The sequence below is a fragment of the Microbulbifer maximicatervae (SeqCode) genome (assembly GCF_056231245.1).
Genome location: NZ_CP174334.1, coordinates 2209983 through 2440668, shown reverse-complemented (window position 1 = coordinate 2440668; position 230686 = coordinate 2209983). Strand labels below are relative to the sequence as shown.

Genomic DNA, 230686 nt, shown 5'->3' with positions numbered 1-230686 from the left:
CTTGCTCAGGCATATATCTTGCGTAAAGCCTAACGTGCCCTGTCACAACAGGGACAGTGGTACTAATGGTTAGGATGTTACACCCCGTCGGCTAAATCATCATGGAGAGATAACAATAATGAAGTCACTGTTGAAAAAATCCACTCTAGCAGGTGTGTTTTCACTTCTATGTACAGGCTCCTTCGCCACCCAAATGGATAACCTAAGTAGCTCCCCAACAACTGACCGGATCATTGTGAAATACAAGCAGGATTCCACGATCGGACGGTCAGCGAGCATGACTCAGGAAACTGTGGAGAAAGCCTCTCGCCGTGCGGGCCACAACTTGCGCCACTTGCGGCGCATGGCGACGGGTGCACAAGTCATGCACCTGGGGAGCCGAAAAAGCCAAGCCGAGATCAACCTGATAATCAACCGCCTAAAACAAGACCCCAATATTGAGTACGCTGAGCCCGACTTGATGATGCACCCTATGGCGGTCCCTAATGACCCCAGCTATTACGACCAGTGGCACTACTTTGAAGCTGATGGTGGACTGAATTTGCCCGCAGCCTGGGATATAACTCAGGGGGAGGGCGTGGTAGTAGCAGTTATTGATACCGGTTATCTCGCTCACACAGACCTCATGGACAACTTGCTGCCTGGTTACGACATGATTTCGGATTCCGATATCGCTGTAGATGGGGATGGCCGTGATAGTGATGCCAGTGATCCCGGGGATTGGTATACCGATAGTTACTGCGGAAACCCACTGTATCCTGAATTTGATAGCAGCTGGCATGGCACTCATGTGGCCGGCACCATTGCTGCCGTCACCAACAACAATATGGGTATCGCTGGGATAGCCCATAAAGCAAAAGTGCTCCCCGTTCGAGTACTCGGCCGCTGCGGCGGTTACACATCTGATATTGCTGATGGCATTGTCTGGAGCGCTGGCGGCTCGGTTAGTGGTGCACCAGCCAATGAAACTCCGGCTCAAGTGTTGAACTTGAGCCTGGGGGGCTTTGGCCTCTGTGGAAGCACAACTCAAAGTGCCATCAATACAGCCCGTAGCCTGGGCGCCACAGTTGTTGTTGCCGCAGGTAACTCTGGGCGGAATGCCTTCTGGTTTTCTCCGGCTAACTGTTCAGGAGTCATTACAGTATCCGCGACCAACCGCTCCGGAGGACTTGCTTACTACTCCAACTACGGCAATGTGGTCGATGTCGCTGCCCCCGGAGGTGAAACTAACTCGGTGGAATCCGATGGCGTTCTCTCTACATTAAACAGCGGCGCGCGAACTCCCGGTAGTGATAGCTTCGCTTACTACGCCGGCACCAGCATGGCCGCTCCACATGTTGCCGGTACAGCCGCACTTATATATTCAGTCAAGCCCGATGTTACACCAGATGAGGTTGAATCCATTCTCACCAGTACAGCCCGAAGTTTTACAGGCTCATGTCGGCGCTGTGGGTCAGGCATTGTTGATGCGGCGGCAGCCGTTGAGGCCGCTATAGAGAATTGAACTGTCGAAAGGCGCTAGCTTAATAAAAGACCGACATTTCGTCGGTCTTTTACACTTTCCCACTAAAGGATCTAGCCAAGTACAGGGGTGAGGTTAATATTCATCCTTGTTCCCATGCGGGAAATGGATCATTCAATGTCGCCCAGTATTCTTTGCCTCGTAGCACTTCGTCCTCGCTTAGCAGGCAGTCATCAAGCGCTTTTGTCATGCTGGTTTGATTCAAACTCTGGCCAATAAATACTAGTTCTTGCCGCATATCACCAAAGGGTTCTACCCATTGTTTTTCAATGGAGCTGCGATAATTTTCGTCTGTGGGCCAGTTTTCTTTGGGTATAGCTTTCCAGAACATCCCAGCGAAACCATAGTGGGCAATGCCTCCCGCTTGACTCCATTCGCCTGCAAACTCAGGGCGGGACGCCAGCCAAAAATACCCTTTGGAACGAATTAACTTGCCGTGCCTCTCAGTATTGTGCAGAAATTGATGAAATTTTTCTGGATGGAAGGGTCTACGTGCTTCGTAGCTAAAACTGCTAATGCCATACTCTTCCGTTTCAGGAATATGTTCACCTCGCATCTCTTTAAGCCAACCAGGTGCTTGCTGCGCGCGCTCGAAGTTAAATAAGCCGGTACTTAGAACCTCGTCAATATCGACTTGCCCTTGAGAGACCGGAACTATTTTTGCCTGCGTATTTAGAGTTCGCAGAATGGCCTCTAGGCGCTCAACATCAGAAGGGCCAGCTAAATCTGTTTTACTGATCAGAATGACATCTGCGAACTCGACCTGGTCGATCAGCAAATCAGTTACACTGCGTTCGTCGTCTTCACCTAATGATTCACCAGCATCCTGTAAAAATACGGCCTCGTCATAGTCCTTTAAAAAATTGACTGCATCGACCACCGTCACCATTGTGTCCAAACTGGCAACATCAGAGAGAGAAACACCATTTTCGTCGGCAAAAGTGAAGGTTTCTGCAACGGGTAAGGGTTCAGAAATCCCTGTTGATTCAATAACGAGATAATCAAACCGTCCTTCCTGCGCAAGCTTAGTGACTTCCTCCAGAAGGTCTTCCCGCAGAGTGCAGCAAATACAGCCATTACTCATTTCAACAAGCTTCTCCTCACTACGGTTAAGAGAAACTTCGCTCTGTACTTTCGTCGAATCAATATTGATTTCACTCATGTCATTGACGATTACAGCAACTTTTTTGCCTTCGCGATTGTTCAGTATGTGGCTAAGTACGGTAGTTTTACCGGCACCTAGAAAACCTGAAAGGACGGTGACTGGGAGTTTGTTTGTATGTGCCATTAGCCTCTCCGCACTCTGAGTATTCATCCATGTGTACTAGGTTAATCAGATGGTGTGCAATGATATATCGTATCTATTGCGGGTCAAGCTATTTCATTTATATGAGGGTAGGGGTAGGGCGGTAGTATTACCGCTCTTCCTTTACCCGCTTACTCCGCCCGCTCTCATGTCGCTCTCGCATATCGGAATCAATGTAGCGATCGGTCGTAGCCATACTTGCATGGCCCGCATCATCACGGACATGCTCGCGGGGGCGGTACTTCACATCTTCAGAAATACCCGTATGGCGGAGCCAGTGCACAGTGGCAGCCTTAAGATCTTCAGCATCTTCCCCTAAGCCTTCTTCAACCATCCGTTGGTGGGCAGCATCAAAGCAGTTTTGAACAATCAGGCGAACCTGTCGGGTACTGGTAACTGGTCCCTTGCCACGGGACTTGTGCACCAGAGGTGTCTGCTCGTTAATGCTGGGCAGAGCAGGGAGCTGCAAATAATTTCTGTAGCGCTTCAAGGCCTTCAACATTTGGTCGCAAACAGTGATCGCCCGGCCTTTGTTACCTTTGCCCGTAACGTGAAACCACCAGTTTCCGTCGCGATCTTTCTTGAAATCACCCATAACTGGTGCCGATCTTTCATCCGCAACCAACTCAGAGATTCGCAAATACATAGCGAATAGGGCGTTCATAATGAATAAAGTTCGCTCGTGATCAGTTGGTGATGTCTCGGCCATGATCTCAGCAGTCTCCAGGACATAATCCCACTGCAAGTTGCTGATTCGACGTACAACCTGGCTTTGTTGCTCACGTCGAACAAACTTACTTTTCTGGCGAATCAGTGCCACAGGATTGGCTGGAACCAGGCCTTCTTGATAGAGAAAATCGAAGAAAGACGACAATGCAGTAAAGATGCATTTGATCGCTGCCTGGGATGGCCGGAACTCCTTGGGGGAAGCCGTCTTGCCAGCACGAAACTCAACTTTGGACACACTGACTACGAATGGCCGCCAATCGGCATTCACAACGCGCTCGCCATTTTGTGTTTTGAATCTGGCAACATTCTTAGTTCCGATCCAGGCAATTGGCGGCTCAATGCAAAACTGCACAAACTCCTCAATGTGTTCGCGCTTCAGAGTCATTATTGAGACTTCTTCAATGCGCCACGCCCATTGCAGCAAACGCTCAAGTTCACGGCGGTAGCTGTTAAACGTTGCCTGGCTACCGTTGTAGCTGTAAAGAAACTTAAGCGTGAACTCCAGATCGGTATCAGCACCAGGAATCTGCTTGCTGAGATAACGGCTAGCTGAAAAGCTGGTGCAGCGGAATGGATTCTCAAGATTGTTCAGGTTGTCGATGATTGGTGCTGGTGGCCGGTTGGAAGCAGACATAGAAATATGGAGTTGTTGTTGGAATGCGGCAAATTATACGGAAAAACGGGCATTTATAAAATATCCGATATTCACAAATATCGGAAATAGCGGGAGCCCTGGTGGGGCCTAGGTTTGAACTTTTTTCTTGGCGGTTTTTTCCGATATCCATGTCTCCCCTTGGCCTGAGTATGAACGGTTTTTGTGTTCAGGTCGAATCTGGATGCAATCCAGCTCCCCGATAATCCCCTGTAGTACTCCCATAACCCTCTCCGTTTGTTTTGGTCCTGGTTAACCAGGTCGGTGTTTATGCTCGCGAGAAGCTGCCGGAGCGGCTGACTTTCGTTAGCGATGGACGTCAAACGGAGCCGGGTTATCTAGCAAGATTCCAGCTCCATTGCCTGAGTCATAAGAAAGCCTTATGAACGCGTTCAGCTAGTTCACAGTTAACTCTTCAGTAACCTCGTCAACCCATGCCTGAAACTGCTGTAGCGTCTTAGAGTGTCGGCGTTTCAATCGGAATTCATTGCATATGTATTCGACTGGATTCTCGGGCGATTTTTCAATGGCCAATCGAGCAAGTCCCAAGGCTTCAGGATGAGGTATTTCTGCCCAGTCCCTCTCCTCTTCCCAAGGTGCGAGCCCTCGCCATGGGATTTCATCGACGATGTCATTCGGGGATAGCCAAACTACAGGCTTATGAATGTTATCTCTTTTAATTCCTGCCCAGGGGGTGAGCAATTCAAATATGTGCTTGAGCTGTTTTTTACTTGTCCTTGATAGGCCATGCAGGTTGGCAATATCAAGTGCCAATTCATGAAGTGTAATACCATTTTTCTGGGATAGAATTGATTTTGCTATACCCACAAGTGTTTCCTTGTGGTCATCGTCGAAGTAGCGCAAATGGCTATATTCGTCGGATGATATCGTCTCTTCTACACGCTCAGCCTCTTCTGTCAAAATATCATCCACAGGTTCATTGTTAGCTGGGCTAATCTGCTCGTCGCCTGGGGCTGACCTTCTGTCCTCTTCTAGTATTTCATTTAACCTGCGATCAATTTTATCGATCGCCTCTTCTGGATCTTGAAAATAGTCTGTAGACCACAGTCTTACTAATCGCCACCCAAGGTTTTCGAGAATAGCGTGACGCACTCGATCACGATCTCTTGCTGAAGGAGATCCGTGATACGTTGCTCCATCACACTCAACGCCTGCCAAATAAACACCTGGATGGTCTGGATGTATTATTCCTAAATCAATTCTGAACTTACTAACTCCAATCTGAGTTTGAACCCTCCACCCCTTATCTCGTAGTGCCCAGGCTACAGATTGCTCAAAATCGCTATCGAATTGGTCTACCCCATAATCTGCGGTCGCTTGCTCTGCTAGAGCAATAGGCCCCTTCTCAGCAAATTCTAAATAGTGTTTTAGATGTTCAACTGCCAATGCCGACGTACGGCTAAGATCAATCATTGAAGAGTCAAAACTCGAGAATATCAGTACTTCACTGGTAGCCCTTGTGATCGCTACATTTAAACGGCGTTCGCCACCGGACTTATTCAATGGCCCAAAGTTCATACTCATCGTTCGGCCATGTGCTTCGGTAGGTCCGTAGCCCAGGCTGAGGATAATAATGTCACGTTCATCACCCTGCACAGACTCCAGGTTCTTAACAAAAACTCCATCATAAGTATCAGTAGACTGAAAATATGGTTCTATGTGGGGATGTTTTCTACGGGCATCATCCAGTAAATCTTCTACTGTTCGCTGTTGCTCGGTATTCAGAGTTACGACGCCGATAGTCTGGGAAGTGTTTGCAGGATTGGTCAAACATCGAACAATTTCATCAACGACTGCTGCCGCTTCAATAGGATTGTTCCTTCCTTTACCTTTTGAATAAACGCCATTTACACGATGTAGTGTAACTGCAGACTGCTTGGTGTCGGACGATGGATATGTAACGAGCGAGTTCTCGTAATACTTACTGTTGGAGAAGGCAATAAGTGTTTCGTGCCGGCTTCTATAGTGTCCCTTCAGTCTCAAATGAGGCAGTCGTGCGGCTAGAGCCTGATCCAGAATAGATTCAAGGTCTTCTTCATCTGGATCATCTACATTCACTGCCCCACTAAAGAAGCTGGTCGGCGGCATCTGTTTAGGGTCACCGACCACAATCACATTTTTCCCTCGGGCAATTGCCCCTACTGAATCCCACGTAGTCATCTGCGATGCTTCATCAAAAACGACCAAATCAAAACCGTTAAAATCTGAGGGTAAAAATTGGGCAACTGACAATGGTGACATCATCATACAGGGGCATAGGTCCAGTAATCGCCCGCCCATTTCATTGAATAATGAGCGTACTGGCTTATGGCGTGTTTTTTTCTGCAGCTCCCTGGCCAATAGCCCAAATTCTTTAGGGCTACTTTTGGCGAATGGATCCGGAATCGCCTTTGCTGCGATCGCTGCCACATAGTCACTGGTTGTGATGGAAACTTCTTCGTCAAGCTTTCGGAAGTCATCAATCAATTGCTCATGTGTAGAGGCCTTAAACTGCCGCAACTCTTCACTCTGATCGATCAGCTGTGGCGCCAACCAGCGACAGAATGCCGTGAGAGCTTGATCTTCAGCATCGTCCGACAGAATAGTTCTGGCTTCTAGATCTTTGGTGAGATTATCGAGCTTGTAACGTGACAGTTCTTCTTTCGCAGAAAGCCATTCACTCCACGCCTTGAATTTGACTGCTCCAGTGAGCAGCTGCTCAATAGCTGGTGTTACCTCTTCTAACGTGGCGTTTTCATCAAACGAAAGCTCTAGTTTTTCAGCTTCTTCAGCTATTGCCTTGTAGGTTGACCAGTACTGTTTAAACTCATGTTTCTGTTTTAAAATTTTAGAGCTTTCGAGAAAATCACGTCCATCAACTAGCCTTGACTTAATCGCAGTAAGCAAGACGGCAGGATCGTCGGTTAGCGCTACTGCGTCGACCAGAGCGTGATACGCTGATTTTCCTATTGATGCTGACTGTTGAAGACTTTCAGAGCTGGTCTCCCAGCCATGCCAGATGTTGTCAGATTCGAACTGGCCTTTAAGGGAGTTTATGTCCTCTTGAAGTGCAGCAGCTTTTCCCAGATCAGGAAGGACGTCAAGGTCGCTGAATTTCGAGTATCCGAGCTTTTTCACTGCCCCGTTTATCTTGAATTTGACCAAGACCCGCTTAAACCAACTCTCTTTGGCTTCCTCGTACATTTCCACCCATTCGGATACAGGGCTTTTAGCTAGCATTTCTGCTGTAACCTTATACTCTATAGTATCGAGGGCTTTATCAAATGAGGCTTTAGCTCTGCTTAATTCTTCTAGATCGTCTAACGATTCTTTCACGCCTCGTTTAACGATATAGCCGAGGGAGTTTGATTCGGCTAGCTCAACGAGGTTTGCTAGCTGATTGGTACGAACAAGATTGTGCGGTGTGTTTTCCGGCAGTTTAAGGTTGAAGCTGGATACAAGAGTCGCTGCAGAACGGTAGACTTCGTTGAGCGACGTTTGATATCGGTTTAAACAGTCCAAAACCTGGTTTTGCCACGCGTTAGACCAGCTTTTTGCGCGGATTATACGAAACGGTGTAGGATCCAAGCGGGATATATCGTTATACGCCAATGCAGACTCTTTAACTGCAGCCAGCATATCATCTAGCTTTTCTTGGCTGTTAACTGGTGCGCTGTCGAATCCAAGGGGCCAATTAATACTTAGTGAATGTTTGTCTTTGTAACGCACATCTCTAGCAATCGCATCACGAGCGGAGATGCCATATATCGATTTTTTGTGAAGTACCTTTACAAAACCATTGAGTTTATCTCGTTTCTCTTTGAGTGCTCGAACGGAATCAACCCATCCGGCGCTCTGCGACTCGTCGCGTTTATCGGTAGCCATCCTCAGCTGTTCCAACACGGCTTTTTTATTGGCTTTATTACTGTGTAGCTCGAGGCACAAATGGTCGAGTCCAACCTTTTCCATGCGCCGATAAACAACGTTTAGGGCCGCCATTTTCTCAGCGACAAATAGTACCTTTCTACCGAGTGCAAGATTGTGGCAAATGATATTTGCAATGGTTTCCGATTTGCCTGTGCCAGGAGGGCCTTCAAGCACGAAATCTTGGGGTCTACCAGAGGCCTCTACCGCAACTAATTGGGAGCTGTCGCAGTTGAGGGGTGTGAATACCTTTTCGGGATCGACCTTCTCATCAACTTCATCCCTTAGAACGAAGCTGGCGTCCTGAACATATGCATCCTGGGGATGGTCAACGAGGTGTTTAACAAAAGGGTTATCTTTCAAGTCGTCGAGGCGATCTTTCAGATCCATCCACATTAGATATTTCGCAAAGGAAAACGACGCTAGCACCAACTCTTCGACAACTTCAAACCCAGGTTGTTCAGCAATCGCTGCACGTACTGTGTTCCAGACAAGAGCCACATCTACACCGGACTCATCTTCAGGCATAGATTCTCTGAACTGATTCAGGTCTATATTGTGCTCAGTGTTCAGAAACTCAATGAGCGTCATATTAAAGATCGGGCTTTCATCAGGTAACTGACGAACTTTGACGGGTGCTCTCGCACTGCTACGTGTAAGTTCTGCCGGGATCAGGATTAAGGGGGCTCGGTATGAACGATCATCCTCCGGATTCTCCTTCCAGCGCAGCATGCCCAAAGCCAGATATAGCGTGTTAGACCCGCCCTCCTCTAGATCATTCTTAGCCTTCCGAAGAAGATTGACTGCATTTTGCTCGAGTTTCTTCCTGGACATGTTGGCAAGGAGAACATGCTTGTTGAGCTGCTCTAAAGCGTATTCCCGATGAATATCGGACCCAGCCTGTAGACGAAAGGTCTCTCCACTGCGTTCCCTGTCATTGAGAGGACTTTCTTCTGAAGATAGGAATTTGAACGACGCGCCGTCAGCGAGACTATCCTCCATTGCACCGATATCAGGACAGTAGAGCTTTATTGCCACAGCGCGGTCTTTTAATGACAACAATGAATTGCGTTTTGTTAGATCAAGCAGCTTCCTTTGCCAAGTATCAATACGTGTATCTGGTGTTTCATCGATAACTTGTTCATCCGCTCTGACCGGAGGAAGCGGCGGAATAATCGGTAAGCTTAGCGCTGTATCTGAGTCGGAAGGCTTTTCCTCCAGCTGTTCTTCAATGGTGGAAATTGGCTTAATCTTTCTCGCACGGGCCTGTTTGATATCAATCAAATAGACGAAGTCGACCTCTTTGTCCTCGCTAACTAGGTTCCGTGCGTGCTCCTTAGACTGCTCAAAGGTCACAGGCGAATCATTAGTGACAAGCGTGCTTTCAAAAAGTACTAAATCGCGTGCATCAATACGTTTACGTAGATCCATGGGATCATCATTGGTTAAAACAGGAAAATGCTCATCGATCAGCCAGACACCAACGAATGCGTGATTTTTCGTTATCGCTACTACCGGATTTAGGCCCATCGCTTCTAGGCAGCTGGCAAAAAGCAGCGATGTGTCAAGGCAGGCCGCAATTTTAGAGGCGCTGATGTCAGCGGCTAGCCGTATACGTTGTCCGTGCCTGGCAAAACCCTGCGGTGGTGTAACGTAGGCAATTCGTTGAGCGAATATAACGTTCCATAATGCGGCGGCCATCATGTAGGGCTTTTCACGAGTATTAGATTGGTAGCCATCGATGCTTCTTCCGTGGCCACCGTTTTCCAGCATTTCCGCCACTTGCCGTAATAAAGATTCAACATACAGCCCGTTGGGTTTCACGAAGGCAGCCAACAGGTCTGGCTGTCTACTCTCCCCGCCCCAAAAGTTAGCGGGAAGGACCTCAATGATAAATCTAGAAGTCGTTAAGGCCTCATCAGTGTTGTCTCGTAAATTGACTGAAAGTGAAACGGAAACCTTCATTTCTTCTGTTAAATTAAACAACAAGTCATGCGGCACGTTGAGCGGGCGTTTTTGAAGCGAGATCGCTTGTCCTGGACGAATTTCATCGATAGACCATTCTTCTGGAGCGAAGATTTCGGGATCCGAACGTAGCGTGACAACCAAGTTCTTTAATAGTGCGACTGGTGCATTGTCCACTGGCTCTTCGGGCGCGGTTGGCGCGTACAAGCTAATTGACCTGAATATTGGATACGCATTTTGTTGTGCGGCCAATGAGAAGGTGGATAATTGATCTATCTTTAACTGAACGGCGGGCTCAGATGCCATTGGTTCATCCGTATTCGTAGAATTCATGTCAGAACTTTTCTTTCAGAATATTTTGCTAATAACTTATTGTTATACCGCAACCGCGGTTCGATCAAATACTGCCGCAGTGGCAGTTCATTTAATGAGCCATATCAATGCAAGCCGCATGGAGGTCGCTACTACCAGGGCTTTTCGGTCCTACTACCTGATTGACCGCTGTGTAATCCCATTCAATGAGTACGAACTGAATCGGAAAGGCTAACACTGGCGCTTCCGCGGGGTGAAAGAGTTGGTTGGATTGAGGGGTTGAAAAACCGCTTTTGCTGTGCCGTTTGTGTATCATTTCGCCTTGGTCCGTGGTGGAGTCCAAGCGACATTATGCGCCTCTAGTTTGCCTGACACAATTGATGGAGATCAGAAAATAGCCGTTAAAAAACGGTCAGCAATCGGGGCATCTCCAAGTTGTTAGAGATGATTAGCCTCTATATTTAATCGTATTTGGGAGTCAACACAGTTAAAAAAATTCTCCTAAATGTTTCAACTATACATATTTAGTCTTGATTTGAATCATTTCGATATTGCTAACTTTAGAGAGAACTTCATTGGAGAGGGTCAAAATATATTAATAGAGTATATTTGGCGTGTGAGGCTCACAAGGAAATGTCAAATTAAAGGGGCCATTCCTTCAGTATATCACTGGTAATATACTGGCCAGGCTCATACTTACTTAGAAATCTTTTGAAATCCATCCCAAGCTTTCCCGGCGAGGATTTGGACATCGAATCTAAGTCTTTCAGTACAAAGCCTACCTTCACAGCCCCTTCGATATTAGCTTGGTACTTAGTCAGCACGGCATTCCAGAGGAAGGAAATAGGACGAGCCCATTCTCGCAAATTGCCGCTATAAGATAAAGGTACAAACTTCCCGCTAGAGTCAAGTATCCAACCATCTTTTGCTTTTGATCGCCGATTCTCCAGAGTGACAAATGTCTGCTCGTCCAAAAAACGAGCCCCTAATGCTTTGAAGCTACTCTTTGTGTGCACTGTAATTTTTCCATTTAAAAAGCACACCACAGGAAATCTAATAACAGGACCCATTTATTATCCTCAATTAATTGCCCTTTCCAATGCACGCTTAAATTCGAATGAGCCACTTTGCCGTTGAGTCTCATGCGTTTGGGTGAGTCGTGCCATCCCTATTTCGTTATGAGCTATTTGACACTGTGTCACAGTCGATTGTCCTCTAGGTACTTTAGCGCAACACTTAATGCTTCATCAGGCTTTGTATTGATATCTGGCTGGATTTTATATACTAGCTCGTCACGTATCTAGGTTGACAACCCTATTGGCGGCGCAATAATTCCCATTCCTCAGAAATTTGTAAGGTTTCCAAGTTTGATACAGGTGCTGAATCTAATCATTGCAGGAGGAAAAGCTCAGGATTTCATTGCATTAGCAAATAAAGTTTTATTAACTGTAAAGGGTTCATTTGTACTAATTTATTGCGGTATATGTTGATAAAATATTAATCGGCACCGGGATTAAATTCTCATTTGATGTATCAGGGTGGATTTTAAATATTACTTCGACGCCACATGATAAAGGTCTTATGACATGGAATATCATCATATTAAATACGAGCAAATTGGCCCTGTAGCCATCGTTACTTTTAACCGTCCAGAGGTTAAGAACTGTATTGGTACTCGCGCTCACCGTGAGCTGGTGGATGCATTCGATCGCTTTCGTACCGATGACGGAGCTAAAGTTGCGGTAATCACCGGTGCTGGCGATTCTGCATTTTGTGCAGGGGGTGATTTGAAAAGCAATCTTGCTGCAACCGAACCCACTAATCACCCCGATCCTGACGTGGCTGTTTTATGTCCTGTAGAGCCCGCTGATATTGCCCGGCATAACCGAGGAGAAGCTCCAGGCATTATAGGCCCATCCCGCTGGACCGATATTTATAAGCCTATCATTGCGGCTGTGAACGGAATTGCTTATGCGGGTGGCTTTGAGTGGGCATGTTTTGCCGATATGCGGATTGTAGAAGAACACGCATCCTTTGGAATGACTTGTCGTCGTTGGAATATCGGCTTAGCCGATGGTGGTACTCAGCGTTTGCCGCGTATTGTTGGTATGGGACGAGCGCTGGAGTTAATCATCACGGGAAAAGTTATTAATGCTGAAGAAGCTTATCGCATTGGGTTGGCCAACGAAGTGGTGCCAAAGGGAGCCGCATTAGGTCGTGCCGTTGAGTTAGCACAGTATATCTCTACCCTTCCCCAGCCAGCGATTCACTCTGATAAAGAAGCCGCCATTCGTGGTTATGGAAAGGATCTTGATGAAGGCCTACGAATTGAGGCTGAGTGCTTTAACCGATTATTCAGCGACTCTGAATCCAGAGCAGAGCTATCCGAAGGCTTGAGACGCTTTAACGAGCGCGATCATCCTGACCGAGTACGGGGACAAGCCAAAACACCCGGCATTGTTCGTAGCGAAATGGAGTAATTGCGACAAGCCAAAAGAAGGCTGTATTTAAGAGAATATATTGTTTAGGGGCTTAGATACCACGAATATATCTCGGACAATGTAGTAGAGGCCCATAGTGGCTATATGGGCCTAGCTATTTTGGTGAATCAGTGGGGTTCTTATCGTCACTTTTATGATCTGGACAGCCGCCCTCTTCCCAAGGCCCAGTTTTTATTAGACGCATGAATCGGATACATGTTGTTTATTTGCTGTTACGCTCAACCATTCGAATCCATATTCTTACTCCAAGCCATTGGCAAAAACGCATCATCGAGACTGACATTCAGATTGTGGGTAGAGTAATTCGAGAGTACTTTTAGGCTAGTTCCAACTATCACCTCTAGAACCGTCTCTTTCGTATAACCTGCTGCAAGAAACGCCTCAACTTCCTCTTCTGTAGCCCATCCACGTTTCTCATTGATAATGACACTGAATGCTCGGAGTGCTTCGAGTTTAGGGTCATCGAGTGTTTTACCGCTACGCAGAGCCTTGATTACATTTTCATCTACACCGGCCATTTTGCAAACGGCGGTATGCGCAGCCATGCAGTAGGTGCAACCGTTTAGACGGCTGTTTGTCATCAGGATTATCTCTCGCTCCGTTTCGCTCAAGCGAGATTTATCGAATAATCCCATAAGTGTTAGGTAGCTCTCTACCATTACAGGTGATTCGGCCATGGTTGCCATTAGATTGGGTACAAATCCCATTTTCTTTTTAGCGGCTTCTAGAGTTTGCTTAGAGGCTTCTGGAGCTGTTTCAATTGTGTAACGTGTAAAATTGACCATGAGTCTTACCATATAAGTTGGGTTTTACGGTGCTCGATATCGATTTACATTGAGTGCTTGCATCTCTTTGGCGCTAGTCAGCGCAAAAGAGGTGGAGGTGTTTACATACTATGCAGTTGTAAACTGACTCAGCTTTTCAAGTACGGGAAATAAGTCACTGGGTTCTGGGCGACGCGTATAGTCAGGATTCACCTCCGCATATGCGATTGTTCCATCGGTATCTATGACATATCTTGCTGGCATAGGTAAGTTCCACGCGCCGTCACGATGGATGGTCGGGAGTTCGACTTTGAACACCTTGTGGAACTCAATTACATAAGGTTGTAATGTCCAGCGGATACCAAGCTTTTCAGCAAGCTTTCCGCTTTGGTCAGTCAGAATTGGGAAGCTTAGCTTGTTATCTCTCTGAGATTTACGGCTTTCAGCGGGCCCTTGCATGGAAATAGCAACCAGGGTTGCGCCACGCGCTTTGATCTCTGCAGCAACTTCTTCTAACGCTTGCAGCTCAATATTGCAGTACGGGCACCACACGCCTCGATAGAACGTTAGAATAACGGGCCCTTTGGCAAGGAGTTCTTCCAGGACAAGGTCGTTACCGTCTGAATCTGGCAATGTAAAGTATGGGACTTTCTCCCCTACTTTAATCGAACGTTCAACTTGGCCACTAGCAGCCAATTCCTTGGATGATCTGGCAAAGGCTTCAAATGCTCCTTCCGGGGCCTGTTGCTTAAATACTTCTTTGAAAGCATCTAGTTTGTCTTGAAGAGACATAACCTATTCCTCTAATGGTTTAAAGTTTGGAAGCGCGAGCTTTGGGTAAGCCTTCGATGGACCAAGAGGCGATGTACTTAACTCTCCAATTGGCCTCTATGCAGGTACTTACGCCAAACCACTATTGGGAAGGTTAGTTACTTTGATTTGTGCTATAAACATGCTATTTTGAAACTCATTGTATCCATTAGGGACACAATCTGTGTTTCAACAAGCCCATTTGAACGAAATAGTCGTATTTATTGCCGTAGCCGAACACGGAAGCTTTACAAAGGCGGCGGCATCATTGAACTCAACCAAATCAGGCGCTGGTAAGGCAGTTAAGAAGCTTGAGGAGGAATTGGGTCTTAAGCTATTCAACAGAACCACACGAAGTATCAGGCTGACAGAAGAAGGCAAAATATTTCTAGATGCCGCAAAACATGCGTTAGAAACAATCAATGAGGCCAGGCTTTTGCTGCATGCCAGGAAGGATGAGCCTGCCGGACGATTGCGTATCAATTTGCCAATAGGCATAGGCCGAAATATTGTCAGTGCTTTAAAGGGGTTTACGCAGTTGCATCCCAAGGTTACGGTTGAGGTTTCTCTTTCAGATAGCCTGGAGGACGCTATTAAAGGTGAATGGGATGTCGTTGTTAGAATTGGCGAACTAGAAGATAGTTCTTTTATCGCAAAAACATTATGTGGATCTAGACGTATCTTGTGCGCTTCGCCTGAATATCTTTCGCAGAAAGGTAAACCTAAGAATTTGGAGGAGTTAAGAGAGCATGATGCTCTTGTTTTCAGAGCGCCTACAGGAAAAGTAAGAGCCTGGTCATTTCGAGAAAATGATGACTCAATTACTGAATTCTCCCCTTCCCCGCTGGCAATTTTTAGAGATGGGCGAACACTGATAGATGCAGTAGTCGCTGGTATGGGTATTGCTCAGGTATATGATACTGCTCTCGGTTCTTCTATTCAGACTGGCGAAGTTATTGAGTTGTTTCCTGAGAAAGTAGTACCCGGTCCACCGGTTAGTGCACTGATTCCCAGTGGTAGAGCGATGCCTGCGAAAACGAGAGTTTTTATCGATTTTCTACAAAGCGTGCTGGATTAGGAGTTAGGGTGTCAGGTGAAATCGCAGAATAATTTCATCAAGAGAACCCCCCTCTCTAGTTCTAGAAAGGGGGAGATTGGTTGACGAAAACCTACTGGTTGTTAAGTTTGGGCCTTTCGCTAAGCAATGCTTTTAAAGGTTGGTTTGTCCTTTTCTAGCTGTGGTGCTGAGTCAGCAAAAACATGCAGGAAAGTCGTAGGATTTGGGCGTCTGCGATAATTATCGGTCTCATCTCCGAATAGAACCTTGCCACCTTCGTCCAGTGCTATCACCGTAGCCATAACAGTATCCTTAGGGTACCCAGGCATTCCTGCAGGAGAACCGCCAATATCTTCAATGCCTAAGGCTTTAGCACCCATTAGGTTGTCATCTTGAAGAATTTCAAAATGACCAGGCAGGTCAAGCTTGTCGGCTAACTTCCTTGAGTTGTCGTAGCCTTGGTTAGAGATAAACTTTACCTTCACATCATATTGCTTAAGTGTCTCAGCATACTTCTTCACTTCTTTTAACTGGTTCATACAAAATGGGCACCAGTTGGCTCTAAAGAACACTAATAGTGTTTTAGATTCGTCAAAAGAGGTGGAAGACACACTTGTTTTATCTAATCGATTAAAGTTCATTTCAGGCAGTTTTTGGCCTTTTGATATAGCTTTACTCTTTTTACGGTTGTAGACGGAGAATGACCAGATATACCAGTGAAGGGATACGAAGCCCAGGGCAGCAGCTGCAATAGGAATGTACTGAGGCAAGGACATTGGAGCCTGGTTCGAATAAGTTGAATAAGCAACCAGTGCAACTCCTAAAAAGTTAACGGCTTGAATAACTGGCAGCCTTTCTGATGTTCTTGAAATGCTGAACACATTTGTCAGAATCATCAAGAAAAATGGTAAAGGCAAGGTCGCTAAAAGTGCGCCGACCCAAACCGGATCGCCGCCAGACATATAGATCATGATGCCGGACCCTACTCCGCCAAGCATGTTTAATAGAATCATTGGTAAAATAAGTTTTGCTTTCATTTCAGGCTCCTGAAGCGTTGAGTTAATGTCCAAAACTTGCGATCTATCCTAGTACATCACATTGACTCAATAATTAGTTCAAATAGAGAAACAATGTTGCGAAAACGGATACAATTGGATTTATTTTATCGATCTATTTGTCGTGGCTGGCATGAGTAACTTACACTCAGTTCTAGCAGGAATTTAGTATTTCTTAACAAATAAGGGAACTAGTAAGCTGGAGGAAGGTGTAAAAAAGTAGACAAGATCAGATCACATCTGACAGATCGTCTTGATTAAGAAGGGTTTACCGGTTTTGATGAAAGTGCCTAAACCTAAAAGCAAAACCAAGGATAAACCCCATGATCCATACTAATGATCGCATCATCAAACATTAACTGCTAGGTGATTTCGATTGCAATACCACTCCAAACGTAACTATGCCTTCCAGCGTTTTGATGACGCAACGTTCGCCATCCAATATCAGACCTCCAAACTGGTTGAGCTTCATTCGGGTTATAATATTTGACTGTGGACCCATCCTTGGCTACCAGGATATTATGGAAACCCATTTCATGAGCAGACCCAGGGGAAGGGCCTCGAAACATCATAAAAGCGCAATTGTAATAGGTGTCGGTAAGCAAGTTCCTCGGCATTCCCCCATTACTAGCTGGCTGTATGAGATTTGTAAACAACGAATTATAATCAACTCTATTGGCCGGCTGCGCGAATTGAAGGCACATGTCTTTCTGGGTCGCGTCATATAAAATCCGACTGGTACGCCCAGGGCACTGGGTATTCACATAGTTTCGCACACGCATCGGCGAACTATTGTTGGCCGCCACTAAGGGATGGTCGGCACCGTTTGGCATCGGAGGTAGGTCCCCATTCTGCCATTTGATAGCGCGCCACAGAGTGTCTTCCACAAAACTCTGTGGCCTTGGCGCACGGAGATCAAATCCTGACACTGCGATCTCGGTGCAGTGAGCGGCGCAAGAATTACCGTTCTGACTCGGTAAAGTTTTAAGATTCAACATCAAAATTTCCTTTTTCGTTGTGCTTGACAGTGAGAGTAGTGAGTCCAATGTACCAATTTGATAGGCAGTAATATATAAAATGGAGTGAAAAATAATATTACGAGTTATTACGTAACCAGCAGTAAAACCGCGTACTTCCCTTTCCTGATTTAAGGGCCATTTTTTCAATGCCACTTTCAAAGGACTTCGAGACTGAAGCAGCTCTGTCTGAGTAACAACACAGAGATATAAATTCTTAAATCAATCGCTATAGCAGTTCTACGGTCGTTAGTAACCATAGAGGTTTTATTAATAAAAAAGGGTAATGTTTTAGTCAGTGTTTTAACCTCTGCGACCTTGGCATAATCGTATAAATTTAATAATGCCGTTAGGAAGGGCTATAGATGTTTGATGTGACCCCATACACTCCAAACTATTTTTTTATTTATAGATAACGCAGAAGACGGGCCCTTAACTATTCGGGCCATCCTAATCTTCCATCTATGACAGTTGCCAGCTGGAGAATAGCATCATAAGGACGAGGTTTTCAGGAGTGTAAACTCGCTTTCCGTCAGTGCCTTCACACTACCAATAACCTAATATTTTCTATCAAACTCATTTCAGAATTTTTATAAACGTGCTTTACTAGTGTAAAAAGCTCGGTTATCCCCTGAGCCTCTTTATTCAGCATCACAGGTTATTGGCAGTAGTTCTTTTTGAGGATCTAACTGTTCTAACTTTACTGGTTGCTCCACCAGCTCCATAGTTCTGCTTATCCTCCATTAGGCTCCGTTTGCCCAAAATGCGTTTATCTCTGTTAGTGATCAGCGTATCTATCACAAGAACTTTTATGCCTTTCTGATAGTCAAAGTTTACCAACTAAATTCTGGAAAGTTTTTGAATAGGTGTTGACTGCCATGGAACGACGTGATTTCGCAAAATTAATTCTTGGGGCTACCTCTGTATTTGCTGTCCCTCGACCACTCATCGCTTTAGATGCTTTATCAAGTCATCCAGTGAATGATGATGACGAGTTTCAACGTCTCATTCGGCATCGTATTCTTAAGCAACACGCGGCACATGCAGCAGTTGCAGGTACCCTAAATTTTTCTGATCGTCGAATTTTTACTGTCCGAGTGCCTGAAGCCAAGGATACTTATCAACTAGGGGACGATACGATTTTTGAAATTGCGTCGTTAACTAAGATATTTACGGCCTTGCTATTGGCTGTTGAAGTTGTACATAAGAGAGTGAAACTCGATGATCCTCTCCAGGATTACGTACCAGCCAGTGTAAAAGCTCCAACTTTTGAAGGGCAACAAATCACTCTCGCCGACCTGGCTACCCATGCTGCTTCTCTTCCTCTAAGACCAAATAATCTTGCTGCATCGGCGCCCGATGCGCCCAATAAGTACGCTGGTTACTCCTTTGAGCAGCTCTATGGTGGCTTGCCAAGCTATCATCTGAAAGCTAGCCCGGGTACTCAATTCAGCTATTCAAACCTGGCTTTTGGGCTCTTAGGTCAAGGACTTGCTTTGAAGGAAGGCCGCTCTTTTGCAACGATACTGCGAGAGCGTGTGACGGGACCTTTAGGGCTAAGTGATACCACTATAGAGGATGATCCCAAGAAGTCTACTCGGCGAGCTCAAGGCCATGACTTCTATCTCAGCCCGATCGGCCCAACAAGCGATGGGGTGCTCTCGCCGGCTGGCGGTTTACGATCTACAGCCAGAGATCTCCTCACACTTCTAGACTTGTTTATCAACGGTCGAGGCCCTAAGGATTTGATTGCAGCATCGCGGCTAATGCTGTCAATTGATAGGCCGGGAGGCAGTGATATCACTCGTATGGCCCTGGGTTGGCGCAGGACAACCACTAATGGAGAGACTTACTATTGGTCCAATGGTAGCAGTGATGGATCGCGTACATTTATGGGTTTTAACCCAGCGCGGAGAGCGGGTGTTGTTGCCTTGGCAGATACTGCCAGCGGCGAAGGTCTGGATGATATTGGCCATCACTTCTTGAACCCCGAGCAGACGGTATCTACTAAGGTTGTCCCTGTCCCAGATTTCATCACTTTACCAGAGGAGGTGCTTTTGAGAGGTGTCGGGCGCTATGGGCACGGAACAGATGATATTGTCGAAATCAGCCGCGGCTATACAGGTCTTATAGTTTCAGCGGAATATGGAGAATTCGTAATTCGACCGCAATCGTCCACAATCTATGCATCGAAGATGGTTCCAGGGTTGACTATAGAGTTTGAGGAGAGCGATACGAGCCCTGCCCGCTCGTTTACTCTTCGTCAAGGTGGAAAAGCTTATTCCTATAAACGACTGCCCTAGTTTGAATAGTCGGTTAATTACTACTGGGGTTGAAGAAAATAATACACCGCACTCGAGACACGCTGTTAATACATCCTTGTAAGCTCCTAATCGGCACCCATGCTTCATAGGGTCCGAAGCGCGGTGTATTTTTCCTTCTCCCATTTTAGTAATTACAACCTAGGGGAATATTGGGCGAAACAGTTTTAACTTATTGATAAATTGAGATTTTTTATATCAGTCATGTCACTGCTGCAAATTGATTCATCAATACCACATCTTAATTGTGGCTGGATTAGGCAGGGTTTGGTAGTGGCAGGCGCTCAGTAATTACTAGCCCAGTCCAAAATCAGCAAAAATCAGTTAAAGTGACTCGAAATACTGCGAACTGCCTCAATCCCTCCGCAATATTAATCTATGAGTAATTTCCAGAAGAATTATTGCAAAACACATTAGGGAATTTTAATCCGAGGTGGATTGTTAAGAAGTGCTATTCCTGAATGATTTTAAGAATATTAATGTACAGTCGTGCTAAGTAATATTATATATTCTATTTTGCTCTGGTTTGGCATCAGAGCAAAAACAGTGGATTCCATCGCTGAAAGTAGCAGGAAAAGGCAGGAGAATAATTATGACAAAAATAGTGAGCCGCAGTATCAACCGGGAAGTGAGTTTTACCGTGTTGGTAGAGGATAATTCGCCGATACTTTTTCAAACGAAGGTCAAAAAATCACTCGAAAACTGGCTGGATGAAGCACAGACTATCTTAAAACGAGCGATAGATATGTGCACTGTAGCGATTACATACCCTGATAAGGTTCCTGATAAATTTAAAAATTTAGTCTCCTACTACTTCGGCCTTCCTATGGATTGCCCGCCACAAAGATATTCAAATTGTGTAAATGCGATACTTCAAAAACTCAGTAAAACCCAGATAGGCTTGAGTAATGATGTGGAGTGTGCGGATGTAAAAATGATGCCCACCTTGTGTAAGGTTCAATGCTCTACCATATCGACGATAGGATATCCATTTGGTATTGAGGACCCTTCGAAAAATGCGGCCGGGTTTGTGTTTGTGCCCCTTACGGAAAGTTGGGGCAGATCAATTTCAAACTTCTGTAAGTTGTCATGGGCTGGTGGAGGGCAACTTAAGGGGGGGAGCTTTATGAAGCCCAATCAAAACCCTATCTGCTTGAGTTTTAGTAAAATTTGGGAGAAAGGTGAGGTATTCTGCATTGTTACTCTGATCCATGAAGGAACACATAAATATGCGCAAACCGTGGATCATAAATATTTCAATGATGAAGGCATCGCGGATAAATTGGATAAAGCTATTAGTGAAGGTGGCGCTATATGGATGAAGTTCCATCAGGACAATGGTAAAACCCATGAACAAGCATTCAAGCTTGTTGTACAGCAGGCATTCAATCAGTTACGCGGACAAGATGCAGCGGCAACTCTTATGGCAGAGCTCACTGAGGTGAAAGCGGTGGAAAATGCGGACTCAGTGGCATGGTTTGCGTATGACGTAGCACAATTACCCTCTGAGCAGGAAGTTGGGAGAGTTATAACAGGAATGGTAGGTAAACGAAAAGTACACCCAAGCCTACTTAATCATTAAAGGAAAACCCAGGGGGCAGTCGAATTAATAGAGACGATTACGTTTCATGCAATTTGGGGTCCTATCCCGAAATCAGAGAACTGTCCCCAGGGCCCAAGGATTTCTATATTTGGGGTGTAGATGCTCGGGCCAATGCGTGAGTGGTGAAGGATTGGTTGATACTGGTCACCACTTCCCGTACGCCGAGTACACGGTAACAATTTACACTGTTACTACCTAGGATTTTATCGCTGGAATTGGAGAGGTACTTTAGGGAGTTGGCTAACGCGTGCGATGCAGTTGTTACCATCAAAATCAGTTGTGACCATGCCAACCCTATTGTTTCAACGGGATCTGGAAAGTTCGTAATTCGGCGGCAATCGTCCACAATTTATGCATCGAAGGTCGTATCAGCGCTAACTATTGAGTCCAAGTGAGGGGACATGAAGGCTCGCTGTTCGCTTACTCTTATAAGTGTGTATCTCTATTTGGATAAATGCGGCCCGCTAATCGCTAATACCTTGAAAGGAAAGATCAATGCCCTATCCAGAAGTTACGATGTCTAGTAACACAATCCACAACCCGAAAGAACCCCGACACCTTATGCGCGCCAAGATTGTGCCTAGGACAGTGCGTGTGCGTCGTGGTGGCAAGGTGATTGCCGAGAGTAGTAATGCTTTGAGAGTTACAGAACTCGCAAAAGATATGCTCGACCCCGTATTCTATTTCCCAAAAGAAGATGTTCTCGCTCCCCTCTCCCTTATAGAGGGAAAGACAAGCTATTGCCCACTGAAAGGAGATGCCAGCTACTTCTCAATCGATGATAGCGGAGAAGCTATTGCATGGGCCTATGAAGCTGCTTTTGACTTTGCCGGGGTGATCAACGGGCGTATTGCCTTCTATCCAGATCAAGTGGCAATCGAAGAAGTTGGAACTTCATCATGACCCTCTTCCTATAGACTCTTTTAGGTTAATGATACAAACCATGCCTAGAACCTGGTTGCACTAACACTCCGCCCTTTTATAGGCACTTGTAGCGAAGGACTAGTCCGCCCGTTTCAAGGGTATCTGCCCGCATCAGCTCAAAATTTTTCTGGATACCGTCAGGTTTGAAGAGAGGTGAGCCAGCTCCTAGTACGATAGGTGCTAGGCATATCCGGTACTCGTCTACTAGACCTTCTCTGAGCAGAGTAGCTACAAGATTCGAACTACCAAATACGAAGATATCCCTCTTCCCGGTCTCTTTTTTCAGCGCGCGAACATGTTCGGCCGCCTCGCCTTTCAGTAGACGAGTATTTGACCAATTGGCGTTTTCTAGCGTGCGAGAGATGACGGCTTTTTCAAGCGAGTTCATCATGTCCGCAATCGCCCCAGTTTCGTTTTGCCAATAATCGGCCATCCCTTTATAGGTGCGACATCCGAATAGCAAGGTGCCGATTTCATCACCCTGTCGAAGAGAGAAGGCTTCTAATTCGTCGCCCCACACTGTTGCGTGATGGTCCAATGACCATGGGGCGGTGCCTTCAAAGCAGCCGTCCAACGACATCACATTCCAAACCACTAACCGTCTCACAATCTGATCCTCATATATTTGTCTCTTGCATTGTCTGTTGGGACTGAGCTTGACGAGGGCAGTGTCACTTAGCTTGTTGAGGTGTTGTGCCAGTAGCTCAGGGTTGACGAGGGGATTTGCTCATGCCCGGTATAAATACTCTTTCGCGATATCTCTCTGTTACTTCAAACCGAATTTGTAGCAGCTTGAATTGTCGCAATATCGATCTTTCTCATGGTCATCATCGCGGTGAAGGCGCGCTTTGCCTTGTTACGGTCGGGATTCGTTGTAAGATCGAGTAGCAGTTTTGGCGTAATTTGCCACGAGTGACCCCAGCGATCCTTACACCAACCGCAGGCGCTCTCTTGCCCACCGTTATCCACAATCGCATTCCAGTAACGGTCAGTTTCCTCCTGGTTTTCGGTGATAACCATGAAACTAACCGATTCATTCGGAGTTAGATTTGGACCGCCATTCAGACCTATAAACTTGCGCCCAAGGACAGTCAATTCAACGGTTAGCTCACTGCCCTCATGGCCACCGGGGTAGTCGATGGCGGCCGCATTAATGCGGTCGACATGGCTGTTAGGAAAAGTTGCTGCATAGAATTCCGCCGCTTTCTTTGCTTCGCCGTAGTCGAACCAAAGACAGGTAACGAGTTCTGTCATTTTGATATCTCCTCGGGATTTAAACGGGTCGAATACTTACTCTGCTGAAAGGCTCTGGCATTGATAGTTATGTCGGGACATCTGGTGGGCGTTCCAGATCTGATCTTACTGCCGAGCGTATCGGCACAATGTGCGCAGCTTCCCTTGAATACCAAGTCAGTGATGGGCTCCATAACTTTCGAGTTCCTATCTCTGCTTATCTATCCCAAATTGCGCTTATACTGCCGGCCCTACTCTCGTTGCAGGGAGAAATTTCCAGTCGTGATACTTCCGCCTCGAACATAGGTCACACAAATTACACCGCTATCTGTCGTCATGGCTTGCTGTACATGGAACGCTGTAGGGATCACACCTGAACCGAAAAGGCGTTTTCCGTTACCCAGGACCAAAGGAAAAATCAGTAATTTGAACTGATCAATTAGGTCCGCTTTGAGTAGAGTTTGAATAAAGTCAGCACTGCCTGGAACCAACAAATCAGGGCCATTGCTAGCCTTGATTGCACGAAGCCTTGAGATTGGGTCATCCCCCAGCCACTCGCTGCCTTCCCAGGTAAACTCAGGTCTCGTGCGAGAAGCCACGTATCGTGTTGTACCGTCGATTTTTTGATCAGCTGGATTTCACTTTCATCAACACCCTCAGGCGGAGGGTCAGCAGCAACTTTTGGCCAATGTGCAGCGAAAATATTGTGAGTCCGATGGCCAAGTAGTAACTCAAATGGCGCTGCGAACACATTGCCCATGAATTCACCAACACCTTCATCAAAATAGGAAGCTACCCATCCACCAAGCTCAAAGCCCCCTGAAGAGTCCTCTTCCGGGCCGCCAGGGGCCTGCATCACACCATCCAGGCTAATAAATGTGTTTACAATTATTTTTCGCACAAGTTCTTCCCTGTTGGTTCTATTGGCCCAAATGATGCTGCGGGTTGTACTTGGACTGTTACTCAATGGCTATTGAAGCCCGAAGAGAAGCAATATTGCCCTTTTCTATTCGGCTTCTACTTTTCTTGCTTCCATGTATGCAGTCAGATTAGAAAGAGCGCGCTGCCACCCATTGCTAGTTCCCTCGATTATTCCCGAGCCGACCAGGGAGGCGATTTGTATCGTTACCTTGAGTTCTGTCACGCTTTCACTATTGCCGATCTCCACGCTAATCAAAGAGATACTCAGTGGAGAGCCATCCGTAGTTACACGTTCGGTGAACAGAAGCCGATGTGGCCTTCTGATTTCGTAATAGTGTGTTTCAACCCTGAATCGCAGATCGTTACTTTGACCGCATCGATGTATGTCAATGCCTCCTTCGCGAAAGTCATTTTCGAGAAATTCAATTGTTTCATCTTCAGAAGGAGGCCCCCATATCGAGCGGGCTTGCGGGTCTTCCCATGCGGAAAATACCCGCTCTCTCGGTGCTTTGATCGTTCTACTGATCGATATGGTGTCGTGGGATAAATCTTGGCTCATGCGAATCCCTCTGCGATGTTTGCAAAGCGTGAACAGCCGAGTGCAAAAAATAACGATAGTTAGCTTTTTGGGTAACTATAGTTAACAGTAATTGTTAGGTCAATGGATAACCCGCGAAAGGCTCCGCGCGGTTAAAGCTTCAGTGCTAGGTGGGGTGGAGGGAGAGAAATTGGTTTACGCCTGGGGGATCCGTACTGTTCGGGCATTTACCCCTTTTGTACTAAGTCATCCTGCTCTTCTGCATCAAGCGTTTCGACATAGCTCGCCATCCGAGCCATCCGGCCTTCCCATATAGCCGTTTGTGTATTGATCCATTTTTGTGCGGCAGTCAGTTGCTTGGGTTTTATCTCACAGGTTCGCACGCGACCGGTTTTCTTGGAGCGAATCAAGCCCGCATCCTCCAGCACACCAATATGCTTCATGAACGAAGGGAGTGCCATCTCAAATGGTTCTGCGAGCTCGGTGACCGACGCTGGTCCGCTTATCAAATGCTGAATGACAGCGCGTCGTGTTGGATCAGCCAGAGCTTGGAAAACAGTATTCAGGTTGTCGTGATTTTCTTCCATCTGAATAAGTATATCGGTGAAAAATTGTTAGGCAATGGCTACTGGGTGTAGCTGCGTATTAAAAGCAGCTTAAGGTTACTTGGAAACTGCTTATTCAGTCATTCGATTAGCCTCGCCACCTCAACGATAATGGATATGCTATAGAGCGTCTGCAAGCGCTGGTTTGGCTCCCTACTATGATCATAGAATCAGGTGGAGTCGATTAAATGGTGTTATAGGACAAAGATAAAATGTTTCAGTGTTAACAGGCTGCTGGAACCCCCCTACTTAAAAGAATAAGGTGCAACAGTGATCGATTTTACATATCAAAAGGATGTTCGAACCGAACTGATCTCTTATACAGTCCGGGCAGTGCCAGAGAAGGTCTTTGATGCCTGGATCATACCCAACATGGTTGAAAAATGGTGGGGGCCTGACGATTTCACGACACGTGTACTCAACCTCACCGCCAAGGTTGGTGGGTGCTTTGCTTTTGAGATGACTGCTCCAAACGGCAGTTCCTGCATTATGTCTGGTGTGTATCGCAGCGTTGACAGGCCAAAGCGATTGGTTTTTGAAGTCCACGAGCATTGCAATCTTAATCTGCCAAACAGCACCGAGCCGCAAGAGAATGCATCTTTGGTCGAAGTTGTTTTCAGGGGCAGTGAGCTTGGTACCATCGTTACTCTGACACATACGCTTCTCAACACTGACTATGCAAAACTGGCAAAAGTCAGTTGGACTCAATCAATTCGTCAAATGGAAGCTGTACTTACCGAATCTTTCACGAGTTAGTGTTTTCTCTAATGGACTGGATTAATGAGTTAATGTAAGTTTTCTTTGGATCAACAATATAATCCAGCTAGCGATAACAAATGGCGCGGTTAATACAATAATATCAGCGCTCATAAAAGCCATTGCGATTGGAACGGTTAATATGCTCCCTGCAATTGGGGCTAGCCATCGCTTACGACCATTTGATAATGCAATAGCGCTCAAAGATGCATTGTAACCGAAGAGCCCGGCAAGAATTAATGTGGGTGATAAGGCCAGGAACATGGCCAGTGATGTGGCCAGCATTCCACCAATAATACTCCAACACGCATGAGATTTATTCGAGATAAAAATCCCAATTAAAAAACAAATACCTGTAATGGCATTGTTCTGAAAGATAATTTGACCAATACCTTCGAATATCCCCCAGGTTGAGGTGTTTTCGTTAACAAATACTGTAGTTGGCGCTAGATCTAGTGCTGGAGCCAATATCCATATAGCCCATATCACCAGAATGTAGGGTGCAGTATAAGGCGGAAGGACAAAATGAAGCAGCATAAAGCGCATAATTAAGACTGCTAAAGCACTTCCACCGACAATCAATAAAAAAGTCATTAGGGATGGAGCATATAATAAGAATATGACTACACCGATCAAAGCTCCATTGTACCCAAATAGTCCATCCTCAATTTGTTTTACGGGATAATTAAGGATATTTGCACAGGCAGTTGAGGTGATAACCCCAATTGCGACCCCTATAGCCATGGCAATAGAGTTAACTGTTACTCCGAGTATGAATAGAAAGCCACTCAAGGCGTTTCTTTGCAGGATGACCTGGCTAATTCCTCTGAAGAGACTGACAAGACAATTTCTGAGTTTTGTAGTTATTGGCTTTGTCATAGTATCTCTATTACAGCCTTAATTCGAATTAGTTAGTGTGGCTGCCAGATTTTGAGCCAAGTGAAATTAGATTATATTGTGTATGAAATTAGCAAAGGGGTTATCCATTATCTTTCTTAACCTGAATAAGTTGTAATTGACCCTACCCGCTCATTTGTTCACGGTCATAAATATACTATTAACTTTAGGGACCCTCTGATCAACGAAGCATTTTTCCAGAATTAAGCTGAGCTGCTTGAAAATTCACTTTATTACGCACAAATGTGTAATTTTCGCGTAATAGTCCCCTAATTTTCATCTGAAACCCTCAATAGGCGGGTTTCAGGCGAACCACCCCTAGGCAGCCAAGTATTTTCTCCCTATTAATAAGTTGGTAAAGCCTGCCAGTAAGCACAGCCTCTCAGTATTCTTTAGCAGTCCCCGATAGCGGACCTTGTCATAGCCAAATATCCGTTTGATGTAGCGGAAGGGGTGCTCGACCTTCGCTCTTATCTGCGCCTTGATCTTTTCCGCTTTACGAAGTGCATCACGCCCTGGAAGAGTTTTTAGCTTGCTCGGCTTCATTGCTATATACCAATCCGCCTCCCGCTCTTTCAACTCTTCACGTTTCTCCGCACCAATGTACCCAGAGTCTCCCCAGATTCTTTTCTCCTCCCCGTGGAGAACTCGCTCTGTAGTTGTGACATCATGCGAATTCGCTGCTGTTGTATCTATGCTATGTATTACTCCGAGCACATCATCAACCCCGATATGCATTTTCATCCCAAAATGCCACTGATTGCCTTTCTTTGTTTGATGCATTTCCGGATCACGTTCTTTCTTTTCATTCTTAGTTGAAGTTGGCGCAGAGATAATAGTGGCATCTACAATCGTGCCTTCACGCAGTACCATGCCATTCTCAGCAAGATGTTTGTTGATTTCATCAAAAAGAGCTGCACCTAGCTGATTGAGCTCCAGTAAGTGGCGAAAGTTAAGAATCGTTGTTTCATCGGGAATTGGGTTACTCAAAGTCAATCCAGCAAAACTACGCATGGATTCAATTTCATACAGTGCATCTTCCATAGCGGGATCACTGAGATTGTAAAATAGTTGCATGCAATGAATACGAAGCATGACACTCAATGGATATGGCTGTCGGCCAAGTTTGCCTTGTGGGTAACAAGGAGTGATCTGAGCCTCTAGTCGCTGCCATGGGATGAGGGTTTCCATTTGAGAAAGAAACTTCTCTCGGCGAGTTATACGGCGCTTTAGCTTATATTCTGCTTCGGCAAAGGTGACTTGGTGCATGATTCATCGTAGTCTTGATGGGTAGGTGAATATTACCAAATTGACTCAGAATTATTCAGAGGTTCCTTAGGTTATCCAGAATAAGCCATGGGCAATACACATTTACCAGGTAAGCTCGATATATTGTAGTGCTACTTAGTTGACTGTCACGTTCTGATCAGAAGCCTGTAGTCTGCTTTAACTTATTAAATTTTCTTCATACCTGTGATTAAATGTGCTTCCCCAAAAACCATCTACAATTCAACACACCACTTAAGCGCCGTGGGTAGTACTTTAAGCTATTCCGGTGTATATGGTTAAACGATACTTTCGGTAGTGAGGTAGCAAGCATGTTTAACAACGTAGGTTGGATTATCGAGGGAAAGATAAGAAAGGGACATGAAGCGGAGTTCAAAGCTGTTGTGAATGAGATGGTCGCAGCAACTAAGAAAGAAGGTGGAACCCTGAACTACCAGTATTACGTAACCGATGATGGAAACGTGCTTATCTATGAGCATTTCAAGGATTCCAAATCCGCTCATAAGCATATTGACTCGTGGGACAACTTTGCCGATCGTTGGATAGCGGCTGCTGAACCGACTCGCTTAGTCCACCTGGGAGATATGCCACAAGATCTTCGGGAGCGTCACTCAGGCCTGCAATCAACTCTATACCACCCTTACGCTGGATTTGAACGTTCAGGCGGTAAGGCTCACTAACCGTTTAGGGAAGAAAGTAAAGGTGTAAGACTTTCACCAGTTGAGTTGATAACTACATGTTTCAAGACAACTGGTGAAGGTTGGGTACCCTTTCATTTATAAAAAGTTACTCCAGCAGCTTCATGGAATCCCATATTTCTCAGCCAATCGATCGATTTCTGCTTGTGATCTGGAATTATCTGGACACTTCGCACCAAACCATGGGTTTAGATCACTGTCTGTATTTGTAGCAGGTAGCTCTTTAACATCAAAACAGCGGTCTCCAACTTGAACAAAGGTTCCTGTCGAGGTCTGGTATCTGTTTTCTGTAGGCTGATATCGACGGACTTTGTTGCGTTCCCTGGCTATTTTTCTCTCAAGAGCGGGATTGAATACAGACGGTTGTCGCCCTGACCTTGGCGCAGTTGGGAGATCCTCGGAATGGGGCCTTGCCTCTAATGCTCCTTCCAATTTGGGTGGTGGCTCTTCTATTTTGGCTGGCTTCACCTTATTCAAACTATCAGATATTGGTGGGCTAGTAACGGTTACTGCATCTGTCGGAGCGGTATCCTGCTCTGATACTACGCTCGGTTCTTCAGCAGTTGGCGGAGACGTAGAAGGCAGAGAAGTAAATGGGGCCAGTAAATTGACTTCTAGCGACGTGTTGGTTCTAGGAGTTGGACTTGGAGCTATTGATACTGGAACAACTATCAGTGCTATATGGGTTCCAATAGCAATAAGTACTGAGACTGCAAAGCGCCAATTTTTGGTGGTTTTGATGTTGGAGAGTGCAGGTGTCGTCGTATTAAAATCCATCTACTTCGTAGACCATATCTCAATAGACCTGGCCAAAATCCTTTTCCGAAAAACTCTGTGATTAGTGCGATAACAGGTAGGACTCCCACAGACCTTATAAGTTCTTTGGAGGCTCCAACTTCACCTGGTTGTTACTTTTTGACAATGAGGCCATCACCCTCCTCCAGTTAGCCTTCTTCGTTCCTGAATACACAGAGAATCGCCCCAGGGTTCCTAGTCAAACAAATCCTCTTAGCCTTACTGTAAGAAATTGCACTCCAATACGACCAAGATGGGTATCTAAACAGACTGTCTTCAAATTGGGGCTTATACCCTGCCACTAAGGATATGGATTGTATGAAATTTATCCGCTTAGCTCTTCGCACCTTGATCGCCGCTACATTAGTTTTTTCTATGCCATTCGCTCTAGCATCAGAGCCATTTTCCGAAGAACGATTCAAGGAGTTACAAGCCGCCAAACGACCCATTTTGATCGATGTGAGAGCAGATTGGTGCCCAACCTGTAAAAAGCAGGGCGAGATTCTGACGCAGTTTCAGAGGGACAATGCCCAATGTGGCCTTACGATCCTGAATGTGGATTTCGACTCCCAGAAAAAGTGGGTTAAGCACTTCCGCGCTCCTCGGCAATCAACGCTACTACTGTTTAATGGGGAGCAACAAGTGTGGTTCAGTGTTGCCGAAACTCGTGCCGATGTAATTCAGCAGAATATCTTCGATTCAGTTAAGGCTTGCACTGACAATGCTTGAGCTTAGCGCCATCCCCCTGGCTTTGATCGCGGGTACTCTCAGTATTCTCTCTCCCTGTGTTTGGCCATTGGTGCCAATGGTTGTCGGGGCTTCTAGTAGTGCCGGGCGCTGGGGGCCGTACGCGTTGGCGATTGGGCTGAGCTTGTCATTTGCATTGGCAGGTACGGTGCTGAGCTTTCTATTGGTCTCCTTAGGATTAGACCCAGAACTCTTCCGCTATATTGCCGCGATAATGTTAGTGGCGGTTGCATTAGTCTTGTTGATCAAACCACTTTCCGATTGGCTGACCTTGCGTTTATCAAAAATCACCGCAGGGGCGAGCATTACCGGTGATGGAGCTTGGGCTGGGCAGTTTGGTATTGGCTTCCTTACCGGAATCATCTGGCTGCCATGTGTTGGCCCTACCCTGGGTGCCGCTATAGCACTGGCTTCCATGGGCCAACAATTGGGGCAGTCATTTATGGTGATGTTTGCTTTCGGACTAGGTACCGGTACAGCGCTTTTAGTGGCTGGGGGGCTATCGAGGCAGATTTATACTCGACTGTCACCATCAGTTGGGGCTTTCGCGATTGGAGGCAAAACAGTACTAGGTCTTATACTATTACTACTCGGGATACTGGTCTTGAGTGGGCTTGATAAAGTAATGGAAGCCTGGGCTTTGAATTGGATTCCTGGGTGGACTTTCAGTTTTTGATGGTCTTTTAGTGGTAAGCCAAGCCATATTGGCTTTTACGGGCCGGGTATTCTTATTCGGCCTTCTTAACTTGGAATCACAAAATTAGCCTTACGACTCATTAGGTACTCGCTCCCTTCATCGGTGTGAATGCGCACTTTTCATATTGGAGGATTTACGGTGGTAGAAATCGAGTGTCTATGGGAGTGCAATGATGGATTGGGCGAGACACCGATTTGGTCAGCGGAAGACAAGTCTATCTATTGGGCTGATCACGTTAACCCCGAATCTGACCCCACTGACGCCCGGCCTCCATCCATAAGAAGTTTCAATATCGAAACAGGCGAACGCAAGACCTGGGAGATGCCTGAACAAATAGGCTCCTTTGGCTTCCGCCGTGGAGGCGGAATGATCGGAGGTGGATGCTCCGGTTTCTTTGCGATCGACTTGGAAAACAGGCGTGTCGATACAATCGTTAATCCTGAACCCGGTAGGCCCCACAGTCGTTTGAATGATGGCAAAGTGGACCGCTATGGACGTTTCTGGTGCGGTAGTATGGATGTGCGTTTTAAAGACAAATCTTCCTATCTCTATTGTTTGGAGCCCGATTTAACTTACCGAAAGGCCGATAAGGATTTTCGCTTTGTTGTAGCCAACGGCATTGCTTTTGACCCTGAAGATACGCGAATGTATTTCGGGGATACCTTTGGACATATGGTTTACGTATTCGATCTGGATATCAGTGACGGCCGGATTAGTAACCGGCGCCCTTTCTTCTCCATTGAAGACCGACAACCAGGAATTGTCGACGGTGCAACGGTAGATACGGAGGGGTTTTACTGGTTTGCGTTGAATCTTGGGAGCAAAATATTGCGAGTGGATCCCAAAGGAAGGCTTGATAGAGAGATCGACCTGCCGATTCGCAGCCCTACCTGTATCGCTTTTGGCGGTAATAATTATGAGACACTGTTTGTCACATCTCAGCAGTCATTCCTCACTAAAGGGGAACTGGCTCGACATCCTCAACCGGGCTGTATCTTAGCCGTTCACGGGCTTGGAGTTCAGGGGCTTCCTGAGCCAAAGTTCGGCAGTTAACTAGCTCTTAATTGCAACTCTTCAAATAGGCATCCCTATTCTTGCGTTCTGTCGGGCTAGAATCTTTGTGTGTGATAAATCTGAATCGCCAATTGGACAAGAGAGGTGTCAGTTGCGTATCCCTGCCATCCCACCAGAAGAGCTCAGCGAAGAACAGAAACCTCTTTACGAAGATATGAGTAATGAGATGAAGGGGTATTTCACAGGTTTCATCAAGAAGCGCAAGGATGGCGCTTTACTGGGGCCCTGGGCACCAGCACTGCAATATCCCAGGTTTGGAAAGCCCTGGTGGGACAATATCAAGGCTATTGCGGACAAACCCACGCTTCCTAAGGCTGCTCGGGAGGTTGCGATTCTAATCACCGCAGCTCATTTTAAAGCGGGTTATGAGTTGTACTCCCATACGGTTATTGGTGAGAAAAGTGAGTTGGCAAGGAGCAAAATTGCCACTATCGCAGCGGGCCAGCGTCCGATAGACCTAACTTTTGAGGAAGCCGCTGCTTATGATGTCGCCGCATCACTTGCAGCTGGAGGCCGCCTGCCAAAGGCTACTTGGGAGATGGCCGTGAGTGCTTTCGGTAACGAGGGCGCCGCCGAACTGGTCTTTCTCGTGGCTGGCTATCATCAGGTCTCTGCCATTTTAAATGGTTTTGATATTTCCATACCTGGTGACGGGAGTTAGGGAAAATCTCGGTTCGGGAGGGGGCAAGAATGTTCTGGGTTTATCCATCCCAACGACACACTCATCCCATATGTAAGTTGTGAAAAAAGTAGCGTCCTCTGAATGCTTGAAAGCAAATACCACTCTCTTCGAGAGTAATTGAGTGGAAGGTAAAGTGTGTAGTTGGGATAGGTTGCAGCGCCCTATTCCAGTGCTGTACAGATTCTATTGAGGTTACGAGATGGCATTCGCCATCTCGCAGGAAATAGCCCGTTATTGGGCGGCAACAGCTTGGGGTATATCTGCAGACTGCTTTGACTGGGATACCTGCCTATAGATATATCTGCTCGAATAGAGGCAAATGACACCCATTACCAGGGCGCCCAGGTCAGTGAAGACTACTGGCAAAGTGATGGACTTCCAGGGGACCAGCAGACCATTCCCAGTTACCAGCGCATTCAGCAGCGGGATGCCGCACAGTAGCAAGCCTGCACAAAGTGAGAGATCTGCTAATGCAGGTTTTATCTGGCGGCGCAACATCGCCCAGGCTATGGCCACTCCCCATACAGAGAGATACACCATTTCAATCCAGTGAAAGCGCTGATCGCCACCACCACCGGGAGGTAACAGCTTATTGGCATAGAAAGTAGCCGCGGTGGCGACAACCAAACCGGCACAAACCCCTACCGTGAGCAAACTGAGGAACCAGCCGGAACCTCGGGTATTAATATCACCAGAGGGAAGCTTCTGTCTCTGTGCCTTGCGAACCTGCCAGATAACGGTGCCCGTTACCATCATCAAACACAATGCCAATCCCAACACAAAGTACAGGGCTTTTATCAGGAAGCCACCGTAGAGTGCGTAGTGAAGTGGAGTCAGTGAAAAATACGCCCGCATAAACGGACCTGAGTCCTGCACTGGGTTATTGATGTTAACTACTTCGCCATCTTCACTGCGGTATTTGACATCAACAAAGCGCACCAGCGCCTCGTTTGTTTGGCCCGAGACTTGGACAACCTGATTGCGATCCCCGTAGGCCTCCACATAAATGGCTTTGGGTTTCGCATTAGGCACTTGGTCCTGGTAGCGCAGCAGTATTTGGTTATAGCTACTGGATTCCAAAGGCTCGCCAGTTATCTCAGGATGTTCCCCCACTACCGAGGCGACTGCTGCTTCCACATTACCTTCAAAAGCAGAAAATGCAGCAACCTGAATCATAATGCCATTCAGGCCAAGTATTGCGCCGGTAAAAGCAATCACTATATGGAACGGTAGCGGCCAGACCCCTAATACTTTGTGCAGGTCTGTCCATTTGAGCCGCCTGCTGCGATCCACACGGAATTTAAACATCTCTTTAAAAATTTTCTTGTGAATGATGATGCCACTTAATATGGAGAGCAGCATCACCAAGCCCATCAGTCCAACCAGGTAGCGTCCGAAAGGCCTGGGAAACAGTAGGTCAGTGTGCATATACGTCAATAGCTCAGCGAAATCAGAGCCGCTGGGCGGCAGCACTTCACCGGTATTGGGGTTTATATGGCGTACCTCGGTTTCCTCACTTTCAGCATCAGTCCAGAGCACTTCCAGCATAGGATGGTAGTAGTCTGGCATTGAGATCATAAAAAAGCTGTCCTCACCGATATTTGCCTCGGCGAGCACCGGAGCGACCAGTCGATCTACATCCACAGGCGCTTCAGCATCGAAGGCAATACGATGCTCGGGTCGTTCCCATTGGGTCAGCTCGTGGCCAAATAGTGCGACCACGCCGGAAAAGGAAATTACGAATAGCAGAATAGAAAATAACACCCCAATCCAGGAGTGAATTTCGTAAAAAAGGATATTGCTACGCTGTTGCATTTAAATTGGCTAGACCGAAAATTATAAAAAAGAAAGAGCGCTTAGTCCGAGCACGACCAGCAACAGGGACAGTAGGTATGCCGCTGCGCGCCAAGTGGAGGCGGCGAGTAACCCCATACTCATATACCCGACCCATAAAAGAGTCGATAACATAGATCCCGCTGCCATCCGTTCTGTTGGCTCGGCGGACGGCCAGTAAATCGATAGCATCACCGTGCTGGAAAACATCAAGATAATGCTCAGCACAATGGTCAGGGCGACCTGTTGCCAACTGATTTTTATTGAAGCAGCCATAGAGTTATCCGATAGTCAGAAGAGCCTGCTCTAATACCAACAAGCCCACTACTGACAGCGGAAAATGGCGAAGCAGCCAATTAGGTTTGATTGGGGCGAGCAGTGCTTGTAATAAAGCGCAGAACATCGCGACACAAAGCCAGATGGGTATCCCTACCTCCCAACCATATAGGAATCCATAAGGAATTGAACTCACCGGAAGCACCCACCAGGCAATTCTTTGTAAGCGCTTAATACTACTGAGCTGTAGATCTTTATGTCTGGTTACAAAAATAAGTAGTACAGCCAAATAAGTAAGTAGGAAAGCCACCAGGTTAGACATTGAAGTTTTCCAGCCTTCTTTGCTTAGAGGTCGCGGATTTTTTGAACATTGCGCTTATTCTTTACAGAAATGGAGTTTCGTAGTTGCAAATATTGCCTTCAATACTGGGAAGCTTTGTATTTAGCGATCTACTGGGTTTAAATTTAAGTCACAAATAATAATCATTATCAGTTGTAGTCTATCTTAAGATACATGTTTGTTCAATTGGCTTGAAAATGCAGGCAGACTGGAAGGTAGCAAGGAAGAGGTCTAAGTTCTTTTACCTTTCTTCCATATCTTATCGTTCTTATCATGTGGATTATTGACTTCGAAGCCAGTGGCTTATCCAAGCAGAGCTACCCTATAGAAGTTGTCCTCTGCTCTGAAACAGTGGAATACCAGGCGCTAATAAAACCAGTGCCACACTGGTCTTATTGGTCCGATGATGCTGAATCGATACATAACATTTCCCGATCAAAGCTAGAATCCGAGGGTATAGATTCAACTACAGTGGCTTATAGCCCAAACAGGATTCTTTCAGGTCAAATTGTCTATTGTGATGCCCTGCTCTGGGATAGTTTTTGGTGCAATGCCCTTTTTTCTGATACTGGCATTCATCAGGAGTTTGAACTCAGGGATATTCAGGAGCTAATAGGTGGCTCTGAAAATCACTTAAGAGCATTCATTAATGAGCGCGAAAAGCTGGAGGACTCTGACAAATTCACAGTTCATCGAGCACTGGATGATGCAAAAATAATCAGGAAGGCACTAAAAGTAGCATTAGCAGGCTGATATGAGTGAGTAGCTTTGGAGTTAAGTAAAACGGTCGTCCTCCTTTGACTAACTAACAGAGAGCAGTAATTAGGGAGCCTCTGAGTAACTCCGTGATACCTCTGGCATGCAGAGCGGTTCACAATCAAGGCGCGGCTTCGCAGGAATGTCTAGACCTTTCAAGAAGTCGCAACGCGGAGTGTGAATCGCTCTGCAAGCCCCGAAGGGCGGGCCTTGAAGGCCACAGCTGCTGCGTTGCAGCTCTTGCAAAGGGCTACGGCCATTCGCGGCGAGCTGCGCCTAACATCTGCAGCCTTCAAGACCCGCAGAGGCATTACGGAGTTACTCAGAGGCTCCTTAGGTCTATTACTTCTGCATCTAGTGGAGGCACTAACTCTTTGCCGCAATAAAAACACCACTTCCTATAAGTAAAGCCCCAGAGCCGTATTTTAGAGCCGGGGTCTTTCCTGATTGACTGATTGTTGACCGTGCCTTGCAGGCAAGGTACGCATAACCGGCCATCACACTGCCTACGGCTAGCGTTGCAATTGCAAATATAATTGCAATGTCCAAAGAAGCAACACGAGTTAGATCGAGGAATGCTGGAAAGAAGCTTACGTAGAAAAGAATAGCTTTCGGGTTACCCAGCGTGGTGACTAAGCCCAGTAGAAAACTTGAAAAGCTGCTATGGGAGTGGCTTGTTGCTATTTGGTTTTGGTCGACTTGTCTTTTCTTTGCTGAGAGAAAGATATTCATTCCCAGCCAGATAAGATAGGCTGCTCCAGCATATTTAATAACGATGAATAAGCTCCCCAAGGTTTCGGCTAGCGTTGCTAGGCCAAGCAGAGCTAACAAAATAAAGAAATAATCACCTACAACAATTCCCACTACTGTAATTAATCCCTGGCGCAAGCCGAGTGTCACTGACCGGGAAACAACAGCTAATACTCCCGGCCCAGGTATCAGTGCTAGAACTAGCATTGAAATGAACAGAGCTAAGGATGTGGAGATTGTCATGAGGTACTCAGTGATTTTTAACTATTTTGAGTATTGATTCTATATGTTCAAATATTGAACGCAACCTAATTGGGTCTGCTCCCCAAAATGGGGAGCAGACCCAGCTAGTCAGATAGATATGGCGATGAATTAATCCTGTTGCATACCATTAACCCATTTCGGTTTCTTGGGGGCGATAGGAGCGAATCGATATAGCTCCCAACCGCCATCGGGGTTGAGATTAAAGGGGTTCGCTGTTCCAAGCCACATGAAGGTTGGGTGATTAATCATCGTTCTAAAACCGAAGTTAGCTGAATTGCCCACACCATTTATAGTTGCAGGAATAGCGCGCTGATTTGGCGAGAGGAATCGATAGAGCTTTGCGCCAGATGTTACCGGGTTGGATAGTGCGTTTTCCAGTAGCATAAGTAGTTCTGCTGGAAGTTCACCTGCGGGGTCAGTTCCACTCTCTATTAGAGCTGCAAATTGCTTACTGACATCTAGGGTACCCAGGTACATATTGTCTCCAGTTACTCCCAGGCGCCAAGTGTATACATTAAATGGCCAACCCAATCCGGCTCTGCCTAGCTTCGGGGCTCCAGCCAGTGTCTGAGTATCCACAAACTCATTACTATCTGGGTCCCAAACCTGGACACTTTGATACCCATATAGGACATTAACCCTCGGTTTCTTCTTCCCTTTATCTCTCTTACTTTTTCTGGTGAATCGGTCACCACTGAACACAGTGGTTGCACGATGAGTTGCGATTATGGTTCCCAATTCACCAATAGGCGTATCCCAGGTTTCGCCATAGGCTTGAACATGGCTTCTGAAACCACCTAATGGAAAGTTAATCGTGCCCCAGTAGAGCTTTCCTTGCCATGATGTAATGTCTCCGCCCGCATAGGCCCGAGCACTGATGAGGTCTGGTTCGTACTCAGTGATGTTCCAGACCTCTTCCCACTCTTCAACATCACTGGGCTTAAAGCCTCCGGGAGGTATCCTGGGGCTCATTACAATTCCCGAATAGGCCAGAACTTCTCCAGTTTGAGTATTAACATTGGGCCAGGTGGAGGAAAATATACGCCCTCTATGTACAGTCAGGTTTGCAGGGGTGCTTTCCATGGTTCCCACTGCTTCAAACTTGAATGGATCATGCAGATCGCCCATCCAGCGAAGGACTTGGCCTGATCCACCCAGGTCTTCTTGTAATCGAACGCCTGTGTACAACACACCTTTGTAATTTAAAAACTTACGGATGTTTGAATACTCAGGGAATCTTTTCGATCCCAAGTACTGCCCGGTACTTGCCTGCCAAGCCATCATAATGATGCTGTTACCGCCGCCCTCGCCGGCTATACCTTCTTGGACACCGCCGGGTCCCGCAAGAAAAATAACATCGTCAGCATAGCCACCCGAGCGGAACCCCAATGTGTCTTGAAGAAGTGGGTCATAAGTGGGGGTTATTTCTGTTACTTCCAGGGTACAAGTGTCCATGCGGTAAGCTGTCGGTGCCCGCCAATCGCCAAGGTTTTTAAGGTTGGGGTTTTCCTGGGCCAGTATCCCTTGATTGAATTCGCATACCCATCCCTGGTTTGGCGCAAATATTGGAGTCAAAACTGCATCCGGGGCCGCTTGTGCGGTACAAGGAACGTTGGCACCTGTTCCCCAATACAAAAACTTGGGAGATTCAGCCATTCCCCAGATCTGTGCACTATTGCGTTTAGGCTCCCCCGCAGAACATACCCCATCGACCAATTCCGGGTAGGGTTGGCCAATACCGTTAAAGCACTCGTCGATCGGTGCTTTAAATAGTTTGTCAAAACGCGGCTTAACCCGTTTGCACCTTTTGTCTGGATGACCTTGAGGCCCAACTTCTGGTATTGCCCATTGAGCGTTAGCGAAAATTGGGATTGTGGAGGTTAAAAGTAACGAAATTGCAAAATATGCGGTGGCTCTCATGTATATTCCCTGCCCTACTACTTACCGCTACAGCGGAAAAATCAACGGTTAAAAGGCTTGTGGGTCTTATTAATCGCAGGCCAAATGGGTCAGCAATATCCAAGACTAAATAAAGGTTAGGATCTTGAAGGTGAGAGGAACTGATTAATTCTATGAATATTCTGCCAATAAAATCCTTAGCAAATTCTCGGTAGTTGTTCCCCTGGTAACCGTTGTAATAACCGATCGCATCCCAAGCTGTTCTTCAGAATGACTTGGGCGCAATTTCTTTGTTCAATTGTACCGATAAAACCACAGGCGCTTTCCGCTGCTGCTTCTTGAAGGATGGAAATTGCCTGCTTGGAGGCGCCTTCAGGGACAATAGCGACAAAACGTCCCTCGTTTGCGACATATAGTGGGTCGAGGCCCAAAATTTCACAAGCGCCCTGTACGGCATCGGATACTTGAATTTTGCTTTCTTCCAAAATGAAGGTTTTTCCGCAGCTCTCTGCTAGCTCCACCAGTGCAGTGGCAAGCCCACCACGTGTGAGATCTCGCAGACAATGAACTTCAATTCCGGCATTGATCATTTGTGCAACTACACCATTCAGTGGTGCACAGTCGCTGAGGAGATCACTTTCAAACTCGAGTCCTTCGCGGCAGGCAATTACCGCCATTCCGTGGCGGCCAATATCGCCGGATAGAATAATAGAATCACCCTGGCAAATGCGGTTGGGATCAATGGGTTGTTCTCTTATCAGGGTACCGATGCCACTGGTATTGATATAGAGCCCATCCCCCTTCCCTTTCTCTACCACTTTGGTATCGCCGGTGACTAAGGTAATTCCTGAGTTCCGGGCAGCCTCAGCCATCGAGATCAGAACCCGTTGGAGAGTTTTCAGGGGTAACCCCTCTTCGAGAATCAAGCCGCAGCTTAGAAACTTGGGTTCCGCGCCTGCCATGGCCAAATCGTTGACGGTGCCATAAACGGCGAGCTCACCGATGTTTCCTCCGGGAAAGAAAAGCGGTGAGATTACAAAGGAGTCGGTGGTAAATACGAGCTGATCCGGTTTCCATGGAAGTGTTGCACTGTCATGGGCCTGGGATAGCCAGGGATTAGAGAAGACAGGTTGAATATATTGATCGATCAAGCGTTGGGTCATCTCCCCACCGCTGCCATGGCCAAGGCGTACGACCTCGTCAGCGGTTGGTGGAATTGGACACTGCAGATTCATTCGATTCCACCTGGTTCTGGTAGCGATAGTAGGCCGCGCAAGCGCCTTCAGTGGAAACCATTGGCGCCCCCAGCGGTTGCTGGGGTTGGCAGGTCTTAGCGAAGTGAGGGCAGTCCCCGGGCTTCTTTAGCCCCAGCATAATATCCCCACTGATACAGCCCCTGTTCTCAGAAATGCTCAATGCTGGCAGATTGAATGTTTGTTCTGCATTGAATCCTGAGTAATCATCGCTCAATACCAGACCGCTAGCAGGAATCTCACCTATGCCGCGCCACTGTTGTGTTGCTACTTTAAAAACCTGTTTAATCAAGTCTTGGGCAACGGTATTACCTGTTTTAGTAACCGCGCGCTGATATTGGTTTTCTACTTCACTGCGACCACTCTCTAATTGACGGACACACCGGAGTACGCCTTCAAGAATATCCAGGGGTTCAAAGCCTGTGATCACTATTGGAATCTGGTGCTTTTTCACCAAGCTGCGGTATTGCCGATATCCGGTTATTGCACAAACGTGGCCGGCAGCTAGGAAACCTTGAATCCGGCAGTCTTCACGGGTGCATATCGATTGAATCGCCGGTGTAACCAAAAACTGGGATATCAATGCGTAAAAGTTGTCGATTTGCTTTTGCTTGGCGAGGGACAGCGCCAGGGCATTGGCGGTAGCAGTCGTTTCAAAACCCACCGCAAAGAATACGACCTGCTTGGTGGGGTTCTGCTCTGCCACATTGAGCGCTTGCAGCGGCGAGTAGACAATACGGACATCGCCTCCGGCAGCTTTGACCTCTAGTAAATCTCGATCTGAACCGGGGACTCGCAACATATCGCCAAAGGAGCAGAAGATAACATTGGGCATTGCAGCAATCGCAATAGCTCTATCGATGATTTCCTGAGGTGTGACACAAACCGGGCAACCGGGTCCGTGTACTAATTGAATCTCCTCGGGCAGTAATTGCTGCAAGTTGTATTTTGCGATGGCATGGGTTTGCCCTCCACAGATCTCCATTAGAGTCCATGGGCGAGTAGTGACTTTCTGAATCTCTGCCGCAATTAGCTTGATGTTCTCGCCGTTGCGGTATTCCTTGAGGTATTTCATTACAGGCTGACTCAACCCAATGTTTTGAGGTACTCGAAAACCTTATTTGCTTCTTTTGCTCTCAACTTGCTGATCGCGACTCCAGCATGAACGATCACGTAGTCTCCTACTTCAGCCTCAGGTACCAATGATAAATTTACAGCTTTACTGATACCGCCGAAGGAAACTTTTCCAGTGCGCTCCATGGCTGATTCTTGCTCTATTAATTCGATTCTTCCGGGAATTCCCAGGCACACTAGGAACTCTCCTCTCCCAATGATTGCCCAGCAGCATCCATACACTGTGCGTAGTGGATTTGGCCCAGCGATATTCCGCCATCATTTGGGGGGACCTCACTGTGGCTGTGAACTGAAAAGCCCTGGCTTTCCAGGAGCGCAGTGACGGTTTCGGTAAGCCGCTTATTCTGGAAAACACCGCCGGACAGAAAGATATTCTTTTCACCTTGTTGCGTTGCTACTGCCAGCGCCATCTGCGCGAGGGTGTTGTGAAATGCAGCGGCCCTTTGTGGCAGTGATCGGTTTTCATCGTAGATCAAAGCACTAATACAGGGTGTCCAATCCAGCTCAAGCAGGTCCCCTTTTTGAATAAAGCTAAAGGGGTAGCTGTCTTTAGAGCTGACGCCACGGGCGCACTGTTCAAGAGCCATGGCTGCCTGCCCTTCAAAACTGGTATGCGTGGTCAGTCCGAGGAGTGCGGATACCGCATCGAATAGGCGGCCGACAGAGCTACACGGTGGACTGTTAATCTCACCTTTTAGCATGGTGACCAGGTTTTGACGCTCACCAAGGGTGAAGCAGCGCTTTAACTGTCGATTCTCCAGGGCGACAAACCCGGAGATTTCATACAAAAGTCCAGCCGCAGAGCGTCTGGGCTCCCGTACGGCCTTTTCACCGCCTGGCAACGGGAATGTGCGAAAGCTGGCGATGTGTTTGACTGGAGACTGTCCATTCCAGTGAAAGAATTCCCCACCGCGAACAATGCCACTGCGGTCGTAACCAGTTCCATCCCAGCAGATTCCCAGTGCAGGTCCCGAGTGAGCGTGTTCTGCCATGCAGGAGAATAGATGGGCAATATGGTGCTGAACGCCAATACGCACAGCTCTTTGCTTCATGGCCCAGCGGTGAGAGGTATAGCCTGGATGGAGGTCGTGGATTAATTTTTTCGGGCGGCACTGCTGTAGTTTCGTGAGATCGCCAATAGTTTGGTTAAAGTGCTTCAGGGTATTGGCACTACCTAAGTCGCCAATATGTTGGCTCGGATAAGCCCACCCGGCGTGAGACAGTGCAACTGTGTTTTTCAGGTCCGCGCCCAGGGCCAGGAAGCTCTCGCGTTCACCTTCGCCCTTTGTGCCTGGAACAGGCAAGGTGATGGGAAGTGGCGCGTAGCCCCGGGCTCGACGCAACATCAGCGGACGGTTATTGACCACCCTGAGTACAGAGTCATCCAGCGGGCGCAAAATTCGGCGATTGTGTATCAGAAAGTAGTCAGCGATTTTACCCAGGCGCTCGAACGCCTCATCATTTTCTGTACAGATAGGCTCTTCCGCAAGGTTGCCACTAGTAGCGACAAGGGGGGCTCGATACTTACGCGCAAGCAAGTAATGCAAGGGTGATGCAGGCAACATCACCCCCAAGTCGGCAAGATTTGGAGCGACCAACGGATGTATCCTGGAGTGATTGTCATCCTTTGCTTCCAATAGAACAATCGGTCTTTCTCGGGTTGATAGTAGCTGTGCCTCTTGCTCCGAGACGCAGCAATCCTGGCAGACACTTTTCAGCTCGTCATATAGAAGCGCGAACGGCTTATGCGGACGTTGTTTGCGTTGGCGCAAGTTGGCGAGCGCCTTACCATTGGAGGCGTCGGCTAACAGTTGAAAGCCGCCTACCCCTTTAAGGGCAATAATTTTCCCCTGGGCAAGGGCATCAAGGGCTTTGGATAGTGCCCGACTCATCTTCGCAATTGTAACGCCGGCAGTATTACAGAAAAGTAACTGAGGGCCGCACTGGGGGCAGGCATTGGGCTCCGCATGAAAGCGCCGATTGAGGGGGTCCCGGTACTCCCCAGAGCACTTTCCGCACAGGGGGAAGTGGTGCATGGAGGTGTTGACACGATCGTAGGGCAGTTTGTAAATGATGCTGTAGCGGGGGCCACAAAGAGTGCAGCTAATAAACGGATAGTCGTAGCGGCGATTATTGGGGTCTGACAATTCCTTGAGGCAATCATCACAGGGAGCCAGGTCTGGTAAGACGATGGTTGAGCTGCTGGCATCACGGACACTGGGTAAGATTCGAAAACCGTATTCTGCTTGAAGAGCCACCGGATAGGATTCAATGTGAGTGATGCGACTGTAGGGAGGCTTCTCTGAAGATAACTTATCGATAAACTTCTCGATTTCCCGGCTTTTGCCTTGGACTTCAATTCTCAAGCCGCCGCTATAGTTGGCCACCCAACCTTTTAATTGAAAGCTATCGGCCAAGCGATAGACAAAGGGCCGGAATCCTACTCCCTGCACCAATCCGGCGATTTCAATCCGGCGGCGTTCAGTGGCCATCGGTCTCCTCAAACTTTAAGCTCTCCAGGATTACATCCTGGGCTTCCTTGTGATTAATATCCTTAAGCTCATCAATTTCCAGCTTAATCCCCTCGAGAGAAGTCCCGAGTATCTCCCTGTCAAAATGCTCCCTCAGATGCGCTGCAGACATATGCGCCAGGGCACCTAAGCGCAAGCGAACGCCGATCGGCCTGCCAGGTTCATCTGAGGCCAGTTCTTGGATTTTATCGATCAGGTTTTTGATGAGATTCTGTTCGTGCATAGTGGTCTCCGCTGTATAGCGTTAGGTGCGCGATAATCATTTGCTCTGCTCGATGGGCTGCACTGGCCACTTTGGGCGATAACCCCTGTCCTTTTGCCAGACTTTCTGAGTTGATCGCAAAAACATCCAGATGTGCCGGCAGCGAATCAATATGTTTTCCCATGATCAGCGCTTCGGTCAGTCCAAATCCATGGCTTGATGTATTGCACATCGATGGAGCAAATGCGTTGCCTAGACCATCAATGGCGACGACTTCCCCAATAGGGTGCTGATCGCTTACCATGGCGTCTACAAGGCAAACCCATCGACCTTTCCATTGCGAGAGCAAATGTAAAATATCGCCACCGCTTTCGAGGAATTCCACCGCCCCTCCAAGTTTTTGGCGAAGTCGAGCGATGATATGTGGCCCTACTCCATCATCACCGCGCAGGGGGTTGCCCAGGCTTACCAGTAACCATGGATTGCTTACTTTGCGCTTGCCCATAATTCAAATGTAGCTGTAGGAAGTGAGTGGAGCAGGAAATGCAGGGGTCGTAATTCCTTATCGCCCGTTCACATAGCCCCTGTAATTTATCCTCAGGAAAGTGCATAAAGCTCGGCAACATCAAGCGGAGGTCATCTTCGATGGTCTTCTGGTTTTGTGAGGTGGGAGCGACAATTTTTGCCGTCGTAATCTTGCCTTTCTCATCAATATCGTAGCGATGATACAGAAGCCCACGGGGTGCTTCGGTGGCTGCACAGCCGCTTGCGGTTCTCGGCTCTGTCTTTAAGTGAGGCTCGGCTGGGGGTTGGTATCTATCAATAATATGCAGAGCTTCCTCAAAGGCATGTAGTACCTCCAGGCTCCTAACGAGGATGCTTTGGAAGGGATTTAAACAGGGGGCGGTAAAGTTGATCTCCTCAGCCAATTGCAATGCTCGAGGCGACAGCTTGTCGCGATTAAGGTTGTATCGTGCGATGGGGCCCACCAGATAGGCACCCCGCTCCCGTAAAGTACAGTGCAGCGCGGTGCTGTGAGCGACGTGCTCTTCTGCAAAGTGGTTCTCATAGTCTTGGGCGCTAATATTGAGTCCCGCACTGGAGGTGATTCTGCCCTCGTTCATTGGGTATTCTGACGGGTGCGTTAGAGCGACAAATTCGTAGTGATTATCCCTTCGCCATTCGTAGCTGGGGAAAGGCAAAGCTGCGGACCAGCGCACCAGTTGCTCGGTGAGACCCCGGGCCATTTCCAGCTGCGCTACCAAGGCTGTGAGTTCTCGGGCTTCCGGAACCTTGTAGAAACCCCCTACCCTCACATTAATCGGGTGTACTTCCCTCCCACCAATAAGGCGAACCAGGGCATTGCCCGCCTTTTTAATCTCCAGCGCGTTCTTAACAATCTCTGGATGATCCTTAGCCATTGCGACTGCATTGGGGTAGCCGAGGAAATCCGGCGCATGGAGCATGCTGATATGCAGCATATGGCTCTCGATCCATTCACCGCAGTAAAGCAATCGACGAAGCATACGCAAAACGCCGCCGGGCTTTAGGTTCAGGGCATTCTCCATGGCATGCACAGCACTCATCTGGTAGGCCACCGGGCAGATCCCACATATGCGTGCGGTGATATCTGGGGCTTCCAAGTAATCGCGCCCTCTGAGAAGGGCTTCGAAGAACCTTGGGGGCTCAAAAATCTTGAGCTGTACATTTTGTACGCCGCTATCGTCGTAGTCGATATGGAGGGCTCCCTCCCCTTCGACCCGAGCGAGATAATCTACCTTAATCGTTTTGCTGCGATCCGCCATAAAGCTCACCTGGGGGCAGATTTATCACCAATGTTTGGGGGGGATTAACGCTCCCCATCTTCTTGCCTATCCTCACTTTGTACTTTAAAAGAAGGTGCTAGTGGATTGAAATTCCTAAGGTTTTCAACAATTAAAGTATTTTCCACATTTAGTTTTTCATCCCACCAATGGCAAAGTGATTCGGTGTTGGGATTTTCCTTGGGACCGTAGCAAGCGTAGCAACCGCGGTTGTAACTGGGGCAAATAGCGCCACATCCCGCGTGTGTAACAGGCCCCATACAGGGGGTGCCGTGGGCAACCCAGATGCAAACATTGCCGCGCAATTTACAGTCAATACACACCGAGTGATTGGCAACCTGGGGGGCTCGCCGGTGCAGGAATGCACTGATTACTTCAAGCAATTGATGCTTGTTGATAGGACACCCCTGCAACTCAAAGTCCACTGCTACCCTCCCTGATATTGGTGTGGATTCCTTGAGAGTGGCGATATATTCCGGGTGGGCATAGACCACATCGGTGAACTCCTGCACATCGGCAAAGTTTCGAAGTGCCTGAATCCCTCCAGCTGTTGCACAGGCGCCAATACTGATTAGAAAGCGGGACTGACGTCTGACCTCTAGGATTCTCTCTTCATCTGATGGCGTGGTAATGGAGCCTTCGACGAGAGAGATATCAAAAGGACCCTCTTTCACCTCACTGGAGGCCTCCAGAAAATAGGCGATATCTACCTGGGCTGCCAAAGAGAGAAGCTCATCCTCGCAATCCAATAGGCTCAATTGGCAACCATCACAGGAGGTGAACTTCCAGATGGCAAGCTTGGGGGTAGGATTACTACTCGCTATAGGCTGTTGATTTGAAACCATGAGCGAATATCCCGGTAGCAAAAGACAGGGCCATCTTTACAAACAAAGTTAGGTCCCCACTGGCAGTGACCGCAGATTCCAATGGCACACTTCATGTTGCGCTCCATGGATAGATAGATATTGGATTCAGTCACACCTTTATGGAGAAGAACCTGTATGCAAAAGCGCATCATGATCTCGGGTCCACACACAAACACTAAAGCATCATTGCACTCTAAATGAGTGACACGCAGAGGGTCGGTAATCACACCAATATGCCCGTTCCAGTCTGTGCTGGCGTGGTCCACAGATGTCACCAGTTCAAATGAGCTGCGCCAGTGACCAAGCTCTGGCTGGTAGAGCATTTCTTCGGGGCGACGAGCCCCATAGAAAACTTGTAGTCTCCTGGCCGGCAAGTGCCCCTTAAGAAAGCTGTAGATTAGGGGTCGTAAAGGCGCTAGCCCGAGTCCGCCGGCGATAATCACTAAGGGACGATTTGCCGCCAGGTGAGTTGGCCACCCCTGCCCGAATGGTCCCCGGATGCCCAGTTGCGTTCCAACTTCCAATTTGCAAAGCGCTTGGGTAGCAAGCCCCTGGCCTTTAATCGTATGGGTAAGTGGCTCAGCGGGTGATGCACTGGAACCACTCAAGGAGATAGCAGCTTCCCCGGCACCAAAGGCGTAAAGCATATTGAATTGCCCGGGCTGAATGGGTGATGGGCCCCCAGCCTCTCGTGTCAGGGATAGAGTGATAGTGCCAGGAAACTCTTCACGCCGATGGGTAACACGCCATAATTCAGGGATCACAGCGAGGAATTCCCTGTGAAGGATGTGGCCCGTAAAGGTCCAACAACTGTATTCGTGCTGCCTGCAGTCGTTCTGTAGCAACTTTGGTAAACCGTTTCATCAGCTCGAAACCGAGTCTCGGTTCTTTTTCACACTTATCTCGGAGGCACTGCCCGCCAAGTTTAAGGCTGCGAACTGAGGTCAGGGCCCGGGCATCGAAAGCACTCAAGTAGGGAGGATACAGCCAGGACCAGCCGAATATATCTCCACCATGCAGTGTCATAAGGCAAAGGGGTCCATAGTTGGGGACAAAGGTTTCTACGGCGACACGTCCAGATCGAATTAAGAAGAAATGGTTAGCTGGAGTGTTTTCCCTGGCAAGGTATTCTCCTTCTTTATAGTGACTATTGCTTGTACATCCGGAGAGGAATGCCAGGTCCTTGTCTGCCAACCCGGTAAAGAAAGGGTGCTCCTTGAGTAAGGTGGTGACAACTTTCATTTTTGTTCCTGGGCGCGAATATTCTGTATCTCTTCCGTGATATCGATGCCTACTGGACACCAGGTAATACAACGTCCACAGCCGACACAGCCAGAGCTGTCAAATTGGTCATACCAAGTGGCCAGTTTGTGAGTCATCCACTGCCGATAGCGGCTGCGGGTATCCGCCCTAACTGGGCCGCCAGACAAATAGCTCAACTCAGCCGTAAAGCAGGAATCCCAACGCTCCCAGCGCTGCGCTTCATTTCCTGTTAAATCTGTTGTGTCCTCAACGGTTGAGCAGAAGCACGTGGGGCAAGCCATAGTGCAATTGGCGCAGGAGAGGCAGCGTTCCGCGACTTTATCCCAGTTGGGGTTGTCATAATTGCGATAAAGCAGCGTCTTTAGGTCAGAGCTGTCGAAGCTGCGGCGACCGTTACTCACTTGATTTTCGGCTTGCTGAACGGCAGCTTGCCCCTCTTGTTTCTCCGCTTCTGAGGCGCCAACAGTGGGTAGTTGCTTTAATACACTGTTGCCTTGAGGGCTGCCGCTGCGTATGAGGAAGAAGTGGGCATCGGAGGTCAGAACTTCGGTGATTACCAGATCACTGGGCAGTCGCACCTGCGGGCCTGTGTTCATTGCGGTACAGAAACAGGTATTTGCTGCTGTTGTGCACTCCACAGCAATAGTGAACAGCTGCGCTCGACGTGCCTTATAGCTGCTGTTGGCATAGTCCCCCTGGGCGAGGACACGGTCCTGGATAGCAATGGCGTGTAGCTCGCAACTGCGAACGCCGAGAAACGCTAACTTGACCGGAGGCTCTTCAATTTCCAGAATCTGAACATCCTCTCCAGAGCGGCTAGCGCTCCAGAGCTGGCGTTGGGGCAGCTGAAGAAACTGCTTCCAGGAGTGGGGTCCAACGGCGTAGCCAAAATAAGCGTTGTCATTGCGGCGCTCTACCCGGTATTGCCCCGCCTCTTGCTGATCCGTCCATCCTTGGGGCAGATCTGTGGAAGTTTCAATCTCACCATAGGTAATAGCCCCGTTATGTAGTATCGGGCCAAAGAGCTGGTAACCTTCCCTGCGAATTGCCTGAATCAAACAATCCAGGTCATTCGCTGCCAGTTTAAGTATTTCCACGAATAGCCGAGAGCCGGCTCCGAAAGAGCAGTAGTTGGTGACCTACTGATTTTTAGGTCTGTACTGGCTAATTGCACTAAGACAAAAGTGCCAAAATGCTAAGAATAAAGTTTAGAGAAAAGCTATAGCTCTGAATCCTTATTGAGGTGGGGTGCATCCTTTAGGCAAAGTATTTCATAACCTTCTGATACTTATATACGACATACCATCTAAGCAAGATGATTGGCGCAGTGCTTGCCATCACAAGGGCTACACCTGCCCCGAGCTTGTTTAAGTTGATGGCGAGTAAAGAAAATTCAAAAATATCGATAAGCACTATAACTGGAATAAAAAAGATCCAAAGTTGTTCGAATCCTATTCTCTTGGCAAACGCTAATCCAAACAGTACGACGTAGAAAAGGGAGGAAACAACCAAGCTGATTACCAACCACCAAAAGGGGATGCCTGTGGAGCCATCGGTCAAGACCGTATATTGGGAATACAGCTCCAGTGGTAGAAGGATAAAAAAGACAATTTTCCAGCCTACACTAGGGCTATAGACGGCGGGGCGATTATCGAGTTCGCTCTCAGGTGCTTGATAAGGATTTTGCACGCTCTGCCCTTTTATTGGCCTTTGAAATTAAAAACTGTCGGCGACTTCAATCCTATGGGTAAGTGCATTTATAAGCAATTTTTGCCGGCTATTAATTACTGCAGACCAAATGTAGAAGTAGTTTGCCGATTATCGTTTAGTCTTTTGCATTCAGAGCTTAAAGATTGACATCATGGCTTTACCTTGCTAACACTACGAAAAAGCAGGCTATGTTGTCACATTTATGCGATGAGCTGCCTCACACTATCGATAAACTATATGTACCAACTATTGACTTTGAAACTGCAGACAATATCCTCGCTGTTCAAATTTTGATAGTCAAAGAGCCTAACTGGTAAGTAATGATCACCTCTATTTAGCTCAGGGAATGGCGAGAAGTAACTTTCGGATTGGTAATTGGTGCCTATCTGGAATAGTGGTAAATAATAAGGACGTTTCGAGATGCAGGATATGTATCAGACACCAGATAACCCTCTTACAGACTCTATTCCACACTACAAACCCAGTGTAGGTTGGAAAGTACTCCTTTTTATTCTCGCTCCGCTGGAAGTCTACTCCCAATATCTTGGCTTCACCGCCGATGAGTGGGACCTCCCTATCTGGTGGATGATTTTTAGTCTGCTAGTTTATATTGCATTTTTTGTTGCTTTGTTTGGATTGGCCTTCTCGAAAAGGATTGCCTTCTCAAATGCTTGGCGTATCTATTTGCCTATTTTAATCTGCACTGACGTATTTGAATTTTTCTCCGTCATCCATGAGTTCAATATGTCGGTACTGGAAATCCAAATCATTACTATGATTTGGATTTCAGTGATATTTTTTACTTGGTACGTTGTATACCGATATCAAAAGGTGATGAGATATTTTAAATAATATCTACGCTAGCCTTAACCTCTTTCAGTTAGTGTTTTATTGGAAGGTATTGCCTACATTGCCTGTGCCAGTTTGCGTGGTTAATGCGATTTCACCACTGCCAACCTGAGAGATTGTTTGAGTATTGGAAGTACCGTTTTGTGTCGCAAGAATGCTGCTGCTAATACCGCTATGTTGATTAATCTGGGAAGAATTAGAATCGCCAAACTGATTTAGTATCAATGAACTGGTGAGCAAAGACCCGTCCTGCCCCTGATCTATTTGTGCTGTATTGTTTGAACCATCCTGGATTACTAGAGTGGTGCAGGAAATAAGTTCAATAGCGGCAATATTTTCGTTCCCTTGATCAAGATTTACCGTATTAGAAGAGCCGGTTTGCATTACCTCACCGCTGCTTGAGGTAATATTCTCCTGATCCACATTTGCAATATTATTGTCACCAATCTGGGTGACTATCCCAGTAGCAGCTGAAACATCAGTTTCTTGTTCTATTCTTCCAGTATTCGAATCACCTATCTGCGTTATTATTGCAGTGCTCGTCGTCGTGACTTCATCCTGCTCGATATCTAAAAAGTTGGAAGAGCCAGTCTGACTGGCCATAGCAAAGGTAAAGGTTACATCTCTATCCTGATCTATATTGGCGAAGTTGGAGTCACCAACTTGGGTGAACATGGCGCTAGTACTATCCACCCTTATACGCTGATCTAAAACCAATGTGTTAGACATTCCTTGTTGAGATGCAACAAGTGTGGTGGAAGTAACATCTTCCTGTTGCCGGACTTGGATGTCGTTTAAGTCTCCAGCCTGAGTGCCCGTGAAGGCGCTGAATTGAGCATCGTCCTGCAGTAAGGTCGCTGTATTATCACTGCCATTCTGGGACAGGGAGGACGTAGTAAGCTGCGTTGCATTCTGTTGCACTGCTGAGGCCTGATTCAAATTTCCCGTCTGCACCAGTTCAATAGTGCTTTCAGAAGTGCCCGTAGTTTGGGTTGCATCCGAGTCATTGAAATCGCCGATTTGGGTCTGAACAATCAAGTTGTTATGCACAGTACCATCGGACTGATCAGAAGTTGCACTATTGCCAGTACCTTCCTGGAATACCAGGGTGACATTATTATCAGCTAGAGCAGATATGCTGGCGGCAAATAGCGCGACTGCAGTCACAGAACTTGTCACTTTCATAGAGGTAATCCCTTATTGGTTAAATTTTATGGGGCGACTGCTTATAAGCCTCGACTGCAAGCCTGGATGAGCATCAAGGGAACTGCCATAGGAAAAAATGGCTGAATAACTAAGAAGAAAGCTTGGGATTGTTGTTTGTTCACCGGGCCAACTTGCTGTATAACCATACAGCTCAAGAGTAACCTCTGCCTCATTGTTTGCATATCACGTCATAAGGATTTGGTGTGCGGTATCAACGATAGATAGATCGAAAAACTAGCGCTTGTGCCATGACCCAACCGATAGAATTGCCAACTGGCTACTACCTGGACAACTTTAAAGCGTTGATTGAATTTGTTAGCCAACATTATTCCTGGCTTATCACCACATCTGAGCAAAAATTTTTTAAAACCTTCCAAGAGTTGGATATTTATAGCCAGCGGCTCTATGTGCGTTTGCTGTCCCGTAAAGGAGTGCCTTCCTCTAGAGGATCGCTTTTCCGCCTGGAGAAGCTTAACTACGGTGAGATAGAGTGCATTGAAAGTGCTGCAGCTGTTTTGGATCGTGCTGGACTACTTTGTTTTAATCCGGTGTTAACGGCACAAGAATATCTACCATTATTTACCAAAGCTGAATTGCTTGCGGCAGGACACTTGGGTATACACAAGTCTCTCAGCCGGCCTTCCCTCGAGCAACTATTGCTTGAAGACTCCAGTTCGAGTGACTGGTTTGTGAAGTTGCTTTCTCAGCACAGGGTACTAGCCGTCCAGGGTGCTGAGCATTTCCAGACTTTTAAACTGTGTTACTTTGGCAACTTGAACCAGGACCTTACTGATTATGTATTACGGGATCTTGGGCTTTATCGCTATGAATCCTATCCACTGGATAAGAAAAATCTCCCCTTTCAAAGTCGGGCACAAATTGATCAGTATCTGCTTTACTACCAATGCCTGGAGCTGTTAGAAGAGCCATTACTGGAAGATGCAGAAGCCATAATAGCCTTATCTGCTCAACTGCCAGAAGGTATTGATGGTGACTCAACCCTGGCTCGTCGGCTGGACAGAATACGTCTTAAGTTGGCACGGCAGCTTGAGCGGCTCAATGCTCTTGAGCAGGCAGATGCACTATATCAACTTTGTAAAACCCCTCCCGCCCGTGAGCGCCGCGCACGCATTGCCGTAAAGCAAGGGTACGACACTCTGGCATTGGAAATATGCGAGGAAATAATAGCTTCCCCTATGGACCAGGCAGAAAGAGAGTTTGCTCTTGTCTTTGGTTACCGCACAGCCAAACGAAGTGGAGGCCTCAACAATTGGCAGGCACCTCATAAAATCCAAGCCCCCACTGAAGTGATAAGTTTGGCGCAGGGGGAAATCTGTGTTGAGCTGCTGGTGGCAGAGCACCTTGAAGGTTCTAGCGGTGGTGAGTGCTTTTATGTAGAGAACACCCTATTCACCGGTGTGTTGGGCCTCTATATTTGGGGCATACTATTTGCACCTGTGCCTGGTGCTTTTTTCAATCCCTTCCAGGTAGCCCCAGCTGATTTTCGCACCGCGGATTTTTACTATTCCCGTCAAGCGCTATTCACCCAGCGATTGGCCGAAATAGAGCATGAGTCCTTGAAGTCCCGCGTCCTCGCTACCTTTGCAGAGAAACAAGGTATGGCCAACCCTTTAGTTGCTTGGGAGGCTTTGTCTACAGAACTACTTGAGAAGGCGCTGGATAGAATCCCCCCAAGTCATTGGCGTTCAATTTTTACTCGCATGCTCAGTGATATCACACAGAATAGAAATGGGCTGCCAGACCTTATTTGCTTTACTCCCTCCGGTCACTATGAACTCGTGGAGGTTAAAGGTCCTGGGGATCGCTTACAAAAAAACCAAGAACGCTGGCTGGCGTTTTTTGCTGAAGAGGCGATCCCTCATCGCGTAATTCATGTGGAATGGCACTAGCTTTGGATAGCTTAGAGTCGGCTGAGACTTTGAATCTTTCTGTGGGAGAGCTAGTCGCTTTTTCCTGCCGCAGCGGAGATTTGATTCGGGAGCCAACTTCAGGGCCCTCTGCCCAGGAAGGGATTCGGGCTCATCAGAAGCTACAAAATCAGCGGCCCAAAGGCGCTGAGGCAGAATACAAGCTCAAGACCCAAATAGACTGGATGGAACAACAGGTTACTTTGAGCGGCCGGGTTGACATTTTTCATCCGAAAAGTGATTTGCATAAACCGGCTCAGCTGGATGAAATTAAGACCACTTATTTACCCCCATCGAAGTTGCCCGAAGCCACTAAGGAATTGCATTGGGCCCAGCTAAAAATTTACGGCTATTGCCACTTGGTAAATGAAGGTGCTACAGATGGTACAGATACAGTTGCCCTGAAAGTTGTCTGGTATAACCTCAAGGAGCGCAAGGCCTATCCAGAATGCATAGAGTACCGCTTTAGTGAGCTTAAGGCCTTTACTCTTGAGGCTCTCACAAAATATTTGTGTTGGCGCAGGGCTTGGCAGGAACATCGGCAACGGCTTATTGATACGGCGAAACAGCTCGCTTTCCCTTTCCCGCAATACCGCCCCGGCCAGCGCCAACTGGCAGTGGAAGCCTACCGGTGCTTCCGGGACGGTGGTGAGCTGGTGGCTGAAGCACCCACGGGAACCGGCAAGACAATCAGTACCCTCTTCCCAGCCATAAAGGCAATTGGCGAGGAAAAGCTGGATCAGCTGGTTTACCTGACAGCAAAGAATTCCGGTCGGCAAATGGTGCGGGAAACCATTGAGGCACTTCAGGCGAGTGGTTTGCAGTTATCTTTACTTGAAATTCAAGCAAGGGAAAAAGCCTGTGCCTGTAACCTGGGGCTTTGTACCCGTGATGATGACGGCATCTGTCCGAGAACAAAAGGATTTTATGATCGACTTCCAGTTGCAATGGATGCCCTGCTCGGCCGGCCCCAGTTAACTCCCAAAGAGATTGCTGACGTGGCGGATCAGCAGCAAATCTGTCCCTTTGAACTCTCCCTTCAAATATTGCCTTGGGTAGACTTGGTGGTATGTGATTTCAATTATGTATTTGACCCTTTGGTACGCCTGACCAGTTTTCAGGACCAGCGCAATCGCCGCGCACTGTTAATCGATGAAGCTCACAATTTAATCGACCGCGCCCAGGAAATGTACAGTGCAAAGTTGTCCCGCCGTGATAGTCGACGTGCAGCTAATGCTTGCAAAGGGCACTCTCCGACATTGCAGAGAAGTATCCAGTCTCTGGTTCGGGCAATTGATAATTGGATCAAGCGATTGCGAGAAGTTGGTGTAGCTCAAAGCCACAGTGCTTTTGAAGGGGGTGAAGTTTGGGTCACTGCAGCAACAGGTGAAGAAGAGCATCCAGAATCGGTTTCCCGAGCGGTGCAAAAAGTGCTCTCCACGGTCAGCCAACTTATAGAAAGCTCTCAGTCGCCCCCGGAAGAAACAGCAGAGTGGTTAAGGTCTGTCTATCGTTACGCCGTTATTGAGCAGGAGCTTTCCGATCAGCATAAAGTCGTCACTCGGGTGATTGACCGGGATGCTCCCTGGCAGGAGCAGGAAATTAAGCTACTTTGTTTAAATGCTGCACAGTTTTTACAGCGATCCTATCAGCAAAACCAAGCCGCTTTACTCTTCTCTGCGACTTTGCGCCCAGCCAGCTATATATTTAGTCAACTGGGTGTAGAGCATGAGTCGCCCTACTTAAGACTGCCCTCGCCTTTTCAGCCGCAGCAACAGGGTGTCTTCCTGTGTCCATATATAGATACGCGCTACCAAGCCCGCGACCGCTCAATAGAGAACCTCGTCGACATTATTTCCCGTACCTTTTACAGCCGCGCAGGAAATTACCTGGTATTTTTTCCCTCTTATCGTTACCTGGAGCAAGTTGCTGAGAGTTTTAAGGCGAGATTCCCGGAAGTGTTCTTGTTACAACAGCTGCCGGGACAGGGAGAGACAGAGCGCGCTGAGTTTTTGTCTGGATTCAACGAAGGTAACAAGAGCCTTGGGTTTGCCATTATGGGGGGCATCTTTGGTGAAGGCATTGACTATGTTGGGGAGAAGCTGGTTGGCACTATTATCGTCGGTACTGGGCTCCCGCAAGTTAATGTTGAGCGGGAGCTACAGCGCGATGCTGCGGAAACCACTGGCATCCATGGATTTGACATCGCCTACCGCTATCCAGGGATGACTCGCGTACTGCAAACTGCCGGTCGGGTTATACGTTCCGAATCTGATAAAGGTGTGATCATTCTGGCAGATAGCCGCTTTTCAGAACCTTTTTATTGGCAGCTTTTCCCCGAGCACTGGCAACCGGCGGTTTGTCGTAACACTGATCAATTAACGGGCAACTTGGAGAAGTTCTGGAGCTTGAGCTAACCCAGGTTTTTAGGATTTGTACTCCCTCAGCCCAAATTTTCCCAGCATCCAAGCGATAAGCGCTCCGCTCAATATCCCCGCCGTATTGGCCACGAAATCTAACCACTCACCCGTTCGATTCACATAAGGTTGAAGTAACTCGATGCCACCGCTCCACAGTACAAAAAATAGTCCTATTAGCCACCAGTAACTAGGCCTGCGCAGGGCGACGGGGAACATCAGTGCACTATAGGCAATTAAGTGATTGGTTTTGTCGGTGCCGGGTATATTGGGTACTTCGGGAAGCGGAAACAGGGATAGGCTTGTAATAGTGCACAAAAATACCACTGTTAGCAGAATCCAATAGTTGTAGACGAGCCTTAAGGGAAGTTGAATTATCATTTAAACCACGCAAGAATACGTCAAAAGGCCTGTAAACTTCTTTTAATATTACTACGAGCTTGAGCATCAAAGTGACTGTGAAAGTAATCGGTGTGATAAAGCCTTTTCTGAGACAAAAATTCCCTTAATATTTCCCTGCGTTTCTTTTTGTAAATCATAATCGGTACCAGCCGATACTCTTTACGGACTTGTTTTTCATAAGCTTCGAAAACGCTTGTGCTGGCACCCAGGATCGTTAGGTCAATGTCGATAATTAGCTTTTCATCAATACTAACTGGCGTGTAATTGTGGCAGGTTGCCATAATCAATTGGTACACCCTATCCGCCCCTGTGGGACAATACCCGGAATCGATCAGGAACTTTTTTGCCCATAGAGCACTGTTTTCTTCATTCTTAGAGGAAAAAGGCTTGTAAATCGCATCGTGAAACCAGATAGCCAGCTCGACCTCATGGGGGTGCTCGGCAAGCTCTGCAACTTTATCAAAGTGCTTCAGCATCGCATCAATGTGATGCCCTGTATGATAATGCCTATGATTCTCTGCATACGAAGAAACTAACTTTTCGAAGCACTGAAGGGATTCAGGAAGATTGAGTGCCCCCATTAGGTTGAGCCATCTATTTTGGTTCATTGGCTAATCCTCGGAGCGTCATCTTTCCGAAAACCCGTAGCTTGTAAAGTGTTTTTCCCTGCCAATACCAAATAAAGCCATGCCTTTCTCCATCGATTCCCCAATAATACGATATGAATATGCCAGCCTTTTTCCCGTCGAGCACTATAACCACTGTAAAGGAGAGTATAGGCTTCTGGGTCACCGACTATTGATTCGGCAATGCTTCTTGCATGCTCAATGCCAAGTGAAACCATCTCACTAACCTCCTCCTTACTTGGTTCTCCCTGGGATTTTGGAAAAACCAAGAGGTGGTAATTCGGTATTAAGTCTCTGCGAACCCTGATCAACCGGCAATTGTTCCCAGAGGCTAAAGTAATATTCCCGTTGTTGTCCGATGAATTGCCAAATACCCGCTGCTTCATAAATCCTCAGATACTTATTTACTTTTTTGTACCCGAGTACAAATTGAGAGCTGGCAAAGACGCTATTTGCGCCTATTCCCCATAGTAAGTATCGGGAGGCCACTCTGACAAGCCGCTGGCCACTTTATTGGGGAGACAAGCTGGCTTTGGCAGGCAAACTTTAAAGGCAGTTAGCCAACGTTGCGGTTAACTCCTGAGTTTTGAGGAAAGCTCGTTTAATCGAATCCCGGTGCCTTTTATCAGCAAATTCCTGGTACTCTGCATTGATTTCATGGAACTCCTCAACCCCCAAATAGCGGCTTAAGGTTCGGATATGTGGCCCCAGGTGATTCATTTGCTCACGGATTCCTCCTTGTCCAAAGCCAAACTCCCCGGCAGAGGTGATTAGCACCAGCTTTTTGCCAGACATAATAGGCTCTAAGGGGAAGTCACCACGGTCTAAATCAAAGGTGAACGTCTTGTTGATACGAACAACTTGATCGAACCAGGCCTTAAGTGCGGCAGGCATGCCGTAGTTATACATCGAAGTTGACATAACAATGATATCCGCCTGGGATAGCTCATCAATCAAGATGTCAGAAAGCGCTACCAGGGACTGCTGCTCTTCTGTGCGATCCGCCTCAGGCGTAAAAACCGAGGCAATCCAATCTTGATTGATAAAGCCTGGCGGGTTTAAACCGACATCTCTATGGATAACTTTATCTTGGGGTCTCTTTTCTAGCCAACCGCTTACAAAACTTGCGGCAACTGCTTTGGAGATTGAGGTATGCCTGGGGATATTCGCACTGTCTTGTGGTGCTGCTAAGCCGCTCCACTTCTGGGCACTAGCGTCAATATGTAATAGTGTTTTCATAGTCTGGAACCTTTACTAAACCGCCTGAAGGTTCATCTATGGTGATGCTGGGGAGTACCCTTGACAAACGAGTTATTTCTTCCTATAGATGAGGAAAACTCATCTATAAGAGATTCTGATCGGTGTACCCAAACCTGCCCTCACTCAACGCCCTCAAAGTATTCGATGCCGCCGCCAGACTGGGCAGTTTCAAGAGAGCTGCGGAAGAACTCTTTATAACGCCGACAGCCGTATCACATCAGATAAAGGGTTTGGAGGAGTCCCTGGGTACAACATTATTCGAGCGCAAAACCCGTGCCGTGCAGTTGACCAGTGAAGGGCGGATGCTCGCTCAAACAACGTCTCAAATTTTTCAGCAGCTCACTGAAACGGTGAGTGAAATAACGTGTTCAAAGAAAACACTGACCGTTAGTACGACTTCAAGCTTTGCTGCTATGTGGCTTGTGCCCCATCTGGAGAATTTTTATCAGAAATTTCCAGATATCATTGTTTCAGTAGTGACCGGGGAAGAAGTGAGTGATATCGAGCGAGATAGACGTATCGACATCGCTATTCGGTACGGGAAATATGATGAAAGTACAAAAAATGCTCTCCACTTGGCCACCGAAACAATCGGTGTCTACGCTGCACCAAGCTACCTGACTCAGATTAGGGATATTTCTGAAGCTCAACTTCTGGAAACAAAATGGGTCAACTCATCACTTCCACCGCTGAACTGGCAAACTCTCCTCAAAAGAAAACTTGATGGCATTCGCGTGCGGCAGTTTGACCAGGAGCATCATGTAATCCAGGCCGCCTTGGCTGGCCAGGGTATTGCGCTAGTAAGTTCGCTTCTTGTTCAAAATCCTTTGCGCAATCAATGGCTGGTTCCTTTTAGAGGAGGCTCCAAGCTTTCAGGGATTGAGGGACTTACCTATTCCGCATTAATACCTAGCCGCCATTCAAGAAATGGAAATGTGTTGGCTTTCGTAACCTGGCTGAAGGAAGCACTACGCGATTCTCCCTATAGTTAGGTACATCCGACTGGCACTGAACTCGCCTTCGGACTTGCCGAGAGTAGGTATGTATCTAATCTAAGTCCACACCAAGAGCACAACATATTGTGCTCATCTATTAATCAATGCGCCATATATAGTGATCTGGATCAATTGGCGTTCCTGTCTCTTCGATATGCTCTCCCCACAAATTGTGAGGAAGTCCGATGACCAGTACCGCTATACCCGACAGCGAAGCCGCACCAGCTTCAGAACAGATTTCGCAGGTAAGTTCAGATCAACTGTTGGTGCGTAAGCGAGATGGCAGGACACTGGCTTTTGATGCTCGCAGAATCACTTTGGCTCTTCTCAGTGCTGGCCAGGCAACGGAATCTTTTGATCAACAGGAAGCGGAACAACTTACCGAATCTGTCCTTAAAGTGATCAAGCACCGCTTTGATAGTGGTGAGCCCATTGATATTGAAGAGATTCAGAATATTGCTGAACAGGTATTGATCAATAACGATTACATTGATACTGCCCGCGCCTATATCGCTTATCGGGGGCGGCATGCGCAAATGCGCACTGATCGGCAAACACTGGTGGATGTCGGTGCTTCTATTGAAGAGTATTTAGAGCAAGCGGATTGGCGAGTTGCAGCCAATGCGAACCAGGGATATTCCCTAGGGGGGTTGATCCTGAACAGTGCAGGTAAAATGATTGCCAACTATTGGTTAAATCATGTTTATTCCCCTGAGATCGGCGCAGCACATCGGGATGGGGATTTACACATCCACGACCTGGATATGTTGGCTGGATATTGTGCAGGTTGGTCACTGCGCACCCTATTACATGAAGGGCTGAATGGTGTTCCGGGAAAAGTCGAATCGGCACCGCCGGCCCACTTGACCAGCGCGGTCGGACAGATTGTTAACTTTCTTGGAACACTTCAAAACGAGTGGGCGGGCGCGCAAGCATTTAGCTCTTTCGATACCTATCTTGCACCTTTTGTGCGCAAGGACCAGCTGGACTACGCGACCGTACGCCAGTGCATTCAGGAGCTGATCTTTAACCTGAATGTGCCATCCCGCTGGGGTACCCAGACCCCCTTTACTAATCTCACTTTCGATTGGGTTTGCCCCCAGGATTTGCGCGAGCAGGTGCCTGTGATTGCCGGTCAGGAAATGCCTTTCACCTATGGCGACCTGCAAGAAGAAATGGATCTAATCAACCGCGCCTATATCGAAGTCATGAGCGAGGGGGATGCACGCGGTAGGGTATTCACCTTCCCTATTCCCACATACAACATCAGTGAGGATTTCCCTTGGGAGAGCGAAAATGCTGAGCGGCTGTTTGCCATGACCGCTCGCTACGGTCTGCCCTATTTCCAAAACTTTATAAATTCAGACCTGAGCCCAAACATGGTTCGCTCCATGTGCTGCCGCTTACAGCTTGATCTACGCGAATTGTTAAAGCGTGGTAACGGCATCTTTGGCTCCGCCGAACAGACAGGTTCACTCGGCGTAGTAACTATCAACTGTGCCCGCCTTGGATATCTCTACAAAGGAAACTGGCAGCTTCTGCTCTCCCAACTGGACAAACTGCTGATACTTGCCCGCGATTCCCTTGAAGTGAAACGGAAAGTCATCCAGCGGCATATGGATGCAGGTCTGTTTCCCTACACTCGCCGCTACCTGGGGACTCTGCGCAACCACTTCTCCACGATCGGGGTGAACGGCATCAATGAGATGCTGAGAAACTTTAGTGGGGATAACGAAAGTGTGGTTACGGAAGATGGGAAAGAACTGGCCGAGCAATTACTCGATCATATCCGTATGCGCATGACTGAATTCCAGGAACAAACCGGGCATCTCTACAACCTGGAGGCAACTCCGGCAGAGGGCACTACTTATCGGTTTGCCCGCGAAGATCGCAAACGTTACCCGGATATTATCCAGGCAGGTAGTAGTGAAGCGCCCTACTACACCAATTCATCCCAACTGCCGGTGGGCTTTACCGATGATCCCTTTGAGGCCCTGGCCCGGCAGGAATCCCTCCAATCCCGTTACACCGGTGGCACTGTACTTCATCTTTATTTGGGCGAGCAGTTGCCTGATGCCGATAGTTGCCGCCGCTTATTGCGGCGCGCTCTGGAAAACTACCGCCTGCCCTATATCACCGTGACGCCGAGCTTTTCAATTTGCCCGGTCCATGGATATCTTAGCGGCGAACACGAATTCTGCCCTCGCTGCGACGAAGCTCTCCTGGCCCGAGAGCAATCCTGTTGTAGCGACTAAACCATACTTTCAAGGAGAAAGACCATGAGCCAACAAGATACTTTATTGAGAGAAGAAGATCGCACCCGCTGCGAGGTATGGAGCCGGGTAATGGGGTACCACCGCCCAGTTTCATTTTGGAATCCGGGAAAACAATCCGAGCACCGGGAGCGCCAATTCTTTGTGGCGGACAACAGCAGGAATGCACTAAAAACTTATGAGTAATAAGTTACGTGCCGGTGGATTCACGTCGTTTACGGCAATCGACTTCCCCGGCGAGTTGGCAGCGGTGGTTTTTTGCCAGGGATGCCCCTGGCGCTGCCGCTACTGCCATAACGGCGATCTACTGCCTGCGCGAGCACCCAGTGCCTATGACTGGGATCAAATCCTCACATTTTTAGACAGTCGCCGGGGCTTGCTGGATGCCGTTGTGTTTTCCGGTGGCGAGCCCACCGCCCAGAGTGCCCTGGAACCGGCGATTGCCCAAGTCAGGGATCTGGGATTCAAGGTCGGGCTTCATACTGCGGGAATCTACCCCCGCAGGCTGGAACGCCTGATTCAGAGTCTTGATTGGGTGGGGTTGGATATTAAAGCAATGCCGGAAAACTACCCTTCCATTACGGGTGTCGATGGCAGTGGCGTGGCCCCCTGGCAGTGTGCGGAGCTTCTCGCTCAATCCAGTGTACCTTTGCAAGTGCGCCTTACCAGGCATCCGAGTCTTACAACTGATGCTGAACTGAACCAAATACGGGAGAAACTTAGCGGTATTGGTATTGAAAAGTTGGAGGTCCAGCGCTGCAATAGTGAGCAAGCTATAGATCAGACGTTGAGGTTCTTAACTTGTAAGTCCCACCCTACTCGCTAAGGAAATTTCGCCATTCACGGACTAAGTAAGGCCAGCCATCAATTAACGCCTTAGGGAAGATAGCTTTTACACTTTGTGTCAGCCCAGGTTAGCAGGCCTTAGGGTAGGCTTTTAAGGCCAAGACCCTATTTGTATATAAGGTACCATTCAGCCATTCAGCCATTCAGCCATTCAGCCAAATAACTAGCAGAAATATTTTTTTAAAATTGAATTAATATCACATTAAAGACTATTGTAATAATGGCAATCGGTACAAAGGGACACTACTTTCCTAAAAAGCAGAAATATCACTTGCAAAGTATAGTTGCCCCCCCATTTGGATAGGAAGAGAAATAATCCAAATTACGGAAAAATAACTTTTGGTGTAAGAGTCGATGAATTAATCATAGAGAGTTCCGGCTTAAGCAAAAAAGATTTTAGCTTAGAACGCCATACATAATTCAAACGTATGATGGAAAACTGGTTTTACAGTAAGCACATAGTAAAAAGGCACTCCGAGAATACTCATGGAGTGCCGATTCCGTGTTGATGTAAATTAAATAACTATGGCTTTCAGCTTAGCCCGTTCAATCTTATCTCTGCAGCTTTCTCGATTAACATAACAATCGATAGTAATTCCTTCCGTAGAAAACTCGTATCGAATTCCATTTGTGGCTTCGAGTGAAAAAAAACCTCCTTCTTCACCACTAAAAAATAATTTTGAATTCGGTATAAGCTTTTGTATTTCTTCAAAAGGTTTTCCAATACAAATACCGTTAACACAAAAATCAACATCAATTATTGATATTTTGCTGATGGAATGGCTATTTATTTCGATCTCTGCTAGTACAGAGTTGTCACATATTTTACCCCGAAACTTATAGCTTTCCCCCTCTTCTGTATAGACGGGAATCTTATCATATGAGCCTTGGAGTAATTTTTCGCTTCCGCCTAAAGAAAGCTCACAGACTCTTTTTCCGCTAACTGAAAACTCTTTAGTCAACCCTTGAGTTGCCCAAGAACATGAGCCAGCGGCTAAAACTAGAAGTGTTGCTGTAATTAAATTAATGAGTTTCATCATGGATTGGGCTTCCGCTTCCATTGTCTATAATATTGTGTCCCCGGACCAACATTCTTTTGATCAACGTGAACTGATCCTGAGTTATACAAGTTTACACGCTCAAAGTCTCCTGAATCTACAGCAGCTTTCGATAGATCCGCACCTGACATTCCTGTTACTGTAATATCAGCGGCATCACCTACCGTGTGCTGAGAAGTAGAAGCTACTGTATTCGATGTTTTTCCCTTTAGGGAGTTTTGTTGAGCTTGTGTTCTAACCCCGCTATGGACATTAATCGTCTTATTGACGTCTTCACTTAAATCTAAAAGTTTATTTTCCATAGTAGATGTAACTGTCGCAGGGGCGTTATTGGCAGAAGCTTGTGGTTTCAGCTTTAACGAACCAGAAGGGGTAGTTGTAGACGTATTGCCATTAGTTCTAGTATCAGTTCTAGAAACTGTTATTGAGTTATCTGAATTTGTAGTTCTAGATATAGTTTCAACGCAATGCTTTTCACCGACTGAGCACATACCCGTAGGGTCGGTATATTTATACGGATTGTTGTTTGCATACATATATCTGTTAAATCCATGAATACCGTTTTCCGTACTTAGGTGCGTAACTGTGCCCATCGGATCATTCGAGTAAAACCTACCTAGATTGGGGTCATAATATCGAGCTTGCATATAAGACAAATCAAGATCGGCATCAAATTTGTGAGCTGTGTAGCCGACATCATCCACTTCACCTTCAATACTTTTTCCATAAGGCCGGTAATGTTGTTTACCAGAATTATCGGCAATAACACCATCTTTTGCGACGAGTCTGTCTCCAAGATAAATGTAATTGATACCACCTGCAGGCGTGTATCGGTGAAGTAGTACACCATTCCTATTGTAAATACTATAACCTGTGCCTTCACTATCTACCGTTCTAACACGCCGATTGTAAGCGTCATAAAGATAGCTATTAGAATCGGAAGTGGTCATTTGACCGGCTAAATTATAGGTGAATTTCCGATGGCTATTATTGACGATATTGCCGCGTGAATCATATTGAAAATTACTGTAACTCTTAGAAGCTGATCCGCTGCCAGTGACTGAACTCAGTCGGTTCAGACTAGTATCATAATTATAATCCAGAGTACTGTCTTTGCTTTGATAATAGGTGATATTTCCTAGGCCATCATAGCGTATAGTACTGTTGCCAATGCCACTATTCCCATAAGTCCTTGTCAGTCGGTCAAGCCCGTCATAGCTTAAATCGGTAAGGCTATAATCAGTGTCAATATTATCTAATATACGAGTAACATTGAGGTTGTTGTCATAGAGGTAACTATAATCCAGCGCTTTAACATTGCCACTAGAGTCTTCAATATTGCTTGGAGTCTGAGCGCTATTAAGCATGGTTTTATGGCTAAGGCCATTGCCAAAATCAAAACCATTGATCAACCCATTCGCGTAATACACTGCATCGTCTACATAGGTAAATGCACTATAGCCATTTGCTGCTTCTCGAACTGCCTGAGTTGCTTGCCCAAAGCCATTGGGAGCGAAACTCACTTGACTGGCATCAGGATAGATTATTGACGAAAGGTGTGCTAAGGAATCATAGGTGTAATCAAGAGAAAAATTTATACTTCCTTCTATATCTATAACTTCATCTTCAGGCAAGTTGAGGTTATTGTAACTGTAAATATGGCCTACTGTTCCAGCAGCAATTAATGTTACATTCCCATTATTGTCGCGTTGATAAAGCATATCTGGTGAACTATCAGAGAAATCAACTGAATGGAGTCTACCTAAATTATCATATCCATACAGAGTTGCATCACTAGGTTGGCTACTTAAACAGTTACTGTAGTTTGAGCTAATATTCTGAGCCGTCCAGAGATTCTCGCCAAGTGCATTTTTACTATATGCTGTACTTCCGATATCTTTTCTAGTAACCAGGCACAGTTGTTTATATGTGTCATAATAATGATTCTCGGTCTGGCTTATGGTAGTGCTTGAGGTTTTACCCGGCCCAGACTGAGTAATAGATTTCACTAAATCAAAGATATCAATATTGATATCAGTTACGACACTTTCCGGAGATTCAATTTTTATTGCTTTTTCATAGGACGGTTCCCCATAAGCAGAGTAAGTAGTCGTCGTGATATTTTTTTCCGCATCTGTTTCTTCGACTATGTTTCCTGATCGATAATCATATGTAACAGTTCCTAAACCTGTTTTAGATATGGATTTGATACGCCCTAAAGCATCATAAGTATTTGTTGTGCCGCCAGTTTCGACACTATAATAGCTGTTAAAGGAGGAAAATAATATTTGATTATTAAAGTTGTAGGTAAAATTTCTATAAATAGTATTTTCACTGGGCTTAGTCTGACGTCGATTCTCCGCTTCTGTACTTGCCAGCCGCATTAAGCCATCATAATCTTCTTGTGTTTTTAATGCGGTGGTTCCATTAATACATGCGTTCTGCGAAGCATTCAATTTACAGCGTGTTAGAGTTCTTGTGTTGGTGTCATCATCCCACTGATACAGTGTATCTGCCCAACTGTAATTGTAATCGGTATCATCTTCTAAATCCTTGGCTATAAGGCGCCCTATTTCGTCGTATTTATATTGTGTGGTAACGCCATTAAAATCTGTAATGCTGGTAAATAAACCATTATCGTCAACTGTTCTCGATAGTATCATTTCACCTGTCGTTTCTCGACGAGGTACGGTAATTGTTTGTGGAATGCCACGTTTATAATTACTATATTCTATAAACCGATTGCCAGTGCCAAATGCTAGCGGCGCATTAAATTCAACTCGGCTTGGATTTCCCTGGGCATCGTAAGATTTATAGGTTTTGACGAGTTGTCCAAATTTGTACTGCTTGCTTGGTAGTTTTTGGCTGGTATAGCGGTTGGTATAACTAAAGGTGCTGTAGTTTAGCTTATCTGTCTCGGTGTAAGAATTTGAATTTCCATTACTACTTACAGAGCTGCTTACGAATTGATCCAGTACCCAGTTGCTATAGTCATTTAAATAGCTATATTTAGTATATTTTTCTCGAACGGTCGAGCCTGATTGATTTTTATGTTGCTCATGGCGAATTAGTGGTGTGCCAAAAAAGCTAAAGTCTTCAAACTCTGTTAAATACTCATCATTTTCGATAGTTCTTCTGGATTTTAAGCGGTATCCGTTTTCATCGGGACTTTGCCGCAACCACCACTTAGAACCAACAGCTGGGATTAACTGATAGTCAAGCTGCACCTCCCGAAGCAATTTTGATGAGCCGTTATTTGGCGCAGAATAATTTTGAAGAGCAATAACTGAGCCAAAATTGTTAGACAATCTATCGCGGTTGGTATAATAGCTAACATAGCTAAGATCAGGCATTGTTACCGTTGTGCGACCACTGAGATATCGATCAACACTCTCCGGGACATCACCCTGTAATTTTTCCGCCTCGGTTATCGTTGGTACATAATTAAACATCTCCTGGAACTCACCTTTATGGTTTGAGTACTGATAGGACCATGTGTAGCTCTTATTTGCATCGTAATCAATTCTTTTCTTATCTAGTGCCATCGACATATGGCATCGGTCAAGCTCTTCGTCAATAAATGGACGTCGTTTATAGTTCGCCAATGATATAATCGTTGGTTTAAAGTAAAAAACTCCACTCAAGTTCCCTGGGGCTTCAATCTCTACGTTAATATATTTACCTTCAGTTCTTGCACTACAGCCTCTATACCGCCCAGTCATACCTGTTTCCCAAAAATATCGGTAGGGATCTTCAGGGCCTGCTGTACGATAAGTCCACTCCTGGCCATTCGGCATAACTACTTTAAATGTCGAATTTGAGATTGAACTATTGCTAGAGTAATAATATTGCCACTGCCTGTTGTTAGCAGAAACAGTCTTTCGTCCATTTACAAGATTGACGTCAATTTTCTGACCATCGTTCTGGGTGATACTACTTAATTGATTGATCAAAAAGTAATTTTGATCTATATCAAAATCTTTGCGGTAGCGGATGTCATAACCGTATATTGCGCTATTACCAAACCGATCTTCTATTTTGCTGATATAGAGCATATGGTATGTCTTTCTAGCATAAACCTCTAGAAAGTCAGGATGCTGAAGATATGGCCTAAGCTCATCGTTCATTTTGATCAAGGCCGGCCTTTGGCTATAAACATCGAAATAGTATTTTGTGCCTTTAGGGGAAGTTGCTAAAAAACCATTGATATTAGAGTTGGGGGAATCATAGCACTCTACACGCCAGCCACTATTAGTGATAAAAGGAGAGTCAGTAGGACTCTTGGGGTTGTCATTAATTAATAGGCGCTCTCGCAGTAAGCCTGGAATATGTAAGGTAGGGGGCGTGGCAAACGGGAGGTTACTATCTTCATTAAGATCGTACGCTAATTCATCGGGATTACGATAGCTTGTTGAGCAAAAGTTTCCATCAGTCAAAGCATCGGGCTCAATATTTTCTGCTGGACCAGTTGCCCGCTTTGCATAACTGGACTCTATTCTAGGTATATCTTCGACCCAGCCGTACGCGGCTCCATAGCTAACACCAAAGGAGATATTGTAAGCGACTGATAAATCTCCTAAAGGCTGGAGTTTTACATCACTTCTTCTAAAAGTGACAGCTCCCGATTGTAAATCTAGTTGTTCGTTAAAAACCTCAGAAGTCAAGGGCTCAACTTTATCACCCACAGGGAAAAGCACTGTCGCCAGCTCATCTTCGGTCATGGCGTAAGTATTTAGGCTAAAAATAACCCCTGACAAAAACAAAGAACAGTAAATATATAGTGTCAGTGGTACAGTATTACTGATCAGTTTTCCAGATTTCTTCATTCAAAGTATTCCCGATAAATTCATAATGTTCTCGATAGTAACCCCTGTCACTGTGAGGTCATCTGTAAAACATTAGGCTCAAATAAAAGTTATTCTATAGAGTATTTAACGACTCAAAACCTGACCATTAACATCAGTTTCTGCTGCGGGCGAGCCCAATAAGTCGGTATGAATAAATATTACGCGTCGTTCAGGTTTAGAGGCAGTGAAAACCGATGATGTACCGTCATTAAGCAGAATGACTGTTCCATCCGCCCCACCCAAGGAGACCTGTATATCTAAATGACCATCAGTGTTTGTATCAACATATTGAATTCGATTCCCGCTCAATAGCGATGGGGCGACGGCATTAAAGATAGAAATTGAAATAGACTCGACGACCCAGTTTCCATTCACTTTTTCTAGTTTAAGTACCTGCCCATCCTTATAGGCAGGTATAATCACCATAATCTCCACCCCAATTGGCACCCATATGGAGTTTGTTTTCAAATAATATGTGCTACCGTCCGCGTATAGCTGATAGGATTGATCGAGGCTGTAAGAAAAGCTAGGTGCTGCATGGAGTAAAAAAACTAAGTTTATAAGGCTGAAATACTTCAACCTTAAAAATGAGCCAAAAACTTTATTCTTAAAAATAGTTAACATACAGAGTCATTCCTTTAAATGATACAAAAAACGCGCAATTAGAACACACTCCAAAGATGTACAACAACCAAAACATTTGGATTAGGAATAGGAGTACCTGTCAAACCTGTCCCGCCCCCTTAGTTAAGAGTTATATTTGTAGCCTTTCATTAGGTTCGGACAATAATAAGGACACGAAAATTAAAGACGAAGAGACCTATTCCACTTTTGGTATCCATTTAGTTATACGCACTGATAAGAAAATTATGGAAGATCTGGTTAGCTTGCTGCTGTGAAGTTTTCAGTGTGGCCGCTGACTCAAAAGTAGGCCCAATCCGCTAGCTACCGATTCTAGATACCCAATATCTGGCCCATGTAGACCTCGGCCTGATCCATGCGAATATCGCGAAGATGCTTCAAGAGTCTGATTACACTTCAATTCAACAGCGTATTCTTGTGGCAGCCTAAGTTGAGCAACCCAAAAATCTACTTCCATTTGTCGGCGCTGAGCGTTTGAATATACTGAGAGGGCTACCCTTTCTGCTAGGTCAGTATTTGGCGCTAGTAGATTGGGCTAGCCGACATTTAGCCCCCAAAAAGCGCGGTGCCACTTCTCAAAACACGCTCCCTGTCCTTGAACGGCTGGGCACCTCAACCAAACATGGGCTCTATTAAAATTGGAACTTTGAAAGCCGCTTTAAAAGCCTGATGGGATCAGCAGGGGCTGTGCGACAGGCATGTATTCAGTTCAATAAACGCTGGGTACATGGCATAGGTAATTGCCAAGGTTTCCATTTGGCAACACCCTACTAATTCCCTCCCAACCTTCGATGCTATTCCTTCCGATTTAGCTAAAGTTACGCAATTAAACCTAAAGCTTAATTTTCAGCATTTCACATCGTCCGAATTAGACCAGGAGAAATGGCCTTTAAAGTGAAAGGCCTGTACTATTTCTGACGTCATCTTTTAATCTGTAGGTATCCTAGTTTTGCTTCATCGAGGCTCACAATGCTGAAGCTGTAAAACCATTTAAATGGACAAAGCCCTCCGGTCAAACCATCGCTTTTGTAGAGCGTGCAAAACAATCGCTATAGAATTAACCGGATGGACCACTAGAAACTACCAGCTTCTCGAATTCGTATATTCTACTTTAAATATACACCAATTATTTTCCCAAAATCTCCATCATTAACACAACCATCAAATCGAATCATAACTTCTTTTTCAGCCATTTGAGCCGAAAGTAACATAGAAAAAACGGCATCATATTTTTCATGGCTTGTATACAAGACAAATCTATCTGTATTACAGTAGCCCGACTGGTGATCCACGTAGGCATGACCGCTTTCACTAAAAATATGAAGAAATGATGGGACTGCATCACCTGTGTAAGCTGGTTCCGCTGCTGCTGAGACTGCCAAAAAACAGGAAAAAATTATTGATATTGCATATTTCATTATTACTTCTCCAAATACTATTTAGATTGCTGGGGTGGTAGAAAAACTCGCTCACCTTTTCACATTATAATCTTACATTAAAACAGCACATATTAAGTAGTGAAAACTAACTTAGGTTCACGCAGGATACTCATTTGTGCCTAATATTTAACCAGTCATCTGGGGGGGGGGAGGCTGAACTTCAACTTTCTACAGCTAGAAGACCCGCTAAGCTGTCCGCAATTTGTGCAAAATGGGAGCATTGCAGCAGCACCCCTTTTTTTAAGTAGACGCCATCTTAAATTCATCTTATGTGGTCATTCCTTCATATTCGTCTGGACTTTTTTTAATCTAAGGATTCTCTGAATAACTCCGTAATACCTCTGCTGGTCTTGAAGGCTGCAAATGTTAAACGGAGCTCGCAGCAAATGGCCTTAGTCCTTTGCAAGAGCTGCAACTCAGCAGTTGTGGCCTTCAAGACCCGCCCTTCGGGGCTTGCAGAGCGATCTACACTCCGACTTCTTGAAAGGTCTAGATTCCTGCGAAGCCGCGCCTTAAGTAAGCAAAAGCCATAGAAATGATCAGAACAGCTCATGTAATGCTTTCACTATGAATGCACTGAAAAATATTGTTAATTCATCTATGCGGGACAAAAAAGTGGCTCTTAATGAGTATTGTGCGCTAATGATTGAGGCACACCATATTTATAAAACTATTGGCCTTAAAATCCATTCAATATCAATGATTCTGACTTCACATGAGTTTAGAATTTGAAACATCGATTGCGATTAAAGACCTCATAACCCCTAACTAGAGTATCTTAAACTTTACTCGAAGGGCGTGAGACACGGAGCGTTGGCGGGGTCGGTAGCGAAGAGAATACTGGTGACTTACTCAAGTGAGCACCTGAACATATATAAAGTCACTCTTTCCGATTTACTCAACTGCAATCTGTTTGGCTTTAAGGTAGAGTTGAAGTTCTTTAGGCCCTTGCTCCTTTCGCCCGGCAAAAATGGAACTCAATAGAATAAAGCGCGATATACCCGCGCTTTTCGTTGCATCACAAAGGTGGATAGCACCATCCCGATCCACAGACTCCAATGCTTTACCCTTGGAGCCCGCAACAAAAATGACTGCATCTTGCCCCTTTACCGCATTGTTCAGGGACTCCTTCTTTGTCAGGTCTCCAAGAATGGGGCGCGCATCTGTACTACGCAAATTATCTTGTTGGGATTCCTTGCGGACCATAGCGGTTACCTCGTGCCCTTTGTCGACAAGTTTACCCACAAGGATTTCACCGATTGCACCGTTAGCACCCGCCACAAGTACTTTCATTGCTCTGCCCATGTCTATATTGCGCTACTTAGAAGTACCGTATCAGCTTTTGATTGACAAACTCTTTAATACCTAGTTCTCCCAGCTCCCGGCCATAGCCGGATTTCTTCACTCCTCCCATAGGCATACTGGCGTAGCTTGAAGCGGCATGGTTCACGAAGGCAGTACCACATTCCAACTGTTCCGCGACACGGCGCCCCCTTTCATGGTCCTGGGTATAGACAGAACCACCCAGACCAAAGGGGCTATCATTGGCCATCTTAACCGCTGCCTCCTCATCGGGAACCACCCAAACACAAGCGATGGGGCCGAACAACTCCTCTACTGCTGCCGGGGAACCAGCGGGTATTTCAGTTAATATACCTGGCTCGATAAATGCGCCATTACGCTTACCCCCCACTAGCAGTTGGGCGCCTGCCTTAACGGACTTGCTGACTTGATCCTCAAGTTGCTCAGCAGCCTTTTCGGTACATAACGGACCGTAATCTGTGCTTTCTACAAGAGGGTCACCGGATTTCAGCGCTTGGAACAGCTTGGTAGCTCGGTCTAGGAATTCTTCAGCAATGGGCTCCGTTAGAATGATTCTCTTCGCAGCCAAACATATCTGCCCGCAATTGCCCAGCTTTCCCTCCGCAAATCGCTGTATCGTTAAATCCATATCCGCATCTTCGAGCACGATAAATGGATCAACACCACCCAGCTCCATAACAGTTTTCTTTACATTGCGGCCAGCTTGCTCTGCAACCATTGCACCGGCGGCATTGCTGCCAGTAAAGGAGATTCCTTTGACCCTATCGTCATCAATAATGGAGGCAGCCCCACCGGATGTGATCGGTAGATTGGTATAGACTCCTTCCGGTACCCCTGCATCAAACAACAGCTGTGCGAAGGCTTCGGCACACTGGGGAACATTAGAGGCATGTTTAGTAAGTACAACATTGCCGGCGATCAAGTTGGCGGCGGTAAAGCGAGCCGGTTGGTAGAAGGGAAAGTTCCATGGTTGGATGCCGTAGACCACTCCTAAGGGCTGGAAGACTAAAGTGCCCTCCCCTTCGCGGGTGGAAAGCTGCTGTGGAGCTAGGATTTTTTCGCCCTCTTCGGCGTAGTAGTCAAAAATTTCAGCACAAAGTGCCAATTCACCTTGACCATCACTGAGCTTCTTACCCATTTCTAACGCCATCAGGCGGGCAAGTTCTTCGGATCGCTCCTCAAATAGGTTGCTTGCACGCTTTAGTATCACTGCTCGATCACTAAAACTTCGGTTTCTCCAGCTTACAAAGGCTTTGTCTGCGCGACCGATCGCCTTGTCGAGATCCTCTTGTGACATTTCGTGATAAGTCTTCAGAGTTTTACCGTTTAAGGGGTTGACGGAAATCAGTGGACGTTTTGACTTTGTCATGAATAGACTTCCAACGGTTGCTTTAGGAACCGCTAAAGAACTATTTGGAATAGTACCAGTGCGGCATCTACGAGTGTTTGCAAAAGTGTAGTTGCTGAGGTTTGGCATACCATTGCTTGATGGATCAGCTAAAGTCACATCATTCTTTCTTATAGACAACTGATAGGCAGTAATCTTTGGTGAATAGCACTTAAAGCTAATGGAACACCATTAAGAGATTTAGGTACTTTACGAATACCACCGTGGCATAAAGATCAACTGCGGAGCTTTTAGAACATACCGACTGCATAGAATCGAATCTGCTCAAACAAGCTGCATGATATTCATCGTTAAGTCACTAGCCCTTCTGAAACAAGCTTTAATTCACAAACTATAATCGCAGGGCTTAGTAGCTCTTACTTCCTTATCAGTGCTTGATAGCAAGTCTATGAACGTTTTCTGCTTATTAACGCCTTTGTAACAGGACCGTAAGAGCGACAGCAGCCGCTTCAAGGATCACAGTGTGGCCAAATAATCGGTTAATCTGCTATGGATAACAACGCCCTGTATAAAAAGAAACAGCTAACACCGGAAGAAGCAGTTAATTTAATCCCAGACGATAGCGTTATTTCTATCGGCATGCGCACCGCTAGCCCACCAGCCCTACTTTCAGCACTTGAGAAGCATATTCGAAATGGATTTATCACACATTTAAAAGTCTATTATATGCGCTGTGGGAAGGTTGCGACGGAAACAATTTTTCAAGAAGATCTAATGGACCGGGTTAGGCCTTACTCTTCAATGCTAACTAAAGACGAAGTTAAATTAGCAAATGCTGGATTTTCAAAAGGGGAAAAATATATTAACTATGTCCCTATATCTTTTAGTCGATATCCTCAAATAATCAGAGAGCAAGTTAAAATAGATGCTTTTCTGGTAACTGTTGCGCCGATGGATAAGCATGGTTATTTCAACTTTGGCACTAATGGTGATTATGCTATTGAGTTGTCGCGCCACGCAAATCGATTAATTGTGGAAGTGAATGAAAATATGCCACGTACAGCGGGGGCCACCTTGTTGCACATTAGTGAAGTGGATGCCATTGTTGAAAATAATATGGAATTAGCGGAGGAATCTCCAAAAGAGATTACCGATTTAGATAGAAAAATTGGTGACTACATTGTTCCGTTAATACCTGATGGCGCAACTATCCAAATGGGTATTGGCGCTATTCCGAATGCAGTGTGTGAACAACTAACTAAAAAGAAAGATTTGGGCATTCATACCGAGGTAATAACACCGGGTATGATTAAGCTTATTAAGTCTGGAGCAGTAACTAATGCCCGAAAGACAATTAACCCTCATGTGAGCGTATTCACTTTTGCAGCTGGAGACAAAGAACTATTTGACTTTATAGATGGCAATCCATCTATGTTCTGTCTGCCCGTGTCATATGTGAATGAACCCCAAATAATAGCCCAGATCGATAATATGATCTCAGTCAACTCATTTATTGAGATTGATTTCAGTGGACAGGTCAATGCGGAATTCATTGGACATCAATTCTCCGGTGTTGGTGGGCAACTGGATTTCGTGAGGGGAGTTTACTACTCAAAAAATGGGAAGACTATTCTGGCCAGTAGCTCAACGGCACAGCGTGGTAATACCTCCAGGATAGTTCCACGTTTGAATTCTATAACCACAGACTCTCGGTTAGATATCGATTACGTGGTAACCGAGTACGGAGCTTGCAGACTTATGGGAAAATCAACCACAGAGCGGACCCTCGCCTTGATTGAAATCGCACACCCTAAATTCCGTAAGAGCTTATTGGAGCAGGCCAAAGAGCAGAACTTTATTTGAGCGATAAAATGAACAACTTAAAGCTTTTCCCCGCATTGTTATTCACCCCTGGAAACCAACCGGAACGATTTGCTAAGGCGTCTGAAGTTGGGGCGAATGGAATAATCATTGATCTCGAAGATAGCGTACCAGTGGAGGACAAAGATAGTGCCAGGGATATCGCGATCGATTTTTATTCAAGGCCAAGCTCGAATGGTGTTATAAGTGCAATTCGGATAAATAGTTTGTCAACGATCAATGGAATAAAAGATATGGCTGAAATTATTGATAAAAAGCCATTTATAGATGTGGTGCTTTATCCGAAAACAGAATCTCAACATGATATCAACCTTATCAGTGAGCTCTTGAGCGAAGCCTATAAGGATATTTCGATTATAGCCTTAATTGAAACCGCTCAGGGAGCATCCAATTTATATGATATCGTTAACTGTAGCTCTGAAAAGTTGCAAGGTTTGATGTTTGGGGCCGCTGATTATGCAGCCGATCTGAATTGTGAATGCACCCCACAAGCACTCATATGGGCGCGCATGAAATTGGTCGAAGCTGCCGCACTCAAACAGATAGCTTGCTATGACTCCCCTTGTTTTAACTTTAAGGATGAAGGTGGACTAATTAATGAACTCAATGAGGCTCAATCGCTTGGCTTTAGTGGCAAGGCAGCTATTCACCCTAAACAAGTAAAAACTATCAAGATATCTTTTAGACCCACACTAGACCAGTATAAGGAAGCAAAGGAAATCGTTCGTATCTACAATGAATCCTCAGGTAAAGCCTGCCAATATGAAGGCCGAATGATAGATATCCCGATCTACTCTAAGGCCCAGCAAATAATCTCAAACTTTAATAATCTTAGCTAAAGGCTACTCCAGCAAAAATCTACAAGTGCTGTGGGCATAACCAAGCGAACTTAGAGCCACTCAACCAAGGAGGCAATATTGATGGGATTTAACCCCTATAAAGAGATTGACAACAATCGATATCGCGAAGATTTTGGCTTCTACTTCGAGGACTTTGTAGAAGGTATCATTATCGAGCACCGCCCAGGTAGGACGCTGACGCGAACAGACAATACCTGGATGACCCTGTTAACTATGAATACGGCGCAACTCCATTTTGATGCCCATTACGCAGAGAGCACTGAATGGAACCTTCCATTAGTAGATAGTACTCTGACATTGGCTATTGTCACGGGTATGACTGTAAATACTATTAGCAAGAAAGTTGTTGCCAATCTTGAGTGGGACAAAGTTAAACTGCTCAAACCTGTTTTTGAAGGTGACACGGTTTATGCAGAAAGTGAAGTCATTTCTAAACGTGAATCCAAGTCTAGACCAACACAGGGTATTGTTAATGTAGAAACCCGTGGTATTAATCAGCGAGGAGATACTTTTATGAGCTTTCAGCGAACAGTTCTGGTTTATAAGAAAGGCCATGCCCCTAATTATGAGATCAAAAAAATAACCTAACAGAAAGACTATCTCATTGGTATAGATGTACTTCTTTAAGCCGATGTCCGATTTGACTCACCTCAATGAAAATGAAGGTATTGATGTTATAAAAGTGAGAATACAAAAAGTTGCAATATAAAATAACGGTTGTGCTAGATAGTTTTTACCTCCGTATATTTTTCGATTCTTGCCTCCGCAGCAAGAAGTGGATTCAACTTTGCAATGATGGTTTTTAAGTGGTCTGTATTCCAATGCTGCATTTCAGCTTCAGAAGACTCCCAAACTTCTAGCGTAGTGAAAACATTGCCTTCATCCTGTGAGGGTAAAATTTTATAGGATAAACAGCCAGACTCTTGTTCTGACTTACATGCCAGCTCGATTAACAACGCTGATGCCTGAGAAGTATATTGTGGGCGGATTGTGACTTTTGCCATAACGATTAAATTAGCCATATGCTCTCTATACATAACCATTTTTTCTGAAATTAAGAAGTGCGTTTCACTACCAACAGTACGCCGACAACCATCATGGCGAGACCAATAAGGCGCTTGGTATCCAAGCTGGTTTGCTGCGCACCTAGTAGCCCAAAATGGTCGATAACGCTGATGGCGAGCAGTTGCCCTAGAAGAACGAAAGATACCGCATTACCCACACCATACCTTGGCGACACCCAAGTCACACTCAATATATAGAAAGCCACCAGAATCCCACCCAAGTAAAAGTACCAGGCAATATCTTTGCTAAAAACAGCACTGGGTAACCCCTCCGTTTTCAAGAGATAGGCTGCGGAGATTACAAGTCCAACGAGAAATAGCAGTGTAGTTGCCAGGGCTGAACTACCAAGCTTGATACCCAGTCCGCTATTTAGTGTTGCCATTACCGGTATGCCGATGCCTGCAATAAGCATTAGAGATGGGTAGATAATCGCATTTTGCACTTGGGATACCTCTACTCAGAATCGCAGCCGACCCAGGAGGGTCGGCTGCGAAGGTCACTTAGTTAGCCAGTTGCTTGACAATGGCAACGCCAACACCGTGGGCACTCGCTGGGTTCTGGCCACTAATCACCCGCCCATCTTCAATAACAAATTCCTGCCATGGCTGTACTTTGCTATAACGTGCAGCTCCCCTTGCCAGAGATTCTTCCAGCAAAAACGGAATATCATTAATAGTGCCGAAGTCGATCTCCTCCTCACGGGTGAAACCAGTTACGGATTTGCTGGCCAGAAGCTTCTCACCATTACTGAGAGTGATAGGCAGGAAACCGGCAGGGCCATGGCATACTGCTGCTAAGATACCGCCCTCTTCGTAGTGCTTGGCACTCAACTTTGCGAAATCTTCATTAGTTACCAAGTCAGAAAGCAGACCAAATCCGCCCGGATAAAAGACCGCATCATAGTCAGAAATATTCAATTGACTCACAGGAATGGTGTTATTGATACGATTTTGGAATTCAGAATCATTTAGTACTTTTTGATTGACATCGTCACCCTCGATATCGGTGCCATAGATTGGTGCTTTACCCCCTTCAATGGAGGCGATGTCATAGTCGACTCCACTCTCCATAAATACGTGAATCGCGTGAGTCAACTCAGGTGAGTAGGTGCCATTTGCCTGGTCAGTTTCACCAAGGGTGGCGTGGTTGGTCACTGGAATTAGTATTTTCTTCATGTTTCTTTCCTCTGTTGGTCAGTATTCAGTGGGGAGGGATTGTAGATTGTCCCTCTCGTGCTGATAATGCGTAAAACCTGTTAAATACCTTTGCAGAATGGCAACAATCGAGATTGAGAAACATGGAAAATTTTGACGGTATAGTCGAGTTTGTAGCGGTGGCAGAGAGCCAAGGTTTCTCAGCGGCTGCCAAGCAACTTGGCTGCAGTACTAGCCATGTGAGTAGGCAGGTCTCCCGTCTGGAGGAGCGCTTGGGCTCATCCCTTTTGGCCCGCTCAACACGTCAGGTAAGTCTGACCCAGGCCGGGACTGCCTATTACCAGCGGTGTAAAGAGTTAGTGATTGGCCTGCAACAGGCGAATGAGCAGGTTAGCCAGCAACAGTTTCAGCTCAATGGAACACTAAGAGTTAGCGGTGCTGGTATCTTTGCTGAGCAATATGTTGCCCCTGCCCTGATGGAGTTTGGCTTGAAACACCCGGGGTTGAAAATCGACATGGACTTCAATAGCAGGATGGTCAATTTCGTCGAGGATGGGATTGATTTTGCCATACGCTATGGTCGCCTTGAGGATTCCGGCTTAGTTGCTCGTAAACTGGCCGACCGCCAAATGATGGCTGTCGCAAGCCCGAGTTACCTGAAAGAAAATGGTATACCCAATCACCCCGATCAACTAAAAACGCAGAGTTGCTTGGTGGCTAACAATGACGAATGGGTTTTTGACCTGAATGGAGAGCCTGTAAGCGTAAAGGTTAGTGGGCGCTGGAGAACAAATAATGCCCATGCGATCGTGAAAGCTTGCGAGCAAGGCTTGGGTATAGCTTATATGCCCAAAAGCAGTTTCAGTGGTTCAATTCAACAGGGCTTACTGGAGCCTATCTTGGAATCTTTTTGTGGGCGCGGAGCCAGTAGCTGGATCGTGTATCAGAATCGTCGCTTTTTACCCATGCGAGCGCGAATGGCGATTGACTACTTGGTTGATTACTTTTCTGACTGGGTGGAATAGAAAGCGATTGGATTCGTTGAAAGGGATAGAAGCACTTCCGATTTCTTGCAAGCCTTCAATCCAGAGGATTAATATCCCCCCTCCTCCAATCGACTGGCATTGATTATGGTCCTGACCAGGGCATTTTATCGCAGTGGTCACACTGCAACCCAGCAACGACAACCCGTTTCGTTTGTGGATGTCAGGAAGCGATTCGGCTTTCGCTCAATTGCTGTTGGCCGATGGGTCACTCGCGAGGAGCGAGATCGGGCCGCTGGGCTTTTTTATGATGCACTTGTTGATCTAATGGCCATTCTTCAAGGACCGGAAGCATTGATATCCCTCCGAGGTACATTGTCTTTTCAATATGGAATCGGCGGGCGCCCAGGGATGGCTGCCTTTTATGACCCTACTGCCCGGAGCTTTTCTCTTGCCAAGAACGCGGGGCCTGGCTCTATTGCCCATGAATGGTTTCATGCATTTGATCATTACTTAGCCCAAAAAGCGTTCAGTGATACGTCCAGTACCATGTATGCCTCAGAGGCCTGGTTACGGAATGCAACTCCAGTGCCCCACCCGCTCAATGACTTACTTTTTACGTGCTTTAAAACTGTGATGCTGGATGAGAGTGGTAATAACCTCAGTGACTTGGTGACTGCTTCCATCAGAGCCGATAAAGCAAATGGTTCTGTCTACTTCAGTGAGCCTGTAGAGCTGAGTGCTCGGGCTTTCGAAGCATTTATTCAGGATGCCAGTATCAACAATAATTTTTTGGTTGCTGGCTCAAAGGCTAGTCAAGAGGCAAAGTTGGGACTGTATCCACAGGGGCAGCAACGCAAAAGAATTAACCAGGCTTTCACAGCCTATTTTTCCTATTTAGGACGAAGCCTTAGGGCTTCCACAGGTGGAGACAATGACGTCAACTCTTAGAAATACCTTTCTTCTGGGCACGGGCCTTCTCGCTAGTGTAGTCGCTTGGGGATGGGCTGAACTTTCAAAAAGCTATGAATTGATTGCAATAGCCAGCGATCCCGTGCTGTCAGCGGAGCGTGGATTCATTGATGCGAAAGATGATTTCATTCATAGACGGGCTAAGTTCGTGGATGTTTATTCTCCAGGTGTTGGCCATGTAACGCCCGGGATACTATAAGAGGACTTGAAAGGTAAGTATGCTGAGTTCAGACCTCAGGAAATATTTTTGCTATGTGGAACCGGCTTTCATATTGAAGATTACGCTCTGGATAGCGAGCAGCACGAACACAATAAATTTTATGCTCAAGCATACAATGCTAAGTTATTGGAACTCATCAGCAGTTCAGCCCAGCGCTATGATTGAACAAATATTCATCTCTTCAACTAACTATATTTAGGCTTTGCTCATTGTGGTAATTTGCTCCACAACCAGTTTGCATACAGCCAATGTCTTCATGAGCCAAAAACCTTCCACACAATCCAACATCCTTATCGTTGAAGACGATCGCGGTCTCAACGACCAACTTTGCGAAATGATCCAAAGCGCAGGATACCAGGTCAACGCTTGCTTTGATGGCAATACCGCATTGCTGGAAGCTGCCAGGCAACAACCTCAATTAATTTTGCTCGATTTGATGCTGCCGGAAATGGACGGTATTTCTCTACTCAAAATTTTACGCAAAACCAGTCAGGTTCCGGTCATCATCCTAACTGCCAAGGGCGCTGAAGAGGAGAGGATCGCGGGCTTTCGCCATGGAGCAGATGATTATGTGGCCAAACCATTTAACAAGACCGAACTGCTACTAAGAATTGAGGCACTATTGCGCCGCAGTCAACCAGTGATGCTGGAGGCTGTCCACCATACAGAAATCGATAACCTGCAACTCGATTTAAATGCTCAGCAAGCATTCACCGGCGGTCTGGCAATTGATTTTACCGCTACCCAGTTTAAATTGTTGTGGGAGTTAGCGGTTCACCGGGGAGAGGTATTGAGCAAAGCCTATCTCTCACAGCAAGTTCTCAACCGTACTCTGGGTGCCTATGACCGCAGTTTGGACATGCACTTGAGTCGAATCAGGCGCAAGTTGACTGGAGCAGGATGGCGTGGAGACCGGCTACAAACAGTACATGGCAGAGGGTACTGTTTGAAATGAACCGCAAACTTTTTTGGAAACTATGCCTTCTGATTACTGCGGGCATTGTCTCTCTCTTTTACCTGATCAACTCCCTGACTATTCGCACCGAGGAGCAGATGAGTATGCTGGAGGCATCTCATCGAGAGGAATTGAAAGAGTGGGGAAAGGAGGCGGAAGCGCGGTTTCTCTCCGGCAACGAGGGGGAATTGGAACAGTGGTTAAAAGAATTACAGGAGAAGGAAAACACCTGGGCCACAGTTACCCAATATGAGTTAATCCATGTAGCAGGTGAGACGGGTAATGAACATCGTTACATCGGCTATAACCTCGGCCGGGATGTGGATTGGAAGGTCCACCTGTATTTTGAAGAAAACCCGGTGATGGAAATTCCTTTTGCAACCGAGCAAACCAGTCTCTTGGTACTTCTTCCCGATAGGATGCGTCCCGGCAGCTACTGGAAAACAACACGACTCCTGCTGCAAATACTCCTGCCAATGGGAATCCTGGCTTTAGTTTCCGTGATGCTCTATCGCCATATTATGCACCCGCTGCGCAAACTTGAGCAGGCAACACGGGAGTTTAGTCGGGGAAACTTTGATGTTCGAGTACACCGCCAATTAGGTAACCGCGACGATGAGATTTCTGAATTAGCCAAAACTTTTGATCAAATGGCGACGCGGATAGGAGAGCAGATCGTCAACCAGCGCCAGCTAATCGCGGATCTATCTCACGAACTGAGAACTCCACTCACCCGACTGGATATTGCCATAGAGGGAGCTGGCGCAAGTCACGCTGATGATAAAAATATCCAGAGGATTCAGCGGGAGTCTGTTCATATCAGGCGTTTGGTAGACGATACACTCACCCTAGCCTGGCTGGATAACGAACAGCCTTCTATAGGTATCGAAGACTTGGACCTGGTTGACCTTATCGATGTGATTGTCGAGGATGCTCGTTTCGAATTTCCCGATCGCACTATCTGCACTCATTTGCCAGACTCGGCTGAAATAAGACAGTCTAATCACAAGGCGGTAGGACAAGCCTTGGAAAATATCTTGCGTAACGCCATGCGCTATACCCCGAAGGGACAAGCCGTTCATGTCCTTCTGGAGGGAAATACGAAAAACAGATTTGTTATTGATATTGAAGACTCTGGCCCCGGAGTTCCCGAAGCACTACTGGACAGTATCTTTAAGCCTTTCTTCCGAGCAGATCAGTCTCGCACATCAAAATCGAAAAATTTTGGGTTGGGCTTGGCGTTGGCGCGACGCCAGCTACATAGCGTGGGCGGAACCTTAGAGGCCTCCAACCGCTCTGTAGGAGGATTGTGTATGAGAGTAACTCTCCCCATTCAATCTTTGAAGCCTGCATAATGTATCTCTCCAACACACTGATGCAACTAAATGTAACAAATGCAACACTGCTGTACTTCACAACTGCCAATAGGAATAATTCGCATTAGCAAATAGGTAACTCTGTGAAGGACAGCCAATGGCCCGCAATATTTCCCACAATAAATACGTGTTACTCCCCTTGATGGTATCCAGTGCCCTGGCCTCTGGCATCAGCCAGGCACAGGAAGTACAAAAGCAAGAGGATAACGCTGAAGCCGCGATGGAAACTGTAGTAGTTGTCGGCGTGGCGACTGATACTGAGATTACCCCTGACGAACTCGATAAGCAGCAGGCAAATGATCTTAGTGATGTCTTCCGCCAGATTCCGTCCGTATCTGTTGGTGGATCGGTGGGTATTGCGCAGAAAGTCTATATCCGTGGCATGGAAGACACCCTTCTCAACGTTACCGTTGATGGTGCTCCTCAAACCAGTACCCTCTTCCACCATATTGGCCGGGTATCCATAGAGCCGGAGTTGCTGCAGAAAGTTGAAGTGCAAGCTGGCGCAGGCGAAGCTACCAGCGGTGCTGGCGCTATTGGCGGTGCTATCCGCTTTGAGACCAAAGATGCGGACGACCTACTCGATGAAGGCGAGCAGTTTGGCGCAATAGTGAAAGGCTCGTTCTTTAGCAATGATGGCGAAAAAGCCAGTGCTTCAGTTTATGGAAAAATCACTGACAACTGGGGACTGCTCGGATCATTTGTGACCGTTGATCGCGATGAGATGGAGGATGGCGACGGTGACACTATCTATGGTACTGCTGCCGAGCAGGATTTCGCCTTTATAAAATTAAGTGGCGATTTATCTGAAAATCAAAAGTTGAGCCTCAGCTTCGAACAACGGGATGAATCTGGAGAGTACGGCCAACGCCCCAACTGGCCTGCCCTTGAGGGAGATACTCTCTACCCAATGGATGCTGACCGCCAGACTTTTGTCGTGAATCACCAATTTGCTCCCAGCGCGTTGATCAATCTTGAGACTACCGTATATCACACAAAGTCAGAAGTGGAGCAGAATGTATTCGATAGATGGGGTAAGTACGGTGCCTCAGTAGAAACCCTTGGCTTTGATTTGCGTAATACCAGCAATATCGGCCAGCACACCCTCACCTACGGCATCGAAGCCCGTGAGGATGAAGTGGAAAGCCGCTACCTCTCGGAGCCTTATACCGGTATCTCTTTCCGCGAAGAAGGCCAGGTTCGCAGTGCCTACATTCAGGACCATTGGCAGGCAACAGACGAACTATTACTGAGTTTTGGTCTCCGCTACGACGAATACGAGCTGGAGCAAGTAACCCATGGCGATGAGACTGATAGCCAAGGTTTCAGCCCCAATATCGGTATGAGTTACTCTTTGACCGATGCGATCACCCTCACCCTGGGCCACGCAACAGCGATGCGCGGCAAGGAAGTTGGAGATGGGTTTACGCTGGAATCGGCAGAACTTGCACCTGACCTAGATGCAGAAACCGTCGACAATACTGAGCTGGGGTTGGAATACAGCCAGGATGGACTTGAGTTAAAAGCCGCTGTCTACCGCAGTACGATCGATGACGTTATTCTCGATCAGCTCGGAGGTGGTACATACTACGAAAATGTTGGTGAGCTAGAAACCGACGGCTTTGAACTTAGTGCTTCTTACGCATGGGATAATTTAACGCTGAGCGCGGCTTTCAGTCACAATGATTCAGAGCTTAATGGGAATACCGTAGAAGCCTATGAACACAATGGCTTGGCGAATGCCCGTGGCGACACCTATAACCTGAACGCTAACTATGCAATTACACCTAAGTTAGAACTGGGCTGGAACTACACTCGTGTTGATGAGCTGAGTAATATTGAGGTTTTACACCGTGCAGTAGAACTTGGTTGGATCGATAGCACCCAAACCGTAGATAAGTCTGGTTACGATGTGCACGATCTATACTTGCACTGGGAGCCTTTGGCAGATGATCGCCTGAATGTGAATTTAGCCGTTCAAAACCTGTTTAATGAGCAGTACCGGGATCACTCCAGCGTGGCCGATTATACCAATATTCCTGGCTGGGATATTGTATCTGGAGTTTATGAGGCGGGCCGAGACGTTCGACTGTCAGTAGACTACCGCTTCTAATCTCCTTTATTTGTTTATTTACTATCAGGGCGCAATGCACTTGCATTGCGCCCTTTGTTGCCTATGAAATCCAGATACCGTTTACTGTGGATCAAGCTCCACACCTATTTTTCCTGCTTTTTTCTACCCATTGCCATTTTGTATATCGCCACGGGCGTGCTCTACCTATTTGATATAGAGGGGGGCGTCGACGAACAATTTGAGTACACAGTTTCTCTACCCAAGGGCTTACCCAGCAATGAGCAAGAGACCCTAGATACTATATCTCCGTTTGTTCAGCCCACAGAAGTATCATTGCCGGCAGATTTCTATTTGGAGGATGAGTGGATTGGCTGGTATGGCTACAAACGCCAAGTCTATTTGGAGCCTAGCCAGGATAAGCAATCAGCGATACTTCATGTAAAAGAACATGATCTATGGCATCAATTTCTGCTGATTCATAAAGGTCATGCTGGCCCCCTCTTCTGGTTCTCATCCATTATGCTTGGTGCGAGCCTGCTATTTAGCTTGATTAGTGGATTAGTGGTTGCTTTTGCGGTGCCAAAATTCAGGAAGACTTCTATACAATTTACTTCTCTCGGGCTTATTGCACTGGTAATTGCCTTTTTTATTGGGGGCTGAAGTTTCACCATTTGAGGGAGTTCTAGCTAGGGAGCCTCTGAGCAGCTATATGCATCTCTATAGCTCTTCAAGGTACACATTATGCGACTTTAAGAGCGGGTTCACGAAATTACCCAGAGCCCCTAGCTCCAGCTTAAAACTTTAAGCCAGTTGACAAATCTTATCCTCCAACTGCTGTTTAAATTGATAAAGATGGATGCCATCCAGAAAGCAGTGATTAACTTCAATATACATCGAAGTGACAAGGCGGCCCTCCTGGCGATGGTATTTACCCCAGAAAATAAAAGGTATTCCTGGATCACAACCTTCTTTCTGTACAGGCTTTACCTGTAGACCAGAGAAGTCGCCCCAGGGGTAGCAGCTGATATTCAAGATATCATGGCGGCTGATGAAATTTTCTACGGGGAGGTACTCAGATTGTGCCTGTGAAAGTTCCCTTGCCTTGTGGACGAACTCTGTCAGATTCGTTTCCATTCTTGCCATAACGAGTTTGAATAACTCATTATCCCCTAAATCAGAAAATAACGGGTGCAGCATGTCATGCTCAATGGGCTGGCCATTGACGATACGATGCCTGAAACCCGCTATTTCATTTCCCACCTGCGTGACAAGAAAAATAAGGCTGTAATAAAAAGGGAGTGTATTCTTTTTACAGAAAGATACCAGATTTGTCACATCGACCGGCTGGGTTAAGCCTATCCGAGTTGACCCTGCACTGCTCATAAAAAATTCAAAGTGGGCCTTTCTATTCCAGCGTTCGATATCAATAGGAGTCATGGACATATGAATATCGAGCCTTCAATGGATATTCATAGTTTAGGGTAGATTATAAGCAGCATCGGTGTTGCTAGTAGCTTTTATCTAGTTAGGACACCTGGAATATATTTAGAGGCATTAGCTACCATGTTGTAATCGCCATATCAAAACGCTCTTCCCTTCAGGCTAATACCATTTTAGCAACGCTACCATATACCTCTTTCGCCCCTGCTAGGGCACTAAAATAGGTCCCAACAACAGACTGTGCCACCCCATAAACAGCGATCAACTGTGCATAATTTGCAAAAGTGATGTTCCTGCTTATAAGTTTTAAGAAGGATACGACTCTCTATAATAACTTCCAGTTTCTACAGCGAAATATCATCTAGATAACCAGGACTATTAACTATGACTACCAAATACGAAAATGCCGTTTTGGATGATCAAGCATTGATCGAGGGACTTAAGGAACCTCTGAATAATTCTGAGTCAATTTGGTAATATTCACCTACCCATCAAGACTACGATGAATCATGCACCAAGTCACCTTTGCCGAAGCAGAATATAAGCTAAAGCGTCGTATAACTCGCCGAGAGAAGTTTCTTTCTCAAATGGAAACCCTCGTCCCATGGCAGCGACTAGAAGCTCAGATCACTCCTTGTTACCCACAAGGTAAACGTGGCCGACAGCCATATCCATTGAGTGTCATGCTTCGTATTCAATGCATGCAGCTATTTTACAATCTCAGTGATCCCGCTATGGAAGATGCACTGTATGAAATTAAATCCATGCGTAGTTTTGCTGGATTGACTTTGAGTAGCCCAATTCCCGATGAAACAACGATTCTTAACTTTCGCCACTTACTGGAGCTCAATCAGCTAGGTGCAGCTCTTTTTGATGAAATCAACAAACACCTTGCTGAGAATGGGATGGTACTGCGTGAAGGCACGATTGTAGATGCCACTATTATCTCTGCGCCAACTTCAACTAAGAATGAAAAGAAAGAACGTGACCCGGAAATGCATCAAACAAAGAAAGGCAATCAGTGGCATTTTGGGATGAAAATGCATATCGGGGTTGATGATGTGCTCGGAGTAATACATAGCATAGATACAACAGCAGCGAATTCGCATGATGTCACAACCACAGAGCGAGTTCTCCACGGGGAGGAGAAAAGAATCTGGGGAGACTCTGGGTACATTGGTGCGGAGAAACGTGAAGAGTTGAAAGAGCGGGAGGCGGATTGGTATATAGCAATGAAGCCGAGCAAGCTAAAAACTCTTCCAGGGCGTGATGCACTCCGTAAAGCGGAAAAGATCAAGGCGCAGATAAGAGCGAAGGTCGAGCACCCCTTCCGCTACATCAAACGGGTATTTGGTTATGACAAGGTCCGCTATCGGGGACTGGTAAAAAATACTGAGAGGCTGTGCTTACTGGCAGGCTTTACCAACTTATTAATAGGGAGAAAATACTTGGCTGCCTAGGGGTGGTTCGCCTGAAACCCACCTATTGAGGGTTTCAGATGAAAAATTAGGGGACTATTACGCGAAAATTACGCGTTTGTGCGTAATAAAGTGAATTTTTCAAGCAGCTCAGCTTAATTCTGGAAAAATGCTTCGTTGATCAGAGGATCCTTAAGTCTATCAACCCGGTATGGGGAGATCTAGCTGTACGAGTCGCGGGTGAAGTATGGGGAAAGCCACTTCTAGATCAAAAAACCAAAGCACTAATCACTATCGCTATTGACCAAATGGCGCTCAAACAAGGGGCAACGTATGAAGAGATTGAGGAATTGATTGTTTTTGCCTCAATGTATACGGGCTTCAATAAAGGGGCTACCACCATGGGCGGACTGAATAAGCTTCGCCATGATCGAGGAGATATCTAATGGGGATCCCCGGACTTAAAAAAGTAGATCATATAGGATTAACCGTCCCCGATGTTGAATTGGCCGTTGAGCTCTTTAGTACACACTTTGGCTTTGAGTTGGCTTATACGTTTGGGCCATTTGCCTCAGGCGATACCTGGATGACGGATCACCTTAATGTAAATCCTCGTGTAGAGATCAAGCAAATTGCTGTTATGAATGCTAACAGCATCAATCTAGAAATATTCGAGTATGCCGACAACATAGATCGAAATAAGGGGGCATCATTTAGCATTCTATGTTGAAGATATTGATGCTGCGGTTGAATACCTCAAGAAACAGAATATAGAGGTACTCGGTGCTCCTACAGTGATGACTGAAGGGCCAACTGAAGGAGAGACCTGGGTATATTTCGTGGCCCTTGGGGCAAGCTAGTTCCTATTTTGACTGACTACCGCGCATCTTCATCGGCAGAAAACCAGACTATCAATGCACTCTACTTACCTACGGATAACCTGGCTCCCAAAGTACGTGTTGTTATTGATTTCCTTAAGGAGAAATACGGTAGTCCCTGCTATTGGGATGCTAAATAGAGAGGCCTTCTTGCTATGACTCGGTGGGTATCGTGTACATTGTACTGCAAACAGGTTTTGGTTACAGGCAGGGGCTCTTGCCTCGGCCTGTAACTTCTACTTGGTATTGATAAGCCGGCTAGTCTAAATAATCTACACTCATCAAATATCGTAAGAAGAGTTAAAATTTATAACTCACCATTAATGACGTACGTCTTGAGCTATCAGTGTCCACGATTGGGCTATTACTAATCTCATCGCCATACCAGGTTTGATATACGCCCCCCATAAGAATAAGGTTTGGGCTAATGTTGTATCCCACTTGTATACCTAACCGGGTAATGATATCTGCATTTGCTTCATACGCTGCCCTATCTTGAGTTACTTCATTTAGGTCCACGCCATAGTAGTAATCCAACGCACTATCACTTTGCCAGCTAATAGTGAAGTCGGGTTTGATGATCCACTTTTGGTGCTTGTAAGGCAGACTATATCCAGCCGATAGACTGTATCCGTCGTGGGTATCACTGATATCTTGTGAGATGCCAACCTTCCAAAGGCCTACAGGGCTTTTATAGTTCATTGATAAGTTGGCAAGAATCGCCAGGTCAAGCTCTTCCATATCGCTGAGCTTTTCACTGTCCCCTCTGTCTCTATCACCAGCGAAGTCGCCGCCAATACCAAGCTTCACTCGAAGTTTATCGTCGTGGTACAGATCAGCACCCAACTCAAAACCCTGAAAGTAAAAACGCTTGTAGCGGGCTGAGATCAGTGGAAATATGTTATTTTGGTCCTCTCCATCAACGTAGATTGACTCAACGCTAAAGGTCCCAATACCTACAGAAAGTGCCGTCTCATCCTGCCTTGGCGGCTTCTGGGTAACTTCATCTGCAAAAGCTAGGCTGGATAATGCCGAACCCACCAGCGCGGTGCACATACTCAAAGTTAATGGCAGAGAACTCTTATGGTTTTGATCTCGCAAACTAGACATATTGAATCCCAATTTGAACTGGTTGAAGTTCCGTTATTTCTGGAGTGGATTCTATGCCGGTAAAGGTAAACGCCAGGTAAATAAACTCATGCCCAGGCCAGGTTAACGGTTAAGTATTGTTCATTTTTCTTGTAAGAAAAGATCCATTGCTGCTGATCGGCCACTTGCTTCAGAATATGAAGACCTAAACCAAAACCCTGCCCTTCCCCCCTGTCAAAATGCACCTGCTGCTCCGGCAGTATGGGGTTCTGAACCCGGATTCCATTTGCATCAAAATCAATATCGATACTTCCCTCAAGGGTATGCTCAAAGGCATTTCTGAGCAGATTGGTTATAGCGATATCCAATAGCACTTGTACTTGCTTCAAGTTGACCGAACTATCCGAATTGAGATGAACTTGTACATCTCGCTGACCCAAGAGGTATTTGAGCTGCTCAACTCGAGTTTGAATCATATTACTGAAATCAAATTCTGTTGATTCCAGATTTACCTTGCTTTGAGATAGCAGTAGAAGTGCTTGTGTTAGCTGGGTCATCTGCTCATAGGAGCGCTCAATCTGCTCCAGTTGAGTATCGATTGGCTTGCCTTTTTTTTGCCTTACCTTCACCACGTGCAAGGCACTGCCAATGGTTGCCAAGGGGGTTCTCAATTCATGGCTCGCATTCTGTAGAAATTGCCTTTCCTGCTCTTGATGATTCCATACCTGCTGTAGCGACTCTTGCAGTACTCGTCCTACACGACCAAATTCATCCTTCCTTTGCTTTAAAGATTCCGGGATCGGAGTCAGCTTATGCCGGCTCTTTTGCGCAAATTTCTCCAGGTCTTTTAATGGCGATATCACTTGTCTTGCAAGAATAAGAGGCACACTTAATGCTAAAGTAAGGGCTAGTAAGATACCGATAAGAACTTCAATTTCTACCTTTTTGTACTTGCTGGGTATTGCAGCTTCTTCTATTTCTAGCACGTAGTAAGTTGTCTTAAGTGCGCTTTCAGCATAAGGCATAATTGCTAAATAGTAGCGATCATCAATTAAGTCTTTGCTAAAGTGCACCCTTTTTTCTTCGCCATCAGCTTCCTCTAACACGCGCTTTGCCGTATTTGGCAGTGAACTGTACTCATCATATGTTTGTAACTGGGCAAAAAAAGGGTCATCAATAACCCCTCCGGCCTCAATGATACGTTTTTCAGCTACAGATATCAGTGTCGCACCTAAAGCGTGCTTAACCATTTTCACTTTGGATCTCTCGACGACAACTGCACTGCACGCCACAATTGCGGCAAGAATCCAAATATAGTGAAAGAAAAATTTTCTGCGAATGGAGCGATCAAAGGCTTTCATCACGCTTCCCCAGGATAACGCCCTTCCCTCTGATCGTGTGCAGTAGTGGAAAACTGAACCCCTTATCAATTCCCTGCCGCAACCGATACAGATGTACTTTGATTACGTCGGATTCGGGGGAAAGAAACTGCCATAAATGCTGTTCAATTTTTTCTTTAGTAACCAGCTTTGGACTCTGTTGCATCAAAAACACGAGCAATTCCCAACAGATTGGGGGCAGATTTATAGATTTCCCCTGCCTGGTGACTTCATGGGTCTCTAAATTAACTTCCAGGTCCTCAACTTTATACCGGGTTTGGGTAACGCGTCGTTTTATTGATAGAGACCGAATCCGTGCGACCAGCTCAAGCATTTCGAAGGGTTTAACCAGGTAGTCATCCCCTCCAGATTGGAAACCGGCGAGTTTATCGTCCAATTGGTCCAGCGCGGTCAGCATCAATATTGGTGTCGAGCTTCCTGCATTGCGCAACTTAGAGCTCACTTCGAAACCACTTCTACCCGGCATCATGACATCAAGTACGATCACATCGAAGTCATGCTTTAAGGCCAGCTCAGTGGCCATTATCCCATTATCGGCGTAGTCACATCGAATATTGTACTCTTCGAGGCTCTCGATAATATTGGCCGCCAGTGCGTGATTGTCTTCAGCTAAGAGTACCAATAATGGCGTTTTGCAGTCAGGCCCCATTGATCTAGTCACTCAAAAGTTCTTGATAGACCTGGAATAATAAAAGCCACTGGGTAAACGGAAAGTAAATAAGTGTAAGATTGCCCACTTACTGATCACCTATGGGAAGCTTGCCTGTGACAGCTACTGCCATATCTAAAAATGTCGGGGCCATCGCGCTTGACAAGAAATGACCCTATCAAATCTTCAGAGGCTCTTGCAAAAAGTTGCCCTCTGGCGACCCTTATTGGTACTACACCCTTCATTTGGATTGAGTTGATCCAGGTAGATCTGTCGTCGAGTTAAGAAAGCTGGGAGGGATTCGAAAATGCGTGATAGACCTAAAAAGCTCGGCTGTCACTACAAAGAAAGAGAGGTTGTACCAAGGGGGATACCTCCCCAGCACTTGCCTGGCTGGGGAAGTGGACGGTCTCGCCCCTTATTGGGGGCGAAGCCTAAAGTTTACAGGCAGACAATGTTTTCTGCTTGTGGGCCTTTAGCGCCCTGAGTCACGGTAAACTCTACCTTCTGGCCTTCGGCCAAGGTTTTAAAACCGCCACCGGAAATTGCGCTGAAGTGAGCAAAAACGTCGGGACCGGATTCCTGGGCGATGAAGCCAAAACCTTTCCCTTCGTCAAACCACTTAACGGTACCAGTAACTGTATTAGACATAATAGATATCCTTGATTGAACAATTGCGCTCCAATTGAATGGAGTTGTGCGGGCAAAAAGTATTATTTTAAACGAGACCGAACGAAGGATTATGACTAAAACTACGAGGTAAACTGCAATAAAAAATGGCTTTTAAACCGGCGGACGAATAGTAGCACTAGCCTGTCACCTATGTCCACTTTTACCTAAATCTACCCCCGACATTGGCACTCAGACCGCCGTCCACTGCCGCATAAAGGCGCGATGAATCGGAGGCACTGAGGCGATGCAATGTGCAGATAGCCACAATGCCGATTTTGCCAAAGGATTACTCGAGGAGATCAGTTTTCTCGCCAGCTCTGTTTTCTTAACCACGGACTCCCCTGCCTCATGCCGGGAGGTAGAGTAGCTATCGACCGCACCGTTAGCGATAGCAGATGCTGCAGCTATGGCGTCGGCCATACCCAGATTCATCCCCTTCCCTCCCACTGGAGAGTGGCAATGGGCTGCGTCTCCAGCCAATAACACCCGGTGCTTTCGGTAAGTTTCTGCCTGTCGGATGGAGATTTTAAAGGCCGCTGTCCTTCGGATGTTGGCGATTTCTATCGGTAGCCTGAGGGTTGCCAGGGCATCTTCGGTTGATGATGCGATGCGAGCGCGGCGCCGTTCGATAGGGAGTACCAAGGTGAACTCACCTTCCCCGCCGTACAGGTCCAGGGCAATCTCTTCCGGATCGAAGTTTCCCCTCAAATCCACATCCGCAATTGACCACTTATTGGGCAAATCAATACCAGGGTACTGTATTTTCAGCTGTTGTCGCACAGCGGACTGTATACCGTCTGCGGCAATCACCCAGTCAAAAGAGGCGCTGGTATTGTCTGAGAAATTAACGGCCGCCTTGTCTGGGGTGGTTGTGATGTTAGTGACTGAGACCCCGTACTCAACTTCGACGCCCCTCTCGGCAAGAGTGTCCCGGAGGATTCCCTCGGTCCGGTTTTGCGGCAACCCCAGAGGCACCCTATCGCGAAACTCATTCCCGCTGTTGTCGATATAAACCAGGGTTCTCTCATCGCGCAATATGTGCATTTTTCTCAGGGGCATTGCCTCTGCAAGAAAGGGGGCTGCGGCGCCCAGCTCCCGAAGAGCATCAATGGTGGCCGGCATAATGCCGACAGCGCGGGAGAGTTCAGAGGGGCTGTTTTTGCGCTCAACAATACGGCACTTCAGCCCCAAGGAAGTGAGGGTGACCGCAGCAGTCAATCCGGTCGGACCGGCACCGATTACGAGGATGTCCATCGAAACAACTTGTAGCCTGAAAGCTCTACCGGTCGACACAGAATGCCTCGATCGCTACAGGGAGCTTGTGCTGCAAGCTTAGACAAATTCCCACTGCTGTAGAGGGGCCTAATACTCCCCAAAAGGGCGCACGACCACTCTTCTGGAATATCGCTAGCTAATTGCTTTTATCTCCGTCGGAGGAATCGGAAGTGTCACTGTAGCCCAGTGCCGTTGCGGGCTTATCCATTGAGGCACCCTGGCGATCCAGAACACCGATATCCAGTACTGGGGAGGCATCGATATGTTGAGCATCCATCATTTGGGCAACGCGCTGTAGTGAAGCAATAATCATGCTTTGCTCCCAGTCTTTTAGATCGCCAAACTGACGAGCAAACTGGTCCTGAAGCGGGATGGGGGCGTCGCGCAGCGTTTCAGTGGCCTCCTCTGTGAGGTAGGCGTGTACCTTGCGTTTATCGGTTTGGGAGCGCTGGCGATAGACAAACCCTCTCTTCTCCAGGCGATCCAAGATGTTGGTTACTGTTGCCTGGCTCAGGCTAACCTCATTTGCAAGTTCGCCAATAGTCACTTCACCCTTATTGCGAATAGCCTGTAGCAACAACACCTGCGGGGCGGTTAAGCCGGTGGTTTTAGCCAGGTGCTTGGAGTGCAGGTCCGTGGCTCTTATTACCCGCCGCAGGGCCACTAGCACTTGTTCGATACTGTTCAAAGTTACCTCTCAATCATGGAGTCAGGGTGATTGCCGGAATTATATCGCCCTGCCCCTCAATCACTAAGCGCTTATAACCCGACTGCGAAACATCACCCCCACAAGAGCTCCAGACTTCACCACAAAACTGTCTGTTTTATGCCCAGTCGATCGCTCAGCCGATATGCCAAAAGAAAAATTTATAGACCTCAAAATATTATTTTTACCTGCCTATAGGCTGTATATCCCACATATCCAGGCATTTCTAGGTCAAATATTGTGACTTGATTCGCCTCAAGCATTCTGGACTTTGAATTTAATTTGTGTACGATGTTTAGCGTTCAAAGCATTTTTACTAGTAATCCGGCACAAAAATGCCTCTAAGAAGCTATATTTACGCCATTTGCTCAACACTTGTGCAGGTAAATATTTAGAGGTGAAAAAATATTTAGTCGGTTGGGAAGGTTTTTTGTCTAGCTCAGAAAATATTTTGTTGCGCAGCCCATTGATTGAAGATGGGATGGCCACTTACCGATTGATCAAGCGTTGCCCTCCCCTGGATACAAACTCCAGCTACTGCAACCTCCTCCACTGCAGCCATTTCGCCAACACCTCAGTCGCCGCAGAGGTTGATGGAGAGCTGCTGGGCTTTATTTCCGGGTATATCATCCCCGACCGTACAGACACCCTCTTTGTCTGGCAGGTGGCCGTCGACGAGAAAGCCCGGGGGCTTGGACTGGCCTCCCGGATGATAAGTCACATCCTTGAGCGCCCTCACTGTGGTTCGGTCAGATTTATCGAGACCACCATTACAGAACACAACCTGCCCTCTTGGGCGCTCTTCCACAGTGTCGCCGATAAATTATCGGTCGATCTTCACTCCTCACCCTGGATGGACTCTCAAGCCCACTTTGATGGGCTGCACGACTCCGAAACCCTTGTCCGCATCGGGCCTTTCGCCCTCGAAGAAACACCATAAAAGAGAAAATCATGAAGATCTTTGATGAGATTGAATCAGAAGTGCAAAGCTATGCCCGCTCCTTTCCGCGAGTCTTCAATCGCGCAAAAGGCGAGCTGATGTGGGATGAGGAGGGAAATCAGTATCTGGATTTCCTGGCGGGTGCCGGCACGCTCAACTACGGGCACAACAACCCTCTGTTCAAGCAGGCACTGCAAGATTACATTGAGGCCGATGGAATTACTCACGGCCTCGATATGCACACCAGGGCCAAGGGTGAATTCCTACAGGCACTGAATGAGAAAATTCTCAAACCACGGAATATGGAGTACGTGGTGCAGTTTACCGGTCCGACAGGGACGAATGCGGTAGAGGCTGCGATGAAAATTGCCCGCAATGTAACCGGGCAGCAGAACATCGTCACCTTTACCAACGGTTTCCATGGCGTAAGCCTTGGCTCGCTGGCTGCCACCGGCAACTCGCATCACAGGGATGCTGCCGGTGTCAGCCTCAATGGTACACACCGCATGCCCTTTGACGACTACCTGGGCAAAAATATCGATACCACCGAATACCTCGATAAAGTGCTCTCAGATTCCAGCAGCGGCATTAACTCCCCCGCAGCAGTGATTGTTGAGACAGTTCAAGGGGAAGGCGGTATCAATGCGGCCAGTATCGAGTGGCTAAGAAACCTTCAGTCCGTCTGTAAAAAACACGGCTTACTTTTTATTGTCGATGATATCCAGGCTGGCTGCGGCCGCACGGGCAACTTTTTCAGCTTTGAAGAGGCCGGTATCGAACCCGATATCATTACGCTATCCAAATCCCTCAGCGGCTATGGGCTGCCATTTGCGCTGGTGCTAATGAAACCAGAACTGGACCAGTGGAAGCCCGGTGAGCACAACGGCACTTTCCGTGGCAACAATCTGGCTTTTGTAACTGCGAAAGCCGCTATCGATCATTACTGGTCTGACGAAAACTTCTCACGGGAGATTAAACGCAAGGGCAAATACATTTCCGAGCGTTTGAATGAAATTGTCAGCCGATATGGTGAGGGTAACTTCACCACCAAAGGCCGGGGGATGTTTCAGGGTATCGACTGCATCAGCGGCGAACTTGCAGGAAAGATCACTAAACTGGCATTCAAGCAGGGGCTGATTATTGAAACCAGCGGAGCCGATGACCAGATCGTTAAGCTCCTTTGCCCACTGATTATCACTGATCAAAACCTTAAAAAAGGGATCGACATTATTGAATCCGCTATCCGGGAAGTCTGTGCCGGAGAGCGGGATATGCCTGAGGAAAGAGTCTTTTTTGAAGCCTGCTAGACTTTAAGGGCCTCTGAAAAGGTTCACGTAAAAGACCCAACTGTGCAGGCTGCAAACTAAGAATATTGCTGACCAGCCAGACTCGAACACACACGAAACAGCGAAATACCAATGATTGTCAGAAGTTTACAGGAAGCTAAAAAATCCGGCCGCCGGGTTGTTTCACCGGATGGCAACTGGGAGAGCACCCGACTCCTGCTTAAAGATGATGAAATGGGCTTTTCTTTCCATATCACCACTATTTATGCAGATGCTGATTTCCAAATGCACTATCAAAACCATTTGGAAGCGGTTTACTGCATTTCCGGCAGAGGTGAGGTAGAAACTCTTGAGGATGGCAAGAAGCACCCTATCGAACCTGGAACTATCTATATTCTCGATAAGCATGACCGGCACATTTTAAGAGCCTTTGAAGAAATGACTATGGCCTGTGTATTTAACCCCCCTTTGAATGGCAAGGAAGTACACAATGCTGAGGGAGCCTACGAACTTGAGGCTGACAAGATTGATGAATAATTAGTCAGTCATAGGGCAGTATCCATGAAGTACCTTCCAGATAGCTCAAGTGTTACCAGGGAAGATTGCTACCCCTCCCGAAAACCGGGCCTTCTGGGTGGTACCAGGGTGCGCAAAGATCCAATTGTGTATGGGGACTGCCAGTCCCTCTCCCCACTGGCACCATCGCAACTCAAGCGCTATGCAGAACAGGGCTTTGTTGTACTGGAGAATATGTTTTCCCAGGCGGAGATTAACCTTTTTACGCAAGAGCTGGCGGAGATTAAACAGCGCAGACACACTGACAAGTCGGAAGAAATTATCACCGAGCCTGAAAGTAACGAAGTGCGCTCAGTCTTTCGTATCCACAAAAGCAGCCAAATTTTTAACCGGCTTTCCAGGGATCAACGGCTATCAAGTATTGCGAAATGTATTTTGGGTGATGAGGTTTATATCCATCAGTCTCGCGCGAACTACAAACCTGGTTTTCGCGGGAAAGATTTTTATTGGCACTCCGATTTTGAAACCTGGCATGTCGAGGACGGCATGCCCCGTATGCGGGCACTCAGCATCTCCATTACCTTAACAGAGAATCATCATTTTAATGGCCCATTGATGCTGATTCCCAAGTCCCACCACCATTACATTGCTTGCGATGGGGAAACACCAAAACGGAACTACCTCAGCTCACTGAAAAAGCAGGAGCTTGGTATTCCCTCAGATAGCCATTTGAGGTCCCTGGTATCCAATGGCGGAATATCAGCTGTTACAGGCAAGCCCGGCAGTATTGTTGTGTTTGACTGTAACTTAATGCATGGCTCCAGCAGCAATATCAGCCCCGACCCGAGGTCTAATTTGTTTTTTGTTTTTAATGCCCTGAGCAACAAGGTGGAGGCTCCGTTTTGCGGCTTGCCTCCCAGGCCGGAATACATCTGTGCGAGGAAATCAATTTCTACTATCTGAAGCAAATCTCAATTCAAAGCACTCACCCAGTTTTTAAGAGAAAGAAGGACCAGTAAGAGACGATGCATACGATAGAAAAGATTGGCGGCACCTCTATGACGGACTACGAAGCGGTCCGGGATAATATTATCAAAGGTGACTCCAAGGGGATCTACAATCGTGTTTTTGTAGTCTCTGCCTACGGCGGTATTACTGACCTGCTTCTAGAACACAAGAAAAGTGGTCAACCAGGGATCTATGCCCTCTTCTCCAGCAGTATTGAGGACGATAGCTGGCTGGTTAAGTTTGACGAACTTCGAGCAGCACTGCGGCAAATCAACGAGCGCCTTTTTGGGCATGGCGATCTTCTCGCGGAAGCGAACCTGTTTTTGGATGAAAGGTTAGAGAGCGCTAAAAAATGCCTGAGAGACCTGCAAAGCCTCTGCCAGCACGGCCACTTCTCCCTCGACGCCCACTTGGGCACGGTAAGGGAGATGTTAGCCAGCCTCGGTGAGGCCCACAGCGCATGGAACACTTCGAAACTGTTGCAGCGGGATGGTGTAAATGCCTGCTTTGTCGACCTGACTGGCTGGCGCACCAACAAGCACATTCCCCTGGATGAGCGTATCCGGGATGCCTTTGCCACTATCGACTTAAGCAGACAGTTGCCTATTGTTACTGGCTATGCCCATAGCGATAAGGGCCTGCTGATCTCGTTTGATCGAGGCTATAGCGAGATGACTTTCAGTCGTCTCGCCGTACTCACCGGGGCAAAGGAGGCGGTGATTCACAAAGAGTTCCACCTGAGCAGTGCAGACCCTCGCCTGGTGGGAGAAGGAAATGCAGTACCCATTGGCCGCACCAACTACGATGTGGCCGACCAGTTGGCCAACCTGGGCATGGAAGCGATTCACCCCAAAGCCGCCAAGGGGCTGCGCCAACAAAATATCCCTCTCAGGGTGAAAAACACCTTCGAGCCCGAGCACGCCGGCACCCTGATTACTGGTGACTACATCAGCGACTCTCCACGAGTGGAAATTATTGCCGGCTGTAAAGGGGTTTACGCCCTGGAGTTGTTTGACCAGGATATGGCGGGCAGCATCCACGATTATGATCGCGAAGTGCTACTGGTGATCAAGCGCTTCAAAGCCCACATTATTTCCAAAGACACTAATGCCAATACCCTTACCCATTTCCTCTCCACCAATCTGAAAACAATTAAGCGGATTCAGGCTGCATTGGAAGAGCATTTTCCCGAAGCCGAACTGAACCAGCGCAAAGTCGCCATAGTTTCAGCCATCGGTAGCGATATGCAAATCCCCGGCGTGCTGGCCAAAGCGGTGCAGTCGATGTCCAAAAGCAATATCCGCGTGCTCGCCATGCACCAGTCCCTGCGTCATGTAGATATGCAGTTCATCGTTAGCGAGCCAGACTATGATGCAGCCGTTCGGACTCTACACGAGGCACTGGTAGAGATTTACAATCACGGGACGGCGATATGCCTCGCATCCTGAGCCTTTGTGCCCTGCTCTTTTTATTAACTTCCGCCACCTCTATTTCCCAGGAAGCGGAAGAAAAGAAAAAAGACAGTGCGCAAAGCGAAGTCGACACCCTTGAGAAGCCCTTGTACACACCCTTCGTCGAGCGCTATATGCTCGACGAAATTAAGCAGCTGCGAATCGATCAGGCTAATGCCAAGCAGGAATTGATTCAGCAAATTGTCGATCGTGAACACAACTCTGTCGATCGAGCCGTAGCCTACGCAACCGATACGGTTACCTACTTTTTCTACTTGATAGCCGCCGCCACTTCAATTTTGGTTTTAGTTGGTTGGCGGTCATTCCAGGATATTAAAGAGCGGGTGCACTCCCTGGCCGATGAGGAAATCTCAAAGCTGGTCCAGGAATACGAAAAGCGCTTGGAAGTTATAGAGAAGCAGCTTCAACAGAAAACACAGCATATTGAAGAAAACCGCGAGGAAATCGAGCTAACCCAGGAAGTACAGTCCCTGTGGCTGCGCGCCCAACAAGAATCCTCAGTGGCCAATAAAATTGCCATTTACGATGAGATTCTGCGCCTCCGCCACGAGGATGTAGAAGCCCTTACCTATAAAGCTGATGCGGTGCTGGAGCTTAACGAGCCCCAGTGGGCCGCCAATCTTTGCCACCAGGCCCTGGGAATTGACCCGGATAACAGCCATGCCTTCTACCAACTAGCATGCGCCCATACTGCCATGGGCCAATTTGATGAAGCGCTACGTTATCTGGCTGAAGCCATCAAAAGGCGGGAAAGCTACCGCGATGAGATCCTGGTTGATAGCGCCTTACAGCCTTTAGCGGAAAGTGAAGTTTTTGAGGAACTCGACCAGGTTATTGCCAATACTCCCTCGCCGCAAAGTGGTGGCAAGGGAAGCTAGAAATATTCGGATAACCTCTGAAGACCAACCGATAAAATAATGCGGGATAAAAATAATAGGATTGCCGATGATCTATTCATTTCTTGGTTTTTTACTTTTGTTCACTCTGGTCGGCCTCTCTTCTGCGATGTTCAGCCGTCAAACCAAAGCCGACTACTACCTTGCCAGCAGTGGTGTCTCTCCCTGGCTGGTGGGGTTGTCTGCCGTGGCAACGAACAATAGCGGCTATATGTTTATCGGGGTTATCGGCTATACCTACACCACTGGGTTGGCCTCCATCTGGTTGATGGTGGGGTGGATTGCCGGTGATTTTCTGGCTTCCCTCTATGTACACAAGCGATTAAGGACCGCTACCAGTTCAAGTGGTGAAGTCAGCTACGCAGGTGTTCTCAGTAACTGGTACGGACAGAAGTACTCAGCCCTGCAGCGCCTGATCGGCATCATTTCCCTGCTGTTTTTACTAACTTATGCCTCTGCCCAAATGGTTGCCGGCAGCAAAGCCCTGCACGTACTGCTGGATTGGCCTCTCTGGTCCGGTGCTGTAGTTGGAGCTGTGCTTGTATGCCTCTACTGTTTAGCTGGCGGCATCCGCGCGTCCATTTGGACTGATGCGGCCCAATCCATCGTTATGATGGGGGCTATGGCAGCACTTCTAGCCGTCGCCCTTGCCAACTTGGGTGGCATCACCAGTGCGGCGATACAAATGCAGGCTATTGAAGGTTTTACCCATTGGTTTCCCGAGGGGCTCGCCTTTGCGGGCTGGGGCGGGGTGATACTCTTTGTGATCAGTTGGGGGTTTGCTGGATTGTCTGTGATTGGACAACCCCACGTTATGGTTCGATTTATGACCCTGAAGGATTCCAGCAAGATGAACCGGGCAAGGGCCTGGTACTATCTGTGGTTTATCCTTTTCTATTGTATGGCCACCGGGGTCGGCCTGCTCTCCAGAGTGTTTATTGCTGACACAGGGAGCTTTGATGCGGAGCTTGCTCTTCCCACCATGGCTATGGATTTGTTGCCCCCTGTTTTTGTTGGGCTGATCCTGGCTGGTATCTTTGCCGCAACCATGTCCACCGCAGACTCCCTGCTTCTCAGCTGCTCCGCAGCCATTACCCACGATATTCTTCCGCACAAGATTGAAAAAACCTGGTTTCTCAAGCTTGTCACAGTTGCGATAACCGGCGGCGCATTGCTGCTGGCGCTCGCCAACAGCCAAAGTGTGTTCAGCCTGGTTATTTTCGCTTGGTCCGGACTTGCCAGCGCATTTGGTCCCCTACTCCTGGTATTGTGTTTTGGGGGTAAGCCATCCCAGGCAACCGCTATCGCAGCAGTGATTATCGGCTTTACAGCAGCGATTACCTGGCGGCTCCTGGGGTATCACGGCGTGATCTATGAGGGATTGCCGGGTATTGCAGCTGGGTTAGCAGTGCTATATCTGGCCAGCCTGAACCGCCAAACCTCCACTTTACGCGAAGCAAACAGTTAAATTCACTCAAAGTAATTCTGGGGAGGTAGAGCCTCCCCACCTGCCAGACCTTCACCAGCTAAAGCCTCCTCCCCCAAAAGCGACAAACTCTATCTCCTGCCGGCCGAAGCCCCCGCCCTTCGGGCACCTGACTTGACCCCGAGACAGCCAGGTTGAGCAAAATTTATACAGTGCTTTTTATAGAGTTCAAATGAGATTTTTGGCCCAACCCAGCCCACTTTTAACCCTTGAAAATACGGATTAACTCTGTAGTCGCTGAAAAATAAATCCTCCTACGAATCCGCCAGCTTTGTTGCATTGAGTGCTAACAATTAGAGTTCAAATTAAAAATATGTTACATTTTGTGTCATATCGCTCGATCAACGACTATCGAGCCCGGGCTGGAATCTGACGATTAGGGACAAATGTCTTCGTCAGACCGGCCCTTTTTTATGATGACTGGACCTTCACGATCGGCCCATTGCGCCCTTCAAGTCCATCGCCAACGAACAACCGACTGACCCTCTGTTAAAGCAGTATGGAGAGACAGATGTCACTGGACAAACAACGGAATTTTGTAGACGGCCGCTACCTGTCGAATGAGAGCGGCGAGTGCTTTGATGTATATAACCCGGCGACCAACGAGGTCAGCTATCAGGTTGAGGTTGCCGACGAGAAGGTACTCACAGAAACCATCGAGAGCGCTAAGCGCGGTTTTGCCCAGTGGTCAGCGATGATGCCGGTCGAACGCAGCCGCATCCTGCTGAAAGCAGTAGCACTGTTGCGCGAGCGCAACGACGAACTGGCAGCTATCGAAGTGGCTGATACCGGCAAGCCCTGGCAGGAAGCCAGTGTTGTCGACGTGGTGACTGGGGCTGACTCTATCGAATTCTTTGCCGGCCTGGCTGCAGGCATTGAAGGCAATCAGCAGCAAGTTGGTGAGGACTTCTACTACACCCGCCGCGAGCCCCTGGGCATCTGCGCCGGAATCGGTGCCTGGAACTACCCCTTACAAATCGCTTGCTGGAAAGCCGCCCCGGCCCTGGCCTGCGGTAACGCCATGATTTTCAAGCCTTCCGAAGAGACCCCCAAAGGTGCTTTAAAGTTGGCTGAAATCTTTATTGAAGCGGGCATGCCCCCGGGTGTTTTCAACGTAATCCAGGGCGATGGCGCCGTGGGTGCCTGGCTGACTAACCACCCGGATATCGCCAAGGTTTCCTTTACCGGCGAAGTGGGTACCGGCAAGAAAGTGATGGCCGCAGCGGCTTCCAATCTGAAAGAAGTCACCATGGAGCTGGGAGGCAAGTCCCCGCTGGTGATCTTTGATGATGCCGACCTGGAGCAAGCCGTTTCTGCTGCCATGCTGGGCAACTTCTACACCCAGGGCGAAATCTGCACCAACGGTACCCGGGTATTTGTACACCGTAGCATCCACGATCAGTTCCTCGCTCGCCTTAAAGAGCGTGTTGAGCAAAATATTATTGCCGGTGATCCGATGAATCCAGACACCAACTTCGGCGCCCTGATTTCTGCCAAGCACCAGCAACTGGTAATGGACTACATCAGCAAGGGTAAAGAGGAAGGCGCGACCCTGTTCTGCGGCGGTCACACCCTTTCACCAGAAAATTCACCTAACGGTTACTTCGTTGCTCCCACCGTATTCACCGACTGTCATGACGATATGACCATCTGCCGCGAAGAGATCTTCGGCCCGGTAATGTCGGTACTGGTTTTTGATGACGAAGACGAAGTGATCCGCCGCGCTAACGATACCCGTTTGGGCCTTGCCGCCGGCGTATTTACCCGTGATATCACCCGCGCCCACCGTGTGATCCACCAGATGCAAGCGGGCATCTGCTGGATTAATGCCTACGGCGCCTCCCCGGCGGAAATGCCGGTGGGCGGATACAAGTTATCCGGAATCGGACGCGAAAATGGACTTGCGACCCTGAACCACTACACCCAGCTAAAAGCGGTATATGTGGGCCTGGCACCACTGGAAAGTCCATTTTAAGCGGTACCCTGTATGAGTGAGTTTGACTACATCATTGTCGGCGCCGGCTCTGCCGGTTGCGTTCTGGCCAACCGCCTGTCTGCCCAGGAAGATAAAAAAGTCCTCCTGGTAGAGACCGGTGGCAGCGATCGCAGCATCTTTATCCAGATGCCCACCGCGCTGTCCATCCCCATGAATACTGAGAAGTACGCCTGGCAGTTTACGACTGAACCGGAGCCCCACTTGGATAACCGCAGTATGCACTGCCCCAGGGGCAAGGTACTCGGTGGTTCCTCCTCGATTAACGGGATGGTTTACGTGCGCGGGCACGCTAAAGACTTTGATGAGTGGGCACAGCACGGCGCCGAAGGCTGGGATTACGCCCACTGCCTGCCCTACTTTAAACGCTCTGAGACCTGGGCTTTCGGCGGTGACGATTATCGTGGTGACGAAGGCCCACTGGGGGTCAATAACGGCAATGAAATGGCCAACCCCCTTTATGGAGCCTTTATCGAAGCTGGCAAAGAAGCTGGCTACGACTACACCGCAGATTACAATGGTGAGCAGCAAGAGGGCTTTGGCCCCATGCATATGACGGTAAAAGATGGTAAGCGTTGGTCTACCGCCAACGCTTACCTAAAACCGGCAATGCAGCGCCCCAATTTGACGGTATTGACCCACGCCACTGTGCATAAGGTGATTCTGGAAGGTAAACGGGCAGTCGGAATTAAACTTGAACGCAAGGGAAAGATCCTGGAATTCAAGGCGCAGCAGGAAGTCATCCTCAGCGCAGGTCCCATCGGCTCCCCTCACCTTCTTCAGCTCTCTGGAATCGGAGATCCCGACACACTGGCAGAAGCCGGTATCGAACTCCAACACGAACTCCCCGGCGTCGGCCAAAACTTGCAGGACCACCTGGAATTCTATTTCCAGTTCCGCTGCAACCAACCGATTTCCCTGAATGGCAAGCTCGATCCGTGGAATAAATTCCTGATCGGCGCTCGTTGGATACTGAAGAAGGATGGTCTCGGAGCCACCAACCATTTCGAGTCCTGCGGTTTTATTCGCTCCAAAGAAAATGTGGAGTGGCCGGACCTGCAATATCACTTCCTGCCAGCAGCCATGCGCTATGACGGCCGCGAAGCTTTCGATGGCCACGGCTTCCAGGTGCATATCGGGCACAACAAGCCCAAGAGTCGCGGCAGGGTCAAAGTGGTGAGCAGTGATCCCAAGCAATCCCCTTCCATCCTGTTCAACTATTTACAGGAGAAAGAGGATATTGAGGGTTTCCGCGCTTGTGTGCGGCTGACTCGCGAGATTATCAATCAGCCGGCTTTCGACGAGTACCGGGGCGATGAAATCCAGCCTGGCACCGATATCCAGACTGATGAACAAATTGACGCTTTCGTACGGGAATCCGTCGAGAGTGCTTACCACCCGTCCTGCTCCTGCAAGATGGGCACTGATGCAATGGCAGTGGTAGACCCGGAAACCCGTGTACACGGTTTGCAGGGCTTGAGAGTTGTAGATTCCTCCATCTTTCCGACCATTCCCAACGGCAACCTGAATGCGCCCACCATTATGGTGGCGGAGCGGGCTGCTGACCTGATTTTAGGGCGCCCTGTATTGGCGCCCTCCGAGGCACCGGTAGCGACCAAAGCTACCAGCACTCAGCGACCTGGCCGCCCTGCGCGCTCAGTGAGCTGAATTTACGTCGGCGCTCTGGCAGAGATTTGACTGCCCCCTTCAAATGCGACGGGGATACTCAAATCTCGCACAGCAACGCCCTTGAGGGGCGCCGGCATACCAATAACTAGCTGGAGACTCAGCATGACAGCTTGGCTTTCTGCGGGATTATTATTTACCTTCACGGCAATAATTTTCTCGCTGATTAAATGGGGAAATGTGAAGATGGTCGGGGTGACCCCGGTTAAAACCTTCACTTTTATAGCGATCCTTTTCACCTCCGGCCTCGATGTAGGCCTTATCATGTTCCCCCTCACCGAGTTCGGTGGCTACGCAGACCTAACCGCAAACCCAGAATACGGCTTCACCAACGCACTCGCGATTGAGTTTGGTTTTTGGGCCTTCCTGATCTGGGGTTTCTACTTCCTCACCTGTTTTTACTTCTGCATTATCGAGCCCAAAGTTAAATTCTTTGAGATCGGCCTGGTAAAGCTGATCAACAACGTGGTGATTATCGGTACCTGCGCGTTTACCGCCTACCTGCTGCTTAGCAACCTGCCCTGGTATCTGCCACAGGTTGGCGATGGTGAAACCATTGTTGGCACCTTCTACCTGATCGTCTTTGCCGTGATCGCCGCTGCGGTCTACTCATCCACCAGCCTGCGCTATGTGCGCTTCCTCAGCTTGGCGACTACCTGGATGTTTATTGGCCTGATCGCGGTAATGTGGGTAGGCGCCTTTACCGGTGAGAACGGTAGCGTTGGCGACTTCGCTTCCACCTTTGCGCTGCTCGGCGGTTACTTCGGTAATATCCACCAGTTCGTGCTGCCGCTGAATGACTACCACGAGTTCTACCTGTTCTGGTGGTTTGCCTGGAGCATTATGATTGGCCAGTTTACCTCCCGCTTTGTGGGCGGCCTGCGCACTTACCAAGTGCTGGCGGCGATGCTGATCTTCCCATCCATCCCCATCGCGCTCTGGTTCACCGTGCTCTACTACTACTCCAGCCAAGGCTTAGATACCAGCGGCTTCTACAACCTGGCCATGGTCATTGTGGGCATTACCTTCGTGATCAACTCGCTGGACTCCCTGATTCGCCTGTACACCGACAACCTGGGTATGACTGTTGCGCGTCTGGGCAAGTGGAAATACTTCGTCCTGAACCTGGTTGCGATGAGCCTGCTCACCCTGTTGTTCAAGCTCAACTTCCTGCAAATCCAGTGGATCGGCGCCCTGGTAATTGGCATTTTCTTCTGCTGCCTGGGTTACATCCTGGTGAAACGCTTCAGGGCGGTAGCAGCTATCGACTCCTCGCCTAAAGAAAACAAGATCGACTTTAGCAAGATCGAACTGGCGAGCTAACTGTTGAAATCCCCCGCCTGGTTTGGCGGGGGCTACAAAATATAAATAAGTGGTAATTGAACAATGAAATCAACTTTGAAACTTTCTGCACTGACCTGTGCTTCCCTGCTGGTGCTTGCCCAACAATCCCAGGCAGAGCTGTCCTCTACTGTTAACCTGACTACTGACTACACCTTTAATGGTGTCAGTCAGACTCAAAACGACCCAGCACTGCAAGCCAGTCTGGACTACGGGTTCGATAACGGCTGGTATATCGGCACCTGGGCTTCCAACGTAGACTTCGGTGAAGATGACGATACCAACCTGGAGTGGGATTTCTATGCAGGTAAGTTCATGCAGCTTACCGATAAAGTAAGCCTGGACACTGGACTCGCTTATTACACCTATCATGGTGATAGTGACCTTTCTGAAGAGTACGCTTACCCGGAAGCTTATGCCAAGCTTGGCTACAGCTCTGCTCTAGGCGAATCAGAAGTCAATGGCTGGTACAGCTGGGATTACTTTGGCCAGGGTGGCGGCCACTACATTATGATGCTGGCCCATACCTTTGAGTTTGCAGAAGGACACAACGTTCGCTTCAGTGCTGACCGCTCTACCAGCGTCAATAAAGACAAATGGACCTGGGATGGTAAAAAATCTTACAACCACTACCGAGTGGAGTATATGACTTCCCTGGAAGGTTTTGATTTCAATATTGCCGCCGAGAATACCAATCTCGACGTGGGCACTGCTGACGAGCGAATTGTCTTCTCTGTTGCCCGTACTTTTAGTCTTTAAACTATAAGTGCAGCCGGGGCCTAAAATAGCCCCGGCATATCTTACTATCCTGCTCTCAGGGTGTTTCTTCTTTGCCTTCCGGGCTAATCTTCTTTGCAGATTTCATCACAACTTGCCCTGATTCAGCATTTCCACTCCAGGCACCTTCCTCAGCTACCCCTTCCAAAACAATTTCCTTTTCAAGGATAACTGGGTGCAAATTCAAGTCATGCCGTGCAATTTTAACCATTGAGATACACAACAAGAGAGCAATTAGCAGCAAAGGGACACTAGCGATAATGCTTGCCGCCTGCAACGCTTCCAATCCGCCAATAAGCAACAAAGCAATTGGCATTACTGCCAGCGCGAAGGCCCAGAAAATTCGATTCCACCGAAGCGGCTCGCCATGAACCTCTTTCTGCACAACTGCGGCAAGAATATGAGATATGGAGTCAAAAGTAATGACCGTGAAAACCAGTGCGATCAACGTATACAGCAGCACAACTAACTGGCTTGCCGGCAACTTATCTAAAATGGCAAAGATCACGGTATTGGCTCCCTGCTGATTCAGTATTTGCACCAAGTCCAGCTCGCCCGAAAAATGCAAGTAAACGCCGTAGTTGCCTAGCACCATAAAAAACAAGAAGCAGCCAAAAGTTCCAAAAAATAGTGCCCCAAGAATCATCGCCTTGATAGTCCGCCCTCCGGAGATACGCGCAATAAATAAGCCAATACTCGGAGCAAAAACCAACCACCAAGCCCAATAGAAGACGGTCCAGTCCTGGGGGAAGCGAGTATTGGGGAACTGTTTAAAATGAGAGAAGGACTCAGTCCAAGTGGCCATTTGCAAGAAGTTATGCAGCGCTCTACCCAGTGAATCCAACCCACTATTGAGCATAAATAGTGTTGGTCCCGCGATAAACACGAAGAGCAGCAAGACGAGTGAGAGAAAAATTGTAAAGTTTGATAGGACACTAAGGCCGCGCTTTACGCCGACAAGAGCACAGTAACCAAATAATAGCGCACAAAATATCAGTGCCCCAACCTGAAATCCCACCCCAGTAGGAACCCCAAATAGCTTATGCAATCCCAAAGTAATCAGCGGCGCCGCAATACCAAGCCGTGTAGCCGCGCCCCCTAACATGCCAAATACCAGGGAGGTATCGATAAGCTTACCAATGGGCCCGCCCACGCTACGATCACCCAATACTGGCGCGAGCGCTTGGCTTAACTTTAGAACCTTGCGTTTACGCACATAGTAGTAATAGGCAATTGGCAGTGCGGGGATCAGATAGATAGACCAAGCCAGCGGCCCCCAGTGAAAGATACCGTAGGAAACTGCCCAGCGCGCAGCTTCAGCTGAGCTTGCTTGAACCTGGAATGGTGGCTGTTGGTAGTAGTAGATCCATTCAACCATCGACCAATATAAAATAGAGGCGCCAATACCGGAAGAAAACAACATGGCAGCCCAGGATAGAGTTGAGAATTCGGGGCCCTCTTTCCCTCCTCCCAACTTTATCCTGCCAATATCACTAAAGGCGATATACAGCACAAATAACATCGCACCTAGGCCTAGCAGGAGATAAAAGACCCCCAACTTCTCTGTCACCAGATCTTTAGCTGCCAATAACCATAAAGAACCCGCCTCGGGAAAGAGGATTAAGGGCACTGTCGCCACTAGAAGCAATGCAAAAGAGCCCCAAAAGGTGGGCTTGTCTATGAGGTCCTTTGTTCCCTTATTCAACAAGGGTTCCTTCTGAAAAGATGTTCCTACAAAACGGGAAGGAGTTGGGAGCTAAATCAATTACAGTCTGGCTATTTTTTGACCAGCCGGAACAAAGTTGCTGAAACTAAAGACGCCAATCTTTAAGGCGAGCACTGCACTGCCATTTACCAACCGCTGGCATGACGTGATTAGCATCCTTTTGAGTGCTGATTCCTCAGGCCAAATGCAATTCAAATGTGAACAGGATGTGCATACTCAAATACTATTTGAAGCGGGGCTTTCCCAAAGGAATACCGAGAAGCGATATGTATAAGAAGGCTATCGCCGCCATTGCGGGCCTGGCGTTATTTGCATGCACCAAGGACCAGGATAGGAATATCAATGTTAATGATTTTGAACCTGAACCAAAGATAGGGATTTACGACATTTCCCAAGAAGACTGTGAGCTGATGAAGCTCCGGCAGGTTCTTCGGAACAACTCCCCTATTGGCTGTGAAAGGCTGAAAAAAGTCGTCTTCAACTATACGCCTCTCTTAGATCCCCCTGCTCAGGATAATATTGGCATCGAAGCTGATCTATACCGCAGAGGCGCTGTTGTTGTACTTGATATCGTTGCCGAGAACGTCCTGTCTCTATTTGGCGAGGTCTACCGATCTCGCTTTCCAATACAGTCAGCCATTCCTGTCGAATATTTTACTCTGCAAGAGCGAATGGCAGATGATCGAAACAACACGCTGGCTTTTGATTCCCGGCCTATTACTGGCGGAAGCAGATGGTCTGAGCACGCTTATGGTGTTGCTATTGATATTAACCCCCTACAAAATCCCTACCTGTATATTGATAAACACACCCGAGCCAAAGTAATCCCTAAGGATGCAACAGAAGGATATTTAAACCGGGCAAAGTTTCGCCCGGGAAAGCCAACCCGTATGGGGATGTCTGAAGATGTAACCACAATCTTTGCCAGGCATGGCTTCGCTGTCTGGGGTGGAGACTGGAATGTCCCGATTGATTATATGCACTTCCAGGTTGGTTCCCGTCAATTCATTAACCGCCTTGTAACTTTGCCAAAGGAAAGAGCAAAACAACTATTTGACCGATATACCGAGCAATTGAATCGCTGTTTTGAGGAGAGCAACTCGATAAAAAACGCTACTCACCTCAGAAAACATTGTGTCGATAAAGTGGTGTCAGAATTTGATGGAGAGCAGGAATGAAAACGGCCTCCTCCTGCTGCCCAACTGTTAAAGTCGAGATGGATGGCTTCCCGGATCGCCCTCTATATGGGGCTTGTCATCGTGGGAGACACCGTGTTCCGATTGGGTTGGAACGTCCCAGTTGCCCTCTTCCGTCCACGGATCATCCTCTGGGAACTCTTCAATATAGATTTCCTTCTCTTCGTAGCTCGGCTGGTAGCGCAAGTCATAGTGAGCGGCTTTCACAATCGATATGCACAGCAGTAAAGCAACAATTAAAAGCGGCACCCCACCGATCACGCTGGCAGTTTGCAGCGTATCCAGGCCACCCAAAAACAGCAGCGTTATCGGCATCAGTGAAAGCGCAAATGCCCAGAACAGGCGGTTCCATCTAGCCGGCTCTTCATCGACCTCTTTCTGCACAACAGCAGCAAGAATGTATGAGATGGAATCGAATGTAGTTGCAGTAAAGATGAGGGCGAGCACCGTATATACCAGAATCACCAGTTTACTGCCGGGAAGTGTCTTGAGTGTGGCAAAAATTGCGGCAGTTGCGCCCTGCTCATTTAGCATCCCCACCACATCAAGCTCACCGGAAAACTGTAAGTAGACGCCGTAATTCCCCAGCACCATAAAGAACAGGAAACAGCCTAAGGTGCCATAAAAAATGGAGCCAACCACCATGGTCTTAATGGTTCTCCCCCGCGAGATACGCGCAATAAACAAGCCGACACTGGGAGCGAAAACCAACCACCACGCCCAATAGAAGATGGTCCAGTCTTGGGGGAAATGGGTGTCCGGGAACTGTTCAAACTCTGCAAATGGCTCAGTCCAGGCGGCCATATGGAAGATGTTATCCAAGACACGACCCAGGGCATCCAAGCCAGTGTTCAACATAAATAAGGTGGGGCCAACCAGGAAAACAAACAGAAGCAGCACAATAGACAACCACATATTCAGGTTGGAAAGTGCGCGGATACCCTTCTTAAGCCCAACAAAAGCGCTATAGCCGAAGATTGCCGTACATATCATCAGCACTACAACCTGGGTTCCCAGCCCGGTGGGCACGCCCAAGAGTTCATGAGCCCCCTGAGTGATCAGCGGCGCGGCTATCCCCAGGGTCGTAGCGCCACCGCCCAACATGCCAAAGATAAACAGCACGTCGATTAACTTACCAATTCCACCTTGGGCGCGCTGCTCCCCCAAAACGGGCATCAGCGCCTCACTAATTTTCAGCACGCTATGGTTTCGAACGTAGTAGAAGTAAGCGATCGGCAAAGCGGGAATCAGGTAGATCGACCATGCCAGCGGACCCCAGTGGAAAATACCGTAGGCAACAGCCCAGCGTGCAGCTTCGGGAGTGCCTCCTTCAACCTGGAACGGCGGAGTCTGGTAGTAGTAGATCCACTCGACCATAGACCAGTAGAGAATCGAAGCACCGATACCCGCACAAAAAAGCATTGAAGCCCAGGATATCGTGGAGAACTCTGGGTCCTCTTCAGGCGTCCCCAGCTTGATCTGGCCGATATCGCTAAACACGATATAGACCATAAAGAGGATTGCCCCGACACCCAGTGCCAGATAGAAAACCCCCAGCTTGTCAGTAACAAAACCTTTAGCGGCTAAAACCCAGGCGGCACCCACTTCCGGGAACAGTACCAAAGGGATTGTCACTGCCAGAAGCAGCGCCAATGAACCAAAAAAAGTGGGTTTATCGATGATCTCTCTAAAATGACTGGACAACACTTGCCTCCCAAATGCCTTGCAAACCGCGGCAAATAAAAGCAAGGGGGACTTTATATAAGGAACTTTATTATGCGGTGTTAGTGAATAGAGCTTATATAAGGATAGGTAGGTCAACTACAGCTAAATTTGCTTTTACTTATCTCCAATAGTACCAGCTAGTCAACGTATTTCAATTTTACTGCTGTCACATCTGTTTAGGTGCGACAACCAATTGAACTGGGGCTATCAACTGACGACCGCCCCAGCCTGCCGGGTTCTGAACTACTGCTTACCCAAAGATTTTTCCAGTTGAGCAAACTGTCCTTGCAGCATTGCCTTCTCCTGTAGAAGGATACGATTCTCGTCTGACAAGACCTCTATCCGGTCTTTTGTAGCGCCCAGTTCCGCATCCAGTCTTTCCAAAGATACTTGCTGAAGCTGAATCTCTTTAGCTTGTCCTACACCGCTGCTCTGGAGGCGGGTAACCTCATCCTGTAATCGTGTAATTTCAGAAGATTGGGATTCAGCGCTTGCTGCCTGCTCTTCAGCCTGCCGCTTATAGTTTGCTGCTTCGGCTTGAGCGGCGCCTATATTTTCACGCAACTCCTGCTTTTCCCGATTGAGTTCAGTAATTAATGCCTGCCCCTGCTTATACAGAAGGCCCTGCTCAGAAAGCTTCTGTTCCGCCAGCCCGAGCTGCTCCGCCAGTGAAGCCACCTGCCCCTTAAGCTGCTCACTGGAAGATCGAAACTGATCTCGCTCGTGCTGCCGGTCTGTAGCTGTTCGTTGCTGGAAGTGCTCAAAGTGCTCGCGCACATCGCGATTCTCCTGCTTCATCTCTTCAATTGAGGCCTTCTGCTCCTCAACTCGAACCGAGGCCTGCTCCAATTGAAACTCACTTTTTTCCAGTTCTGACTGAGCTTCACCCAGGGTAACTTTGAGGCGGCGCTTCTCACTTTCAGAAGCTGAAAGCTTCTGCTCCAACTCGCGAATCAAAGCGGTTTGTTTGCTACTGGCCTCTTGAGCTTCGTTTAGTCTCTCTGTTATCTCCAGCTCTTTCGCTTCAAATTCCTGCTGAACCTGCTCCACTCTCTGGTCCGCATCCCCCTGGATACGCTGATGAAGCCCTTTCAGCGCCTCCACCAAATCTTTGGGTAGGCCGCTGATATCAGTGCTACTGGAACTCTCACTTTTCCACCGCTTTAGAAGCGGCGCAATTGTACTTTTACTCCCAGTCCCCAGATGAGCGCGCACTCTATCAACTGTCGGCTCCTCGCCCCGGGCCTTAATCGCCTTTGCTGCTTCAAAAATGTCCAGATAGGTGACCCCTGTGCGCGCCATTAACCTTCCCTCAGATTATTTTGTACCAAATTACGTATTACGTAATAATACATAACATATAAAAATAAACCAATTCTTGAATTAACCTAACTAACCTTCGATAATGATTCTTATCGAAGGTTATAAGAGTAAGGAAGCCCCCATCTAACGTACCCTCAGTACAAATAGTGGTTTTCGGGTGACACAGAATTCATGAGAAAACAGCCCCTGGCCTCAACCAAAATCCAACCTCAGTCCCAGCTCAGCAGTACATCTACCGGAGCTGGAGCACTTCTGACTGAGGATGACATTCAGAAGTACCTGAGAGCAGCGACTTCAGACAGCACTCGCAAAGCCTATCGGTCTGCCATTCGCCAGTTCGAGAAATGGGGAGGTCGGCTCCCCACCGATAGCCATTCACTGGTTAGCTATCTATTGAGCCGGGCCGAACAATTGAACCCGCGCACCCTGGATTTGCACCTAACGGCCATAGGCCAGTGGCACCTTTATCAAGGCATTGCCAACCCAGTCGCTGAGCCGCTGGTGCAGAAAACCATGCGCGGTATTCGCCGCACCCACGGAAAGCCCAAGCAAAAAGCCAAGGCGCTGAGCCTCGAACACATTGCCACCCTCACCCGACAGTTACGCTCTCAGCCTGATTCCAAGAAGAAGGCCCGTGACTTGGCATTGGTGCTGGTAGGTTTCTTCGGTGCCTTCCGGCGCAGTGAGTTGGTGGCGATCCAGGTAGAAGACCTGATATGGGAGGAGGAAGGATTGATCATTCGCCTACCCAAATCAAAGACGGATCAAAGTGGTCAAGGAATGATGCGTGCCCTTCCCTACGGCACCCCTGAAATCTGCCCCGCACGAGCACTTAAGTCCTGGCTAGACGTTAGTGGCATTAGAACTGGACCAGTATTTCGATCGGTCAATCGCTGGGACACAGTGCAAAGTCGACAGCTAAACCCCACAGCTATCAACGATCTACTGAAAAATCTCGGGGAAGCCTGCGGTTTTGACTTTGTTGCCGAACTCAGCAGCCACAGCTTTCGCCGAGGCCTGTCTACTTCCGCTGCGCGAGAAAAAGTTGGCTTTGAGCTGATCAAGAAGCAAGGTGGGTGGAAGAGTGATGCCACTGTCTGGGAGTATATTGAGGAGGGGCAACAGTTTACCGACAACGCCTCAGCTATCTTGATGAAGAAGATGTCGGAACTGATCGATTAGTAATGACTTATGCACTATTAGCAATAGGTTGATCCTACCCATCAACGATGGACACTCTCTTAAGCGATAAACTACGCAGCAGAGGTGCTCTATGACAAGATCAAATAAACCAACCAAAACCACTCGTAAACAATACTCAGAGGAGTATAGGAAGGATGCCCTAGCACTGGCGCTCAAGGTCGGGGTAAGCGTTGCCGCTAAACAGCTTGGATTGCATCCTTCCCAGATTTACGGATGGCGAAGTAAGTCTAAGTTACATCAGAGCCGAGGGGATGCGGAGAGAGAGCTGGCCACAGAAAATGCTCGACTTAAGCGGCAGCTGGCTGAGCAGGCAGAGGAGCTGGCGATCTTAAAAAAGGCCGCAGCGTACTTTGCAAAGAGCCTGAAATGAGGTACGCCTTCATGCAAAAGCACAGGCATGAATTCAGCATCAAAGCGATGGCCAAGGTATTGGGCGTATCTCGCAGTGGCTTTTATAACTGGGTTTCAAGATCGGCTGACCAATCCAAGCACCAGCAGTACCGAATGCAGCTCGATAGCTTGGTACAGCAGCGCTTTATAGCCAGCAAAGAACGTAGCGGCGCCCCTCGTCTGACGAAGGAGTTGGCCAGTGAGGGGAGTAAATATAATCAGAAAACAATTGCTGCCAGCATGCGTCGACAGGGCCTACGGGCTAAAGCAGGCAGGAGGTATAAAGCCACAACCTACTCAAAACATGGTCTGCCAGTAGCTCCAAATTTGCTTGAGCAGAACTTTAATGCTGAAGCGCCGAATCAGAAATGGGCTGGGGATATTACCTACCTACGAACGGAAGAAGGTTGGTTATATCTGGCTGTAGTGATAGACCTATATAGTCGGCTGATTATTGGTTGGGCGATGTCAGAAACGATGACGGCTACATTGGTCTGTGACGCCCTTCAAATGGCTTTATGGCGACGTAAGAAACCTACGAATGTTATCGTGCATACTGACAGGGGAAGCCAGTATTGTTCTAAAGATTATCAATCTTTAATTACAGCGTATGATCTGCGGTGCAGCATGAGCGCCAAAGGTAATTGCTATGATAATGCTTGTGCAGAAACGTTCTTCCACTCACTTAAGGTAGAAGCAATCCATGGTAACCGCTTTCCTACAAGGTGCCTCATGCGAGAAACCGTATTTGAGTATATAGAGATAGACTACAATCGAAATCGCTTACACAGCGCCAATGGCTATCTCAGCCCTGAGGCGTTTGAGGAACAACTAGTCGCTTAGTGGTGTGTTCGTTGTTGATGGGTAGGATCAGGTCTTTACCCTAAAATGTAGTAGTTCAGACTTGATCTGACAGTTACCGGTTTTTCAGGAGGTGCTCTGTCAGGTCAAATTCAGCTTACGAGCTTTTCCTTCCAAATACTTTTTCCATCTTCAAGAGTTGCCATCGGAGTTCGACCGCAACACTTCTTACCCTGGTGGGTTCTCTCATTATTGTAATATGTGAGCCATTCGTCTAGATCCTTTTGCAAGTCCTCTATTGATCCATAGATCTTGCGGCGTAATGAAGGTTGATAGAACTCTTGTAAAATAGTTTTATGAAAGCGCTCACAGATCCCATTTGTTTGCGGATGCCTGGCTTTTGTCTTCGTGTGTTCTATTTCGTTCACACTCAGATATAGCTGGTAGTCGTGCTGCTCCAACTTGCCACAATATTCAGTACCACGATCAGTTAGGATACGCAGCACTGGCAGATCATGCATGGCATAAAATGGCAGTACACGATCATTCAGAAGGTCTGCCGCAGTGATTGGCGTTTTGGTGGTATACAGCTTGCAATGAGCCACCTTTGCATAGGTATCGACATAGGTTTGTTGGTAAACACGTCCGACGCCCTTAAAGGTTCCTACATAGAAGGTATCCTGCGAGCCCAGATAACCTGGGTGTTGAGTATCAATTTCACCACAGGCTTCATCATCATGACGTTTTCTCTCTAAAGCTTGAACCTGTGACTCTGTAAGGATCAGTCCCTCCTCAGCCACCTTGGCCTCAAGTGCCTTTAATCGCAATTTGAAGTTAGCAAGGTCGTGCCGTAACCAGATACTCCGAACACCACTAGGGGACACAAATACACCGCGTTTGCGCAGCTCATTGGAAACTCGAACCTGCCCGTGGGCAGGCTCTTGGACGGCATAAGTTAACACTGCCTCTTCAATGGCTGTGTCAACACGGTTCTTGTGGTTGGGCACGCGCCGGTTCTTCTCAAGAAGGGCGTCCACGCCGCCACTTGAAACGGCTTCCTTATAGCGATAGAAAGTGTCTCTCGACACACCCAGCATCTTGCAAGCTTTGGAGATATTGCCGAGTTCTTCTGCCAGATTTAGCAATCCGGTCTTGTGTTTGATGATGCGATCATTAGTATGGATCATGGGGTTTATCCTTGGTTTTGCTTTTAGGTTTAGGCACCTTCATCAAAACCGGTAAACCCCTCTTTTTCAAGGGAATGTGTCAGATTTGGTCTGAACTAATACACCTAAAATAAATGCAATAGTTAAAGCACTTGAAGGTTACAAATACTCAAACCTCTACTTCTTGGCATGAATATTACATCGCCACCTAGACTGGATTCAAATTCCATTGGCGGCTCTTATATCTCGCTAAGGCGGTGCCAAGAGGCTTGAAAAGCGAGCAAATTAAAAGATACGGGGCCCTATGCATGGTTAATTGATTCAACTGGGCAAGCGAAAAGTCAAGCTCAAGCATTATCCAACACTTAATTAATACTTATTTACAATTATATACATATCAAGCGTTGTCTAAGCTAGTAAGGATTGATATTAATCGATCTATCAGTTGTCTGATTATGGAATAAAAATAGATGAAGCTAAAAAAACTAAGGTTCAACAGTAATGACTTAGCGAAAGTTTCAGGCTATCTATTTTTTATTCAGTTCATATTGTTTGTTGGGTTCATTATTTTACTACCAAACAATATACAGTTCTTTAAGCCCAGCTCTACAATTCAAATGGGCGATTTTTTGATCGCGCTTGGCCAAACCCCAAATGAATTTATTATCCTGAAATTGATTTTACTCGCATTAAGGACCTGTTATGCCCTTTCGTTTGTATTTATTGCAGTCCTATTTTGGGAGAATAGTAAAGTTGCTTCAGCGGCATTGATTTCATTCACCCTGGTCTCCGTAGCTATTATCAATATTGCCCAGCTCTTGGGATTAGCACTTATACCAATAGCTAATGATTATACAAGCTCCTTGGCACTAGGCGATAATATCAGGACGATCTCATTAGAAACGTCAGCTTTCGGAATTTATGTAGCTCAAGAATTATTGGATACGTTCGTAAATACGGTGACTTTTAACGGTATATTTGTATGTCTATTCGCAATCTCCTGTTACAAAGTAGAGTTAAAATATACCAAATGGCTTATCCCTATTATGATGATCCTCCCATATAACAGGTTCTTTGATTTACCTGCTGTATTGAGCTTAGTCTCAGGGTTGCTCAATGTCATTGTTACAGCAATTTACTTTCTATTGATGGGGTTTTTCTTATTAAAAATGAGCTCACCAGAAACCTCCAAATCAACTGTTTAAGTAAAATAGAGTTTAATCTGCTCAGATTGTTTGAATTGCGAGTAGCCAAAAGTACATTTTCTGTCAGTTTAGCCTGAATAGAGCACATGATACTGCCCCTCTACCTGTGCAATGGTCAAATTGAGTGCCGTACAATCATTGTTGCCAGGTTGTTAGGCAGAGTCGAACTCACAAAAACTTGAGCCTCAAGCAGTACATGAGAGATCTATCACGATGGATGATCTAATGCCTGTATCCCTACTGCTTGGTATGGGTTTCATTGAAAATTGATTCCCAATCCTGATCAAAGGTCTCGGGTATCGATGAGGATGACCTCCGAAAGAACAGAACCCCAACGTGAGCTTCATGACCCTGCCCGGCAGAATGATCAGCTGTAACCTCTTCAATAAAGCCGCGCATGGTGCCACTGCCATCTAAGGTCAAATTTGTAACGCTCTCATCGGAAACATCAACAGCTACCAACTGGATTCTATTGCCACTCTTTATGTAGGCAAAGATACCGATATCCTTGGCAATAGTGGCCTCATTCACCGTCTCTTCAACCGCAGTCAGCTGGTGTTTAACATTCGGTTTCTTCGTTACCTCAAGATAACGGCCGCCACCGCCTACACCTGTTTGCTTGAGAACCTTAAAGGTCCGGCAAATTTGCCCCTTCTCCAAAGTAAAGGCGTCCGGGCTGTGCTCATAGAAAATAAACGACTCTCCTTCAACCGCACACCACACCCCCTCCAGGGAATCTTTGGCTTCCGGCTGAGCATTGGCATGCATGTTCACAAGAGTCATAAGTCCTGATACGAGCAAAAGTAATAGGTGATTTTTTATTTTCATGGAGACTTCCAAGGTGGTTATCAGTCAAATATAGGTGCAGCTTTATGGTTAGTTAATCTCTGAGCAAGCTGATTCACGCCAAAAGTAACGAGCTCTATGGATCTATAGTCCTCAAGTTGACCTCGGGCGAATAAGTCAAAACGATCCTCTTTGAAATCACGGGATTAGAACTCGGGCTATTATCTAAATTGTGGCAAGGAGGCCTTAAATGACGAAGCTAAATCAGAAGCAAATTGAAGACTGCAAGTCTAGCAAGTCGGACTTCTCCGACCTCAAGGCGCTATTCCTCAACTGCACTCTAAAGCCTACGCCTGAACTCTCCCATACAGACGGTCTAATTCGCATATCCAGGGAAATCATGGAGCGCAACAAAGTCTCAGTTGAGGTTTTACGCCCTGTTGATCACGACATCGCTTTTGGTGTTTACCCGGATATGACGGAGCATGGCTGGGACACTGATGAGTGGCCACTGCTCTATCGCCGGGTTGAAGACGCAGATATCCTGGTTATTACCACGCCGATCTGGTTGGGAGAGAAATCCTCTGTCTGCACCCAAACTATAGAAAGGCTCTATGCGAACTCAGCTGACCTGAACTCTAAAGGCCAGTACGCATACTACGGCCGGGTGGGCGGCTGCCTTATCACCGGCAATGAAGATGGCGCAAAGCACTGCGCCATGAATATTCTCTACTCTCTACAACACCTTGGCTATGTTATCCCTCCCCAGGCAGATGCGGCATGGGTGGGAGAAGCTGGCCCTGGCCCCTCGTATCTTGATCCCGGTTCCGGTGGTCCGCAAAACGACTTTACCAATCGCAACACCACCTTTATGACCTGGAACCTGATGCATATGGCGCGAATGATAAAAGATGCTGGGGGCATTCCCGCCCACGGCAATCAGCGCTCTGCCTGGGATGCCGGCTGTAAGCCCGACTTTCCTAACCCTGATTATCGATAGAAACATCCTGCATTTTTACATTTATAGAGCTAAGCAGCCTAAAGTTGTTGCTGCTTGGCCAAGTCTATCCGTATTTACAAAATCCTATTTACAAGATGTAGTACCAGGGATAAATTCCCGCCTTCTTTGCTCCCATTAACACCCACCTGCCCGGCATAGCACTCCTTTCTCCATAAAGGGATGCTAGGCGTTGCCATATGAATTGGTGGTCCAGTAATTTCTGTGAGGTCCCTTTCCCGAATGAAACCAGAGTTCTTAGCGCATATCCTGGATAGCAAATTATTTATCACCATATGCCTGATCTCAGTAGTGATGTTATTACGTGGCCTGCTCACGCTAGTAATAGCACGAAGTAGTTGGCAAAAAGCGGATAAGCGCCGCCGTATCAATACCGTACATAACCTTGGCAACTTGTTATTGGTAGTTGGCCTGATAGCAATTTGGGTAAGCGAACTCCGGGACTTTGCCCTATCCATTGCCGCTTTCTCTGTGGCAATTGTATTGGCACTGAGAGAGGGTGTGCAGTGCCTCGTTGGAGGCTTGTATCAGGCAAACATGCGCTCGTTTACTGTGGGAGACTGGATTAAAGTCGGCAATCAATTTGGTGAAGTCACCGATAGTGACTGGCTAAGTACCACCCTTTTGGAGATCGATCCGCACGGTTTGGGCAATGGCTATACAGGAACAACTCTGTACATCCCAAACAATGCCTTTTTTACCCAACCGGTAAAGAACCTGAACTTTATGCGCCGGTATATTGAGCATACCTTTTCGATTACCCGTGAAAGCAAAGGAATGAATCCATTTGAAGCCAAGAAGTTTATCGCTGAGCGACTTAAAGAACACTGCGAGTCCTTCCGTGAAGTTGCCGAACGCTACTGCAACCTGATCGAGAATCGCATGGGCGTTGAGCTATCAGGACCTGATGCCAAAGTCTGCATTACGACTAATGAACTCGGCCACGATGTAACCACGGTAACCGTTTTTTGCCCCAGAGAGGAAGCCACCAATATCGAACAGCTGGTGACTGAAGACTTCTATAACTTTTGGTTCGAGAAGACCAAGGACGTGGAGTCTAAAGCTTAACGCAGTCGTATTAAAGGGTATCCGCGATTGAAGCCGCTAGCAGTTCTGCATTGCTAGCGGCTATTGTATGAATTTGCCGCTAACTTTCCCCATCGACCCGGAAGTTGGTAACCTCCCAGGCGCGCTCACGGATAACCCGCGCATTATCCTCTAGGTTGGAGGTGCCTGTAGGGTCTCCATCTATTGTGATATCCGGGTTGGACCACTGCTGAATTCTGGGGCCACCTCGATCCGACGGGCAATTGTAGGCCATCACACTCCTCCAAGTTGAAGGGGTGGAATTGCAGTAGCCGTGGCCATATTCAAACGGCTCCATATTCGAATCACTGTAGATAATATGTCGGGCTCCCAGCAGGTGGCCAATTTCATGGGCAAAGCTGAAGTACCCCGTTGCACACCCTTCCCTTGCGAAAGCAAAGGCTGTTGATTCCGATGCGTAGATCGTCTTAGCCAGTCCACATGATCCGCTGTACAAATCATTGCCGGTTAAAACAATCATTACATCTGCACTATACAAGTCTCTAAGTTCGTATAGTTCTTTAGTTTCTGGATATGCGTCATTCGAAAAGTACTCGCGGTCCACATAGAAGCTACCGCTTTCTGCATAGCTGGTTCTATAAGCGTGAACAATTTCTACCGAGGTATTGACTTCACTATTGGCAAATGAAACATTGGTTTCCTCTTCCAATAAATCCATGTAGGCGGGTACATCACCGGCGTCTGCCTCAAAGGCATCGGTATAAGCAACTATAACGGTTATTTTTCCACCAGAGTCAGTAGTCGCAATTCCTGAGGTTGTGTTTAGCGCGCCAACCTTGGAAGTAAAATCCATCTCTTCGAAGTAGTTACTATCATGGTCGACAAGTGAATTGTCTGGAACCTCAGCGATTGTAACCGCACCTTTTCCGGCAGGTCTCACTTTGTAGAGCCTACCTTCAGATTGTATTGAGCCAACAATTCTACCTTGTTCTCTGCTAAGGTGATAAACCCTTTTCCATCCTCAGAAAATGCAGATAGTGAAGCCCTATTTTTTGTTGAGCGAATATTTTGCAAGGTAAACCGTTGCTTGCCGAGCTCACTGGGAACCTCAAGGGTACTACCGGGCTTCAAGCTAAAAATCTTATTATTTAAACTTTTTTTAGTTTTATGTGAGATTAGATTTGATCTACTTTCACTCATGGAAGACTCAAAAACAACATGCACATTTTCTTCTGAATGAGCGCCAAATATAGAAAATAGCAACACGAAAGGCGCAAGAATTTTAAAGCTTTTCACAGACATACTCCCTGTATCTGCTTCTCGGAAAATCAATTTAGAAAGATTCGCACTAAAGATAAAAATAAATCTGTTAATGCAGTCTTTAAAAGACTGAATAGAAATATTTATTGAAATCCACAGTGCGCGGCTACTCTATATGATTTTTAACTAAAAGAATATTCTTACGCCTACCATTAATTTAGCTTCGCAAATTTTTGACAAGTTACTATCTGAAGAGCAGATAACTTTTTGGAAAATTAAATTCAAATGAAAGCTAAATCACAATCCTTTAAATGGAAACTGAAAATATTTCACTTAACCACTCAATAAATGCTCTAACCCTGGGAGATAAAAAGCGATTCTGGGTGAACACAACCGATACCGGCTCGCTGGGCGGGCGAAAATTGGGCAATATTTCAACTAAATTTCCAGCATCCAACTCTTTTTCTACATGAAACTTTGGAAACTGAGCTAATCCGAGCCCCCGCTTAACGCCATCCAAGTAACTCTCTGTCCCAGTTACCGTCAATTGCGCCGGAACTTGCAACGTCTCTATCCTATCGCCAAGACAAAAAGAGAGCGGAGTAGACTTGCCAGTCGTTATAGAGCGAAGCGCTACAACACGGTGACCATTCAGTTGTTCCAAAGAGCTTGGGTGGCCGTAGTGTTCCAGGTATTGCGGCGATGCGCATGTAAGCCGTTCCAGCATGGTTAAACGCCTGGCAATCAGCTCACTATCTGCCAAGTGTCCATAGCGAATAGCACAGTCGACCCCTTCTTGGACTAAGTCCACCCATCGATCCCCCTCACTCATTACCAAAGAAATGTCAGGATACTGGGCAAGAAATTGGGGGAGTTGCGGCATAACAAAATGACGGGCAATAGTCCCTTGTACATCTACCCTCACCTCACCGCCTGGCAATAAACCTGTAAATGCCCCTTCTGCTTCCTCTACGTCCGCAAGTATTGAAATACAGCGCTGATAATACAGTTCCCCATCCAGTGTTGCCCTGACCTTGCGAGTCGATCGCTGCAACAACCTGACTCCCAGCCGTTTCTCTAGCCGGTTGATGACCTGAGTCGATGTCGACCTCGGAACCCCAAGGTCGGTAGAAGCGGCTGTAAAACTGCCCCGCTCCACAATCCGCACGTACAAGCGCATCGCATCCAGCTTATCCATATCGCCCTATTGTTTGGTTATTTGGAACAATAGGTTCTATTTTAGCCGGATTATCTACATGAATAACACGAATAGTATGGAAATACAGCCAAATCAGGGAGCTGCAAGGGCGGCTCCAGTAATCACTACGGAGATCATTATGGAGAAAGTGGCACTGGTAACAGGAGCTTCCCGTGGCATAGGCGCGGCGATCGCCTCTCGCCTGGCAAAGGATGGCTTTACCATTCTGGTGAACTTTGAAAGTAATATTTCAGCTGCCGAAAAGTTGGTAAACCGCATTGAAACCGAGGGTGGCAAGGCGGTTACTGCCCAAGCCGATATCAGTGATCAACAGGCGGTTTCACGCCTATTCAACTCGGCAGAAGTCACCTTTGGCGGAATCAATACTGTCATCAATAATGCGGGCATTATGAAACTAGCCCCTCTGGCAGAATGTGAAGAAGATGATTTCGATCGTCAGGTAGCTGTAAATCTTAAGGGCACCTTCAATGTCATGCGTGAAGCCACCGCAAGGCTTCAAGAAGGTGGCCGGATTGTCAACTTATCCTCGAGTGTCGTCGATTTGTGTATGCCGAATTACAGCGTATATGCGGCGACCAAGGCAGCTGTTGAAGCTCTGACCCAGGTAGTCGCCAAGGAAATGCGGGGGAGAGATATCACTGTGAATGCCGTCGCCCCAGGACCTACGGCTACCGAGCTCTTCCTATCCGGAAAGACTGATGAAATGGTGGGAACTCTTGCCAAAATGTCGCCACTTGAGCGATTGGGAAGGCCTGAAGATATTGCGAATACCGTTGCCTTTTTAGTCAGTGAGCAAGGTGGCTGGATCAACGGCCAAGTTATACGAGCCAACGGTGGAATTATCTAGCTTCACAGCCAATGCCCGCTTCAACTTAACAATCTCCAACTGATCGTTATACCAGCTGGAAAGAGGACTAAAAACCAATGGTCGATCAAGCCCAAGTACCGTGGGCTAAATACATCAGGGACACCCTTATCGCTGCAACTATTGCCGGTGCAGCAGCATTCACTTGCTCTATGTTAGAACTACCACCCTGGGCTATGTTTGTTGGCTGGGTTGCTTTCTTTTCGCAGCCAGGCACTGCCTTCAGCGCAATCTCCAGTGGGATTTGTGTTGCTCTGGGAATATTGATGGGGATGACAGCAGCTATAATTAATGCCCTATTGCTACCAATAATGGGCAATATTGCCTTCGCAGTTATAGTGTTTTCCGTTGCATTTGTGGTGGTATCACTAAGAGGACTGCCACTTGTAGGTAATATCATTGCCTGGTTTTTAGGGTTAATCACTTTCTTTGCAGCCCATCCAGCCAACGTTCTATCTGGAGTGATTGGGCTGACAATAGTGACCGCTCTAGGCATCCTCGCTGGCTATTGCTGCTCCTACCTACAATCTCTTACTGGAGAAAGTAAAGCTAATTGATAGTCAGGGAGTCTCGGCATAATTCAGTAATATCCTACAGGACTTAAGAGGCTCCCTGATTTTAAGCTGGTAATCCCAACTTATGTTCAAAACCATATAAATTGATCGCTAAATCGCATCCCCCCTCTCTCAATTCACACCGCAAATATCTAGTATCCTATTCATTAGATCATTATTTCTACTACTTAACATACGCGACACGGTATAGTGGTTTTTATTTTTCAAAAGTATATATTCGCACGGGCTTTTCGTTTGCTGTAGCTTCCCACAGTATCTTTTTGACTGATCAATAAATTCCGCAGTCTCATCATCACCTACTGCAACAATCGCTTTGGTGAAACATCTAATATCGCCAAAAATGGGGCTCAAATTAGTAACGTCATCTTCTGATAAACGCAGAGATTCATTGAGATAAGATTGCCTCATCTTTGTTAAGTCATAGAGCCCGCTTAACATAATAGCGCCGCTAATTGAGCTACGGACTTCAGGTGTCCACTCAAATTCTAAAATTTTAGCAACAAGAAAGGCCCCAACAGAGTGACCACAGACCACTATATTACTGGGGTTGCCATTCCAGCGATCAATATTCTTATATATCCATAAGAATGCCTTTATATTTTGCTCAATAATTTCTTTAACACTGACGGCGGGCGCCAAATCATAGTTGACCAAAGCAACTGTACACCCGGCCTCTACAAAGGGCTTGGCAATGTACCGGTATTGCTTTTTATCTAGCGCCCGGAAATACCCGCCGTGGATGAACACAAAAACCGGTGCATTAGGAGATTTAGCAGGGAATATATCAACCTTTTCACCGGGGCTATCTCCGTAGCTGATATCCAGTGAGTTTCTCAGGGTTTGCGTGGCCAAATAGCTTTGTAGCTCATTGATTAGCAGATGGACTCTACCAAATGGGTGCCGCTTACGTAGATTAAACTGATCGTCATACCCACTCATTCTATGTTTCGACTCCGCAAGTGCTGGCATAAACTGCCTATTTTACACTAAAGGTTATTTCTAGAGTCTAAGGAGCCTCCAAACAACTCCGTAACTCCCCTGGCTTGTGTGGCGGGCCTATTTAGCACAGAAAGCATCCTACAAATGAAGAGACCCTATAATAATAAACACCTGTAGAGGCCTAAATATGTGTCAACTATTTCAACAACTCAGATATCGCGGATAAATGGTCGAAAGCCATCTCACTTTTGCTAGCCCAGATAGAGAAATACAATTTCTTCCAAACATTTGATCTATATATAACGCCTATAGTTAAATTTTTAGCTTTATCCTACAAATTTTGAACTACAGATCCGCAGAGGACCAAAAGAATGTTAAAGCGTTTAACCGTGTCTATTCTAAGCTTCGTAATACTGTGCGGCGCGCCCTTCGTATCATCTCAAGAAAACCCAAAACCTTTTGTTTTCACTGCCATTCCAGACCAGGACCCGGAGCGCTTACAAAAACGCTTTGGCAAAGTTGCAAAGTATTTGTCCGACGCGCTAGGGGTTGAAGTTAAATACTTACCAGTCAAATCCTATAGCGATACGGTTGAAGCCTTTAAAAATAACAAAGTTCAATTGGCCTGGTTTGGCGGATTTACTGGAGTACAGGCCCGTGTTGCGGAGCCTGGCGCAAAGGCCATTGCCCAGGGAGAAGGAGATCAAAATTTCACCTCCTATTTTATTGCGAATAAAAGTACAGAACTCACTCCCTCAAAAGACTTCCCCCGTGGTATTGAAGGTATGACATTTACTTTTGGCTCAGAGCACTCCACTTCTGGACGTCTAATGCCGGAATACTTTATTCGAAAAGCGTTTGGTAAGCCCCCTGCCGAGGTGTTCAGCCGTGTGGGCTTTGGAGGTGACCACTCCAATACCCTGGATCTTGTGCAATCTGGGAAGTATCAGGTTGGCGCCCTAAATCACAAGGTGTGGGAAAATGAAAAGAAAGCCGGCAAAGTGGATGAAAGCAAAGTGCAAGTGATCTGGAAAACCCCAGGATATCCAGATTACAACTGGACAATTCGTGGGGATGTCGATGAAACCTGGGGCAACGGCTTCTTAGACAAATTCCAGCAGGCGATTTTGAATATGCGGGACCCTAAACTACTTGCCGCATTTCCCCGCAAAGGGTTTATCAAAGCCGACAACTCAATGTACCAGCCAATCGTCGAGACCGCTCACGAAATTGGCTTGTTGAATAATGAGTAAGCGAGCTGTTGGCCCTGCCGACCGACCTGGTTCTTACTTAAGAACTCTCCGGGGAAGATAGATCCTGCAAACGCTCCCTGATAATAGTTGCCAATCTCAGTGCTCCGGGGCCGATATCATCCCGGTTAGGAAAGATCAGATACATAGGGACCTCTCTTTTACCTCCTCCTTCAAGGGGCAGCGGTTTTAGACTTCCCTCAATAAGCTCATTAAGAATTTTATCTTCCGGTAACCAAGAAAAACCGTACCCCTGACAGGCGGCTCTGATCAAAGAAGACATGCTGCTTAGCGTCCATCGCTTAGCGACGTCAACCGTAAGTGTTTTACTTCCACGCTGGGGGTTAGTATCCCGAACCACCAAATGCCGGTGATTACGGAGATCTTTCATTGTCAACGGGCGATCCAACTTATGTAGGGGGTGGCTGGGGTGCGCCACGGGAACAAGTCGGGCAGGAGCCGGCAGTAACTCACCGTTGTAGCCCTGGGGGATTCTAGGACTGATCGCAAAATCGACCCGCCCTTCATTTAAAGCCTCCAAAGCACCACTAATCACCATCTCATGCACTTCAATACGAGTTTGAGGGCTCTCTTCGCCAAAAAGCGCTAGGCAGTCCAACAACAACCAAATTGGGAATAGCACCTCCACGGAAATCGCAATCTGGGACTCCCATCCAGCCGAGGCCCGGCTGGCGGCCTGCTCCAATGCAGAAGCATCCTCCAGTAATTGCTTTGCGTGACGGTAGAGCATCTCACCTGCGGGAGTCAGAATCGCCTTGCGTCCACTAATGGTGAAAACCGCTACAGCCAGTAGTGATTCCAACTTCTGCACCGAATAGCTTACCGACGACTGACTCTTGTGCAGTAGCTCGGCGGCCTTTGCATACCCTCCCCCTTCAACTACCGCTATCAAGCAACGCCACTGCTCAAGAGTGATCTTTGGGTTTGATAATTGTGTCAATTGTTGGCTCATAATCGAATTTTTAGATAGGAATAAGCAAATAATTCTAATTTTTAATCAACTTAATGAATGTTTCAATAGCTCATACAAAGTTAGTTACGAGGAAGCAGTCATGGCAAAGGTACTCAACATCAAGTCCAGCCTCTTTCAAGAGAACGGCCAGTCATCTCAACTTACGGACAATTTCATAGCGAGCTGGAAGACTCAGAACCCGCAAGATGAAATCATCCATCGTGACTTGGTATCCGAGCCTGTACCTCATCTGAGCCTGGAGCACTTTCAAGCCCACAATACGCCAGCTGATAGCCGTTCAAACAAGCAAAGTGAAATTGCAGAACTTTCGGACAAGCTGATAGAGGAGATATCATCGGCAGATCTGCTGGTGCTAGGTATCCCGATGTATAACTTCAACGTCCCGTCTAATTTACACACCTACTTCGACTTTATTGCACGTGCCGGGATAACGTTCCGATATACCGAAAACGGCCCTGAGGGCTTATTAAGGAACAAAAAGGCCATCATCTTCATTTCACGGGGTGGTGTTTATGGTGACGATCATCCCCAAAGTAATTACCTTCGACAGTTCTTGGGGTTTATTGGTATTACTGATGTGGAGTTTGTCTATGCTGAAGGCTTGGCAATGGGAAATGAAGCAAAAGAGAAGGCGTTAGCAGCTGCGAAGAAGCGTATTGCTGAAATTGTGTGAAATAATGGATTTACGAAACATTTAATACGTGGCTTTTGGGGGGAGTATCCGCTCCTCCTGCCACAATCAGGCCAAATAGGCAGTCAGTTAAAATATACATTGCCCGACTAGCAAAACTAGAGATCTTAATAAAAATCTCGGCAAGTGTATTTATTTATAGATAGCTACACCCTGATAGCAATGCGATCACTCATAACATATGAAGCGATAAGCAAACATATTCAACCTACCCCAGCACTAGCTTCATATGAATCTGTCAACGGTACTATTAGAAACAGTGAACATTTAATGAACAAGTGGAAAGCAACTATCTCGAAACGCCCCAAAGCGTCAATCTCCCTCGGTTCTGAATGGGGACTCTAAGTCTGAGACGGTTAACATGAAAAGAATGTTTGTCATTGATATGTAGTAAAAAGACTATTGCTTAGCTGTTCACCGCATCATCCATATACTTCACTGACTCACCAATAGAAATAGTGAATACGCCGGCATTGCCATTAGTATATTCACGTTTCCATGAATTATAGCCTTCCTCATAATCAGGTATCTCACACTCCCCCATTAGTTCAGATATGCTTGCCCCTAGCGCCTCAATTGAAAATGGCATATGAGTAATTTCCTCAATAACCTCTCCACTATTAGGGTTATTAATTTTTATACTTGAAATCTGAACATGCACTACCATTGAGTCGTCTTTAGACTCTTCAATTTTTAATATGATAGCCCGGGAATTCTCCTCGCCTTCTCGATTATCATACTTCCACACTTGGCCTTCTTTAACTTTTAAATCCATCCTGACTCCTCTCTTTAAATTAGCTATTAATAACTTTTATGTAATGTCGATGCTTCCTCGCATACCCCATAGAAGTAATAATCTATGAACGTCCATATCAGGCTTCTATACTGCACTCTATCTAGCTTGGAAGTGAGGCTCAATCATGTATGGATAGCTACTCACCTTGCCTGGGATTAGCATTTTGACTCCAAACACTATTCGGCTTCTTGATTTAAATCATTGCTAATGCTTCATTACTTCAGCGAATAATTTAAAACGATCACATGTTGGCGGAGCTGGAACTAAAGAGGTTCACTTTGTATCTTGAGACTCGCAGTAGCACCCTATTCAGGGATCTTGTGACTTATGGGGGGGCAGAAAGTAAAAAGCCAGGCCCATTAACCTGGCCTGGCTTTATTTACTTTATAGTTAAAGCTCTGTTAAAGCGCTTCGGCCGCTTCTGCTCTCTCATTTTTTTCTGACGAAATGTCTTGTTTAGCCAGCTCCACTTCCTGCTTATGCACTCTCTTGCCAAACAACCGCTGCACCACAACAAAGAACAGTGGGATAAAGAAGATTCCCAGTAGAGTTCCAACAATCATGCCGCCGAACACACCGGTACCGATTGCCCTTTGGGCACCTGAGCCAGCTCCGGTTGCTATGGCTAAGGGCAACACCCCCAAACCAAAAGCGAGAGATGTCATTAAGATCGGGCGTAACCTGTCCCGTACAGCTCGCATCGTGGCATCTACCAACTCCATACCGTCTTCCAGGTTCTGTTTGGCAAACTCCACAATCAGGATGGCATTTTTACTGGTTAGCCCCACTGTAGTCAGCATCGCGACTTGGAAGTAAATGTCGCGCTCCATGCCCCTTAGGCTATTGGCCAGTACTGCACCCAGGATTCCCAAAGGAGCCATCAATAGTACTGCTGTCGGTACGGTCCAGCTTTCATAGAGAGCAGCCAAACACAAGAACACGATCAAAAGGGACAAGGTATACAGCAATGGAGTTTGTGCTCCAGCAGAGCGCTCTTGATATGAGAGACCACTCCACTCCATACCAATACCTGCGGGTAGTTGCGCCACTAGGCGCTCAACCTCTTCCATTGTCTCACCAGAGCTGACTCCGGGTGCAGCCTGCCCATTAACCTGCATTGAGGGAACGCCGTTATAGCGCTCCAAGCGGGGGGAACCGTACTCCCAGCCAAAACTGGCAAAGGATGATAGCGGTACCATATCGCCCTTATCGTTGCGCACTGACCACAACTGGAAGTCTTCCGGGACCATCCTAAAGGGAGCATCAGCCTGCATATACACGCGTTTTACCCGCCCGCGATCGATAAAGTCATCAATATATGAACCGCCCCATGCTGTACTCAAAGCGCTGTTAATATCGTCGATAGACAAGCCAAGCGCAGCTGCTTTTGCATTATCAATTTTTACACGGAATTGCGGGGTATCTTCTTGGCCATTGGGGCGAACATTAGCCAAAAGTTCACTCTGCCCGGCCATTCCCAGAAACTGGTTCCTGGCTGCAGTTAAAGCCTCATGACCCAAACTGCCATTATCCTGAAGATAAAAGTTGAAACCACCAGAAGAACCCAACTCGGGGAGCGGCGGAGGTGCGAAAGCGAAAGCCATCGCATCTTTAATTTGCATCAAGGCACCCATCGCGCGCATAGCGACAGACCCAGCGCTCTGTGACTCTTCTTCGCGCTGGGACCAATCCTCCAAATTTACAAAAGCAATACCGGTATTTTGCCCACTGCCGGCAAAGCTGAACCCCTGTACCGAGAATACTGATTTCACGATACCCTGCTCATTGTTCAGGAACTGGTCCTCTACTTTTCGGATAGAGTTCATAGTGCGCTCCTGGGTTGCCCCCACCGGCGCCTGCACCATGGAGAACAGCACACCCTGATCCTCATCCGGCAGGAATGAACTGGGCAATTGCAGGAATAGGAAGGCCATGACTGCGGAAAGCGCAACAAACAACAGCATAAAGCGACCGCTGCGCTTCAAAATACCTTGCACTCCACCTTGATAGCGCTGGCTACCTCGATCAAAGTTGCGATTGAACCAACCAAAAAAGCCTTTCTCCCCATGCCCCTCCCCTTTGGATAGGGGTTTCAGCAAGGTCGCACAAAGCGCCGGTGTCAGGATAATCGCCACCAACACTGACAACGCCATAGCTGCAACAATCGTGGCGGAGAACTGACGGTAGATCACGCCGGTGGCGCCATCCATAAATGCCATAGGTACAAACACTGCCGACAAAACTACGCCAATGCCAATCAGTGCCGCAGTAATCTGGTGCATCGACTTCTTCGTGGCTTCTTTAGGGGAGAGCCCTTCCTCCCGCATAACCCGCTCGACATTCTCCACCACCACAATGGCGTCATCCACAAGCAGGCCAATTGCAAGCACCATGGCAAACATCGTGAGCATATTGACTGAGAATCCCAGCGAAGCGAGTACGGCAAAAGTACCCATTAGCACCACTGGTACCGCAATCGTCGGAATCAACGTGGCACGGAAGTTCTGAAGAAACAGATACATCACCAGAAATACCAGGACGATCGCTTCAATCAAGGTAGAGATAACACCCTTAATAGATGCCTCAACAAACGGTGTCGTATCAAATGGTACTACCGAAGTCAGGCCACGGGGAAAGTAAGCCTCCAGCTCCTTCAACTTGGCTTTCACCCCATCAGCAGTTTCCAGGGCATTGGCCCCAGTCGCCAAGTTAATTGCGATGCCGGTTGCGGGCTGGCGATTGTAACGGGAAATAAACTCGTAATTCTCCGCACCTAGCTCGACTCGAGCAATATCTCCCAGGCGCAAGAGCGAGCCGTCGTCATTGGCTCTGACGATAATATCCCGGAACTCCTCAGGGGTTTGCAAACGTTCCTGGGAAGTAATTGCCGCATTTAGCTGTTGCCCTGGAATAGAGGGAGCAGCACCGAGGCTTCCGACCGTAACTTGTGCATTTTGGGCCCGCACTGCGTCGGTAACATCACCAGGGGTAAGTTCATAGGTGGTGAGCTTATTGGGATCGAGCCAAATCCGCATCGCGTACTTGGAACCAAATACCTGCACATTGCCCACGCCTGGCACCCGGCTGATCGGGTCAACAATGGCCGAATTGATATAGTCAGCAATATCATTGCGGTTCATACTGCCGTCTTCAGACACAAAGCCGGCAACCATTAGGAAGCCACCGCGAGACTTACTAACATTTACTCCTTGTACCTGTACCTCCTGTGGCAGCAGCGGCATCGCCAGTTGCACTTTGTTTTGCACCTGGACCTGGGCTGTATCCGGGTCAGTTCCATTCTCGAAAGTTAAAGAGATTGAAACACCACCGTTGGATTGACTGGTGGCGGACATATAAAGGAGACCATCGAGGCCCTTCATGTTGCGTTCGAGGATTTGAGTAACCGAATCCTCAACCACCTTGGCGGAAGCGCCCGGATAATTTGCCTCAATATTGATCGACGGTGGCGCGATATTCGGATAGCGCTCAACTGCCAGCTCGCTGATAGACAACACACCTGCCAGTATCGTGATAATTGCCAGCACCCAGGCAAAGATGGGCCGATTGATAAAAAAACTTGCCATAACCCCTATCCTTAAGACCCCTATCCTTAAGACCCCTGCTGTGCAGGCGCTTCGCCAGCCTGTTGATCGCCTTCAGCCGTCGGCAGCTGCTCATTTTCGCGCTCGCTGGCCTGTACCGGGGCTCCCGGGCGAATTTTCTGCAGCCCGGCAACTACGACCCGGTCCCCGGCCTCGAGCCCATCTTCCACTAGCCAGCGATTGCCAATCGTACGACTAACCCGCACAGATCGCTGTGCAACCACATTTTCCTCATTAACAACCATGGCTGAGGTGTTGCCCTTTGGGTCCCGCGCGATTCCCTGTTGAGGTACCAGAATTGCGTCTTCACGGACACCACTACCGACAATTGCGCGCACATACATACCCGGCAACAGCATGGTATCCGGGTTTGGAACAACTACTCGCAACAACACACTGCCCGTTGAAGGGTCGACACTGGCTTCGGCAAACTCCAGCTTGCCCTGGTGTTCAAATTTGCTGCCATCTTCTAATAGGATTGTCACAGGTAGATGAGTGGCGTCGGCCAATGTGCCCGCTTGAAGCGCTCGGCGGAGGCTAACAAGTTCAGCTGCCGACTGGGTAACCTCAACATAGATCGGATCTAGTTGCTGCACAGTAGCCAAAGTTCCGGCCTGATTGGCCGTTACCAGAGCGCCTTGAGTAACTGTAGATTTGCCAATTCGGCCTGTAATCGGAGAGGTGACCCGCGCATATTCCAACTGGATTTCCGCCCTGTGCAGCTCCGCCTGAGCTGCGGCTACATCGGCTCGAGCCTCCTGAAGATCGGCTTCCGCAGCATCATTTTCCTGCGTGCTAACAGCACCATTCCCTACCAGGTTCGCAGTACGCTCGGCTTTGAGGCGAGCAATGTTCATAGCCGCCTTTGCGCCTTGCAAACTTGCTCTGGCACTATCGACGTCAGCACGATAAAGAGCGTCATCTAGCTGGTAAAGCGGCTGATTTGCACTAACTTGGCCTCCTTCACGGAACAATTGGCGTTTTATGATGCCATTAACCTGCGGGCGAACCTCGGCCACTTTAAAGGGTGAAGTCCTTCCCGGCAGCTCCCTGGTAAGAGTGACGGATTCCGGCTGAAGTGTGACTACAGTCACTTGGGGGGCCATTCCCGGTGGAGCCGAAGCTTCCTCGTTACATCCCGCCAACAATGCGGAAGCGACCAAAAGGCTGGTGAGAGCTCGGGCTTTTAACATGGTTACCTCGAAAAGTGACTGCGCGGACAAAATATTGGCAGTTAGCGGAATTTTTAAGTGACAAGGAAATCTGAGTAAAGTAGCGTGGCATTTTATGAGTACGTAGGAAACAGGATCAACTGTTCATAATCGTGCAATTTTCATCTAACATGCACTTTCACCCAGTATATTCAAGGGTTTACGCATAGAACCCCTTTGCACACTTGCGGTTAAACGCTGCAAAAATGAGTCAGAGTGAAACTAATAATTGATTAAAGAAGCCGCTGTTCCCTATGACCAAACGCAGAAATGAGCAAATTTTAACCACCCGTGAGCGTATATTAAACGCCGCGCTCAATGTGTTTCATGAATATGGAGTGTTTCGCCCTTCCCTTTCCGAGGTTGCAAAGCTGGCTGGAGTTAGTTGCGGTGCTGTTACCGACCACTTTCACAGCAAAACCGGTTTGCTTCTCGCTCTGACAGAACGCATGGTACTACCCGGCGAACAACTTTGTCATAACGCCGGCGAGCAACTCAACGCCAATCCCCTCGGTACACTGCGAACCCGCTGGGTGTGGCTGTTTCAGGAAATTGCTTGTAACCCAGAGTGGCAGCAGGTACTTGAGATTATCTTCCATCCCTGTGAAGAAAAGGTTACCGAGAACAATGAAGCCCACTTGCGTATGAAGCAAGGGCGCACCCGCGGGCTTGAGCGAATGGCACAACTTATTGCCCTCGCAGTATCCGAACGCCAACTGCCCGAAGATCTTGATACAGACCTCGCGATGCAGATGTTACACGGTGGCCTGTTCGGTGTGATTGAAACTTGGCTCTTATCCTCAAGAATTGAAGATATCGGCGAACTCGGTGAACGCTATATCGACTCTCTGATCGATATGATCCGCTTCTCCCCCACCATGCGCTTAAGTTCACGACTGGTCCACACCCTGCACTAACGCACCTTATCCTTATCTATTTCGGTGGGGCATACTGCTTTGCAGTTTTCGCCTCACCATAAATACCTTTTCTCTTTCACGCTCATTGGAAATCCCAAACTGGTTATTTTGGCCCTGAAATCATTGATTACCGCAAAGTCAAAGTTCTTTTTTCAGACAAAACAATTAACTTTTACTCATTAAGCCAATTTTGTTGAGTCAGAAGGCAAGTACTCTACCGGGAAACAGGCATGCTCTCCTTCCCCAATAGCCATAAAAAAAACCATGGCGCTGTCCTTATCCAGCTTCAATAGGTTCTCAAACTCTTCATCATAAAAAGCACCGGCTATAAACACGTCTTGTTCTAGGGAGTGTGCGTAGAGAAATATATTCTCAGATAAATGACCCGCTTCAAGGTAAGCCATCCGATAGATACGGGAATGACGATACTTGGACCAGAACCGATTAAATTTGCAGACAAAGCAAATATTAACTGCGGCACCCTCGGCATAGGGCTGACCGACAAGCAACCGGCGGATCTTATCATGGCTAACAGCATCGCCGACTTTGGTTAATCCATGATCAATCGGATTATAGAGGTAAATACCGGGATCAATCCCCTGTACCGAGTGCACTATCAGGTATATATCTGTAGCTTGTAAGGCGCCGCCAGCAGGGCTGCTGCGAAAATATCCAAAATAATTTATTTTGTCTGAGTGGGCCTTATAAAACTTTTCAACAAACGGAGAAGTACGAAATTTTACACAATGAAAAAGTATTTTTTCCAAAAGCTCACGTTTTAAAGTGGTACCCGGTACAAATTTTCGTGAAGAAAACCGGGTCCCAAACACAGACTCCAACTGATTGGTGGTAGGAAAGCTATTCAGTGGAATATCCACTTCTGGATAATTGTACTTGCCTTTAGCCTTTTCCGGCACCTGTTTACAGTAGTCAACATACTGTCCTACCCAAGATACCCTGGGATCTTCACTAGCCCCCTCTTTGCCCTCAGTCGAGGGCGGTAACGAAAGCTTGGTGCCATAATGGTAAAACCAGGATAGTACATCCCAACCCCATTGTTTCCGAGCTAAATCACCACTGATGAAGGCTCCATTACTTTGAAGGAAATCTGCTGCCTTAGTTTCTCCTGTCTGCACATCGGAATAAAATTTATCCAGAATATTTATGAGGGTTTCTTTATCCAAAGCCCACTGATCGTGATGAACAACATCCCACAAGATGACTTCATTTTCACTGAAATAGAGAAAGAAATTATCTAATAAAGCAGCGCCTTTCATCATCGCTTAACCATCATATTTACTAGAACTGGTAAAAAAACTAGAAAGGCAGAATCGATAAATTCTTGATTTGTCTGTATTAGCCCTGAGCGAGACGTCCCTCATTTTCAAGGGCCATCTCACTTTTTGTGAAAAACTACCTTCTATTAACAGGTAGTGTAGACTGTGACACAAACTCCCAGAGCATAGGGTGTTGCGTCTTCTATATATACCCTTTTCATGATAAATCCCTCCATTCAAACTACTTTAAATTACTCCTTCAACTGAGTACTAGTATAAAATGCACACATTTCCTAGATCGAATTGATATATGAGAGCTAATAAAATACTCAATTGCGCCTAAACTGAGTACGCTGATATGAAATTAAAAATTTACAGAAAGGTGCGGACACGTCCCTGTGTCCGCGTGACTGGGTAGCAATGAGGTTAGAAACTATATGTCAGCCCCATATAAGCTCGTCGGCCTGAATATGAGGAGCCCCAGACCCTGTTTTCCTCACCCCAATATCTATCCACCTTCTCTTCGGTAAGGTTGATTATTGAGGCGGTCAACGTCAGGTTATCCATCAAGCGATAAGATGCATTAACATCCAACTGATCGTATTCATCAGTGAAAGTGTTCATGCCATTGTGGAATCCGTCTGCATAGTCACTGCGATAATTGTAAGAAGCGCGAATGCTAAAGTCGATATTTTCATAGTAAAGGGATAGGTTGTACTGGTCCTTTGAAGTGCCGGCAATTTCTGTTTTGGTTTTGATACCTTCAGAGTCAATCTCAGCTAGCTCCGTATCTGTGAAGGTATAGTTTGCATAGACTCCAAAGCCATTATCAAAGGCATACTGAACAAACAGTTCTACACCTTGTGCGGTAGCATCAGTGCCATTGACCGGCATAGACATAGACACTGCCCGGGTAACACCATCGATATCCCTTGTCACCATAGAACTGCCGTTGATTACAAACGAAGCAATATCTTTTCTGAACAAGGTCAGTCCTGCAGCAGAGGCATCATCGAAATACCACTCCAGCCCCAAATCAAACTGATCAGCTTTATAAGGCTCCAATTCAGAGTTGCCCGCATACCCTTGACTGACTGTTGAGCCGGGCAAAGGAGCGTGGATCACTTCAGAACCACCTAGGTTATCGTATTCCACTCTCGCTACGACTCTAGCGAGAGCTGCGCGCACAACCAGTTCATCGGAGATATCCCAAGCGATATTAGCACTAGGTAAAATATCAGTATTGCTGCTGTCACGAATATTGGGTTCGTCCTGTAACACCCCATCAATATTGTCGTAGGTGCTCGCATACTGCTTGGTCTGGACTGCTCGAATACCAAAGTTTCCGCGCAGGACTGCCGAGGCAAAATTCTGCTGTACATAAGCAGCCGTAATTTCCTCACCAACCCGGTAAACCTGATTTTTCTCGACGATTACCGTAGGGTCACCATAGGTTGCGTATAGAAACTCTTTTAACTTATCAAACTCCAGATAAGCGAAATTTGGCACATTCACACCGCCGATAATATTATCGAGAGGGCCGTTTGAAAGGATATCGATTGTGTCGGGCACACCATCGGGGTCAGTGTGGAATGAATCACTTGGCCACCAGGGGTAACAAGCTCCATCAACATCACCCCAGTTAATCGTTGGACAGGGAGGATTATCATCATCCCAGGATTGTTTGGTGATGCGGCGGTTTATCTCATGGTCCCGGTACTTAACCCCAACATCCAGGGAGGTAAGCCAGGCATAATCCATATCGATGGAAACGTCCAGCTGGTAGTAACTCTCCTCGTCCTCGCTGCTGGTCCAATGGGATGAGAACCAGTCATATAAAGGATAAGTGTTGGGATCTCCCAGATCTGCACTGGTATCAATTTCAGCAGTACCACTGCTGAGATCCCAGCTCCAATCGGTTGCAGTGCCATAACGGGAATTGACTGATGCAAACAATTTCTCAGAGGGGCCGCCCTCTGCACTGGTATTACCGACTACCAACCGAGCACTATATCCATCTCCCTCGTAACTGATATTGAAATCCAGCGTATCCGAAATATATTCCGCTCGAGTGTAGTCACCAGCTACCTGTGGAGACTGTAACTCTGCCTGGCCCCGATCGAGCATACCAATGCCAAGAAGAGTATCACCATCTTCATCAAACTTGAGACTGCCCGGCGCTATTGCATCCCCGTAGTTCCACTCAGGAAATACGATACGATAATTCTCTGAGTTGCCGCCCAGCTCAAAGCGGAAATAATTTACACCAAATTCCAGCTGTTCTACCGGACGCCATTGGGCACTTAGCTGCATGCCATCCCGGGTCCGTTCCTCTTCCAATACACTACCGACAACGGCTCGCGGCGCATAGAAATCCCGGTATTCATTACCGTCGATATCCACCATCGGCCCCCTGGCCTCTACGCCAGTCTGGGGGGACTCATCTCCCTGCCAACCCCAGTTTTCTACCGAGGTGCTAATTACCCGGTTCTGACGATCCTGCTTTGAGTATCCAAACAATACGCCAAAGGTTTCCTGATCATTTTTCCATGAGTAAAAACCGGTGTACTGAGGTTCGTACTCCCCAGTAACATCAGCATAAGTACTCTCAATGGATAACATGCCCTCCCCGGAATCCAGGTCCAGTGGCTTGCGGGTGTGTAAAATTACAGTACCACCTATCCCGCCTTCATCCAGTTTTGCTTCTGGACTTTTATACACATCCGCTCGGGAGATCATCGCTGAAGGTAGCAATGCGTAGGAAAATGATCGGGATGGATCATCGCCGGGAGTGGCTATATAGTTTCCGTTTAGCTGGGTAAAAGTGAGCTCAGGTGCAGTTCCTCGGATACTTACCTCGGCACCCTCGCCGCCGCTTCGAACGATGGATACTCCCGGAACCCTCTGCAAAGAGTCTGCAACATTCTTATCGGGGAATTTACCCATATTTTCAGCGGTGATTGAGTCTACCACCGCATTGGAAAAACGCTTTACATCGAGATTTTTCTCCATGCTCCGGCGAATACCCAATACCTCTACCTCCTCCAGCACCAGACTCTCTGTATCAGATTCACTGGTGCTCTGGGCATTTGCCATACCGACAACACTGCACAACACTAGAACACTTACGGACGTCCGCAATAGATCTAGCTGGCGATTTGTATTTAAGGGTATTTCTCTCATTGCTCAAATTTCTCTTTTATTATTTTTTTCTAGCTTTCCGTTCACCCTAAAAGCCCGGCATATCATTTGCCGGGCCACCGGAATATGCCCTACTCTTATCGATCCAGTTCTGTCTCGATATTTTTATATGTGCGTATAGCGCTAAAGCAAAAAGCGTTTTTAGCTATCCAAGCCAAGTCGCTTGAGAACTTCAGGGGGTGCTCCAGGGAAACTCGCCATTGGTCGGTTACCCACATAACCAATATCCGCCATACCTTCCTCGGTGGTATAGAAAGCGGTGGACACGAGAACTCGAACTTTGGCAAAGAAACGAGCACCAGCCTGGAACTCAGGCTTCGCCGTGCGAGTCCACTTGATATCCTCACAGATGGCTACTTTTTGAGGTTCATTCAGATCGACAAAGGAACCTCCAAATCTGCGCTTGGACTCACCCTCCAGCCAAACAACCCCTCCCCGAATCGTGACAAGATCTGCTTTATTATTGGAATATGGGGCGCTGACATATTCGTTGATGTAGTGATGGGCCCCTACTGAAGAGGCACTCGGAGAAGTTTCATCTGCGGGAATAATGACGTCGCAAAGTGCTGCCAATACCGCTAACTCACCCATTTCAAGCTGCATCTCCCAAGGCACAACGGGATTAAGGAGATCCGGATCTGTCGGCGTGCCCCTGGCAAGAGTCTGCTTCGGGGCGTCCAGGTTCTTTACTACCGGTTCAGCCGCTGGCACCTCCTCTTTCACTACAACTTTTTGCGCTACTTTCTCAGAACAGCCAATGACTGGAACTGCAGCAGCGGTGGTAGCAATCAAACGCAGGGCGTTGCGCCGACCCAGATTGGTTTTTTCCTCGCTCATATCAGATATTCCTCTTCTTGAACTGGTCCACGATGTAGTCGCAGGTGCGCCAGGCCAGCGCCATAATGGTCAGGGTTGGATTCTTATCAGCATTGGAGACAAAGGGTGCGCCGTCAGTAAGGAAGAGATTCGGTACTTCCCAGGACTGGCAGTAAGGATTGAGCACGGAATCATTCGGATTTGAGCCCATGCGCGCGGTGCCGACTTCGTGAATAATCGCACCGCCGTTGATAATTGCCTTGGCACCGTCGGTTTGCACGGTAGAGGTGACCTTACCGCCCATGCCTTCAATGATTTCAGCAAAGGTTTTGTGCATGTGAGCGGCCTGGTTCAATTCCTGGTCACTCCATTTCCAATGGAACTTCAACACCGGGATGCCCCATTGGTCTACCTGGTCCTTATCAATTTCACAGTAGCTGTCCTCATTGGGAATCATTTCCCCGCGACCGTCAAACCACACAAAGGAGCCGTAGTAACGCCGGCAGGCTTCTTTCAAGTCTTTGCCATAAGCGCCACTGGTAAAATCACCCATACCGCCGAAAGCACCTGCGCCCGGCATACTGCGACCACCGCCGAATTCAATATGGTAACCACGGGCAAAATCCAAGTCACCACGTAATTGTTCCTTGTACAACCACCAGGGCATATACATGTGCATCGCCGATGCGCCGTCCTCGTTGTGGGCAGGCATACTTTCCAAAGCGGGAATCTGCCCGCCGATACCAGCTCCCACTGTATCCATCAGGTATTTCCCTACGGCACCGCTGCCATTGGCGATACCATCGGGGAATAAAGTGCTTTTGGAATTAAGGAGAATGCGCGAAGTTTCAGCTGCACTGGCTGCAACAACCACAGCGCGGGCACTGGCAAATCTTTCCTGACGGGTATCTTTATCAATATAAATAACCCCGTTTGCCTTACCTTTTTTATCAATGGTAACTTCACGCACCATGGCATCAGTAATGATATCCAGGTTGCCCGTCGCTAATGCCGGTGGCAGTAGTACAGTCGTGGACTGGAAATTCGCCTTAATTGAGCAACCGCGCCCACAGGGCGTGGCCCAAAAACAGGCTGCGCGAGATTTCATTGATTCCCGGGTGACGTCCTGAGCCAATTTATTGTTTGGGAATAATTTCTGCGGAATATTTTCGTGATCCAGACGCTCACTGAGAATAGCCAGGTGAGAGGGAATTACAGGGATCCCCAGCCTATCGCACGCTTTTTTGGCCAGAAGTTCATAGGCACGGGGCTTCGGGGGTGGCAGCAGCACTCCTTCGGAGGAGTCAGGAGTGTTTTCTAACCCCTCGTTAGTGCCATAAACACCAATGAGCATCTCGGTTTTATCGTAGTAGGGAGCGAGATCGTTGTAACTGATCGGCCAATCAAAACCGAGCCCATCCCTTGAGTAGGGTTTAAAATCATACTCACCCATTCGCAGGGAAATCCGTCCCCAATGGTTCGTACGGCCACCCAGCATACGAGCACGCCACCAGTCAAAACGGCGGCCTCTTTCTCTGGAGCCCTGAGTGTAGGGTTCGCCGGGTACCTGCCAACCTCCGTCAACCGTTGCATCATAGAAACCGAACGGCTTTTCCGGTGTGCTCCCCCCACGCAAAGGCGCATCTTTTGGGAGGTTAAACATTGGGGTTTCCTTAACCGGGTCATAGGATCTCCCCGCCTCCAGCAGTAGAACCTTTAGCCCTGCAGTGGCTAGTACATAGGCAGCCATACCGCCGCCAGCACCAGACCCAACAATCAGTGCGTCATACTCTTTCTTCTCGAAGTCATCATTCGGCATCGCCTCTCTCCTACTTCATCAATTATTTTTGTTTTACTCGTTTAATTTTAAATAATGTATAAGATAAATCTGTAACCGGTTACATTTTTTGCCAAAAATTTTTACTTATCCGTTACATCTAATGTCTAACTTATGTTTTTTTAACCAAAAAGATTAATTTTTATAAACATTTTTAACGAACCTAGAAACCCCTAAATACTTTGATCAAAAAATGAGAGTAACCGGTTACATTTTTAACCAAATAATTATTATTTACTCGCCATATAGCTCACCCTGTCGCGACAAGCGCAGCAAAAGCTCTTTCGTTGCTTTGATCCCCCAGTCTTCATCGCCGGCGCCTTCATACTCAATCCCAATATGCCCCTTGTAACCCGCCTTTTGAATTATCCGCAGCATCCGGGCAAAATCCGTATTGGTCTCATTTCCCTGCTTATCAAATGAAAAGCTCTTTGCACTGATTCCGCAGGCAAAGGGCATCAACTGCTCTACTCCCAAGTAGCGGTCGTAGTCACCAAAGTTTCCAAAGTCTGGCAAGCTTCCACAGTTCGGCATATCCACTGACTGTAATAACTGGGATAACCAAAGTCCGCTTGAGGAATAGCCACCGTGGTTCTCCACCACAATATTGATGTCGAAATCCAAGGCAAACTCTGAGAGAGCTCGCAGCCCATCTCTACAAGCAGAGCTGACCTCCCTGCTACTGCCCTGTCCGCCAGCATTTACCCTGATAGAGTGGCAACCCAAATATTTAGCCGCTTCAACCCACTGGAAATGATTTTCTACCGCTTGTTGTCTTTCGCTAGCATTTGGGTTGCCAAGATCACCTTCTGCATCAACCATAATCAAAAGGCTTTTAACCCCGTGATCTATTGCACGCGATTTCAACGCTGAAAGAAAATTCTGATCCCTGGCCTTATCGGCAAAAAACTGATTGACATACTCTACCGCGTCAATTGCAAATGCCTTTCTTGCCTTAATAGGGAAATCCAATACCTTGAGAGCGCCACTTCGCAATTGCCGATGCAGGGACCATTGGGCCAGGGAAATTTTCACAGGGCCACCCGGGGTATTGGTAATGATTCGCCCACTATTGCCAAACAAGGGGGCGGTAAAAGCAGCTGCAGCCAAGCCGGCACCAACCTGTAGCAAAGCTCTACGCTTCATTCCCGCTCCCCAGCTTGGAGTAGATTGCCAGACAAGTTACCTGGGGAATCTTCTCTAGTGCCATCCTTATCGCTTTGATGCAATGAGCGGCGGAAACCACTAATCGCTCCTCCAAGGTCTTCTCCCAGACGGCGGATCTTGCCACTACCAAATAGTAGAACCGCTAACACAAGAACAATAAGTACCTGCCAAATACCCACGCCTGAAATACCCATGATTTACAGCTCCCGAATTCTGATATTGCGGTACCACACTTTGTCGCCGTGGTCTTGTAAAGCAATAAAGCCACTCTCACTACGGGCAAAATCGGGGTAAGAGGAAAACTTACTGTTGGCAAGACGTGTATCCCAATCTTCAGACCAAAGTTCATAACTGACAATCATGCTTCCATTCAGCCAATGTTCAACCCGGCCATTCTCCACTCGAATACGCGTTTTATTGAATTCTCCCGCCGGCTTTACCTCATCTTCGCTGGGTGCATACAAGTCGAAGACTGATCCCGCGCTGTGGCTCAGTTTTTCCAGTTCGGGAAAAGCACTGTTATCAAGTACTTGGTATTCCATACCTGACATCCAGACTGGTGCATTGCCACCAGCTACCCGATAAATAATGCCGCTGTTGCCGCCTTCAGATATCTTCCATTCCAGTTCCAGCTCAAAATCAGAAAACTTCTCTGCAGTGACGATATCCCCCGCTCCACCAGCAGTGAGCACCAGGTTGCCATCAACGACCTGCCAAGCCTCTCCTACATGAGAGCCATTGGCACCGGTCCAACCCTGCAACGTTTTACCGTCGAATAAATGCCTCCAGTCCTTATCCGCTTGTATACCGGACTTTTCCGGCATCCTTTCACAACCCCCTAGTGTGACTAGTAGTGCTGCAGAGGCCAGTAAAGACGTGCAAAATTTTGTCTCAGTGAATTTTTTCATCGTTGTTATCTCCACATGAATTGGTGTTTATCTAATCAGTTCGCCGAGATGGTTTTACATCCGTACTTTATTAATCCTGATAGCGGGCAGTACTTCCCCTTGCCACTAAATCAAAGGGCAAAATAGTTCGACTCGCTTTTAACGGTTTTCCGTCAATAATGCGGCGCAAGGTTTCCATCGCATATCTGCCCAGCTTCTCTGCGGGCTGGTCAATTGTTGTCAGGGGCGGGTCCGTAAATTGCGAAAACTCAATATTATCGAAGCCCGCCACCGACACATCCGCAGGCACCTGCAAACCCATTTCCTTCGCTTGATGAACAGCGCCAATAGCCATTTCATCATTCATACAAAAAATGGCGGTAGGCGCAGAGGCTAAAGAGAGCAGTTTTTTTGCACCCTCCGCACCAGACGGCATAGTGAATTCTCCGTTTACAACCAGGTCAGAATTCAACTCGAGACCGTGCCGTTGCATCTCCTCCTCAAAACCGGCCAGGCGATCACGCACAATCGGACTATTAAGCGGGCCTGTCACTATGCCGATCCGGCGGTGACCCAGCTCTATCAAATGGCGAGCCATGGCTTGCGCCGCGCCGGAATTATCCAGTTCAACAACCGGATAGCGGTCGTCTTCAGCAATGCGCTCACACGCATTTACCATTGGAATCGACGCTGCTAAAGCTGCATCTTTCTCTGCAAATGGATAGCGGCTATCCAGTTGAATAAGCCCATCTGCCTGATTCGTCAGCGCCATTCCCGCATAGAACTGCTCATGAGCTGGTTCTCCCTTGGTATCTCCCAGCAATACGGAGTAACCCTGGTCTTGAGCTGCCTTTTCTATCCCTCGGATAACTTTGGAAAAAAATGGATTGGCGATATTTGGGACCAGAACCATCACCGCAAATGACTTACCGGAACTAAAGTTTCTCGCCAACATGTTGGGCCGATAGCCGGCCTCTTCCACCGCTTTCAGCACCCGCTCCCTGGTCCGCGGAGAAACCATTTGCGGGTCTTTCAGGGCTCTGGACACGGTCGCGACGGAAACACCGGAGCGACGTGCAACTTCGCGAATGTTTGACATACTTTTCCGTTACTTTGTTGTTAGTAGTCGACTATTTTCGCACAAATGGAAAACGCCTACTGGTTGCCTACTACAGTGACACCTTGCACTTTGCTCGCTGCCTGCCTGCGATCCCAAAACCAGATAAACGCAAAAATCGGCAGCAAGATAAGGGGAACCACGGCCAATGACTGGAATGATTCGATAGAGGCAGCTGCCAACACAGCATCCAGTTCATCGCCCGTTAACTTTTCAAAGGCTTCCAAACCACCGGCAGCCTCAATCTTGGCGTTGTCGAAAATTTCTCCAAGTCTCGGCAGTACGAACTGAATAGACATTCCCCCAGCAAACCCCAGCAGCCCCAAAAACAGTGCGCCACCGCGCACAAAACGCTCGGATACCGTAGCGAGCATGGTAGGCCACATATAGCAGACGCCGATGCCCCAAACTGTTGCCGCTAAGAATGCAGTTACCGGGGTTCTCGCCATTCCTAAGCAATAGAGGCCAACAGCTGCAAGTAAACTACTGAGCCACAAGAGTCCAATGGGAGAGAGTTTTTTGGCCAGCCGTCCGGCAAAGTGGCGCATTACAAACATCAACATGCTGACATAAACCAGAATGAGAATGCCCTTCATACCGACTACTCGAGAGAGCGTCAGGTCAACCCACTGCCCTGGAGCCAGCTCTGTTGCAGCGGTTAGCCACATACAGATCCATAGCACGATAAACATCGGCTGCCTGAAAACTTCTTTAAACATCTCGCCATAACTGATGCCAGAGGAAACCCGTTCAGTTACCGGGAATTCCGTTCTGGACACAAGCCACGCCATGACCACAGCCGGTAGGGCCAAAACAATCAGGTTCAACTGCCAGGGAAGTTCAAACGCAGAAATGGCTAACCCTAGTAATCCGCCCACCACAATCCCGGCAGGCCACCAGGCATGTAGTACATTTAGCCGCTGAGTTTTATTTTCAGGGTCAACCGCTGCAACCATTGGGTTACTGGCAGCCTCCACGGCCCCCCAGCCCAAACCGGTAAGTAACAGCCCCGCAAGAACCAAGTTCTCAACGCCCTCCCCGGGGGTTACTAAGGATGCTGCAATAATAAGCAGACTGCCCAACACGTAGCCTATTGATGAGAGCATTAACATCCGTTTGATACCGACCAAGTCTACCAATGCGCTGCCAAATAGCAGGGTTAGGGCAAACCCTGTAAAGGTAAATCCAAGCGCTTCTCCAACCATTGCGGTGGAGTTGGCAAGATCAATATGATCATAAATGTCCGACTGTAAGTTGCCGGCGATCGAAGCCCTCACAGCAAACCCAAGACCAATCATAAAGATTGACAGATTTCCTACCAGGAAGACGTTCCTGTGCAAAGCCTTTGTCTGTGTACTCATCTATCCAGTCTCCGCATGATTTATTGTTATTCGTTGTTCACTGGGATTGGCAAAAATTAGTCCAGCCCTAAAATCCTACGATTGCGAGCGCGATCTGTTTCAGCACCGGCAAAATCATCAAAAGCTTTGTCAGCCACGGTTATCAGGTGCTCTCGAATAAATGGTGCACCCTCGCTGGCCCCCTGCTGTTGATCCTTAATGCAACACTCCCATTCCAATACCGCCCAGCGATCGTAACCGTACTGGGTCAGTCGGCTAAAAATCCCACGAAAATCTACCTGACCATCCCCCAGGGAGCGAAAGCGACCGGGGCGGTCAATCCAGGGGGCGTAACCGCCGTATACTCCAGCCCTTCCACTCGGGTGAAACTCCGCATCTTTCACATGGAAAGCCTTGATTCGCTCGTGATAGATATCGATAAAGGCCAGGTAATCCATTTGCTGCAAAAGCAAATGGCTTGGGTCATACAAGATGTTGGCTCTAGGGTGATCTTCCACCTCGTAAAGAAACCGCTCGAAGGTCAAGCCATCATGCAGGTCTTCACCGGGGTGCAGCTCATAGCAGACATCGACCCCCGCGCTGTCAAACGCATCCAATATCGGACGCCACAAACGGGCCAGTTCGCGAAAACCTTCTTCAACCAACATCGCTGGGCGCTGGGGCCATGGATAAAAAGTGTGCCAGAGTAAAGCGCCGGAGAAAGTTGCATGAGATTTGAGCTTCAGGTTGGCACTGGCCCGAGCTGCAAGAACTAACTGATTGCTCGCCCACTCTGCACGGGCTTGCAAGTTTCCGCGTACTGCCTCTGGAGAAAAAATATCCAGCATTTCCTTATAGGCTGGGTGAGCTGCGACCAACTGCCCCTGCAAATGCGTAGACAATTCAGAAATCTGTACCCCAACCTCCTCACAGATTCCCAGTACATCATCACAGTAAGCTTGGCTTTTACTGGCCAGCTCAAGGTCGAAAATCCGCTTGTCCCAAGTGGGAACCTGGATGGCTTTGTACCCCAGGTCTGATGCCCAACGAGCCATAGATTCAAGCGAAGCTGGCTGTTCGCTCGATGGGAGAAACTGGGCGAGAAAAATTCCGGGCCCCTGAATTCTGGGTGCCTTCATTTATTGTTATCCTTTTTACTGCTGTACTTATTAATTCTGTAACCAACCCTTTCCAAGCGATTGGTTTGCACCTTTTGAGAAAACTCTTCAAAAGGTAACTGGCCGCAGGCCGACACCGGCACCTCCCTGTGCCGTACTAGCTGCCGGACGCCCACCCTGCCAGAGATACCTAAATTCTGTGAGGTTAGACCTAGCCACTCACTTCCAATAAGGCGCCAGGGAAACCCATGAGGATTTTGCGCGACTGCTCTCCAGCACACCGCGCACAAATGCCATTGCGCGAACACCTGCATCAATGTTGCCAACGGCAGGACTGTTCTTTGAAACTACCCCCTCGCGGCGGCCTCGGACTTGACCAGCAAAATCGCGATAGATATTGGCGAAGGCCTCTATATAGCCCTCCGGGTGCCCTTGAGGTGTCCGGCAGAAAGACCTGACGCCTCCATCCAGATACTCACAATCCGCACCGGCTTTCCAAATCGCCACAGGCTGCCCCCTGCGCTTTACTTGCAATTGGTTTGGGGCTTCCTGCTCCCAAAACAGCGAACCGTCTTCACAGTAAACGCCGATATTCAGGTTGTTCCCCTCTCCTCCACAGACTTGACTGGCTGTAAGTGTTCCTCGAGCGCCCTGATCTAATTTAAATAGCGCTGCACCGTCATCATCCAATGCTCTTTCATCAACTACCGCCTGCACGTCTGCGCAGACTTCAGAGATATGCTGGCCAGTAAAAAACTCCACCAGATGATGAGCATGGGTGCCTATATCCGCAAAGCAGCCACTTTCTCCCGAACGTGCAGGATCTGTTCGCCAACTCGCCTGCTTACTTCCCGTGGAATCACCGGCTAGTGCCAGCCACCCCTGCGGATAGGCAACGGTAACTCGCCGAATAGACCCCAACTCTCTCCTGCCCAGGATTGCTCTCGCTTGCATAACCAGAGGGTAAGCAGCATAAGTGTGGGTCAAACCATAAAGATGCCCGCTTTGCTCCACTTCCTTTTTAAGCTCAAGTGTTTCTTCCAAAGTGGAGGCGGCTGGCTTGTCGGAGAGGACATGGAATCCCGCCCGCAACGCAGCAATAGAAACGGGTAAATGGAGATGGTTGGGAGTTACTACAGATACAAATTCAACTCGATCATCAGCGCTGCGACGGGATTCCTCTTGGAACATCTGTTGATAGCTTTGGTAAATCCGGTCCGGGTGTAGCCCCAGCTTTTCACCAGTTTTACGACTGCGTTCGGAATCGCCACTAAAGCAGCCGGCGACTAGCTCTATCTCACCGTCGAGAGCTGCTGCCATCCGATGGATTGCACCAATAAAAGCACCCTCTCCACCACCAACCATGCCCATTCTTATTTTTTTAACCAAACCCCATCCCCTCGGGCCACTCAAAGAACCAGCTGAATAAACAGCCTATTTATTTTTATTTCCGTGTTTTGTAAGCGGACACGCTGTTTCCAGATCTCGGTTTTCGTAGCACTCCACCGTTTGAAACAGAATGTAACCGGTTACATTTCAATTTAAGATACAGAAAAAAAATGTCTTTGCAAGCGAAATACGTTGTTAATATCGCCTTATTGGACTCATAGACTGATGGCTCGACGCTGAAATACTAAGCAAATCACCTGATTGGCAGGCCCATTTTCTGGACAAACTCAGCCCAAGAGTGCCACTCCAATTCATCGCTTTGCCATTTATTACAAATAGTTTGATGACCAACTGACTGCGACAGCAAGCTACCTATCGCTTCAGATTGAGGATGCCGAGGCTTAGCTTTTGAGCGAACCCATTTCCCGGCCTCCTTTGCAGCTTCCACGGCGAGACCCCAGTGATTCGGCCAAACCGCCAAGAAATTGGCTATATCAAAGCTGTGGATATGGTATGGACGCGGATAGTTTAACTGCACAAGAGCATCCCCATCCGGCCCTGGAGCGTCAGTTTTCCAACCTGCGTAAACACCCCAATGACAGCCGGCTGCCCAATCCTCAAACCCGGTCATACAATTTGCCAATCTATCCAGGGTATCCCGGATTAACGCCCTCTCTATGGGCGGGGCCACCCTCATGTCAACCACACCAGAGCGAAACCTGGGGTGCTCTGGATTGAGGGTGAGTATCCAAAGTCCCTCTCCACTTTCCAGCGGGTGATATGCCACTACCATGTCCATCAGGAAGGCTGAGATTGGAGGGGTATTAGCACCCTTAGCCAGCAACATATGTAGGGGCTGAACAACTTGGCTATCCCGCACTCCTTGAGCTGGCACTCCAAGACTTTCGAGTATTGCTGCATTGCCCGCCCCACATGCTGAGAGAACCAACTGGGGTTTTATTTGGTGGGAACTACCACCGATATCGGCAGAGACCTCAGTCACGCCACCACTATCTTTGTCGAATTTTCGGATACTCCCTTTCACCAACTTCTCGCTAACAGGAGCACTAAAACGACGATAGGCTTCAGCGCCGTCAAACATAAGGTCATCAGCAAATCGAAAGCACTGATGCGATGGCAAGCTAGTTGTTACCAGTGGAGCTGGTATCGGCACCTCTTCCACTGGAATACCCGCCGCAATCCAGTTGGGCTCGACAATATCTAAAAATTCTCGGGGAAGCGCGGCATAGAAATCTGTTATGTGGCTATCAACACCATCGCTCTCCAGTTGTGTGCGCCAAAACTGTGCGGCCTTTAAGTAAGCCTTTGCCGCACTTGGGTGTGCCGCATTCCAGCCTGAGGAGAAATAGCCATGAAAGTGTAACGACTCGGCATCGTCTAACCCCTGGTCTATTGCCAGCACAGAAAAATCTGTTGATAGCTCTCGCAACAATGAAATCGCTTGAATTCCGCCCCCTAATACCAGGACGTCTACATCTACCGTTTTAGCCATGGTCAGCCTCAAACAAACCCTATCTATCACCACTTAGCAAAGGCTGGCCTTCTGTCAACTTCTAGGACCTCAGCTCATTCACCTAGGTGACACTTTTTTGAAATTCAGATTAAACACAGAACTTGGTTAATCCGTTCCAGTTATATCCCCGTAAAGAGATTGTCGCTTAGCTATGAAGCTGGCGGCCTAAAAAACTGCGAACACAAGGAGCAAGGAAATGAAGAGCTTATTGAGAGGTATAGGAATTGTACTGTTTGCACTCAGTACCCAGGCCGTTCTGGCAGATGATGAACTGGAAACGGTTCCCTATGTCGATGTGAATCAGTATCTCGGCAAGTGGTATGAGATTGCCCGGCTACCGCAAATTTTCCAGCCGGCTTGTACTGCAGTAACAGCGGACTACGGCCTCAATGATGATGGATCTATCAGCGTTTTCAATTTTTGTCGAATCTTACACCCAAAATATGGGTTCCCGATCAGTGTTCAGGGCACTGGAGTCCCCATTGATGAGACCAACAGTAAACTCGCTATCACCTTCTTTGAGGGTAAAGCTGCCGGCGACTACTGGATACTAGAGCTAGATCCTGGCTATCAGTGGTCACTCGTTGGTGATCCAGACCGCTCCAGCCTCTACCTGTTAAGCCGCACTCCCCAGCTGGATGAAGCTATTACAGACTATCTACTAGACCTGGCAGTTACGAAGCATGGTTACAACATTGACCACATCATCATGACCCGCCAGCTTACTGAGTAAATAAGAAAGCGGGTGTCACACTTCTGGCACCCGCCACTTAACAAACTACATTAATTCTTCATTAATTCTTTATAATCAATAGGTTAACTCATTATATTAATGTATCTTCTTATATCTTTGTGTGCTTTATGTTCGCCAGAGCATTCCCGTCAGCTAGCAACCCATATCAGTTATAGTTACCACTCCATTTAATAGAGCACCCCATACTTGGCAGCTGCTTTTCCGGCCCTGCCTCAGTCTCTGCGATCAACTTCATTGCATTGACAAGCTCCCTGGTTCGGCCTGCCGGGATTCCCATTCCCGCATCATCGATTCGGCCTCGATATTGGAGCTCTCCATCCTTATTCAGCCCGAAGAAGTCTGGTGTACATACCGCCTGGTAAGCTCTCCCTACGGACTGATCTTCATCAACCAAATAGGGGAAAGTAAACCCATGGTCTCGGGCAAACTTCGCCATATAAGGAGGACTGTCAATCTGGTAATCGCGATAATCGTTTGACATAACGGCCAGAACATTAATTCCCAGCCCTTGTAGTTCTCGCACATCCTCAGCTAAACGATTTGCAATCGCCTGAACATAGGGGCAGTGATTGCAGATAAATGCAATCAACAGCCCCTTGCTTCCCAGATGGTCCGACATTCGAAAGCTCTTGCCGTCAGGGTCTTTCAAGGTAAAGTCTGGGGCTTTCCATCCGAAATCACATACTGGTGTATCTAGTAACATTGCCCGATCCTCTCTTGGGTTCTAAGTTAGCTTTCGATCTCAAGTACGCTCTTGGCAAAGGGAGTGTAAATTTTTGCGACCTCTTGAGCCATCTCATCTGGATAAACAAAAAATTCACCCGTTGTTAGTGCCTTCATAATGCCATCGAACACGATGCTCGCTGGAGGGGCGCCCTCTCCCATGCCTGCGGAGTCGGCCATATCCGTCTTGATTGGACCAGCAATAACACTGATAACTTGAGTCCCCTGCTCCGCCCAGACTTCCCTCAAACCCTGAGTTACTGCAAAGGCAGCCGCCTTTGAGCCGGAGTAACCGGTAAATGGGAGAAAATTTTTGATGGATGCCAGTGAGTTCATTTGGACAAAGACACCCCCACCATTAGATTTCAAAACAGGGCCAAACGCTTTGGCCAGGTTTATTAGTGGGTAAACATTGCCCTCCATTTGATACTTGAAGCTTTCCACAGCATCATCGTCCAAGGGGGTCGATAGCTTCACTACGCCCGCATTTGAGACAACCAAATTAACATCACCGGCAACCTTTACAGCGCTTTGAATGGTTTCTTCACGTGAAAGATCAAATTCAATGGGGACGACCCTTTCGCCATATTTTTGGACGAGCTGCCGTACCGAGGCTAGATCGCGAACAGCGGTATACACTTTGACCGCGCCCGCATCCAACAGTCCCTCTGTAATGGCCTTGCCGATCCCCGATTTGCCCCTGTGATTAATGCAGTGATATTGCTAGCTTGAAGAGTCATTTCGTATACCTCAGTTACTTAAGTCGAATAAATTCAAATTTCAATTCGCAACACAGTTGCGGGCTCCGCTACGAATTGTTGATGGCCACCCCAAGTCTCCTCAGTGAGGGCTGGATGGCCAATCAAGCCCAGGGCAGAAATCAGGCCACTGCCTCTCCTTCGGGAGTCCACTCATTAACTGCAAAGGCACTATCCAGGACGGTCTCGGCAATGTGATTTGTATAATTCGACATGACTTTTAAAGCGGTACCTAGAACCACTTCCAGTACGCTCTGCTGCGTGTAGCCAGCAGCAAGGAAAGCGCTAACTTGTTCCTCCGTCGGCCAGCCACGGCTTTCATTCACTACCGCAGAAAATGTACGTAATGCCTCAAGCTTTTCATCTGCAATCGGTGTGTTACTACGCAATGCTTCAATAATTTCCGTTTCAACACCGGCCATTTGGGAAATGGATGTGTGAGCAGCCATACAGTAACGGCACCCGTTCAGGCGGTTGTTTGTCATTAAGATGATTTGGCGCTCTGTCTCGGAAAGATTGGTTTTATCGAAAATTCCCGCCAAGGTCGTATAACCCTCAAGTAATGCGGGGGCCTCTGACATAGTTGCGAATAGATTGGGCACAAAGCCCATCGATTTCTTCGCGCCTGCAAGAAGAGGCTGAGCAGCAACAGGAGCGGATTCAATCGTGTGAGTCTTGAAAGTAGCCATCATATTTCCTAACTAGATAGTTTCACTTGTTTGTAGCGATCGGTCCAAACCTGGTTAAAAAATAAGGGGAGACACCCCTGTAAACTGTATGTACCGATTGCTACAAACAATGCTAATGAGTTTGTACCGATCGGTAAATATGATTTATATAACTATTTGCTATGCATTAATGCCTACTGAGAATGAACAGAAAAAATATGAAGCCCTATCCAATGCAAAATTGACAGGAAGGATCAATGGAGGTCAGGAGAGGGAAATCACAGTGCAGCCCAGGCAACCGAGAGGACGGCGCCAAGGCCCTACGAAGAGCTTTCAACGCCAGAAGAAAGAACAAGTCAACGCAGCAAGTCTAATGCCTGTACCTTAATTCTGGAGAGGCTTTCCTTATTAAAAACTCCACGTGCCAACACTCGCAAGCCGACTAAAAGAGTCAGTAAACTATTGGCGCAGACTTCCGGGTCTACTCGATCAGATATCACACCTTTCTCTATCCCCAGGCGAACCTGCCTTGCAAAAAATGACTCAGTATCCCGCAAGCCCTTTTTTACAGAATCCCCAATATCGCTATCCAGGTTAGGCATATCGAGTGCGGTATTAACCAAAAAGCAGCCCTTCTTTTCCGGATCTGCAAGGCTTTGTTCAATTAGGGAGTCGAAAAGCTGACTGATAGCGCCGATAGGATCTTCCAACGACTCAAGCCGGGCCATTACGTCGCGCCGCTGCTCTCTCTCATACTTGAGTAAACTCAGGGTAAAAAGCTGCTTCTTACTGCCAAAGGCATTATAAAAGCTCCCTTTAGTCAGCCCAGTAGCTTTGAGCAGGTCGGCCAGAGAAGTCGCTTCAAAGCCTTTCTTCCAAAAAGCTTCCGTCGCTTTATCGACTGCGCTATCGACATCGAAACTTTTCTCCCACGGCATAAGCACCTCACCTCAAACAAATCTACTGGCCATGTTACCACTGTTTGGACCAAGTGGTAAAAACACGATTCGCAGATACTGGCACTCGCCCGATATTCGCCTATTGCTCCGAAATCAAAACACCATTTTTGCGGTCACATTGATTATTGGAGCAACACTTCCAGCCGAGGAGCGCTCACTCGAATTAATAAAGTGGTAACTGGTGCAACTTCATGACCCTAAAAGCCTTCAAAGTCATCAAAGTGGTGCTGACCTATTAGTCAAAGTTCTTGTTTTTAACGCTTTTTTACAGTTGCAGTTACACAATAGTTATGATGACCATACATACTCAAGCCTTCAAAACGAGAAAAAATGCCTCAATTTCACACTCAATAGGAAAGCTATTTTGCTAAATACAGTGTTAAAGAAAAAGATCCATCTCTGATTAGAGGTATTTCATGCCCTTTGGAGCTTTCAGCCTTTATACTTGTCCTAAGCTATAGGTCGCCGAGCCATAAGGGCCGGACGCCTATGAAGTAGGACGTATAAAGAGACTCCCTATGCTTACCAATCGGATCGCCGCTTACTTTTCCGGCTTCTTGGTCATTGGCCTTCTTTCCACAAGCGTTCTGGCAGAGCCAGAGCGAATAGCCCCCGAAGAGGGGCAAGGTGGTACTGCACAAGAGATAGTCAGCAAGCTTGAAATGCTGCACTACAACAAAATCAAAATCGGCGACGAAATGTCCGAGAACTTGTGGAACGAGTATATCGATGCACTCGACCCCACTAAAAGTTACTTCCTCGCCTCTGATATCGACGAATTCCGCGCGTGGGAAGCAGAGATGGATGACCAGCTTCGCGCTGGTGATGTCACCGCTGGGTTCAGTATCTATAACCGTTTCCGCCTGCGTATGGGCGACCGGCTAGATAACATCCTGTCCCAACTAGAGAAAGGCCTGCCCGCCTATGACTTTTCTCGGGAAGAGACCCTTGAGCTGGATCGGGAGGAAAGCCAGTGGCCCAACTCGATCAGCGCTGCAGATGAGCTTTGGCGTAAGCGCTTAAAGAGCAGCATCCTGAATCTTCGCCTTACCGGTAAGACCGATGAGGAAATCCAGGACCTTCTTGTGCGCCGTTACAAAGGCCAAAAGAAGCGCCTCGAGCAGCAGAAGAGCGACGACGTTTTTGAACTCTATATGAATTCGTTGACTCGTCTCTACGATCCGCACAGCAATTACCTGTCACCGCGCTCATTGGAAAACTTCAATATGAGCATGTCCCTCTCCTTGGAGGGTATCGGTGCTGTGCTGCAGGCAGACGAGGAGTACACCAAAGTTGCTCGCCTGGTACACGGTGGTCCAGCCGACCGCACCGGCAAGATCAAGCCCAACGATAAAATCGTGGGTGTTGGCCAGGATAAAGAAGGCGAAATGGTCGATGTAGTGGGCTGGCGCCTGGATGATGTTGTCGACTTGATTCGCGGCAAGGCCGGTACCTATGTTCGCCTGGAGACCATCCCCACTGGTGGCGACGGTACTCACAAGACTATCTTGATCAAGCGCAGCAAAGTTAAGCTTGAAGATCAGGCGGCCAAGAAGGCAGTGTTTGAATTCTCTGACGGCAGTAAGAGTTACAAGATCGGAGTGATTAACCTGCCGACCTTCTATATCGACTTCGATGCCTATCGCCGCCGCGACCCCAACTATAAGAGCACCACGCGAGACGTTGCCCGTCTGCTGAGTGAGCTTAAAGAGGAAAAGGTTGACGGTATTATTCTGGATCTTCGCAACAATGGCGGTGGTTCACTGCAAGAAGCCACCATGCTCACAGACCTGTTTATTGATCAGGGCCCTGTTGTGCAGATCCGCCACGCCAATGAGCAGATTTCCCGCCATAACCGCTCGCGCTCCCGAGCCATGTACCGCGGGCCGCTGATGGTATTGATTAATCGCTTGTCGGCCTCTGCATCCGAGATTTTTGCCGGTGCAATCCAGGATTACAACCGCGGCCTGGTAGTAGGCAACCAATCATTTGGTAAGGGTACTGTGCAAACTATGGCTCCCCTGAAGGAAGGCCAGTTGAAAATTACCCAGTCCAAGTTCTACCGGGTTTCCGGAGACAGCACACAGCATGCGGGTGTGAAGCCGGACATCGATATGCCACAGTTGATTGATGCCGAAAATGTGGGTGAGAGTGCGTACGATACTGCCCTGCCCTGGGACCGTATCCACGCTGTGCCTCATGCGAAGTATTTCAACTTGAAGATGCTGATCCCGAACTTGATTACCAAGCACAACAAGCGCACGGAAACAGATCCAGATTTTGTTTTCCTGCGCGATCAGTTCAAGTTCGACGCCGAGCGGGCTGACAAGAAGTATGTCTCTCTCAACGAATCAACTAGAGAGAATGAGCGCAAGTCCGTTAATCAGCGATTGCTGGATATGGAAAACCGTCGCCGCAAAGCTAAAGGCCTTGAACCCTACGAGAACTTTGAGGCATACGAAGAAAGCGAATCTGAAGAGGTGGCTAACATTGGTGGTCCTGTAGAGATCAAGTTGGAAAAAGATCCAATTTTGAATGAAGCGGGCTATATAATGGCGGACTTTATCGGCCTGGCCGATAAGGCCAGCAAGGCGCCGCCCCAAGTTGCCAACTTCTAAATACTGATAGGCACTGGGCGCGGCGTGCGCCCGGTCCGCGAACTAACTCTTAGGTCGGGCTAGCCCGACCTTTTTTATTTTGGGGGAAGAGATGAAGGTTGTTTCCTTTAACGTCAATAGTATTCGCACTCGCCTGCACCAGATGCAGGCCCTGGTAGACAACCATCAGCCCGATATCATCGGCCTACAGGAAACCAAAGTCACCGACGAAGATTTTCCAGTAGATGCGATAAAAGACCTGGGCTATGAGCTGATTTATTTTGGCCAAAAAACACACTACGGCGTTGCCCTGCTCTCACGCCTGCCCTTTATTGATCGCGAATACGGTTTCCCAACCGATGCCAGCGACGCCCAGCGCCGTATGGTTGCCGGCAAGTTTGATATCGGTGGTCCTGAGCCCCTCACCGTTATCAATGGCTATTTCCCGCAAGGTGAAAATCGCGAGCACCCGGTTAAATTCCCAGCAAAGCAAAAGTACTACGCCGACCTGGACACCTACCTGCAAACCACGTGTAAGCCCGAAGCGCCTGTATTGGTTATCGGCGATATGAATATTTCACCCAGCGACCAGGATATTGGTATTGGTGAACCCAATCGCAAGCGCTGGCTGCGCGATGGAAAATGCAGCTTCCTTCCAGAAGAGCGCGAGTGGCTTCAAAAAATTGAAGGCTGGGGGCTCACCGACACTTTCCGCGCACAAAACCCAGAAACAGACGATATATTCAGCTGGTTCGACTACCGCAGCCGTGGGTTCGATCGCGAGCCCAGACGCGGCCTGCGTATCGACTTGATCCTCGCCACCAACCCTCTTCTGGAAAAATGTGTCGGAACTGGCGTGGACTACGATATTCGGGCTATGGAACGCCCATCAGACCACGCGCCTGTATGGGCCGAGTTTAAGCTCTAAGCACAGGTTATAGCCCGCTGGTTCAGTGGGCTATTTTTAAGGCTATGAATATATGGTTTTCCATATATAATTGTTGAAAAGCCAAATGGAGCCCTCCAATGAAAAGGCGTGTTCTGTTTGTTTGCGCCGGGGACTCTGCCCGCTCACTGATGGCTGAGGCACTGTTGCGGCATTTTGGAGGCAATTCATACGAAGCCGTTGGCGCCGGAACCAATGTCCATACAGTGGACCCACGCGCTCTGCAAGCGCTGGAGCGACTGGGGGTTTCAACAGAGGGACTCATTCCCAAAGTTGTAGAAGATGTAGCTAACCAACCTTTTGACCTGGTCATCACACTTTGCGACAAAAGCCGGGAAGAATACGTACCCTCCCCAAAAGTTGACAAGATGATTGCCTGGAATTTTAAGGAACCGACAAAGCGACACTGCTTCTGCCCTTTTTACACCACAGCACGTGAATTGAGCACTCGCATCAAACTACTGGTCTTGGCCCAAGCCGAGGCGGATTTACGAAAAAGAGCGGCATGAACCCAGTACAGTTTTACAAATGCCTGGCCGATGATACGCGGCTACGCACATTGCTCCTTATTGCTCACGAGGAAGAGCTTTGCGTATGCGAGCTAACGGCAGCCCTCGAGTTGAGCCAGCCGAAAATTTCCCGGCACCTCGCCTTGCTGAGAAGTTCAGACCTGCTCCAAGACCGCCGCCAGGGGCAGTGGGTGTTTTACCGAATCAACCCGGACTTAAATGCCTGGGCAAAGTCTGTACTGTTCGACACCTTACAGGCGAACCAGTACTTTATTACCGAAGACCTCAACAACCTGATTCAAATGGGAGACCGGCCAGAGCGCACAAGTCTGTGCTGCTGATAACGCCTGCCGACCTAAGATTTAAACTATCCAGATATATATGATTTTTCATATGTGCCTGGCAGAAACGGAGCAAAATTAACAATGACCATCAAAATTGGGATCAATGGATTTGGCCGAATTGGCCGGCTGGTACTGCGCGCCGCCTGGGATTGGCCTGAAGTTGAGTTTGTCCAGATTAACGATCCTGCCGGTGATGCAACCACACTCGCCCACCTGCTCAACTTTGACTCTGTACACGGACGCTGGCACAGAGAGGCGAAAGCCGTTGATGACACAATTCAGGTTGATGGCAAAACAATAACCTGTAGCCGCAATACCTCTATTGCAGATACCAATTGGAAAAACTGTGACCTGGTGGTAGAGGCCTCCGGTAAAATGAAAACTGCCGAACTTCTTCAACCCTACCTGGATCAAGGGGTAAAGAAGGTGTTGGTCTCTGCACCAGTTAAAGAGGCTGGAGTTCCGAACATTGTCCTTGGAGTGAATCAACATATTTACCAGCCGGACAAACACCAGATTATTACCGCCGCTTCCTGTACGACTAACTGCCTTGCTCCAGTAGTAAAAGTTATTCACGAAAACCTGGGTATTCGTCACGGTTCAATCACCACTATTCACGATATCACCAATACCCAGACTATCCTCGACGCACCCCATGGAGATCTGCGCAGAGCCCGCGCATGTGGTGCCAGCCTGATTCCCACAACAACAGGTTCAGCTACAGCTATTGCCACCATCTTTCCAGAGTTGTCCGGCCGCCTAAACGGCCACGCAGTTCGTGTTCCCCTCGCCAACGCATCCATTACCGATTGTGTTTTCGAAGTGGAAACCCCCACTACCCCAGAGGCAGTAAACCAGTTATTTAAGGACGCTGCAGAGGGTGAACTAAAAGATATCCTCGGCTATGAGGAAAGGCCCCTCGTCTCCGTGGATTACAAAACCGACCCCAGATCGAGCATTATCGATGCTCTATCGACCATGGTCGTTAACGGCACCCAGGTAAAAGTTTACGCTTGGTATGACAATGAATGGGGTTACGCCAACCGCACGGCGGAATTGGCTCGAATGATTGGCACCACGGGCTAAGCAGCCAAAGTACAACGGGGCCGGAAGGAAAGAACACACTGCACCTGAGGGGTACTCCTCTCCATGAGCTCGTATTTTTTCCTCCCGCTTTTAGTAAGTAGCAGTACACAGAACAAGATCATGCAGTTTCTTCTCAATTTATCGTCGCCAGTGCGCCAATACTTGCTGGTTACAGGCAATTACTGGGCGTTTACTTTGACTGACGGCGCTCTGCGCATGCTGGTGCTGCTGCACTTTCACGAGCTCGGCTACAGCCCTTTGCAAATAGCCTTGCTTTTCCTTTTCTACGAATTCTTTGGCGTAGTCACTAATCTTGTCGGCGGCTGGCTCGGTGCCCGGATTGGACTCAACCGGACCATGAATTTGGGGCTGGCCTTACAGATTGTTGCTCTTTCCATGCTGCTGGTACCCAGTCAGTATCTCTCGGTCCCCTTGGTTATGGCCGCCCAAGCCCTTTCCGGTATCGCCAAAGACCTGAATAAAATGAGTGCGAAGAGCTCAATCAAGTTACTGGTGCCCGATCAGGCCAGTGGCACCTTGTATCGATGGATCGCCCTCTTAACCGGCTCGAAAAACGCGCTAAAAGGCTTGGGCTTCTTTCTCGGCGGTGCCCTACTCGCCGCACTTGGCTTTCAGGGCGCGATTGCATCGATGGCCCTAGCTCTTGGAATAGTTTGGATATTGAGTCTCAAATTTCTTAAGCGGGACTTAGGGAAAGCCAAAGCAAAAAGCCGATTCAGAGATATCTTTTCCAAGAGTCCCGCAGTCAATATATTGTCAGCCGCGCGCTTACTCTTGTTTGCTTCCCGGGATGTTTGGTTTGTTATTGCCCTACCGATTTTCCTGGCCAGCCAGTTCGGTTGGAGCCACTGGCAGGTAGGTGCCTTCCTGGCATCCTGGGTGATCGGTTACGGCATAGTGCAAACCCAGGCCCCAAAGGTCACGACGGCACGTTCAGCCCAGGCTCCGGATGGGCGAACCGCGCTCTTCTGGGCAATAGCGCTCACTGCAGTGCCCGCATTAATCGCAATCGCATTACACAAAGGGGTGGATCCACAGCCCGCCGTAATGGGTGGACTTTTGATGTTTGCTGTACTCTTCGCCGTAAATTCATCTTTACACAGCTACTTGATAGTTGCTTATGCTCGGGAAGATGGCGTCTCTATGGATGTAGGCTTCTACTATATGGCAAATGCAGCTGGGCGATTGCTAGGGACACTGCTCTCAGGGTGGGTATTCCAAACTCAGGGGTTGGTGGCTTGCCTACTTATTTCCAGCGCTTTTCTTCTGCTAACCGCACTGGTTTCACTGGGTTTGCCCAGACACAAAACCGGGACTCAGGAGGTTGGCAGCTTAAGTAGGAGCTGATCCGATAGCAGCATGAGTGCTACTTGCCAGCGAAGGCTGGCAAGTAGGCTGAGGGACCATTTCGAATTGCGCGATTCGATATAGTTTGGACTCAGGTATGCACCCCATTTGAAATAGAATCAAAGCAAGGACCAAATACCTCATATAACACCCACCTCAAGTCCAAGTGCACAGCTCCACAGGAGCTGCAAAAACTCGAGATTAAAATGTCTGGATTTGGCACTCAATGCCTATTTGCCACTACTTTCTGCCAAAACCATCGCAAGAACTATGACTTCTTAGTCGCGGTCATTCTTAGCAAAGTCCGATCCTTTTTGATGTAGTGGTGATATAGAGCGGCCATTACATGCCCCAAGATTAAGATCCAGACCACCCACTCTCCCAGGATCTCTTTATGGATAAAATCGACTGGCTTCTCAAACTGTTCGAATGTCATCCCCATCCGATCCTGAACTATCGCCACAAAGGCTTGGGTGCTCTCAAACTTAGGAATTTCAAACAGGAAAAAGTAATCCGTATCCACGCCTGTTCCGATATACCCTGTTAGCGGAGCGACGATCATAATCAAGTAGAGAAGAACATGACCGGTATGAGCGGCAAAATGTTCCAGGGAGCTACCTGGTTCTAATGGCGGTGGCGGATTAGTGAGACGCCATACGATTCTTAGGATGACGATCACACCAATGGTGACACCAATAGATAGATGTAACTGCAAGGCAGTCCAATTTTCCGGTGTTTCCTCTTGAGTAAACCACTGGCGGTAGTAGACTGAAATATAGGCCCCCAAAAACAATATGGCCGTTAACCAATGTAGCCACTTGGCTATTGCGCCGTAACCATCAGGTTGATTTCTCAAGCTCATCTTTTTCTCTTTCCCACGTCCAAAAGCTATATTCTGCCTGCAATTCGCCAACTACCTCGCTGAGTAAAATCTGTGTAAACCCAGAATAAAGAGCACAACACCAAACGCCTGAACAAAATGGTAGATAATATTGTGATTAAGTTCCCAAATAATACTAATTGATAAACTTCCATCTAACTGGATAGCCATTGCAACAATACTAACTATCGAGCCCAGTGCCATAAACCAACTACCACGCAGTGAATTCTGTCCCCTTAAGGCTAATATAGAATACCCTATAAAAGCTACTGCACTGATTAAAAACTGATAAACAGCAAAGGCAAAAATTTTATCTTTAAGTGAAAACGAGAAAACAAAAACTATCAGAAAAATAAACAATACTGGCAAAACAGCCCGTTTGGAAAAACTTTCATTCACCAAATCTGCACTAACCGCAAGAACAAAAGAAGAAATCAGCAAGCCAAGTAAAACAAGTACTACATACCATAAACAAACGCGAAAATATGGTGGAATTTCAAACCCGTGATAGACAGCTGCCACTAATGAGGCGATAAACATAACAGTAAAAAAGAAAAGCCAAATATTTCTTTTCCACTGCTTCCTCCTTACAAACACTGACAAATAAAGGGCGCCAATAAATGCGACTAGAGCCAGCCCGACATTAGTAATTGCAGTTAGTAGGTCTATTTCGCCATGTACTAGATTCATTCTATTTCGTATATCATCAACACACTATCATATATATTCTCTATCTAAGTCAAATCGTAATTCTTTAGAGCAATATATCAATCCTTCTGAAAGTCAACTGAACTTATGTGTGTCATCTCCACGAGCTTAGTCATGCCAATTTCTCAAGTGCAACCTCAAAGATGAGGCAGACGCAAAGTGTAAAACAACAGCCAGCACGCCACTATATTTCAAGGCAACACTGGCACTATTGATCGTTTCAACTCTTAATTAACTGGCTCTAACAGATATAATCACTTTGCCTTTTGCGCGTCCCAAAGCGAGATATGAGAAAGCTTCTTTGCCTTGCTCTAAAGAATAGATCTTGTCTATCACCGGGGATAGTATCTTCTGTTGGTACAAATTTCCTAGCTCACTCAGATGCTCTCCATTAGCTTCCATAATAACCATTCTATAGAGCGCGGATTTTTCCTTCGCGGCCTTCATCAGCTTTCGCGACTTAAGCGCCAATAGCTTGCGGAGCAACCAACCTAGCCCAAGCTCTTCAGCTGTCTGCGGATCTAAAGCCCCTTTAACTGAGACAACACGCCCACCGATTTTCAGGACCTGAAATGCATCCAAAGCATACTGACCACCCAAAGTATCGAATACGACATCCATATCAGATAGTAATTGCCGGTAGTCATCTTTTTTATAATCAATAACAAGGTCGGCACCGAGTGCTTTCACCCACTCCACATTCGCGCTACTTGTTGTAGTCACCACATAGGCGCCTACAGACTTCGCCAATTGGATCGCCATAGAGCCAACACCACCTGAGCCTGCATGTATCAGCACTTTCTCTCCGGACTTCAAACCCGCAACTTTGATCAAAGACTGATAGGAGGTCAGCCCAACAAGCGGAATACCCGCCGCTTCACTGTGTGACAAGTTTTCGGGCTTTGCAGCCAGGTGGGAAACACTAACGGTGAGATATTCTGCAATAGTGCCCACATGATCCTCCCCCACCCTGGAAAACACCAGGTCCCCTACACTGTATCCAGCAACATTATCCCCCACTGCTACAACTTCACCACTGACATCCCGGCCAATACCAACCGGAAATACTTCCTTTCGTACCGATTTAAGCTCCCCCCGCAACATCATGTTATCAACTGGATTTACGCTAGCCGCATGCACCCGAAGCAAAACTTCACCAGCCTTGGGGGTGGGAACCTCAGCTGACTGAAACTCCAGGCTGCTATCAATATCCCCATAGCGAGTCATTTTCAAAGCTTTCATTGGTCATCCTAACAATCGGTTCAACACAAACATTGAAAGCGATAGTGCCCATACTGCCACCATAAAAACAGGTGGTAATAAGTATAAGTCTTTTGTCATTTTGGCAATAATGGGAAATATTTTGAGACGATGACAGACAGTTAGAAGTTGATTATGGACAAAATCAGAGCATTGCGTTACTTCAAGCGGGTGGTAGAACTGAATAGCTTTACTGCAGTTGCTGAAGAATTTGAGGTTCCCGCCTCATCAATCTCCCGCCGCGTAAAAGATCTGGAGCAGTCCTTAGGAGTGGAGTTACTGCAACGCAGTACCCGCCAAGTCAAGGTTACTGAGCTCGGCAAGCTCTACTATTCGATGATAAGTAAAGCAATTCGCCAGCTTGAACAGGCTGATGAACTGGTTAGCCATACATTTGAAGCGCCCAAAGGTCTGATACGTATCAGCTGTCTTCCAACTTATGGAGAGCAGCATTTAACCCCCCTTCTTGAGAAGTTTGCCCAACGTTACCCCAACATCGTATTCGACTTAACCTATAACGATGACTTGTCCCAGTTAGGAAAAGATCCCATTGATATTGCGATTCGCGGAGGGTTTGCCCCGAATGAGCATGTTATTGCCAAACGCCTATCGGATAATGAGTTCACCCTTATAGCTACACCGCAGTTTATCGACAAGTTGGAGCATAGCCTCCCCTTAAACAAGTCGGCGATTGAGTCAATTGCTACCTTGCAATACCGGGGGCCACGTGGCGTCATTGAGTGGTACATACTCAATGACGAGCACTGGGAGCCCCTGAAGTTGACCCCAAAAGTTATCAGCAATAACGGTAAAGCATTAACAGCAGCCGCCCTCAATCACCGCGGTATGTTCTGCGTACCTTCCTGGAGTATTTGTAACTATCTAGATACAGGGGAGCTTGTACAGGTACCTTGCGAGGGTAAAGTCTCAGTCAGCCCCGGTGGCGATCTGGGAGTATTTCTTCTTTATGAGCGCACTAAATACCAAACCCCCAAAATAAAGCTTTGCGTAGATTTTATCTATGAAAATTTGAATGGGCGATAGAAGAAAGCTAAAACCCCTTGCTTTACTATTTAAATCATATCGATCACTGATACTGATTTGATCAAGATCGCCATTAGAGAATCACTTTTCTCTCGTTACTATTCGAAAAGATTTATATTCGATTACAAACTTATATCCCGAGTCACCAACACACTGGACATATAACAACCTCACAGAAAAATAAAAATTGATCTATTTCAAGCGACCCGTAGATTTTCTTGGAAGCATAATGGGGGATATGCTAGGTTGAAAGATAGAAATTATGCCAAAAGTATATTTATCTATGAGTAACTAAAAGGGAGAGCTAGTACCAATAAACCAAGGCAAACCATTTATATCAAAACAGCCGGCGACATAAGGATTGAGCCATGCCAAGTTATGATGACTTTATCAGCTTATTAGAAAAAGATGTTGAATTAGCCTTTAAAACCTATGAGCTCGACTTTAATACAGAGGCCTTCGACAGTAAATCAGGAGCCTACGAAATTGAGTTTGATTTTGAGTTTGTAAAACCCAACAAAATCATGATGGTAAAAAGCGGAAATTCTGGCAAGAAAGCAACATATCTCACCTGGGCTCGACAAAAAGCTGTGCCTGTAACTCTGAATAGTAAAAGTCCCCCTTACTTCTTTACCTCTCACCTCAGTAATTGTCGAATGACCTTCAAGTTCCATGACGACCAGAGTAAAAGTGTAACGGTTATCCATGTTGCAGGTGATGTTTCCCAGGGGGGGACTATCAAGGGGAGCAAGCAAAGAGATGAGCTGGAGATGATGGTAAAAACTCCCGATGTAACCGGGGAGAGGCGACTTTCAATAGGTGGCCCCAAAGGAGGTAGAAAAGGAGCAAACTTCAAGAAAAAGCAAGCAAAACTTGGTACCGCATACTACGATACCTGTGCACGGGTATTCGGGGTTCGAGATGATAGTGGTCAGTGGACCTTTTATACACAAAATATTGGTCGAAAGGACGAGCTTTTAGGTTTTTTTGAAGTTCAGCAATTTAATTAATAATTTCGCCTACCCGAAAAATACTACTGGAAGGTAGGCGCCCTCCAATCTCTAACCTTCATTATCTTCACTAACCCTTATAAAGCCGAAGACCAACAGAGCGGGAAGCCCGTTTTTACCTCGGGTGTCTACTTAGCAATAACATCTAAAGCCGTTATCCGTGAATCCGGGTACTCCTAGCCATCTATATCACTTGAAAGACAGCAGATAACCGTAAAAATAATGCTTAGCATCCACTCTCGCATACCTACAGGCCCAGACATGAAAAAATGGCGGCAGATATCCAAAGCAGCAAATCAGGTATTTCAACGTCATGATGATGGTCAACCCAAAAAGGCTACCTTGAAGCCTGTATGCGACTAGAAACCCTTCTACCCCAGTGGTTCAACGCCGAAGAAGCTGTAGTTGCCTTGGCTATTAACTATCTATATACGATATATCCAACTACTCCAACGGAAGTACTACATTAACCAAGTTGCCAATCCTGCCTTCAAAGCTAAGAACATACTTGTATGCAGCTATATCTCAGCTATTAATAAAAGTGCATTCAGAAGCTGGTGGAGATGTAACTTTCACTACACCAAGCCACACTCGTGGGTGCTGTTGAAACAACAACACCGCCCTACTCCCCCAGTATAAGACTTGGTAATACTATCCAATCACGCGCTTTAAATAGCTTGATTTGAAAGAGGTATACAAATCCATGTGGTGGGTATTACCAGCCATCGTCAACTACAAATAAAGGACGCTTGATAGCTGGCATATATTGGATTTACTCAAAGTTATGGTTCAAAGCATCCTCAAATGATACAGACTTAATCACGCTTCTAGCCGTAAAACGATTCATCCTTGCGGTATACGTTGACTTACATCTCTGTGAAGTCCCCAGGTCCCTAGCCTTAATCTCATTGGCTATAGCCCAGTGCCATTGAGAATGATATTTAAAAGTTTTATCGGCCAGCTTTGTGCAAAGCTCCCAATCACCAAATCGCTTAACTCTAGTGTCCGGCTCCCCAAGAAAAACTGTACAACCAGTGGACAGAATCGAGCCCGATATGACCAAAACCTTTAGAATTCTCATACTCAACAAACCCAAATGATACTTCAAGGATGAGCTTTTCGATATCCTGAACCAGATCACAGGATCGTACTACATCGCCAGCCCTTATCCATCTCAATTACTACCAGATGCTCGTAGCTACCTATAAGCATTCTAGGAATTCATGAAAATATTAACATATTGTTGATATTTGGTCATTTTATTATGCCTAATATGCCTGAGGTATTTACATGCCCAATTTAAGTGTTACTTGGGTGGTTAATTTTAGATACCTACTGAGTCTAGTAAGCGGCCCTTATTAGCTATCCTATCACACCACTGAGTCGCATGTTGTTCAACACTTAATTCAAAGAAGGTGATTCTAAGTGTGACCATTAAAATATCGGCATTTAGCTCGCTATTTATCGGTTACTTGGATAAGCGCAGTGAAGCAATATATAAACCCCCTTTATACTAATTTATTAATCTAGTTAATCTCTTGAGAATCGGGCCACCTTAATTCGCCAAGTTACCATAATTAGTCACAAACTATATAGTCAGCTTATTTTTTCCAACATAATTATCAGCAAGAAGTCAAAGGTCTATCAGATTCCAGCGAGAATTATTTTGGCAATCTATAATCTGTTGATCAATGGCGGCTATTCGACCCCTAATACGCTCCCAATTACTTTTCTTCATTTTTAGCTCACCAGTAATACTTGCACTGTAATCAATAGATTGTTTATCAGCTAAACTTGCCGTCCGAGAGTCATGGTGTTCTTGTCGTATGCTAATCCAAATATTAGGGTCCAGTTCCGATGTATATGTGATGGCCTGACGGAGTTTCGTGGGTACAGACTCTACTCTGACGTTTCCATTTCGATCCGTAAAGTTAAGTACTTTTTGTTTGTCCACATTGACAATATAGAAAAATTTACGATTTTGATTTAAGACCCAGTTCGCAATACCTTCAAAGGGGATCATCGCAGTATTGAGACCATGACTGCCAATGATCGTATTGTAATTAGAGTATCGGCGTTCATGTAAAATACCCGCGCTTACTCCAATTAGGTGAAGCCTCTCCCAACTGCGCCCCAGCCCAGAATCTCGATCCCCAATTATTGCTCCCAAATCACCGCTAATTAGCCCCATTGCGGAGCGAGCCATATCTCCTGGCAATGGACCTATAACTCCTGCTTGGTTATGTAGTGATCTATGCACAATCCCTTGTGGAGGATTGAAAGGCTTAGAGCTCGCAAACCATTCAATATCACCTGAAATATCATACCCCGCAGAACTAACTCTAAAGTACATTATGTCGCCCCTATAATTGAGGAAATTCCGTTAACAACTAGCTGTCAACTTATAAACTTGGAAAGCGAGGGAAATTATCTGCCTGAAATCAGACAAGCAAATAGTTAAATTAGGGGGGGGGGAACTAACAATCCCTCCCATGCCCTGAATATAATATCAGCAATCCTGAGCACACAATCACCTGTGTACTGCGCCGTAAGAAATGACTTAAATTTTGTCCGGCGAAAACCAATATAAGCAACGGCAACACATCATTGGGTACCTATTTAGTTTGACCCAATAACTGCCATAGAGACATTATACGCCGACATTTTCTGTAGAAATTAAAGTTCGCCCATCGACTTTAACAATGACATCCTCACAACTGATCTGGCATGCTGATCATTATCGGCCACAACAAGCATCGTGACCGAATTTCATAGGGTTTAAATTTAGAGGAGTATCCAAAGTGCGGCTATTAGATTCAGTGACATCATTATAAAGTCAGTGATAAAAATAAAACGCATCACCCCTTTAACTTGCCACGGCCCTTCACCTTTTCGGTTTTGTAGGGCTACCGGGACATTGTAAATAAACTGTGTTCCGTGAGTGACAGCAAACACCAGCAGCAACGTAGCGCGTTGTACCTCCGTAGCAAATACTGAGGGGCTGATTAGCAGTAGGATATTGAGTAGCGCCAACGACAGGTTAAAACCACCTAGAAATTTTCCCGATTCTGCCAAGATATTAAATACGGGGGTATCCCTTTGTTCCCTGGGTACCAGTAACTTCGCAAATATATGGTTTCTCAAAGAGAAAACGTTAAATCCCATCAGAAACCAAATCGTGTTTAACACCAAAACAACTTCATAGATCATCAATATCTCCAAGACTTGTTGTTTGCCCGCCACTAAGGTCAGTACATCTATTAAACAAATTTGTACTTACCCCGTAGCAGGGGTTGAATCCTCAGGAATTACTCATTACCGGCCAGAGATCCACTATCTCGCCTTTGCTATAGACCGCAATATCACCAAACTGCAGGAACACGGACTCACTCTGTGTGGGCCGGAGAAAGACCCAGTCGTCTTCATTCAGCAGTACCTTTTTTGAGCCATTCAGCATTTCTTGGTTGCTGGAGCGGCCATAGATGGGGTTGATCGATAGACCTTTTGGTGATTCTGGCTCCGCCTTCCAATAGCCGCCAGATATAAAGAAGCTTTGCTCCCGATTTGGGTTCAACCAACTAAAGGGTCCGGTGAGCCCTTCTATGCCGGGTATCTGTGTCTGTGACAATTTCTTCAATACCGGACTTGCGATATACGCCGCTGGTAAATGATCAGACAGAGTGGGAATATCAAAGCCCACCGGTTTAACCAGGCACGAGCCAGCGGCAATCTCGTTACAGGGAGCCCGGTCTGCTCGGGATTTGTACAGTTGGTAGGTTGGGCTACCGGCAGCGTTCAAAGTGGCCACCTTCGGGAATGCACTTCCCAGCTGGATCTTAGCTTGCTCCACCCTGCTTTGGTAAATATCCAACCCCCGAGTGATTGCCTTTTCAGGTCCACCGAGAATACCTGGCATTTTTGCGGCGTGGGCGTCGTAACCCATAAAACCGGAAAATTCCAAATAGGGTTCCCGCTGAATGATACCGAGCATCGCGGAGAGATCTTCCGCACTGGCAATGCCACCCCGGTGTAGGCCTACATCAATCTCGATATTAATTCGCAAGGATTGTTTGAGCGATCGCGCCAGATCGGCGTATTGATTAAGTCTGCGGGGGCTGTCAACCAGCCACTGTAACTGCCGCGTAGGATCAAAATGATCCGCCCTAGTGCTAAAATAAAAGGCCTTTGCCGCAGTAATCGGGAGAGGTTTACCCAGTAAAATATCACTCGCTGGATAAGATTTAACCAGTTGCTGTAAAAATGGCAGCTGGAATACCATGATGCGATTGGTATTTGTTCGCTGAGTAATAGCGTCCAGCAGGTTTAGCGAGGGCAAAGATTTAGCCACTACCCGGTAGTCATAGTAACCCCTGAGGTGGCCGGCTAATATATCGGCGTTCTTTTGCAGATTCTCCAGGTCTACGACTAAGGTGGGACCAGAAAAACCGGCATTATCCAGAGCTTTAGAAACACTGGAGAAGTATTCGCTGTGCCCTCCCTGCCCTTGCGCTTTAGGGCGAAGAACGGCGACACCTGCCACCGCTCCTAACGCGACCCCACCTAGTATTAGCTTTCGTCGCTTGATATCCATTGTGCTTTCCTCTTTGAGGGTTCACTGCTGAGCAGCGTTGCTCAGGTAAAAAGCGTTTTCAGATAGGGGTTTAAGAACTTACCACTGGGGTCTAGCTCTCGGCGAACCTCAAGAAAATCCTGCCACTGAGGGTAGAGCTCGGCAAAGTCCGAGCCTTGTAGCTTGTTTAACTTGCCCCAGTGCGGGCGGCCCCCATATTTGCGCATAATGGGCTCAATGGCCTGGAACAGCGGTAGGTGGTCCTCTTCAAAGTAGCGGTGTATGGCGATGGATACGGAATCTTGCTTATAAAACGGGCTCAGCCAGATATCGTCAGCTTTAACGAAACGCACCTCGATAGGGAAGAAAACATCCAGGTTATTTTCCTCAATCGTTCGACGTATTTCCGCGAAGGCTTTCAAACCGTCCTCGCGGGGCAAGTGATACTCCATTTCATTGAAACGTACGTTTCGCTCACTGGCGTAATTCCGCCAGGAGGACTCGACAACAACTTCCCTCTCGATATCTTCCATCGCATTTTGCAACGCAAACTGACGCAACTTCGGTGACCAACCCAGCCAGTCCCGCACAGATTTCAGGGTCATTACTGCTTCATTAGTATCTTCCCGCTCCGTAGAGAAGATTTCCTCTGTGGTCGGCTGGTGGGAATCAGCCATGCACATCCCAGAAAACGGGATATAGTAAAATTCAAAGTTCCGATTGGCTTCTGCCAGTGCTGGAGCCTGATCCAACACCTCTTCCAGGGGCGCTACCCAAGATTCACGACGCAAACGGTAGCTGGGCTGGTTCTGCATACGCACCTTGGTCACCATACCCAGGCTGCCAAGAGATACTTGCGCTGCCGCGAACACCTCGGGGTTTTGCTCACCATCACACCAGAGCGTATCCCCTCCTGCGGTCACCAGTTCCATACCCGTTGCATAGCTGGACATACAACCCAAGCCTGCACCGGTTCCATGGGTCGCGGTTGCCAGGCAACCACCTAAAGTCTGCTCATCGATATCTGGTTGGTTAATCAGCGCTTGACCGATGTCCTCTAAGGGTTGGCCAATGTCTGCTACACGGGTGCCAGCATAGATTGTCGCCTGGACCTTGTCGGAATCGTGATCGGCGACGCCGGTAATACGGCCCAATGAAATAATTGTATCGTCAGTGGGTACCAGTGCAGTGAAGGAGTGGCCCGCACCTACCGCCCTGACCGTACCTTGCGCTTCCGCAATTATCGTTTGCAGTGCGGGAATATCTTTGGGAGCCAGACGATGGGCCGGCAGACACTCTTGTGAACCAGACCAATTCCGCCACCGAACACCCGCTTTTTTTGTCGGTGGAGCTGCAGCTTGCAATAAGGTACGTGCAACTGATGAGATGGGCGCGGCCGCTAATGATGCGGAGCCGATCGCAATAGAATTAATAAACTGGCGACGATTGAACCCCATATCCTTTACTCCGCTGTAGCCATAAAGACAATCAACTGTTCAAACTGCTCGGGGGAGCACTCAAAACAAAGGCCTAGTGGCGGCATACCCTGGAACCCATTGATCGCATTTTCCACCAACACATCCATCCCCTTCTCCATACGGGGCTTCCAGTTGGCCAAATCTCCGGTAAGGGGTGCGGCGCTGGCGCCAGTGCTGTGACAGCTGCGGCAAGTGCGAGTATATATTTCAGCGATTTCCGGATCAGCGGGCGCAAGAGACAGCGCTCTTTGGGTCAAAATAGCCCGGCTTTTTTCACTATCCTGTGGAGGCTCAGAACATCCTTGAATGACATTTAGTACCAAAAAAATAGACAAGAGCTTAAAGCTCCGGCGCAAGACTTCCAGTTCCATATGCGTACACCTACTACATTATTGTTGTTTATTTCTTTTTGGCTATTGCCAAAGCTATCGTGTACATATCGCTGGCACTATTGTTAATCATGATGACTGCTAAAACAACTACTTGAGTTGCCTGTTCTCAATTATTTCTATCGTAATTTATTTGCGTACCACTTAGAGAACTAAAGCCTATGTACATCTCGAAGTTAAAATCAGCATTTATTACAGAGATAAAATGACTCTTGTTAACAGTAGACAGGCTTTGCAAACATCAAAAGGAGCTATTTATATTTACGAATATATAGCCATAAATAGAAACTGCCGACCAAAGTGCCCAGCGGAACATTTAGTACACTCACTGTTGACAATATTAAAGCTAATTCTTGGGCATACCTTTTATCCAAAAGGACAGCAATGCCAGCAAAGACCCCCAAAATATTCAAAGACACAAACAGTATTATCATCAACCCCATAAGACTGAATATATTGAATGGCATACTCAAAATTGAATTCCCAAAAACTGCGTATAGGAATAACAATATTGCGCTGGATATCAATAACATCAAAATTGAGTAAGTAATTATCAACCAGCCGGAAACTTTTTCCTCGGTACTAACCATGCGGTGCTCCTGTGAAGGTAAAAGCCCAAGCCTCTTTAGTGATCCTCAAAACATCAGGGCATTGAGAAATGACTCTAAAGTTGCTCCGGTTTCAGTTGTCAGCTAGCTCAACGATCAACATGACTCAATGACATTTATGACACCGATGGCGACTTTGGGCTGCCTACCCTTCTACTTTAGGCGTTGAGTATCAACAGGAACAGGAATACCCTAATGCTTTTCGATCAGGTAGGTATTCAGTGGTTAATAGAGTGCTAGCTTCTCCAAAAGGACCAGAACTGTCAGAGTTGGTCCAAGGCTACTGGCGTGTGAGTGATTGGAATTTAAGCCCTCAGGAGCGCCTGACATTCCTAAAGCAACATATAGATAAAGGGGTTACCACCGTAGATCATGCTGATATTTACGGAGATTACTCCTGCGAACAGTTATTCGGCGAGGCCCTTAAGCTGGATAGATCTGTTCGCAATCACATCGAGATTGTCACCAAATGCAATATCAAATTGCTTTCTGAAAAATATCCAAACAGGAAAGTTAAGTACTATGACTCCAGCGCTGAACATATTCAGCACTCGGTTAATAACTCCTTAGCCCATCTCGGTGTAGAGCACATCGACATCCTGCTTCTTCATCGACCTGATGTTTTGATGGATGCAGATGAAATTGCCAGCACATTCGCCGCACTGCAGAAGTCCGGTAAGGTATTACATTTCGGCGTTTCCAACTTTACCTCCCAGCAATTTGATTTGTTGCAGTCCCGCCTGAGTTCACTACTGGTGACAAATCAGGTCGAGATTAATCCTATCAATTTTAGCGCTGCGGAGGATGGAACTCTGGATCAACTGCAGCAATATAGAATTCATCCTATGGCTTGGTCCTGCTTAGCTGGAGGGGAAATTTTTAGTGGATCAAGCACCCAAGCAACACGGTTACGAATCACCCTGGAAGATATCAAGGAGGAAATCGGGGCGACCAGTATTGACCAGGTAATCTATGCGTGGGTACGACGCTTTCCCTCCAAGCCCCTAGCAATTATGGGGTCGGGAAAAATTGAGCGCGTTCAGTCGGCGATAGAAAGCCTGAAACTCAATTTGAGTAGAGAACAGTGGTATAGAATATGGACCGCCTCTAAGGGGATTGAAGTTCCCTAGATCCAGCTTTCAGCCTAACAAATTATTGATTACTTGACTTACGCAAAAAATAATTTATTAAGACTAATCTCTTGCTTAACAATTGGGTGGTGTAACTTTAATTCGGTTACACCACCCATCAACCAGACAAGTATATTTGTTCTACGGCCCCATCTGGCTTGACCACTGCATCAAGCGCCCCTGGGACATATTTTTATTTTTCTCATCCCCATTATTCATAAAAGATGCCAGTTCGGTTACCAGATTTGCCTTTCGCCACTCATAAAGAAAGCTTGCAAGCACATGGAAGGCAGCATCTGAACAGTTGGAAATGACTTGCAGCTGACCATTATTATTCCCTTCCAGGGAACTTAAACGCTCCATCCACTTTCCTGGGGCAAATGCATAATGGTATGAGACTCCGATATTATTGAGGTGGGGCCCGAAACCCTGGGTACCCAAAAGATCTTGCTGCAAAAAATCTCTGAAATTATCATGCTGTGTCTGGCTAACTTGCAGGCCATAATACTGAGCTGTTGGGTCTGCATTCATCCCTGTGTCATCACGCCAACGACCAGCAATAGGCCTCATACTATTGTGACGCCCGCCCACTGAGCCTTTAAATGCATCCCAAGAACTGTTGGGGTCCCAACCTACGATAGTATCGATAACACCATTGTGACCTGATATTAATGCCGTGTGACCATTCCATGTTCTACCCAGAGAACTTTCCACCCCACCATTATTCCACCACTGCGCGTAAAACCTGGAAAAAAGAGAACCGTATGACCTCAAACTGGATACAAAACAAATACCTGCAAAGTATCCTCCACACGCCCTAGGATTAAAACCTCTTCCGCTCATCGCCCACATCCTCCATAACGACTATGAAATTTTTTGCCAAAATTGTTATTTAATATTTTGACAATTCAAGAACTCTTTCAATTCATCGCTAAAGCCACTGAATTATTATTTTTATTACTCAGGACCTAATGAAAATTGACAGACTTTCTATATAACTCGAGATTATTTGATACCAAATCTGGTACTACCGTGTCAACACGGGAAATATTTCAAGCTGAAGAGAAGGGGTAACTGAGAGGCAAAGTAAAATAGGAGTCATGTATCCTCTAAAATTTATCAGAGAATCGCAAACAACCCAATGGGTCCACAATAAAACTCAAGATATGAAAGGATATAAAGCAGTTATTAGATATTATTTGCTTATTACCAAGTATAGTTGAATCATGAAAATTATTAGGAAATTACAAAACAACGACCATAAGAGAACTCACATACTAAAAACTCCCGCATAAAGGATTCCTTTTATAGGCATACCTGTACAAGGAAGACTCAAAAGGCTGAGGGGAAGCTACTCTAAAGATCCTTTCTCTCATCCACAATCGCCTTTAACTTTCCCTCTCCAGCCTGCTCAATCGCATTACTCACGAGCTACTTGAGCTAAAGATTTCTCCCCCCCTACTAACTTGAGCAAACATTTAAATGGGGATAATGATTGCAAATTTTAGCCATCTTTCGAAATAGATAACTTTACATATCTACAGTTCTAGGCAATTACCGACTGCTTATCGGACAAATTGATGACATTCCAATTAATTAACCAATAGACATCGAGAGAACAAAGATCAAAGAGGATAATTCGACTGATTTTGAAACTTCAATTTTGGCTCACCACATCAATGGCGTAGAGTGAGGCGAGCCCCAAGAAAGAATTTACTTATTAGCCACATCGATCGCAGGGTTACCAAGTGCACTGTTTAGAACAGAGGCCAGGCGAACTCCCCCCTGCTGCAAACGCTTTTCAAGGGAGTCCTGACAGCGCAGAAAGTACTTTTCCCCAAGTTGTGTTTCGCTGGTATAGGCGAGACCATGGGCTAAGTGATGAGACTCCCGGGCCCAAACTTCGGCCGAGGTAGACTGCCAGATCTGCCTCTCAGCCGCACTAATTTTATCCATTTGCTCCTGAGCATAATCTTGCCAGTCTAAAAACAAACGGGCGACCATATGGATGTCCCAGAGCGCGTGTAAATTCGTTTCGACCCCATAGAATTGGACTTCCACATCATTACCCCCTTTATCTGAAAATAATCCGGTATGTAATGGCTGATGAAGGTCGCCAACAAAGTGGGCAATAAACATCAGTGCTTCTGCACGCTCCGTCTTGGTGCGCGAGCGATCGGCCAATACTTCCTGATATCTTTGAATCGCCTTCAATATACAACCCGCAGGTGGGCAGTCCCTCGCCTCATCATAAGTACTCCAGTCTCGAGACAAGTTTATATAGTGAAGCGGCGCAGCCCAGTTATAAGTCTCATCAGACCTAATTCGATCAGCCCAAGTTGTGGATTCAGCTAGGTGCGGCTCACCGACTTCATCAAGGAGCAACTCTATTTCGGCGGCTACCTCCGGGTCCAGGTAATGCCATGCAATTTCTCCAACGACCCTGTGACCATCATCTCCCCAAGCGTGTGCTTGTGTCATAGCTGTGAGTCCGAATAGTGCAACCGCTATACGGGAAATTATCAATCGTATGCTCATTGGGCATGTCCGCCAGAGTGAATTTGCTGCGTACTTTAACGCCAGTATGTGACAAGTTCACGGCTGTAATAATTTATTTATATGTGCACTACATAATCGCTTCAGCTCTTAGACAGTACCCAATAAAAATCACATAACAGTCTCCACTGGAACTTGGAACCTAAGTTGCAAGAGCAAAACTCGATAATTACTTGGGCCACTTGAGTTGGCAATTCTTTAGACCAGGAAAACGCTATGAAACCTTCTCTGTTCCCGCGCGTATTGTTATCCGCGGCGATTATCTCTGCAGCTAGTATGGCGCAGGTATCTTATGCACAAGAAACCGCAGCGGGTATCCGCGGATCTATTACCGGTAGCAATGGGCAAACAATTAGCGATGCCAAGGTAACGGTAGTTCACACCCCCTCTAACAGTCGTCGGGTTGTAGAGGTGAGCGATTCCGGCCAGTTCAACCTAAGTGGCTTACGTGTAGGTGGACCTTACACTGTAACTATAGAGTCAGGCGAAGGTAATCGGGTATTAGAAAATATCTACCTGTCTGTAGGCGATACCCTGCCGCTAACCTTAACTTTAGACAACTCCAACCTGGAAGAAGTGAGCGTAATTGGCCAAGCCATAACCAATTCTCGCTTGGCTGTCGGCCCCTCTTCTCACTTTAATAGTGATGATCTGGCGAGCGCGCCTTCTGTAAACCGCGATATTAAAGACCTTGTTCGACTAGACCCACGCGTCTATATCGATGAAGCCAGTGACGACTCCATTAAATGCACTGGTGCAAACTCACGCTTCAACAGCCTGACTGTTGATGGCGTTCGCATGAATGATAACTTCGGCCTGAACGGATGGGGCTACCCGACAGAGCGTATGCCTTTCTCATACGACGCCATTGACCAGGTTGCCGTAGAACTTGCACCTTTTGATGTTCAGTATGGTGGGTTTAGCGCATGTAATATCAATGCTGTTACCAAGTCCGGCACCAACGAATGGCACGGCTCTTTCTTCTATGATTATACTGATGACGGATTCCGCGGTGACTCCTTAGAAGGAGAAGACATCGACACAGGCAGTTTTGATGAGAAGCGTTACAATGCTGCGCTGGGCGGTGCCATTATTGAAGACAAGCTGTTTTTCTTTGCTGCCTACGAAAAACTGGAAGGTGTAGCCAACTTCTACCGCGGCCCTGCTGGCAGCGGCGCAGCCACCGAAGTCCAGGGTGTTTCTCAGGAGCAGGTGAATGAAATTACTCGTATCGCCAATGAAGTTTACGACTACAATCCCGGCAGCCTTCCGTCCGGTATCCCAGAGGAAGACGAAAAACTGTTAGTCAAACTTGACTGGAATATAAATGATAATCACCGCGCCTCTCTTACTTACAACTACAATGATGGTTTCTCTATCGCAGAATCTGACGGCGATCCCGACGAACTGGAATTGTCCAACCACTATTACGAGCGCGGTGCTGAGCTGAACTCCTACGTCGTGCAAATGTTCTCTGACTGGAGTGACATCTTCTCGACTGAAATGAAGCTCGGTTATTCTGAATTAGATAATCGTCAACTTTCTCTCGGCGGCACTGACTTCGGTGAAGTTCAGATTACCACTTACAATGACCACGATAATAATGGTAGCGATTCACGTGCCACTGTTTACCTCGGTGCAGATGACTCTCGACATGCGAACAAGCTGAGCTACGATAACCTGACCTTCAAGCTAGCGGGCAAGCTCCTTCTGGGGGAGCACAACCTGACTGCCGGCTACGAGCATGAAAACTTCGATGTATACAACCTGTTTATTCAGGAAGCTGCCGGTGAGTATCGCTTCAGTAGTGTAGAAGACTTTGAAGCCGGCACCCCAAGCCGTATCACCTACGAAAATGCGACCGGTACCAATAATATTCTGGATGCTGCTGCAGAGTTCGCCTACGACATTGATACTTTATATGTTCAAGACGAATACACTTTTGCAGACGTGGACCTTACCGTTGTAGCTGGCTTGCGCTATGACCGCTATAGCAGTGATGATAAGCCTGTGGAAAACTCTGATATCACCGCTGCCTACGGCTTCTCTAACCAGCACACCATGGATGGTCTGGACCTGTTGCAACCGCGCTTGGGTCTAAGCTGGAACGTCGATGACAACCTAGAGGTTCACGGTGGTGTCGGCCTCTACTCTGGCGGCAACCCCAACGTTTGGATCTCCAACAATTATTCCAATAACGGTGTAATACAGATCGAAGCTCAGGATAGATCTGGCACCTCCCTGTTTGGTATGGATTGGACTGGCAATGGTAATCCTATCTACGATATCCCCCAGTCCCTCTATGATCAGGTTGCCAGCGGTGATGGTTACCTGGGCGGCGTAAACCTGATGGATCCGGATTTCGAAGTCCCATCTGTCTGGAAGTATGCAATTGGTGCTAGCTACGAATTCGAGTCTGGCTACTTGCTGTCTGCAGATTACCTGTACACTGACTACCAGGATGCTGCAATCATTCAAGATATCTCGCTTGAGCAAGTTGGCACTACCTTGGATGGCCGCGCCATCTATGATAGCTCCAATGACCGTAGCGGAGACTTTATGCTTACCAACGTGGACGGGGACTCTGGTTTCTCCAGCGTGTTCTCCCTTGGACTGAGCAAGTCTTTCGACTTTGGACTGAATGTAGCAGTTGGTTACGCTTTCACTGAAGCTGAAGACGTCAACCCGATGACCAGCTCTGTGGCCTACTCCAACTACACCACTATCGCGACTACCGACGCGCAAGATCCAGGTACAGCCACTTCCAACTATGTAGTACCTCACCGCTTTACTCTCAAGCTTGATTACGCCCAAGAGTTTTTTGCCGGTTACGAAACGCGCTTCACCCTGTTCGGTAGCGCCAACGAAGGCTTACCCTATAACTATACATTTGCCGGTAGTAACTTAACTGGTGTTGCGGGTTATGATAACGCGCTGCTCTACGTCCCAACCGGAATAGATGATCCCAATGTAGTGTTCGGGGATGACTTTGATACTGATGCATTTTTTGCATGGGTTGAATCAGAAGATCTGGACAGCGGCACCATGGAGCGCAACTCTCTGAATAGCGACTGGTGGACCAAGTTCGACCTGCGTATCGATCAGGAGCTGCCAGGTTGGCGTGCTGAAGATCGCGTAAATGCATACTTTGTTATCGAGAACCTGGGCAACCTGCTAAATGATGAGTGGGGCGTAATGTATCAAACCGACTTCCCACGCCATCAGCCTGCAGTTGCAGCCAGTGTTGATGATCAGGGCCGTTACGTATTTGGAGAATTTGTGGAACCCTCCGGCCAAACTCGCGTTGCTGATGCTTCTCTCTGGAGTGCCCGTATGGGTATTCGTTACGAGTTCTAATCCCACCTTTCCCCGTAAGGCCGCATTGTTTACTGCGGCCTTTTTTGTTTCGCCTTTCCAGAAACCGGTTCTCTCTTCAATAGCTGCCGAGATAATTACTTTTCTGGAGCTAAACTTCTTCACCTCAAAAGCAGTAAGGCGTAAAGGTTGAGCGATTGGAAATAAAAAAGCCGCATTTACTTACAGCTTTTTACTCAGCATTAAGGCAAGCTCTGTAAGCTAAGCACTACCCAGCCAACGCGCCAAGGTTTCCCGAAGAAGATCCTTGCTCAGAGGCTTAGTCAGAAAATCATCCATACCTGCTGCCAGGCAACGGCCCTCAAATTGCTCTTCAGTAGTACTGGTTACAGCAACAATAGGCAGGCGATCATCCGGGCGGTGCTCGGACTCCCAGCGACGCAGTATCTCGATAATCTGCGCACTGTGATCTGTATTTTGCTGGCAATCCACTAACACCAAATCATAATGGCCTTCAGACAAGCGAACTAATGCATCATCCGCATCTACTGCTATATCTACCTGGTAACCCAGGGCCTGAAGCATCTCCTCAGTCACCCACTGATGAGGCCTGGACTCCTCAACCAAGAGCAATGAGTAGTGGCGCGGCTGATCCGCCCCACCGGTAACCACTCTTCGACAGCTTCTTTTCGCACCGCCAAACAGTAATCCCACTAACGCATCGTGCAGTTCTTTACGGGTCACCGGTCGACTCAGATACTGTGCCGATGGTAAGAGTTGCTGCAAATGAGTGAACTCACTTTTCTGGCCAAAGCCGCCCAGGCATACCAGGCGACTCTCTTTATTCTTTGCCCCTTGGGACTCTTCAAAGAAAGGCGTAATGGAGTCGAAAAGAGTCGAATCCCCCATTGCCGGTACCATCATTACCAATTGGTTGCGCTCTACCGCTTGGCGCAGCAACTGCTGGACTTCGCACTCGCAACCTTCGCACCAGCGGATGGACTTTACATCCATCCCAAAAGAACGCAGCACCTGCACCAGACCTGAAATAAACAGGCCTTTCTGATGAATTAACAAGACTTCAATATCCTGTAACTTTCTGTCCGGTGTGAGGTAGGTTCGCTGGTTTGGCTCGGTGGAATACTTGATCACCACCTGATAGCGGTTGCCGTCTGGGGTTGAATGCAGTTGAAGGTAACCGCCCATTGCTTCGGCTAGGCCTTTAGCAATCGAGAGTCCGAGACCTGTAGTTACCTGGGTGGTATCCATACGGGAGAAGGCACCGAAAAGTTCGCTCTCGTCCGGCAATATCTCACCGCGCCCATCATCCATCAAAGTGATCGAGAGCTGCCCCTCTACCGTGGTGATCGGGTTATAAGATACCTCACCCCACAGCTCGCCTCTTTGGGCAATGCCAGTAGCGGAGTCCACCAGATTGCGAATCAGCTGGGCCGTTTTGCGATTATCCCCTGTCACCATCACCGGGAGATTGTCATCAATCTGGAAGTTAAATTCTAACTCCTGGCTGTGGGCCGCCCTCGCTGCAAACTTGAATGATTTTTCTACAGTCTTGACCAGGTTAAAGGGGCCCTGACGCAACCGAATATCTTTGCGAGCCACCCGGGTAAACAAGCCCACATTATCAACCAGTTTGAGTTGCTGGCTACTGGCAACCTTGGCCAGCTCTACCCATTCGCGCTGACGGTCACTCAATGGCTCAGCTTCCAGCAGCGCTAAGGCACCAAGGGAGTCAGACAGCTGACTGCGGAATTCCTGTCCGATATTAACTATGAACTCATTGGTCAGTTCAACAGCAGCTTCGGAATGCTTGCGTGCTGCTGCTAGACTGCTTGCTCTCTGTTGCAGCTCCTGCATCGCAGACAGACGCTCCCAATAGTTCTCCGATTCGCGACGGCCCTGGTGGGCAGTCAGCCAAATAAAAGCGAGGGTGAGAGTTCCGTAGATGGTCCCCAGGATCATGCCTGAGAACAGTGCCATTAGCGCTGCTGGCAGTAGCGAGGTTGCGGTGAACCAAGTCAGAAAACGATGGTAGGGAGAAAATACGGTGGTGACACTGGAGCAAAAGATTACCGAATAGATCCACAGGAAGTGGGTCTCAGGCGCAAACCCCATTAAATAGACAAAGTAAAATAAGGTAATGCCCCACCAGGCTGAGCCGATAATCGAGAACAGAAAGTAACGATTGCGCCAACGATTTGGTCCCGAGCCATACAGGTGGTCGAAGCGAAAAACGTAGTAGCCCCTAATCAGGGTTAGTACTACCAGGCCGATTCCCATTGTTAATAACAGGCGCGGAGCTTCTAGGCGCATGTCGCCAATAGAGGCTGCGATTAGAAATGCAAAAAGGGAGAGCACCATGCCGCGCCGGGTATATTTGGCTATACGCATATCAGTTGCGCGGCAAATACGTCTGTCTTTTTGAACCTTGAGTTCAGGGCGATCAAATATAGACATTGCGACCTTCCCTGAGAGACTGGGTATCCGGTGCCATTGAAGCTCCCTAGCCTATCCCGAGTACTTCAACCAAAACGGTCTTTATTAGAAATCCCAGCAATCCAAGCCCCAGAGCGAGGAACAGAATAAATGTCCCAAATCTACCAGCCTTGGAGTCTTTTGCCAGGTTCCAAACAATAAACACCATAAATAGAATTAGTGCACCGATTCCCAACCACAGGGAATACTCTTCAAACTGCTCAAATGTCATGCGTGCATTCGCTTAAAAAATTGGCGCGCATTGTACAGTGCTTAAGGGCAACTGGTAAGTCATTGGCAAAATCTAGTCGACCACCGTACCATTTGGTAAAACTATAAATTCAAGCACCCTGATAGTAGTCACCATCCTCTGAAGCGTGAGTGCCGCAACGAAGCCTGCGAACCTCTTTATCCCGGTAGCGGCTGTCATGCCAGCATCTAGGAAGTGGCTCACCAGAGAGGAAGCATAAGTCAGTTTTATCGAAGACTTCTGGGTCCTGAATCTCTTCACCCCACAAATAACGGCCTACCACAGTCAGCTCGTAGGGATTCGAAAGTGTGACGATATCAGCCACTTCTACCAAATGCTTGGTGGATATGTCTTTAAAAAGCATAGTGGCACCTTTTTCCTCGTTACTAATCCAGTATAGGGCTAAAGATGACATTTCCGCCTAAAACCACCCTACTTCTGTGGGAGGCTGCACGAATGGGGGCGTCGATATTCGAGTGTACTTAAGAGGTGGTTACTGAGGAGAAGCAGGCCCGAGTTCTATATTCGAGCCTGTCAGTAGGGAGGTTACTAGCCTTCGATCGTCAATCGAGCAGAGACCATACCTTCATCCGCAAGGGCATCTAGATTAATCGTGCGAACAGCCATTTTCTCCTGCATCAGGCGATTCAACCAGGGTTGCAAATCCTGATAACGGACTTCTTCAATCCACAATCGGATGCGGTTTTCACCCTCAGGCTCAAAGCGCTTAATCACAATCTGGTTTTGTTTGGCCGCACCAGTAACGCGCTGCAAAAGAGTACCTGAAGCACCGCCAGCACCACCACCTGCGGGCTTTATTCGCTCCAGCGTCGGGCGCTGGCCCTCCATCCAGTTAACCAGCTCACGATTTTCTTCCGCTCGCAAGCGGGACTCATCAAAGAAGCCCTTTGCCGGGGAGTACAGGCCATAAACAATAAAAATTACGGCTCCGAATATACTCAACAAACCCAAGGCTCTCTGGTCATTGGGCGGAAGTGCCTGCCATTTTTGGCGCCACTGTTCGATCTGTTCTTTCATTATATTGCTACCACCAATCTCTTCTTACGCTTGGCTGCTTTATATAAACCGCTGGCTCTAACGTAAGCGAATACGGCCTGAAACGCCTTTTTTCAACTCGTTCGCACCTAACAGGTCCGCCTTGATCCCGCCGCCAGATAGCTTGCTGACAAATGCATCGAGATCAGACAGGTTTTCTGCCTGAAGCTGCAACACCATTTCTCCACGCTGGCCATCAAAACGAAGGGACTGTAATTTTAATGCGCCCCCTTTGTGAGCAATCCAGACTTTGCTCAACTGCTGCATCTGGGTAGAGAAAGCACCACCCTGATTACCCGCGCCTTTCAGGAAACCTTCAAGCTGTCGGCGCATCTGGGCAGACGGTCGAGTATTCGGGAACAATTCCGTAAACATCGCCCGGGCCTGCTCTTCAGACTGGCTGCCCTTCCACTGATAAAAAGCACCGGCACCAACGAAAAACAGTAGCTGGATAACAAAACAAGCGGCAGCAACTTTAGCCGGGCGTATCCACCAAGCCGCAGCGCTCTTATTACTCGATAACTGATAATCTCCAGTTAGCAAGTTTGTTAGCAGCCCCAGCTTGAACCGTTCAATAAAGACTTCTTCCGCTGAGCGCTGGTTCAGCTGTAAGCCATCGCCAAACTGGGATTCCAACTCAGCAATCAGCAACCCATCCTGCTCGCCAGCCCCCAGCAGTACTACCTGTTTGTTATCGATCGGCTTACCGCTTTCAGAATCATCTTCGCCTTCGGATTCATCACCTTCATCAACTAATAGCGAACCGAGAAGAGGTTGTAAAAAATCGCGATTAACAGTTAGACCCTGCCCGGCACCTTTCCAGATATGCGCTTGGCCGCCATCCAGCCACAGGCGAATGTCACCTTCGATCAAGCTAAGTAATTCATACTCCGGCACTACAGCAGCCAGCGGCCACTGGAGCCGCTCCAACTGGGAGTGAAGCGCTTCTATTTTTTCAACATCAATGGCGTATACGCTGCAGAGATCACCGGTGCGGGGTCTGCAGGCAAAGTGTAAGTCCTCGACATCCTGGGCTAAGTGCTCCTCAACCATATAGCCAATAGCACTAGCCTGGCGACGAGCTGCCTTAGGTATAGTTTCGAGACCGCTCCATACCCAGTTACCAGGCACCATCAGTAGCGCTTTGGCGTCATCAGGAAGGTTGAGCTGAGGGAATTCTGGCTGCTCTTCGACAGTTTCAAATTCGGGATTAAATGCCAGAGAAAATTCTGAGTCCAAGGCTACTTGTTGCCAATTACCCTCTTGCCACTGATGCAGGCGCAGAGTCAGGTCAGCAGTTTCGCTCAACCGCAGCAGAACCAGAGACGTCTGAGGAGGCGCTGTAGGGGCTTCAATCTCGTTAATGCTTTTCTTTTTAAACATACAATTTCTAACTATTCGCTCTCTTCAGTGCTTTCGTACTCGAGCAACTCCTGCATCATTTGACCAGAAAAGGCCCGGCGCTGGCGCTGGCGCACCCGAACCTTGCCATCTGTACTATTCCGAACCAGGGCGGACTCCCAATACTGCCTGTATTCGCCATCGCTTCCGAGTTGGACAGCAATTCGCGCCAGAAAGTGCTGGCTTTGAAAAGTAAAAGGCCCCGAGTTAGCGATTTCATAATCTGCATATTCACTCGAGTCACTGATATAACCGCCCGACTCGCGAAGTTGCACCAACTTGGAAACACTTGCGGAAGGCTCAATCGCCTCGATTAACTCCTCAGAAGCCGTGTTGATATTCACCAGGGTTCCTGTCTCCGGGAGGGCACAAAGGAAAGGCACAAGTTTCTCCCAGTCCTCTAATTCCATATCTACTACCGATGACAACTCAGTAATATCAGTGATCATCATGTCCGGTGTTCTGTGGGCAAGTTCCCTTCCCAGGTAGCCGTCATCCTCTGTCCCCGAGGTTCGCGGGGTATCGCCATCGTCCACCCAATCTGCAATTGACTTGGCCAGGTCAGACTTGCCGGTAACATTATTCACCAGGCGCTGGAAGATCTCGAATTGATCACTATCGCTGCTATCAGACAAATTATTCACGTTAAAACATGAATGTAAGTCTTTGATATTCATGCGAATTTTGCCATTATCAGGATTGAACTGCAGAACTGGGAATGCCCAGGCCTCCAAGGCATGGTCTGCGGTTTCCTCCTCTTCCTGGTCTTCCTCGAAATCCTCCAACAGCGCTACCCGTGTCCAGGCCTCAGCCGCTTCAACAAACTCTGCCAACTGTGTGTTGGCCAACAGTGCACCGCTGCGGGAAATCGCAATCTGATCGCGCAAGATAGCGTGGGATACCGCCGCGATGGCAATCACCATCACCAGCAGTACAACAATCAGAGCCACCCCTTTTTGACGAGCCAGCGACCTCGGCATTTTTCTACCTTTCATCGCCTAACGCCCGTCATCATCATCGTCGTCAGCAGAGGAACTGTCTTCCGCTGCCAGTATCTGGAAGACACGACGGACCTCCCCGTACTGCCGGGTGACAATAACAAATTCAATAGCTTGCGGAAGCCGTATATCCGCTTCTGTTTGGGAACCGTCCGAGCTGATCGGTGGCCACTGGGCAACCCAGGCATCAGTGTCTGGGTCCAGGTATTGAAGACTTAAACTTTCGACTCCCATTAGCAGAGGCTCGGCGATGGGCGCAGAATCGGGAGACCGATCCAAGACCTGCCAGCGACTGCGCAGTAATAACCCACCTATATCGTCCTCGCCCCCCCGGCCAGTGCCGGTGGTCAGGGAGTCGATCTCAAGATCCTCGGCGTATCCGATGCTATAACTCAAACGCAATAGCTCGCCCCGAGGTTCCCCGGTGAGATTTGCCGCACCAAGGCGCGTAAATTCCAACTCATCTTCATCACCACGTAACGCATGCTCATAACCGCTGTAGGCATTCTTAACAGCGCGGGCAGTTACCTGGCGAAAATCATTGTCTATACGGTACATCGCCATAGAAAAGCGACGTAGCTGCTCGGCCCTCTGGTCCACCATCTCTTCCGTGTCAAAAAAGAGTCCCAACAGCGAAAAGGAACCGACACTGATAATGGCGACAAGAACTAAAACTATGAGGACTTCAATGAGGGTAAAGCCCGACTGGCTGGAAAGGCGCAAAGACATATCAGTTACTCCTCAGCAGCCCAAGCATCCAGGGTCAGAGTTGGGTACTCAGCATCCAGGTGGCCTACTTCAATAATGATATGGCGCAAGCGCTCATTACTGGTGGCCTCCACTCGGGCACTAACCTCCCACTCCCTTTGCCCCAAGACCACCTGATCTGTTTGTTCCCCTAAAGGAGGCCAAGGAGTTTGCACGCGGACTTGGGAGAGCACTTGTTGGGCAACCCAGTTTGCCGAGAGACGATCCTCCATCACCCGCTGCTGGCCAACACTGCGCTGCATTGCCTTCAGAACACTGGCGGCAATAACCCCAAAAATAACCAGGGCTATCAAGACTTCTACCAATGTAAAACCGCGCTGGGCTCTCTTAAAATTCATCGGCCTGCCACTCTAGCTGCAATCCGTTCAGGCTGGTGTAAGAAATAGTCGCACCTCGAACGTCGTCGCCATTCTCAACAAGGTACATGGCAACTTCTACGGGAAGTACCTCTCCACTGGAGAGAGCAACAAATTGCGGAACGACTCGATCTTCATTGGTCTCTTCTGCAAATTCCGTGGATTCTGTCGACGGCAGCTCCGCCTCAGTTATCACTTCAAGGCGAACGATTTCCGGCAATTCATGGGTGGCAAAACGCGCAGCACGCCTCCCCGACGCAACCGAATCTATCGGCAACCAGGTCATTGTTTCTTGCTCAAAATGCACCACGCTATAAGTGCCCTGTTCAAAAACAACGCCGTAATGCATTTTGTCAATCAGGGCTCGATCCGCAACCAACTGCAAAAGGGCCGACAAGCGCTGGGCTTCTTTTTGCCACACGCGCCCGCCGGAATTCCCCATCGATAGAGTCGCCATGCCAGCCAGAGAGGCGATGATGACAATCACTACCAACAGTTCGATCAGCGTAAAGCCACGGCTTCGACCAATGCTATACATCAAGTGCAAATTTCAGGTGTTACAGGTCAGTAACGTAGATATCAGCAGCTTCGCCCTCACCGCCCGCTTTGCCATCGGCACCGAGGGTGAATAGGTCGTAGGCACCGGCACTGCCTGGGCTGATGTACTGATATTCATAGCCCCAGGGATCTTTTGGCGCTTTCTTCAGGTAGGGCTCAGTCCAGTTCTTCGCTTCGGGGAAGCCGGATGGGCGGGATACCAGTGCCATCAGGCCCTGATCAGAGCTGGGGTAGACAAAGTTATCCATGCGATAAAGGTCTAATGCAGTCTCGATAGCTTTAAGGTCAACCCTGGCCGCTTTCATTCGAGCTTCGCCGGTCTTGCCAAGAACATTAGGTACAACTAGTGCACCAAGCACCCCGAGAATTACGATCACCACCATAATTTCAATCAGGGTAAAGCCACCACTTTTACGTAGGGTTTTCATTTTTCTCTCCTAGTTCACTCTAACTCTGGGAACCCCAAGGGTCACGATACCCTTCGTGACCCCAATTATTTAAAAGTCACCAAATCAGTAAATTACACGATTCCCCAGACTAAAGCAGCAACATGCCCAGCAAAACTGCCGCTCCCAGCCCAACAAGAATCTTCGACGCCTCTAGCAGTGTAAAGCCGGCGCTGTTGCGCAAGGATTTCATACCAACCTCCTAAAGCAGCTACGCAATTTCTCTTTGACCTACACCTAATTTGAGCATTAAACGACCAATTCGTTCATGCTCAGAATTGGCATCATAATAGCCATAACGATGAACAACACGATGGCAGCCATTATCAGCAGCATCAGAGGTTCAAAGATACTTACAAAGGCAGTTACCGCACCCTGCAAATCCTGTTCTTGCGAATCCGCCGCACGCTGAAGCATTTCATCGAGAGTGCCCGAAGATTCACCACTTGCGATCATATAGATCATCATCGGTGGGAAATAGCCTACATCTTCCAGGGCTTTACGAAGGCTCCCGCCCTCGCGCACGCTCTTTTGAGCCGCATCGAGTCGGTCTTTAAGGAAGGTATTGGTCATTACTCCACCGGCGATACCCATGGCTTGAACCAGCGGCACACTGCTGCCCGTAAGAATCGCCAGGGTCCCTACATAGCGAGCACTCTGTGTCCCTCGCATCATCCAGCCAATAATTGGCAGCTCCAGCAAACGGTGGTGGAAACGATACCGAATTGCCGGGCGCCGCAGCATCATCACAGCGCCAAAAATGAGCGCCCCAAGTGCCGGCGGCACCAGCCAGCCCCAGGCAGAAATAAAATCGCTCATGGAGACCAGGATGCGGGTAGCCAGCGGCAAAACCTGCCCGGTGCCGGTAAATACCTCGATAACATCAGGTACCACGTACACCATCAAACCGGTTACAACCAATACACAGATAAATACCAAAACAACTGGGTAGATCAGAGCCAGCTGCACCTTCTGCCGAAATTGCTGCTGCCCTTCCGTATAGTCACCAAGGCGATCCAGCACCGCATCCAAATGACCAGAGTGCTCCCCTGCTTCAACCGTAGCGCGATAGAGTTTGGGGAATGCCCGTGGAAAACTGCTCAGGGCCAAGGCGAAACTGTGCCCTTCAAGGATTTTGCCCCGAACAGCCAATACCACGCGTTTGATTTTTTGGTTACGAGTCTGATTGGCAATGGCTCCAAGGGTTTCTTCCAGGGGAATACCCGCTCGAAGCAAAGTGGACATCTGCCGAGTTAGCAGGGCCAGGTTTTTAACACTCAGCCCAGGGCTACCAGATAGAAAGCTGGCACCGCCCTTCTCTTCTTTCTCGGTGGCTGCACTGACTTCCAGAGGCACCATACCTTTGGCGCGCAGCTGCTGCCGCGCAGCGCGCGCGCTATCCGCCTCGAGCGTACCGCGGCTCTTGCGGCCGGATGCTGCCAGCGCTGTATACTCAAAAGCTGCCACAATCAGGACTCCTGCGTAACTCGTAGTACTTCCTCAAGGGAGGTCCTACCCGCCAGTACTTTCTCTACGCCATCGTCACGGATGCTGGGGCCAAGCTTGCGGGCTTCAGCAACCAACTTGCTCTCTGAAGCGCGATCGTGGATCAATTGGCGCATCACTTCGTTGAGCGGTACCAATTCATAGATACCGATACGACCGACATAGCCACTGTGATTACACTCTTCACAGCCATTAGGCCGATAGATGATGGCTTCCTCATCGGGCCCGACGCCCAAAACCTCCCGCTCGCTGCTGTCAGCCACATGAGGTTGCTTGCATTCAGGACACAGAACTCGCACCAGACGCTGGGCAAGAACACCAATCACGCTTGACGACAGCAGGAAGGGCTCAATTCCCATATCCACCAGACGGGTTACCGAACCCAAAGCTGTGTTGGTGTGCAGGGTTGAGAGCACCAAGTGTCCGGTCAAACTCGCCTGGATTGCAATCTGCATAGTCTCCAGGTCTCGAATCTCACCGACCATCACTACATCCGGGTCCTGACGCAGGATCGCGCGAAGCCCCCGGGCAAAAGTCATATCAGCTTTGGTATTTACCTGAGTCTGCCCAACCCCTTCCAGGTTGTATTCCACCGGGTCCTCGACCGTCAGAATGTTCTTCTCACGGTTATTGATACTACCGAGGCCAGCATACAAGGTGGTGGTTTTACCGGAGCCCGTTGGTCCGGTCACCAGGATAATGCCGTGGGGATGTCCCAACAGGTCTGTCATCACGCGCAAGTCGCGATCTGCCATCCCCAGCTTACTCAGGTCCATTTTGCCCGCTTGCTTATCCAGCAAACGCATTACCACCCGCTCACCCGCCGATGACGGCATGGTGGAGACACGTACATCTACCTCTCGGCCAGCCATCAAAAGGGAGATCCGGCCATCTTGGGGCACACGTTTCTCGGCGATATCCAGCTTTGCCATTACCTTAATACGGGATACCAGCAATGGGGCCAGAGCTCGCCGGGGTTGCAGTACTTCACGAAGTACACCATCGACCCGGAAGCGCACGACGAGGCGCTTCTCAAAGGTTTCAATATGAATATCCGAGGCGCCCTGCTTGAGCGACTCGGCAAAAATTGCGTTGATCAATTTGACGATAGGTGCATCGTCTTCCTGTTCCAACAAGTCCTCAGTCTCAGGCAGCGAATCGGCGACCGCTGCAAGATCCAGGTCTTCACCCAGGCCCTCGACTTCGGAGAGGTTGCCACCCTCCCTGTTTTCATACAGACGCTGCAAAGCACCCTGGAAAACATCTTCCTCTACAGCCTCCAAAGATACAGCCGCACCACTGATGCGCTGTACTTCGGCAACCGCTGATGGACTCAGCGGCGCCACATATTGGCAGAGGGGTTTGCCTTCCTGCTCGGTTAACAGAACCTTGTGACGCTTTGCGAAAGCGTAAGGAAGGCGGCGAATTGTTGGAGTCCCTGTTCCTGTTTCAGCCGTCATTTAGCTTCTTCTACCTCCAACACCTCAACCTCAACATCCACGTCTTCTTCGACTGATTCAATGGCAGCACCATCTATAGAACCATCTACTGGCGCAGGGCTCTCGTTGTAGGTGCCTGTTGGCGGCATCAGGTCAGGTAGTACATCACCGCGGTGCCAATCCCAGATCAGGCTGGTGCGGTCTTTCAGGAATATTTGCTTCTGCTGCATATCCATGTAGCGCTTGCGCGTCTCCTCATAGCCAGCAACTTGACTACTGAGGATTCTGGGACGCAAGAACACCATCAGATTAGTTTTGCTAACACTCTTCTCAGTGTTTCTGAACAAGCGACCAATGCCGGGAATATCACCGAGGAGAGGCACTTTGGACACGGTTTCATTAACCTGATCTTCCATCAAACCACCCAGTACCAGGATCGCGCCATCATCGATCAATACTTTTGTGCGGATCTCACGCTTGCTGGTAACGATGTCGGATGCACCTTCCGCTGCAGCCGTAGCAGAAGACAAAACGTTTTCAACCTTTTGCTCGATCTCGAGAGTTACCGAGTTGTTGTTATTCACACGGGGAATCACTTTAAGAGTGGTACCCACATCTTCACGCTGAATAGTGGTAAACGGATCATCGTTACTACCAGACAGCAACTGTTCACCGGTAATAAAAGGTACGTTCTGGCCCACCAAAATCTCAGCTTCTTCATTATCCAAAGCCATAATTGTTGGTGTAGAAAGGATATTGGTATTGCTCTCTGACGCTACGGCATTAATCGCAGCACGGATATCACCGCCACTGAGGTAGCCCAGGTGCAATGCGCCAGCTCCCACCAAATCAGTCACAGGAAGTGAAAATGGGTTGGGTTCCCCATCGGAATCCGTGCCTAACTGGTTATTCCAGCCGGCAACAGCATTACTGCCGGAACCAGCAATCCAACTAATACCCAGTTCGCTACCTGTACCTTCAACTACCTCTACAATAATTGCCTCAATCAAAACCTGCGCTCTGCGCACGTCCAACCTGGCAATAACACCTTTCATGGTTTCAAGGAGAGCGGGAGGAGCAGTTAACACCAGTGCGTTGAGCGACTCGTTAACTTGAATGCTGACTTCAATATTCGCCGCTTGCTGGTCTTTCTCTGTGTTCTGGATGCTACCGCTCATACCCTCGAGGATAGGCTTCAGATCTGCTGCATTGGCATACTGGATATAAACAACTGCGGTGTTGCCTTCGCCATCCAGCGGTGCATCGAGACGGCCTATTACCGTCTTAATCTGCTGGCGGGTAACGGGATCTCCGGTCAGGAGAATACTATTGGAGCGTTCATCAACAGAAATTCGCAGCGGTTGCACTTCCTTACCCGCTTTGCCTCCACTCGATTGAAGTAGATCGGTAAGAACTTGCTTTACTTCCTTCGCAGAAGCAAACATCAACGGCACCACTTCAATATCAATAGCGCCGGCGCGGTCAAGTTGCTTCACCAGGCGAATAATCTGGTCAATATTCGCAGCGCGGTCAGCAATTATCAGAGTGTTGGTATCAGCATAGGCAGCCAAGTGCCCAGTTTGCGGAATCAGCGGGCGCAACATAGCAATCAGCTGTGAAGCGGAAATATTCTCAACCCTTATAGTGCGAACAACCAGGGATTCCGCAGGAGCTCGAGTGGCCTCATCTGCGACAGGTATCGCCTGCTGCTTGGCCAGCGCATCGGGAACTACTTTCCAGGTTCCGCCCTGTTCCACCAAACTAAAGCCATTGACTTGAAGCACCGACATAAATACATCAAAGGCTTCATTGTGTGTCATTGGGTCACCGGCAACTACGGTGACCTTACCCTTAACATTCGGGTGGACAATAATATTTTTGCCAGTGAAATCAGCAGCCCAATTGATCAGATCACGAATGTCTGCATTGTCGAGAGAAAGGGTAACCCGCTCCGGGCCCTGAGCCAGCGTTGCAGTACAAACAAAAAAACTCAATCCGACCGCAAGCAGCCGTCGATAAAACATCTTCATCATTATTTATCTGGCTCTAGTAAATGTTCAAAAAATCAAAACAATCTAGGTAGATAGTTTTTATTTAGGCTCACGCTGAGCACGACGCTCGCGGGCCAATTCACGCAGCTGTTCCATTCTCTCCCGAATGTTCTGCTGGTTCTCATCTCTTTGAGCAGTTCTTCTGGAGGAGCTGGAACTTGACGTTCTCTGTCTGGAACTGCTGACGCCTCTCAATGGTACGTTTGGCCTTCCGTCCACTTCTGGGTATGTCAGTTTTTCCATCCTGCCATTACGACGAAGAACCACATGGTCAACCTCAACAGAATAAAGTTCGGCGCCACCTGGAAGCCGATCACCGACATACAAACGCTTGGAGGGTTTACCTTTCTCCGACACCAGAGCACTGGCTTTGGTTTTATTGGAGTTGTCAAAAACACCGGATAAAACAATATTCAGCTGAGTCAGAGGAATATTTTCGAGGTCGACTTCAGGGACTTCTGTAGTCTTTTTAGGTTCAGCACGTCCAAAGAACGGCGTGCTGGGAAGACTGGCAGCGCTGGGGGGAGGAGCACCTCTCGGGCTTTTGCGCTCCGCGAGCAGGGATTCCTGAGGATCGCTTGGGACCAATAGGGAGCCATAGGCAAACAAATTGCCAGACAACCACAACAGGCCAATAGCTGACGCCGCCATAGTGCCACGGGAGAGACCTTTGCTCGACTCGCCCTGGGCAAACTTATTGCCAATTGAGCCAACGGCTCGCGCTAGAGGGGACATGAACATACCCACATACAAGTTCAACTTTCTGAGGTTATTGGTTTTTGACGCCTATTTTCTTGCCTCAGCCCGGGAAAGGCAACGCTCTTTCAAGTTAAACGCCGCAAACCCTCATTTCGTCCCTTAAATTGCACACTAGTTCCGCAGGTTGTCACCAAAAAACGAAAAAAGGCGGCATGACGCCGCCTTTTTCAATGCCCGCTAGTATAGCAATCGGGCATTACAGCTTTGTTTCAAGCTCTGGTACAGCTTCAAACAGGTCAGCTACCAGACCGTAGTCAGCAACGGAGAAGATCGGTGCTTCTTCGTCTTTATTGATGGCTACGATAACTTTGGAGTCTTTCATACCTGCCAAATGCTGGATTGCACCGGAGATACCAACGGCAATATACAGGTCAGGAGCAACGATCTTACCGGTTTGCCCAACCTGCATGTCGTTAGGTACGAAACCTGCGTCCACAGCAGCACGGGAGGCACCAACTGCAGCGCCCAGCTTGTCGGCCAGCTTGTACAGCATTTCGAAGTTTTCACCGTTCTGCATGCCGCGACCACCAGAAATGACTACGCTCGCAGCGGTCAGTTCAGGACGATCGGATACAGCCAACTCTTCGCCGACAAAAGAGGAAACACCAGCGTCATCCGCGATATCTACAGACTCAACCGCTGCACTTCCACCTTCAGCCGCCACGGCGTCAAAGGCAGTGGTACGTACAGAGATTACCTTGATGGCATCGGAGCTCTGTACAGTGGCAATGACGTTACCCGCATAAATCGGGCGTTTGAAAGTATCTGCACTTTCAACAGCAACGATGTCGGAAATCGGCTGTACATCCAGCAGCGCAGCAGCGCGTGGCAGCATGTTCTTGCCGGTAGTAGTGGCTGGAGCCAGGATGTGACCGTAATCTTTGCCCAAGTCCGCTACCAGCTTGGCAACGTTCTCAGCCAGCTGGTGCTCGTATGCGGCATTATCTGCCAGCAGTACCTTGGAAACGCCTTCAGCTTTAGCAGCAGCTTCCGCTACAGGGCCGCAGCCAGATCCGGCAACCAATACAGCAACATCACCACCAATAGCCTTGGCAGCAGCGATGGTGTTGAGCGTGGCGCCCTTCAGTTCGGCGTTGTCGTGTTCAGCAATAACCAGAATGCTCATCAGATTACCTTCGCCTCGTTTTTCAGTTTCTCTACCAGTTCAGCAACGTCGGCAACCTTAATGCCTGCTTGACGCTCAGCCGGCGGCTCAACTTTCAGGGTTTTGGTGCGGGGAGTAATATCAACGCCCAGCTCATCCGGGGTCGTGGTATCGAGAGGCTTACGCTTTGCCTTCATGATGTTAGGCAGGGAGGCGTAACGCGGCTCATTCAGGCGCAGGTCAGTAGTAACAATGGCAGGCAGTTTCAGTTCAACAGTCTGCAGGCCGCCGTCAATTTCACGAGTTACCTTAACAGCGTCGCCTTCTACGGCAACTTCAGAGGCGAAGGTACCCTGCCCCATGCCAGTCAAAGCACCCAGCATCTGGCCGGTCTGGTTGTTATCGCCATCGATGGACTGCTTGCCCAGAATTACCATTTGAGGCTCTTCTTTCTCAACAATCGCTTTCAGGCATTTGGCTACTGCCAGAGGCTGCAGCTCAGCATCGGTCTCAACCAGGATACCGCGGTCGGCACCCAGGGCCAGTGCAGTGCGGATTTGCTCTTGGCATTGCTTGGAGCCCATGGAAACGGCGACTATCTCGCTGACAACGCCTTTTTCCTTCAAGCGCACCGCCTCTTCTACTGCGATTTCGCAGAAGGGGTTGATAGACATTTTGACGTTGGCTGTATCAACGTCAGAGCCGTCCGCCTTGGGGCGAACCTTGACGTTGTAGTCAACAACGCGTTTCACAGCTACAAGAACTTTCATGGAAATCCCGTCTCAAATATGCTTTTTAACAGCCGCGACTGATAATTCACGTCGCGAACGGATACGGTGTTCTGGTCAAACAAGTGTTTGAACGGCGTGTATGGTGGCGGTTCTATAGCGCAAAATCAATAGTCAAATGGAAGTCCCTCCTGCCATTCACAAAATCTATTTCCGGGAATAAGAACCGCCTATCCACCCCCAGTAAGCCGTTGAAATACAGCGCATTTGCCATAGCAAATGAATAGTCATGCAATTGGTAGGGTTGATTAAACGCCTATATAATCCGCCAGCAATATAAATGATAAGGCCGGATTGGCCGCAAAAAAGTTGAATACAACTGCTGAGGAGAGTGCCGTGGAACGCGAATCAATGGAATACGATGTAGTGATCGTGGGTGCCGGCCCCGCTGGATTGGCCGCGGCCTGTCGTATTCGTCAGCTCAATGAAGACGTCTCTGTATGTGTCGTGGAGAAAGGCTCAGAAGTAGGAGCTCACATCCTATCCGGTGCTGTATTTGAGCCCACCGCCCTGAATGAACTCTTCCCCGACTGGAAAGAACGTGGAGCCCCCCTCAATACTGAGGTAAAAGGCGACGACATCTACGTCCTGCGCAGCGAAGAGAACTCTATAAAAGTCCCCAACATGTTTGTGCCCAGCACCATGCACAACGAGGGCAACTACATTATCAGTCTCGGCAACCTGTGCCGTTGGCTGGCAGAACAAGCCGAAAGCCTGGGAGTGGAAATCTTCCCTGGCTTCGCCGCTGCCGAAATTTTGTACAACGAAGATGGCTCTGTAAAAGGTATCGCTACTGGCGATATGGGCATCGGCATGAACGGAGAGCAGAAAGACTCTTACATGCCAGGCATGGAGCTGCATGCCAAATACACTCTCTTCGCTGAAGGTTGTCGCGGTCACCTGGGCAAGCAGCTGATCGAACGCTTTAAGCTAGACGAAGATGCCGACCCACAACACTACGGCATCGGTATTAAAGAGATTTGGAAAGTCCCTGTGGACAAACACCAGCAAGGCCTGGTTGTTCACACTGCTGGCTGGCCGCTGGAACAAAGCTCCACCCACGGTGGCGGCTTCCTTTACCACCTCGAAGACAACCAGGTTGTTGTCGGCTTGATTACTGACCTCGCCTATAGCAACCCCCATGTGAGTCCATTTGACGAGTTCCAGCGCTATAAACACCATCCGGTAATCAAGAAGTACCTGGAAGGTGGCGAGCGCGTCGCCTACGGTGCCCGCGCCATAGTAAAAGGTGGCCTTCAATCCCAGCCGAAAATGACTTTCCCTGGCGGCCTGCTGATCGGTGATAACGCCGGCACCCTGAACTTTGCCAAGATCAAGGGCAATCACACCGCGATGAAATCCGGCATGATCGCGGCTGAGTCTGTCGTTGAAGCCCTCGCTGCTGAGCGCAACAGCGAAGAGCTGACCGACTACACCACCAAGTATCGCGATAGCTGGGCCTGGAAAGAGCTGCACATGCAGCGCAACTTCGGCCCTGCCCAGCACAAATGGGGCAACATTCTGGGATCTGCCTATGCATTTGTGGATATCAATATCTTTAAAGGCAAGCTTCCCTGGACCCTGCGCGACACCAAGGCTGACCACGCCCAGCTCAAACCTGCTGCTGACTGCGCAAAGATTGACTATCCGAAGCCCGACGGCGTACTCAGTTTTGACAAGCTATCTTCCGTGTTTATTTCCAATACTAACCACGAAGAAGACCAGCCTTGCCACCTGACCCTGAAGGACCCAGAAGTTCCGCTGAGTCACAACCTGCCGATTTACGATGAACCCGCGCAGCGCTACTGCCCTGCCGGTGTTTATGAGGTTATTGAAGACACCAACGGTAAGCGCTTCCAGATCAACGCTCAAAACTGCGTACACTGTAAGACCTGTGACATTAAGGACCCAACCCAAAATATTGTTTGGGTAACCCCTGAAGGTGCCGGCGGCCCCAATTATCCAAATATGTAATTGGGTCTACACATAAAAAATGGCGCCGATGGCGCCATTTTTTATTGCTTGAGAACGCATATTTTCATGCACTTAATCCAAGGCACAGCCAGCTGGCCTCCCTAGAATTTGTACTGCGCGCTCAATGCGAAAGTCTGCCCAACCTCCTCTTCAAAAACGGTGACACCCTGCCTCTCAATTTCAATGGCTTCACCCAAAAGGTTCTGCACTTTCGCCTTCACCGTCACCTCATCAGTTGGATACCAGAAGTAAGTCAAATCCAGAGAGTGGAATGGCTGCTCAAATGAATCGGGATGAGGATCTCGCCCCGCTTTGTAAAGGCGCTCACCAAATACGTTGTAAACCAAGCTGGCAGAATGGTTCCCGTCCGGGCTGTCAAAACCGAGCAGCATATTAACCACATAATCAGAAGCCCCTGTCATTTCGCGGACTGCATTAGTCGGTGCATCAGCCTCATCACCGGCAACAATTTCCGAGTCTTGAAGCGTAATATTGCCCTGCAGGAAGAAGCTATCCATTGGGTCAGAGATAAAGCCAAGGCTTTTCATACCCTCTATTTCTATACCGGTAATCTCACCAGACTCAGCATTTATAATCTCTCGCGCAACATTGTCATCACTTGAGGCAGCTTCAAAAAACTCAATAGGATTAACAATATCCTTATAGAAAGCCGAAATAGTCAGGCTATCGCCGCTATCAAAAAACCACTCTGCGCGAATATCGTAGTTGTCGATCTCCGACGGCCGAACACTCGAATTCCCCCTGATCTGATCATCAGTGTGCGGATCTATATAAATAGCGTCGGTAATTTCACGTAAGTCGGGCCGAACAGCGGTCTTGGATGCACCGAATCTCAACTGGAATGTCTCCGCCCAAAATGACCCCATATAGGTCAAGGATAATGAAGGATAAATATCATCATCCGTATATACCGCTTCAGCCAACTCCTCGGGGTCATTCGTAATCTGTGGTTCACTTTGCGAGAAACTATAGGGGTTCCACTCTAAAGCAGCTTGACTATAGTCCTCCCATCGGGCCCCAGCTGAAATACGCCAGGTTTCCTCAAGAGTCCAATCGAATTTACCGTAGATCGCATCTGTCGAAGTAGCGGCCAAATAACTTTGCTTGTTACTACCAGACTTGGCAAAAACAAAATTATTCTCATCATCGGTAATATTGGTATCACTGAACACATCACCCAGAGGGTCATCAAGAATTGCGCTATCAGCAACACTGAAGATATCCAATCCGAACTCGGTTTGCTTATAGGAGCGACCTTTCTCAATCCGAGCAAATCCTCCACTCAACTCCAGCGTGGACGAGGAAAATTCAACAGGCAATGTTGCAGACCAACCGTAGTTTCGAACCTCATCCTCCAGCTCAGTAAATCGGAAGCTAGCGCTCCGCGAAGCAATATCCACTGTTGAACTGAGAACTTCACCTGTTTCCGGATCGGTTTCGGTACTCGCAATTACCTCAACTTGGTTAGGGATATCTGTCATCGCCGTTGAATCGGAGTAGAACCAGTCAACCACCAAATCCTCAGGCACCCAACTTAGGGAGCTGACGGACAGCAGGCCTTTTGTTTCTGGACCAAGAGAGTGACTTCCCTTTATTTGATGAAGCACCAGCTCCCGCTCTTCATACTTCAGGTCATAATTTCTCGATCCAGCGCCATCAGACAATAGACGATTTGAGTCAAAGTAATCCCTGATTGAAGTCTCATCGTCCGTATTCCTCAAATACAAACTGATACTCTCAACCGAATGCTCGTCCGCAAAACGTATACCTAGGTTTAAATTTCCACTGATATCTACGGAGTAAGTAGACTCGGTTCGACGGTCAACCTGCTCCTGTGGGTTACCGTAGTCACGAATAGTGCGCTCACTCTCCCTCCACTTACTCTTGTAGGAGGCTCCAGCCAGGAAACCGAACTCCCAATCGTCCCCGTAGTAGAAGCGATTCCCTACACTAGCCTTGTAGTCTTGGTCAGGATCGCTAGATTCCTCTTTAATAGAAATATCACGATTCAAGCTTAGGGCGAGTTCCCTATTTAGCGCTTGAGCCGCCTTTTCCGCCTCCTGGTTACTTGAATACTCATTCCCCTCAGCAATCAAGGTATCACGGATATCCGCAACTGAAATATTACCCTTGAAGCGTTGCAGTGCCGCAGATATCTCACCCGGCATCGCCCTGGTACCATCATCAGCACCCCAAATATCATCATCTCCACCGCTGTAGCTGAGCACATCACCATTGACTTCACTATTGGTGCCCGTACCAACTTCAATAGCGTAAGTCAGATCATCAGGTATCCCTTTGGTGCGGATATCGACATTACCACCTCCAAACGAGGCAGACTTATCAACTGAGTAGCTCTTCTGTACCGCTAGCGATTCCACGATAGAGGTCGGGAATAGATCTAGTGGGATGACATTTCTGGTCAGATCCGGGGATGGCACCGTCGAACCATTGAGAGTTGTACTTGAATATCGCTCACCCAAGCCCCTTACGTAAACGAACTTGTCACTTACCAGGGATAATCCGGATACTCGTCGCAGCGCTGCGGCTACGGTAGAGTCCCCCACCCTGCTGATCATCTCAGCCCCGAGGATATCCGTAACTACCTCCTCCTCCAGGCGCTCGCTGATTAGGACTTCAGCAGAGTCCTTCAGCCGCCCCTGGACTACAACCTCTTCAATCCCAGGAGTGGCACTATCAACCAGTTCAGCATCCTGTGCATACACTCCAGCTGCAAATGTGGAGCCCGCAGCTACCGCCAAAACAAGCGGCGCCCTTTGAAATCTTTCGCACTTAACCATCTCTCAGGCCTCTTTTCATTCCTAAGAATCACGGTCTTAAATCAAATAAGGCGCCGACTCCATCAGCGAAGGCGGCGCCTTAATTGATTGGGATTAGCATCCCCAACCGCTACCTCGATCTATTACTCAAACCAGAGAGGTTGAGCGCGATCACCCTGGTGAAGACCGTAAGTCCAACCCTGAGTCCAATCGGTACCATCCTGCTCAAGCGCACCCAAATAGGCACGACCCAGTTCGGCAGAAACCGTAGGTGCAACGCCATCGATCACTTGAGCAGATGCATCAACTGTGAACATTGCAGGGGAACCGCCGAGCAAAACAAAGTCAGTATCGGCATTAGAGGTTGGATTAACTTCACCGGAGATAGTGGCAAATTGGTTACCGCTATCCACAGCCCAAGTCTCAACATTGAAGCTGTCTTCATCGGTTTTAGTGCGATCTTCACAGGCGAAAATGTTGGAAGTCAGAGCCACCTCAGTCCCAGCAGATGCTTCGCCGCGAGTTTGAGAGCTCTCAATACGCAGGCAGTAGTTATCGCCGGCCACGCCAGTCTCATCAGCAAAGAAGGAGGCCACAACTATAGAATTAGTGATCATTGGATAAATACCCTCACGCAGGCGCCAGCCTGCACCGGGGTCATGAGTACCCTCTTCTTGAGCGGAAACAATACAGGTCAGCCCGTCAATTACTGGTCGACTGTTGAGACCCTGGCTGATCAAGGTGGAATAATCAGCTCCATCACTATATGAACCGATGCCATCGGCCTCTATACAGTGATTGCCGTCAGTCTCACTTTGAATCACCAAAGCATTGGTAATACTTCCACGATAACCTTCATCAATATCAATGGAGTCATCGCGAACGTAGAGTGCAACATAATTTTCGACATCTACAGCGCCACCGAAGAACTCGATACCGTCATCGTAAGTTGAGTATGTTTGAAGGTTACGGATCGTTGTGCCATTACCTACAGCATCAAAAGCAATTCCGTTCAACTCATCACCACTAGCAACTTCTGCGCCAGTGTGTTTGACAACAACGTACAAAAGCTCTCCCGAGTTATCGGCATTGTTGTCACCGCCGTAGTAGGAAGTATTGTCATCAGTGGATCCTTCAGCAGCTACGTGACACTCGCCATCAAGAGTCAGATCACCACCACCAATAGAACCTGTATATTGGCATTTGTTCGTTACACCAAAGCCATTAATAACCATTCCACCCCACTGTGAAACATCCTCCGGACCTACAGTGCCAAGAACATCAGTTTCTGACGTAAAAGTGATGGGAGCTGTTTCTGTACCGCGAGCAAAGACTTGCGATCCACGGTTTACAACCATAAATGCTGAATTATCTTTAAAAGCGATAGTGGCGCCCGCCTCAATTTCCAGTTTTACGCCGTCACCACCCTCAGAAATACCGGCTGCTGCTAGGTCAGAATCGCTGGAGTAACTTTCTCCAACAAACAAACTGCCGCTAAAGACATGAGCTCCATTGCTATCCAGCGCAGTGAGATATAAATCTTCAGTTAATGGGTTTGCAGCAGAAACAAAATCAGTTGCGTAATAGCAGTTACCACCGCTAAATTCACCTTGTACACTTGAACTTTCTATAGTGGCACATGGATTTTCATCAGTGGAACCTCCGCCAGGATTTGTCACTGAATTATCTACCGAGTTGTCCACCGAGTTATCTACTGTTTCCGGCTCGATACTCACACCGCCACCGTCACAACCCGCTAATAGCGCAGCAATCGCAGCTGCCAGTAAGAGCTTATTCTGTACTCGCTTCATGTTTCCCCCTATAGGAATTTCAATCCAAAACTTTAATTGCTTCAACTCCGCCATTTTTAAAAAAAATAAATGACAACAACCAAGCAAATAAAAACTATATTTTTTGTTTCGCCGTAGCGATTTGGACGGAGGGAAGTTTAGAAATGCACTGTTGCGGATTTGTTACTTATTTAGATATTTCCGTAAATTATCGAATTAATATTCGATTCCTTTCAGAACAAATACACTTATATTTCCATAAGATTTCAAACACTATTTTTTTAATAGAAATGAAATACAGCAACACCACAAATAAATAGTACGGACATGTATGTTCCCGGGCTATTTTCCGGACTCAGGCAAGCACCGGCGCAATCAAGTATAAACCCCATAGTGCTAATCAAAATAAAGAAGTGATAGTGGCATCCACTAAACAGTTTGATACCAAAGATATAAATAAGGAAAGTTCGTCGAGAGAGTAAGGTCAGGTGCTATAGAGTCAAGCAAATACTTTCTAAACTCGAACAGTGAAGAGCAAGGCTATAAATTAAAGCCCCAGCTACAAATCAGCGCTGAGGCGCGAGGAATCCGCCAGCAGGAACCTGGAGCTATCTAATTGCAAGAACCCAGCAGGAAATCTTTTCCGTCACTTTGCACAAAAAGCTTATCGGTATCGCGACCCCCTTCAAGCGCCCAGTCTACCAACTGGTAAAAAACATCACGGGAAACGCGAGCCTGTAACCCCCCTCGAATCTCCAGATAAGGGATTGGCTGCGGCGGAGCACCAAAGTCTCTCAGTTGCCACTGCCCCTCTTCCGACAGCTCAACAACGTCGCCCACATTTGTGGTGAAAAGTAGCTGCTGATGAGTACTTCCGGGGTTGCGGGCCACCTGAGTAATTACAAATGGAACATCCTCCACTATGATTCGCAGCTTTTCGACAGGGGTGACAAGGAAGTATTCATCCCCCTCACGCTTCAAAATGCTGGCAAACAATTTCACAAGAGGGTGACGACGAATCTCTGTTCCCTCGTGGATCCAACGGCCATCAGATTTGATGACCATATCCATGTCCCCACAAAGCTCTGGGTTCCACCTTTCTACAGGTGGATGCCCATGAAATTCAGCCTGTAATTTTTGCAGCTGCTGGAACAGGGGCTCAGCCAAGGGCGGACCCCGCAGAATCGCTGTGATGGCTTGTCTGGCTTCCCTCTGGCGTTTTGCGAGAGGACATATCACCGATATGCACACCCACATCCATAATAAACTCCATCAAACCTTCCCTGTCCTCTATGACATTGGCAAAAGACTTGGAGTGATAAAGCTCTACCGCCCCTTGCACAAGCGCCCAGTATGTTGAGTAATAGAAGTATGCAGGAACGTTCTTCAGCATGCCCTGCTCCATACGGCGCTCAAAGACCCGATTGAGAGAGGTGGCATTGGAATTACGAATATTGTGGAGCTCCGCAATCATTTCTGGAGCCAGGTTCAACGCGATAATCTTCTCCTCCAGGCGCTGGAAGAGTCTATCTTTGCCAGGATCGGCCATACGAGATTCAAAATAGGCGCGGGCTGGAGCGGTGATATCACCTTGCTCGGCCAAGGCTACAGCGGTCTTGAGACGTTCAGCGAGGGATTTTTCATAATCCATCAGCAAACGCATGTAGATTTCTGTCTTGGAAATGAAGTGCTTGTAAATCGTGCCCTTACCGATATCCACACGCTCGGCAATCTGTTCGACCGTGACTTTCTCTTCACCGTGCTCCAACAGAAGCTCCAGAGCCGCATCCAGGATACGCTGCTCCCGCGCGCGGAACCGCTGAACCTTCTCTTTTGCCTTATCCATACTTCCGACCTTCTTTGCCCGTAAAAATGGGGACTGAAATTGACTATTCATTCATGAATGATAGGCAATTCAAGTCGGTTGGAAAAGTAAATCGGGGAATTAGACTGCCTAATATTAAAAATATTAGGCCATTTTGCTCAAAATTTACCCAAAATGAGCCAATTTTAAGCTGAGAGCAGACCTTTTATTTTAGCATGTGGTGACGCTTGGCGAGCCCAAGCATTGCACATAACACAGAAAATTCGACGATTGAGTGATTGCGGGGTAGTCCATTACCCCAATACTTCCGAATGAAATCAAGAACTACACCAGAACACAAGAAGCCACTATTAAACGGACTTCAGCTTTAGCTCCAACAGAGGCGCGACTACATCGTTGTCCTGCGTGCGTATCCAGAGCATTTCCTCCTCTGAGTAGAGCTCTGCAACAATCGCATTAGCTAATTCACAATCATGAGAAATCAAATGCTGCGCCAACCACTCTGCAGCAAAGGTACGTTTTTTACCGAGCGTACCCTGTGAACGCTTGTACAGGTTTTTTACTGCCTTGCGCGCATATTCTACTGAGGCGATTCCCGGAGTCGCTTCAACCATCTTGCGATGCAACTTTTTGCTTTTCTGCTCGATGATATAAGGAAGCACTTGGCCAGAAACATAGTCGTGGGCGACCGATCCTTTACAAGGACAGCTATACGACTTCCTGTTTTCGTAGATTTTTTTCAGAGCATTGAGGTGATTATTGGTCTTGTATGCGGATCGGGCCGCCAAACCAGCGTAACCAATGGACAATGCTGTTCCAGCAACAACCAAACCAATACCCGTCGCAGAAGTCGCAGCCGCTGCACCGGTAGCCAGGCCGGTTAGTGTGGCACCTGTAGCCGTCTGTGCACCCCACACCCCATAATAAGCAGCAGAGCCAACCCCTCCAGCCACAGCCTTTGCGGTACGGTGCCGACTGACAACCTTGCCGAAATTCAGTGGTGGACGTATATCAATATTGTTGTGTGGCACCTGTGGTATCTCCTACTTCTCTTATTCAATCTTTGTTGGATAGCTGCAAACGAATTAGTCCAACTGTCCCAACAACTATTGGCGCTTTATACCACAGAAATAAGTAAGAATTCGACAAGTCGCAATAGTCAATAGCACAGAGTTTCAACTTGACTGAAAAAATCAGTAGCTAGTGTATGGAAAAGAGCTGGATAGCTATACGAGGTGGCACCTGTGACCAAAATGGGCCTAACGTTCAAAATATGAATGGGGTTAAAGGGATTTGCTGTTATTATCCTTTTGATTAAGAGCGCAAAGCTCCCCATCTGCAAACTCTGTTAAGTGGAATAGGTAACGGGCAAAATCCCTTATGTTGGAAAAATTAGGTAAGTTATTGGATGTTGAAGAGCTGGATCGAAATCTCTTCCGCAGTCGTCATCACGTTGAAAATTATCGTAAAGTGCTTTTTGGCGGGCAAGTTCTGGGCCAGGCACTGATGGCAGCAACTCGTACCGTTGAGCATCGCCTACCCCACTCCCTGCACGCCTACTTCCTCCGCCCTGGCTCTAGTGAGCTGCCGGTGATCTACGAAGTAGACCCAATCCGCGATGGAGGTAGCTTTACCACTCGTCGCGTAGTCGCCAAGCAGCGCGGGCGCGCGATCTTCAATATGTCCGCCTCCTTCCAAATTCGGGAACCCGGATTTGACCACCAGGCCGACCTGCCTTGTGTCGAGATTCCCTCTCCTGAGAGCCTGAAAAACACCCAGGAGCTGGCCCTGGAAGCTGGATTGGTTAGCCCGCAGTACGATCAGCGGCGCTATATGATCGATTTTCGTCCGGTAGACCCGCAAAGCTACTTTGGCGCTGAAACCCGCGAAGCCAAATGCATGTTCTGGCTGCGGGCAGAGGGCGAGATGTCGGACGACCCGATGGAGCACCGAGCAGCACTTTGCTATGCATCCGATATGGGACTCCTGGGTACCTCCCTACAGCCGCACGACATATCCTTATTCGATCCCCAATTGATGCCCGCGAGCGTTGACCACGCGATGTGGTTCCACCGCGATTTCCGCCTGGATCAATGGCTTCTCTATGTAACGGATAGCCCTTCGGCAACCGGTGCCAGAGGCTTTACCCGCGGCCAGATTTTCACCCGCGACGGAACGCTGGTAGCGTCTACCTGCCAAGAGGGACTGATTCGACAAATAAAAAATTAAATCAGTGGTTTACAGCCGAAAAATTGCTGCTATAGTGCCGCCCCTTCGCAAATGATGCGAAACAAAAAACGGTGAGTAGCGCAGCCTGGTAGCGCACTTCGTTCGGGACGAAGGGGTCGGAGGTTCGAATCCTCTCTCACCGACCAGATTTTCAAAGCCCGCTTTTAGCGGGCTTTTTTGTGCCTGAACTCTTTAGCTTGAGCTGACGATAAGCCGTTCAGATTACCCCTCACTTTCCCCCAGTGCATCGCACCAGGAACAGTACAAGCAACTCCTGCATGTTTACCTTGCCGGGCTTAATGCGGAAGCGCACTAAAAAGTTAAAAGCGATGGGGACAAATAAAGAATTAGCTTCAGAAGTACCGAAGAGGCACGAGGCTTTGAGCATGGCTGGCTTAGCTATTTACACCGATAAGCAAGTAAGAGATAACACCCTCAAGGCAGCTGTGTAATTGCCCATGTAAGCCTTTAAAGTAAAAGCGCTACCAGGAATGAAATCATAAACACGAAAAAGCCCGCATAAGCGGGCTTTTTCTTTTTATATGGTCGGTGAGAGAGGATTCGAACCTCCGACCCCTTCGTCCCGAACGAAGTGCGCTACCAGGCTGCGCTACTCACCGAGGCCGCGAATACTACTCATCCATTTTTCAAAGATCAAGTAATTTTTGGCGCGAATGTCATCATTGATCATTTTGCCGACACAACCGATCTTTGAGTTGTCCTCAAAGGCAGTCTAATCCGCATTATAGCTGGACCTCCCCGGCTCCAAGCGCCTCTTTCTACACTGGAGATTCAAGCTTTACGGTTGCTAGTAATTGCCCCAATCTCCGACATATCCATTTAGTCTGCCAACTAACAACCAATCCCTTACTCGTCCTGGGGTCGAACACTTTCCACCGATTTAGCCACTCTCTGAAACCCTCTTCACGTATACGGCAAACTGTGGTCGCCAAAGAAATACCGATATTATTTCTATCCACTTTCTTGTATTTACGTATCTTCAACGACTATCAAGTACTTTTAGTTTTGAGTGCACACGTATAAAAAATGCAAAGCTCTCCACAGAGGATACAAGAGTTTGGAGCAGAAAAAACCAAGAAGGGCATACAGTGCGAGGCAATAGCAAATTACATTGAAAAGCTGCTAGATATCGTTTTTTGATATTTTGAGTAAGTAGATCTTTACATAAAAGCGAACTGACAAGCTCGTTAAGCTGCTTTTCCAAGACATCGATATAAACAGTTACCTTTAAATTCCAGTTCGCTATTTACGGATATTTCTACAAGTGCCGCTATTTTTCACCGGGCACCCGAGGGGATTTTCCCCGAGCCCTAACACCAATACAAGGGAGCAGCACCCTGCACGCCACAAGAATATTAACCACTCATTTAAGTAGAAAATCCCGAGTAAGACTTTATTTTTTAAAAAATATTCCTTTTGGGAAAATTACAGAATTTTAAGAAAAATGGTGACTACAATTGCGCCCCCATTACCTTTTTGTTTCCCGCTCCATTTTTTTTCAAACTTTCCCTGTGCTTCTGAAAAGCTTCTCTATACTCAGATCAGCCGGCTGAGTGTCCGTCGCAAGATGCAACAACTCGAAAGCTCATTACCGATTTATTATCAGCAGGCTGATCCTAAAAACGGGGCTCTATCAAGCTCCAAAATTCTCACCCGTAAACCATGAAATAACCTGGGCGATAGCCCCCTATCGTCATTGGTCTACTCGAGGAGTACGTTCATGTACCAACCATATGCATATGCTCAAGGGATCTTTGGACAACCACAAAACTATGCCGTACCTCCGATTAATCCGGTCGTCGGACTCACTCCCCCCCAGCCATACCTACCGCTTCAACAGTTAGCACCACAAGGATTGCTGGGAGAGTTTATTAGCCGTGCAGCCCCGGTAGTTGGTGGCATTGTCGGTGGACCACAAGGTCAATTGATCAATGCACTCGGCGGATTGGGCCAAGTACTGCCCTTCCAGGCCGCACCGCAGCTTCCACAACAGTTAGCGCCCCACATTCCTCAGCAGCTTGCTCCACAAATTCCACCTCAGTTCGCTCATCAGTTTGCCCCCCAAAACTATCTCAGCGAATTGATAAACCGCGCGGCCCCAGTTTTGGCCAATTACATCAATAACCCTCAGGCACAGCTAATCAATGCAGCCGCCCAACTAGGGCAGCTCTTACCCTATCAAGCCGCTCCGCAACTGCCACCGCAAGGTCTCCTCGGTGAGTTGATTAGTCGTGCCGCACCTGCTCTTGGCAACTACATTGGCGTACCTCAACAAGGTCAACTCCTTAACAACTTGGCGCGCCTCAACCACCTGCTGCCCTACCAGGCCGCACCGCAATTCACGCCACACCTCGTTCCTCAGACCTACATCGGCCAACCGGTAAATCAACTGGCACCTGTGGCTCCGGAGCAGTATGGATCGGTTCCCCCGCAGGCTTTTGCACCACTGAGCCAACCGGTGCCATTCCAGGCTTTCCCGCAACCACCTCAGCAACCCCTCCAGAATTTGAGTGGCATCGGGCAGCCACTGCCCTATCAGGCAATGCCGCAATCCAACTCAGCCTTTCAGCAACAGGCTTATCTGCACTAAAAATGCAAAAAAAGGGGCTTCACGCCCCTTTTCCTGGGGGTGGGTTCGACCCTGCCCTATTTTGGATGGCGCAGTCACAATGAGAAGAAAATGAAGAAGTTTGAGCAATATGTAGCCGTACCAAATCGTAAGGTATCAGCTAGCACTCTGGAGCTAGAGGAGCTGGTGAAGGAAGCTTCAAATTGCCCCGATGTTAAGGACGTTACTTTGCGCAAAAGCAACGTCACCCTTGTGGCTACACCCGATGCCGTCGACGACCTAAGAAAGAAATTGAGAGGCAAAGTAATTATTGATCCGGATCAACCTGTCCACCCTCTCAATTGAGACTGAAACCCACTCGATTCACCACTTTCAGACGTTTCACACGCGTACTAAATCAGTACCGCACTGAAAGCGAAGGAACATGAACATGACTGAATCCCGACAAGAAAAGGCCGCAGGAGAACCTTCGGTCGAGGTTGCAGAGAAAGTCGAGCTACTTATTTCACCCCGCCGCAGCCTGATGGCTAAATCCATGGGCGTGCAGCCATTGAGCTCGGGCTCAATGCACCATGTGATTTCCACTATTGCCAGGCAGGCAGGTTGTGAGGTGCTTCGTGAAATACGCCCCGGCAGAAAACTAAAAACGCTGTCTTCCGCCGATGAGGCCACCAATATTTACAAAGTCCGTATGGATGTGGATGCTGCTGCGGCACTTTACCAGACCACACCACCAAACGTCGCCGTTGAACTGGACTCACTTCTCTCTTACGGGCAAGCGAGCTATTCACCGACCTTTTCCGCAGTTTTTGCACAGCAACCCGGACTATTGCGCGAATACCACGTCCAGGCACAGCAGGTGCACTTCCGCGTTATCGGTGCAAAAGGTGAGCCCATACGCGACGCGCAAATAATTGTTGAAAGTGCGGGCTTTCCTCAAGAAGGGGTCACCAACAATAAAGGGGAAGTCGCGCTCAGTATTTTTGCGCAAAGCGGCGGCGCTCAAGTGAAATCACTTCTGATCCGCCCCGCCAAAGATTTCTGGAACAAATATATTCGCAGCCCCTCCCTATCACTCACCGGTGTAAACCTGGTGAAACTCCAACCCCTAAGCGAAGCCATACCCAACTTCCCCAATGATGCTTCCTATGGCTGGGGGCAAAAGTACATGGGCCTGGACCAGCTACCCGATGAATACACGGGCAAAGGTATCAAAATCGCAATCATCGATTCCGGTGCGGATAATAAGCACCCGATACTGAGCCATTTAAAGAATGGTATCGATGTCACCAATAATTACGATGCCAATAGCTGGGCAGAAGATATCGTCGGCCATGGAACCCACTGTGCAGGAATTATTACAGGCCAACCCTCTGGCTCCGAGGCAATACGCGGTTTTGCTCCTGAAGCCGAAATCTATGTATTCAAAGTTTTCCCCGGCGGGCAATTTAGCAGCTTGATTGATGCCCTCTCGCATTGTATAGAACTCGGCGTTGACGTAGTGAATATGAGCCTGGGCAGCTCTGATTCGTCAGAAGCTGTTGAGCAACAGATCGAGGAAGCGGTCCAACATGGTATCGCCTGTATAGTTGCCGCAGGCAACAATGGCGGGGCAGTCCAGTATCCAGCCAGTTCTCCAAATGCTATGGCTGTCGGCGCTCTGGGAATGCTCAATGAATTCCCCAAAGATTCCTGGGAAGCGCAAACAGTAATACCCTCAACAGCATCAGCCGACGGTCTATTTGTTCCTAGATTTAGCGCTTTCGGCCAGGAAATTTCTGTTGCCGCACCTGGTGTGGGTATCGTTTCGTCTGTGCCTGACAAAGGCTTCGATGTTCAATCAGGTACATCAATGGCCGCGCCGCATATTACCGGTTTGGCAGCACTACTACTTGCCCACCATCCATTATTTAAAGGTGTGCTCCGGCAGAAAGATGTATCCAGGGTGACCGCCTTATTCCAACTAATCCGATCCTTGGCCGCACCAATGCCCCTCGGGGCAGAGAGAGTTGGCGCAGGTGTTCCCAAGCTTTTCGGTATCAACTCCGCTTTTGAGTCCGCCAAAGAGCAAGCAAGGGCCGCGGGTACTCATGCCGCTACCGCGCAAGGTCCCTCCTCGGCCACTCCATACTCTGGATTTACCATGAGTCCTTTACAGGGCTACCCCCCTCAAGCTACACCCAGTTGGCAGGGGCAGTTTGTGCCGGGAGGCTATTACCCTTCCGAAATAGCAGCGGTTAACCCCCAGCAACCAATGGTAAGTAGTTTTCCAGATGGATTTGCCCTGAGCGCCTACGGTATGCAGTTCGTTGATCCCCGTGCAATCAGATATTGGTAGCTCTGTCGCCATCGTCAGTTAGACTGCAAAAGACCTTTCAAGACCGCAGTTATGCTGCGGTCTTGTCCTTCGTAGCATTCAATTCCCACTTAGGCAGCATGCCTGCCCGCTAATCCAGCCCTCTCAAAAGATGCTTGTGACGGCCCACCCACATCTCCCTTCTTGTTTACTAATACGGGAGATGCTTACTAGTATGCACTGCCATATGGTAACGACTTTGTAAGTGTATTCTTTTTAAATGGTACATATCTGAAAACCAATCAAATGAAACCTGCCACCTCATAACTGGCTAGCTTGTGACCAGTTTGCTTGAAGGTGACACAAGGGCACCTGTAGGCTTAAATACTGTCAAAACGATCAATTGTTGGATTTCCCGCCGAAGAAATGATGCTTAAACGATTACTAACACTGCCGCTATTACTCGCCACTCTATCCCCTGCTGTTCAGGCTTATGAGATTCTTTACAGTGCAGAGATCTCACCCAACTCCAAGCTGGCTGAGGTGGAAATGGCGCTCAGCGGTGATGATATGCCAAGTAAGCTCGTTCTAAACTTGCGCTCTGGCCGCTATCAGGACCTGGAAAGTGACACCCCCCTAAAGATCGAGGGCGACAAAGCAACCTGGCACCCCGAAGGAAAGAACCCCGCCCTCAAGTACCGCTTTGTCATAGACAACCAGCGTAGCAACGGTGGCTACGACTCACGGATCACCAAAGACTGGGCAATTCTCCGCAGCGATAAATTGATTGCACCCGTATCGGCAACCAGCCGTGGCCGCTCTACCGCCCGCCTTAAGCTGGAACTTCCTGACCAATGGTATGCGGCCCTACCCTACCCTGAGATCGAAGATAACCTATACGAGTTATCTGACCCCAAGCGTAAGTTTGTAAGACCCAAGGGCTGGATGATTGTAGGGAAAATTGGCAGTCGGCAGGATATGATTGCCGGCACTGAAACCCGTGTTGCAGGCCCTAAAAATGAGAATATTCGGCGGCAAGACATCCTGGCCTTCCTAAATTGGAACCTGCCAGAGCTCAAGAAGATCTTCCCCCTCTTCCCTGATCATCTATTGATCGTAACCGCTGACGACCCCATGTGGCGCGGCGGACTATCGGGGACACGCTCTCTATATATGCATGCTGATCGACCATTGATCAGCGGCAACCGCACCAGCAGCATGATCCACGAGTTAGTTCATGTGGGCACGGGAATTCACGGCGACGATGAGAGCGATTGGATTGTAGAGGGACTGGCTGAGTTTTACTCCCTGGAGATTTTAAGGCGAACTGGTGGCATCAGTGAAACCCGCTATCAGGAGGCAATGGATAAACTGATTAAATGGGGTAAGAAGGCTCCTTCACTATTAGTCGAACGCTCATCCGGCCCCATTACTGCCCGTGCGGCCGGGGTAATGCAGCAACTGGATAAAGAGATTCGCGAGGCCAGCAATGGCAAGGCAAGTATTGATGACGTCGCACGGGAACTGGCTCAAGCACGCGGTGAAGTGACTCTGGAAAGGTTTAGGTCCCTGTCTGAGAAAGCAGCCGGTAAACCCGTGGATGCATTAGCCACAGAAAACCTGACAGACCGGGCGAAAGACTCCAATAAATAGCAGACAAAAAAAAGCCCTGACGACGGGGGGGGAGAGCGTCAGGGCCAAGACCATTAGGAGTGAAACTTGGAGGATTTCATCCTTGCTTCCGGGTGGCAGCCATGTGAGCCACCCTACCAGCATTACTAAACACGTTGGGGGAGATGTGTTAGCCAGATAAAGACAGTATCGAACACAGGTCACAGATTGCCAGCACACCTGAAGATTAATTTAGAACAAATGGAAATAGGTTCTTGAGCACCAGTGCTAAAAGTTATTATAGCCCTCCCCCACCATCAGAAGGTAACTTTTCCTACTTTTTTTCACTTGATTGCAACATTGATGAAAACAATGCTTGACTAATCCTCTAGAGTCCCTAAAATGGCGCCCACTTACACAGCGAAACGCACGTAAGTATAAGAAAACGCTAGGATTTTTCAGATTTATCAGATAGAATTCGCAGCGTTCTTTTCCGCCAAAGGCGGATAAAAAAGGCTAGGTGGCAGAGTGGTCATGCAGCGGACTGCAACTCCGTGTACGCCGGTTCGATTCCGACCCTAGCCTCCATTTTCCTCTTCATTGCAATATCCTGTTGAATGCAATGAAAGTGAGAATGAAGGGCAAGCATTAAACATCGCCCTCTCTCGCAAAGGATCTGCCCGGGTGGTGGAATTGGTAGACACAGGAGACTTAAAATCCATATTAAATCGTTCTAAATCAAGAACATGGATTTTTGGTACAAGGATTCGGTACAGAATCACACCCGGCAGTCGTTAAGGAAAGCTACTCAGCCCGAGTGGTGAAATTGGTATACACAAGGGATTTAAAATCCCTCGGCCTCACGGCCATGCCGGTTCAAGTCCGGCCTCGGGCACCACTTCCCTCCCCTCTAAAATCCCATTTAAACTTTTATTCCCACTGACCTTTGCATCTACCTCATCAAACATTTCTGGTGAAAAATGCACGTAGTTCATAGTGGTCTGAATTGTACTGTGTCCCATCCAGTTCATAACCGTGACAAGGTTTACTCCACGCTTAATTAATCGTGTGCAGCATGTGTGGCGCAGTGTGTAGGTGACACTTTCGTCAGACACTCCCATCATTTTTTTGATGGTGTTGAAAGCATCTGCTCTTGAGCGTTCATGGCGCAGTCCTGTAATAAAGCTATCATTTAGTGTCGCACCTTCTTCCAAGCGCTCTTTGATATACGCTTCCCAGACAGGCTTTAACTGGCTGACAACAGGCAGCTGAGTCTCTACTTTTTTTCCTCTCTTCTTTTTCCGCAGAAAGGTGACTCTCCAAGTCTTAGTATCAATACTGCTAATTTTTAAGCTATTCATCTCAGCAGGCCGCATCCCAGTGTGTAGCAACCCCAAGAAAAGAGCCTGCCAATCCAGTGATACGTGCTTCATTACATTTTCAAAGCGTGCAACGGTTTCATCATCCCAAGCAAAGCGAGTCTTAGCTGCGTCCTCATTTACAGTGCCTTGCATGGTCACAGGGAAGACAACTTCAGTCTCTGAAAAGAAACGTAGTAAAACGCCAACTTTGAAAAGCCCGTTGAGGTAGGCCAGCTTGTGATTAATAGTGTTCTGGGAATTACCCTGCTTCTCACACTCTGCAATGAAGTCCAGATAATCTTCAGCGGTCAGCTCAAAAGGTGACTTGTCCCACCAGCCCATCATTTCCAAAGAACGCTCAGTAGTGTTGCGGCTTACGTTGGTGGAGTTATGTTTCCAAACCTTAGGGTGCTGCTCAGCACGCTTGAAGAGGTCGCGCATAGTCAGCTTTTCACGCTGCTTCTCAGCTTCCTTAACCTTTCCAAGGTCTTTACCAGAATCAATATCACTCACTCGCTTCAAGTAGACTTCGCGACATTCCTGTTCACTATCACAAGTTGCCTTGATGCGCTCACCCTTGTGAGTTTTGTTGAGCTTATAAACCACCTGCCCGCTCTTCAGCTTCTCACGCTTTATCCCTCTGCCTAACTCAACCATAGTAGTTCTCCATACCGTACTTATTAGCCCTATTAAATGCGACCTGAAAGCGAAGGAAGGCGCTACTCGCCTACCCTACAAGCCTCTTAACCTGCTTATAAATCTGCTTGCCTTTTTCCGTTAGAAGGAAGTAACCGTAAGCACCTTCAATAGCAGTCCTGTCATCAATCCATTGAATGAGGTCATACCCATAGCGGATATTTCCATCACCATCAGCACCCTCAACTCTTTGAAGACGCTTAGTGACTTTGCTTATAGAACCCTTCGGCATCTCATCACCAAAGAAATCCATAATTGTTTGCTGAGTCAGCCCTTCATTCCCGGCTTCAGCAGTCATCAAAAATATAATGACGTGCCTTGCTGTCACTCTTGGGTTCGTTTCTGAAACAACGACCTCAATTGCCCTAGAAAGGTTGTGGAGACTCATTTGTTAATTTTCCTGTGTGGTTAGAGCATCCCGCTCATACGCCGCTAAGTAGCATGTTGTAATTTTGCGTGGATGATACGCACCCAACAATCGCTAAGCAAGGCTATTTTGTGCGCCCTGGGTGCTGGTTAACTTTTGAGGCTATTGCCGCTGCCTCCTCCTTGTCGTACTCATCCAGACCAAGTAATTCATCTAACTCAGCACAGTCATTAAAGTACGTTACCCCCTGCCCTTCAGCGTATGCAAAGCCACTAGCTATTAAATCCTTAGCGGTTTTACGGCCTGAGGAGGTGGTTTGGTCTAAGGAGAACCAGCATTCACTAGCAATAAGTATCTCTGACTGCTCAGCGGTTCCCTCATAAGCACCAAATGAAGTAATTCCTTTTTCCTTTGGTAGAAACATCTTTCTTTTGCTCCAGACTGTTGTTATTTAGTCGGTTTCCGTCAGATAGTCGTACTATACCTACTACTTTTGGCGTATTCCCTTACAAAAAAGAGCTAGAATGTAAAGGAAATATGGTCAATTTATGATTTTGTTGTATGAGTAGTAGTTTACAAATCGATTATGAGCGCCTCCCAGGAATACTTAGGGAGATACGCACAAAAATCTATGGACTGACTCAAGAACAGCTTTCAAAGAAAATCGGAATCTCTCGCCAAACCTATGTAAAGCTTGAAGGCGGAGAAAAAACAGACATTTCCTTTGAGCTGCTGATTGCGTTCAGCTCCGTACACCCGGATTATTTCATTCCCTCCTATGTATTTTGTAAGCCGTTTTCTGAACGCCGCATTAACACCACTTCTATCCAGCTCCTAGCTGCCATGCAGAGAGTGGCTGCTGAGGGAAATCCTGAAATCATTGAGCGGTCTGCGCTCTCCGGTTTAATGTCCTTAGAGTATGTTTCTGCACCCTGTCAGCAGCAGTACAAAAGCATCTTAAAAGCCAGTCCAACCGGGCTGATGTTTAATGTTCAAGCCATCATTGAAAACTCTAGGCGCGCTCATTCATAAGCCTGTTGTTAACTGTTGTAAGCCTGGTATAAAACACCCTTCCAGATTTCACCTCGCTACCTATCCTGCCTGCCACAACAAGCCCATCAAGCAAGTCCTTGGCTTCTTCATATTGGCATTGGAAGAGTGTCATGGTTCCCCTGACGGTCGGGCACCAGCCCCCTTCCAAACGCTCAATAAGTATCTTTTGGTAGTCATCAGTGATTTGCTGTGGGGGTGTTGTAAGCACTGCTTGGGTGCTTGCAGGCCTACCCTTTAGAGAATCACTATCACGTTTTGACTGCCTGTCAGTCGCATCTAACACCAACATCAAAAGCGCTACAACATCCAAAAGCACCCCAACCAAAATTGATATCTGAGAGAGGTGTGCGGGCCTATCTTTCAAGGTATTAAGCCTCTCCAGCGTCTTTTCTATGCTTTCGTTGAGGTCGGGCAACTCCTCGCCCCGCTGCCGCTTTGCCTTGCTTATGTTGTCCAGCTCTATCAGCCTTGCACTACCTGCTAATGCTTGTCGCTGTTGTTCTAATTGTTGCTGAGCATGTTGTTTTAGTAGCGGGCTTGTGTGGTCACTGTAGGCACCTTGGATGTACTGAACAGTGGCAAAGACCGAAACCGTAACCAAGGAACCAACACACAAAAAGACAACACCAAAGCGGGCAAAGTTGCGTTCTTGCCAGTACTTCACAGAACGCACAGCTAATAGGTTCTTAGCCGCTTCAAGTGATATTGCGGTAACAACAGAGAACAACACAGCCACAACACCAAAAGGAACAGAGATAGAACCCAACCAATGAGCCGTACAAACAGCACTCACAACAGCCAGCACAACGCCTAGAAAGCGCATCTTCAAAGCCTCCCTGTAAGGACTGAAGCCAGCCCGACAAAACAACCAAAGACGACAAGCGCAACAACAACAAGCCAGAACAACGGCGCTACTTCTTGCCAATTAACAACCGCTTGCCAGACCATGAAAAGCAGGACTAGCGCGGGCACTAGATAACTAACTATCACGCAACACCTCCAACCAAATGCAAGCGAGAGCGTCAGACAGCACAGCAGACAGCGCCCAATGCCCGCGATAAGTAACAATGAACAATGAACAAGGGACCACAACGGCGAATAACCATGGGTAAGCCCTCAAAAAGGGGATTCAAAGCCGCACTTAAGCGGCTCTCAAGTCGCACTTAGCAGACCTGCTAGGCATTTATAAACGGAAGCGATTCAAGAAAAGTTGACCCTGCATATCTTTCTATATGCTCTAACTTCCGGCTTGGGGCTCTCTAAATACAGGAAACCGTTAAAGACCTTAAAGCAAAATCTATCTGGGGTTATGTTTGAGAAACCCTGATTACTCAGCGTATCCATAATCAGAGGTGTGATTTCCCAGCTATCGACAGGATTACGCGACATACAATACAACTCAAAACGACGGCCTTTAGTGGCCTTTACAAATAAATCCTCAAATTGTCTAACCCGAGTAATCATTACTTTGTCTCTATCAATCAGGGCCATCTAGTATCTCTCCTCTGCTGTGTATTGGTATCGCAAGATATTAAGTCGCACTTAGTAGACCTGCTAGACGCCGAATACATACCCGTCATTACTAACCACCCAGCCATTACAATTCAGGTCTCGGCCCACGGCTTCCCAATCAATGTAACTAGCCAAGTGCTGAGGCACCTCACCCAAAACTTCATGCTCAGCGGCCCACTCTCCCAACGTTTTATCATCACTATCCTGAGGCTCAACGTGCCCCATATAGAGGTCTTGTATACTGCCAAGCTCATAACCAAGGGATATAGCAGCATTCACAACATCTTCCCCAAGCTCCTCCACTGCTTCCCTGTATTCCCAATACTCAGAATCTAAGGAATATTCACCAATATACTTATCGGGCACATCCTCAGAATCAGCTACCCGGTACTCCTCAAAGGTGTAGTAACCAGCCTCAACATCAAGCGCCGCAATATTCGGATACTCCCCGGCAAGTGCATTTTCCTTAAGCTCTTTTAGCATCTCCTGCACGGCCTCTAACAACTCCTCCTCACTGCTGAGGTCATCCAGATCAATTTCAAAATCCAGTAATAGGCCGTTGTTGTATGTGCTCAACTCGTACAAAGTGATGTTAGCCATGTTGTTAATCTCTGTTGTTGTCTGTTGATGCGGCAATCCTAGGTCGCACTTAATAGACCTGTCAAGCGATACTTGCAAATAAATTTAAAAGTTTGTGATTGTTTGGAAAGCGTAAGGAAGGGAGCGGATAGAGTGAGCTTGTGAGGGACTGGTGAAGGATTGGAAAGGTAGTGGGACGGACTAGGAAGGATTGGAAAGGGTTAGAAAGGATTTGCAAAAGGCTTGTGAGCCCCGTGACAGATGAATCAGATACATGCTGGCATTCTGGCCACTTAACGCAATAATAATAGCCATATTGGCCAAAACAGCCATAAAACACACTGGAAAGAGATCCTATATCCTCTGAAAACCCTTATAAATCAATGGGTTAGAGCCTTTGGTACAGGCTTTCGGTACAGGTAGCAGCTAGGGAGGCCCCCACGGGGGGTATTGAGCGGTCCTTATTATCAATCTACCCACTCAGATTTTTTCAACAAAATATCCAGGTGCTCAGAAGTGCTCTTCAACGTACTTCTGAATCTTCTTCTGAGTAGCCTCATCAGTATCATAGAAAGACCCTGGCAAAACTCTTATAGGAAACTTCAACTCCTGAGCAGCCAACGTCTCCTGCATCTGGTGGTAGTAACGCATATCCTTTGGAGAGGTCAGTAGCAGATAGACAAGAGGCTTTTTCTGAGTCTGATTGGAGTAGTGCATCACCTGCCCTATTGAGTCTTTCCACTTGCTGGCAAACTCAACTTCAACCACATACTCATCACCCAAGCAGTCAGCTCTTGTGCCGTCTCCTAAGCGGACTTCAATAGCGCTTTCAGGGAGCTTCAGATACTCATGGCAAACGTAATGCTGAAGCTCCTTTTCAGAGAAAGCGCTAGCTTGGCCTCCCGGCAGGAGAAGAATTGACAGGGAGGCATACTTTCTCATAAGCAGACTCTCAAGTGGCTTTAAAGATACTCATCAGTAAGCAAGAAAGCATTCTCATCAAACACATCCTTAGCTTTCTCTTGCAGCCCATCTTTATAAAGACGTAGAGCGATAATATCGTTGAGTGCATCACAGCCCTCATCAGATTCTTCACCGAATTCTTCAACGATATTCAATAGCTCATTCTCACGGGCGTGCAATGATCTCCAAAGCAAAATAAAAGTACTTCTATTAATTTTCAGTTCCAATTCTCTCATAATGCTTCCTTTCTCCACGCCCCTAATTCTGATTTTGATAGCCACGGAGTGCATCTCACCGCTAGCTTCTCAAGAAGCCCTTTATATTGTTCTAAAGGCATATTACGAGTTGGGGCAATCATAAAATGTCCTTTAGAATTTTTGTCTTCAACAATCTTCAACCCAGCAGGTAGTGGCTTATCTTTGATCATTTCTTCTGGCAGCTTCCACACAGTACCAGTCAAATGAGACATTCTAAGACCTTCTTCATTGTACAGACTAATACCGTTGCCGTCAGCGACGACCATCCTTGTATGGTCAAGAACGGTATAATTAACATCCTGTGTTCGGACATTAGTAAGCCTGGGTTCTTTTGTATTACCTATGCGAAAAAGCTCTTCTGGAAGGAAGTAGAGTTCGGTATCGGAAGAACTCATAGTCGGCGCTCCTTGCTCAACTAAATTAGATTAAATATTGATCAAGTGAGAAGCCTAACACGACACTAATACAACCGCCTATGACAACGCCTTACGCCCCGCCGAGAGGCCGTCTACCAGCCTCTCTCAGCACGATTAAGGTATGCCTTAGTAGGATTGCCTTAGTAGACCTAAGGAGGTGTTTAAAACCCTTCCCAGCCGTCTCTAATCATTCCTCAAGCTCTCCATAGCGTCATCATAGCCGCACCAATTATCTACCCCAGCACCCTTAAGTGCCCAGAGCATATTTTCAGCTTCCTCAAGTTCCTTTAAGCGGTCCGTAGGTATGGCTACGAGGTTTTGTCCGGCCAATTGTGAGGGTGTTGGAGCAGCTTTGACAGCATCCTCCCAGACTTCCCCACATGAAAGCGCCCCCCGTGATTTAGCAATTGCATCTTCAACCTCACGGGTAGCTTTTAGCGGAACTAGTCTCCACTCAGTATCTTGAGCGTCCATCTTCAAACCTCCCACTCTGAATCAAGAGAAACCAGACTGTCCTTAGGCGCCCTATCGCGAAGGCTTTGCGGGAGCTTAGCTACAACAGCATCCTCGCTACCATCACAAAGGAAATCCCAGTCACCCTGCCACCGACCAACTTTCATACGGTAGTCGGGCTTGTCTTTGTACATAAACCAGTCCCCACCAACATCCCTTGCTAGGTACTTCTGACCCTCAAAGAGATGAGCTCCAAGAATTTCTCGCAAGGGTTTCTTCTGAGTCTGCGCTGAGGGAGCGCCAACCTCCCATTCAGAGTCCAATGGAAAGCAACTGTCTTGTACGGATTGAATGCGTAGTGCAAAAGGCAGTAAGGAAGCGGCCTCAGCACTTAGCAAGCATGTACCGAGATCAAAGGAAAGCCACTCACCGCTAATGGAGTCCCAAACTGGGTTCCTGCGATGAGCCTTGTACACACCAGAGACTTCTTTAGTGATACACAAATATCCATCAAGATTAAGAGGCTTCAGAATTTCCCTGAGCGTTTTCTTTACAGGCTCAGGCTCACTTTTAGGTGAGTCAGCCAAGTCGGCTAAGGGAGTATCAAGTAGCGTTAGACTGTCCTTACCATGAAGACTAGTAAGGGCCTTAGGAAGCCTGCTAACAAGGTCATACGCAAGTAAATCGGAGTGGCCTCTAACCCACATCTCACTTTCTTCGCCCCAAGTTGGCTTTTCCCTGCATAGATACCAACCGCTTGGCTCATCTTTAGCAATCCATTTGTATCCATCCAGAAAGCCAATACCCAAATGTGTTCTAAGGGTTTCTACTCCCGGCTCAGGCAGCTTCTCATCCTCTCGTCTGCCTACGGTCACGCAATCAGGTAGTTTTAGTTGCGTCCACTCCAGCACTTCAGGGTTCAGGCCGGGTTTACTAGCCCAATGCGATCCATCAGAGAGACTGCATGTAAAAAATGCACGCCCGTTAAGATCACAAGGAATTAATGAAACCACGCTCACTGGTGGTCGGAGTTGTAAAACATTTAGAGCGGGTTCTTGTTGCGGTGCTGCGGTTTGTATATTCGGCATTGATATCACCATTAAAGTAATTGGCATCATGTGCGGGTGGTTTCTGTACGCCCCTGCCCTTACTCCAATCCATCTACAGGCACCGTGAAAGGCGGACCAGACAGCTGAAGAGATATCTTCTGAGTCGAATCGCAGTCATACGGGACCATTTGACCAGCCTCTTAGCGAGGTGCTTGGACAAAGTGCCAGTTCGGTATGTAGTGATTTGGTTCGGGTATTAGGTGGGGGTGTGAGCGGTTTTAGGATGAGCTTGAATCAGCTCTTAAGGGGTTGTGTTTGTTGGGAGCATCCTTCATCTCAATATAAACAACAAACTCATCTCTCATTCTCAAGAGGTTATGTGACAGCTGAGACTTTTCTATGATGATGCCACGGACAACCGGCTCAATAAGCTCTCTAAGTTGCTTCTCATACCTATCAAGCTCATCTTTAACCAGTCTCTCAGTAAGCTCCTCACGGATATTCTTCAACAAGGCATCATGCCCAAGGGAGGACAGGTTCAATTTCTGGCTAGAGTCCATCGTTAAAGCCCTCCAAGTCAGTAGCAGTGTCGTGCTGGTTGCTTCTGGATTTACTTGAGCCTAGTTTGCTTACTCCATACTCAAGAAGAACACCCAGCACGACACAACCAATATGGGACAGTATCAGCATTAGAATTACCTTTTTAGTTCATAGGAAAGCCCTCCCTTCCATGGATACCCTTTCAGAGCTTTAAATATTCTTTCTTTAGGTTGTTGGTAGTGGTGGTTACTTAAAGACCCTTATAAGCCCTTATAAGCATTTATAAGCCCTTTAAAGTGCCCCCTATAACCTTAAAAAACAAAACCCCGACGAATCGGCGAAAAGAAAAAAAATATTGCCTTAGGGCAACAAAACTCCAAGCCCAGTAACCATGCGGGTTTCAGAGCATTTGGAGTGGGAGTGGAAGGAGTGGAATTGGCGTGGGAGTATAAGTTTATAGACGTAGTAACAGGTCAAATACAACAGTTAGTGATTGGAATTTAGATACACTCAACTTCCCATAACTCTTCGCGTGAGGACATATAGTTTTTTAACCTCAAATATTTATTCAATAGTTTTTGGTTATTACTGGATTCAAAAACTTCCAATTGTCTATCTACAAAGCTATAAGCTTTCTTAACAAGCGCAAACTGCTCGTCATCATCTAAGTGTCTAAAGTGAGCACCTAGAAAATCTATAAAATAGAAATCATCGTCACCTTTTACAAGCATATTCAAACACATTCTAGCAAAGCCAGAAGAAACGCTAGAAATTAAGTCATTCTTAGCGCGATCTGCTTCATCTTTTATATAATTTACAAGCAAATCACCAATGACTATCCTTGGGAAATCCGCGCAGTGTGACTCCAACACATACGCCTTAGCCAGTCCGCCTCCATAAACTTCATTATCATTCATTTCAACTCCCCACCCTATATCTATGCCTCCACGGAGCGGATGACCCTGAGACAGGCAGGTAATAGAGGTTAGGGCTGCTGCACCTAGCAAACAATACACACCAGCAATTGGAAGCTTAGCAGTATGATTTTTTTCCAAAGAGAAAAATATATTCACAAAATCAGAAAATTGGTGCATTTTAATATTGTTGCTTTTAAAATTCTCTAGCTCTCTCTTTTTCTCATCCGGGATTCCACTAAAGCGCATATCATTTTCGATATGATCTAAGAGATGCGTATTATAGTATGCATTAAAATAAGAATCGAAAGACTCCCGAATACCTCTCACAACCCCGAAGGTATCATTCAAGACCCTTACTATCTTCGCATCATCAATATCTGAAAATTTATCAAATGAACGCAACTTAGCCTGCTGCCCCATTACATCCATAAAGGCAACAACGTGATACCCAACTTTTAGATTCTTTTCATTCTTAGCCATAACTCAAAGCACCCTTGAAACTAATTAATCCATATTGATAGATCTGAAAATTCCCCTACTCGTTTTTTTATGTTGGCGTGCCCAATAGCTATCCCCACACTGGACAAATTGAAACTTTTCATCATTGAAGAATTCCAGACATAAAACACCCTTTCCATATAAGGTCTAATCTCAATACATTTTTGTTGAATTTCTGAAGAGTGCATTTTTCCCCTATTAAAAAGACCAATAATTTTCCCCACATCACTTTCAGGGATTTTATGCGTATTCAATGCTTCGACAAGCCGATCCATATTGATCGCATTTACTTGGAGCCAGCCTGGGGCATTCCAGCATTCTCTAAAAAATCTATCATCAAGACCAATAGATAACTCTCTTTTCGCTATCTCACTCGGATCAAAACCCTTTAGAAACAATCCTTGATAATTTACACCAAACCAAGTATCCAGCCTTACTGGCATTGATCCAATATTCCCACACCCCGTATATGATAAATGCTGATAGCATGCGTCATTTTCCACCAAACTATTTACAAATGGCTTCACCGCTGCATCAAGATATAACCCAAGGGAGTCAAAATCGACAACATCCAAGCCGCGCGCGAACTTAAATACGAAGATTACTGAAAGGACTGCTATTTGATTATCTGTGAGCTTGGGAGCGACACCCAGAGATTCATTGAGTACGATTTGCAGAATATCCCTCTGCTCATGTTTGCTTCTATCTATGAGTAAATCTACAAGTAAGCTTCCTAGGTCGTCATCTCCCGTACGCGCATACTCCCTTTGAACTGTGTAAAGGGCGTATTGAAAATCAGGATCATATGCTTTTGAAAACCCTGAGGGATTTTCCTTATGCAGTTTAAGTAGAAATTCTTCAATAATCTTCTCAGCTCTTGCAGTAACTATCTCCACAGCATCTCCAGATAGTTGATAGAAGTTTGCCTTGAAAACATCTGTAGCAACCTCCCGAACTTCTGGGTAGCTTAGACCATTGAAGTTAATTTCATGTGCTTGGTAATTAGTTGAATTATTTCCTGACTTCTGGTTGAATCTATTAGTTATTCTTTTCTTTATTCTTGATAGTATTCCCTTTCCTAAATCAGTCATCATTCTTTTTCTCTACACCAATATTTATACTGCCCCCCGCCTGTAAATTCGTGGAGTTATCCCCCCCTTTTTGTACTTGCTTATTTCTTGTTGTTGAAATAAACCATCCAGCTACTGTCAATGGTATGGTAATGACAAGAATGCCTATGCCGCTAAGAATCCAATCAATATTCTCCATGATCCAGTCCACTCGGTACTCCCTATAGTTAATTTACACTTTGCTAAAGTGTTAACTGCCTCACTAAATCTATAGGGTACAATCTAACAAATCTCCCGCTGTCACGAAATGTAAAAGCAGAAAAAAATGCCTGCAAAGCCCCTCAAAGGCTCTACAGGCATCTTCAACTTATCTTAAGCGGCTTACTGGACGTATCCAGTCGGACGGCTGACAGTAGCTCCTGTGGCGTCCACGGTGGACACAACAGTACTGCCAGCACTCATAAACTTCTCTACATTATTCAGCAGGTCATCAATAGCCTGCTCTCTGTGCTCCCTACTCACCTTTGCAGTGTCAACTGCCATGCGGTCTGTAAAGAACTTCACCCCCATTGCGAGAGGGTCAATAAGGTCATCATGTACGAGGCTTCCCTTCTCATACGTGATTCTGGTCATCTGATAAAACAGGCTGTAGCGAATCTCGTTCTTGTTGTTCTCGTAGTCCCTCTCAATCACTGAAGGGGCCACTACAAGCCTGTGCTGCATCATTACAGGCTCCAGGCAATCAATGATTCGCCTCTCTTTCTGCCCTTGTGATTTGGTCTCTTCAACACCACATGCGTAGCTGTCGTACAGAACGGGCCTCAGGAGCTCAGTGAACATCCCATCACCGAAGTTATCTTCCACCAGCACTGTATGGACTCCATGACGCTTTGCCATCTGGGCAATGGACCTGAGTGTTGGCTTTGCATAGCCCTCTTTAAATCCCCTTGCTTCAGCTAGGAAGATGTATCCCCTGAGGAAATAAAGCACCACAACCCCTGTCAAGTCCTTACCACGGCCTGAAGGGTCAATTACAAGCAGTTTATATTCGTAATCCAGGCGCTCATCACTAGCCCAATCTGGGTGGTAATAGTAATCACCTGTCAAAGCGACATTAGGTACATCAACAATCCTGTCGCCATGCCTCATCAAGCTGAATTCAACAGGTGCCTTGACAGGCATAATGTCAGACACAATTAAGTCTGCCACTTTGAGCGGGTACTTTTCAGCATCACTCAAAGTTGTGTCAAGCATGAATTGAAGAGCGAAACCAGCCTTACCATAGGATGCTAAACGCTCATCCAGATCTATTTTGGTGAACCGCTGAGGGTCTGTCGGCTGATCTACAAGGCTTTGATCGCGTTCCAAGTCATCTACAATGAGCCTTGCCAATGCCCCTTTATATCTCTCCATGTTTTTTGGATACAAAGCAGGCCAAATCATAGTCTTATAGCCACGCTCAGGTAGCTTGCTATACAGGCTCATCTCATGCTGAGGCGTTCCCAGGAATAGAATCTTCGGCTCAAATTCCATCAATGCAGGGTCATACGGCTTGAGAATCGCATCAAACTCCTTCACCAGTTCACTCAATTTGTCCTGAGCGGTCTGGGTAGCGGAGTTATTCAACACCTCAACGTCATCAGCAATGATTATGTCAGCGCGGGAACCCGTCAGCTGGCCAGTGATACCAACTGATTTAACGGATGGTGAGTGGTCAACCCGTGCAGGCCCCACATCAAACGCGATTAGCGAGTCCCTTTGATTGCTCTTTGCTCGCAAATGCTGGAGCCAAGGAACCTCACCTATAAGGCGTTTTGTAAACTGTGAGAATGCGTCTGCCCTTTCCTTAGATGCAGACACAACCATGATTTTAAGTTGAGGGTCGCGGTAGAGCATCCATACAACAAAAGCTGAGGTAATGAATGATTTACCACACCCCCGGAAAGCTTGAATGATAAGGCGCTTAGGAGAGTTCCCCAGCGCCCTCGCAATATCATTCTGTAATCTTGTTGGATTGGGTAGATTAAGATGTTTCCAAATCAGGTAGAGAAAGAATAAAAAATCATCCTTAAGCCGCTTCTCTACTTCATGTGCCATCTAGCTCCTAATTTATTGTGTTACCGGCTTGGTAGTTTTCCAAGTCCTTTGAAATCTCATCCAGAATACTTCCGGGTTTGGAATCACACTGGATGCCGTTGTGCTTCAGCAGGTTAATTGCCTGTGCAATTTCAGCAGCTGTTGCCTTACCGCCTTTAAGCCGCTCTAACAAAGTTCTAGCAGCCTCATCGTGAAGCTGTTCTAGCAGCTCCTGTAATGCGCTCACTTATTACGCCCCCTATTCTCTTTCTTAGACTGAATGCGGAGATTGCTTGGAGCCTTATTAGCAGGGTTTCTATCTTTATGGTCTACATCTTTACCCTGCACGGCTTTCTTCCCCTTCAATTTAATCATCAGTCTGCGCGACTTATTCCGCTCCGACCTGCGACGTACTTGCTCAGGTTTTGAATGGTAGCGAGCGTATTCTTCTTTGTAATCACGCTCCTTTGACATTCAGGGTCTCAGCCATGTCCTCAACAACTTTGTCATCAATGTCGGTTTCAGTGCGCTTAGCAAGCTCACGTAAAGCGCGGATAATCAGCCGCTTCAGGATCTTCTCTGACATAAAGGCAAAGAAGGTATCTTTAATTACTTTCGTCATTACACTCATAGTTATTACTTTTATTCCGTTTAAATACCCCTTTGATTTTCGGGCTATATATTTTCAAAATCGTAGGGATGATAATTAATAGGTTTAGAATGCCCGTTAATATCCCAAGCATAAGCGCCCAATCAGCGACTTTAATGCCCAGGAAAATAGCACCACCCACCCCCACTGTCGTAGCAGAGGTGCCGGCCTGAAAAAATTCTTTCATTTATTTTTAGGGTTTTTGGATACCGTTGTGGTTCACATAACCACCGGCAAGATATGTATCAGTTTCCTCAACATCTAACATCAACACTTCTAGGGGCTCTTTAACAAGTAGGAGGTGTGTGAGCGAGTCCCAGGTTAAATCATCTCTTAAAACCTTATCACCCGGCTTTAAATATAGGGCACGGCAGAACCCATATAGACCGTTACGTTCAATAAAGAATGGGTGGGTTAGCGAGCATTTAACTTCATTAACCTCCATGTGCATACGCTCTTGAGTGATTTCTAAATGCCTTACAACAGACCAAGACAGCTCACCAGATAGCTCTGTTGCTTGCCAATCTTCCCAGCTTCTTTGCGAGGATTCATCAGGCAGACCATGGATAATGTAGGATCTCACTTCATCCCCAACAGCAAGGTCTTCAAGCTGCTTAAAACCGCCTTTGGTCTCAATATCATGGCCAGTCCATAAGCAGGTAGGGTCGGTGTTAACTGCTTTAACTGCCGTGGTATTTAAAGTAAAGGTTGCGGTATCTTTTATGGAGCTATCGCCCTTCCACCGCAACTCTACCTTGAATTTACTTTCACCTGAGGTACTACCATTCGTAGTTCGGGAAACGTGATGCTCAAAGTACTGGTCAGAAGCCAAGCTATACCATGTGTTAGCTTCCATCCCATTTGATAACTCATTACCAGTTCCGTTGGTGGTCACGGTCACACGGATATCAAAATCATTACCAGGGGTTCCCGTCTGAGATACCCAACGGGTAGAACCAGATTCCACCGCCCCATTTGTAGTAATAGACCCATCCGTATTGAAGTAGATCTTGTGGTAATTATTAGTGGTGGAGAATGTTGACGTCACAGAGCGCCGGGAAGCGTAGTTGTTCATTGCCGTTGTATAGGTGTACCACGCCTTCCCCCGGCAATCCCCTAAACCAATCTGACCAGAAGACTTCCCAGCAAGGGTTCGTACATTGCTGTCATTTAGTGAGCGCTGTGATGTAGATGACTCCCCTATTTCAGTACTTAAGTCTGAAAACCCTATCTGGCCAGTAGGCGTAGTCATTTAACCCACCTCTTAACCCACTGCCATGCCTTCACGTACCAGGGGCGGATCAACTCTTGCACTTGCTTATCAAGCTCTTGAACCGCAGAGACAAGAACAGCTACAGCCCGCTGGTAATCTAGCGTCATGTAGCCTTTACCGCTGATTGATTTCTGTTCTTCAGAGTTCCAATCAAAAGGTGCCGGATGAATCAGCTCAGGGGTGGTTTCCAAGACACTTTGAGCGCTGAGTCCTACTTCTAATCTATCAGCCTTAATAGCCCCCCTTGAAAGGCGCTCTCCAAGCTTACTGCCATAGTAAGAAATGGGTTTCCATTTCCGAATCGCAGACAACCCCTCAACACCCCCAATAACATCTTTCAGTCGCTCATCTGAGTAGTAGCCAATGACATTACCATCTGCCCTAAACTCTCCTCCATCCAA

208 protein-coding genes, 4 tRNA genes and 2 pseudogenes (1 of these 214 running past the window's edge) are annotated in these 230686 nt (G+C 47.6%); 77 read left to right on the top strand and 137 right to left on the bottom strand.

All coding sequences use genetic code 11. The features are described 5' to 3' along the window. Positions 1 to 118: 118 nt before the first annotated feature. Entirely contained in the window at positions 119 to 1504 is a 1386-nt protein-coding gene (locus ACJJIS_RS10600; RefSeq protein ID WP_413662043.1) for a S8 family peptidase, read from the top strand. Between the two features lie 100 nt (positions 1505 to 1604). Here the strand turns inward: ACJJIS_RS10600 and zigA are convergent, their stop codons facing one another. The 4 genes from zigA to ACJJIS_RS10580 all read right to left on the bottom strand — a co-directional run bounded on the left by zigA (position 1605) and on the right by ACJJIS_RS10580 (position 11480). Continuing rightward, a complete protein-coding gene (zigA, locus tag ACJJIS_RS10595) occupies positions 1605 to 2810 on the bottom strand; it encodes a zinc metallochaperone GTPase ZigA (RefSeq protein WP_445354163.1) in 1206 nt (401 codons plus the stop codon). 127 nt (positions 2811 to 2937) lie between these two features. Then, positions 2938 to 4191 (bottom strand): tyrosine-type recombinase/integrase, encoded by a 1254-nt coding sequence (locus ACJJIS_RS10590; RefSeq protein WP_475710240.1) that lies wholly within the window; start codon positions 4189 to 4191, stop codon positions 2938 to 2940. Between the two features lie 414 nt (positions 4192 to 4605). Continuing rightward, on the bottom strand, positions 4606 to 10404 hold the full coding sequence (proA, locus tag ACJJIS_RS10585) for an anti-phage protein ProA (protein ID WP_475710239.1): 5799 nt from the start codon (positions 10402 to 10404) through the stop codon (positions 4606 to 4608). Between the two features lie 647 nt (positions 10405 to 11051). Then, positions 11052 to 11480 carry a hypothetical protein gene (locus ACJJIS_RS10580; protein WP_475710238.1) on the bottom strand — a complete coding sequence of 143 codons (429 nt, stop codon included), beginning with the start codon at positions 11478 to 11480 and terminating at the stop codon, positions 11052 to 11054. A 516-nt stretch (positions 11481 to 11996) separates the two neighbouring features. Here ACJJIS_RS10580 and ACJJIS_RS10575 point away from each other — a divergent pair. Then, positions 11997 to 12890, top strand: coding sequence for an enoyl-CoA hydratase/isomerase family protein (locus tag ACJJIS_RS10575; protein WP_475710237.1), 894 nt, complete (start codon positions 11997 to 11999; stop codon positions 12888 to 12890). Between the two features lie 239 nt (positions 12891 to 13129). Here ACJJIS_RS10575 and ACJJIS_RS10570 read toward each other — a convergent pair whose 3' ends face one another. Continuing rightward, positions 13130 to 13696: a carboxymuconolactone decarboxylase family protein gene (locus ACJJIS_RS10570; RefSeq protein ID WP_475710236.1), complete on the bottom strand. Its 567-nt coding sequence runs from the start codon at positions 13694 to 13696 to the stop codon at positions 13130 to 13132. 108 nt (positions 13697 to 13804) lie between these two features. Then, positions 13805 to 14467, bottom strand: coding sequence for a peroxiredoxin-like family protein (locus ACJJIS_RS10565; protein ID WP_475710235.1), 663 nt, complete (start codon positions 14465 to 14467; stop codon positions 13805 to 13807). A 202-nt stretch (positions 14468 to 14669) separates the two neighbouring features. Here ACJJIS_RS10565 and ACJJIS_RS10560 point away from each other — a divergent pair, with 202 nt between their 5' ends. After that, entirely contained in the window at positions 14670 to 15563 is an 894-nt protein-coding gene (locus ACJJIS_RS10560) for a LysR family transcriptional regulator (RefSeq protein ID WP_444886208.1), read from the top strand. Positions 15564 to 15682: 119 nt separating this feature from the next. Here the strand turns inward: ACJJIS_RS10560 and ACJJIS_RS10555 are convergent, their stop codons facing one another. Continuing rightward, a complete protein-coding gene (locus ACJJIS_RS10555; RefSeq protein ID WP_475710234.1) occupies positions 15683 to 16579 on the bottom strand; it encodes a TlpA family protein disulfide reductase in 897 nt (298 codons plus the stop codon). A 1912-nt stretch (positions 16580 to 18491) separates the two neighbouring features. Between ACJJIS_RS10555 and ACJJIS_RS10550 the strand changes: the two genes are divergently transcribed. The 3 genes from ACJJIS_RS10550 (at position 18492) to ACJJIS_RS10540 (ending at position 22440) form a co-directional block, all read left to right on the top strand. Further along, positions 18492 to 19916, top strand: coding sequence for a serine hydrolase domain-containing protein (locus ACJJIS_RS10550; protein ID WP_475710233.1), 1425 nt, complete (start codon positions 18492 to 18494; stop codon positions 19914 to 19916). A 610-nt stretch (positions 19917 to 20526) separates the two neighbouring features. Further along, positions 20527 to 21516 carry a hypothetical protein gene (locus tag ACJJIS_RS10545; RefSeq protein WP_475710232.1) on the top strand — a complete coding sequence of 330 codons (990 nt, stop codon included), beginning with the start codon at positions 20527 to 20529 and terminating at the stop codon, positions 21514 to 21516. A 516-nt stretch (positions 21517 to 22032) separates the two neighbouring features. Then, positions 22033 to 22440 carry a DUF427 domain-containing protein gene (locus ACJJIS_RS10540; RefSeq protein ID WP_444897352.1) on the top strand — a complete coding sequence of 136 codons (408 nt, stop codon included), beginning with the start codon at positions 22033 to 22035 and terminating at the stop codon, positions 22438 to 22440. Between the two features lie 76 nt (positions 22441 to 22516). Here the strand turns inward: ACJJIS_RS10540 and ACJJIS_RS10535 are convergent, their stop codons facing one another. From ACJJIS_RS10535 to ACJJIS_RS10510, 6 genes are all read right to left on the bottom strand, one after another. Next, positions 22517 to 23068 (bottom strand): dihydrofolate reductase family protein, encoded by a 552-nt coding sequence (locus ACJJIS_RS10535; protein ID WP_445354192.1) that lies wholly within the window; start codon positions 23066 to 23068, stop codon positions 22517 to 22519. A 164-nt stretch (positions 23069 to 23232) separates the two neighbouring features. After that, entirely contained in the window at positions 23233 to 23715 is a 483-nt protein-coding gene (locus ACJJIS_RS10530) for a VOC family protein (RefSeq protein ID WP_475710231.1), read from the bottom strand. A 230-nt stretch (positions 23716 to 23945) separates the two neighbouring features. After that, the gene (locus tag ACJJIS_RS10525) at positions 23946 to 24185 is read right to left on the bottom strand and encodes a dihydrofolate reductase family protein (RefSeq protein ID WP_475710349.1); all 240 of its coding nucleotides are present in this window, start codon (positions 24183 to 24185) and stop codon (positions 23946 to 23948) included. Next, entirely contained in the window at positions 24134 to 24595 is a 462-nt protein-coding gene (locus ACJJIS_RS10520; RefSeq protein ID WP_445354195.1) for a dihydrofolate reductase family protein, read from the bottom strand. The genes ACJJIS_RS10525 and ACJJIS_RS10520 overlap by 52 nt, the downstream gene beginning before the upstream one ends. Before the next feature lie 105 nt (positions 24596 to 24700). After that, positions 24701 to 25174 carry an SRPBCC family protein gene (locus tag ACJJIS_RS10515; protein WP_475710230.1) on the bottom strand — a complete coding sequence of 158 codons (474 nt, stop codon included), beginning with the start codon at positions 25172 to 25174 and terminating at the stop codon, positions 24701 to 24703. Positions 25175 to 25380: 206 nt separating this feature from the next. Next, positions 25381 to 25740, bottom strand: a complete 360-nt coding sequence (locus ACJJIS_RS10510; RefSeq protein ID WP_413661976.1) for an ArsR/SmtB family transcription factor — start codon at positions 25738 to 25740, stop codon at positions 25381 to 25383. A 288-nt stretch (positions 25741 to 26028) separates the two neighbouring features. On the opposite strand from ACJJIS_RS10510, the gene ACJJIS_RS10505 reads away from it, so the two are divergent. Next, on the top strand, positions 26029 to 26514 hold the full coding sequence (locus tag ACJJIS_RS10505; RefSeq protein ID WP_475710229.1) for an SRPBCC family protein: 486 nt from the start codon (positions 26029 to 26031) through the stop codon (positions 26512 to 26514). Between the two features lie 21 nt (positions 26515 to 26535). Here the strand turns inward: ACJJIS_RS10505 and ACJJIS_RS10500 are convergent, their stop codons facing one another. Together ACJJIS_RS10500 and ACJJIS_RS10495 are read right to left on the bottom strand one after the other, a co-directional pair. Further along, positions 26536 to 27393, bottom strand: a complete 858-nt coding sequence (locus tag ACJJIS_RS10500; protein ID WP_445354198.1) for an urea transporter — start codon at positions 27391 to 27393, stop codon at positions 26536 to 26538. A 336-nt stretch (positions 27394 to 27729) separates the two neighbouring features. Further along, a complete protein-coding gene (locus tag ACJJIS_RS10495) occupies positions 27730 to 28680 on the bottom strand; it encodes an IS5 family transposase (RefSeq protein ID WP_444916445.1) in 951 nt (316 codons plus the stop codon). Between the two features lie 329 nt (positions 28681 to 29009). On the opposite strand from ACJJIS_RS10495, the gene ACJJIS_RS10490 reads away from it, so the two are divergent. Next, on the top strand, positions 29010 to 29378 hold the full coding sequence (locus tag ACJJIS_RS10490; RefSeq protein WP_108733199.1) for a putative quinol monooxygenase: 369 nt from the start codon (positions 29010 to 29012) through the stop codon (positions 29376 to 29378). A 120-nt stretch (positions 29379 to 29498) separates the two neighbouring features. Here the strand turns inward: ACJJIS_RS10490 and ACJJIS_RS10485 are convergent, their stop codons facing one another. Further along, the gene (locus ACJJIS_RS10485; RefSeq protein WP_445354199.1) at positions 29499 to 30173 is read right to left on the bottom strand and encodes a hypothetical protein; all 675 of its coding nucleotides are present in this window, start codon (positions 30171 to 30173) and stop codon (positions 29499 to 29501) included. A gap of 336 nt (positions 30174 to 30509) precedes the next feature. Between ACJJIS_RS10485 and ACJJIS_RS10480 the strand changes: the two genes are divergently transcribed. The 4 genes from ACJJIS_RS10480 to ACJJIS_RS10465 all read left to right on the top strand — a co-directional run bounded on the left by ACJJIS_RS10480 (position 30510) and on the right by ACJJIS_RS10465 (position 33370). After that, positions 30510 to 30920 carry a thioredoxin family protein gene (locus ACJJIS_RS10480; protein ID WP_445354200.1) on the top strand — a complete coding sequence of 137 codons (411 nt, stop codon included), beginning with the start codon at positions 30510 to 30512 and terminating at the stop codon, positions 30918 to 30920. Then, positions 30913 to 31614 carry a cytochrome c biogenesis CcdA family protein gene (locus ACJJIS_RS10475; RefSeq protein WP_445354201.1) on the top strand — a complete coding sequence of 234 codons (702 nt, stop codon included), beginning with the start codon at positions 30913 to 30915 and terminating at the stop codon, positions 31612 to 31614. Before ACJJIS_RS10480 ends, ACJJIS_RS10475 begins: the two co-directional genes overlap by 8 nt. A 129-nt stretch (positions 31615 to 31743) precedes the next feature. Further along, the gene (locus tag ACJJIS_RS10470; protein WP_475710228.1) at positions 31744 to 32688 is read left to right on the top strand and encodes an SMP-30/gluconolactonase/LRE family protein; all 945 of its coding nucleotides are present in this window, start codon (positions 31744 to 31746) and stop codon (positions 32686 to 32688) included. A 112-nt stretch (positions 32689 to 32800) separates the two neighbouring features. Further along, positions 32801 to 33370 (top strand): carboxymuconolactone decarboxylase family protein, encoded by a 570-nt coding sequence (locus tag ACJJIS_RS10465; protein WP_413661969.1) that lies wholly within the window; start codon positions 32801 to 32803, stop codon positions 33368 to 33370. Positions 33371 to 33622: 252 nt separating this feature from the next. Here the strand turns inward: ACJJIS_RS10465 and ACJJIS_RS10460 are convergent, their stop codons facing one another. The 3 genes from ACJJIS_RS10460 to ACJJIS_RS10450 are packed head-to-tail and all read right to left on the bottom strand — an operon-like array spanning position 33623 to position 35822. Then, entirely contained in the window at positions 33623 to 35206 is a 1584-nt protein-coding gene (locus ACJJIS_RS10460; RefSeq protein ID WP_475710227.1) for a PepSY-associated TM helix domain-containing protein, read from the bottom strand. A 21-nt stretch (positions 35207 to 35227) separates the two neighbouring features. Continuing rightward, entirely contained in the window at positions 35228 to 35500 is a 273-nt protein-coding gene (locus tag ACJJIS_RS10455; protein ID WP_475710226.1) for a hypothetical protein, read from the bottom strand. 4 nt (positions 35501 to 35504) lie between these two features. Beyond that, complete coding sequence (locus ACJJIS_RS10450; protein WP_475710225.1) at positions 35505 to 35822, bottom strand: hypothetical protein; 318 nt, start codon at positions 35820 to 35822, stop codon at positions 35505 to 35507. A 291-nt stretch (positions 35823 to 36113) separates the two neighbouring features. Here ACJJIS_RS10450 and ACJJIS_RS10445 point away from each other — a divergent pair, with 291 nt between their 5' ends. Beyond that, the gene (locus ACJJIS_RS10445; protein ID WP_475710224.1) at positions 36114 to 36593 is read left to right on the top strand and encodes a hypothetical protein; all 480 of its coding nucleotides are present in this window, start codon (positions 36114 to 36116) and stop codon (positions 36591 to 36593) included. Between the two features lie 369 nt (positions 36594 to 36962). Here ACJJIS_RS10445 and ACJJIS_RS10440 read toward each other — a convergent pair whose 3' ends face one another. The 14 genes from ACJJIS_RS10440 to ACJJIS_RS10375 form a co-directional block, all read right to left on the bottom strand. Further along, positions 36963 to 37589 (bottom strand): LysE family translocator, encoded by a 627-nt coding sequence (locus ACJJIS_RS10440; RefSeq protein WP_475710223.1) that lies wholly within the window; start codon positions 37587 to 37589, stop codon positions 36963 to 36965. A gap of 129 nt (positions 37590 to 37718) precedes the next feature. Beyond that, a complete protein-coding gene (locus ACJJIS_RS10435) occupies positions 37719 to 39530 on the bottom strand; it encodes a hypothetical protein (RefSeq protein WP_445358335.1) in 1812 nt (603 codons plus the stop codon). A gap of 176 nt (positions 39531 to 39706) precedes the next feature. Next, positions 39707 to 40744 carry a hydrogenase expression/formation protein HypE gene (gene hypE / locus ACJJIS_RS10430; RefSeq protein WP_475710222.1) on the bottom strand — a complete coding sequence of 346 codons (1038 nt, stop codon included), beginning with the start codon at positions 40742 to 40744 and terminating at the stop codon, positions 39707 to 39709. After that, a complete protein-coding gene (gene hypD / locus ACJJIS_RS10425; protein ID WP_475710221.1) occupies positions 40710 to 41837 on the bottom strand; it encodes a hydrogenase formation protein HypD in 1128 nt (375 codons plus the stop codon). The genes hypE and hypD overlap by 35 nt, the downstream gene beginning before the upstream one ends. Before the next feature lie 11 nt (positions 41838 to 41848). Next, positions 41849 to 42073 carry a HypC/HybG/HupF family hydrogenase formation chaperone gene (locus ACJJIS_RS10420; protein WP_444897323.1) on the bottom strand — a complete coding sequence of 75 codons (225 nt, stop codon included), beginning with the start codon at positions 42071 to 42073 and terminating at the stop codon, positions 41849 to 41851. Continuing rightward, on the bottom strand, positions 42073 to 44388 hold the full coding sequence (hypF, locus tag ACJJIS_RS10415; protein ID WP_475710220.1) for a carbamoyltransferase HypF: 2316 nt from the start codon (positions 44386 to 44388) through the stop codon (positions 42073 to 42075). Before hypF ends, ACJJIS_RS10420 begins: the two co-directional genes overlap by 1 nt. Further along, positions 44378 to 44650 (bottom strand): hydrogenase/urease maturation nickel metallochaperone HypA, encoded by a 273-nt coding sequence (locus ACJJIS_RS10410; protein ID WP_282932830.1) that lies wholly within the window; start codon positions 44648 to 44650, stop codon positions 44378 to 44380. The genes hypF and ACJJIS_RS10410 overlap by 11 nt, the downstream gene beginning before the upstream one ends. Beyond that, positions 44613 to 45134: a hydrogenase maturation protease gene (locus ACJJIS_RS10405; RefSeq protein WP_475710219.1), complete on the bottom strand. Its 522-nt coding sequence runs from the start codon at positions 45132 to 45134 to the stop codon at positions 44613 to 44615. Before ACJJIS_RS10405 ends, ACJJIS_RS10410 begins: the two co-directional genes overlap by 38 nt. Beyond that, a complete protein-coding gene (locus ACJJIS_RS10400) occupies positions 45070 to 46434 on the bottom strand; it encodes a Ni/Fe hydrogenase subunit alpha (RefSeq protein ID WP_475710218.1) in 1365 nt (454 codons plus the stop codon). The genes ACJJIS_RS10405 and ACJJIS_RS10400 overlap by 65 nt, the downstream gene beginning before the upstream one ends. Positions 46435 to 46478: 44 nt before the next feature. Next, the gene (locus ACJJIS_RS10395) at positions 46479 to 47297 is read right to left on the bottom strand and encodes an NADH-quinone oxidoreductase subunit B family protein (protein WP_475710217.1); all 819 of its coding nucleotides are present in this window, start codon (positions 47295 to 47297) and stop codon (positions 46479 to 46481) included. Beyond that, on the bottom strand, positions 47273 to 48082 hold the full coding sequence (locus ACJJIS_RS10390) for an FAD/NAD(P)-binding protein (protein WP_475710216.1): 810 nt from the start codon (positions 48080 to 48082) through the stop codon (positions 47273 to 47275). Before ACJJIS_RS10390 ends, ACJJIS_RS10395 begins: the two co-directional genes overlap by 25 nt. Continuing rightward, complete coding sequence (locus tag ACJJIS_RS10385) at positions 48072 to 48560, bottom strand: cyclic nucleotide-binding domain-containing protein (RefSeq protein WP_282932825.1); 489 nt, start codon at positions 48558 to 48560, stop codon at positions 48072 to 48074. Before ACJJIS_RS10385 ends, ACJJIS_RS10390 begins: the two co-directional genes overlap by 11 nt. After that, entirely contained in the window at positions 48557 to 49678 is a 1122-nt protein-coding gene (locus tag ACJJIS_RS10380) for a 4Fe-4S dicluster domain-containing protein (RefSeq protein ID WP_475710215.1), read from the bottom strand. The genes ACJJIS_RS10385 and ACJJIS_RS10380 overlap by 4 nt, the downstream gene beginning before the upstream one ends. Before the next feature lie 160 nt (positions 49679 to 49838). Continuing rightward, a complete protein-coding gene (locus ACJJIS_RS10375; protein WP_444913780.1) occupies positions 49839 to 50270 on the bottom strand; it encodes a hypothetical protein in 432 nt (143 codons plus the stop codon). Positions 50271 to 50711: 441 nt separating this feature from the next. Here ACJJIS_RS10375 and ACJJIS_RS10370 point away from each other — a divergent pair, with 441 nt between their 5' ends. Then, entirely contained in the window at positions 50712 to 51143 is a 432-nt protein-coding gene (locus tag ACJJIS_RS10370; protein WP_475710214.1) for a hypothetical protein, read from the top strand. A 36-nt stretch (positions 51144 to 51179) separates the two neighbouring features. On the opposite strand, the gene ACJJIS_RS10365 is transcribed toward ACJJIS_RS10370, so the two are convergent. Next, positions 51180 to 52325 carry a hypothetical protein gene (locus tag ACJJIS_RS10365; RefSeq protein WP_475710213.1) on the bottom strand — a complete coding sequence of 382 codons (1146 nt, stop codon included), beginning with the start codon at positions 52323 to 52325 and terminating at the stop codon, positions 51180 to 51182. 269 nt (positions 52326 to 52594) lie between these two features. Here ACJJIS_RS10365 and ACJJIS_RS10360 point away from each other — a divergent pair, with 269 nt between their 5' ends. Then, positions 52595 to 54256 carry a VRR-NUC domain-containing protein gene (locus tag ACJJIS_RS10360; protein ID WP_475710212.1) on the top strand — a complete coding sequence of 554 codons (1662 nt, stop codon included), beginning with the start codon at positions 52595 to 52597 and terminating at the stop codon, positions 54254 to 54256. Between the two features lie 2 nt (positions 54257 to 54258). Next, complete coding sequence (locus ACJJIS_RS10355; RefSeq protein WP_475710211.1) at positions 54259 to 56691, top strand: ATP-dependent DNA helicase; 2433 nt, start codon at positions 54259 to 54261, stop codon at positions 56689 to 56691. Between the two features lie 9 nt (positions 56692 to 56700). On the opposite strand, the gene ACJJIS_RS10350 is transcribed toward ACJJIS_RS10355, so the two are convergent. The 3 genes from ACJJIS_RS10350 to ACJJIS_RS10340 form a co-directional block, all read right to left on the bottom strand. Beyond that, on the bottom strand, positions 56701 to 57072 hold the full coding sequence (locus ACJJIS_RS10350; RefSeq protein ID WP_475710210.1) for a VanZ family protein: 372 nt from the start codon (positions 57070 to 57072) through the stop codon (positions 56701 to 56703). 20 nt (positions 57073 to 57092) lie between these two features. Further along, positions 57093 to 57701: an HD domain-containing protein gene (locus ACJJIS_RS10345; protein WP_475710209.1), complete on the bottom strand. Its 609-nt coding sequence runs from the start codon at positions 57699 to 57701 to the stop codon at positions 57093 to 57095. A gap of 564 nt (positions 57702 to 58265) precedes the next feature. After that, positions 58266 to 58958 carry an FMN-dependent NADH-azoreductase gene (locus ACJJIS_RS10340; protein ID WP_445361867.1) on the bottom strand — a complete coding sequence of 231 codons (693 nt, stop codon included), beginning with the start codon at positions 58956 to 58958 and terminating at the stop codon, positions 58266 to 58268. 122 nt (positions 58959 to 59080) lie between these two features. Between ACJJIS_RS10340 and ACJJIS_RS10335 the strand changes: the two genes are divergently transcribed. The 3 genes and pseudogenes from ACJJIS_RS10335 (at position 59081) to ACJJIS_RS10325 (ending at position 63073) form a co-directional block, all read left to right on the top strand. After that, complete coding sequence (locus tag ACJJIS_RS10335) at positions 59081 to 59971, top strand: LysR substrate-binding domain-containing protein (RefSeq protein WP_475710208.1); 891 nt, start codon at positions 59081 to 59083, stop codon at positions 59969 to 59971. A gap of 188 nt (positions 59972 to 60159) precedes the next feature. Continuing rightward, positions 60160 to 62433 (top strand): annotated as a pseudogene (locus ACJJIS_RS10330) (ribonucleoside triphosphate reductase). Then, positions 62426 to 63073, top strand: a complete 648-nt coding sequence (locus tag ACJJIS_RS10325; RefSeq protein ID WP_475710207.1) for an anaerobic ribonucleoside-triphosphate reductase activating protein — start codon at positions 62426 to 62428, stop codon at positions 63071 to 63073. Before ACJJIS_RS10330 ends, ACJJIS_RS10325 begins: the two are co-directional and overlap by 8 nt. 535 nt (positions 63074 to 63608) lie before the next feature. Here ACJJIS_RS10325 and ACJJIS_RS10320 read toward each other — a convergent pair. The 6 genes from ACJJIS_RS10320 to ACJJIS_RS10295 form a co-directional block, all read right to left on the bottom strand. Next, positions 63609 to 64133: a hypothetical protein gene (locus tag ACJJIS_RS10320; protein ID WP_475710206.1), complete on the bottom strand. Its 525-nt coding sequence runs from the start codon at positions 64131 to 64133 to the stop codon at positions 63609 to 63611. After that, positions 64130 to 68977: an RHS repeat-associated core domain-containing protein gene (locus ACJJIS_RS10315; protein WP_475710205.1), complete on the bottom strand. Its 4848-nt coding sequence runs from the start codon at positions 68975 to 68977 to the stop codon at positions 64130 to 64132. Before ACJJIS_RS10315 ends, ACJJIS_RS10320 begins: the two co-directional genes overlap by 4 nt. Before the next feature lie 105 nt (positions 68978 to 69082). Next, positions 69083 to 69622: a hypothetical protein gene (locus ACJJIS_RS10310; RefSeq protein WP_475710204.1), complete on the bottom strand. Its 540-nt coding sequence runs from the start codon at positions 69620 to 69622 to the stop codon at positions 69083 to 69085. 1124 nt (positions 69623 to 70746) lie between these two features. Beyond that, the gene (locus ACJJIS_RS10305) at positions 70747 to 71058 is read right to left on the bottom strand and encodes a hypothetical protein (protein ID WP_475710203.1); all 312 of its coding nucleotides are present in this window, start codon (positions 71056 to 71058) and stop codon (positions 70747 to 70749) included. A 915-nt stretch (positions 71059 to 71973) separates the two neighbouring features. Then, on the bottom strand, positions 71974 to 72372 hold the full coding sequence (locus tag ACJJIS_RS10300; RefSeq protein WP_475710202.1) for an NAD(P)H-binding protein: 399 nt from the start codon (positions 72370 to 72372) through the stop codon (positions 71974 to 71976). A gap of 28 nt (positions 72373 to 72400) precedes the next feature. Then, positions 72401 to 73771 (bottom strand): NAD-dependent succinate-semialdehyde dehydrogenase, encoded by a 1371-nt coding sequence (locus ACJJIS_RS10295; RefSeq protein ID WP_475710201.1) that lies wholly within the window; start codon positions 73769 to 73771, stop codon positions 72401 to 72403. Between the two features lie 528 nt (positions 73772 to 74299). Between ACJJIS_RS10295 and ACJJIS_RS10290 the strand changes: the two genes are divergently transcribed. The 3 genes from ACJJIS_RS10290 (at position 74300) to ACJJIS_RS10280 (ending at position 77079) form a co-directional block, all read left to right on the top strand. After that, a complete protein-coding gene (locus ACJJIS_RS10290; RefSeq protein WP_475710200.1) occupies positions 74300 to 75613 on the top strand; it encodes an acetyl-CoA hydrolase/transferase family protein in 1314 nt (437 codons plus the stop codon). An 8-nt stretch (positions 75614 to 75621) separates the two neighbouring features. Continuing rightward, positions 75622 to 76470 carry an HpcH/HpaI aldolase/citrate lyase family protein gene (locus ACJJIS_RS10285; RefSeq protein ID WP_475710199.1) on the top strand — a complete coding sequence of 283 codons (849 nt, stop codon included), beginning with the start codon at positions 75622 to 75624 and terminating at the stop codon, positions 76468 to 76470. 81 nt (positions 76471 to 76551) lie between these two features. Continuing rightward, positions 76552 to 77079: a MaoC/PaaZ C-terminal domain-containing protein gene (locus ACJJIS_RS10280; RefSeq protein ID WP_475710198.1), complete on the top strand. Its 528-nt coding sequence runs from the start codon at positions 76552 to 76554 to the stop codon at positions 77077 to 77079. A 134-nt stretch (positions 77080 to 77213) separates the two neighbouring features. Here the strand turns inward: ACJJIS_RS10280 and ACJJIS_RS10275 are convergent, their stop codons facing one another. From ACJJIS_RS10275 to ACJJIS_RS10265, 3 genes are read right to left on the bottom strand one after another with little or no spacing between them, the layout of a single operon-like run. Continuing rightward, positions 77214 to 77513 (bottom strand): putative quinol monooxygenase, encoded by a 300-nt coding sequence (locus tag ACJJIS_RS10275; RefSeq protein ID WP_413665795.1) that lies wholly within the window; start codon positions 77511 to 77513, stop codon positions 77214 to 77216. A 32-nt stretch (positions 77514 to 77545) separates the two neighbouring features. Then, a complete protein-coding gene (locus tag ACJJIS_RS10270; protein ID WP_444917145.1) occupies positions 77546 to 77998 on the bottom strand; it encodes a DMT family transporter in 453 nt (150 codons plus the stop codon). A gap of 58 nt (positions 77999 to 78056) precedes the next feature. Next, positions 78057 to 78731 carry a type 1 glutamine amidotransferase domain-containing protein gene (locus ACJJIS_RS10265; protein WP_444917144.1) on the bottom strand — a complete coding sequence of 225 codons (675 nt, stop codon included), beginning with the start codon at positions 78729 to 78731 and terminating at the stop codon, positions 78057 to 78059. A gap of 122 nt (positions 78732 to 78853) precedes the next feature. Here ACJJIS_RS10265 and ACJJIS_RS10260 point away from each other — a divergent pair, with 122 nt between their 5' ends. The 7 genes from ACJJIS_RS10260 (at position 78854) to ACJJIS_RS10230 (ending at position 85950) form a co-directional block, all read left to right on the top strand. After that, positions 78854 to 79735 (top strand): LysR family transcriptional regulator, encoded by an 882-nt coding sequence (locus ACJJIS_RS10260; RefSeq protein ID WP_108733243.1) that lies wholly within the window; start codon positions 78854 to 78856, stop codon positions 79733 to 79735. Between the two features lie 105 nt (positions 79736 to 79840). Further along, positions 79841 to 80644 carry a CLCA_X family protein gene (locus ACJJIS_RS10255; protein WP_475710197.1) on the top strand — a complete coding sequence of 268 codons (804 nt, stop codon included), beginning with the start codon at positions 79841 to 79843 and terminating at the stop codon, positions 80642 to 80644. Next, positions 80628 to 80864, top strand: coding sequence for a hypothetical protein (locus tag ACJJIS_RS10250; protein ID WP_475710196.1), 237 nt, complete (start codon positions 80628 to 80630; stop codon positions 80862 to 80864). The genes ACJJIS_RS10255 and ACJJIS_RS10250 overlap by 17 nt, the downstream gene beginning before the upstream one ends. A 277-nt stretch (positions 80865 to 81141) precedes the next feature. Further along, positions 81142 to 81840 (top strand): response regulator transcription factor, encoded by a 699-nt coding sequence (locus ACJJIS_RS10245; protein ID WP_475710195.1) that lies wholly within the window; start codon positions 81142 to 81144, stop codon positions 81838 to 81840. Continuing rightward, positions 81837 to 83195 (top strand): sensor histidine kinase, encoded by a 1359-nt coding sequence (locus tag ACJJIS_RS10240; protein WP_475710194.1) that lies wholly within the window; start codon positions 81837 to 81839, stop codon positions 83193 to 83195. The genes ACJJIS_RS10245 and ACJJIS_RS10240 overlap by 4 nt, the downstream gene beginning before the upstream one ends. A 118-nt stretch (positions 83196 to 83313) precedes the next feature. Then, positions 83314 to 85329 (top strand): TonB-dependent receptor, encoded by a 2016-nt coding sequence (locus ACJJIS_RS10235; RefSeq protein ID WP_475710193.1) that lies wholly within the window; start codon positions 83314 to 83316, stop codon positions 85327 to 85329. Between the two features lie 63 nt (positions 85330 to 85392). Then, positions 85393 to 85950: a PepSY-associated transmembrane domain-containing protein gene (locus ACJJIS_RS10230; RefSeq protein WP_413665787.1), complete on the top strand. Its 558-nt coding sequence runs from the start codon at positions 85393 to 85395 to the stop codon at positions 85948 to 85950. Positions 85951 to 86091: 141 nt separating this feature from the next. Here ACJJIS_RS10230 and ACJJIS_RS10225 read toward each other — a convergent pair whose 3' ends face one another. Next, on the bottom strand, positions 86092 to 86727 hold the full coding sequence (locus tag ACJJIS_RS10225; RefSeq protein ID WP_475710192.1) for a CatA-like O-acetyltransferase: 636 nt from the start codon (positions 86725 to 86727) through the stop codon (positions 86092 to 86094). A 512-nt stretch (positions 86728 to 87239) separates the two neighbouring features. Between ACJJIS_RS10225 and ACJJIS_RS10220 the strand changes: the two genes are divergently transcribed. From ACJJIS_RS10220 to ACJJIS_RS10205, 4 genes are all read left to right on the top strand, one after another. Beyond that, positions 87240 to 88190 (top strand): IS5 family transposase, encoded by a 951-nt coding sequence (locus tag ACJJIS_RS10220; protein WP_475710191.1) that lies wholly within the window; start codon positions 87240 to 87242, stop codon positions 88188 to 88190. Between the two features lie 403 nt (positions 88191 to 88593). Then, complete coding sequence (locus ACJJIS_RS10215) at positions 88594 to 88878, top strand: VOC family protein (RefSeq protein WP_444933177.1); 285 nt, start codon at positions 88594 to 88596, stop codon at positions 88876 to 88878. Then, positions 88841 to 89008, top strand: coding sequence for a VOC family protein (locus ACJJIS_RS10210; protein WP_444935174.1), 168 nt, complete (start codon positions 88841 to 88843; stop codon positions 89006 to 89008). Before ACJJIS_RS10215 ends, ACJJIS_RS10210 begins: the two co-directional genes overlap by 38 nt. A gap of 8 nt (positions 89009 to 89016) precedes the next feature. Beyond that, a complete protein-coding gene (locus ACJJIS_RS10205) occupies positions 89017 to 89166 on the top strand; it encodes a hypothetical protein (RefSeq protein ID WP_444913760.1) in 150 nt (49 codons plus the stop codon). A gap of 160 nt (positions 89167 to 89326) precedes the next feature. Here the strand turns inward: ACJJIS_RS10205 and ACJJIS_RS10200 are convergent, their stop codons facing one another. From ACJJIS_RS10200 to ACJJIS_RS10175, 6 genes are all read right to left on the bottom strand, one after another. Then, on the bottom strand, positions 89327 to 90136 hold the full coding sequence (locus ACJJIS_RS10200) for a MipA/OmpV family protein (RefSeq protein ID WP_475710190.1): 810 nt from the start codon (positions 90134 to 90136) through the stop codon (positions 89327 to 89329). An 86-nt stretch (positions 90137 to 90222) separates the two neighbouring features. Then, on the bottom strand, positions 90223 to 91476 hold the full coding sequence (locus ACJJIS_RS10195; RefSeq protein WP_475710189.1) for a sensor histidine kinase: 1254 nt from the start codon (positions 91474 to 91476) through the stop codon (positions 90223 to 90225). Next, positions 91463 to 92176 (bottom strand): response regulator transcription factor, encoded by a 714-nt coding sequence (locus tag ACJJIS_RS10190; RefSeq protein WP_444913052.1) that lies wholly within the window; start codon positions 92174 to 92176, stop codon positions 91463 to 91465. Before ACJJIS_RS10190 ends, ACJJIS_RS10195 begins: the two co-directional genes overlap by 14 nt. A gap of 429 nt (positions 92177 to 92605) precedes the next feature. After that, positions 92606 to 92815 (bottom strand): cold-shock protein, encoded by a 210-nt coding sequence (locus ACJJIS_RS10185; protein WP_108733254.1) that lies wholly within the window; start codon positions 92813 to 92815, stop codon positions 92606 to 92608. Between the two features lie 210 nt (positions 92816 to 93025). After that, positions 93026 to 94090 (bottom strand): FAD-dependent oxidoreductase, encoded by a 1065-nt coding sequence (locus ACJJIS_RS10180; protein WP_475710188.1) that lies wholly within the window; start codon positions 94088 to 94090, stop codon positions 93026 to 93028. Between the two features lie 157 nt (positions 94091 to 94247). Continuing rightward, complete coding sequence (locus ACJJIS_RS10175) at positions 94248 to 94799, bottom strand: MarR family winged helix-turn-helix transcriptional regulator (protein WP_475710187.1); 552 nt, start codon at positions 94797 to 94799, stop codon at positions 94248 to 94250. A 448-nt stretch (positions 94800 to 95247) separates the two neighbouring features. Here ACJJIS_RS10175 and ectA point away from each other — a divergent pair, with 448 nt between their 5' ends. The 11 genes from ectA to ACJJIS_RS10120 all read left to right on the top strand — a co-directional run bounded on the left by ectA (position 95248) and on the right by ACJJIS_RS10120 (position 108200). After that, positions 95248 to 95757 carry a diaminobutyrate acetyltransferase gene (gene ectA / locus ACJJIS_RS10170; protein ID WP_444893869.1) on the top strand — a complete coding sequence of 170 codons (510 nt, stop codon included), beginning with the start codon at positions 95248 to 95250 and terminating at the stop codon, positions 95755 to 95757. An 11-nt stretch (positions 95758 to 95768) separates the two neighbouring features. After that, the gene (gene ectB, locus ACJJIS_RS10165) at positions 95769 to 97064 is read left to right on the top strand and encodes a diaminobutyrate--2-oxoglutarate transaminase (RefSeq protein ID WP_413665775.1); all 1296 of its coding nucleotides are present in this window, start codon (positions 95769 to 95771) and stop codon (positions 97062 to 97064) included. Positions 97065 to 97175: 111 nt separating this feature from the next. After that, positions 97176 to 97580, top strand: coding sequence for an ectoine synthase (locus ACJJIS_RS10160; RefSeq protein WP_444933171.1), 405 nt, complete (start codon positions 97176 to 97178; stop codon positions 97578 to 97580). A gap of 24 nt (positions 97581 to 97604) precedes the next feature. Further along, the gene (thpD, locus tag ACJJIS_RS10155; RefSeq protein ID WP_444897280.1) at positions 97605 to 98522 is read left to right on the top strand and encodes an ectoine hydroxylase; all 918 of its coding nucleotides are present in this window, start codon (positions 97605 to 97607) and stop codon (positions 98520 to 98522) included. 62 nt (positions 98523 to 98584) lie between these two features. After that, a complete protein-coding gene (locus ACJJIS_RS10150; RefSeq protein ID WP_444927787.1) occupies positions 98585 to 100015 on the top strand; it encodes an aspartate kinase in 1431 nt (476 codons plus the stop codon). Further along, the gene (locus tag ACJJIS_RS10145) at positions 100000 to 100917 is read left to right on the top strand and encodes a TPR end-of-group domain-containing protein (protein ID WP_475710186.1); all 918 of its coding nucleotides are present in this window, start codon (positions 100000 to 100002) and stop codon (positions 100915 to 100917) included. The genes ACJJIS_RS10150 and ACJJIS_RS10145 overlap by 16 nt, the downstream gene beginning before the upstream one ends. Before the next feature lie 67 nt (positions 100918 to 100984). Beyond that, positions 100985 to 102403 (top strand): sodium/proline symporter, encoded by a 1419-nt coding sequence (locus tag ACJJIS_RS10140; protein WP_444897277.1) that lies wholly within the window; start codon positions 100985 to 100987, stop codon positions 102401 to 102403. Positions 102404 to 102932: 529 nt separating this feature from the next. Next, positions 102933 to 104396: a betaine-aldehyde dehydrogenase gene (gene betB / locus ACJJIS_RS10135; protein ID WP_282932781.1), complete on the top strand. Its 1464-nt coding sequence runs from the start codon at positions 102933 to 102935 to the stop codon at positions 104394 to 104396. 12 nt (positions 104397 to 104408) lie between these two features. Continuing rightward, the gene (gene betA / locus ACJJIS_RS10130) at positions 104409 to 106082 is read left to right on the top strand and encodes a choline dehydrogenase (RefSeq protein WP_475710185.1); all 1674 of its coding nucleotides are present in this window, start codon (positions 104409 to 104411) and stop codon (positions 106080 to 106082) included. 123 nt (positions 106083 to 106205) lie between these two features. Further along, a complete protein-coding gene (locus ACJJIS_RS10125) occupies positions 106206 to 107423 on the top strand; it encodes a BCCT family transporter (RefSeq protein ID WP_444913042.1) in 1218 nt (405 codons plus the stop codon). Between the two features lie 63 nt (positions 107424 to 107486). Then, complete coding sequence (locus tag ACJJIS_RS10120) at positions 107487 to 108200, top strand: TorF family putative porin (RefSeq protein WP_475710184.1); 714 nt, start codon at positions 107487 to 107489, stop codon at positions 108198 to 108200. A 55-nt stretch (positions 108201 to 108255) separates the two neighbouring features. Here the strand turns inward: ACJJIS_RS10120 and ACJJIS_RS10115 are convergent, their stop codons facing one another. After that, on the bottom strand, positions 108256 to 109923 hold the full coding sequence (locus ACJJIS_RS10115; protein WP_475710183.1) for a BCCT family transporter: 1668 nt from the start codon (positions 109921 to 109923) through the stop codon (positions 108256 to 108258). Between the two features lie 287 nt (positions 109924 to 110210). Between ACJJIS_RS10115 and ACJJIS_RS10110 the strand changes: the two genes are divergently transcribed. Further along, positions 110211 to 111122 carry a M15 family metallopeptidase gene (locus ACJJIS_RS10110; protein ID WP_475710182.1) on the top strand — a complete coding sequence of 304 codons (912 nt, stop codon included), beginning with the start codon at positions 110211 to 110213 and terminating at the stop codon, positions 111120 to 111122. Between the two features lie 27 nt (positions 111123 to 111149). Here ACJJIS_RS10110 and ACJJIS_RS10105 read toward each other — a convergent pair whose 3' ends face one another. After that, on the bottom strand, positions 111150 to 112847 hold the full coding sequence (locus tag ACJJIS_RS10105; RefSeq protein ID WP_475710181.1) for a BCCT family transporter: 1698 nt from the start codon (positions 112845 to 112847) through the stop codon (positions 111150 to 111152). 261 nt (positions 112848 to 113108) lie between these two features. Further along, positions 113109 to 114167 (bottom strand): DNA-binding protein, encoded by a 1059-nt coding sequence (locus ACJJIS_RS10100; protein WP_475710180.1) that lies wholly within the window; start codon positions 114165 to 114167, stop codon positions 113109 to 113111. A gap of 192 nt (positions 114168 to 114359) precedes the next feature. On the opposite strand from ACJJIS_RS10100, the gene ACJJIS_RS10095 reads away from it, so the two are divergent. Both ACJJIS_RS10095 and ACJJIS_RS10090 read left to right on the top strand, forming a co-directional pair. Beyond that, positions 114360 to 115370, top strand: a complete 1011-nt coding sequence (locus tag ACJJIS_RS10095) for a tyrosine-type recombinase/integrase (protein ID WP_475710179.1) — start codon at positions 114360 to 114362, stop codon at positions 115368 to 115370. Between the two features lie 91 nt (positions 115371 to 115461). Continuing rightward, a protein-coding gene (locus ACJJIS_RS10090; RefSeq protein WP_475709770.1) for an IS3 family transposase occupies positions 115462 to 116624 on the top strand; the annotation gives its coding sequence in 2 pieces (ribosomal slippage) (positions 115462 to 115720 and positions 115720 to 116624; 1164 coding nt in all). 110 nt (positions 116625 to 116734) lie between these two features. On the opposite strand, the gene ACJJIS_RS10085 is transcribed toward ACJJIS_RS10090, so the two are convergent. Further along, positions 116735 to 117769 carry an IS481 family transposase gene (locus ACJJIS_RS10085; RefSeq protein WP_445359737.1) on the bottom strand — a complete coding sequence of 345 codons (1035 nt, stop codon included), beginning with the start codon at positions 117767 to 117769 and terminating at the stop codon, positions 116735 to 116737. 449 nt (positions 117770 to 118218) lie between these two features. Here ACJJIS_RS10085 and ACJJIS_RS10080 point away from each other — a divergent pair, with 449 nt between their 5' ends. Beyond that, positions 118219 to 118953, top strand: coding sequence for a hypothetical protein (locus ACJJIS_RS10080; protein ID WP_444908336.1), 735 nt, complete (start codon positions 118219 to 118221; stop codon positions 118951 to 118953). Positions 118954 to 119190: 237 nt separating this feature from the next. Here the strand turns inward: ACJJIS_RS10080 and ACJJIS_RS10075 are convergent, their stop codons facing one another. After that, the gene (locus tag ACJJIS_RS10075; protein WP_475710178.1) at positions 119191 to 119781 is read right to left on the bottom strand and encodes a hypothetical protein; all 591 of its coding nucleotides are present in this window, start codon (positions 119779 to 119781) and stop codon (positions 119191 to 119193) included. Positions 119782 to 119989: 208 nt separating this feature from the next. Between ACJJIS_RS10075 and ACJJIS_RS10070 the strand changes: the two genes are divergently transcribed. Further along, complete coding sequence (locus ACJJIS_RS10070) at positions 119990 to 120739, top strand: flavodoxin family protein (protein ID WP_475710177.1); 750 nt, start codon at positions 119990 to 119992, stop codon at positions 120737 to 120739. Positions 120740 to 120979: 240 nt separating this feature from the next. Further along, complete coding sequence (locus ACJJIS_RS10065; RefSeq protein ID WP_475710176.1) at positions 120980 to 121825, top strand: mechanosensitive ion channel family protein; 846 nt, start codon at positions 120980 to 120982, stop codon at positions 121823 to 121825. 79 nt (positions 121826 to 121904) lie between these two features. On the opposite strand, the gene ACJJIS_RS10060 is transcribed toward ACJJIS_RS10065, so the two are convergent. The 3 genes from ACJJIS_RS10060 to ACJJIS_RS10050 form a co-directional block, all read right to left on the bottom strand. After that, entirely contained in the window at positions 121905 to 122744 is an 840-nt protein-coding gene (locus ACJJIS_RS10060) for a M12 family metallo-peptidase (RefSeq protein ID WP_475710175.1), read from the bottom strand. Next, a complete protein-coding gene (locus ACJJIS_RS10055) occupies positions 122741 to 123100 on the bottom strand; it encodes a hypothetical protein (protein WP_475710174.1) in 360 nt (119 codons plus the stop codon). The genes ACJJIS_RS10060 and ACJJIS_RS10055 overlap by 4 nt, the downstream gene beginning before the upstream one ends. A 271-nt stretch (positions 123101 to 123371) precedes the next feature. Beyond that, positions 123372 to 124262 (bottom strand): LysR family transcriptional regulator, encoded by an 891-nt coding sequence (locus ACJJIS_RS10050; protein WP_475710173.1) that lies wholly within the window; start codon positions 124260 to 124262, stop codon positions 123372 to 123374. A gap of 58 nt (positions 124263 to 124320) precedes the next feature. Here ACJJIS_RS10050 and ACJJIS_RS10045 point away from each other — a divergent pair, with 58 nt between their 5' ends. Together ACJJIS_RS10045 and ACJJIS_RS10040 are read left to right on the top strand one after the other, a co-directional pair. Next, entirely contained in the window at positions 124321 to 125130 is an 810-nt protein-coding gene (locus ACJJIS_RS10045; protein WP_475710172.1) for an SDR family oxidoreductase, read from the top strand. Positions 125131 to 125207: 77 nt separating this feature from the next. After that, positions 125208 to 125705, top strand: a complete 498-nt coding sequence (locus ACJJIS_RS10040) for a DUF1097 domain-containing protein (RefSeq protein WP_475710171.1) — start codon at positions 125208 to 125210, stop codon at positions 125703 to 125705. A gap of 129 nt (positions 125706 to 125834) precedes the next feature. On the opposite strand, the gene ACJJIS_RS10035 is transcribed toward ACJJIS_RS10040, so the two are convergent. Continuing rightward, positions 125835 to 126662 carry an alpha/beta hydrolase gene (locus ACJJIS_RS10035; RefSeq protein WP_475710170.1) on the bottom strand — a complete coding sequence of 276 codons (828 nt, stop codon included), beginning with the start codon at positions 126660 to 126662 and terminating at the stop codon, positions 125835 to 125837. 371 nt (positions 126663 to 127033) lie between these two features. Here ACJJIS_RS10035 and ACJJIS_RS10030 point away from each other — a divergent pair, with 371 nt between their 5' ends. Beyond that, entirely contained in the window at positions 127034 to 127915 is an 882-nt protein-coding gene (locus ACJJIS_RS10030) for a putative selenate ABC transporter substrate-binding protein (protein ID WP_475710169.1), read from the top strand. Positions 127916 to 127952: 37 nt separating this feature from the next. Here ACJJIS_RS10030 and ACJJIS_RS10025 read toward each other — a convergent pair whose 3' ends face one another. Then, on the bottom strand, positions 127953 to 128873 hold the full coding sequence (locus ACJJIS_RS10025; RefSeq protein ID WP_475710168.1) for a LysR family transcriptional regulator: 921 nt from the start codon (positions 128871 to 128873) through the stop codon (positions 127953 to 127955). Between the two features lie 112 nt (positions 128874 to 128985). Between ACJJIS_RS10025 and ACJJIS_RS10020 the strand changes: the two genes are divergently transcribed. After that, complete coding sequence (locus ACJJIS_RS10020) at positions 128986 to 129579, top strand: FMN-dependent NADH-azoreductase (protein WP_475710167.1); 594 nt, start codon at positions 128986 to 128988, stop codon at positions 129577 to 129579. A gap of 424 nt (positions 129580 to 130003) precedes the next feature. Here the strand turns inward: ACJJIS_RS10020 and ACJJIS_RS10015 are convergent, their stop codons facing one another. From ACJJIS_RS10015 to ACJJIS_RS10005, 3 genes are all read right to left on the bottom strand, one after another. Beyond that, positions 130004 to 130372 (bottom strand): hypothetical protein, encoded by a 369-nt coding sequence (locus ACJJIS_RS10015; RefSeq protein WP_475710166.1) that lies wholly within the window; start codon positions 130370 to 130372, stop codon positions 130004 to 130006. Positions 130373 to 130794: 422 nt separating this feature from the next. Then, entirely contained in the window at positions 130795 to 133977 is a 3183-nt protein-coding gene (locus tag ACJJIS_RS10010) for an efflux RND transporter permease subunit (protein WP_475710165.1), read from the bottom strand. Between the two features lie 26 nt (positions 133978 to 134003). Beyond that, positions 134004 to 135188, bottom strand: a complete 1185-nt coding sequence (locus ACJJIS_RS10005) for an efflux RND transporter periplasmic adaptor subunit (protein WP_475710164.1) — start codon at positions 135186 to 135188, stop codon at positions 134004 to 134006. Between the two features lie 272 nt (positions 135189 to 135460). Here ACJJIS_RS10005 and ACJJIS_RS10000 point away from each other — a divergent pair, with 272 nt between their 5' ends. Then, complete coding sequence (locus ACJJIS_RS10000; RefSeq protein WP_475710163.1) at positions 135461 to 136123, top strand: TetR family transcriptional regulator; 663 nt, start codon at positions 135461 to 135463, stop codon at positions 136121 to 136123. A 179-nt stretch (positions 136124 to 136302) separates the two neighbouring features. Here ACJJIS_RS10000 and ACJJIS_RS09995 read toward each other — a convergent pair whose 3' ends face one another. From ACJJIS_RS09995 to ACJJIS_RS09940, 12 genes are all read right to left on the bottom strand, one after another. After that, the gene (locus tag ACJJIS_RS09995; protein WP_444908358.1) at positions 136303 to 137403 is read right to left on the bottom strand and encodes a SagB/ThcOx family dehydrogenase; all 1101 of its coding nucleotides are present in this window, start codon (positions 137401 to 137403) and stop codon (positions 136303 to 136305) included. A 423-nt stretch (positions 137404 to 137826) separates the two neighbouring features. Beyond that, positions 137827 to 140583 carry a TonB-dependent receptor gene (locus ACJJIS_RS09990; protein WP_475710162.1) on the bottom strand — a complete coding sequence of 919 codons (2757 nt, stop codon included), beginning with the start codon at positions 140581 to 140583 and terminating at the stop codon, positions 137827 to 137829. Between the two features lie 159 nt (positions 140584 to 140742). Beyond that, positions 140743 to 141438, bottom strand: a complete 696-nt coding sequence (locus tag ACJJIS_RS09985; protein ID WP_413665737.1) for a gluconate 2-dehydrogenase subunit 3 family protein — start codon at positions 141436 to 141438, stop codon at positions 140743 to 140745. Position 141439: 1 nt separating this feature from the next. Further along, positions 141440 to 143236, bottom strand: coding sequence for a GMC oxidoreductase (locus ACJJIS_RS09980; RefSeq protein ID WP_444933148.1), 1797 nt, complete (start codon positions 143234 to 143236; stop codon positions 141440 to 141442). A 252-nt stretch (positions 143237 to 143488) separates the two neighbouring features. Further along, positions 143489 to 144400 carry a sugar phosphate isomerase/epimerase family protein gene (locus tag ACJJIS_RS09975; RefSeq protein ID WP_475710161.1) on the bottom strand — a complete coding sequence of 304 codons (912 nt, stop codon included), beginning with the start codon at positions 144398 to 144400 and terminating at the stop codon, positions 143489 to 143491. Then, positions 144397 to 144615 (bottom strand): twin-arginine translocase TatA/TatE family subunit, encoded by a 219-nt coding sequence (locus ACJJIS_RS09970; RefSeq protein ID WP_108733294.1) that lies wholly within the window; start codon positions 144613 to 144615, stop codon positions 144397 to 144399. Before ACJJIS_RS09970 ends, ACJJIS_RS09975 begins: the two co-directional genes overlap by 4 nt. A 3-nt stretch (positions 144616 to 144618) precedes the next feature. Beyond that, complete coding sequence (locus ACJJIS_RS09965; protein ID WP_475710160.1) at positions 144619 to 145329, bottom strand: 3-keto-disaccharide hydrolase; 711 nt, start codon at positions 145327 to 145329, stop codon at positions 144619 to 144621. A 70-nt stretch (positions 145330 to 145399) separates the two neighbouring features. Beyond that, a complete protein-coding gene (locus tag ACJJIS_RS09960; RefSeq protein WP_444897240.1) occupies positions 145400 to 146407 on the bottom strand; it encodes a LacI family DNA-binding transcriptional regulator in 1008 nt (335 codons plus the stop codon). A gap of 56 nt (positions 146408 to 146463) precedes the next feature. Continuing rightward, entirely contained in the window at positions 146464 to 147786 is a 1323-nt protein-coding gene (locus ACJJIS_RS09955) for an MFS transporter (protein WP_475710159.1), read from the bottom strand. Between the two features lie 56 nt (positions 147787 to 147842). Next, a complete protein-coding gene (locus tag ACJJIS_RS09950; protein WP_444908366.1) occupies positions 147843 to 148904 on the bottom strand; it encodes a sugar phosphate isomerase/epimerase family protein in 1062 nt (353 codons plus the stop codon). A gap of 198 nt (positions 148905 to 149102) precedes the next feature. Beyond that, entirely contained in the window at positions 149103 to 150272 is a 1170-nt protein-coding gene (locus tag ACJJIS_RS09945) for a Gfo/Idh/MocA family protein (protein WP_475710158.1), read from the bottom strand. A 253-nt stretch (positions 150273 to 150525) separates the two neighbouring features. After that, complete coding sequence (locus ACJJIS_RS09940; RefSeq protein WP_475710157.1) at positions 150526 to 151785, bottom strand: FAD-dependent oxidoreductase; 1260 nt, start codon at positions 151783 to 151785, stop codon at positions 150526 to 150528. 217 nt (positions 151786 to 152002) lie between these two features. Here ACJJIS_RS09940 and ACJJIS_RS09935 point away from each other — a divergent pair, with 217 nt between their 5' ends. Further along, positions 152003 to 152539 (top strand): lipocalin family protein, encoded by a 537-nt coding sequence (locus ACJJIS_RS09935; protein ID WP_413665728.1) that lies wholly within the window; start codon positions 152003 to 152005, stop codon positions 152537 to 152539. Between the two features lie 166 nt (positions 152540 to 152705). Here ACJJIS_RS09935 and ACJJIS_RS09930 read toward each other — a convergent pair whose 3' ends face one another. From ACJJIS_RS09930 to ACJJIS_RS09915, 4 genes are all read right to left on the bottom strand, one after another. Then, positions 152706 to 153263, bottom strand: a complete 558-nt coding sequence (locus ACJJIS_RS09930) for a thioredoxin family protein (protein ID WP_475710156.1) — start codon at positions 153261 to 153263, stop codon at positions 152706 to 152708. Between the two features lie 26 nt (positions 153264 to 153289). Further along, the gene (locus ACJJIS_RS09925) at positions 153290 to 153970 is read right to left on the bottom strand and encodes an SDR family oxidoreductase (RefSeq protein ID WP_475710348.1); all 681 of its coding nucleotides are present in this window, start codon (positions 153968 to 153970) and stop codon (positions 153290 to 153292) included. Positions 153971 to 154163: 193 nt separating this feature from the next. Beyond that, positions 154164 to 154730, bottom strand: coding sequence for a carboxymuconolactone decarboxylase family protein (locus ACJJIS_RS09920; RefSeq protein ID WP_475710155.1), 567 nt, complete (start codon positions 154728 to 154730; stop codon positions 154164 to 154166). A gap of 335 nt (positions 154731 to 155065) precedes the next feature. Beyond that, a complete protein-coding gene (locus tag ACJJIS_RS09915) occupies positions 155066 to 155647 on the bottom strand; it encodes a TetR/AcrR family transcriptional regulator (RefSeq protein WP_475710154.1) in 582 nt (193 codons plus the stop codon). A 539-nt stretch (positions 155648 to 156186) separates the two neighbouring features. Between ACJJIS_RS09915 and ACJJIS_RS09910 the strand changes: the two genes are divergently transcribed. The 6 genes from ACJJIS_RS09910 (at position 156187) to arsJ (ending at position 162518) form a co-directional block, all read left to right on the top strand. Continuing rightward, positions 156187 to 158286, top strand: a complete 2100-nt coding sequence (locus ACJJIS_RS09910) for a carboxy terminal-processing peptidase (protein ID WP_282932735.1) — start codon at positions 156187 to 156189, stop codon at positions 158284 to 158286. 91 nt (positions 158287 to 158377) lie between these two features. Continuing rightward, positions 158378 to 159193: an exodeoxyribonuclease III gene (gene xthA, locus ACJJIS_RS09905; protein ID WP_444897231.1), complete on the top strand. Its 816-nt coding sequence runs from the start codon at positions 158378 to 158380 to the stop codon at positions 159191 to 159193. A gap of 98 nt (positions 159194 to 159291) precedes the next feature. Beyond that, positions 159292 to 159720: an arsenate reductase/protein-tyrosine-phosphatase family protein gene (locus ACJJIS_RS09900; protein WP_444897230.1), complete on the top strand. Its 429-nt coding sequence runs from the start codon at positions 159292 to 159294 to the stop codon at positions 159718 to 159720. After that, complete coding sequence (locus ACJJIS_RS09895) at positions 159717 to 160061, top strand: metalloregulator ArsR/SmtB family transcription factor (protein WP_444897229.1); 345 nt, start codon at positions 159717 to 159719, stop codon at positions 160059 to 160061. The genes ACJJIS_RS09900 and ACJJIS_RS09895 overlap by 4 nt, the downstream gene beginning before the upstream one ends. Before the next feature lie 84 nt (positions 160062 to 160145). Further along, positions 160146 to 161150 carry an ArsJ-associated glyceraldehyde-3-phosphate dehydrogenase gene (locus tag ACJJIS_RS09890; protein ID WP_475710153.1) on the top strand — a complete coding sequence of 335 codons (1005 nt, stop codon included), beginning with the start codon at positions 160146 to 160148 and terminating at the stop codon, positions 161148 to 161150. Positions 161151 to 161270: 120 nt separating this feature from the next. Continuing rightward, on the top strand, positions 161271 to 162518 hold the full coding sequence (gene arsJ / locus ACJJIS_RS09885) for an organoarsenical effux MFS transporter ArsJ (RefSeq protein WP_475710152.1): 1248 nt from the start codon (positions 161271 to 161273) through the stop codon (positions 162516 to 162518). A gap of 268 nt (positions 162519 to 162786) precedes the next feature. Here the strand turns inward: arsJ and ACJJIS_RS09880 are convergent, their stop codons facing one another. The 3 genes from ACJJIS_RS09880 to ACJJIS_RS09870 form a co-directional block, all read right to left on the bottom strand. Beyond that, positions 162787 to 163380, bottom strand: a complete 594-nt coding sequence (locus ACJJIS_RS09880; RefSeq protein WP_475710151.1) for a cytochrome b — start codon at positions 163378 to 163380, stop codon at positions 162787 to 162789. Between the two features lie 51 nt (positions 163381 to 163431). Next, positions 163432 to 164088 carry a DUF6962 family protein gene (locus ACJJIS_RS09875; RefSeq protein ID WP_475710150.1) on the bottom strand — a complete coding sequence of 219 codons (657 nt, stop codon included), beginning with the start codon at positions 164086 to 164088 and terminating at the stop codon, positions 163432 to 163434. Between the two features lie 249 nt (positions 164089 to 164337). Then, entirely contained in the window at positions 164338 to 165348 is a 1011-nt protein-coding gene (locus ACJJIS_RS09870) for an NADP-dependent oxidoreductase (RefSeq protein WP_475710149.1), read from the bottom strand. A gap of 153 nt (positions 165349 to 165501) precedes the next feature. On the opposite strand from ACJJIS_RS09870, the gene ACJJIS_RS09865 reads away from it, so the two are divergent. Beyond that, a complete protein-coding gene (locus ACJJIS_RS09865) occupies positions 165502 to 166410 on the top strand; it encodes a LysR family transcriptional regulator (protein WP_475710148.1) in 909 nt (302 codons plus the stop codon). 368 nt (positions 166411 to 166778) lie between these two features. Next, positions 166779 to 167420, top strand: a complete 642-nt coding sequence (locus ACJJIS_RS09860) for a hypothetical protein (RefSeq protein ID WP_475710147.1) — start codon at positions 166779 to 166781, stop codon at positions 167418 to 167420. Positions 167421 to 169053: 1633 nt separating this feature from the next. Here the strand turns inward: ACJJIS_RS09860 and ACJJIS_RS09855 are convergent. The 6 genes from ACJJIS_RS09855 to ACJJIS_RS09830 all read right to left on the bottom strand — a co-directional run bounded on the left by ACJJIS_RS09855 (position 169054) and on the right by ACJJIS_RS09830 (position 174447). Beyond that, positions 169054 to 169773 carry a hypothetical protein gene (locus tag ACJJIS_RS09855; protein WP_475710146.1) on the bottom strand — a complete coding sequence of 240 codons (720 nt, stop codon included), beginning with the start codon at positions 169771 to 169773 and terminating at the stop codon, positions 169054 to 169056. Positions 169774 to 170204: 431 nt separating this feature from the next. Next, positions 170205 to 170630 carry a hypothetical protein gene (locus ACJJIS_RS09850; RefSeq protein WP_413665710.1) on the bottom strand — a complete coding sequence of 142 codons (426 nt, stop codon included), beginning with the start codon at positions 170628 to 170630 and terminating at the stop codon, positions 170205 to 170207. Positions 170631 to 170721: 91 nt separating this feature from the next. Beyond that, a complete protein-coding gene (locus ACJJIS_RS09845) occupies positions 170722 to 172011 on the bottom strand; it encodes a DSD1 family PLP-dependent enzyme (RefSeq protein WP_475710145.1) in 1290 nt (429 codons plus the stop codon). A gap of 41 nt (positions 172012 to 172052) precedes the next feature. Beyond that, positions 172053 to 173447, bottom strand: coding sequence for an FAD-linked oxidoreductase, L-gulonolactone oxidase family (locus ACJJIS_RS09840; RefSeq protein WP_444913706.1), 1395 nt, complete (start codon positions 173445 to 173447; stop codon positions 172053 to 172055). A gap of 5 nt (positions 173448 to 173452) precedes the next feature. Next, the gene (locus ACJJIS_RS09835) at positions 173453 to 173839 is read right to left on the bottom strand and encodes a c-type cytochrome (protein WP_475710144.1); all 387 of its coding nucleotides are present in this window, start codon (positions 173837 to 173839) and stop codon (positions 173453 to 173455) included. Positions 173840 to 174108: 269 nt separating this feature from the next. Next, a complete protein-coding gene (locus ACJJIS_RS09830; protein WP_475710143.1) occupies positions 174109 to 174447 on the bottom strand; it encodes a hypothetical protein in 339 nt (112 codons plus the stop codon). Positions 174448 to 174686: 239 nt separating this feature from the next. On the opposite strand from ACJJIS_RS09830, the gene ACJJIS_RS09825 reads away from it, so the two are divergent. Continuing rightward, positions 174687 to 175595: an aldo/keto reductase gene (locus ACJJIS_RS09825; RefSeq protein WP_475710142.1), complete on the top strand. Its 909-nt coding sequence runs from the start codon at positions 174687 to 174689 to the stop codon at positions 175593 to 175595. A gap of 141 nt (positions 175596 to 175736) precedes the next feature. Here the strand turns inward: ACJJIS_RS09825 and ACJJIS_RS09820 are convergent, their stop codons facing one another. Together ACJJIS_RS09820 and ACJJIS_RS09815 are read right to left on the bottom strand one after the other, a co-directional pair. Further along, the gene (locus tag ACJJIS_RS09820) at positions 175737 to 176309 is read right to left on the bottom strand and encodes a hypothetical protein (protein WP_444897213.1); all 573 of its coding nucleotides are present in this window, start codon (positions 176307 to 176309) and stop codon (positions 175737 to 175739) included. Between the two features lie 999 nt (positions 176310 to 177308). Beyond that, on the bottom strand, positions 177309 to 178076 hold the full coding sequence (locus ACJJIS_RS09815; RefSeq protein WP_475710141.1) for a S1/P1 nuclease: 768 nt from the start codon (positions 178074 to 178076) through the stop codon (positions 177309 to 177311). A 291-nt stretch (positions 178077 to 178367) separates the two neighbouring features. On the opposite strand from ACJJIS_RS09815, the gene ACJJIS_RS09810 reads away from it, so the two are divergent. After that, on the top strand, positions 178368 to 181508 hold the full coding sequence (locus ACJJIS_RS09810) for a TonB-dependent receptor (protein ID WP_475710140.1): 3141 nt from the start codon (positions 178368 to 178370) through the stop codon (positions 181506 to 181508). Between the two features lie 219 nt (positions 181509 to 181727). On the opposite strand, the gene ACJJIS_RS09805 is transcribed toward ACJJIS_RS09810, so the two are convergent. The 16 genes from ACJJIS_RS09805 to ACJJIS_RS09730 form a co-directional block, all read right to left on the bottom strand. After that, positions 181728 to 183941 (bottom strand): response regulator, encoded by a 2214-nt coding sequence (locus ACJJIS_RS09805; RefSeq protein WP_475710139.1) that lies wholly within the window; start codon positions 183939 to 183941, stop codon positions 181728 to 181730. A gap of 46 nt (positions 183942 to 183987) precedes the next feature. Next, positions 183988 to 184191 (bottom strand): DUF2788 domain-containing protein, encoded by a 204-nt coding sequence (locus ACJJIS_RS09800; RefSeq protein ID WP_282932717.1) that lies wholly within the window; start codon positions 184189 to 184191, stop codon positions 183988 to 183990. A 109-nt stretch (positions 184192 to 184300) separates the two neighbouring features. Next, positions 184301 to 184573, bottom strand: a complete 273-nt coding sequence (locus ACJJIS_RS09795) for an acetyltransferase (protein ID WP_282932716.1) — start codon at positions 184571 to 184573, stop codon at positions 184301 to 184303. A 185-nt stretch (positions 184574 to 184758) separates the two neighbouring features. Beyond that, positions 184759 to 185247 (bottom strand): type II secretion system protein M, encoded by a 489-nt coding sequence (locus tag ACJJIS_RS09790; RefSeq protein WP_413665700.1) that lies wholly within the window; start codon positions 185245 to 185247, stop codon positions 184759 to 184761. A gap of 57 nt (positions 185248 to 185304) precedes the next feature. After that, on the bottom strand, positions 185305 to 186648 hold the full coding sequence (gene gspL, locus ACJJIS_RS09785; RefSeq protein ID WP_475710138.1) for a type II secretion system protein GspL: 1344 nt from the start codon (positions 186646 to 186648) through the stop codon (positions 185305 to 185307). 11 nt (positions 186649 to 186659) lie between these two features. Next, a complete protein-coding gene (gspK, locus tag ACJJIS_RS09780) occupies positions 186660 to 187661 on the bottom strand; it encodes a type II secretion system minor pseudopilin GspK (protein ID WP_444927724.1) in 1002 nt (333 codons plus the stop codon). 3 nt (positions 187662 to 187664) lie between these two features. Continuing rightward, positions 187665 to 188393, bottom strand: coding sequence for a type II secretion system protein GspJ (locus tag ACJJIS_RS09775; protein ID WP_444927723.1), 729 nt, complete (start codon positions 188391 to 188393; stop codon positions 187665 to 187667). Positions 188394 to 188398: 5 nt separating this feature from the next. After that, entirely contained in the window at positions 188399 to 188770 is a 372-nt protein-coding gene (gspI, locus tag ACJJIS_RS09770) for a type II secretion system minor pseudopilin GspI (protein WP_444897205.1), read from the bottom strand. Next, entirely contained in the window at positions 188760 to 189326 is a 567-nt protein-coding gene (gene gspH, locus ACJJIS_RS09765; RefSeq protein ID WP_413665863.1) for a type II secretion system minor pseudopilin GspH, read from the bottom strand. The genes gspI and gspH overlap by 11 nt, the downstream gene beginning before the upstream one ends. Positions 189327 to 189345: 19 nt before the next feature. Further along, entirely contained in the window at positions 189346 to 189774 is a 429-nt protein-coding gene (gspG, locus tag ACJJIS_RS09760) for a type II secretion system major pseudopilin GspG (RefSeq protein ID WP_282932708.1), read from the bottom strand. Positions 189775 to 190041: 267 nt separating this feature from the next. Then, complete coding sequence (gspF, locus tag ACJJIS_RS09755) at positions 190042 to 191259, bottom strand: type II secretion system inner membrane protein GspF (RefSeq protein WP_413665695.1); 1218 nt, start codon at positions 191257 to 191259, stop codon at positions 190042 to 190044. Between the two features lie 2 nt (positions 191260 to 191261). Beyond that, entirely contained in the window at positions 191262 to 192758 is a 1497-nt protein-coding gene (gene gspE, locus ACJJIS_RS09750) for a type II secretion system ATPase GspE (RefSeq protein ID WP_444905344.1), read from the bottom strand. Further along, complete coding sequence (gspD, locus tag ACJJIS_RS09745) at positions 192755 to 194770, bottom strand: type II secretion system secretin GspD (protein WP_444897203.1); 2016 nt, start codon at positions 194768 to 194770, stop codon at positions 192755 to 192757. The genes gspE and gspD overlap by 4 nt, the downstream gene beginning before the upstream one ends. 57 nt (positions 194771 to 194827) lie before the next feature. Further along, complete coding sequence (locus ACJJIS_RS09740) at positions 194828 to 195523, bottom strand: type II secretion system protein N (RefSeq protein ID WP_475710137.1); 696 nt, start codon at positions 195521 to 195523, stop codon at positions 194828 to 194830. A gap of 220 nt (positions 195524 to 195743) precedes the next feature. Continuing rightward, positions 195744 to 196673: an electron transfer flavoprotein subunit alpha/FixB family protein gene (locus tag ACJJIS_RS09735; RefSeq protein WP_413665691.1), complete on the bottom strand. Its 930-nt coding sequence runs from the start codon at positions 196671 to 196673 to the stop codon at positions 195744 to 195746. Further along, positions 196673 to 197422: an electron transfer flavoprotein subunit beta/FixA family protein gene (locus ACJJIS_RS09730; protein ID WP_282932702.1), complete on the bottom strand. Its 750-nt coding sequence runs from the start codon at positions 197420 to 197422 to the stop codon at positions 196673 to 196675. Before ACJJIS_RS09730 ends, ACJJIS_RS09735 begins: the two co-directional genes overlap by 1 nt. Positions 197423 to 197776: 354 nt before the next feature. Between ACJJIS_RS09730 and ACJJIS_RS09725 the strand changes: the two genes are divergently transcribed. After that, positions 197777 to 199414, top strand: coding sequence for an electron transfer flavoprotein-ubiquinone oxidoreductase (locus tag ACJJIS_RS09725; protein ID WP_475710136.1), 1638 nt, complete (start codon positions 197777 to 197779; stop codon positions 199412 to 199414). 101 nt (positions 199415 to 199515) lie between these two features. On the opposite strand, the gene ACJJIS_RS09720 is transcribed toward ACJJIS_RS09725, so the two are convergent. From ACJJIS_RS09720 to ACJJIS_RS09700, 5 genes are all read right to left on the bottom strand, one after another. After that, complete coding sequence (locus ACJJIS_RS09720) at positions 199516 to 202236, bottom strand: TonB-dependent receptor domain-containing protein (RefSeq protein WP_475710135.1); 2721 nt, start codon at positions 202234 to 202236, stop codon at positions 199516 to 199518. Between the two features lie 122 nt (positions 202237 to 202358). Beyond that, positions 202359 to 204026: a beta-helix domain-containing protein gene (locus ACJJIS_RS09715; RefSeq protein ID WP_475710134.1), complete on the bottom strand. Its 1668-nt coding sequence runs from the start codon at positions 204024 to 204026 to the stop codon at positions 202359 to 202361. A 591-nt stretch (positions 204027 to 204617) separates the two neighbouring features. Next, entirely contained in the window at positions 204618 to 205172 is a 555-nt protein-coding gene (locus ACJJIS_RS09710; RefSeq protein WP_444927720.1) for a DUF1285 domain-containing protein, read from the bottom strand. Beyond that, positions 205165 to 205851 (bottom strand): TetR/AcrR family transcriptional regulator, encoded by a 687-nt coding sequence (locus ACJJIS_RS09705; protein ID WP_282932697.1) that lies wholly within the window; start codon positions 205849 to 205851, stop codon positions 205165 to 205167. Before ACJJIS_RS09705 ends, ACJJIS_RS09710 begins: the two co-directional genes overlap by 8 nt. Before the next feature lie 329 nt (positions 205852 to 206180). Then, entirely contained in the window at positions 206181 to 206861 is a 681-nt protein-coding gene (locus ACJJIS_RS09700; protein WP_413665686.1) for a hypothetical protein, read from the bottom strand. A 349-nt stretch (positions 206862 to 207210) separates the two neighbouring features. Here ACJJIS_RS09700 and ACJJIS_RS09695 point away from each other — a divergent pair, with 349 nt between their 5' ends. Both ACJJIS_RS09695 and ACJJIS_RS09690 read left to right on the top strand, forming a co-directional pair. Next, positions 207211 to 208059 carry an acyl-CoA thioesterase gene (locus ACJJIS_RS09695; protein ID WP_282932695.1) on the top strand — a complete coding sequence of 283 codons (849 nt, stop codon included), beginning with the start codon at positions 207211 to 207213 and terminating at the stop codon, positions 208057 to 208059. Positions 208060 to 208128: 69 nt separating this feature from the next. Beyond that, a tRNA-Pro gene (locus tag ACJJIS_RS09690) sits at positions 208129 to 208205 on the top strand. Between the two features lie 397 nt (positions 208206 to 208602). Here ACJJIS_RS09690 and ACJJIS_RS09685 read toward each other — a convergent pair. Beyond that, positions 208603 to 208679 (bottom strand) — tRNA-Pro (locus ACJJIS_RS09685). Positions 208680 to 208764: 85 nt separating this feature from the next. Between ACJJIS_RS09685 and ACJJIS_RS09680 the strand changes: the two are divergent. The 7 genes and pseudogenes from ACJJIS_RS09680 to ACJJIS_RS09650 all read left to right on the top strand — a co-directional run. Further along, positions 208765 to 209103 (top strand): annotated as a pseudogene (locus ACJJIS_RS09680) (hypothetical protein); the annotation flags it as partial. Between the two features lie 697 nt (positions 209104 to 209800). Beyond that, the gene (locus ACJJIS_RS09675) at positions 209801 to 210670 is read left to right on the top strand and encodes a polyadenylate binding domain-containing protein (protein WP_444913692.1); all 870 of its coding nucleotides are present in this window, start codon (positions 209801 to 209803) and stop codon (positions 210668 to 210670) included. A 90-nt stretch (positions 210671 to 210760) separates the two neighbouring features. Further along, positions 210761 to 210994, top strand: coding sequence for a hypothetical protein (locus ACJJIS_RS09670; RefSeq protein WP_282932693.1), 234 nt, complete (start codon positions 210761 to 210763; stop codon positions 210992 to 210994). Positions 210995 to 211079: 85 nt separating this feature from the next. Then, a complete protein-coding gene (locus tag ACJJIS_RS09665) occupies positions 211080 to 212987 on the top strand; it encodes a S8 family serine peptidase (protein WP_444897192.1) in 1908 nt (635 codons plus the stop codon). A 384-nt stretch (positions 212988 to 213371) separates the two neighbouring features. Next, entirely contained in the window at positions 213372 to 214598 is a 1227-nt protein-coding gene (locus tag ACJJIS_RS09660) for a hypothetical protein (protein WP_475710133.1), read from the top strand. A 472-nt stretch (positions 214599 to 215070) separates the two neighbouring features. Continuing rightward, a tRNA-Cys gene (locus tag ACJJIS_RS09655) sits at positions 215071 to 215144 on the top strand. 223 nt (positions 215145 to 215367) lie between these two features. Further along, positions 215368 to 215454: transfer RNA gene (locus tag ACJJIS_RS09650), tRNA-Leu, on the top strand. On the opposite strand, the gene ACJJIS_RS09645 is transcribed toward ACJJIS_RS09650, so the two are convergent. The 3 genes from ACJJIS_RS09645 to ACJJIS_RS09635 form a co-directional block, all read right to left on the bottom strand. Continuing rightward, positions 215417 to 216574, bottom strand: a complete 1158-nt coding sequence (locus ACJJIS_RS09645; protein ID WP_475710132.1) for a tyrosine-type recombinase/integrase — start codon at positions 216572 to 216574, stop codon at positions 215417 to 215419. The genes ACJJIS_RS09650 and ACJJIS_RS09645 overlap by 38 nt on opposite strands. Positions 216575 to 216644: 70 nt before the next feature. Beyond that, entirely contained in the window at positions 216645 to 217001 is a 357-nt protein-coding gene (locus ACJJIS_RS09640) for a hypothetical protein (protein WP_444957624.1), read from the bottom strand. Positions 217002 to 217104: 103 nt separating this feature from the next. Further along, a complete protein-coding gene (locus ACJJIS_RS09635; protein ID WP_444957623.1) occupies positions 217105 to 217404 on the bottom strand; it encodes a hypothetical protein in 300 nt (99 codons plus the stop codon). Between the two features lie 137 nt (positions 217405 to 217541). On the opposite strand from ACJJIS_RS09635, the gene ACJJIS_RS09630 reads away from it, so the two are divergent. Further along, positions 217542 to 218012 carry a helix-turn-helix transcriptional regulator gene (locus ACJJIS_RS09630; RefSeq protein WP_475710131.1) on the top strand — a complete coding sequence of 157 codons (471 nt, stop codon included), beginning with the start codon at positions 217542 to 217544 and terminating at the stop codon, positions 218010 to 218012. Here the strand turns inward: ACJJIS_RS09630 and ACJJIS_RS09625 are convergent. The 19 genes from ACJJIS_RS09625 to ACJJIS_RS09535 all read right to left on the bottom strand — a co-directional run. Beyond that, positions 217993 to 218856 (bottom strand): hypothetical protein, encoded by an 864-nt coding sequence (locus ACJJIS_RS09625; RefSeq protein ID WP_475710130.1) that lies wholly within the window; start codon positions 218854 to 218856, stop codon positions 217993 to 217995. The two genes, ACJJIS_RS09630 and ACJJIS_RS09625, sit on opposite strands and share 20 nt — an antisense overlap. A gap of 377 nt (positions 218857 to 219233) precedes the next feature. Then, the gene (locus ACJJIS_RS09620) at positions 219234 to 219524 is read right to left on the bottom strand and encodes a hypothetical protein (protein ID WP_475710129.1); all 291 of its coding nucleotides are present in this window, start codon (positions 219522 to 219524) and stop codon (positions 219234 to 219236) included. A 63-nt stretch (positions 219525 to 219587) separates the two neighbouring features. Then, the gene (locus ACJJIS_RS09615; protein WP_475710128.1) at positions 219588 to 220145 is read right to left on the bottom strand and encodes an antirestriction protein ArdA; all 558 of its coding nucleotides are present in this window, start codon (positions 220143 to 220145) and stop codon (positions 219588 to 219590) included. 489 nt (positions 220146 to 220634) lie between these two features. Beyond that, positions 220635 to 221066 (bottom strand): hypothetical protein, encoded by a 432-nt coding sequence (locus tag ACJJIS_RS09610; RefSeq protein ID WP_475710127.1) that lies wholly within the window; start codon positions 221064 to 221066, stop codon positions 220635 to 220637. A 20-nt stretch (positions 221067 to 221086) separates the two neighbouring features. Continuing rightward, positions 221087 to 221323, bottom strand: coding sequence for a hypothetical protein (locus tag ACJJIS_RS09605; protein WP_444957617.1), 237 nt, complete (start codon positions 221321 to 221323; stop codon positions 221087 to 221089). Then, on the bottom strand, positions 221320 to 221739 hold the full coding sequence (locus tag ACJJIS_RS09600) for a Tse2 family ADP-ribosyltransferase toxin (RefSeq protein WP_444957616.1): 420 nt from the start codon (positions 221737 to 221739) through the stop codon (positions 221320 to 221322). Before ACJJIS_RS09600 ends, ACJJIS_RS09605 begins: the two co-directional genes overlap by 4 nt. A 204-nt stretch (positions 221740 to 221943) precedes the next feature. Further along, complete coding sequence (locus ACJJIS_RS09595) at positions 221944 to 222234, bottom strand: hypothetical protein (protein ID WP_475710126.1); 291 nt, start codon at positions 222232 to 222234, stop codon at positions 221944 to 221946. 2 nt (positions 222235 to 222236) lie between these two features. After that, positions 222237 to 223301, bottom strand: coding sequence for a hypothetical protein (locus ACJJIS_RS09590; RefSeq protein ID WP_475710125.1), 1065 nt, complete (start codon positions 223299 to 223301; stop codon positions 222237 to 222239). A 239-nt stretch (positions 223302 to 223540) separates the two neighbouring features. Then, entirely contained in the window at positions 223541 to 223822 is a 282-nt protein-coding gene (locus ACJJIS_RS09585) for a hypothetical protein (protein ID WP_475710124.1), read from the bottom strand. Further along, positions 223812 to 223952: a hypothetical protein gene (locus ACJJIS_RS09580; protein WP_475710123.1), complete on the bottom strand. Its 141-nt coding sequence runs from the start codon at positions 223950 to 223952 to the stop codon at positions 223812 to 223814. The genes ACJJIS_RS09585 and ACJJIS_RS09580 overlap by 11 nt, the downstream gene beginning before the upstream one ends. 350 nt (positions 223953 to 224302) lie before the next feature. Further along, the gene (locus tag ACJJIS_RS09575) at positions 224303 to 225199 is read right to left on the bottom strand and encodes a hypothetical protein (RefSeq protein WP_475710122.1); all 897 of its coding nucleotides are present in this window, start codon (positions 225197 to 225199) and stop codon (positions 224303 to 224305) included. Positions 225200 to 225219: 20 nt separating this feature from the next. After that, positions 225220 to 226311 carry an LPO_1073/Vpar_1526 family protein gene (locus tag ACJJIS_RS09570; protein WP_475710121.1) on the bottom strand — a complete coding sequence of 364 codons (1092 nt, stop codon included), beginning with the start codon at positions 226309 to 226311 and terminating at the stop codon, positions 225220 to 225222. After that, positions 226301 to 226498 carry a hypothetical protein gene (locus ACJJIS_RS09565; RefSeq protein WP_475710120.1) on the bottom strand — a complete coding sequence of 66 codons (198 nt, stop codon included), beginning with the start codon at positions 226496 to 226498 and terminating at the stop codon, positions 226301 to 226303. Before ACJJIS_RS09565 ends, ACJJIS_RS09570 begins: the two co-directional genes overlap by 11 nt. 170 nt (positions 226499 to 226668) lie before the next feature. After that, positions 226669 to 228384: a phage terminase large subunit gene (terL, locus tag ACJJIS_RS09560; protein WP_475710119.1), complete on the bottom strand. Its 1716-nt coding sequence runs from the start codon at positions 228382 to 228384 to the stop codon at positions 226669 to 226671. 7 nt (positions 228385 to 228391) lie between these two features. Continuing rightward, positions 228392 to 228610, bottom strand: coding sequence for a DNA packaging protein (locus ACJJIS_RS09555; RefSeq protein WP_444957609.1), 219 nt, complete (start codon positions 228608 to 228610; stop codon positions 228392 to 228394). Continuing rightward, positions 228607 to 228738: an HNH endonuclease gene (locus tag ACJJIS_RS09550; RefSeq protein WP_475710347.1), complete on the bottom strand. Its 132-nt coding sequence runs from the start codon at positions 228736 to 228738 to the stop codon at positions 228607 to 228609. Before ACJJIS_RS09550 ends, ACJJIS_RS09555 begins: the two co-directional genes overlap by 4 nt. 82 nt (positions 228739 to 228820) lie before the next feature. Beyond that, a complete protein-coding gene (locus tag ACJJIS_RS09545) occupies positions 228821 to 228985 on the bottom strand; it encodes a hypothetical protein (RefSeq protein WP_371839615.1) in 165 nt (54 codons plus the stop codon). A 220-nt stretch (positions 228986 to 229205) separates the two neighbouring features. Next, entirely contained in the window at positions 229206 to 230264 is a 1059-nt protein-coding gene (locus ACJJIS_RS09540) for a Hint domain-containing protein (RefSeq protein ID WP_475710118.1), read from the bottom strand. After that, on the bottom strand, positions 230261 to 230686 hold the end of the coding sequence (locus ACJJIS_RS09535) for a phage tail fiber domain-containing protein (protein WP_475710117.1). Its footprint extends 2100 nt past the window's final position; only the last 426 of its 2526 coding nucleotides appear in the window; its start codon lies beyond the right edge, outside the window — the gene reads right to left on this strand; it ends in the stop codon at positions 230261 to 230263. Before ACJJIS_RS09535 ends, ACJJIS_RS09540 begins: the two co-directional genes overlap by 4 nt.

Coding starts and splice junctions, on each gene's coding strand:
- ACJJIS_RS10400 (WP_475710218.1), bottom strand. CDS start 46,434: ATGGCGGATCGCAGCAAAACGATTAAGGTAGATTATCTCGCTCGGGTC.
- ACJJIS_RS10050 (WP_475710173.1), bottom strand. CDS start 124,262: ATGGATAAGCTGGATGCGATGCGCTTGTACGTGCGGATTGTGGAGCGG.
- xthA (WP_444897231.1), top strand. CDS start 158,378: ATGAAGGTTGTTTCCTTTAACGTCAATAGTATTCGCACTCGCCTGCAC.
- ACJJIS_RS10540 (WP_444897352.1), top strand. CDS start 22,033: ATGCCCTATCCAGAAGTTACGATGTCTAGTAACACAATCCACAACCCG.
- ACJJIS_RS09815 (WP_475710141.1), bottom strand. CDS start 178,076: ATGACACAAGCACACGCTTGGGGAGATGATGGTCACAGGGTCGTTGGA.
- ACJJIS_RS10340 (WP_445361867.1), bottom strand. CDS start 58,958: ATGAAAACACTATTACATATTGACGCTAGTGCCCAGAAGTGGAGCGGC.
- ACJJIS_RS10445 (WP_475710224.1), top strand. CDS start 36,114: ATGTGGATTATTGACTTCGAAGCCAGTGGCTTATCCAAGCAGAGCTAC.
- ACJJIS_RS10550 (WP_475710233.1), top strand. CDS start 18,492: ATGGAACGACGTGATTTCGCAAAATTAATTCTTGGGGCTACCTCTGTA.
- gspH (WP_413665863.1), bottom strand. CDS start 189,326: ATGTATAGCATTGGTCGAAGCCGTGGCTTTACGCTGATCGAACTGTTG.
- ACJJIS_RS10360 (WP_475710212.1), top strand. CDS start 52,595: ATGACCCAACCGATAGAATTGCCAACTGGCTACTACCTGGACAACTTT.
- ACJJIS_RS10345 (WP_475710209.1), bottom strand. CDS start 57,701: ATGAACCAAAATAGATGGCTCAACCTAATGGGGGCACTCAATCTTCCT.
- ACJJIS_RS09960 (WP_444897240.1), bottom strand. CDS start 146,407: ATGTCAAACATTCGCGAAGTTGCACGTCGCTCCGGTGTTTCCGTCGCG.
- ACJJIS_RS10480 (WP_445354200.1), top strand. CDS start 30,510: ATGAAATTTATCCGCTTAGCTCTTCGCACCTTGATCGCCGCTACATTA.
- ACJJIS_RS09800 (WP_282932717.1), bottom strand. CDS start 184,191: ATGACATTTGAGCAGTTTGAAGAGTATTCCCTGTGGTTGGGAATCGGT.
- ACJJIS_RS09730 (WP_282932702.1), bottom strand. CDS start 197,422: ATGAAAGTTCTTGTAGCTGTGAAACGCGTTGTTGACTACAACGTCAAG.
- ACJJIS_RS10490 (WP_108733199.1), top strand. CDS start 29,010: ATGTTTAACAACGTAGGTTGGATTATCGAGGGAAAGATAAGAAAGGGA.
- ACJJIS_RS09645 (WP_475710132.1), bottom strand. CDS start 216,574: ATGGTTGAGTTAGGCAGAGGGATAAAGCGTGAGAAGCTGAAGAGCGGG.
- ACJJIS_RS10285 (WP_475710199.1), top strand. CDS start 75,622: ATGAACAACTTAAAGCTTTTCCCCGCATTGTTATTCACCCCTGGAAAC.
- betB (WP_282932781.1), top strand. CDS start 102,933: ATGTCACTGGACAAACAACGGAATTTTGTAGACGGCCGCTACCTGTCG.
- ACJJIS_RS10020 (WP_475710167.1), top strand. CDS start 128,986: ATGGCAAAGGTACTCAACATCAAGTCCAGCCTCTTTCAAGAGAACGGC.
- ACJJIS_RS09835 (WP_475710144.1), bottom strand. CDS start 173,839: ATGGAACTGGAAGTCTTGCGCCGGAGCTTTAAGCTCTTGTCTATTTTT.
- ACJJIS_RS10110 (WP_475710182.1), top strand. CDS start 110,211: ATGTATAAGAAGGCTATCGCCGCCATTGCGGGCCTGGCGTTATTTGCA.
- ACJJIS_RS10195 (WP_475710189.1), bottom strand. CDS start 91,476: ATGAAAGCCTTTGATCGCTCCATTCGCAGAAAATTTTTCTTTCACTAT.
- ACJJIS_RS10225 (WP_475710192.1), bottom strand. CDS start 86,727: ATGACTCCTATTGATATCGAACGCTGGAATAGAAAGGCCCACTTTGAA.
- ACJJIS_RS10590 (WP_475710240.1), bottom strand. CDS start 4,191: ATGTCTGCTTCCAACCGGCCACCAGCACCAATCATCGACAACCTGAAC.
- ACJJIS_RS10275 (WP_413665795.1), bottom strand. CDS start 77,513: ATGGCTAATTTAATCGTTATGGCAAAAGTCACAATCCGCCCACAATAT.
- gspD (WP_444897203.1), bottom strand. CDS start 194,770: ATGATGAAGATGTTTTATCGACGGCTGCTTGCGGTCGGATTGAGTTTT.
- ACJJIS_RS10545 (WP_475710232.1), top strand. CDS start 20,527: ATGACAAAAATAGTGAGCCGCAGTATCAACCGGGAAGTGAGTTTTACC.
- terL (WP_475710119.1), bottom strand. CDS start 228,384: ATGGCACATGAAGTAGAGAAGCGGCTTAAGGATGATTTTTTATTCTTT.
- ACJJIS_RS09880 (WP_475710151.1), bottom strand. CDS start 163,380: ATGAGCTTGAGAAATCAACCTGATGGTTACGGCGCAATAGCCAAGTGG.
- ACJJIS_RS10310 (WP_475710204.1), bottom strand. CDS start 69,622: ATGTTAACTATTTTTAAGAATAAAGTTTTTGGCTCATTTTTAAGGTTG.
- ACJJIS_RS09620 (WP_475710129.1), bottom strand. CDS start 219,524: ATGGCCCTGATTGATAGAGACAAAGTAATGATTACTCGGGTTAGACAA.
- ACJJIS_RS10240 (WP_475710194.1), top strand. CDS start 81,837: ATGAACCGCAAACTTTTTTGGAAACTATGCCTTCTGATTACTGCGGGC.
- ACJJIS_RS10350 (WP_475710210.1), bottom strand. CDS start 57,072: ATGATAATTCAACTTCCCTTAAGGCTCGTCTACAACTATTGGATTCTG.
- ACJJIS_RS09625 (WP_475710130.1), bottom strand. CDS start 218,856: ATGCGCTTTCTAGGCGTTGTGCTGGCTGTTGTGAGTGCTGTTTGTACG.
- hypE (WP_475710222.1), bottom strand. CDS start 40,744: ATGAATCTGCAGTGTCCAATTCCACCAACCGCTGACGAGGTCGTACGC.
- ACJJIS_RS10320 (WP_475710206.1), bottom strand. CDS start 64,133: ATGATGAAACTCATTAATTTAATTACAGCAACACTTCTAGTTTTAGCC.
- arsJ (WP_475710152.1), top strand. CDS start 161,271: ATGCAGTTTCTTCTCAATTTATCGTCGCCAGTGCGCCAATACTTGCTG.
- ACJJIS_RS09980 (WP_444933148.1), bottom strand. CDS start 143,236: ATGCCGAATGATGACTTCGAGAAGAAAGAGTATGACGCACTGATTGTT.
- ACJJIS_RS09590 (WP_475710125.1), bottom strand. CDS start 223,301: ATGCCGAATATACAAACCGCAGCACCGCAACAAGAACCCGCTCTAAAT.
- ACJJIS_RS09890 (WP_475710153.1), top strand. CDS start 160,146: ATGACCATCAAAATTGGGATCAATGGATTTGGCCGAATTGGCCGGCTG.
- ACJJIS_RS09705 (WP_282932697.1), bottom strand. CDS start 205,851: ATGGATAAGGCAAAAGAGAAGGTTCAGCGGTTCCGCGCGCGGGAGCAG.
- ACJJIS_RS10370 (WP_475710214.1), top strand. CDS start 50,712: ATGCAGGATATGTATCAGACACCAGATAACCCTCTTACAGACTCTATT.
- ACJJIS_RS10005 (WP_475710164.1), bottom strand. CDS start 135,188: ATGTTAAAAGCCCGAGCTCTCACCAGCCTTTTGGTCGCTTCCGCATTG.
- ACJJIS_RS10185 (WP_108733254.1), bottom strand. CDS start 92,815: ATGTCTAATACAGTTACTGGTACCGTTAAGTGGTTTGACGAAGGGAAA.
- hypD (WP_475710221.1), bottom strand. CDS start 41,837: ATGAAATACCTCAAGGAATACCGCAACGGCGAGAACATCAAGCTAATT.
- ACJJIS_RS09895 (WP_444897229.1), top strand. CDS start 159,717: ATGAACCCAGTACAGTTTTACAAATGCCTGGCCGATGATACGCGGCTA.
- ACJJIS_RS10010 (WP_475710165.1), bottom strand. CDS start 133,977: ATGGCAAGTTTTTTTATCAATCGGCCCATCTTTGCCTGGGTGCTGGCA.
- ACJJIS_RS10150 (WP_444927787.1), top strand. CDS start 98,585: ATGCATACGATAGAAAAGATTGGCGGCACCTCTATGACGGACTACGAA.
- ACJJIS_RS10180 (WP_475710188.1), bottom strand. CDS start 94,090: ATGGACATCCTCGTAATCGGTGCCGGTCCGACCGGATTGACTGCTGCG.
- ACJJIS_RS09930 (WP_475710156.1), bottom strand. CDS start 153,263: ATGTTACTAGATACACCAGTATGTGATTTCGGATGGAAAGCCCCAGAC.
- ACJJIS_RS10455 (WP_475710226.1), bottom strand. CDS start 35,500: ATGGCTGCTTCAATAAAAATCAGTTGGCAACAGGTCGCCCTGACCATT.
- ACJJIS_RS09585 (WP_475710124.1), bottom strand. CDS start 223,822: ATGGACTCTAGCCAGAAATTGAACCTGTCCTCCCTTGGGCATGATGCC.
- ACJJIS_RS10070 (WP_475710177.1), top strand. CDS start 119,990: ATGACGAAGCTAAATCAGAAGCAAATTGAAGACTGCAAGTCTAGCAAG.
- ACJJIS_RS09845 (WP_475710145.1), bottom strand. CDS start 172,011: ATGGATATCAAGCGACGAAAGCTAATACTAGGTGGGGTCGCGTTAGGA.
- ACJJIS_RS09605 (WP_444957617.1), bottom strand. CDS start 221,323: ATGAGAGAATTGGAACTGAAAATTAATAGAAGTACTTTTATTTTGCTT.
- ACJJIS_RS09795 (WP_282932716.1), bottom strand. CDS start 184,573: ATGCTTTTTAAAGACATATCCACCAAGCATTTGGTAGAAGTGGCTGAT.
- ACJJIS_RS10580 (WP_475710238.1), bottom strand. CDS start 11,480: ATGGGTCCTGTTATTAGATTTCCTGTGGTGTGCTTTTTAAATGGAAAA.
- ACJJIS_RS09575 (WP_475710122.1), bottom strand. CDS start 225,199: ATGGCTAAGAATGAAAAGAATCTAAAAGTTGGGTATCACGTTGTTGCC.
- ACJJIS_RS09990 (WP_475710162.1), bottom strand. CDS start 140,583: ATGAGAGAAATACCCTTAAATACAAATCGCCAGCTAGATCTATTGCGG.
- gspK (WP_444927724.1), bottom strand. CDS start 187,661: ATGAAAGGTAGAAAAATGCCGAGGTCGCTGGCTCGTCAAAAAGGGGTG.
- ACJJIS_RS10600 (WP_413662043.1), top strand. CDS start 119: ATGAAGTCACTGTTGAAAAAATCCACTCTAGCAGGTGTGTTTTCACTT.
- ACJJIS_RS10575 (WP_475710237.1), top strand. CDS start 11,997: ATGGAATATCATCATATTAAATACGAGCAAATTGGCCCTGTAGCCATC.
- ACJJIS_RS10300 (WP_475710202.1), bottom strand. CDS start 72,372: ATGAAAGTACTTGTGGCGGGTGCTAACGGTGCAATCGGTGAAATCCTT.
- ACJJIS_RS09915 (WP_475710154.1), bottom strand. CDS start 155,647: ATGCCGTGGGAGAAAAGTTTCGATGTCGATAGCGCAGTCGATAAAGCG.
- ACJJIS_RS09860 (WP_475710147.1), top strand. CDS start 166,779: ATGCCAAGTTATGATGACTTTATCAGCTTATTAGAAAAAGATGTTGAA.
- ACJJIS_RS09900 (WP_444897230.1), top strand. CDS start 159,292: ATGAAAAGGCGTGTTCTGTTTGTTTGCGCCGGGGACTCTGCCCGCTCA.
- ACJJIS_RS10475 (WP_445354201.1), top strand. CDS start 30,913: ATGCTTGAGCTTAGCGCCATCCCCCTGGCTTTGATCGCGGGTACTCTC.
- ACJJIS_RS09600 (WP_444957616.1), bottom strand. CDS start 221,739: ATGAGTTCTTCCGATACCGAACTCTACTTCCTTCCAGAAGAGCTTTTT.
- ACJJIS_RS09640 (WP_444957624.1), bottom strand. CDS start 217,001: ATGAGTCTCCACAACCTTTCTAGGGCAATTGAGGTCGTTGTTTCAGAA.
- ACJJIS_RS09935 (WP_413665728.1), top strand. CDS start 152,003: ATGAAGAGCTTATTGAGAGGTATAGGAATTGTACTGTTTGCACTCAGT.
- gspL (WP_475710138.1), bottom strand. CDS start 186,648: ATGTTTAAAAAGAAAAGCATTAACGAGATTGAAGCCCCTACAGCGCCT.
- ACJJIS_RS10000 (WP_475710163.1), top strand. CDS start 135,461: ATGACCAAACGCAGAAATGAGCAAATTTTAACCACCCGTGAGCGTATA.
- ACJJIS_RS10015 (WP_475710166.1), bottom strand. CDS start 130,372: ATGGATTTAAAAGTTAAAGAAGGCCAAGTGTGGAAGTATGATAATCGA.
- zigA (WP_445354163.1), bottom strand. CDS start 2,810: ATGGCACATACAAACAAACTCCCAGTCACCGTCCTTTCAGGTTTTCTA.
- ACJJIS_RS10075 (WP_475710178.1), bottom strand. CDS start 119,781: ATGAAAATAAAAAATCACCTATTACTTTTGCTCGTATCAGGACTTATG.
- gspE (WP_444905344.1), bottom strand. CDS start 192,758: ATGACGGCTGAAACAGGAACAGGGACTCCAACAATTCGCCGCCTTCCT.
- ACJJIS_RS10450 (WP_475710225.1), bottom strand. CDS start 35,822: ATGTCTAACCTGGTGGCTTTCCTACTTACTTATTTGGCTGTACTACTT.
- ACJJIS_RS10100 (WP_475710180.1), bottom strand. CDS start 114,167: ATGGCGCGCACAGGGGTCACCTATCTGGACATTTTTGAAGCAGCAAAG.
- ACJJIS_RS09875 (WP_475710150.1), bottom strand. CDS start 164,088: ATGAATCTAGTACATGGCGAAATAGACCTACTAACTGCAATTACTAAT.
- ACJJIS_RS10095 (WP_475710179.1), top strand. CDS start 114,360: ATGAGAAAACAGCCCCTGGCCTCAACCAAAATCCAACCTCAGTCCCAG.
- ACJJIS_RS09595 (WP_475710126.1), bottom strand. CDS start 222,234: ATGGACGCTCAAGATACTGAGTGGAGACTAGTTCCGCTAAAAGCTACC.
- ACJJIS_RS09715 (WP_475710134.1), bottom strand. CDS start 204,026: ATGAAGCGAGTACAGAATAAGCTCTTACTGGCAGCTGCGATTGCTGCG.
- ACJJIS_RS10030 (WP_475710169.1), top strand. CDS start 127,034: ATGTTAAAGCGTTTAACCGTGTCTATTCTAAGCTTCGTAATACTGTGC.
- ACJJIS_RS10325 (WP_475710207.1), top strand. CDS start 62,426: ATGAGTAATAAGTTACGTGCCGGTGGATTCACGTCGTTTACGGCAATC.
- ACJJIS_RS09940 (WP_475710157.1), bottom strand. CDS start 151,785: ATGGCTAAAACGGTAGATGTAGACGTCCTGGTATTAGGGGGCGGAATT.
- ACJJIS_RS10565 (WP_475710235.1), bottom strand. CDS start 14,467: ATGTCTCTTCAAGACAAACTAGATGCTTTCAAAGAAGTATTTAAGCAA.
- ACJJIS_RS10040 (WP_475710171.1), top strand. CDS start 125,208: ATGGTCGATCAAGCCCAAGTACCGTGGGCTAAATACATCAGGGACACC.
- ACJJIS_RS09910 (WP_282932735.1), top strand. CDS start 156,187: ATGCTTACCAATCGGATCGCCGCTTACTTTTCCGGCTTCTTGGTCATT.
- ACJJIS_RS10250 (WP_475710196.1), top strand. CDS start 80,628: ATGACGTCAACTCTTAGAAATACCTTTCTTCTGGGCACGGGCCTTCTC.
- ACJJIS_RS09955 (WP_475710159.1), bottom strand. CDS start 147,786: ATGAGTACACAGACAAAGGCTTTGCACAGGAACGTCTTCCTGGTAGGA.
- ACJJIS_RS09950 (WP_444908366.1), bottom strand. CDS start 148,904: ATGAAGGCACCCAGAATTCAGGGGCCCGGAATTTTTCTCGCCCAGTTT.
- ACJJIS_RS10295 (WP_475710201.1), bottom strand. CDS start 73,771: ATGACAAAGTCAAAACGTCCACTGATTTCCGTCAACCCCTTAAACGGT.
- ACJJIS_RS10230 (WP_413665787.1), top strand. CDS start 85,393: ATGAAATCCAGATACCGTTTACTGTGGATCAAGCTCCACACCTATTTT.
- ACJJIS_RS09720 (WP_475710135.1), bottom strand. CDS start 202,236: ATGGTTAAGTGCGAAAGATTTCAAAGGGCGCCGCTTGTTTTGGCGGTA.
- ACJJIS_RS09775 (WP_444927723.1), bottom strand. CDS start 188,393: ATGTCTTTGCGCCTTTCCAGCCAGTCGGGCTTTACCCTCATTGAAGTC.
- ACJJIS_RS10235 (WP_475710193.1), top strand. CDS start 83,314: ATGGCCCGCAATATTTCCCACAATAAATACGTGTTACTCCCCTTGATG.
- ACJJIS_RS10405 (WP_475710219.1), bottom strand. CDS start 45,134: ATGGGCAAGCGCAAAGTAAGCAATCCATGGTTACTGGTAAGCCTGGGC.
- ACJJIS_RS09790 (WP_413665700.1), bottom strand. CDS start 185,247: ATGAAAGAACAGATCGAACAGTGGCGCCAAAAATGGCAGGCACTTCCG.
- ACJJIS_RS10515 (WP_475710230.1), bottom strand. CDS start 25,174: ATGAGCCAAGATTTATCCCACGACACCATATCGATCAGTAGAACGATC.
- ACJJIS_RS10500 (WP_445354198.1), bottom strand. CDS start 27,393: ATGACAAAGCCAATAACTACAAAACTCAGAAATTGTCTTGTCAGTCTC.
- ACJJIS_RS09550 (WP_475710347.1), bottom strand. CDS start 228,738: ATGATTAAATTGAAGGGGAAGAAAGCCGTGCAGGGTAAAGATGTAGAC.
- ACJJIS_RS09635 (WP_444957623.1), bottom strand. CDS start 217,404: ATGTTTCTACCAAAGGAAAAAGGAATTACTTCATTTGGTGCTTATGAG.
- ACJJIS_RS10395 (WP_475710217.1), bottom strand. CDS start 47,297: ATGGTTTCAAATCAACAGCCTATAGCGAGTAGTAATCCTACCCCCAAG.
- ACJJIS_RS10120 (WP_475710184.1), top strand. CDS start 107,487: ATGAAATCAACTTTGAAACTTTCTGCACTGACCTGTGCTTCCCTGCTG.
- ACJJIS_RS09920 (WP_475710155.1), bottom strand. CDS start 154,730: ATGGCTACTTTCAAGACTCACACGATTGAATCCGCTCCTGTTGCTGCT.
- ACJJIS_RS09660 (WP_475710133.1), top strand. CDS start 213,372: ATGATGCTTAAACGATTACTAACACTGCCGCTATTACTCGCCACTCTA.
- ACJJIS_RS09670 (WP_282932693.1), top strand. CDS start 210,761: ATGAAGAAGTTTGAGCAATATGTAGCCGTACCAAATCGTAAGGTATCA.
- ACJJIS_RS10215 (WP_444933177.1), top strand. CDS start 88,594: ATGGGGATCCCCGGACTTAAAAAAGTAGATCATATAGGATTAACCGTC.
- ACJJIS_RS10555 (WP_475710234.1), bottom strand. CDS start 16,579: ATGAAAGCAAAACTTATTTTACCAATGATTCTATTAAACATGCTTGGC.
- ACJJIS_RS09810 (WP_475710140.1), top strand. CDS start 178,368: ATGAAACCTTCTCTGTTCCCGCGCGTATTGTTATCCGCGGCGATTATC.
- ACJJIS_RS09615 (WP_475710128.1), bottom strand. CDS start 220,145: ATGGCTAACATCACTTTGTACGAGTTGAGCACATACAACAACGGCCTA.
- thpD (WP_444897280.1), top strand. CDS start 97,605: ATGAAGTACCTTCCAGATAGCTCAAGTGTTACCAGGGAAGATTGCTAC.
- ACJJIS_RS10220 (WP_475710191.1), top strand. CDS start 87,240: ATGCACCAAGTCACCTTTGCCGAAGCAGAATATAAGCTAAAGCGTCGT.
- ACJJIS_RS10245 (WP_475710195.1), top strand. CDS start 81,142: ATGAGCCAAAAACCTTCCACACAATCCAACATCCTTATCGTTGAAGAC.
- ACJJIS_RS09675 (WP_444913692.1), top strand. CDS start 209,801: ATGTACCAACCATATGCATATGCTCAAGGGATCTTTGGACAACCACAA.
- ACJJIS_RS10495 (WP_444916445.1), bottom strand. CDS start 28,680: ATGCACCAAGTCACCTTTGCCGAAGCAGAATATAAGCTAAAGCGCCGT.
- ACJJIS_RS10260 (WP_108733243.1), top strand. CDS start 78,854: ATGGAAAATTTTGACGGTATAGTCGAGTTTGTAGCGGTGGCAGAGAGC.
- ACJJIS_RS10570 (WP_475710236.1), bottom strand. CDS start 13,696: ATGGTCAATTTTACACGTTACACAATTGAAACAGCTCCAGAAGCCTCT.
- ACJJIS_RS10125 (WP_444913042.1), top strand. CDS start 106,206: ATGACAGCTTGGCTTTCTGCGGGATTATTATTTACCTTCACGGCAATA.
- ACJJIS_RS10045 (WP_475710172.1), top strand. CDS start 124,321: ATGAATAACACGAATAGTATGGAAATACAGCCAAATCAGGGAGCTGCA.
- ACJJIS_RS09665 (WP_444897192.1), top strand. CDS start 211,080: ATGACTGAATCCCGACAAGAAAAGGCCGCAGGAGAACCTTCGGTCGAG.
- ACJJIS_RS09855 (WP_475710146.1), bottom strand. CDS start 169,773: ATGTACTTTAGAGTTAGTTCTGCGGGGTATGATATTTCAGGTGATATT.
- ACJJIS_RS10145 (WP_475710186.1), top strand. CDS start 100,000: ATGCCTCGCATCCTGAGCCTTTGTGCCCTGCTCTTTTTATTAACTTCC.
- ACJJIS_RS10290 (WP_475710200.1), top strand. CDS start 74,300: ATGGATAACAACGCCCTGTATAAAAAGAAACAGCTAACACCGGAAGAA.
- ACJJIS_RS10305 (WP_475710203.1), bottom strand. CDS start 71,058: ATGAAATATGCAATATCAATAATTTTTTCCTGTTTTTTGGCAGTCTCA.
- ACJJIS_RS10385 (WP_282932825.1), bottom strand. CDS start 48,560: ATGAAAGTTGTCACCACCTTACTCAAGGAGCACCCTTTCTTTACCGGG.
- betA (WP_475710185.1), top strand. CDS start 104,409: ATGAGTGAGTTTGACTACATCATTGTCGGCGCCGGCTCTGCCGGTTGC.
- ACJJIS_RS10440 (WP_475710223.1), bottom strand. CDS start 37,589: ATGACAATCTCCACATCCTTAGCTCTGTTCATTTCAATGCTAGTTCTA.
- proA (WP_475710239.1), bottom strand. CDS start 10,404: ATGGCATCTGAGCCCGCCGTTCAGTTAAAGATAGATCAATTATCCACC.
- ACJJIS_RS09985 (WP_413665737.1), bottom strand. CDS start 141,438: ATGAGCGAGGAAAAAACCAATCTGGGTCGGCGCAACGCCCTGCGTTTG.
- ACJJIS_RS09740 (WP_475710137.1), bottom strand. CDS start 195,523: ATGTCCCCTCTAGCGCGAGCCGTTGGCTCAATTGGCAATAAGTTTGCC.
- ACJJIS_RS09630 (WP_475710131.1), top strand. CDS start 217,542: ATGAGTAGTAGTTTACAAATCGATTATGAGCGCCTCCCAGGAATACTT.
- ACJJIS_RS09830 (WP_475710143.1), bottom strand. CDS start 174,447: ATGGTTAGTACCGAGGAAAAAGTTTCCGGCTGGTTGATAATTACTTAC.
- ACJJIS_RS10200 (WP_475710190.1), bottom strand. CDS start 90,136: ATGTCTAGTTTGCGAGATCAAAACCATAAGAGTTCTCTGCCATTAACT.
- ACJJIS_RS10280 (WP_475710198.1), top strand. CDS start 76,552: ATGGGATTTAACCCCTATAAAGAGATTGACAACAATCGATATCGCGAA.
- ACJJIS_RS09995 (WP_444908358.1), bottom strand. CDS start 137,403: ATGATGAAAGGCGCTGCTTTATTAGATAATTTCTTTCTCTATTTCAGT.
- gspI (WP_444897205.1), bottom strand. CDS start 188,770: ATGAATTTTAAGAGAGCCCAGCGCGGTTTTACATTGGTAGAAGTCTTG.
- ACJJIS_RS10080 (WP_444908336.1), top strand. CDS start 118,219: ATGAAGCTAAAAAAACTAAGGTTCAACAGTAATGACTTAGCGAAAGTT.
- ectB (WP_413665775.1), top strand. CDS start 95,769: ATGAAGATCTTTGATGAGATTGAATCAGAAGTGCAAAGCTATGCCCGC.
- ACJJIS_RS10255 (WP_475710197.1), top strand. CDS start 79,841: ATGGTCCTGACCAGGGCATTTTATCGCAGTGGTCACACTGCAACCCAG.
- ACJJIS_RS10410 (WP_282932830.1), bottom strand. CDS start 44,650: ATGCACGAACAGAATCTCATCAAAAACCTGATCGATAAAATCCAAGAA.
- ACJJIS_RS10460 (WP_475710227.1), bottom strand. CDS start 35,206: ATGCAACAGCGTAGCAATATCCTTTTTTACGAAATTCACTCCTGGATT.
- ACJJIS_RS09570 (WP_475710121.1), bottom strand. CDS start 226,311: ATGATGACTGATTTAGGAAAGGGAATACTATCAAGAATAAAGAAAAGA.
- ACJJIS_RS10265 (WP_444917144.1), bottom strand. CDS start 78,731: ATGAAGAAAATACTAATTCCAGTGACCAACCACGCCACCCTTGGTGAA.
- ACJJIS_RS10510 (WP_413661976.1), bottom strand. CDS start 25,740: ATGGAAGAAAATCACGACAACCTGAATACTGTTTTCCAAGCTCTGGCT.
- ACJJIS_RS10485 (WP_445354199.1), bottom strand. CDS start 30,173: ATGGATTTTAATACGACGACACCTGCACTCTCCAACATCAAAACCACC.
- ACJJIS_RS10365 (WP_475710213.1), bottom strand. CDS start 52,325: ATGAAAGTGACAAGTTCTGTGACTGCAGTCGCGCTATTTGCCGCCAGC.
- ACJJIS_RS09545 (WP_371839615.1), bottom strand. CDS start 228,985: ATGACGAAAGTAATTAAAGATACCTTCTTTGCCTTTATGTCAGAGAAG.
- ACJJIS_RS10470 (WP_475710228.1), top strand. CDS start 31,744: ATGCGCACTTTTCATATTGGAGGATTTACGGTGGTAGAAATCGAGTGT.
- ACJJIS_RS09870 (WP_475710149.1), bottom strand. CDS start 165,348: ATGAAAGCTTTGAAAATGACTCGCTATGGGGATATTGATAGCAGCCTG.
- ACJJIS_RS10160 (WP_444933171.1), top strand. CDS start 97,176: ATGATTGTCAGAAGTTTACAGGAAGCTAAAAAATCCGGCCGCCGGGTT.
- ACJJIS_RS09805 (WP_475710139.1), bottom strand. CDS start 183,941: ATGTCTATATTTGATCGCCCTGAACTCAAGGTTCAAAAAGACAGACGT.
- ACJJIS_RS09970 (WP_108733294.1), bottom strand. CDS start 144,615: ATGGGTATTTCAGGCGTGGGTATTTGGCAGGTACTTATTGTTCTTGTG.
- ACJJIS_RS09840 (WP_444913706.1), bottom strand. CDS start 173,447: ATGGGGTTCAATCGTCGCCAGTTTATTAATTCTATTGCGATCGGCTCC.
- ACJJIS_RS09540 (WP_475710118.1), bottom strand. CDS start 230,264: ATGACTACGCCTACTGGCCAGATAGGGTTTTCAGACTTAAGTACTGAA.
- ACJJIS_RS09695 (WP_282932695.1), top strand. CDS start 207,211: ATGTTGGAAAAATTAGGTAAGTTATTGGATGTTGAAGAGCTGGATCGA.
- ACJJIS_RS10065 (WP_475710176.1), top strand. CDS start 120,980: ATGAAACCAGAGTTCTTAGCGCATATCCTGGATAGCAAATTATTTATC.
- ACJJIS_RS09865 (WP_475710148.1), top strand. CDS start 165,502: ATGGACAAAATCAGAGCATTGCGTTACTTCAAGCGGGTGGTAGAACTG.
- ACJJIS_RS10530 (WP_475710231.1), bottom strand. CDS start 23,715: ATGACAGAACTCGTTACCTGTCTTTGGTTCGACTACGGCGAAGCAAAG.
- ACJJIS_RS09610 (WP_475710127.1), bottom strand. CDS start 221,066: ATGAGAAAGTATGCCTCCCTGTCAATTCTTCTCCTGCCGGGAGGCCAA.
- ACJJIS_RS10140 (WP_444897277.1), top strand. CDS start 100,985: ATGATCTATTCATTTCTTGGTTTTTTACTTTTGTTCACTCTGGTCGGC.
- ACJJIS_RS09975 (WP_475710161.1), bottom strand. CDS start 144,400: ATGAAGCGTAGAGCTTTGCTACAGGTTGGTGCCGGCTTGGCTGCAGCT.
- gspG (WP_282932708.1), bottom strand. CDS start 189,774: ATGAAAACCCTACGTAAAAGTGGTGGCTTTACCCTGATTGAAATTATG.
- ACJJIS_RS09850 (WP_413665710.1), bottom strand. CDS start 170,630: ATGATCTATGAAGTTGTTTTGGTGTTAAACACGATTTGGTTTCTGATG.
- ACJJIS_RS09965 (WP_475710160.1), bottom strand. CDS start 145,329: ATGAAAAAATTCACTGAGACAAAATTTTGCACGTCTTTACTGGCCTCT.
- ACJJIS_RS10085 (WP_445359737.1), bottom strand. CDS start 117,769: ATGATCCATACTAATGATCGCATCATCAAACACAAGACCGGATTGCTA.
- ACJJIS_RS09735 (WP_413665691.1), bottom strand. CDS start 196,673: ATGAGCATTCTGGTTATTGCTGAACACGACAACGCCGAACTGAAGGGC.
- hypF (WP_475710220.1), bottom strand. CDS start 44,388: ATGGCCACTGAACGCCGCCGGATTGAAATCGCCGGATTGGTGCAGGGA.
- ACJJIS_RS10435 (WP_445358335.1), bottom strand. CDS start 39,530: ATGAGAGCCACCGCATATTTTGCAATTTCGTTACTTTTAACCTCCACA.
- ACJJIS_RS10035 (WP_475710170.1), bottom strand. CDS start 126,662: ATGAGTGGGTATGACGATCAGTTTAATCTACGTAAGCGGCACCCATTT.
- ACJJIS_RS10315 (WP_475710205.1), bottom strand. CDS start 68,977: ATGAAGAAATCTGGAAAACTGATCAGTAATACTGTACCACTGACACTA.
- ACJJIS_RS09580 (WP_475710123.1), bottom strand. CDS start 223,952: ATGCTGATACTGTCCCATATTGGTTGTGTCGTGCTGGGTGTTCTTCTT.